The organism is Vreelandella sp. EE27, assembly GCF_968206495.1.
The window spans coordinates 170,573-393,659 of sequence record NZ_OZ309109.1; the positions used below are offsets into that span (position 1 = coordinate 170,573).

Annotated in this window: 221 protein-coding genes, 5 tRNA genes, 3 pseudogenes, 1 CRISPR repeat array and 1 riboswitch (2 of these 231 cut by a window edge); of the genes and pseudogenes, 154 read left to right on the plus strand and 75 right to left on the minus strand. The window is 59.9% G+C overall.

The annotated features are described in order from the left end of the window. Window positions 1-1,589, minus strand: partial view of a translational GTPase TypA gene (typA, locus tag ACWHVV_RS00785; protein WP_447927664.1) — the 5' portion only. It extends 238 nt beyond the left edge of the window; only the first 1,589 of its 1,827 coding nucleotides appear in the window; its start codon is at window positions 1,587-1,589; the stop codon falls past the left edge of the window. A 163-nt stretch (window positions 1,590-1,752) separates the two neighbouring features. Here typA and ACWHVV_RS00790 point away from each other — a divergent pair, with 163 nt between their 5' ends. The 47 genes from ACWHVV_RS00790 to ACWHVV_RS01020 all read left to right on the plus strand — a co-directional run bounded on the left by ACWHVV_RS00790 (window position 1,753) and on the right by ACWHVV_RS01020 (window position 36,680). After that, window positions 1,753-2,736 (plus strand): biotin--[acetyl-CoA-carboxylase] ligase, encoded by a 984-nt coding sequence (locus ACWHVV_RS00790; protein WP_447927665.1) that lies wholly within the window; start codon window positions 1,753-1,755, stop codon window positions 2,734-2,736. Beyond that, a complete protein-coding gene (locus tag ACWHVV_RS00795; protein WP_447927666.1) occupies window positions 2,733-3,572 on the plus strand; it encodes a type III pantothenate kinase in 840 nt (279 codons plus the stop codon). Before ACWHVV_RS00790 ends, ACWHVV_RS00795 begins: the two co-directional genes overlap by 4 nt. Before the next feature lie 132 nt (window positions 3,573-3,704). Continuing rightward, window positions 3,705-3,788, plus strand: a tRNA-Tyr gene (locus ACWHVV_RS00800). 94 nt (window positions 3,789-3,882) lie between these two features. Further along, window positions 3,883-3,956: transfer RNA gene (locus ACWHVV_RS00805), tRNA-Gly, on the plus strand. Between the two features lie 22 nt (window positions 3,957-3,978). Next, window positions 3,979-4,053 (plus strand) — tRNA-Thr (locus ACWHVV_RS00810). A gap of 151 nt (window positions 4,054-4,204) precedes the next feature. Beyond that, a tRNA-Trp gene (locus ACWHVV_RS00815) sits at window positions 4,205-4,280 on the plus strand. Window positions 4,281-4,353: 73 nt separating this feature from the next. After that, on the plus strand, window positions 4,354-4,737 hold the full coding sequence (secE, locus tag ACWHVV_RS00820; protein WP_447927667.1) for a preprotein translocase subunit SecE: 384 nt from the start codon (window positions 4,354-4,356) through the stop codon (window positions 4,735-4,737). Between the two features lie 8 nt (window positions 4,738-4,745). Next, complete coding sequence (nusG, locus tag ACWHVV_RS00825; RefSeq protein ID WP_447527408.1) at window positions 4,746-5,279, plus strand: transcription termination/antitermination protein NusG; 534 nt, start codon at window positions 4,746-4,748, stop codon at window positions 5,277-5,279. Between the two features lie 100 nt (window positions 5,280-5,379). After that, window positions 5,380-5,811, plus strand: a complete 432-nt coding sequence (rplK, locus tag ACWHVV_RS00830) for a 50S ribosomal protein L11 (RefSeq protein ID WP_447527409.1) — start codon at window positions 5,380-5,382, stop codon at window positions 5,809-5,811. Window positions 5,812-5,813: 2 nt separating this feature from the next. Next, entirely contained in the window at window positions 5,814-6,506 is a 693-nt protein-coding gene (gene rplA, locus ACWHVV_RS00835) for a 50S ribosomal protein L1 (protein ID WP_447927668.1), read from the plus strand. A gap of 322 nt (window positions 6,507-6,828) precedes the next feature. Beyond that, complete coding sequence (gene rplJ, locus ACWHVV_RS00840; RefSeq protein WP_447527411.1) at window positions 6,829-7,332, plus strand: 50S ribosomal protein L10; 504 nt, start codon at window positions 6,829-6,831, stop codon at window positions 7,330-7,332. Window positions 7,333-7,431: 99 nt separating this feature from the next. Continuing rightward, window positions 7,432-7,803: a 50S ribosomal protein L7/L12 gene (rplL, locus tag ACWHVV_RS00845; protein ID WP_447527412.1), complete on the plus strand. Its 372-nt coding sequence runs from the start codon at window positions 7,432-7,434 to the stop codon at window positions 7,801-7,803. A 330-nt stretch (window positions 7,804-8,133) separates the two neighbouring features. After that, on the plus strand, window positions 8,134-12,210 hold the full coding sequence (rpoB, locus tag ACWHVV_RS00850) for a DNA-directed RNA polymerase subunit beta (RefSeq protein ID WP_447927669.1): 4,077 nt from the start codon (window positions 8,134-8,136) through the stop codon (window positions 12,208-12,210). 10 nt (window positions 12,211-12,220) lie between these two features. Then, window positions 12,221-16,435 carry a DNA-directed RNA polymerase subunit beta' gene (gene rpoC, locus ACWHVV_RS00855; protein WP_447927670.1) on the plus strand — a complete coding sequence of 1,405 codons (4,215 nt, stop codon included), beginning with the start codon at window positions 12,221-12,223 and terminating at the stop codon, window positions 16,433-16,435. Window positions 16,436-16,636: 201 nt separating this feature from the next. Beyond that, window positions 16,637-17,011 carry a 30S ribosomal protein S12 gene (gene rpsL / locus ACWHVV_RS00860; protein WP_447927671.1) on the plus strand — a complete coding sequence of 125 codons (375 nt, stop codon included), beginning with the start codon at window positions 16,637-16,639 and terminating at the stop codon, window positions 17,009-17,011. 116 nt (window positions 17,012-17,127) lie between these two features. Continuing rightward, complete coding sequence (gene rpsG / locus ACWHVV_RS00865; RefSeq protein ID WP_447927672.1) at window positions 17,128-17,598, plus strand: 30S ribosomal protein S7; 471 nt, start codon at window positions 17,128-17,130, stop codon at window positions 17,596-17,598. A 160-nt stretch (window positions 17,599-17,758) separates the two neighbouring features. Further along, the gene (gene fusA / locus ACWHVV_RS00870) at window positions 17,759-19,882 is read left to right on the plus strand and encodes an elongation factor G (RefSeq protein WP_447527417.1); all 2,124 of its coding nucleotides are present in this window, start codon (window positions 17,759-17,761) and stop codon (window positions 19,880-19,882) included. Between the two features lie 29 nt (window positions 19,883-19,911). Beyond that, complete coding sequence (gene tuf / locus ACWHVV_RS00875; protein ID WP_447527418.1) at window positions 19,912-21,105, plus strand: elongation factor Tu; 1,194 nt, start codon at window positions 19,912-19,914, stop codon at window positions 21,103-21,105. 158 nt (window positions 21,106-21,263) lie between these two features. Continuing rightward, window positions 21,264-21,575, plus strand: a complete 312-nt coding sequence (gene rpsJ / locus ACWHVV_RS00880; RefSeq protein ID WP_009098983.1) for a 30S ribosomal protein S10 — start codon at window positions 21,264-21,266, stop codon at window positions 21,573-21,575. Window positions 21,576-21,722: 147 nt separating this feature from the next. Next, complete coding sequence (rplC, locus tag ACWHVV_RS00885) at window positions 21,723-22,361, plus strand: 50S ribosomal protein L3 (protein ID WP_447527419.1); 639 nt, start codon at window positions 21,723-21,725, stop codon at window positions 22,359-22,361. Window positions 22,362-22,376: 15 nt separating this feature from the next. Further along, on the plus strand, window positions 22,377-22,982 hold the full coding sequence (gene rplD, locus ACWHVV_RS00890) for a 50S ribosomal protein L4 (RefSeq protein WP_447527420.1): 606 nt from the start codon (window positions 22,377-22,379) through the stop codon (window positions 22,980-22,982). After that, window positions 22,979-23,275, plus strand: coding sequence for a 50S ribosomal protein L23 (rplW, locus tag ACWHVV_RS00895; RefSeq protein ID WP_447527421.1), 297 nt, complete (start codon window positions 22,979-22,981; stop codon window positions 23,273-23,275). The genes rplD and rplW overlap by 4 nt, the downstream gene beginning before the upstream one ends. A gap of 17 nt (window positions 23,276-23,292) precedes the next feature. Then, entirely contained in the window at window positions 23,293-24,123 is an 831-nt protein-coding gene (rplB, locus tag ACWHVV_RS00900) for a 50S ribosomal protein L2 (protein ID WP_447927673.1), read from the plus strand. Window positions 24,124-24,156: 33 nt separating this feature from the next. Then, window positions 24,157-24,432, plus strand: coding sequence for a 30S ribosomal protein S19 (gene rpsS / locus ACWHVV_RS00905; protein ID WP_072824351.1), 276 nt, complete (start codon window positions 24,157-24,159; stop codon window positions 24,430-24,432). Between the two features lie 18 nt (window positions 24,433-24,450). Then, complete coding sequence (gene rplV, locus ACWHVV_RS00910) at window positions 24,451-24,783, plus strand: 50S ribosomal protein L22 (protein ID WP_009723900.1); 333 nt, start codon at window positions 24,451-24,453, stop codon at window positions 24,781-24,783. Window positions 24,784-24,794: 11 nt separating this feature from the next. Next, window positions 24,795-25,499 carry a 30S ribosomal protein S3 gene (gene rpsC, locus ACWHVV_RS00915; protein WP_252105865.1) on the plus strand — a complete coding sequence of 235 codons (705 nt, stop codon included), beginning with the start codon at window positions 24,795-24,797 and terminating at the stop codon, window positions 25,497-25,499. A 15-nt stretch (window positions 25,500-25,514) separates the two neighbouring features. Beyond that, window positions 25,515-25,928, plus strand: coding sequence for a 50S ribosomal protein L16 (rplP, locus tag ACWHVV_RS00920; protein WP_252105866.1), 414 nt, complete (start codon window positions 25,515-25,517; stop codon window positions 25,926-25,928). Continuing rightward, a complete protein-coding gene (gene rpmC / locus ACWHVV_RS00925; RefSeq protein ID WP_007111999.1) occupies window positions 25,928-26,119 on the plus strand; it encodes a 50S ribosomal protein L29 in 192 nt (63 codons plus the stop codon). The genes rplP and rpmC overlap by 1 nt, the downstream gene beginning before the upstream one ends. 1 nt (window position 26,120) lies before the next feature. Beyond that, window positions 26,121-26,381 carry a 30S ribosomal protein S17 gene (gene rpsQ, locus ACWHVV_RS00930; RefSeq protein WP_447929105.1) on the plus strand — a complete coding sequence of 87 codons (261 nt, stop codon included), beginning with the start codon at window positions 26,121-26,123 and terminating at the stop codon, window positions 26,379-26,381. 49 nt (window positions 26,382-26,430) lie between these two features. Further along, complete coding sequence (rplN, locus tag ACWHVV_RS00935) at window positions 26,431-26,802, plus strand: 50S ribosomal protein L14 (protein ID WP_252105868.1); 372 nt, start codon at window positions 26,431-26,433, stop codon at window positions 26,800-26,802. A 14-nt stretch (window positions 26,803-26,816) separates the two neighbouring features. Further along, window positions 26,817-27,131 (plus strand): 50S ribosomal protein L24, encoded by a 315-nt coding sequence (gene rplX, locus ACWHVV_RS00940; protein ID WP_447527423.1) that lies wholly within the window; start codon window positions 26,817-26,819, stop codon window positions 27,129-27,131. A gap of 18 nt (window positions 27,132-27,149) precedes the next feature. Beyond that, window positions 27,150-27,689: a 50S ribosomal protein L5 gene (gene rplE / locus ACWHVV_RS00945; protein ID WP_447527424.1), complete on the plus strand. Its 540-nt coding sequence runs from the start codon at window positions 27,150-27,152 to the stop codon at window positions 27,687-27,689. 10 nt (window positions 27,690-27,699) lie between these two features. Beyond that, the gene (gene rpsN / locus ACWHVV_RS00950) at window positions 27,700-28,005 is read left to right on the plus strand and encodes a 30S ribosomal protein S14 (RefSeq protein WP_447927674.1); all 306 of its coding nucleotides are present in this window, start codon (window positions 27,700-27,702) and stop codon (window positions 28,003-28,005) included. A 32-nt stretch (window positions 28,006-28,037) separates the two neighbouring features. Further along, window positions 28,038-28,430, plus strand: a complete 393-nt coding sequence (gene rpsH / locus ACWHVV_RS00955; protein WP_447527426.1) for a 30S ribosomal protein S8 — start codon at window positions 28,038-28,040, stop codon at window positions 28,428-28,430. Between the two features lie 9 nt (window positions 28,431-28,439). Beyond that, window positions 28,440-28,970 carry a 50S ribosomal protein L6 gene (rplF, locus tag ACWHVV_RS00960; RefSeq protein ID WP_447927675.1) on the plus strand — a complete coding sequence of 177 codons (531 nt, stop codon included), beginning with the start codon at window positions 28,440-28,442 and terminating at the stop codon, window positions 28,968-28,970. 9 nt (window positions 28,971-28,979) lie between these two features. Continuing rightward, on the plus strand, window positions 28,980-29,330 hold the full coding sequence (gene rplR, locus ACWHVV_RS00965; RefSeq protein ID WP_447527428.1) for a 50S ribosomal protein L18: 351 nt from the start codon (window positions 28,980-28,982) through the stop codon (window positions 29,328-29,330). A gap of 11 nt (window positions 29,331-29,341) precedes the next feature. Further along, window positions 29,342-29,842 (plus strand): 30S ribosomal protein S5, encoded by a 501-nt coding sequence (rpsE, locus tag ACWHVV_RS00970; RefSeq protein ID WP_447527429.1) that lies wholly within the window; start codon window positions 29,342-29,344, stop codon window positions 29,840-29,842. Between the two features lie 5 nt (window positions 29,843-29,847). Beyond that, window positions 29,848-30,030, plus strand: a complete 183-nt coding sequence (rpmD, locus tag ACWHVV_RS00975; RefSeq protein WP_252105875.1) for a 50S ribosomal protein L30 — start codon at window positions 29,848-29,850, stop codon at window positions 30,028-30,030. Between the two features lie 3 nt (window positions 30,031-30,033). Further along, complete coding sequence (rplO, locus tag ACWHVV_RS00980) at window positions 30,034-30,468, plus strand: 50S ribosomal protein L15 (protein WP_447927676.1); 435 nt, start codon at window positions 30,034-30,036, stop codon at window positions 30,466-30,468. Further along, window positions 30,469-31,800, plus strand: a complete 1,332-nt coding sequence (gene secY, locus ACWHVV_RS00985; RefSeq protein ID WP_447527431.1) for a preprotein translocase subunit SecY — start codon at window positions 30,469-30,471, stop codon at window positions 31,798-31,800. Between the two features lie 94 nt (window positions 31,801-31,894). After that, window positions 31,895-32,008, plus strand: coding sequence for a 50S ribosomal protein L36 (gene rpmJ / locus ACWHVV_RS00990; protein ID WP_031384759.1), 114 nt, complete (start codon window positions 31,895-31,897; stop codon window positions 32,006-32,008). A 121-nt stretch (window positions 32,009-32,129) separates the two neighbouring features. Next, window positions 32,130-32,486: a 30S ribosomal protein S13 gene (gene rpsM / locus ACWHVV_RS00995; protein ID WP_447927677.1), complete on the plus strand. Its 357-nt coding sequence runs from the start codon at window positions 32,130-32,132 to the stop codon at window positions 32,484-32,486. Window positions 32,487-32,542: 56 nt separating this feature from the next. Beyond that, on the plus strand, window positions 32,543-32,929 hold the full coding sequence (rpsK, locus tag ACWHVV_RS01000; protein WP_009099028.1) for a 30S ribosomal protein S11: 387 nt from the start codon (window positions 32,543-32,545) through the stop codon (window positions 32,927-32,929). Window positions 32,930-32,941: 12 nt separating this feature from the next. Further along, window positions 32,942-33,562 carry a 30S ribosomal protein S4 gene (gene rpsD, locus ACWHVV_RS01005; RefSeq protein WP_447927678.1) on the plus strand — a complete coding sequence of 207 codons (621 nt, stop codon included), beginning with the start codon at window positions 32,942-32,944 and terminating at the stop codon, window positions 33,560-33,562. 123 nt (window positions 33,563-33,685) lie between these two features. Further along, complete coding sequence (locus tag ACWHVV_RS01010; protein ID WP_252105880.1) at window positions 33,686-34,681, plus strand: DNA-directed RNA polymerase subunit alpha; 996 nt, start codon at window positions 33,686-33,688, stop codon at window positions 34,679-34,681. A 39-nt stretch (window positions 34,682-34,720) separates the two neighbouring features. Next, window positions 34,721-35,107: a 50S ribosomal protein L17 gene (gene rplQ / locus ACWHVV_RS01015; protein WP_447527434.1), complete on the plus strand. Its 387-nt coding sequence runs from the start codon at window positions 34,721-34,723 to the stop codon at window positions 35,105-35,107. A 211-nt stretch (window positions 35,108-35,318) separates the two neighbouring features. Continuing rightward, on the plus strand, window positions 35,319-36,680 hold the full coding sequence (locus ACWHVV_RS01020; RefSeq protein ID WP_447927679.1) for a D-alanyl-D-alanine carboxypeptidase: 1,362 nt from the start codon (window positions 35,319-35,321) through the stop codon (window positions 36,678-36,680). Window positions 36,681-36,751: 71 nt separating this feature from the next. On the opposite strand, the gene ACWHVV_RS01025 is transcribed toward ACWHVV_RS01020, so the two are convergent. The 6 genes from ACWHVV_RS01025 to ACWHVV_RS01050 all read right to left on the minus strand — a co-directional run bounded on the left by ACWHVV_RS01025 (window position 36,752) and on the right by ACWHVV_RS01050 (window position 40,941). Continuing rightward, window positions 36,752-37,489, minus strand: a complete 738-nt coding sequence (locus ACWHVV_RS01025; RefSeq protein WP_447927680.1) for a DODA-type extradiol aromatic ring-opening family dioxygenase — start codon at window positions 37,487-37,489, stop codon at window positions 36,752-36,754. 49 nt (window positions 37,490-37,538) lie between these two features. Further along, a complete protein-coding gene (locus ACWHVV_RS01030) occupies window positions 37,539-37,958 on the minus strand; it encodes a DoxX family protein (RefSeq protein WP_447927681.1) in 420 nt (139 codons plus the stop codon). Between the two features lie 88 nt (window positions 37,959-38,046). Further along, entirely contained in the window at window positions 38,047-38,973 is a 927-nt protein-coding gene (locus ACWHVV_RS01035) for a LysR substrate-binding domain-containing protein (protein WP_447927682.1), read from the minus strand. Beyond that, entirely contained in the window at window positions 38,970-39,581 is a 612-nt protein-coding gene (gene thiE, locus ACWHVV_RS01040) for a thiamine phosphate synthase (RefSeq protein WP_447927683.1), read from the minus strand. The genes ACWHVV_RS01035 and thiE overlap by 4 nt, the downstream gene beginning before the upstream one ends. Next, window positions 39,578-40,408 (minus strand): hydroxyethylthiazole kinase, encoded by an 831-nt coding sequence (gene thiM, locus ACWHVV_RS01045; protein ID WP_447927684.1) that lies wholly within the window; start codon window positions 40,406-40,408, stop codon window positions 39,578-39,580. The genes thiE and thiM overlap by 4 nt, the downstream gene beginning before the upstream one ends. A gap of 22 nt (window positions 40,409-40,430) precedes the next feature. Next, window positions 40,431-40,523, minus strand: a riboswitch (TPP riboswitch). Between the two features lie 43 nt (window positions 40,524-40,566). Beyond that, on the minus strand, window positions 40,567-40,941 hold the full coding sequence (locus ACWHVV_RS01050) for a DUF2237 family protein (RefSeq protein WP_447927685.1): 375 nt from the start codon (window positions 40,939-40,941) through the stop codon (window positions 40,567-40,569). A gap of 164 nt (window positions 40,942-41,105) precedes the next feature. Here ACWHVV_RS01050 and gloA point away from each other — a divergent pair, with 164 nt between their 5' ends. Beyond that, the gene (gene gloA / locus ACWHVV_RS01055; RefSeq protein ID WP_447927686.1) at window positions 41,106-41,639 is read left to right on the plus strand and encodes a lactoylglutathione lyase; all 534 of its coding nucleotides are present in this window, start codon (window positions 41,106-41,108) and stop codon (window positions 41,637-41,639) included. 1 nt (window position 41,640) lies between these two features. Continuing rightward, window positions 41,641-42,009 carry a DUF6164 family protein gene (locus ACWHVV_RS01060; RefSeq protein ID WP_447927687.1) on the plus strand — a complete coding sequence of 123 codons (369 nt, stop codon included), beginning with the start codon at window positions 41,641-41,643 and terminating at the stop codon, window positions 42,007-42,009. Window positions 42,010-42,013: 4 nt separating this feature from the next. On the opposite strand, the gene ACWHVV_RS01065 is transcribed toward ACWHVV_RS01060, so the two are convergent. The 7 genes from ACWHVV_RS01065 to ACWHVV_RS01095 form a co-directional block, all read right to left on the minus strand. Beyond that, window positions 42,014-42,679 (minus strand): cupin domain-containing protein, encoded by a 666-nt coding sequence (locus ACWHVV_RS01065; RefSeq protein ID WP_447927688.1) that lies wholly within the window; start codon window positions 42,677-42,679, stop codon window positions 42,014-42,016. Window positions 42,680-43,262: 583 nt separating this feature from the next. Then, a complete protein-coding gene (locus ACWHVV_RS01070) occupies window positions 43,263-44,288 on the minus strand; it encodes a metal ABC transporter solute-binding protein, Zn/Mn family (RefSeq protein WP_447927689.1) in 1,026 nt (341 codons plus the stop codon). A gap of 10 nt (window positions 44,289-44,298) precedes the next feature. Then, window positions 44,299-45,201, minus strand: a complete 903-nt coding sequence (locus tag ACWHVV_RS01075; protein WP_447927690.1) for a metal ABC transporter permease — start codon at window positions 45,199-45,201, stop codon at window positions 44,299-44,301. Beyond that, entirely contained in the window at window positions 45,185-45,919 is a 735-nt protein-coding gene (locus ACWHVV_RS01080; RefSeq protein WP_447927691.1) for a metal ABC transporter ATP-binding protein, read from the minus strand. The genes ACWHVV_RS01075 and ACWHVV_RS01080 overlap by 17 nt, the downstream gene beginning before the upstream one ends. After that, window positions 45,916-46,065: a hypothetical protein gene (locus ACWHVV_RS01085; protein ID WP_447527445.1), complete on the minus strand. Its 150-nt coding sequence runs from the start codon at window positions 46,063-46,065 to the stop codon at window positions 45,916-45,918. Before ACWHVV_RS01085 ends, ACWHVV_RS01080 begins: the two co-directional genes overlap by 4 nt. A 188-nt stretch (window positions 46,066-46,253) precedes the next feature. Beyond that, on the minus strand, window positions 46,254-47,966 hold the full coding sequence (locus ACWHVV_RS01090; RefSeq protein ID WP_447927692.1) for an HD domain-containing phosphohydrolase: 1,713 nt from the start codon (window positions 47,964-47,966) through the stop codon (window positions 46,254-46,256). A 92-nt stretch (window positions 47,967-48,058) separates the two neighbouring features. Continuing rightward, window positions 48,059-48,712: a hypothetical protein gene (locus ACWHVV_RS01095; protein WP_447927693.1), complete on the minus strand. Its 654-nt coding sequence runs from the start codon at window positions 48,710-48,712 to the stop codon at window positions 48,059-48,061. Between the two features lie 162 nt (window positions 48,713-48,874). On the opposite strand from ACWHVV_RS01095, the gene cas1f reads away from it, so the two are divergent. The 6 genes from cas1f to cas6f are packed head-to-tail and all read left to right on the plus strand — an operon-like array spanning window position 48,875 to window position 57,218. Beyond that, complete coding sequence (gene cas1f, locus ACWHVV_RS01100) at window positions 48,875-49,861, plus strand: type I-F CRISPR-associated endonuclease Cas1f (RefSeq protein WP_447927694.1); 987 nt, start codon at window positions 48,875-48,877, stop codon at window positions 49,859-49,861. Next, window positions 49,858-53,196, plus strand: coding sequence for a type I-F CRISPR-associated helicase Cas3f (cas3f, locus tag ACWHVV_RS01105; RefSeq protein ID WP_447927695.1), 3,339 nt, complete (start codon window positions 49,858-49,860; stop codon window positions 53,194-53,196). The genes cas1f and cas3f overlap by 4 nt, the downstream gene beginning before the upstream one ends. Beyond that, window positions 53,154-54,620 carry a type I-F CRISPR-associated protein Csy1 gene (gene csy1 / locus ACWHVV_RS01110; RefSeq protein ID WP_447927696.1) on the plus strand — a complete coding sequence of 489 codons (1,467 nt, stop codon included), beginning with the start codon at window positions 53,154-53,156 and terminating at the stop codon, window positions 54,618-54,620. Before cas3f ends, csy1 begins: the two co-directional genes overlap by 43 nt. After that, entirely contained in the window at window positions 54,617-55,594 is a 978-nt protein-coding gene (gene csy2, locus ACWHVV_RS01115) for a type I-F CRISPR-associated protein Csy2 (RefSeq protein WP_447927697.1), read from the plus strand. Before csy1 ends, csy2 begins: the two co-directional genes overlap by 4 nt. 16 nt (window positions 55,595-55,610) lie before the next feature. Beyond that, window positions 55,611-56,645: a type I-F CRISPR-associated protein Csy3 gene (gene csy3, locus ACWHVV_RS01120; protein ID WP_447927698.1), complete on the plus strand. Its 1,035-nt coding sequence runs from the start codon at window positions 55,611-55,613 to the stop codon at window positions 56,643-56,645. Window positions 56,646-56,648: 3 nt separating this feature from the next. Next, window positions 56,649-57,218, plus strand: a complete 570-nt coding sequence (gene cas6f, locus ACWHVV_RS01125) for a type I-F CRISPR-associated endoribonuclease Cas6/Csy4 (RefSeq protein ID WP_447927699.1) — start codon at window positions 56,649-56,651, stop codon at window positions 57,216-57,218. Window positions 57,219-57,347: 129 nt separating this feature from the next. Further along, a CRISPR array of direct repeats spans window positions 57,348-60,738; the repeat unit is 28 nt; unit sequence GTTCGCTGCCGCCCAGGCAGCTTAGAAA. Between the two features lie 231 nt (window positions 60,739-60,969). Here the strand turns inward: cas6f and ACWHVV_RS01130 are convergent. Both ACWHVV_RS01130 and ACWHVV_RS01135 read right to left on the minus strand, forming a co-directional pair. Then, on the minus strand, window positions 60,970-61,272 hold the full coding sequence (locus tag ACWHVV_RS01130; RefSeq protein ID WP_447894882.1) for a hypothetical protein: 303 nt from the start codon (window positions 61,270-61,272) through the stop codon (window positions 60,970-60,972). A 62-nt stretch (window positions 61,273-61,334) separates the two neighbouring features. Further along, window positions 61,335-62,228, minus strand: a complete 894-nt coding sequence (locus tag ACWHVV_RS01135; RefSeq protein WP_447927700.1) for an alpha/beta hydrolase — start codon at window positions 62,226-62,228, stop codon at window positions 61,335-61,337. Window positions 62,229-62,378: 150 nt separating this feature from the next. On the opposite strand from ACWHVV_RS01135, the gene ACWHVV_RS01140 reads away from it, so the two are divergent. The 5 genes from ACWHVV_RS01140 (at window position 62,379) to glnG (ending at window position 68,583) form a co-directional block, all read left to right on the plus strand. Continuing rightward, entirely contained in the window at window positions 62,379-63,407 is a 1,029-nt protein-coding gene (locus tag ACWHVV_RS01140; RefSeq protein ID WP_447927701.1) for an acyltransferase family protein, read from the plus strand. Between the two features lie 457 nt (window positions 63,408-63,864). Further along, the gene (glnA, locus tag ACWHVV_RS01145; RefSeq protein ID WP_447927702.1) at window positions 63,865-65,271 is read left to right on the plus strand and encodes a glutamate--ammonia ligase; all 1,407 of its coding nucleotides are present in this window, start codon (window positions 63,865-63,867) and stop codon (window positions 65,269-65,271) included. A 78-nt stretch (window positions 65,272-65,349) separates the two neighbouring features. After that, on the plus strand, window positions 65,350-65,883 hold the full coding sequence (locus ACWHVV_RS01150; RefSeq protein WP_447927703.1) for a DUF4124 domain-containing protein: 534 nt from the start codon (window positions 65,350-65,352) through the stop codon (window positions 65,881-65,883). Window positions 65,884-66,097: 214 nt separating this feature from the next. Further along, the gene (gene glnL, locus ACWHVV_RS01155) at window positions 66,098-67,156 is read left to right on the plus strand and encodes a nitrogen regulation protein NR(II) (protein WP_447927704.1); all 1,059 of its coding nucleotides are present in this window, start codon (window positions 66,098-66,100) and stop codon (window positions 67,154-67,156) included. Further along, on the plus strand, window positions 67,153-68,583 hold the full coding sequence (gene glnG, locus ACWHVV_RS01160) for a nitrogen regulation protein NR(I) (protein ID WP_447527459.1): 1,431 nt from the start codon (window positions 67,153-67,155) through the stop codon (window positions 68,581-68,583). Before glnL ends, glnG begins: the two co-directional genes overlap by 4 nt. Window positions 68,584-68,748: 165 nt before the next feature. Here glnG and ACWHVV_RS01165 read toward each other — a convergent pair whose 3' ends face one another. Together ACWHVV_RS01165 and ACWHVV_RS01170 are read right to left on the minus strand one after the other, a co-directional pair. Beyond that, entirely contained in the window at window positions 68,749-69,264 is a 516-nt protein-coding gene (locus tag ACWHVV_RS01165; RefSeq protein WP_447927705.1) for a YqiA/YcfP family alpha/beta fold hydrolase, read from the minus strand. Window positions 69,265-69,266: 2 nt separating this feature from the next. Then, window positions 69,267-69,398 (minus strand): entericidin A/B family lipoprotein, encoded by a 132-nt coding sequence (locus ACWHVV_RS01170; protein ID WP_447527461.1) that lies wholly within the window; start codon window positions 69,396-69,398, stop codon window positions 69,267-69,269. Window positions 69,399-70,147: 749 nt separating this feature from the next. On the opposite strand from ACWHVV_RS01170, the gene ACWHVV_RS01175 reads away from it, so the two are divergent. Further along, a complete protein-coding gene (locus tag ACWHVV_RS01175; RefSeq protein WP_447527462.1) occupies window positions 70,148-70,279 on the plus strand; it encodes a hypothetical protein in 132 nt (43 codons plus the stop codon). A 135-nt stretch (window positions 70,280-70,414) separates the two neighbouring features. On the opposite strand, the gene ACWHVV_RS01180 is transcribed toward ACWHVV_RS01175, so the two are convergent. The 3 genes from ACWHVV_RS01180 to ACWHVV_RS01190 all read right to left on the minus strand — a co-directional run bounded on the left by ACWHVV_RS01180 (window position 70,415) and on the right by ACWHVV_RS01190 (window position 73,650). Next, window positions 70,415-71,875: a sodium/glutamate symporter gene (locus ACWHVV_RS01180; protein WP_447927706.1), complete on the minus strand. Its 1,461-nt coding sequence runs from the start codon at window positions 71,873-71,875 to the stop codon at window positions 70,415-70,417. A 109-nt stretch (window positions 71,876-71,984) separates the two neighbouring features. After that, window positions 71,985-72,524 (minus strand): phosphatase PAP2 family protein, encoded by a 540-nt coding sequence (locus ACWHVV_RS01185; RefSeq protein ID WP_447527464.1) that lies wholly within the window; start codon window positions 72,522-72,524, stop codon window positions 71,985-71,987. After that, entirely contained in the window at window positions 72,487-73,650 is a 1,164-nt protein-coding gene (locus ACWHVV_RS01190) for a glycosyltransferase family 4 protein (RefSeq protein ID WP_447927707.1), read from the minus strand. The genes ACWHVV_RS01185 and ACWHVV_RS01190 overlap by 38 nt, the downstream gene beginning before the upstream one ends. 341 nt (window positions 73,651-73,991) lie before the next feature. Here ACWHVV_RS01190 and ACWHVV_RS01195 point away from each other — a divergent pair, with 341 nt between their 5' ends. Beyond that, complete coding sequence (locus tag ACWHVV_RS01195) at window positions 73,992-74,993, plus strand: porin (RefSeq protein WP_447927708.1); 1,002 nt, start codon at window positions 73,992-73,994, stop codon at window positions 74,991-74,993. Window positions 74,994-75,131: 138 nt separating this feature from the next. Here the strand turns inward: ACWHVV_RS01195 and ACWHVV_RS01200 are convergent, their stop codons facing one another. Beyond that, window positions 75,132-76,211 (minus strand): aldo/keto reductase, encoded by a 1,080-nt coding sequence (locus ACWHVV_RS01200; RefSeq protein WP_447927709.1) that lies wholly within the window; start codon window positions 76,209-76,211, stop codon window positions 75,132-75,134. Between the two features lie 273 nt (window positions 76,212-76,484). Between ACWHVV_RS01200 and ACWHVV_RS01205 the strand changes: the two genes are divergently transcribed. Beyond that, complete coding sequence (locus ACWHVV_RS01205) at window positions 76,485-78,131, plus strand: bifunctional metallophosphatase/5'-nucleotidase (RefSeq protein ID WP_447927710.1); 1,647 nt, start codon at window positions 76,485-76,487, stop codon at window positions 78,129-78,131. A 5-nt stretch (window positions 78,132-78,136) separates the two neighbouring features. Here the strand turns inward: ACWHVV_RS01205 and ACWHVV_RS01210 are convergent, their stop codons facing one another. The 4 genes from ACWHVV_RS01210 to ugpB form a co-directional block, all read right to left on the minus strand. Further along, a complete protein-coding gene (locus ACWHVV_RS01210; protein ID WP_447927711.1) occupies window positions 78,137-79,189 on the minus strand; it encodes a sn-glycerol-3-phosphate import ATP-binding protein UgpC in 1,053 nt (350 codons plus the stop codon). A 1-nt stretch (window position 79,190) separates the two neighbouring features. Continuing rightward, window positions 79,191-80,039, minus strand: a complete 849-nt coding sequence (ugpE, locus tag ACWHVV_RS01215; RefSeq protein WP_447527470.1) for a sn-glycerol-3-phosphate ABC transporter permease UgpE — start codon at window positions 80,037-80,039, stop codon at window positions 79,191-79,193. 15 nt (window positions 80,040-80,054) lie between these two features. Next, window positions 80,055-80,939, minus strand: a complete 885-nt coding sequence (gene ugpA / locus ACWHVV_RS01220) for a sn-glycerol-3-phosphate ABC transporter permease UgpA (protein ID WP_447527471.1) — start codon at window positions 80,937-80,939, stop codon at window positions 80,055-80,057. A 124-nt stretch (window positions 80,940-81,063) separates the two neighbouring features. Next, the gene (gene ugpB / locus ACWHVV_RS01225) at window positions 81,064-82,392 is read right to left on the minus strand and encodes a sn-glycerol-3-phosphate ABC transporter substrate-binding protein UgpB (protein ID WP_447927712.1); all 1,329 of its coding nucleotides are present in this window, start codon (window positions 82,390-82,392) and stop codon (window positions 81,064-81,066) included. A 205-nt stretch (window positions 82,393-82,597) separates the two neighbouring features. Between ugpB and argE the strand changes: the two genes are divergently transcribed. Both argE and ACWHVV_RS01235 read left to right on the plus strand, forming a co-directional pair. Then, window positions 82,598-83,764 (plus strand): acetylornithine deacetylase, encoded by a 1,167-nt coding sequence (argE, locus tag ACWHVV_RS01230; protein ID WP_447927713.1) that lies wholly within the window; start codon window positions 82,598-82,600, stop codon window positions 83,762-83,764. A gap of 318 nt (window positions 83,765-84,082) precedes the next feature. After that, window positions 84,083-85,432, plus strand: coding sequence for a hypothetical protein (locus ACWHVV_RS01235; protein WP_447927714.1), 1,350 nt, complete (start codon window positions 84,083-84,085; stop codon window positions 85,430-85,432). A 53-nt stretch (window positions 85,433-85,485) separates the two neighbouring features. On the opposite strand, the gene ACWHVV_RS01240 is transcribed toward ACWHVV_RS01235, so the two are convergent. After that, window positions 85,486-85,815, minus strand: a complete 330-nt coding sequence (locus tag ACWHVV_RS01240; protein ID WP_447894899.1) for a hypothetical protein — start codon at window positions 85,813-85,815, stop codon at window positions 85,486-85,488. Between the two features lie 147 nt (window positions 85,816-85,962). On the opposite strand from ACWHVV_RS01240, the gene ACWHVV_RS01245 reads away from it, so the two are divergent. From ACWHVV_RS01245 to ACWHVV_RS01270, 6 genes are all read left to right on the plus strand, one after another. Beyond that, on the plus strand, window positions 85,963-86,421 hold the full coding sequence (locus ACWHVV_RS01245; RefSeq protein WP_447927715.1) for a YchJ family protein: 459 nt from the start codon (window positions 85,963-85,965) through the stop codon (window positions 86,419-86,421). Then, window positions 86,414-86,722 (plus strand): GIY-YIG nuclease family protein, encoded by a 309-nt coding sequence (locus tag ACWHVV_RS01250; RefSeq protein ID WP_447894901.1) that lies wholly within the window; start codon window positions 86,414-86,416, stop codon window positions 86,720-86,722. The genes ACWHVV_RS01245 and ACWHVV_RS01250 overlap by 8 nt, the downstream gene beginning before the upstream one ends. Window positions 86,723-86,940: 218 nt before the next feature. Next, window positions 86,941-87,300: a hypothetical protein gene (locus ACWHVV_RS01255; protein ID WP_447527478.1), complete on the plus strand. Its 360-nt coding sequence runs from the start codon at window positions 86,941-86,943 to the stop codon at window positions 87,298-87,300. A 44-nt stretch (window positions 87,301-87,344) separates the two neighbouring features. Beyond that, window positions 87,345-89,024, plus strand: coding sequence for a VRR-NUC domain-containing protein (locus ACWHVV_RS01260; protein ID WP_447927716.1), 1,680 nt, complete (start codon window positions 87,345-87,347; stop codon window positions 89,022-89,024). Next, window positions 89,021-91,279, plus strand: a complete 2,259-nt coding sequence (locus ACWHVV_RS01265) for an ATP-dependent DNA helicase (protein ID WP_447927717.1) — start codon at window positions 89,021-89,023, stop codon at window positions 91,277-91,279. The genes ACWHVV_RS01260 and ACWHVV_RS01265 overlap by 4 nt, the downstream gene beginning before the upstream one ends. A 92-nt stretch (window positions 91,280-91,371) precedes the next feature. Continuing rightward, a complete protein-coding gene (locus ACWHVV_RS01270) occupies window positions 91,372-91,842 on the plus strand; it encodes a DUF805 domain-containing protein (RefSeq protein ID WP_447927718.1) in 471 nt (156 codons plus the stop codon). A 66-nt stretch (window positions 91,843-91,908) separates the two neighbouring features. Here ACWHVV_RS01270 and ACWHVV_RS01275 read toward each other — a convergent pair whose 3' ends face one another. Further along, a complete protein-coding gene (locus ACWHVV_RS01275) occupies window positions 91,909-92,223 on the minus strand; it encodes an ATP-binding protein (protein ID WP_447929106.1) in 315 nt (104 codons plus the stop codon). A gap of 3 nt (window positions 92,224-92,226) precedes the next feature. Next, window positions 92,227-92,451 (minus strand): hypothetical protein, encoded by a 225-nt coding sequence (locus ACWHVV_RS01280; protein ID WP_447927719.1) that lies wholly within the window; start codon window positions 92,449-92,451, stop codon window positions 92,227-92,229. Between ACWHVV_RS01280 and ACWHVV_RS01285 the strand changes: the two genes are divergently transcribed. Next, window positions 92,452-93,222, plus strand: coding sequence for an efflux RND transporter permease subunit (locus ACWHVV_RS01285; RefSeq protein ID WP_447927720.1), 771 nt, complete (start codon window positions 92,452-92,454; stop codon window positions 93,220-93,222). It abuts the gene before it with no gap. Here the strand turns inward: ACWHVV_RS01285 and ACWHVV_RS01290 are convergent. Then, window positions 93,182-93,964, minus strand: a complete 783-nt coding sequence (locus tag ACWHVV_RS01290; RefSeq protein WP_447927721.1) for a TSUP family transporter — start codon at window positions 93,962-93,964, stop codon at window positions 93,182-93,184. The two genes, ACWHVV_RS01285 and ACWHVV_RS01290, sit on opposite strands and share 41 nt — an antisense overlap. Before the next feature lie 159 nt (window positions 93,965-94,123). Between ACWHVV_RS01290 and ACWHVV_RS01295 the strand changes: the two genes are divergently transcribed. Continuing rightward, a complete protein-coding gene (locus tag ACWHVV_RS01295; protein WP_447927722.1) occupies window positions 94,124-95,275 on the plus strand; it encodes a glycosyltransferase in 1,152 nt (383 codons plus the stop codon). 6 nt (window positions 95,276-95,281) lie between these two features. Here ACWHVV_RS01295 and ACWHVV_RS01300 read toward each other — a convergent pair whose 3' ends face one another. Together ACWHVV_RS01300 and ACWHVV_RS01305 are read right to left on the minus strand one after the other, a co-directional pair. Further along, entirely contained in the window at window positions 95,282-96,157 is an 876-nt protein-coding gene (locus ACWHVV_RS01300) for a glycosyltransferase family 2 protein (RefSeq protein ID WP_447927723.1), read from the minus strand. Then, window positions 96,154-98,259 (minus strand): HAD-IIB family hydrolase, encoded by a 2,106-nt coding sequence (locus tag ACWHVV_RS01305; RefSeq protein WP_447927724.1) that lies wholly within the window; start codon window positions 98,257-98,259, stop codon window positions 96,154-96,156. The genes ACWHVV_RS01300 and ACWHVV_RS01305 overlap by 4 nt, the downstream gene beginning before the upstream one ends. 36 nt (window positions 98,260-98,295) lie before the next feature. Between ACWHVV_RS01305 and ACWHVV_RS01310 the strand changes: the two genes are divergently transcribed. Then, a complete protein-coding gene (locus ACWHVV_RS01310) occupies window positions 98,296-99,351 on the plus strand; it encodes a glycosyltransferase family 4 protein (protein WP_447927725.1) in 1,056 nt (351 codons plus the stop codon). Here the strand turns inward: ACWHVV_RS01310 and ACWHVV_RS01315 are convergent. Both ACWHVV_RS01315 and ACWHVV_RS01320 read right to left on the minus strand, forming a co-directional pair. Next, window positions 99,348-100,529 (minus strand): MFS transporter, encoded by a 1,182-nt coding sequence (locus ACWHVV_RS01315; RefSeq protein WP_447527485.1) that lies wholly within the window; start codon window positions 100,527-100,529, stop codon window positions 99,348-99,350. The genes ACWHVV_RS01310 and ACWHVV_RS01315 overlap by 4 nt on opposite strands. Before the next feature lie 59 nt (window positions 100,530-100,588). Next, entirely contained in the window at window positions 100,589-101,191 is a 603-nt protein-coding gene (locus tag ACWHVV_RS01320; protein WP_447927726.1) for a LysE/ArgO family amino acid transporter, read from the minus strand. A gap of 109 nt (window positions 101,192-101,300) precedes the next feature. On the opposite strand from ACWHVV_RS01320, the gene ACWHVV_RS01325 reads away from it, so the two are divergent. Beyond that, on the plus strand, window positions 101,301-102,185 hold the full coding sequence (locus ACWHVV_RS01325) for a LysR family transcriptional regulator ArgP (RefSeq protein ID WP_447927727.1): 885 nt from the start codon (window positions 101,301-101,303) through the stop codon (window positions 102,183-102,185). 96 nt (window positions 102,186-102,281) lie between these two features. Then, window positions 102,282-103,481 carry a Bcr/CflA family efflux MFS transporter gene (locus ACWHVV_RS01330; RefSeq protein ID WP_447927728.1) on the plus strand — a complete coding sequence of 400 codons (1,200 nt, stop codon included), beginning with the start codon at window positions 102,282-102,284 and terminating at the stop codon, window positions 103,479-103,481. Between the two features lie 18 nt (window positions 103,482-103,499). Here ACWHVV_RS01330 and ACWHVV_RS01335 read toward each other — a convergent pair whose 3' ends face one another. After that, a complete protein-coding gene (locus tag ACWHVV_RS01335; protein WP_447927729.1) occupies window positions 103,500-104,432 on the minus strand; it encodes a LysR family transcriptional regulator in 933 nt (310 codons plus the stop codon). Window positions 104,433-104,612: 180 nt separating this feature from the next. Between ACWHVV_RS01335 and ACWHVV_RS01340 the strand changes: the two genes are divergently transcribed. The 7 genes from ACWHVV_RS01340 to ACWHVV_RS01370 all read left to right on the plus strand — a co-directional run bounded on the left by ACWHVV_RS01340 (window position 104,613) and on the right by ACWHVV_RS01370 (window position 113,143). Continuing rightward, on the plus strand, window positions 104,613-105,593 hold the full coding sequence (locus ACWHVV_RS01340) for an extracellular solute-binding protein (RefSeq protein WP_447927730.1): 981 nt from the start codon (window positions 104,613-104,615) through the stop codon (window positions 105,591-105,593). Between the two features lies 1 nt (window position 105,594). Then, window positions 105,595-107,361 carry an ABC transporter permease gene (locus tag ACWHVV_RS01345; RefSeq protein ID WP_447927731.1) on the plus strand — a complete coding sequence of 589 codons (1,767 nt, stop codon included), beginning with the start codon at window positions 105,595-105,597 and terminating at the stop codon, window positions 107,359-107,361. Continuing rightward, complete coding sequence (locus ACWHVV_RS01350; protein ID WP_447927732.1) at window positions 107,354-108,421, plus strand: ABC transporter ATP-binding protein; 1,068 nt, start codon at window positions 107,354-107,356, stop codon at window positions 108,419-108,421. Before ACWHVV_RS01345 ends, ACWHVV_RS01350 begins: the two co-directional genes overlap by 8 nt. A gap of 8 nt (window positions 108,422-108,429) precedes the next feature. Next, window positions 108,430-109,218 carry a symmetrical bis(5'-nucleosyl)-tetraphosphatase gene (locus tag ACWHVV_RS01355; protein WP_447927733.1) on the plus strand — a complete coding sequence of 263 codons (789 nt, stop codon included), beginning with the start codon at window positions 108,430-108,432 and terminating at the stop codon, window positions 109,216-109,218. Window positions 109,219-109,321: 103 nt separating this feature from the next. Further along, the gene (locus ACWHVV_RS01360) at window positions 109,322-110,416 is read left to right on the plus strand and encodes an ABC transporter ATP-binding protein (RefSeq protein WP_447927734.1); all 1,095 of its coding nucleotides are present in this window, start codon (window positions 109,322-109,324) and stop codon (window positions 110,414-110,416) included. 49 nt (window positions 110,417-110,465) lie between these two features. Next, window positions 110,466-111,446: an ABC transporter substrate-binding protein gene (locus ACWHVV_RS01365; RefSeq protein WP_447927735.1), complete on the plus strand. Its 981-nt coding sequence runs from the start codon at window positions 110,466-110,468 to the stop codon at window positions 111,444-111,446. Then, window positions 111,446-113,143, plus strand: a complete 1,698-nt coding sequence (locus ACWHVV_RS01370; protein WP_447927736.1) for an ABC transporter permease — start codon at window positions 111,446-111,448, stop codon at window positions 113,141-113,143. Before ACWHVV_RS01365 ends, ACWHVV_RS01370 begins: the two co-directional genes overlap by 1 nt. A gap of 13 nt (window positions 113,144-113,156) precedes the next feature. Here the strand turns inward: ACWHVV_RS01370 and madM are convergent, their stop codons facing one another. From madM to ACWHVV_RS01390, 4 genes are all read right to left on the minus strand, one after another. After that, complete coding sequence (gene madM / locus ACWHVV_RS01375) at window positions 113,157-113,918, minus strand: malonate transporter subunit MadM (RefSeq protein WP_447927737.1); 762 nt, start codon at window positions 113,916-113,918, stop codon at window positions 113,157-113,159. A 12-nt stretch (window positions 113,919-113,930) separates the two neighbouring features. After that, window positions 113,931-114,425: a malonate transporter subunit MadL gene (gene madL, locus ACWHVV_RS01380; protein WP_447927738.1), complete on the minus strand. Its 495-nt coding sequence runs from the start codon at window positions 114,423-114,425 to the stop codon at window positions 113,931-113,933. 85 nt (window positions 114,426-114,510) lie between these two features. Beyond that, complete coding sequence (locus ACWHVV_RS01385; RefSeq protein ID WP_447927739.1) at window positions 114,511-116,052, minus strand: malonate--CoA ligase; 1,542 nt, start codon at window positions 116,050-116,052, stop codon at window positions 114,511-114,513. Between the two features lie 38 nt (window positions 116,053-116,090). After that, window positions 116,091-117,446 carry a malonyl-CoA decarboxylase gene (locus ACWHVV_RS01390; RefSeq protein WP_447929107.1) on the minus strand — a complete coding sequence of 452 codons (1,356 nt, stop codon included), beginning with the start codon at window positions 117,444-117,446 and terminating at the stop codon, window positions 116,091-116,093. Between the two features lie 165 nt (window positions 117,447-117,611). Between ACWHVV_RS01390 and ACWHVV_RS01395 the strand changes: the two genes are divergently transcribed. After that, complete coding sequence (locus tag ACWHVV_RS01395) at window positions 117,612-118,274, plus strand: GntR family transcriptional regulator (protein WP_447927740.1); 663 nt, start codon at window positions 117,612-117,614, stop codon at window positions 118,272-118,274. 81 nt (window positions 118,275-118,355) lie between these two features. Here the strand turns inward: ACWHVV_RS01395 and ACWHVV_RS01400 are convergent, their stop codons facing one another. The 3 genes from ACWHVV_RS01400 to ispB form a co-directional block, all read right to left on the minus strand. Beyond that, complete coding sequence (locus tag ACWHVV_RS01400; RefSeq protein WP_447927741.1) at window positions 118,356-119,486, minus strand: endonuclease/exonuclease/phosphatase family protein; 1,131 nt, start codon at window positions 119,484-119,486, stop codon at window positions 118,356-118,358. 283 nt (window positions 119,487-119,769) lie between these two features. Next, a tRNA-Pro gene (locus tag ACWHVV_RS01405) sits at window positions 119,770-119,846 on the minus strand. Between the two features lie 84 nt (window positions 119,847-119,930). Then, the gene (gene ispB / locus ACWHVV_RS01410) at window positions 119,931-120,932 is read right to left on the minus strand and encodes an octaprenyl diphosphate synthase (RefSeq protein WP_447927742.1); all 1,002 of its coding nucleotides are present in this window, start codon (window positions 120,930-120,932) and stop codon (window positions 119,931-119,933) included. Window positions 120,933-121,260: 328 nt separating this feature from the next. Between ispB and rplU the strand changes: the two genes are divergently transcribed. From rplU to proB, 4 genes are all read left to right on the plus strand, one after another. Further along, window positions 121,261-121,572 carry a 50S ribosomal protein L21 gene (gene rplU, locus ACWHVV_RS01415; RefSeq protein WP_447527500.1) on the plus strand — a complete coding sequence of 104 codons (312 nt, stop codon included), beginning with the start codon at window positions 121,261-121,263 and terminating at the stop codon, window positions 121,570-121,572. 34 nt (window positions 121,573-121,606) lie between these two features. Beyond that, window positions 121,607-121,864, plus strand: a complete 258-nt coding sequence (rpmA, locus tag ACWHVV_RS01420) for a 50S ribosomal protein L27 (protein WP_447927743.1) — start codon at window positions 121,607-121,609, stop codon at window positions 121,862-121,864. A 128-nt stretch (window positions 121,865-121,992) separates the two neighbouring features. Continuing rightward, the gene (gene cgtA, locus ACWHVV_RS01425; protein WP_447894920.1) at window positions 121,993-123,183 is read left to right on the plus strand and encodes an Obg family GTPase CgtA; all 1,191 of its coding nucleotides are present in this window, start codon (window positions 121,993-121,995) and stop codon (window positions 123,181-123,183) included. Window positions 123,184-123,238: 55 nt separating this feature from the next. After that, window positions 123,239-124,378 (plus strand): glutamate 5-kinase, encoded by a 1,140-nt coding sequence (gene proB / locus ACWHVV_RS01430; protein WP_447927744.1) that lies wholly within the window; start codon window positions 123,239-123,241, stop codon window positions 124,376-124,378. Here proB and ACWHVV_RS01435 read toward each other — a convergent pair. After that, window positions 124,375-125,361: a DUF1853 family protein gene (locus tag ACWHVV_RS01435; RefSeq protein ID WP_447927745.1), complete on the minus strand. Its 987-nt coding sequence runs from the start codon at window positions 125,359-125,361 to the stop codon at window positions 124,375-124,377. The two genes, proB and ACWHVV_RS01435, sit on opposite strands and share 4 nt — an antisense overlap. Before the next feature lie 113 nt (window positions 125,362-125,474). On the opposite strand from ACWHVV_RS01435, the gene ACWHVV_RS01440 reads away from it, so the two are divergent. Continuing rightward, window positions 125,475-126,845, plus strand: coding sequence for a Glu/Leu/Phe/Val family dehydrogenase (locus ACWHVV_RS01440; protein ID WP_447927746.1), 1,371 nt, complete (start codon window positions 125,475-125,477; stop codon window positions 126,843-126,845). Between the two features lie 116 nt (window positions 126,846-126,961). Here the strand turns inward: ACWHVV_RS01440 and ACWHVV_RS01445 are convergent, their stop codons facing one another. Continuing rightward, window positions 126,962-127,441, minus strand: coding sequence for a PepSY domain-containing protein (locus ACWHVV_RS01445; protein ID WP_447927747.1), 480 nt, complete (start codon window positions 127,439-127,441; stop codon window positions 126,962-126,964). A 150-nt stretch (window positions 127,442-127,591) separates the two neighbouring features. Here ACWHVV_RS01445 and ACWHVV_RS01450 point away from each other — a divergent pair, with 150 nt between their 5' ends. The 14 genes from ACWHVV_RS01450 (at window position 127,592) to ACWHVV_RS01515 (ending at window position 140,367) form a co-directional block, all read left to right on the plus strand. Then, entirely contained in the window at window positions 127,592-127,969 is a 378-nt protein-coding gene (locus ACWHVV_RS01450; protein WP_447894925.1) for a PepSY domain-containing protein, read from the plus strand. Further along, the gene (locus ACWHVV_RS01455; RefSeq protein ID WP_447527508.1) at window positions 127,966-128,640 is read left to right on the plus strand and encodes a response regulator transcription factor; all 675 of its coding nucleotides are present in this window, start codon (window positions 127,966-127,968) and stop codon (window positions 128,638-128,640) included. Before ACWHVV_RS01450 ends, ACWHVV_RS01455 begins: the two co-directional genes overlap by 4 nt. Next, window positions 128,630-130,015 (plus strand): sensor histidine kinase, encoded by a 1,386-nt coding sequence (locus tag ACWHVV_RS01460; protein WP_447927748.1) that lies wholly within the window; start codon window positions 128,630-128,632, stop codon window positions 130,013-130,015. The genes ACWHVV_RS01455 and ACWHVV_RS01460 overlap by 11 nt, the downstream gene beginning before the upstream one ends. Window positions 130,016-130,147: 132 nt before the next feature. Next, on the plus strand, window positions 130,148-131,911 hold the full coding sequence (locus ACWHVV_RS01465; RefSeq protein ID WP_447927749.1) for a bifunctional diguanylate cyclase/phosphodiesterase: 1,764 nt from the start codon (window positions 130,148-130,150) through the stop codon (window positions 131,909-131,911). A 79-nt stretch (window positions 131,912-131,990) separates the two neighbouring features. Continuing rightward, a complete protein-coding gene (gene phnD / locus ACWHVV_RS01470; RefSeq protein WP_447927750.1) occupies window positions 131,991-132,956 on the plus strand; it encodes a phosphate/phosphite/phosphonate ABC transporter substrate-binding protein in 966 nt (321 codons plus the stop codon). Between the two features lie 73 nt (window positions 132,957-133,029). Beyond that, entirely contained in the window at window positions 133,030-133,890 is an 861-nt protein-coding gene (phnC, locus tag ACWHVV_RS01475) for a phosphonate ABC transporter ATP-binding protein (RefSeq protein ID WP_447927751.1), read from the plus strand. After that, complete coding sequence (gene phnE, locus ACWHVV_RS01480; protein WP_447927752.1) at window positions 133,887-134,714, plus strand: phosphonate ABC transporter, permease protein PhnE; 828 nt, start codon at window positions 133,887-133,889, stop codon at window positions 134,712-134,714. Before phnC ends, phnE (ACWHVV_RS01480) begins: the two co-directional genes overlap by 4 nt. A 9-nt stretch (window positions 134,715-134,723) precedes the next feature. Next, entirely contained in the window at window positions 134,724-135,539 is an 816-nt protein-coding gene (gene phnE, locus ACWHVV_RS01485) for a phosphonate ABC transporter, permease protein PhnE (RefSeq protein ID WP_447927753.1), read from the plus strand. An 83-nt stretch (window positions 135,540-135,622) separates the two neighbouring features. Continuing rightward, on the plus strand, window positions 135,623-136,138 hold the full coding sequence (locus tag ACWHVV_RS01490; protein ID WP_447927754.1) for a C40 family peptidase: 516 nt from the start codon (window positions 135,623-135,625) through the stop codon (window positions 136,136-136,138). Window positions 136,139-136,468: 330 nt separating this feature from the next. Continuing rightward, complete coding sequence (locus ACWHVV_RS01495; protein ID WP_447927755.1) at window positions 136,469-138,247, plus strand: putative bifunctional diguanylate cyclase/phosphodiesterase; 1,779 nt, start codon at window positions 136,469-136,471, stop codon at window positions 138,245-138,247. 43 nt (window positions 138,248-138,290) lie between these two features. Continuing rightward, the gene (locus ACWHVV_RS01500; protein WP_447929108.1) at window positions 138,291-138,515 is read left to right on the plus strand and encodes a DUF2835 family protein; all 225 of its coding nucleotides are present in this window, start codon (window positions 138,291-138,293) and stop codon (window positions 138,513-138,515) included. Window positions 138,516-138,520: 5 nt separating this feature from the next. Next, complete coding sequence (locus tag ACWHVV_RS01505) at window positions 138,521-138,901, plus strand: hypothetical protein (protein WP_447927756.1); 381 nt, start codon at window positions 138,521-138,523, stop codon at window positions 138,899-138,901. A 127-nt stretch (window positions 138,902-139,028) separates the two neighbouring features. After that, window positions 139,029-139,619, plus strand: a complete 591-nt coding sequence (locus tag ACWHVV_RS01510) for an antibiotic biosynthesis monooxygenase (RefSeq protein ID WP_447927757.1) — start codon at window positions 139,029-139,031, stop codon at window positions 139,617-139,619. Window positions 139,620-139,695: 76 nt separating this feature from the next. Beyond that, the gene (locus ACWHVV_RS01515; protein ID WP_447927758.1) at window positions 139,696-140,367 is read left to right on the plus strand and encodes a glutathione S-transferase; all 672 of its coding nucleotides are present in this window, start codon (window positions 139,696-139,698) and stop codon (window positions 140,365-140,367) included. Window positions 140,368-140,408: 41 nt separating this feature from the next. Here the strand turns inward: ACWHVV_RS01515 and nhaD are convergent, their stop codons facing one another. Next, entirely contained in the window at window positions 140,409-141,887 is a 1,479-nt protein-coding gene (gene nhaD, locus ACWHVV_RS01520; RefSeq protein ID WP_447927759.1) for a sodium:proton antiporter NhaD, read from the minus strand. Window positions 141,888-142,301: 414 nt separating this feature from the next. On the opposite strand from nhaD, the gene ACWHVV_RS01525 reads away from it, so the two are divergent. Further along, window positions 142,302-143,279: a TAXI family TRAP transporter solute-binding subunit gene (locus tag ACWHVV_RS01525; RefSeq protein WP_447894933.1), complete on the plus strand. Its 978-nt coding sequence runs from the start codon at window positions 142,302-142,304 to the stop codon at window positions 143,277-143,279. 73 nt (window positions 143,280-143,352) lie between these two features. Further along, window positions 143,353-145,143, plus strand: coding sequence for a TRAP transporter permease (locus tag ACWHVV_RS01530; RefSeq protein WP_447927760.1), 1,791 nt, complete (start codon window positions 143,353-143,355; stop codon window positions 145,141-145,143). Here ACWHVV_RS01530 and ACWHVV_RS01535 read toward each other — a convergent pair. After that, window positions 145,114-145,680, minus strand: coding sequence for a hypothetical protein (locus ACWHVV_RS01535; protein WP_447927761.1), 567 nt, complete (start codon window positions 145,678-145,680; stop codon window positions 145,114-145,116). The two genes, ACWHVV_RS01530 and ACWHVV_RS01535, sit on opposite strands and share 30 nt — an antisense overlap. A 32-nt stretch (window positions 145,681-145,712) precedes the next feature. Continuing rightward, a complete protein-coding gene (locus tag ACWHVV_RS01540) occupies window positions 145,713-146,669 on the minus strand; it encodes a calcium/sodium antiporter (RefSeq protein WP_447927762.1) in 957 nt (318 codons plus the stop codon). 204 nt (window positions 146,670-146,873) lie between these two features. Here ACWHVV_RS01540 and ACWHVV_RS01545 point away from each other — a divergent pair, with 204 nt between their 5' ends. Together ACWHVV_RS01545 and ACWHVV_RS01550 are read left to right on the plus strand one after the other, a co-directional pair. Then, window positions 146,874-147,569, plus strand: a complete 696-nt coding sequence (locus ACWHVV_RS01545) for a metal-binding protein ZinT (RefSeq protein ID WP_447927763.1) — start codon at window positions 146,874-146,876, stop codon at window positions 147,567-147,569. A 380-nt stretch (window positions 147,570-147,949) separates the two neighbouring features. Further along, window positions 147,950-148,849, plus strand: coding sequence for a GGDEF domain-containing protein (locus tag ACWHVV_RS01550; RefSeq protein ID WP_447927764.1), 900 nt, complete (start codon window positions 147,950-147,952; stop codon window positions 148,847-148,849). Here ACWHVV_RS01550 and ACWHVV_RS01555 read toward each other — a convergent pair whose 3' ends face one another. From ACWHVV_RS01555 to ACWHVV_RS01580, 6 genes are all read right to left on the minus strand, one after another. Next, the gene (locus ACWHVV_RS01555) at window positions 148,850-149,611 is read right to left on the minus strand and encodes an SDR family NAD(P)-dependent oxidoreductase (protein ID WP_447927765.1); all 762 of its coding nucleotides are present in this window, start codon (window positions 149,609-149,611) and stop codon (window positions 148,850-148,852) included. A 77-nt stretch (window positions 149,612-149,688) separates the two neighbouring features. Beyond that, on the minus strand, window positions 149,689-150,489 hold the full coding sequence (locus tag ACWHVV_RS01560) for a M15 family metallopeptidase (protein WP_447927766.1): 801 nt from the start codon (window positions 150,487-150,489) through the stop codon (window positions 149,689-149,691). Window positions 150,490-150,511: 22 nt separating this feature from the next. Continuing rightward, window positions 150,512-151,789 (minus strand): TRAP transporter large permease, encoded by a 1,278-nt coding sequence (locus ACWHVV_RS01565; RefSeq protein ID WP_447927767.1) that lies wholly within the window; start codon window positions 151,787-151,789, stop codon window positions 150,512-150,514. Further along, window positions 151,786-152,283 (minus strand): TRAP transporter small permease, encoded by a 498-nt coding sequence (locus ACWHVV_RS01570; protein WP_447927768.1) that lies wholly within the window; start codon window positions 152,281-152,283, stop codon window positions 151,786-151,788. The genes ACWHVV_RS01565 and ACWHVV_RS01570 overlap by 4 nt, the downstream gene beginning before the upstream one ends. Before the next feature lie 70 nt (window positions 152,284-152,353). Then, a complete protein-coding gene (gene dctP, locus ACWHVV_RS01575) occupies window positions 152,354-153,382 on the minus strand; it encodes a TRAP transporter substrate-binding protein DctP (protein ID WP_447927769.1) in 1,029 nt (342 codons plus the stop codon). Between the two features lie 136 nt (window positions 153,383-153,518). Further along, window positions 153,519-154,445, minus strand: a complete 927-nt coding sequence (locus tag ACWHVV_RS01580; RefSeq protein WP_447927770.1) for a LysR family transcriptional regulator — start codon at window positions 154,443-154,445, stop codon at window positions 153,519-153,521. Between the two features lie 166 nt (window positions 154,446-154,611). Here ACWHVV_RS01580 and ACWHVV_RS01585 point away from each other — a divergent pair, with 166 nt between their 5' ends. Together ACWHVV_RS01585 and ACWHVV_RS01590 are read left to right on the plus strand one after the other, a co-directional pair. Beyond that, window positions 154,612-154,905, plus strand: coding sequence for a hypothetical protein (locus ACWHVV_RS01585; RefSeq protein ID WP_447527528.1), 294 nt, complete (start codon window positions 154,612-154,614; stop codon window positions 154,903-154,905). A 106-nt stretch (window positions 154,906-155,011) separates the two neighbouring features. Next, a complete protein-coding gene (locus ACWHVV_RS01590; protein WP_447927771.1) occupies window positions 155,012-155,539 on the plus strand; it encodes an HPP family protein in 528 nt (175 codons plus the stop codon). Between the two features lie 2 nt (window positions 155,540-155,541). Here ACWHVV_RS01590 and ACWHVV_RS01595 read toward each other — a convergent pair whose 3' ends face one another. Continuing rightward, window positions 155,542-156,102 carry a gamma-glutamylcyclotransferase gene (locus ACWHVV_RS01595; protein WP_447927772.1) on the minus strand — a complete coding sequence of 187 codons (561 nt, stop codon included), beginning with the start codon at window positions 156,100-156,102 and terminating at the stop codon, window positions 155,542-155,544. 68 nt (window positions 156,103-156,170) lie between these two features. On the opposite strand from ACWHVV_RS01595, the gene ACWHVV_RS01600 reads away from it, so the two are divergent. Both ACWHVV_RS01600 and ACWHVV_RS01605 read left to right on the plus strand, forming a co-directional pair. Continuing rightward, complete coding sequence (locus ACWHVV_RS01600; RefSeq protein WP_447927773.1) at window positions 156,171-157,016, plus strand: sirohydrochlorin chelatase; 846 nt, start codon at window positions 156,171-156,173, stop codon at window positions 157,014-157,016. A 105-nt stretch (window positions 157,017-157,121) separates the two neighbouring features. After that, window positions 157,122-158,711 carry an ABC-F family ATPase gene (locus tag ACWHVV_RS01605; RefSeq protein WP_447927774.1) on the plus strand — a complete coding sequence of 530 codons (1,590 nt, stop codon included), beginning with the start codon at window positions 157,122-157,124 and terminating at the stop codon, window positions 158,709-158,711. Between the two features lie 2 nt (window positions 158,712-158,713). Here ACWHVV_RS01605 and ACWHVV_RS01610 read toward each other — a convergent pair whose 3' ends face one another. The 6 genes from ACWHVV_RS01610 to ACWHVV_RS01635 all read right to left on the minus strand — a co-directional run bounded on the left by ACWHVV_RS01610 (window position 158,714) and on the right by ACWHVV_RS01635 (window position 164,201). Continuing rightward, the gene (locus ACWHVV_RS01610; RefSeq protein ID WP_447927775.1) at window positions 158,714-159,310 is read right to left on the minus strand and encodes a cell division protein ZipA C-terminal FtsZ-binding domain-containing protein; all 597 of its coding nucleotides are present in this window, start codon (window positions 159,308-159,310) and stop codon (window positions 158,714-158,716) included. Window positions 159,311-159,512: 202 nt separating this feature from the next. Next, a complete protein-coding gene (locus tag ACWHVV_RS01615) occupies window positions 159,513-160,631 on the minus strand; it encodes an alkene reductase (RefSeq protein ID WP_447927776.1) in 1,119 nt (372 codons plus the stop codon). 206 nt (window positions 160,632-160,837) lie between these two features. Beyond that, window positions 160,838-161,224: a hypothetical protein gene (locus tag ACWHVV_RS01620; protein ID WP_447927777.1), complete on the minus strand. Its 387-nt coding sequence runs from the start codon at window positions 161,222-161,224 to the stop codon at window positions 160,838-160,840. A gap of 101 nt (window positions 161,225-161,325) precedes the next feature. Further along, window positions 161,326-162,066: a TSUP family transporter gene (locus tag ACWHVV_RS01625; RefSeq protein ID WP_447927778.1), complete on the minus strand. Its 741-nt coding sequence runs from the start codon at window positions 162,064-162,066 to the stop codon at window positions 161,326-161,328. Window positions 162,067-162,075: 9 nt separating this feature from the next. Then, entirely contained in the window at window positions 162,076-162,729 is a 654-nt protein-coding gene (locus ACWHVV_RS01630) for a transglycosylase SLT domain-containing protein (RefSeq protein ID WP_447527537.1), read from the minus strand. 53 nt (window positions 162,730-162,782) lie between these two features. Continuing rightward, the gene (locus ACWHVV_RS01635) at window positions 162,783-164,201 is read right to left on the minus strand and encodes an aminotransferase-like domain-containing protein (RefSeq protein ID WP_447927779.1); all 1,419 of its coding nucleotides are present in this window, start codon (window positions 164,199-164,201) and stop codon (window positions 162,783-162,785) included. A gap of 244 nt (window positions 164,202-164,445) precedes the next feature. Here ACWHVV_RS01635 and ACWHVV_RS01640 point away from each other — a divergent pair, with 244 nt between their 5' ends. The 8 genes from ACWHVV_RS01640 (at window position 164,446) to ACWHVV_RS01675 (ending at window position 174,439) form a co-directional block, all read left to right on the plus strand. Continuing rightward, entirely contained in the window at window positions 164,446-165,861 is a 1,416-nt protein-coding gene (locus tag ACWHVV_RS01640) for an APC family permease (protein ID WP_447927780.1), read from the plus strand. A 24-nt stretch (window positions 165,862-165,885) separates the two neighbouring features. Further along, a complete protein-coding gene (locus tag ACWHVV_RS01645) occupies window positions 165,886-167,337 on the plus strand; it encodes an NAD-dependent succinate-semialdehyde dehydrogenase (protein WP_447927781.1) in 1,452 nt (483 codons plus the stop codon). 10 nt (window positions 167,338-167,347) lie between these two features. Next, a complete protein-coding gene (gabT, locus tag ACWHVV_RS01650; protein ID WP_447927782.1) occupies window positions 167,348-168,619 on the plus strand; it encodes a 4-aminobutyrate--2-oxoglutarate transaminase in 1,272 nt (423 codons plus the stop codon). 1,247 nt (window positions 168,620-169,866) lie between these two features. Further along, on the plus strand, window positions 169,867-170,817 hold the full coding sequence (locus ACWHVV_RS01655; protein WP_447927783.1) for a hypothetical protein: 951 nt from the start codon (window positions 169,867-169,869) through the stop codon (window positions 170,815-170,817). Window positions 170,818-170,907: 90 nt separating this feature from the next. Then, entirely contained in the window at window positions 170,908-171,624 is a 717-nt protein-coding gene (locus ACWHVV_RS01660; RefSeq protein ID WP_447927784.1) for a GNAT family N-acetyltransferase, read from the plus strand. 494 nt (window positions 171,625-172,118) lie between these two features. Then, window positions 172,119-173,384, plus strand: coding sequence for a cation:proton antiporter (locus tag ACWHVV_RS01665; RefSeq protein WP_447927785.1), 1,266 nt, complete (start codon window positions 172,119-172,121; stop codon window positions 173,382-173,384). Between the two features lie 37 nt (window positions 173,385-173,421). Then, a complete protein-coding gene (locus ACWHVV_RS01670) occupies window positions 173,422-174,000 on the plus strand; it encodes an NUDIX hydrolase (RefSeq protein ID WP_447927786.1) in 579 nt (192 codons plus the stop codon). A gap of 118 nt (window positions 174,001-174,118) precedes the next feature. Next, window positions 174,119-174,439: a carboxymuconolactone decarboxylase family protein gene (locus ACWHVV_RS01675; protein ID WP_447527543.1), complete on the plus strand. Its 321-nt coding sequence runs from the start codon at window positions 174,119-174,121 to the stop codon at window positions 174,437-174,439. A gap of 54 nt (window positions 174,440-174,493) precedes the next feature. On the opposite strand, the gene ACWHVV_RS01680 is transcribed toward ACWHVV_RS01675, so the two are convergent. The 5 genes from ACWHVV_RS01680 to ACWHVV_RS01700 form a co-directional block, all read right to left on the minus strand. Then, window positions 174,494-175,981, minus strand: a complete 1,488-nt coding sequence (locus tag ACWHVV_RS01680) for an MFS transporter (protein ID WP_447927787.1) — start codon at window positions 175,979-175,981, stop codon at window positions 174,494-174,496. An 85-nt stretch (window positions 175,982-176,066) separates the two neighbouring features. Then, a complete protein-coding gene (locus ACWHVV_RS01685; protein WP_447927788.1) occupies window positions 176,067-176,525 on the minus strand; it encodes a universal stress protein in 459 nt (152 codons plus the stop codon). Between the two features lie 55 nt (window positions 176,526-176,580). Continuing rightward, window positions 176,581-178,173 (minus strand): antiporter, encoded by a 1,593-nt coding sequence (locus ACWHVV_RS01690; RefSeq protein ID WP_447927789.1) that lies wholly within the window; start codon window positions 178,171-178,173, stop codon window positions 176,581-176,583. Between the two features lie 250 nt (window positions 178,174-178,423). Then, the gene (gene narL / locus ACWHVV_RS01695) at window positions 178,424-179,089 is read right to left on the minus strand and encodes a two-component system response regulator NarL (RefSeq protein ID WP_447927790.1); all 666 of its coding nucleotides are present in this window, start codon (window positions 179,087-179,089) and stop codon (window positions 178,424-178,426) included. Beyond that, window positions 179,089-180,978 carry a type IV pili methyl-accepting chemotaxis transducer N-terminal domain-containing protein gene (locus tag ACWHVV_RS01700; protein ID WP_447927791.1) on the minus strand — a complete coding sequence of 630 codons (1,890 nt, stop codon included), beginning with the start codon at window positions 180,976-180,978 and terminating at the stop codon, window positions 179,089-179,091. The genes narL and ACWHVV_RS01700 overlap by 1 nt, the downstream gene beginning before the upstream one ends. Window positions 180,979-181,235: 257 nt before the next feature. Here ACWHVV_RS01700 and ACWHVV_RS01705 point away from each other — a divergent pair, with 257 nt between their 5' ends. Together ACWHVV_RS01705 and ACWHVV_RS01710 are read left to right on the plus strand one after the other, a co-directional pair. Further along, the gene (locus tag ACWHVV_RS01705) at window positions 181,236-181,754 is read left to right on the plus strand and encodes a hypothetical protein (RefSeq protein WP_447927792.1); all 519 of its coding nucleotides are present in this window, start codon (window positions 181,236-181,238) and stop codon (window positions 181,752-181,754) included. A 21-nt stretch (window positions 181,755-181,775) separates the two neighbouring features. Next, the gene (locus ACWHVV_RS01710) at window positions 181,776-182,162 is read left to right on the plus strand and encodes a SirB2 family protein (RefSeq protein ID WP_447556538.1); all 387 of its coding nucleotides are present in this window, start codon (window positions 181,776-181,778) and stop codon (window positions 182,160-182,162) included. Between the two features lie 42 nt (window positions 182,163-182,204). Here the strand turns inward: ACWHVV_RS01710 and ACWHVV_RS01715 are convergent, their stop codons facing one another. Continuing rightward, window positions 182,205-182,555, minus strand: a complete 351-nt coding sequence (locus ACWHVV_RS01715; RefSeq protein ID WP_447927793.1) for a DUF488 domain-containing protein — start codon at window positions 182,553-182,555, stop codon at window positions 182,205-182,207. 14 nt (window positions 182,556-182,569) lie between these two features. Then, a complete protein-coding gene (locus ACWHVV_RS01720; protein ID WP_447927794.1) occupies window positions 182,570-183,136 on the minus strand; it encodes a YIP1 family protein in 567 nt (188 codons plus the stop codon). A gap of 117 nt (window positions 183,137-183,253) precedes the next feature. Between ACWHVV_RS01720 and ACWHVV_RS01725 the strand changes: the two genes are divergently transcribed. Both ACWHVV_RS01725 and ACWHVV_RS01730 read left to right on the plus strand, forming a co-directional pair. Continuing rightward, on the plus strand, window positions 183,254-183,667 hold the full coding sequence (locus tag ACWHVV_RS01725; RefSeq protein ID WP_447527552.1) for a MarR family winged helix-turn-helix transcriptional regulator: 414 nt from the start codon (window positions 183,254-183,256) through the stop codon (window positions 183,665-183,667). 76 nt (window positions 183,668-183,743) lie between these two features. Continuing rightward, on the plus strand, window positions 183,744-184,016 hold the full coding sequence (locus tag ACWHVV_RS01730; protein ID WP_447927795.1) for a hypothetical protein: 273 nt from the start codon (window positions 183,744-183,746) through the stop codon (window positions 184,014-184,016). 99 nt (window positions 184,017-184,115) lie between these two features. Here the strand turns inward: ACWHVV_RS01730 and hmpA are convergent, their stop codons facing one another. Together hmpA and ACWHVV_RS01740 are read right to left on the minus strand one after the other, a co-directional pair. Continuing rightward, complete coding sequence (hmpA, locus tag ACWHVV_RS01735) at window positions 184,116-185,288, minus strand: NO-inducible flavohemoprotein (RefSeq protein WP_447927796.1); 1,173 nt, start codon at window positions 185,286-185,288, stop codon at window positions 184,116-184,118. Window positions 185,289-185,400: 112 nt separating this feature from the next. Further along, on the minus strand, window positions 185,401-185,847 hold the full coding sequence (locus ACWHVV_RS01740; RefSeq protein WP_447927797.1) for an Rrf2 family transcriptional regulator: 447 nt from the start codon (window positions 185,845-185,847) through the stop codon (window positions 185,401-185,403). A gap of 230 nt (window positions 185,848-186,077) precedes the next feature. Between ACWHVV_RS01740 and ACWHVV_RS01745 the strand changes: the two genes are divergently transcribed. From ACWHVV_RS01745 to ACWHVV_RS01775, 7 genes are read left to right on the plus strand one after another with little or no spacing between them, the layout of a single operon-like run. Next, a complete protein-coding gene (locus ACWHVV_RS01745) occupies window positions 186,078-189,935 on the plus strand; it encodes a nitrate reductase subunit alpha (RefSeq protein WP_447927798.1) in 3,858 nt (1,285 codons plus the stop codon). Continuing rightward, complete coding sequence (gene narH / locus ACWHVV_RS01750) at window positions 189,932-191,488, plus strand: nitrate reductase subunit beta (protein WP_447927799.1); 1,557 nt, start codon at window positions 189,932-189,934, stop codon at window positions 191,486-191,488. The genes ACWHVV_RS01745 and narH overlap by 4 nt, the downstream gene beginning before the upstream one ends. Then, window positions 191,481-192,284 carry a nitrate reductase molybdenum cofactor assembly chaperone gene (gene narJ, locus ACWHVV_RS01755; protein ID WP_447927800.1) on the plus strand — a complete coding sequence of 268 codons (804 nt, stop codon included), beginning with the start codon at window positions 191,481-191,483 and terminating at the stop codon, window positions 192,282-192,284. Before narH ends, narJ begins: the two co-directional genes overlap by 8 nt. Before the next feature lie 12 nt (window positions 192,285-192,296). Beyond that, window positions 192,297-192,989, plus strand: a complete 693-nt coding sequence (narI, locus tag ACWHVV_RS01760; RefSeq protein WP_447927801.1) for a respiratory nitrate reductase subunit gamma — start codon at window positions 192,297-192,299, stop codon at window positions 192,987-192,989. A 36-nt stretch (window positions 192,990-193,025) separates the two neighbouring features. After that, window positions 193,026-193,865 (plus strand): peptidylprolyl isomerase, encoded by an 840-nt coding sequence (locus tag ACWHVV_RS01765; RefSeq protein WP_447927802.1) that lies wholly within the window; start codon window positions 193,026-193,028, stop codon window positions 193,863-193,865. Window positions 193,866-193,878: 13 nt separating this feature from the next. After that, on the plus strand, window positions 193,879-194,457 hold the full coding sequence (gene moaB, locus ACWHVV_RS01770; protein ID WP_447927803.1) for a molybdenum cofactor biosynthesis protein B: 579 nt from the start codon (window positions 193,879-193,881) through the stop codon (window positions 194,455-194,457). After that, window positions 194,454-195,707 (plus strand): molybdopterin molybdotransferase MoeA, encoded by a 1,254-nt coding sequence (locus tag ACWHVV_RS01775; protein ID WP_447927804.1) that lies wholly within the window; start codon window positions 194,454-194,456, stop codon window positions 195,705-195,707. Before moaB ends, ACWHVV_RS01775 begins: the two co-directional genes overlap by 4 nt. Before the next feature lie 130 nt (window positions 195,708-195,837). Here the strand turns inward: ACWHVV_RS01775 and ACWHVV_RS01780 are convergent, their stop codons facing one another. Next, entirely contained in the window at window positions 195,838-196,335 is a 498-nt protein-coding gene (locus ACWHVV_RS01780) for a PIN domain-containing protein (RefSeq protein WP_447927805.1), read from the minus strand. Then, window positions 196,313-197,383, minus strand: a complete 1,071-nt coding sequence (locus tag ACWHVV_RS01785) for a helix-turn-helix domain-containing protein (RefSeq protein WP_447927806.1) — start codon at window positions 197,381-197,383, stop codon at window positions 196,313-196,315. The genes ACWHVV_RS01780 and ACWHVV_RS01785 overlap by 23 nt, the downstream gene beginning before the upstream one ends. Before the next feature lie 322 nt (window positions 197,384-197,705). Here ACWHVV_RS01785 and ACWHVV_RS01790 point away from each other — a divergent pair, with 322 nt between their 5' ends. Beyond that, complete coding sequence (locus tag ACWHVV_RS01790) at window positions 197,706-198,476, plus strand: MipA/OmpV family protein (protein ID WP_447927807.1); 771 nt, start codon at window positions 197,706-197,708, stop codon at window positions 198,474-198,476. Between the two features lie 33 nt (window positions 198,477-198,509). Here the strand turns inward: ACWHVV_RS01790 and ACWHVV_RS01795 are convergent, their stop codons facing one another. Next, the gene (locus tag ACWHVV_RS01795; protein WP_447927808.1) at window positions 198,510-200,090 is read right to left on the minus strand and encodes an FAD-binding domain-containing protein; all 1,581 of its coding nucleotides are present in this window, start codon (window positions 200,088-200,090) and stop codon (window positions 198,510-198,512) included. Window positions 200,091-200,173: 83 nt separating this feature from the next. Between ACWHVV_RS01795 and ACWHVV_RS01800 the strand changes: the two genes are divergently transcribed. The 11 genes and pseudogenes from ACWHVV_RS01800 (at window position 200,174) to ACWHVV_RS01850 (ending at window position 208,197) form a co-directional block, all read left to right on the plus strand. Beyond that, window positions 200,174-200,476 (plus strand): antibiotic biosynthesis monooxygenase family protein, encoded by a 303-nt coding sequence (locus tag ACWHVV_RS01800; protein ID WP_447927809.1) that lies wholly within the window; start codon window positions 200,174-200,176, stop codon window positions 200,474-200,476. 352 nt (window positions 200,477-200,828) lie between these two features. Then, window positions 200,829-202,175: a hypothetical protein gene (locus ACWHVV_RS01805; RefSeq protein WP_447927810.1), complete on the plus strand. Its 1,347-nt coding sequence runs from the start codon at window positions 200,829-200,831 to the stop codon at window positions 202,173-202,175. 81 nt (window positions 202,176-202,256) lie between these two features. Further along, window positions 202,257-202,385 (plus strand): annotated as a pseudogene (locus ACWHVV_RS01810) (transposase); the annotation flags it as partial. A gap of 137 nt (window positions 202,386-202,522) precedes the next feature. Continuing rightward, window positions 202,523-202,774: a hypothetical protein gene (locus ACWHVV_RS01815; RefSeq protein WP_447927811.1), complete on the plus strand. Its 252-nt coding sequence runs from the start codon at window positions 202,523-202,525 to the stop codon at window positions 202,772-202,774. Window positions 202,775-202,828: 54 nt separating this feature from the next. Beyond that, a pseudogene (locus ACWHVV_RS01820) lies at window positions 202,829-202,951 on the plus strand (phospholipase effector Tle1 domain-containing protein); the annotation flags it as partial. 478 nt (window positions 202,952-203,429) lie between these two features. Next, window positions 203,430-203,861 carry a GNAT family N-acetyltransferase gene (locus ACWHVV_RS01825; RefSeq protein WP_447927812.1) on the plus strand — a complete coding sequence of 144 codons (432 nt, stop codon included), beginning with the start codon at window positions 203,430-203,432 and terminating at the stop codon, window positions 203,859-203,861. A 122-nt stretch (window positions 203,862-203,983) separates the two neighbouring features. Further along, window positions 203,984-204,304 (plus strand): annotated as a pseudogene (locus tag ACWHVV_RS01830) (antibiotic biosynthesis monooxygenase family protein). 799 nt (window positions 204,305-205,103) lie between these two features. After that, window positions 205,104-205,484 (plus strand): hypothetical protein, encoded by a 381-nt coding sequence (locus ACWHVV_RS01835; protein WP_447927813.1) that lies wholly within the window; start codon window positions 205,104-205,106, stop codon window positions 205,482-205,484. A gap of 1,126 nt (window positions 205,485-206,610) precedes the next feature. Beyond that, window positions 206,611-207,012 (plus strand): DUF6228 family protein, encoded by a 402-nt coding sequence (locus tag ACWHVV_RS01840; RefSeq protein ID WP_447927814.1) that lies wholly within the window; start codon window positions 206,611-206,613, stop codon window positions 207,010-207,012. 85 nt (window positions 207,013-207,097) lie between these two features. After that, window positions 207,098-207,505 (plus strand): bleomycin resistance protein, encoded by a 408-nt coding sequence (locus ACWHVV_RS01845; RefSeq protein WP_447927815.1) that lies wholly within the window; start codon window positions 207,098-207,100, stop codon window positions 207,503-207,505. Window positions 207,506-207,843: 338 nt separating this feature from the next. Next, window positions 207,844-208,197, plus strand: coding sequence for a GFA family protein (locus ACWHVV_RS01850; protein WP_447929109.1), 354 nt, complete (start codon window positions 207,844-207,846; stop codon window positions 208,195-208,197). 178 nt (window positions 208,198-208,375) lie between these two features. Here ACWHVV_RS01850 and ACWHVV_RS01855 read toward each other — a convergent pair whose 3' ends face one another. Then, window positions 208,376-208,840 (minus strand): DUF1203 domain-containing protein, encoded by a 465-nt coding sequence (locus ACWHVV_RS01855; RefSeq protein WP_447927816.1) that lies wholly within the window; start codon window positions 208,838-208,840, stop codon window positions 208,376-208,378. 1,185 nt (window positions 208,841-210,025) lie between these two features. Here ACWHVV_RS01855 and ACWHVV_RS01860 point away from each other — a divergent pair. From ACWHVV_RS01860 to ACWHVV_RS01890, 7 genes are all read left to right on the plus strand, one after another. Beyond that, window positions 210,026-210,457 carry a GNAT family N-acetyltransferase gene (locus ACWHVV_RS01860; RefSeq protein ID WP_447927817.1) on the plus strand — a complete coding sequence of 144 codons (432 nt, stop codon included), beginning with the start codon at window positions 210,026-210,028 and terminating at the stop codon, window positions 210,455-210,457. Between the two features lie 140 nt (window positions 210,458-210,597). After that, window positions 210,598-210,861: an antibiotic biosynthesis monooxygenase family protein gene (locus ACWHVV_RS01865; protein ID WP_447927818.1), complete on the plus strand. Its 264-nt coding sequence runs from the start codon at window positions 210,598-210,600 to the stop codon at window positions 210,859-210,861. 407 nt (window positions 210,862-211,268) lie between these two features. Further along, window positions 211,269-212,411: a hypothetical protein gene (locus tag ACWHVV_RS01870; protein ID WP_447927819.1), complete on the plus strand. Its 1,143-nt coding sequence runs from the start codon at window positions 211,269-211,271 to the stop codon at window positions 212,409-212,411. Window positions 212,412-212,527: 116 nt separating this feature from the next. Further along, window positions 212,528-212,902, plus strand: coding sequence for a nuclear transport factor 2 family protein (locus tag ACWHVV_RS01875; RefSeq protein ID WP_447894977.1), 375 nt, complete (start codon window positions 212,528-212,530; stop codon window positions 212,900-212,902). Between the two features lie 160 nt (window positions 212,903-213,062). Further along, window positions 213,063-213,527, plus strand: coding sequence for an ASCH domain-containing protein (locus ACWHVV_RS01880; RefSeq protein WP_447927820.1), 465 nt, complete (start codon window positions 213,063-213,065; stop codon window positions 213,525-213,527). Window positions 213,528-213,664: 137 nt separating this feature from the next. Next, complete coding sequence (locus ACWHVV_RS01885) at window positions 213,665-214,159, plus strand: GNAT family N-acetyltransferase (RefSeq protein WP_447927821.1); 495 nt, start codon at window positions 213,665-213,667, stop codon at window positions 214,157-214,159. A 151-nt stretch (window positions 214,160-214,310) separates the two neighbouring features. Next, window positions 214,311-214,787, plus strand: a complete 477-nt coding sequence (locus tag ACWHVV_RS01890; protein ID WP_447927822.1) for a GNAT family N-acetyltransferase — start codon at window positions 214,311-214,313, stop codon at window positions 214,785-214,787. Between the two features lie 166 nt (window positions 214,788-214,953). On the opposite strand, the gene menA is transcribed toward ACWHVV_RS01890, so the two are convergent. Then, window positions 214,954-215,880, minus strand: coding sequence for a 1,4-dihydroxy-2-naphthoate octaprenyltransferase (gene menA / locus ACWHVV_RS01895; RefSeq protein WP_447927823.1), 927 nt, complete (start codon window positions 215,878-215,880; stop codon window positions 214,954-214,956). A gap of 182 nt (window positions 215,881-216,062) precedes the next feature. On the opposite strand from menA, the gene ACWHVV_RS01900 reads away from it, so the two are divergent. The 4 genes from ACWHVV_RS01900 (at window position 216,063) to menH (ending at window position 220,470) form a co-directional block, all read left to right on the plus strand. Next, window positions 216,063-216,554, plus strand: a complete 492-nt coding sequence (locus ACWHVV_RS01900; RefSeq protein WP_447927824.1) for a DoxX family protein — start codon at window positions 216,063-216,065, stop codon at window positions 216,552-216,554. A 61-nt stretch (window positions 216,555-216,615) separates the two neighbouring features. Beyond that, entirely contained in the window at window positions 216,616-217,944 is a 1,329-nt protein-coding gene (locus tag ACWHVV_RS01905) for an isochorismate synthase (protein WP_447927825.1), read from the plus strand. Between the two features lie 5 nt (window positions 217,945-217,949). Further along, entirely contained in the window at window positions 217,950-219,701 is a 1,752-nt protein-coding gene (gene menD, locus ACWHVV_RS01910) for a 2-succinyl-5-enolpyruvyl-6-hydroxy-3-cyclohexene-1-carboxylic-acid synthase (protein ID WP_447927826.1), read from the plus strand. A gap of 1 nt (window position 219,702) precedes the next feature. Further along, window positions 219,703-220,470: a 2-succinyl-6-hydroxy-2,4-cyclohexadiene-1-carboxylate synthase gene (menH, locus tag ACWHVV_RS01915; RefSeq protein ID WP_447927827.1), complete on the plus strand. Its 768-nt coding sequence runs from the start codon at window positions 219,703-219,705 to the stop codon at window positions 220,468-220,470. Between the two features lie 11 nt (window positions 220,471-220,481). Here menH and ACWHVV_RS01920 read toward each other — a convergent pair whose 3' ends face one another. After that, window positions 220,482-221,951, minus strand: a complete 1,470-nt coding sequence (locus tag ACWHVV_RS01920) for an anion permease (protein WP_447927828.1) — start codon at window positions 221,949-221,951, stop codon at window positions 220,482-220,484. 304 nt (window positions 221,952-222,255) lie between these two features. Here ACWHVV_RS01920 and frdA point away from each other — a divergent pair, with 304 nt between their 5' ends. Further along, window positions 222,256-223,087, plus strand: the 5' portion of a protein-coding gene (frdA, locus tag ACWHVV_RS01925; protein ID WP_447927829.1) for a fumarate reductase (quinol) flavoprotein subunit. 962 nt of this gene lie beyond the right edge of the window; the window shows 832 of its 1,794 coding nt (coding positions 1-832); it begins with the start codon at window positions 222,256-222,258; the stop codon falls past the right edge of the window.

The window sequence follows — 223,087 nt, forward strand, 5'->3', positions numbered from 1 at the left end:
CCGATCAGCATGCCTTCGTACACTTCGGTGGCGTGGTCGATGATCAGCTTGCCGCGCTCTTGCAGGGTGTAAAGCGCGTAGGAGAGCGCCTTACCGTCGACCATGGAGACCAGCACGCCGTTGCGACGCTCGATGGAGGCGTCGGGCTTGAGCGGGCCGTAGTGATCGAAACGGCTGGTCAGAATGCCGGTGCCGGAGGTCAGCGTCAAAAACTGGCCACGGAAGCCGATCAAGCCGCGTGCCGGAATGATGAAGTCCAGGCGTACACGGCCCTTGCCATCCGGGTTCATGTTGGAAAGCTCGCCCTTGCGGTAGCCGAGCTCTTCCATGATCGCGCCCTGATGCTGCTCTTCGCAGTCGATGATGACTTCTTCGTAGGGCTCCTGCTTCTCGCCGTCGATCTCCTTGATGATGACTTCCGGGCGGCCCACGGCCAGCTCGAAACCTTCACGACGCATGGACTCGATGAGTACCGACAAGTGTAGCTCGCCGCGTCCGGAGACCTTGAATTTCTCCGGCGTTTCGCCCTGCTCGACCCGCAGCGCCACGTTGTGGATCAGCTCCTGGTCGAGGCGGTCGCGAATGTTACGGCTGGTGACGTACTTGCCGTCTTTACCGGCGAAGGGCGAGTCGTTGACCTGGAAGGTCATGGAGACGGTCGGCTCGTCGACGGTCAGCGCCGGCAGTGCCTCGACGGCGCTCGAGTCGCAGAGCGTATCGGAGATCGCCAGGTCTTCGATGCCAGTGATGCAGACGATGTCGCCGGCGGTGGCTTCGTCGGTCTGCACGCGATCCAGGCCCAGGTGGGTCATCACCTGGCCGATCTTGCCCTTACGGGTCGCGCCTTCCTTGGTGATGACGCTGATCTGCTGGCCAGGCTTGACGCTGCCGCGCTTGATGCGGCCAAGGCCGATAACGCCCACGTAGCTGTTGTAGTCCAGCGCTGAGATCTGCATCTGGAAGGGGCCGTCGAGTTCGACCTTGGGCGGCTCGACGATGTTGACGATCGATTTGAACATGGGGTCCATGTTCTCTTCGAGGGCGTCCGGCTCCATGCCCGCAATGCCGTTGAGCGCGGAGCAGTAGATGATCGGGAAGTCGAGCTGCTCGTCGGAAGCGCCCAGGTTGTCGAACAGATCGAAAATCTGGTCGATGACCCAGTCAGGACGCGCGCCGGGGCGGTCGATCTTGTTGACCACGACGATCGGCTTCAGGCCCTGGGCGAAGGCTTTCTGGGTCACGAAGCGGGTTTGTGGCATCGGGCCGTCGACGGCGTCGACCAGCAGCAGTACCGAGTCGACCATCGACATCACGCGCTCGACCTCGCCACCGAAATCGGCGTGTCCAGGGGTGTCCACGATGTTGATGTGGTAGTCCTTGCCCTCACCATCCTGCCACCGAATAGCGGTGTTCTTGGCCAGGATGGTGATGCCGCGTTCCTTCTCCTGGTCGTTGGAGTCCATGATACGTTCCTGGCCTTCGGCCTTGCGGTCGAGGGTGCCGGACTGGCTCAGGAGTTTGTCGACCAGGGTAGTCTTACCGTGGTCAACGTGGGCGATAATGGCAATGTTACGAAGATTCTCGATCACGACGCGATCCTGCTGGAAAAATAGGGCGGCATTATAGGGTCTGGGTAGGCCTTACTACCAGCGCTGTCTTAAATAAAGGGGCAAGTCAATAACCCAAAGGCGGCAGTTTTCGCCGCTATGGCGCTTCCGGTAAGATAGGCGTTTTCCCAACTGGGGCAAGGACATGACCATCGGTAACCTGATGCGTTTGTTAAGCGATGGCGAGGTCCATTCCGGTGAAGCGCTCGGCCAGGCGCTGGGCGTTTCCCGCGCCGCGGTGTGGAAACAGCTTAAAAAGCTGGAGGCCATGGGGGTGGAGCTCGTCGCCGTGAAAGGGCGCGGGTACCGATTGGCCCACCCGCTGGAGCCGCTGGAAGGCCAGCAGGTAGTGGCTAAGCTACCCGCCGAGGCGCGCCACCTGCTGGCGCGGCTGTTCGTCGAAGACCAGCTCCCCTCGAGCAACGAGTACCTGCGTGCGCGCTTCGATCAGGGCGCCGGCCACGGCGAGGTGTGCCTGGTCGAGCTGCAAACCGCCGGGCGGGGTCGCCGCGGCCGCGTGTGGTCCACGCCCTGGGGGCAGAGTTTGATGATGTCGCTGGGCTGGCGCTTCGAGGCCGGGGTGGCCTCGCTGGAAGGGTTGAGCCTGGCGGTGGGGGTGGTCGTCTGCCAGGTGCTCGAGCGCCATGGCGTGGCGCCCAAACTCAAGTGGCCCAACGACATCCTGCTGGCCGAGCAGGGCCGCGAACTGGGCAAGCTGGCGGGTATTTTGATCGAGGTGACCGGCGACGCCGCTGGCCCCTGCGAGGCCGTGATTGGCATGGGCATGAATTTGTCGCTGCCCGAGAGTCTTCGCGAGAGCATCGGCCAGCCGGTGGCCGCGCTTTTCGACGAAAAGCCGGGCCTCTCGCGCAACCAGCTGGCCGCCGAGGTGATCGCCGGGCTTTTGGCCATGCTGGCCGAGTTCGAAGAGAGTGGCTTTGGGGTGTGGCGCGACGCCTGGAACGCGCGCCACGCCTACGCGGGCTTGAGCGTTCGCGTGCTCCAGGGCGTGGGTGAAAGCGAAGCGGTGGCCGGGGATGTAGACGAGAGCGGCAACCTTTGGGTCACCGAAGACGGTCAGCCGCGGCGTTTGTCCGGCGGTGAGATCAGCGTACGCAGGCGCTTATGATTTTAGATCTGGATATTGGCAATACGCTCTCCAAGTGGCGCCTAAAAGATGCGGCCAGCAGCGAAATACGCTCCCGCGGCGCGGTATGGACCCGGGAGGAGTGGCGCCCCGGGGCGGACATACCGGATCTCGACGTCGTCGAGGCGGTACGTATTTCGAGCGTGGCGCGGGCGGCGGTGCTGGGCGATACCGTCAAACTGCTGCGCCGCCAGGTGCGTCAGGTCCATGTCGCCCGGTCGCTGCCGGAATCGCTGGGCGTGGTCAACGGCTATGAGGAGCCGGGCAAGCTCGGGGTGGATCGCTGGATGGGTGCGCTAGCCGGCTATCAGTTGGCCGGGGGCTGCTGCGTGGTGGACTGCGGCAGCGCCATCACCATCGACTTCGTGTTGCCCGGCGGCGTGCATTTAGGGGGCTTCATCGTGCCGGGCCTTCGCTTGATGAAAGAGAGCCTGAAACTCGGCACGCGCAACGTGGCCATCGACCCGGACAGCGAAGCCGATGCGCTGCTGGAGCCTGGCCGGCGCACGGTGGATGCGGTGAATCACGGTATCTACATGGCGGCGGTCAGTGCGATCAATCGTATTTATAGCGAAGTGTGCGACCAGCAGGGCGTGGCGCTTCCGATGCTGCTCACCGGCGGCGATGCTCGGGTGGTGTCGCGCGGGGTGCGGGTGCCCCACGCAGTGTGGCCGGACATGGTATACGGCGGGCTGGAGGCGAGCTTTCCGCTGACTTTCGCCGAACGCGCCGGAAAAATGGCCGGTGCGCCGAGGGTGCCCGAGCCCGTGGCGCTTGAAAAAATTCGCGCGGCGCTTGCATTTTCCATGCTGCTTTGACAGAATGCAGCGCGTTCCAAGGCAGTAGGTCAGCGTGAAAGCGCGACAGGTTATCCTGAAAAGTCATGATAAATTAAGTAAATATCTGGCTTGACACTGTTTTGGAGGCTGGCATAATGTGCCGCCACAGCTGGAGAGGTTCCCGAGTGGCCAAAGGGAGCAGACTGTAAATCTGCCGCGAAAGCTTCGAAGGTTCGAATCCTTCCCTCTCCACCAGTTTTACGGCAACGGCTTTTGCGTTGTCTGGGGTTAAAAGCCGCAAGGCATGTATACGGTTGAGCTTGCCGGTTTTTGATTCTTTGGTAGTCAAGCGGGTGTAGTTCAATGGTAGAACCTCAGCCTTCCAAGCTGATGGTGCGGGTTCGATTCCCGCCACCCGCTCCAGTTTAGCGTTTGCTGTGATTGTGCTCATGTAGCTCAGGGGTAGAGCACACCCTTGGTAAGGGTGAGGTCGACGGTTCAATTCCGTCCATGAGCTCCATATTATGAAAAAAGCGGGCATTGCTCGCTTTTTTTGTCTTTGTCGCCGTGGCTTATGCGGTGGGCGAAGTGCAAGGGTTGTCAGGTAGCGGTTTCTTGGCTATCATGGCGCCCGCTCTGTAGCGTAGGTGTGCCGACGCACATCATGATACAGGCCAGTGGCTCAATTGGCAGAGCAGCGGTCTCCAAAACCGCAGGTTGGGGGTTCGAGTCCCTCCTGGCCTGCCAACCTTCCCCAGGTTGGTACGTCTTTTATCCAGAATTCCAGATCGCTCGCTGCACCCTGAGGAGTCTCGTTTTTATGAAGCCTAGTTCCGTAAAACATGGCGCAGAGGTGCAACAGTCGCGTCATGACGGGCTCAAGTGGGCGGCGGTCGTGGCGCTGCTTGTCGTTGCAGTCGTCGGTAATGTCTATTTTGCTGATATCGCGTTGCTCTATCGTGTGCTGGGCGTGGTGCTTGTGTGCGCCGCGGCCGGCTTGATTGCGTTGACCACCACCAAGGGGCGCGCATTGGTAGAGCTTGCGGTAAGCGCTAAGAAAGAGATTCAGCGCGTTGTATGGCCAACTCGGCCCGAAACCATTCAGACCACCGCCATCGTGCTGGTGGCCGTATTGGTCGTCGGTCTGATGCTCTGGTTGATTGACACTCTTCTTGGCTGGGCAATGTCCGGCGTCATTGGTTAGGAGTTTGCATGTCCAAACGTTGGTACGTCGTCCACGCCTATTCCGGCTTTGAAAAGCACGTGATGCGCTCGCTCCTTGAGCGGGTGAAAATGTACGGCATGGAAGACCGCTTTGGCGAAATTCTGGTGCCGACGGAAGAAGTGGTCGAGATGCGCGACGGCAAGCGTCGTAAAAGCGAGCGCAAGTTCTACCCGGGCTACGTGCTGGTCGAAATGGAAATGGTCGACGAGACCTGGCACCTGGTGAACGAAACGCCCCGCGTGATGGGCTTTATCGGTGGAACCAAAGAGAAGCCTGCGCCGATCACCACGCGTGAGGCCGACGCTATTTTGCACCGCGTCAAAGACGGCACCGATAAGCCGCGCCCCAAGACAATGTTCGAACCCGGTCAGTCGGTCCGCGTGACCGATGGCCCGTTTGCCGACTTCAACGGTGTCGTTGAAGAGGTGAACTACGAAAAGAGCCGCCTGCAGGTCAGCGTGCTGATCTTCGGGCGTGCTACGCCTGTGGAGCTCGAGTTCTCCCAGGTCGAGAAAGAGTAAGTAAAGAAAGAGTAAAGACAGACAAGTTGTTTCGTGCAGGGTAAGCCCCTGCTAACCCCGGGGAGCCGCAAGGCGTTATCACCCAATTGGAGTAATAAGCATGGCGAAGAAAGTACAGGCTTATATCAAACTGCAGGTCGCTGCAGGTAAAGCCAATCCGAGTCCCCCCGTGGGCCCTGCGCTGGGTCAGCACGGCGTGAACATCATGGAATTCTGTAAGGCGTTCAACGCAGAAACCCAGGACATCGAGCCGGGCCTGCCGACGCCGGTCGTGATCACGGTCTACTCTGACCGTAGTTTCACGTTCGTCACTAAAACGCCGCCGGCCGCCGTTCTGCTGAAAAAAGCAGCGGGCATCAAGTCCGGTTCCGGCGAGCCGAACAAGCAAAAAGTCGGCACCGTGACGCGCGAGCAGCTTGAAGAGATCGCCAAAACCAAAGAGCCGGACATGACCGCGTCCGATCTTGACGCCGCGGTACGCACGATCGCTGGTAGCGCTCGTAGCATGGGCCTAAACGTGGAGGGTCTCTGATCATGGCTAAACTATCCAAGCGCGCGAAGATCATTCGTGAAAAAGTAGACGTCAAAAAAGCGTACTCCCTGGAAGAAGCCGTTGCGCTTCTCTCCGAGCTTTCTACTGTAAAGTTCAAAGAGTCCGTTGATATCGCGATCAACCTGGGTGTTGACCCGCGTAAATCCGACCAGGTCGTTCGTGGTGCCACCGTTATGCCTAACGGTACTGGTAAAGACGTGCGCGTAGCCGTCTTCACCCAGGGCGCCAACGCCGACGCCGCTAAAGAAGCCGGCGCCGACATCGTGGGTATGGACGAGCTCGCCGAGCAGGTCAAAAAAGGCGTGATGGACTTTGACGTCGTCATCGCCTCGCCGGACGCCATGCGCGTTGTCGGTCAGCTGGGTCAGATTCTTGGCCCGCGTGGCCTGATGCCGAACCCGAAAGTCGGCACCGTGACCCCGGACGTCGCCACGGCCGTTAAAAACGCCAAGGCCGGTCAGGTACGTTTCCGTACCGACAAAAACGGCATTATCCACACCACGCTGGGTAAGATCGATTTTGACGCCTCCGCGGTACAGGGCAACCTGGAAGCGCTGGTCGCCGACCTGAAGCGTCTCAAGCCGAGCACCTCCAAAGGTGTTTACTTGAAGAAAATGACCCTGTCCACCACCATGGGCCCGGGTGTCACCATCGACCATTCCCAGTACGCGTAAGCGAAACGGTTCGGTGGGTGGCGGGCCAAGTGCCCGATGAAGCAAGAACGGTAAAGAAAGAGTTAAGCAAGAACTTTGCGGTCCTCTGCCCGGTACGCCAGGCAGAGCACCGTCAAAGACCGCAGGTGCCACACCCGGTTTTCCGGGCTGGCTTAATCGCTTAAGAGCGCCTGCGCAGATGGTGTGGCCGCCAGTTGGTTGATGCTTTTTTGAGCGACGCTTTTCTGGTGAGCACCATCCCCAAGGCTTTTAGGGTGCATCTTGCCCTAAAAGAGATGGTAACCACCGGACCTTTGAGGTCCGGCACGAAGGAGTGATCACTGTGCCACTAGCACTTGAAGGCAAGAAAGCGATTGTTGCCGAGGTGAGTGAAGCGGCCAAGGACGCACTCTCCGTCGTAGTTGCCGATTCTCGCGGCGTCACGGTTGGCAAAATGACCGACCTGCGCAAGCAAGCGCGCGAGAATGGCGTCCAGATTCGTGTTGTGCGCAACACGCTGGCACGCCGCGCCCTCGAGGGCACTCAGTGGGAGTGCCTGAACGAGAGCTTTGTTGGTCCGACTCTGTTGGCTTTCTCCACCGATCATCCGGGCGCTGCCGCTCGTTTGTTCAAGGAGTTTTCCAAAACCGAGCAGAACTTCGAAGTCAAGGCGCTGGCCTACGAAGGTGAGCTGATCCCGGCTGCCGACATTGACCGTCTGGCAACCCTGCCGACCTACGACGAGGCGATTGCCAAGTTGATGTCGGTCATGAAAGAAGCCTCTGCTGGCAAGCTGGTTCGTACTCTGGCCGCGCTGCGCGACCAGAAGCAGGAAGAAGCCGCTTAAGGCACTTCTCTGCCGGCATCCCAGGCCTTGTGGCCTGACTGCCTGAACCGAGCAATGAAACCTGAGTCTACAGACTCCCGCAAAGTTAGGAATGAAACAATGGCACTGTCCAAAGACGATATCATCAATGCTGTAGCCGACATGTCCGTAATGGAAGTCGCTGAGCTGATCGAAGCAATGGAAGAGAAGTTCGGCGTATCCGCAGCGGCAGCCGTTGTCGCGGGCCCGGGCGGCGGCGAAGCAGCTGCTGAAGAAGAGCAGACTGAATTCGACCTGGTTCTGACCTCTGCTGGTGACAAGAAAGTTAACGTCATCAAAGCCGTTCGTGAAATCACCGGTCTTGGCCTGAAAGAAGCCAAGGGTGCCGTTGACGGCGCGCCGGCCACGCTGAAAGAAGGCATGTCCAAGGACGACGCAGAAGCAGCGAAGACCAAGCTGGAAGAAGCGGGCGCATCCGTCGAGCTCAAGTAATTCTTGTGCCGGCGGCTTTACGCTTAGCGTAAGCTTCCACGGCTGGCGGCGGGCAACTCCCGCTGCCGGCCTTTTTCTGTTGTAACTGGCATCATTGGATGCATCGTGTTATGCAGAAGGGCTGCCTGAGGGCAGTAACAACAGTAAGACCGGTGTTTGGTATCGGCATTCAAGGTTTTTATACCTTAATGAGCGTCCGATAACACTGTTATCTATCAAGATTTTTGACGGCGAGCTACCGATTTAGGAGCTTGCTGTCTGCGTCTGAAACGCCCGCGGGGCAGATGACCACGCATCGGCCACCCATGGTGAACAAGCTGGGGAATACAGATGGCTTACTCATATACTGAGAAAAAACGCATCCGCAAGGATTTCGGCAAACTGCCCCAAGTGATGGATGTGCCTTACTTGCTGGCGATCCAGCTTGATTCCTACTACGACTTTCTCCAGCAGGACCGTTCGCCTGATGAGCGTCACGAGGTCGGTCTGAATGCGGCGTTTAAGTCCGTGTTTCCAATCGAGAGCTTTTCTGGCAACGCCGCACTCGAGTATGTCAGCTACCGTTTCGGCACGCCGGCATTCGATGTAAAAGAGTGCCAGCTGCGCGGTGTTACCTACTCGGCGCCGCTGCGCGTGAAGGTTCGCTTGATCATTTACGATCGCGACTCTTCCAATAAAGCCATCAAAGATATCAAAGAGCAAGAAGTCTACATGGGGGAAATCCCCCTGATGACCGAGAACGGTACCTTCGTCATCAACGGTACCGAGCGGGTAATCGTCTCCCAGCTCCACCGCTCACCCGGTGTGTTTTTCGACCACGATAAAGGCAAGAGCCACTCGTCGGGCAAGCTGCTCTATTCAGCGCGCGTGATTCCTTACCGTGGCTCCTGGCTCGACTTCGAGTTCGACCCGAAAGACAACGTGTTCGTGCGTATCGACCGTCGTCGGAAGCTGCCGGCCTCGGTACTGATGCGTGCGCTTGGCATGAGCACCGAAGAGATCCTCGACGAGTTCTTCGAGACCAGCAAGTTCCACATCGAGAAATCCGGTTTCTCCGTGGAGCTCGTTCCGTCGCGCCTGCGCGGTGACACCGCTACGTTCGACATCAAGGACGGCAACGGCGAAATCATCGTCGAAGAGGGCCGTCGGATCACCCAGAAGCATATTCGTCAGCTTGAAAAAGCCGGCCTCGAGCGTCTGGAAGTGCCGATGGAGTACCTCTACGGCAAGACCCTGGCCAAAGACCAGGTCGATGCCAAGACCGGCGAGCTGATCGTCAACTGCAACACCGAGATCACCCCGGAAGTCCTCGAACGTATGGCGCAGGGCGGCATTACGCACGTCGAAACGCTCTACACCAACGATCTGGACTGCGGTTCGTTCATCTCCGATACCTTGAAGCTCGATACCACCGGTTCGCAGCTCGAGGCCCTCGTTGAGATCTATCGCATGATGCGCCCCGGCGAGCCGCCTACCAAGGAAGCCGCCGAGACGCTGTTCCACAACCTGTTCTTCACCGAAGACCGTTACGATCTGTCCGGTGTCGGCCGCATGAAGTTCAACCGCCGCCTGCGTCGCGATGCCGACACCGGTGCTGGCGTACTGGACCGTACCGATATCCTCGACGTGCTGCGCGAGCTGATCAACATTCGTAACGGCTTTGGCGACGTCGATGACATCGACCACCTGGGTAACCGTCGTATTCGCTGCGTAGGCGAAATGGCCGAGAACCAGTTCCGTGTCGGTCTGGTGCGCGTCGAGCGCGCGGTCAAAGAGCGTCTTTCCATGGCGGAAAGCGAAGGTCTGATGCCTCAGGATCTGATCAACGCCAAGCCGGTCGCGGCGGCGGTGAAAGAGTTCTTTGGCTCGAGCCAGCTTTCTCAGTTCATGGACCAGAACAACCCGCTCTCCGAGGTCACGCACAAGCGTCGTGTGTCCGCCCTCGGCCCGGGTGGTCTGACCCGTGAGCGTGCCGGTTTCGAAGTACGTGACGTACACGCCACGCACTACGGCCGTCTGTGCCCGATCGAAACGCCGGAAGGCCCGAACATCGGCTTGATCAACTCGCTAGCGACCTACAGCCATACCAACAGCTACGGCTTCCTCGAGACGCCGTACCGTAAGGTCAACTCGGGCCAGGTCACCGATGACATCGTTCACCTGTCGGCCATCGAAGAGGGCGACTTCGTTATCGCCCAGGCGTCGGCGGCGGTCAACGAAGCCGGTCAGCTTAGCGATGACCTGGTACAGGTCCGTCACCGTGGCGAAACCACCTTCATGCGTCCCGAGCAGGTGACCTTGATGGACGTTTCTCCGCGTCAGGTCGTATCGGTGGCCGCGGCCCTGATTCCGTTTTTGGAGCACGATGACGCCAACCGCGCCTTGATGGGTGCGAACATGCAGCGTCAGGCCGTGCCGACCTTGCGCGCCGACAAGCCGCTCGTCGGTACCGGTATGGAGCGTTTCGTTGCGCGGGACTCCGGCGTTTGCGCCGTGGCGCGTCGTGGCGGCGTGATCGATTCCGTCGACGCACGTCGTGTCGTAGTACGGGTCAACGAAGATGAAATCATCGGCGGTGAAGCCGGCGTTGATATCTACAACCTGACCAAGTACACGCGCTCCAACCAGAACACCTGCATGAACCAGCGCCCGATCGTTCGCCCCGGCGACGACGTAGCGCGCGGCGACATTCTCGCCGACGGCCCGTCCGTCGACATGGGTGATCTGGCCTTGGGTCAGAACATGCGCATCGCGTTCATGCCCTGGAACGGCTACAACTTCGAGGACTCCATCCTGCTCTCCGAGCGGGCCGTCCAGGAAGACCGTTTCACCACGATCCACATCCAGGAGCTGACCTGTGTGTCCCGCGACACCAAGCTCGGCCCGGAAGAGATCACCTCGGACATTCCCAACGTCGGCGAATCGGCGCTTGGCAAGCTGGACGAGGCCGGCGTGGTCTACATCGGTGCCGAAGTCGGCCCGGGTGACATTCTGTGCGGTAAGGTCACGCCCAAAGGGGAAACCCAGCTGACGCCGGAGGAAAAGCTGCTACGTGCCATCTTCGGCGAGAAGGCGTCCGACGTTAAGGACACCTCGCTGCGCGCCCCGACCGGCATGAAGGGTACGGTCATCGACGTGCAGGTCTTCACCCGCGACGGCGTCGAAAAAGACTCGCGCGCACTCTCCATCGAGCAGATGCAGCTCGACGAAGTGCGTAAGGATCTTCAGGAGACCTACCGTATCGCCGAAGACGCCACCTTCGAGCGTCTCAAGCGTACCCTGGACGGGCAGGCGGTCAACGGCGGCCCGAACCTGAAAAAAGGCGACGTGCTCGACGAAGCGTACCTGGAAGAGCTTCCGCGTCAGCAGTGGTTCAAGCTGCGCATGCAGGACGAGTCGTTCAACGAACTGCTGGCCCAGGCCGACGAGCAGCTCGAGAACCGCCGCAAGGAGATGGACGAGCGTTTCGAAGACAAGAAGCGCAAGCTCACTCAAGGCGACGACCTGGCGCCGGGCGTTCTGAAAATCGTCAAGGTCTACATGGCCGTGAAGCGCCGCATTCAGCCGGGCGACAAAATGGCCGGCCGTCACGGTAACAAGGGTGTTATCTCCGCGATCATGCCGGTCGAAGACATGCCGTTCGACGAGAAGGGCGAGCCGGTCGACGTGGTACTGAACCCCCTCGGTGTACCGTCGCGTATGAACGTGGGTCAGATTCTCGAAACCCACCTGGGTATGGCCGCACGCGGACTGGGTGTGAAGATCGACGCGATGCTGCGCGACGCGCGTGGCCAGCAGATTGCCGAGATTCGCGACTTCCTGGGACAGGTCTACAACACCCCGGGTACCCGTCTCGAGGACATCGACTCGCTCAGTGACGAAGAAGTCATTGCGCTGGCGAAGAACCTCAAGGGCGGTGTCCCGATGGCAACGCCGGTATTCGACGGTGCCAAGGAGCACGAGATCAAGCATCTGCTGAAGCTTGCAGATATCCCGGAGTCGGGCCAGATGAAGCTGTACGACGGCCGTACCGGCGACATGTTTGACCGTCCGGTGACCGTTGGCTACATGTACATGCTGAAGCTGAACCACCTGGTCGACGACAAGATGCACGCACGTTCTACCGGCTCGTACTCGCTGGTGACCCAGCAGCCGCTGGGTGGTAAAGCGCAGTTCGGTGGCCAGCGCTTTGGTGAAATGGAAGTGTGGGCGCTTGAGGCTTACGGCGCCGCGTACACGCTACAAGAGATGCTCACCGTCAAGTCGGATGACGTCGAGGGCCGCACCAAGATGTACAAGAACATCGTGGATGGCGACCACACCATGCAGGCAGGCATGCCGGAGTCCTTCAACGTACTCGTGAAGGAAATCCGCTCGCTGGGCATCGATATCGAGTTAGAGAGCTAGGAGCTGTCCAATGAAAGATTTGGTGAAAGTACTCAAATCGCAGTCTCAGTCCGAAGAGTTTGACGCGATCAAGATAACACTCGCGTCGCCGGACATGATTCGCTCCTGGTCGTTTGGCGAGGTGAAGAAGCCTGAGACCATCAACTACCGGACGTTCAAGCCCGAGCGCGACGGGCTGTTCTGTGCCAAGATTTTTGGCCCGGTAAAGGACTACGAGTGCCTGTGCGGCAAGTACAAGCGCATGAAGCACCGCGGCATCATCTGTGAGAAGTGCGGCGTCGAAGTGACCAAGGCCGCCGTGCGCCGTGAGCGCATGGGCCACATCGAGCTGGCATCCCCGGTTGCGCACATCTGGTTTTTGAAATCATTGCCGTCACGTATCGGCATGTTCCTGGACATGACGCTGCGTGATATCGAGCGTGTGCTCTATTTTGAGTCCTTCGTCGTCATCGATCCGGGCATGACCACCCTCGAGCGTGGTCAGCTCTTGAACGACGAGCAGTACTTCGAGGCGCTCGAAGAGTTCGGCGACGACTTCGATGCCCGTATGGGCGCCGAAGCGGTGCAGGAACTGCTCAAAGACATCGATCTGGAAGAAGAGATCAATACGCTGCGCGAAGAGATTCCGCAGACCAACTCTGAAACCAAGATCAAGAAGCTTTCCAAGCGTTTGAAACTGCTGGAAGCGTTCTACCACTCCGGCAATGCGCCGGCGTGGATGGTCATGGAAGTGCTGCCCGTTCTACCGCCGGATCTACGTCCGCTGGTACCGCTGGACGGCGGCCGCTTCGCGACCTCGGATCTCAACGACCTTTATCGTCGTGTGATCAACCGTAACAACCGCCTGAAGCGTCTGCTCGATCTGAACGCGCCGGACATCATCGTGCGCAACGAGAAGCGTATGCTTCAGGAAGCGGTCGATGCGCTGCTGGACAACGGTCGCCGCGGTCGGGCGATCACGGGCTCCAACAAGCGCCCGCTGAAGTCCCTGGCTGACATGATCAAGGGTAAGCAGGGTCGTTTCCGCCAGAACTTGCTGGGTAAGCGTGTCGACTACTCGGGCCGTTCGGTGATTACCGTGGGTCCGACGCTGCGCCTGCACCAGTGTGGTCTGCCGAAGAAAATGGCGCTCGAGCTGTTCAAGCCGTTCATCTACTCCAAGCTTCAATCGCTGGGCTTTGCCTCAACGATCAAGGCCGCGAAGAAGATGGTCGAGCGTGAGCTTCCGGAAGTGTGGGACATCCTGGCCGATGTCATCCGCGAACACCCGGTACTCTTGAACCGTGCCCCGACGCTTCACCGTCTGGGTATCCAGGCGTTCGAACCGCTTCTGATCGAAGGTAAGGCGATCCAGCTGCACCCGCTGGTGTGTGCCGCCTACAACGCCGACTTCGACGGTGACCAGATGGCGGTTCACGTACCGCTGACCCTGGAAGCCCAGCTCGAAGCCCGTGCGCTGATGATGGCCACCAACAACGTGCTGTCGCCGGCCAACGGCGAGCCGATCATCGTTCCTTCTCAGGACGTGGTGCTGGGTCTTTACTACATGACCCGCGAGAAGATCAACGCGAAAGGCGAGGGCATGGTGTTCTCCGGCCTCAACGAGGTCGAGCGCGCCTTCGGTACCCAAACCGTATCCCTACACGCCCGGGTCAAGGTTCGCCTCGACGAGGTCGTCGTCGACGAAGAGACCGGCGAGCGTAGCGACAAGCGCTCCATCTACGACACTACCGTCGGCCGGGCGCTTCTGTACCGCATTCTGCCCGAAGGCGTGCCTTTCGAGCTCATCGACAAGCCGATGAAGAAGAAGGCGATCTCCGGGTTGATCAACGAGGTGTACCGCCGCTCCGGGCTCAAGCCCACGGTCATCTTCGCTGACCAGCTGATGTATACCGGTTTCCGTTTGGCGACCTGGTCCGGTGCATCCATCGGCGTTAACGACTTCGTCATCCCGGACGCCAAGACCGAGATCGTCGACGCGGCGGAAGCCGAAGTCAAAGAGATCGAAGACCAGTTCTCCTCGGGTCTTGTGACCGCGGGCGAGAAGTACAACAAGGTCATCGATATCTGGTCCAAGGCCAACGATAAGGTGGCCAAGGCGATGATGACGGGTATCTCGAAAGAGACCGTGATCGACCGTGATGGCAACGAAGTCGAGCAGGACTCGTTCAACAGCGTCTTCATCATGGCCGACTCCGGTGCCCGGGGTAGTGCGGCTCAGATTCGTCAGCTCGCCGGTATGCGGGGTCTGATGGCCAAGCCGGATGGCTCGATCATCGAAACGCCGATCGTCGCCAACTTCCGTGAAGGTCTGAACGTACTTCAGTACTTCATCTCGACCCACGGCGCGCGTAAAGGTCTGGCGGATACGGCCCTGAAAACGGCCAACTCCGGTTACCTGACGCGCCGTTTGGTAGACGTGGCCCAGGATCTGGTCATCACCGAGACCGACTGTGGCACCGAGAACGGTCTGACGCTGCACCCGATCATCGAGGGTGGCGACATCATCGTACCGCTTTCCCAGCGCGTACTCGGCCGCGTCGTGGCGCTCGACGTCATCGACCCGAGCACCGAGGAAGTGCTGATCGCGCGTAACACCCTGCTCGACGAAGCCTGGTGTGCCGCACTCGACACCATGGGTGTCGACGAGATCGTGGTGCGTTCGACGATTACCTGTGACACGGCGCACGGTGTGTGCTCGTCCTGCTACGGCCGCGATCTGGCCCGTGGACACCAGGTCAACATCGGTGAGTCCGTCGGCGTCATCGCCGCGCAGTCTATCGGTGAGCCGGGTACCCAGCTGACCATGCGTACCTTCCACATCGGTGGCGCGGCCTCGCGTTCATCTGCGGTGGACAGCGTTCAGGTCAAGCACGGCGGTAAGGTACGCCTGCACAACATCAAGCACGTCGAGCGCGCCGACGGCAAGCTGGTCGTGGTATCACGCTCCAGTGCCCTGGCCGTCGCCGACGACCACGGCCGTGAGCGCGAGTACTACAAGCTGCCTTATGGTGCCGAGCTTTCGGTACGCGACGGCGACGTCGTCGATGCCGGCGCTACCGTGGCCAAGTGGGATCCGCACACCCACCCGATCGTGGCCGAAGTAGAAGGTAAGGCGCAGTTCATCGATCTTGACGAGGGTGTCACCATGCACCGCTCCGTCGACGAGATGACCGGTCTTTCCTCTATCGAGGTGATCGAGTCCGCGGCACGCCCGATGGCTGGTCGCGACAAGCGCCCGATGGTCATGCTGCAGGACGCCGCTGGCGAGTACGTGTCGGTTTCCGGCTCCAATACGCCGGTTCAATACCTGCTGCCGGGTAACTCGATCATCTCCGCCGACGACGGCGCGAGCATCGGTGTCGGTGAGGTCGTGGCCCGTATTCCGGTCGAAGCGTCGGGTAACAAGGACATCACCGGTGGTCTGCCGCGGGTTGCTGACTTGTTCGAGGCGCGTAAGCCGAAAGAGTCCGCGATCCTTGCCGAAATCAGCGGTGTGGTGAGCTTCGGTAAAGAGACCAAGGGCAAGCGTCGTCTGACGATTACCCCGGAAACCGGCGATGCGTTCGAAGCGCTGATTCCGAAATGGCGTCAGATCGCGGTATTCGAAGGCGAGACCGTCGAGAAGGGCGAAGTCATCTCCGATGGCCCGAGCAATCCGCACGACATCCTGCGTCTTCTGGGTGTGGCGGAACTCGCCAAGTACATCACGGCCGAAGTACAGGACGTTTACCGCTTGCAGGGCGTGGGCATCAACGACAAGCACATCGAAGTAATCGTGCGTCAGATGCTGCGCAAGGTCGAGATCACCGATTCGGGTGATTCCGACTTCATCACCGGTGACCAGGCAGAGCTCGTACGCGTGCTCGAGCAGAACGTTCGCCTTGAGAAAGAGGGCAAGTTCCCGGCCAAGTGCAACCGCCTGCTGCTGGGTATCACCAAGGCGAGCCTGGCGACCGAGTCGTTCATTTCCGCGGCCTCGTTCCAGGAAACCACGCGGGTACTCACCGAAGCCGCGGTAACGGGCAAGCGCGACTACCTGCGCGGCTTGAAAGAAAACGTGGTGGTTGGGCGTCTGATTCCGGCAGGTACCGGTCTGACCCACCACGCCGAGCGTCGTCGCAAGCGCGAAGACGTCGAGCGCCAGTTCAATCCCTCGGCGACCGAGGTTGAACAGGAGCTGGGTGCACAGCTAACCGCCCTCGATACTGACGACGAGCTTTAAGAAAGCCTTTGATCAGCATCGAATGGCGTTAGCCACGTACCAGGCGGCTGGCCTTTGGGAGGCGGTCTTGCCGGCGAAAATGCCGGCAAGACTTGACGCAACCCATGGCCAGCCATTAGAATGCGCAGCCTTTAACAGTGGGGTGGGTGCGCCCGCGACCACGAAAAAGGCCAAGGCAACCATTGGAGTCAGCTAAACACCATGGCAACGATTAATCAGCTAGTGCGCAAGCCGCGCAAGCGCCCCGTCACCAAAAGTGACGTGCCCGCGCTTCAGGCTTGTCCGCAAAAGCGCGGCGTATGTACGCGCGTTTACACCACCACCCCGAAGAAGCCGAACTCGGCCCTGCGTAAGGTTTGCCGTGTGCGCCTGACCAACGGATTCGAAGTCGCTTCCTACATCGGTGGTGAAGGTCACAACCTGCAGGAACACTCGGTCGTTCTGATCCGCGGCGGTCGTGTTAAGGATTTGCCCGGTGTGCGTTATCACACCGTTCGTGGCGCCCTTGATACCTCTGGCGTTCAGAACCGTCGTCAGGGTCGTTCCAAGTACGGTACCAAGAAGCCGAAGTCCTAAGACTCGCGGTCTCTTTAATACGAATTTGCTGGTCTGATAAGAGTAAGGTCGGGCGACGCCAAAAGGCGACTATAAGCCCCGGGTTTACCTGAAGGATCCTTAAACGAGGGCTTATCATGCCTAGAAGAAGAGTTGTAGCCAAACGCGAAATCCTGCCGGATCCGAAGTTCGGAAGTGAGCGTCTGGCGAAGTTCATGAACCACCTGATGACCAGCGGCAAGAAGTCCGTAGCTGAGCGCATCGTATACGGTGCGTTGGACAGGGTTGCCGAGCGTAGTAATGAAGAGCCGCTGGAAATCTTCGACAAGGCGCTGGAAACCATCCAGCCGATGGTCGAAGTCAAGTCGCGCCGCGTAGGTGGTGCGACCTATCAGGTGCCGGTCGAAGTTCGCCCGTCACGTCGTCAGGCGCTCGCAATGCGCTGGCTGGTAGACGCTGCGCGTCGCCGCGGTGAAAAAACGATGGTTCAACGCCTGGCAGGCGAAATGCTGGATGCCGCAGAAGGCAAAGGCTCTGCAGTTAAGAAGCGTGAAGACGTGCATCGTATGGCAGAAGCCAACAAAGCCTTCTCTCACTATCGTTTCTAAGCTCGGCGCTGCCAAGTGTGGGTTTTTTATGCCCCGTTGCACGCGCCACACGCTGTGTGACGCCGCTGCAACTCTCCGCCGCTATCCGCTGATGGCGGCGGTGGCATAAAAAAAGTCGCAGCTTTATTAACGAGCATCGCCAACTAACGGGAGTTTCACCGTGGCACGCAAGACTCCACTAAAGCGTTATCGCAATATCGGTATCGTGGCCCACGTTGACGCGGGTAAAACCACGACAACCGAGCGCGTACTGTTCTACACCGGCCTCTCCCACAAAGTGGGTGAAGTGCACGACGGTGCCGCGACCATGGACTGGATGGAGCAGGAGCAGGAGCGTGGTATCACTATCACCTCAGCTGCGACGACCTGTTTCTGGCAGGGCATGAGCAAGCAGTTCGACGAGCACCGCATCAACATCATCGACACCCCCGGACACGTTGACTTCACGATCGAAGTCGAGCGTTCCTTGCGTGTTCTTGATGGTGCGGTCGTCGTACTGTGTGGTTCCTCCGGCGTTCAGCCGCAGACGGAAACCGTATGGCGCCAGGCCAACAAGTATGAAGTTCCGCGCATGGTCTTCGTCAACAAGATGGACCGTACCGGCGCTGACTTCTTCATGGTTCTCGATCAGCTCAAAGAGCGTTTGGGTGCCAACGCCGTGCCGATCCAGATCAACTGGGGCACGGAAGAAGACTTCAAAGGCGTCATCGATCTCATCCAGATGAAAGCGATTCTGTGGGACGAAGAAAACAAGGGCATGAACTACGACCTCGTCGATATCCCGGCCGATCTCCAGGAGACCGCCGAGAAGTATCGTGAAGAGATGGTCGAGTCTGCTGCTGAGGCCTCTGAAGAGCTGATGGACAAGTACCTCGAAGAGGGCGAGCTGTCCATCGAAGAGATCAAGGCGGGTCTGCGTGCGCGCACCCTGGCCAACGAGATCGTGCTGGTTACCTGTGGTTCCGCGTTCAAGAACAAGGGCGTACAGGCGGTGCTGGACGGCGTTATCGAATACATGCCGTCACCCACCGAAGTCAAGCCGATCGAAGGTGAGCTGGACGACAAAGACGGCACCATCGAGACCCGTGAAGCCGACGACGATCAACCGTTCGCGGCGCTGGCGTTCAAAATCGCCACCGACCCCTTCGTTGGTACGTTGACCTTCATTCGCGTTTACTCGGGCGTTCTGAACTCTGGCGACGGTGTCTTCAACTCCGTTAAGTCGAAGAAAGAGCGTGTGGGCCGTATCGTACAGATGCACTCCAACTCGCGTGAAGAGATCAAGGAAGTGCGTGCTGGCGATATCGCGGCATGTATCGGCCTGAAAGACGTCACCACGGGTGACACTCTGTGCGATATCGACCACAAGATCGTGCTCGAGCGCATGGAATTCCCGGAACCGGTTATCTCGGTAGCAGTTGAGCCGAAATCCAAGCCGGACCAGGAAAAAATGGGCGTGGCACTGGGCAAGCTGGCCCAGGAAGACCCCTCTTTCCGCGTGCAGACCGACGAAGAAACCGGCCAGACCATCATTTCGGGTATGGGCGAGCTTCACCTGGACATTCTCGTTGACCGTATGCGTCGCGAGTTCAAGGTAGAAGCCAACATCGGTAAGCCGCAGGTCGCCTACCGCGAAACCATTCGCGGCAGCGTCGAGCAGGAAGGCAAGTTCGTACGCCAATCCGGTGGTCGTGGTCAGTTCGGTCACGTTTACCTGCGTATCGAGCCGCTGACTGCTGAAGAGAAAGGCGAAGGCGATGATGAAATCTTCTTCAAATTCGTCTCTGAAATCGTGGGCGGTGTGGTTCCGAAGGAGTACGTCCCTGCGGTTGAGAAGGGTGCCTACGAGCAGCTGAAAAATGGTGTCATCGCGGGCTACCCGATGATCGACGTCAAGGTTACGCTGTTCGACGGCTCCTACCACGACGTGGACTCTAACGAGACTGCGTTCAAGATTGCTTCTTCCATGGCGATCAAAGAGGGTGCCAGGAAGGCCAAGGCCGTGCTGCTGGAGCCGGTGATGAAGGTCGAGGTCGTGACCCCCGAAGACTTTATGGGTGACGTCATGGGCGACCTGAACCGTCGTCGCGGCTTGGTGCAGGGCATGGATGACTCCTCTTCCGGTAAGATCATCCGTGCAACGGTGCCGCTGGGTGAGATGTTCGGTTACGCAACCGATCTACGCTCTCAGACCCAGGGCCGTGCGAGCTACTCCATGGAGTTCGCGAAGTACGATGAGGCGCCCAACAGCGTCGTTGAAGCCGTCATCAACCAAAACGGTTAACCGTTAGCTAACGTAAAGAGGTTATAGCAGTGGCTAAGGAAAAATTTGAACGTTCCAAACCGCATATCAACGTCGGCACCATCGGTCACGTCGACCACGGTAAAACGACTCTGACAGCGGCCCTGACGCGCGTGTCTGCTGAAGTTTTCGGCGGTGACTGGCGTGAGTTCGATACCATCGATAACGCTCCTGAAGAGCGCGAGCGCGGTATCACCATCGCAACGTCTCACGTTGAATATCAGTCCGAAGTGCGCCACTACGCGCACGTCGACTGCCCGGGACACGCCGACTACGTCAAGAACATGATCACCGGTGCTGCGCAGATGGACGGCGCGATCCTGGTATGTTCCGCCGCTGACGGCCCCATGCCGCAGACCCGCGAGCACATCCTGCTGTCTCGTCAGGTTGGCGTTCCGTTCATCGTCGTGTTCCTGAACAAAGCGGACATGGTCGATGACGCAGAGCTGCTCGAACTGGTTGAAATGGAAGTTCGCGAGCTTCTCGACCAGTACGACTTCCCGGGCGACGACACGCCGATCATTACCGGTTCCGCGCTGATGGCGCTGGAAGGTAAAGACGACAACGGCATGGGTACTACCGCCGTTGCCGAGCTGATCAAAGCGCTTGACGCCTACATCCCGGAGCCGGAGCGTGCGATCGATCAGCCGTTCCTGATGCCGATCGAGGACGTATTCTCTATCTCTGGCCGTGGTACCGTTGTTACCGGTCGTGTAGAGCGTGGTCTCGTTAAAGCGGGTGAAGAAGTCGAAATCATCGGCATGAAAGACACCACCAAAACCACCGTTACCGGTGTTGAGATGTTCCGTAAGCTGCTCGACGAAGGTCGTGCAGGCGAGAACGTCGGTGCGCTTCTGCGTGGTACCAAGCGTGATGACGTCGAGCGTGGTCAGGTTCTGGCCAAGCCGGGCTCCATCAAGCCGCACACCGTCTTCGAAGCCGAAGTCTACGTGCTGTCCAAAGACGAAGGCGGCCGCCACACGCCGTTCTTCAAGGGCTATCGTCCGCAGTTCTACTTCCGTACCACCGACGTAACCGGTACTTGTGAACTGCCGGAAGGCGTTGAAATGGTTATGCCGGGCGACAACATCCAGATGGTTGTTACCCTAATTGCGCCGATCGCCATGGAAGAAGGCCTGCGCTTCGCGATTCGCGAAGGCGGCCGTACCGTTGGTGCCGGCGTCGTAGCCAAGATCGTTCAGTAAGTTTTTAGCTGAATGACGAAGGGGGCTCTCATGAGCCCCCTTTTCTGCGCATCAAGAGCAAATGTTTGACACTGTCTCTTGAGGTGCATATAATGCGCATCCTTTGAATGCGTGGGTAGACGGCTCGCGCCGTCGACATCCATTGGAGTTTAGGGCAAATGCAGAACCAAAAGATTCGCATTCGGTTGAAAGCGTTCGACCATCGCCTGATCGATCAGTCCACAGCGGAAATCGTAGAAACCGCTAAGCGTACTGGTGCTCAGGTCCGTGGGCCGATCCCGCTGCCGACCAACCGCGAGCGCTACACCATCCTGATTTCACCGCACGTCAACAAGGACGCGCGTGACCAGTATGAGATTCGTACGCACAAGCGCGTGCTCGACATCGTTGAGCCGACCGAGAAAACTGTTGATGCGCTGATGAAGCTCGACCTCGCCGCTGGCGTCGACGTGCAAATCAAGCTCGACTAATCACACTAGACACTTGCGGCCCAGCGATCATCGATTAACTGATCAGCAGCCGCCGCGCCGGGATGGCGCCATACAATGTGCTAGTGGAATGCTCTGGAAAGGGCAGCCATAGCGGGTGATAGCCCCGTACACTATAGGAGACTGAGTATGACTATCGGTTTAGTCGGTAAAAAGGCCGGGATGACCCGTGTCTTTACCGAAGACGGCGCATCCGTGCCCGTAACCGTTATTGAAGTGGATCCTAACCGTGTTACACGCGTAAAAACCGTCGAGTCCGACGGCTACGCAGCGGTTCAGATTACCACCGGCTCTCGCAAGGCCAAGCACCTCACCAAAGCGCAAGCTGGACAGTTTGCCAAGGCGGGTGTTGAGGCTGGTCGTTCACTGATGGAATTCCGCCTTGCAGAAGGTGAGGACGTTCCGGAAGTGGGTGGCGAACTCACCGTATCCCTCTTCGAAGCTGGTCAAATGATCGATGTGACCGGCACCTCTAAGGGTAAAGGCTTCCAGGGTGCTGTTAAGCGCTGGAACTTCCGTACCCAAGACAACAGCCATGGTAACTCCCTGTCGCACCGCGCGCCGGGTTCTATCGGCATGTGTCAGACCCCGGGTCGCGTATTTAAAGGCAAAAAAATGGCCGGTCAGATGGGTAACGCCCGCTGCACCGTGCAGAGCCTTGAAATCGTCCGTGTCGATGCCGAGCGTAACCTGCTGCTAATCAAAGGTGCTGTTCCGGGTGCAACCGGTAGCGACGTCATCGTTCGCAGCGCCGTGAAAGCTGGCTGAAGGGGATAATTACCAATGAATCTGAATCTTGCTGCAGGCACGGGTACCGTTGAAGTAGCCGACGCCACTTTTGGCAAAGAATTCAACGAAGCGCTGGTCCACCAGGTCGTTACTGCCTATTTGGCAGGTGGCCGTCAGGGCACCCGCGCTCAAAAGAATCGTTCCGACGTCCGTGGCGGTGGTAAAAAGCCGTGGCGTCAGAAAGGTACCGGTCGCGCACGTGCCGGCACCATCCGCTCTCCGCTATGGCGCAGTGGCGGCGTAACCTTCGCGGCACGTCCGCAGGATCACTCCCAGAAGGTTAACCGCAAGATGTACCGTGCGGCGATGCGCTCCATCCTGTCTGAGCTGGTACGCCAGGAACGTCTGGTTGCGGTTGAAGAGTTCAGCGTAGACGCGCCCAAGACCAAGCAGGTCGCTGCCAAGCTAAAAGAGCTCAACCTTGAAAAAGTGTTGATCGTCACCGATGAAATCGACGAAACGCTCTATTTAGCCGCGCGTAATCTTCCCCACGTGAGCGTGGTGGATGTCGCGGCAGCTGATCCGGTGAGCCTGGTTGCCTTTGATAAGGTCCTGATCACCGTCTCCGCCCTGCGTAAATTCGAGGAGAAGCTGGCATGAACCAGGAACGCGTATTCAAGGTTCTGCTTGGACCGCACGTGACCGAAAAGGCCGCGTCGGCCGCCGAGCGCAACCAGTACGTTTTCAAGGTGGCATCTGATGCTACCAAGCCCGAGATCAAAAAAGCCGTTGAAGCGCTATTCGACAAGAAAGTCGGCAGTGTTCAGGTTTTGAACGTCAAGGGGAAAACCAAGCGTACTGCTCATGGTGTTGGCCTGCGTAAGGGTTACCGCAAAGCGTATGTGACCCTGGCTGCGGGCGAAACGCTCGAAGACTTCTCTGGCGCCGAATAAGGGCAGGAGTACGGATAATGGCAATCGTCAAGACCAAACCCACATCCGCCGGTCGCCGCCACGTCGTCAAGATCGTTGGTGAGCAGCTGTACAAGGGCCGCGCTTATGCGCCGCTTTTGGAAAAACAGTCCAAGTCCGGTGGCCGTAACAACTACGGTCGCATCACCACCCGCCACGTGGGCGGTGGTCACCGTCAGCACTACCGTTTGATCGATTTCAAACGCACCAAGGATGGCGTTCCCGCCACCGTTGAGCGTCTTGAGCACGATCCGAACCGTAGTGCGCACATTGCGCTGCTGAAGTATGCCGATGGCGAGCGTCGTTACATCATCGCACCGAAAGGTGTCAGCGCGGGTGACGTGCTGGAATCCGGTGTTAACGCGCCCATCAAGAAAGGCAATGCCTTGCCGCTGCGCAATATCCCGCTCGGTTCTACCGTTCACGGTATCGAGCTGAAGCCGGGTAAAGGCGCGCAGATTGCTCGCAGTGCCGGTACTAGCGCACAGCTGGTTGCGCGTGAAGGTAACTACGCCACCTTACGTCTTCGCTCTGGCGAAATGCGTAAGATCCTGGCCGAGTGCCGCGCGACCCTGGGCGAAGTGAGCAACTCCGAGCACAGCCTGCGTCAACTTGGCAAGGCCGGTGCGAAGCGCTGGAGAGGCGTGCGTCCGACTGTTCGCGGCGTCGCGATGAACCCGGTAGACCACCCGCACGGTGGTGGTGAAGGCCGCACCAGCGGTGGTCGTCATCCGGTTTCTCCTTGGGGTATTCCGACCAAGGGTCACAAGACGCGTAAGAACAAGCGCACCGACAAGCTGATCGTACGTCGTCGTAACAAGACGCGTTGATCTAAATTGCCAAGACATTAAGAGGTAACGGCTGTGCCACGTTCACTGAAGAAAGGTCCATTTATCGACCTTCATCTTTTGAAGAAGGTCGAGACGGCAGTAGAAAAGAACGATCGCAAACCGATCAAGACCTGGTCGCGTCGTTCGATGATTCTGCCCAACATGGTAGGTCTCACCATCGCGGTCCATAACGGACGCCAGCATGTCCCGGTGCACGTCTCCGAGGAAATGGTGGGTCATAAACTTGGCGAATTCGCTGCTACCCGCACATATCGCGGTCATGCGGCGGATAAGAAAGCCAAACGGTAAGCCAGAGAGGATTGAGAGATGGAAGTCACAGCTAAGCTGAGTGGCGCTGCTTTATCCGCACAGAAGGCCCGTTTGGTGGCTGACCAAGTGCGCGGTAAACCGGTTGCCGAAGCTATTGACCTGCTGACCTTCTCCCCGAAGAAGGCTGCCAAGCTGGTTAAGAAAGTGCTTCAGTCCGCCATCGCGAATGCGGAAGAAAACAACGGCATGGACATCGACGAGCTGCGTGTCTCGACCATCTGCGTCGATGAGGGCATGACGCTCAAGCGTATCAAGCCGCGCGCCAAAGGCCGTGCGGATCGTATCTTGAAGCGCACCTGCCACATCACCGTCAAGGTAGCCGAGAAGTAGGAGTCGACCAGATGGGTCAGAAAGTCAATCCAATAGGCATTCGACTGGGCATTGTCAAAGACCATGCTTCTGTCTGGTATGCCGAGCGCGGCGCTTACGCCGATAAGCTCAATAACGATCTCGCAGTGCGCAGCTTCCTGGAAGAGCGTCTGAAAAACGCCTCCGTTAGCCATATCCATATCGAGCGCCCTGCGAACAATGCCCGCATCACCATTCACACTGCCCGTCCGGGTATCGTGATTGGTAAAAAAGGTGAAGATGTCGACCGTCTGCGTCGCGATCTTACCGAGATGATGGGTGTTCCGGTTCACGTGAACATCGAAGAAGTTCGCAAGCCGGAGCTGGATGCCAAGCTCGTCGCCGCGAACGTTGCCGGCCAGCTTGAGCGTCGCGTGATGTTCCGTCGTGCGATGAAGCGCGCGGTACAGAACGCCATGCGTTTGGGGGCTGGCGGTATCAAGATTCAGCTGTCAGGTCGTCTGGGTGGCGCCGAAATCGCACGTACCGAATGGTACCGCGAAGGTCGCGTTCCGCTGCATACCCTGCGTGCTGATATCGATTACGCCACATTTGAGGCTCACACCACCTATGGCGTTATCGGCGTCAAAGTGTGGATCTTCAAGGGTGAAATCCTCGGCGGTATCGAGGAAGTACGTGCCAAGGCCAAGCAGCAACAGCCTTCCGGCAACGCGCCCAAGAAGAAAGGTTCCAGATAAGGGGAGAGCGAGTCGATGTTACAGCCCAAGCGTATGAAATTCCGCAAGATGCAGAAAGGCCGCAACCGTGGCCTCGCGCATCGCGGAAGCAAGATCAGCTTCGGGGAGTATGGCCTGAAAGCTACCGGTCGCGGCCGCATCACTGCGCGCCAGATCGAAGCCGGCCGTCGTGCGATCACACGTCACGTCAAGCGTGGCGGTAAGATCTGGATCCGCGTATTCCCGGACAAGCCGATCTCCAAGAAGCCACTCGAAGTTCGTATGGGTAAAGGTAAGGGGTCTGTTGAGTACTGGGTAGCCCAGATCCAGCCGGGTCGGGTCCTGTACGAAATTGAAGGCGTATCCGAAGAGCTGGCCCGTGAAGCATTTGATCTGGCCGCACAGAAGATGCCCTTGTCCACCACCTTTGCAAAACGGACGGTGATGTGATGAAAGCTCAAGAAATTCGTGAAAAGTCCGCAGGAGAGCTCCAAGAGCAGCTCCTCGAGCTCCTCCGCGAGCAGTTTAACCTGCGCATGCAGAAGGCCACTGGCCAACTGAGCCAGACTCATCTGCTCAAGCAGGTCCGTCGGGATATCGCCCGTGTGAAGACTTTGCTCAACGAGAAGGCAGGTGATTGAGATGGCCGAAGAGAAAAAAGCACGTACGCTCACCGGTAAGGTGGTGAGCGACAAGATGGAGAAATCCATCGTCGTCATGATCGAGCGTCGTGAGCGCCACCCGATCTACGGAAAATACGTTAAGCGCTCCACCAAGCTGCACGCCCATGATGAGGCGAACCAGGCAAAGGCAGGCGATACGGTTTCCATTGAGGAGTGCCGTCCGCTTTCCAAGAAGAAAGCCTGGACGCTGGTCGAGGTGGTCGAGCAGGCCAAGGGTTGATCCCCTGGTCTTCCAACCAGTGCAGTCAGATTAGGTTTGGAGAAAACCGATGATTCAGACTCAGACAATGCTGGATGTCGCCGACAACAGCGGAGCGCGCCGGGTGCAATGCATCAAGGTGCTAGGCGGTTCACACCGTCGCTACGCTCGCGTAGGTGATGTCATCAAGGTAACGGTGAAAGAGGCTATCCCGCGGGGCAAGGTCAAAAAAGGCCAGGTCCTCAAGGCGGTGGTCGTTCGCACCCGCAGCGGTGTCCGTCGTAACGACGGGTCGCTTATTCGTTTCGATGGAAATGCGGCGGTTTTGTTGAACAACACCAACGAACAGCCGATCGGCACCCGTATTTTCGGTCCGGTCACTCGTGAACTGCGTAATGAGCGGTTTATGAAGATCATTTCCTTAGCGCCTGAAGTGCTGTAAGGAGCGAGGCGAATATGCAAAAGATCAAACGTGACGATGAAGTCATCGTCATCGCCGGGAAGGATAAAGGCAAGCGTGGCACCGTTAAGCGGGTATTAGAAAACCGCTTTCTGGTGTCCGGTGTGAATATGATCAAACGTCACACCAAAGCCAATCCCATGGCGGGAAATCAGGGCGGTATCGTCGAGCGTGAGGCTCCGATTCACGCGTCCAACGTAGCCATCTTCAATTCGGAGACCGGTAAGGCGGATCGCGTCGGCTTCCAGGTGAAGGAAGACGGTACCAAGGTACGTATCTACAAGTCGACGCAGACGCAGATCGACGCCTAACGCGAGTCGGGTAGCACAATGGCGAACTTGAAAGAACGTTATCAAAACGAGGTAGTGGCTCAGCTCAAAGAGCAGTTTAGCTACGCCAACGTAATGCAGATACCACGCATCACGAAAGTGACGCTGAACATGGGTGTCGGCGACGCGGTCAACGATAAAAAGTTGATCGACAATGCCATCGGTGATCTGGAGAAGCTCTCCGGTCAAAAGCCGCTGGTGACCAAGGCACGCAAGTCCATCGCGGGCTTCAAGGTGCGCGAAGGCTGGCCAATCGGTATCAAAGTAACACTGCGCGCCGAGCGTATGTGGGACTTCCTGGACCGTTTGGTGAACATCGCGATTCCTCGCGTGCGTGACTTCCGTGGTCTCAACCCGAAGTCCTTCGACGGTCGTGGCAACTACTCCATGGGTGTGCGTGAGCAGATCATCTTCCCGGAGATCGAGTATGATAAAATCGATCGTATCCGCGGGTTGGACGTCACCATCACCACTACCGCCAACACCGACGAGGAAGGTCGCGCGCTACTAGCGGCGCTGAACTTCCCGTTCAAGAAATAAGGGTTGGATCATGGCTAAAAAGAGCATGGTAGAACGTGAGCTCAAGCGCACTCAGCTGGTAGAGAAGTATGCCGCCAAGCGCGCTGAACTCAAGAAGGTCATCTCGGACGTGAACACGTCCGAGGAAGAGCGCTTCGAGGCAACGCTGAAGCTGCAGCAACTGCCGCGCGACTCGAGCCCGGTGCGTCAGACTAACCGCTGCCGCATCACCGGCCGTCCGCACGGTTTTTACAACAAGTTCGGTCTCGGCCGTAACAAGCTGCGTGAAGCCGCCATGCGTGGCGACGTCCCTGGTCTGAAGAAGTCCAGCTGGTAACGCCACGTAGAATCATCAGGAGCGCACATTAAATGAGCATGCAAGATACTCTAGCGGATATGTTTACCCGTATCCGCAATGCGCAGATGGCCACCAAGGAGACGGCAGTCATGCCGTCCTCCAGGTTGAAAGTGGAAGTGGCCCGCGTGCTAAAAGAAGAAGGCTATATTACCGACTTTTCGGTTGCCGAAGGCGTTAAGCCGACGCTGACCGTGGCGCTCAAGTACTTTGAGGGCAAGCCGGTTATTGAGCATATTCAGCGGGTCTCCAAGCCGTCTTTGCGTCAATACAAGGGCAAGAGCAATCTTCCCAAGGTCGCCGATGGTCTGGGTATCGCGATTGTCACCACCTCCAATGGTGTCATGACCGATCGTGCCGCGCGCCAGGCTGGCGTCGGTGGCGAAGTCATCTGCACCGTATTCTAGGAGGCTGGAATGTCCCGCATAGCGAAATATCCGGTTAAAGTGCCTGCCGGCGTTGAAATCAAAATCAACGACGACCAGCTGACCGCCAAGGGCGGCCAGGGCACGCTGTCAATGCCCCTTCACCGCGACGTGGTGATCGGTCAAGAAGATGGCCAGCTGACCTTCGCCCCGAGTGAAAATGCCAAGAGCTGGGCAATGGCCGGTACAACCCGCGCCCTGGTTCAGAACCTGGTGACGGGCGTATCCGAGGGCTTTACGAAGACTCTCGAAATTGTTGGCGTCGGTTATCGCGCTCAAGCGAAAGGCCAGACGCTCAATCTTTCACTGGGCTTCTCGCACCCGGTCGACTATCAACTGCCTGAAGGTGTCTCAGCGGAAACGCCGAAGAATACCGTGATCGTGCTGAAAAGCGCGGACAAACAGGCACTTGGTCAGTGCGCCGCGGAGATCCGCGCCTTCCGTCCCCCCGAGCCGTATAAAGGCAAGGGTGTCCGGTACGCCGACGAGCAGGTGCGTCGCAAAGAAGCCAAGAAGAAGTAAGGCAGGGTTATGAACGCGAAGAAAGAATCTCGTCTCCGTCGTGCCCGCCGCGCTCGCGCCAAGATCCGCGAGCTGGGCGTGTATCGCCTGTGCGTCAACCGTACGCCGCGTCACATCTATGCGCAGATTATCTCGCCGGATGGTGGCCAAGTGCTGGCCAGCGCGTCTACGCTGGACAAGGCACTGCGCGAAGGTGCGACGGGCAACTCAGAAGCCGCTTCCAAAGTTGGCGCTTTGATTGCCGAGCGCGCTAAAGAAGCAGGCATCACCCAGGTGGCCTTCGATCGTGCTGGCTTTAAGTATCACGGTCGCGTCAAGGCTCTGGCCGACGCCGCTCGTGAAGGCGGCCTGGAATTCTAAAGGGTTTTACGATGGCGAAGAACGAACAGCAAGGCGGTGATCTGCAAGAAAAACTCGTGCAGGTCAACCGCGTCGCCAAGGTGGTCAAGGGTGGTCGTATTTTCGGCTTCACCGCGCTGACCGTCGTTGGTGATGGTAATGGTCGTGTCGGTTTTGGTCGTGGCAAGGCGCGTGAAGTGCCGGTCGCGATCCAGAAAGCGATGGATCAGGCGCGTCGCAACATGGTCAAGGTAAACCTTGCAGGCCAAACGCTGCAGTACCCGGTGAAAGCGCGTCACGGCGCTTCCAAGGTATTCATGCAGCCGGCGTCTGAAGGTACCGGCATCATCGCCGGTGGCGCCATGCGCTCCGTACTGGAGCTCGCCGGTGTCCACGACGTACTGGCCAAGTGCTACGGTTCCACCAACCCGGTTAACGTGGTGCGAGCGACTGTTAAAGGTCTCTCCTCCATGCAATCACCGGACGACGTGGCCGCCAAGCGCGGTCTGTCTGTCGAAGCGATTACGGGGTAAGCACCATGGCAGCTTTGATCAAGGTTACCCAGGTCCGCAGCACCATCGGCGTTTTGCCCAAGCATAAGGCGACCATGAAAGGTCTGGGCCTGCGTCGCATCGGTCATACGGTTGAACTGGAAGACACCCCTGCCGTACGCGGCATGATCCACAAGGTAACTTACCTTGTGCGCGTTGAGGGAGAGTAATCCATGAAACTTAATACCTTAAGCCCGGCTCCGGGCTCAAAACACGCTGAAAAGCGCGTTGGTCGTGGTATCGGTTCCGGTCTTGGTAAGACCGGTGGCCGTGGCCACAAAGGTCAGAAATCTCGCAGTGGCGGTACCGTCAAGCCTGGTTTCGAAGGCGGTCAGATGCCGCTGCAACGTCGTCTGCCGAAGTTCGGCTTTACGTCGGCGAAGTCGCTGGTCTCTGAAGAAGTACGCCTGGCCGAGCTTTCCAAGGTCGCGGGTGACGAAGTCACTCTCGAAACCTTAAAGCAAGCCAATGTGCTGAAGAATGCTACGCAGTTTGCGAAGATCATTCTTTCTGGCGAATTGAATAAAGCGGTTACCGTTCGCGGTCTCAAGGTCACCAAAGGTGCCCGTGACGCGATCGCAGCCGCTGGCGGCAAGGTAGAGGACTAAATGGCCAAGTCAGGAAACATGCCGGCGACGGGCAGCGGTCTGAGTGAACTATGGGCGCGTTTGCGCTTCGTGCTCCTCGCCATCGTGGTGTACCGTATCGGTGCCCATATTCCCGTTCCCGGTATCAATCCTGACCAGCTTGCTGCCTTGTTTAGGGAGCAGCAGGGCACCATCCTGGGCATGTTCAACATGTTCTCGGGTGGTGCGCTGGAGCGTATGAGTGTTCTCGCCTTGGGCATCATGCCCTACATATCGGCGTCGATCATCATGCAGCTCATGACTGCGGTCTCCCCTCAGCTTGAGCAACTCAAGAAAGAGGGCGAGTCCGGCCGCCGAAAGATCAGTCAGTACACCCGCTACGGCACGGTGATACTGGCGTTTATCCAGGCCACCGGCATGTCCGTGGGCCTGGCTAGCCAAGGCATCGCTTACAGCGCTGACTTTAGCTTCTACTTCACTGCCGTGGTGACGTTCGTCTCCGGCGCGGTGTTTATGATGTGGCTAGGTGAGCAGATCACCGAGAAGGGTATCGGCAACGGCATTTCGTTGTTGATCTTTGCCGGGATCGTCGCCGGGCTACCCAGCGCCGTGGGTCAGGCTTTCGAGCTTGCCCGCAACGAAGGGGCCTGGAATGTTCTTCCGCTGTTAGCGCTGTCAGTGCTAGGGATCGCCACCGTGGCATTCGTGGTATTCATCGAACGTGGCCAACGCCGCTTGAAGGTGAACTATCCACGGCGCCAGGTCGGCAACAAGATGTATGCGGGCCAAAGCAGTTACCTTCCCCTGAAAGTGAACATGGCCGGTGTCATTCCGGCTATTTTCGCCTCCAGCATCCTTCTCTTCCCGGCGTCGATCGGGCAGTGGGTCGGTGCCGGTGAAGGAATGGAGTGGCTGCAGCGTGCATCGCAAGCGCTTGGCCCCGGCCAGCCGCTTTACATCTTGCTTTTTGCGGCGGCAGTGGTATTCTTCTGCTTCTTTTACACAGCGCTGGTCTTCAATCCCAAGGATGTAGCTGACAATCTGAAAAAGTCAGGTGCGTTCCTGCCGGGTATTCGTCCCGGCGAGCAGACCGCTCGCTATATCGACAAAGTGATGACACGTCTCACTCTGTTCGGTGCCCTGTATATCACTGCAGTTTCCCTGATGCCCCAGTTCCTGATCGTTGCCTGGAACGTCCCGTTCTTCTTTGGCGGCACGTCCCTTCTGATCGTGGTAGTGGTCATCATGGACTTCATGGCTCAGGTGCAGTCGCATCTCATGTCGCATCAATATGACTCGGTGATGAAGAAGTCCAACCTGAAAGGCTACGGTAGCGGTGGCATAGTGCGCTAAGCACTGCCTCCCAGGCATTTGGCCAGGCGCGTGTTTCGACACCCCCTGGCCAAACACCCCGGACGTGCCGCGAGCCGTTTTTGGAGAAAGAACGATGAAAGTTCGAGCTTCCGTAAAGAAGATGTGCCGTAACTGCAAAATCATTCGTCGCAATGGCGCTGTCCGCGTTATTTGCACCGAACCGCGGCACAAACAGCGTCAGGGCTAATCCCCTCGCTGTTTTAAGCGGGCGTCGCATACCCCTTGCCTTAGGGCAGTAAAAGGGGTATGCTGTTGCGCCTTTTAAAGATGAACAAACGAGCAAGCCGCTCAAATTTCGGAGTAAGCTGATGGCCCGTATTGCAGGCGTCAATATCCCGGACAACAAGCATGCGGCGATCTCGCTGACCTATATCTTCGGGATTGGCCGTACCCGCGCCGCTCACATCTGTGACGCTGCTGGTATCGCCCATACTGCCAAGATCCAGGAACTTTCGGCTGAAGAAGTCGATACCCTGCGTTCTGAAGTTGGCAAGTACACCGTAGAAGGCGACCTTCGCCGTGATGTCACGCTTAACATTAAGCGTCTCATGGACCTGGGTTGCTACCGTGGTCTGCGTCATCGTCGTAGTCTTCCGCTGCGTGGTCAGCGGACCAAGACTAACGCGCGTACCCGTAAGGGCCCGCGTAAGCCGATCCGCAAATAATACGCAGGTTCTGTAACTAAGGCAGAACCGGCGTTAAGACAGGAATAGACATCAACATGGCTAACCCGCGTAGTAACCGTAAAAAGGTTAAAAAGCAGGTAGTGGACGCCGTTGCGCACATCCATGCCTCTTTTAACAACACGATCGTGACGATCACAGACCGCCAGGGCAATGCGCTTTCTTGGGCAACTGCCGGTGGTTCGGGTTTTCGAGGTTCTCGTAAGAGTACCCCGTTCGCAGCTCAAGTAGCGAGTGAACGTGCAGCGACTGCTGCAGCCGAGTATGGTGTGAAAAACGTAGACGTGCTGGTCAAGGGCCCCGGCCCCGGCCGTGAATCCGCCGTGCGCGCACTGAACGCCGCCGGCTTCCGCGTGCAAAGCATCGTAGACGCGACGCCCATTCCCCATAATGGCTGCCGTCCGCCTAAGAAACGCCGCGTTTAAGGAGAGAGATTCATGGCTCGTTATATTGGACCGAAGTGCAAACTGTCTCGTCGTGAAGGCACCGACCTCTTCTTGAAGAGTGGCGTGACTCCGTTCGAGAAAAAGTGTAAATCCGAGCAGATCCCGGGTGTACACGGCCAGCGTCGTCAGCGTCTTTCAGACTACGGCTTGCAGCTTCGTGAGAAGCAGAAAGTACGTCGTATGTACGGCGTACTCGAAAAGCAGTTCCGTAACTACTACAAAGAAGCCGCTCGCCTGAAAGGCGCGACCGGTGAAGTATTGTTGCAGTTGCTCGAATCCCGACTGGATAACGTCGTCTACCGCATGGGCTTTGGCTCGACTCGCTCTGAAGCGCGTCAGCTGGTCAGCCACAAGGCGATTGCCGTCAACGGTCGTAGCGTTAACGTGGCTTCCTACAAAGTGAAGCCGGGTGACGTGATCTCCGTTCGCGAAAAGGCGAAGAACCAGGCCCGTATCCAACTCGCGTTGACCATCTCGGCCAACCGTGGCGATATTGCCTGGATCGACATCGACGCCAAGAAGATGGAAGGCACTTTCAAGGCTCTGCCTGAACGCGGTGACCTGACTGCCGACATCAACGAAAACCTGATCGTCGAGCTGTACTCCAAGTAAGCCGTTTGCTTGGCAAATATGCTTCTTGAAGCCCGGGCGGTTCGTCCTACGCACCGCCCGGATGCTCTTGAGTACACGCTCTAGAGTACTCAGTATCCGTTTGGCAGCCTGAAAGGTGTTCATATGCAGCGTTCAGTGACAGAGTTTCTTCGTCCTCGCGATATCAAGGTCGAAGAAATCAGCGCACATCATGCCAGGATCGTTCTCGAACCGTTCGAGCGCGGCTTTGGCCACACCCTGGGGAATGCACTGCGTCGCATTCTGCTTTCATCCATGCCCGGCGCTGCCGTGGTAGAGGCTGAAATTGCCGGTGTCGAGCACGAATACAGTGCCCTCGAAGGGGTGCAGGAAGATGTAATCGAAATCCTCCTGAACTTGAAAGATGTTGCGATCAAGATGCACAGCCGCGATGAGGCGGTGCTCTCGCTGAACAAGCAGGGCCCAGCCGTCGTCACCGCTGGCGACATTGCGCTTGATCATAGCGTCGAAATCGTCAACCCGGACCACGTCATTGCACACGTCAATGAAGGTGCCGAGCTGAAAATTCAGCTTAAGGTGGCGCTGGGTCGTGGCTACGAACCGGCTGACGCCCGCGGCTCTGATGAAGAGACGCGTGCTATTGGCCGCCTGCAGTTGGATGCCACCTTCAGCCCTGTCCGCCGCGTTTCCTACTCGGTCGAAGCCGCTCGTGTCGAGCAGCGCACCGACCTCGATAAGCTGATTATCGACCTGGAAACCGACGGTACTCTGGATCCGGAAGAGGCTATCCGCCGCAGTGCGACCATTCTGCAAGAGCAGCTGGCCGCCTTCGTCGACCTGGAAGCTGATAAAGAGCAGGAAGTCGAAGAGGAAGAGGATCATATCGATCCGATCCTGTTGCGCCCCGTAGACGATCTTGAGTTGACCGTTCGCAGCGCGAACTGCCTGAAAGCCGAGAATATCTACTACATCGGTGATTTGATCCAGCGCACGGAAGTGGAGCTGTTGAAAACACCGAACCTCGGCAAGAAGTCCTTGAACGAAATCAAGGATGTCCTGGCAGCGCGCGGTCTTTCCCTTGGCATGCGGCTGGAGAACTGGCCACCCGCGAGCTTGAAGGACGACAAGGCCTCCGCGTAAGCGTCGACTTGAGTCCCAGTTTGGTAAGGAATCACAACCATGCGTCATCGTAAGAGTGGTCGTCAATTAAACCGTAACAGCTCGCACCGCCAGGCCATGTTCAAAAACATGTCCGTGTCGCTGGTCGAGCACGAAGTCATCAAGACAACCCTGCCCAAGGCCAAGGAACTGCGTCGCGTTATCGAGCCGCTGATCACCTTGTCCAAGCAGGACAGCGTCGCGAACCGCCGTTTGGCATTTGCCCGCACGCGCTCTAAAGAAGCCGTCGGCAAACTGTTCAACGAGCTGGGCCCGCGTTACGCCGAACGTCCCGGTGGCTACATCCGCATTCTCAAGTGCGGTTTCCGTCCAGGTGACAACGCGCCCATGGCGTACGTCGAACTGGTCGACCGCCCGGCCGTCGAAGAAGCCGCTGCGGAAGAGTAAGATCGCACCGCTTTTGAAAGCACGCTTTTAAAAGTCGAGTGAAAGCCGGCCCCCTGGGGGCCGGTTTTTTTATGCGTGCTACTAAAACAGACCCTTTTCTCACTTTAGAATACGTTTACTGTGATCGGGTACGTGCTAACCTGAGCGCTTGGGACGAAGGCCGTGAATCCCGGGCCTTGAGATCAATTAAAGCGAGTAGCAAGGGGCAGGTATGGCAGCGAGGGGAGTGACTTCAAACACCGCCATGCGGTGGTGGCTGATGTGCGCCGTCGCCATGGCGGTGTTGGTACTGGGCAGTACTGCGCATGCCGACGGTAACCCGCGCTATGCGGGCATCGTGGTCGATCTGGAAAACGGTGAAGTACTCTACTCGGAAAATGCCGATCTGCCGCGCTATCCCGCCTCGCTCACCAAGATGATGACCATTTACATGGCCCTCGAGGCGGTCGAAAACGGCAATTTACGCCTCGACCAACCGCTTGCGGTCTCCGCCCAGGCCTCCGCCATGCCGGCCACCAAGCTGTGGCTCTCGGCGGGCAGCACTATCCCGCTGGATACCGCTATTCGCGCGCTGACCGTACGTTCGGCCAATGACGTGGCCGTCGTGGTCGCCGAGGCGGTCGGCGGCAGCGAACAGCGCTTTGCGAACATGATGACCGCCAAGGCGCGGGAGCTTGGCATGCACAGCACGACCTTTCGCAACGCCTCGGGCCTGCCCGACGATGGCCAGATCACCACCGCCCGGGACATGCTGATTCTCTCGACCCGCGTGATGCAGGACTTCCCCCAGTATTACCATTACTTCGGTCTACAGGAGTTCAGCTACAAGGGCACCCGTCATACCAGCCACAACCGCCTGGTGCGCGACTACCCCGGTGCCGACGGTCTGAAAACCGGTTTTATCCGTGCCTCGGGCTTTAACGTGGCGACCACTGCGGTGCACGATGGCCGGCGCATGATCGCCGTGGTCATGGGCGGGTTCAGCTCGTCGTCGCGGGATGAGCACATGGCCGACCTGCTCGATCGCAGCTTCGCCAGGGCCGGGCTTCGCGATAACCCGTCCTGGCTTGCCGATACCAACTTCTCCCGCGAGTTCATGAGCTTCCCTGGGCTCTCGGCGCCGCTGACCACGCCGCCGCCCAGCATGCCGCCTTCTCCCATTCTGGCCAATGTGGATACGAGTGCGCGGCCACCGGCCGCTGCCGCCAATCAGGCGCCCGCACCCCAGCCCTCCCGCGCAGCACCCGTCACGCACCACGACCCGCTGCAAGCGCTGATCGAAGAGCAGCAGCAAACCATGGCCGATCCGCTTTCTGTGGCCAGCGCCAACGGTGGTTGGGGGATTCAGGTGGGTGCGTTTAGCCAGGCGAGCCACGCCGAACAGCTCGCCCGCCAGGCCGCTCAGCGTTTGCCCAACGACGTGGGGGGCCGCGCCGCGGTCGATACCGTCGAGGGCCACACGCCGGTATTCCGCGCCCGCGTGGTCGCACTCGACGAAGCGCGCGCCATTGCTGCCTGCCAAACGCTGCATGCCCAGGGCATGGACTGCATGGTGGTCAACGCAAGCCTTTAACGTCAAAGGCGTGCGCCGCGCATAAAAAAGCCCCGCTAACAGCGCGTTAGCGGGGCTTTTTGTTGAGGGCTTTACTCGAAAGCGTACACGTCCATGGCCAGCACGCCGTGCTCGACGCTGTGATGAAGCTGGCGGGCATCGCCTCCAGCTCCCATGGCCACCAGTAGCGGAAGAAAGTGTTCCGGCGTGGGGTGGTTACGCCGCGCCTCGGGGGCGCTTTGCCAGTTCAGCAGCGCGTCGCGGTTGTTCTGTTCGAACTGGGTGCTGACCCAGCCGGCGAACTCGCCCACCCAAGGGGGCATGGCACTGCCCAGCGGCATCGTCTCGTAGAGGTTGTGGGTCAAACTTCCCGAGCCCACGATCAGCACGCCCTCTTCGCGAAGCGGAGCGAGCTTTTCACCCAGCGCCTTTAGCTCCTCGCTCGACCAGCGAAGCGGCAGCGACATCGAGACGACCGGCACGTCGGCGTTGGGAAACATCAGCGACAGCGGTACCCAGGCGCCGTGGTCGAAGCCCCGCTCGACGACATCCGCTCCTAGCAGTGTTCCCAGCCGCTCGGCCAGGGCGGGCTCGCCGGGGGCGGGGTAGTGGCACTCGAAAAGCTCGCGGGGGAAGCCGCCGAAGTCGTGAATGGTTTCCGGCCAGGCGGTCTGGCTGACCTTGAGCTTTAGGCTCTCCCAGTGCGCCGAGATCACGATGACCGCTTTGGGCGTCAAGGTCTGGCCCAGCCCGCGCAGAAAACGGTGAGCAGGGGTGGTGTTCAGAGCGAGCATCGGCGAGCCGTGGGAAATAAACAGGCTGGGTAGCATGGTGAATCTCCTTCAAGGGCCCCGGGCGAGCCGGGGCCTGGCGTAGAGGTTAGCGAGTACGTTCGGTCAGGCTGAAGCGTCCGCCGCCCAGTCCTGCCTGCACCAGCAGCGCGACGGCCCAAAAGATCGGGAATTCCCAGCCGCCGCCTTCGTTGGAGAACATCCAGCCGTTGCCCAAATGCACCGAGGCGGCGCCCAGCAGCAGCGGAATCATCGCAAGACTGACCCAGCGGGTGTAGATCCCCAGTATCAGGGCAAGGCCGCCGCCGATCTCGCCGGCAATGGTTAAGTAGGCGAGAAAGCCGGGCAGACCGAGCGACTCGAAGTAGCCCACGGTGCCGGGCAGAGTGAACACGAGCAGTTTCAAAAGGCCGTGAGCCAGCGCCATGACACCCAGCGAGACACGTAAAAGCGTGATGGCGTAGGGCTGGAAGAAAGGGGTGGTCGAGATGTTCGCGGTCGTGGTCATGAGTGTTGCTCCATAAGCGGTCAGGGGTGGGGCTGATGGAGACACTATAATCCGCGCACGAGTGAAGATAATCTGCGCTTTTTTCACTTCACTGTTGCGCTATGCGCGACAATCCCATGGCCTCTTCCCAGCAGGGCGGGTCGCCCCAGACCTCGGACAGCAGGGCGATAAAGCGCTCGACCTTGGCCGGCAGGTAGCGCCTGGCAAGGTAGAGGGCGTGTATATCGAGCATGACCGGCGGCGCATCGGTCAGTAGCGGCACCAGCCGTCCGGTCAGGATGCTCTCGGTGACCAGAAAGCTCGGCTGCTGTGCGATACCCAGTCCGGCTTCGGCCATATGGGTGAGCACATCGCCGTTGTTGCTCTCGACCGGCCCGTGGGGCGTCAGGGTCGTTGCATTGCCAAGCGTCCAGCTGCCGGTGGCCTGACCGCTTCGGTAGCGCAGGCAGTGGTGCTCGGCCAGTGCCTCGAAGGTCGTCGGCGTGCCCATGCGCTCAAGGTAATCCGGCGAGGCGCAGAACAGCATCCGGCAGCGGGTGATACGCCGGGCAATCAGGTTGGAGTCGGCCAGCTTGCCGATACGGATCGCCACGTCGTAGCCCTCCTCGACAAGATCCACTCGGCGGTCGTTGAGATCCAAGCGCACCCGGAGCGCGGGATGCTCGGTCATGAAGCGGGCGACCAGCGGCGCCAGGTGGCGCACGCCGAAGCTCATCGGCGCATTGATGCGCATCTCGCCGCCCACCTGCTGGGTGGTACTGCTCACGTCGCTCGCCGCTTCGTCCAGCGCCTGCAAAATGGCCTGGGCGTGGGCCAGGTAGCGCTCGCCTTCGGTGGTCAGGTGAATGCGCCGGGTAGTGCGCTGCAAAAGCCGCGCCCCCAGCGACTCCTCCAGCGCCATCACCTGGCGGGAAAGCCGGGTACGCGAGATATCCAGCGCCTCGGCGGCGCGGGTGTAGCTACCCAGCTCGGCGACCTTCACGAAGGCACTGATATGCTCGAGTTGGTGCTTCACCGTTTGAACGCCAGGGCGGCCTGGTAAGGGTCGGGCGTGCCGCAAATGGCCGAAATCACCGCCAGGCCGTGGGCACCGGCTTCGAACACGCGCCCGGCGTGCTCGGCTTTCAGCCCGCCAATGGCCACGCTTGGCAGGCGGCTCGCCCGGGCCAGGGCTGCCAGGCCGTCAAAGCCCAGCGGCTGGGCGTGATCCTGCTTGCTGGTGGTGGCAAAGACCGGGCCGAGCCCCAGGTAGTCCAGCGTCTCAAGCGGAGCACTTTCGAGCTCGGCCAGCGTATTGATCGACAGCCCCAACAGCGCATGACGGCCTAAAGCCTGGCGAGCACTCGGCACTGTGGCGTCGCTTTGACCCACGTGCAGGCCATCGGCGCCGCTTTCGACGGCCACGTGCAGCCGGTCGTTGATGATCAAGGGAACGCCGCTACCCGCCAGCAATGCCTTCAAGCGTCTGGCCTGGTCGATCATGGCCGCATCGCTTGCGTGCTTGTCGCGAAGCTGCACGACGGTGACGCCACCGGCCACCGCCGCCTCGACCGTTTTTTCGAGCCCGTAAGCACTGCACAGCGCCGCGTCGGTCACCAGATAAAGCGAAAGGTCGAGGCTCACTGCGGCGCTCCCTGGCTGTTGGCCGGGTCGACGTTCTCCCAAAGGCCCTGACGCGATAGCGTCTCGGGCGTCAGCTGATAGAGCGCATCCAACAGCTCGACCTGAAAGCTACCCGGGCCGCTGGCTTTTTTCCCTGCCCGGCTGCCCGCCAGTGCAAAGCCGGCAAGCGCGGCTACGCTCGCCTTGAAGGGTTCCTGAGGCGTGGCGGCAACGAAACCGGCCGCAATGGCGCTAAGCCCGCAGCCAAGCGTAGTCACCCGGGGCATCAGCGCGTGGCCACCGGTGACCCGGGCATGTTGGGTGCCATCGGTGATGAAGTCCTGCTCGCCGGTCATGGCCACGACGCAGCCGTGGCGTTGGGCAAGCGCGATGGCAGCGTCGTCGGCCTGCTGGACATTGGCGGCGGCGTCCACGCCGCGACCGCGACTTTCCAATCCACTAAGGGCCAATACTTCCGAGGCGTTGGCGCGAATGATCGTGGGCTCGAGGGCTAAAAGCTCTTCACACAGCCTTTGACGATAGGCCGTGGCGCCCACCGCGACCGGGTCCAGCACCCAAGGCTTTGTTTGGCGCCTGGCCACCTCGGCGCAGGCCAGCATCGACGCTGCCCAATGCGGCGAGATGGTGCCGATATTGATCGAAAGCGCATCCGCGATCGCCGTGAACTCCGGCGCTTCTTCTTGGGCATGCAACATGGCAGGCGAGGCGCCCACGGCCAGCACGAGGTTGGCGGTCGAATTCATGGCCACGAAATTGGTCATGCAGTGTACGAGCGGCGTCGCATCATGTAGCGCGCTCAGGTAGCGTCCAAGGGGGGGTAGAGTCATGGCATCCTCCCGGGCGGGAGGTGGTGAGAACACCACGACTCCCTACGCCGGTACTATCCGGTTCAGGTTCAAAGGGTACGTCTCAGCCCGTTGCCGGGCGCCCCTGTCGTGGGTCTACTATCCGGATACTGAGGTGGCTTGTAAAGCCTGGCGAGTATCTAGTGCACGGCATCCATGGCGTGCTGCTGTAAGGTGATCAGCGGAACGATGTCGAGGGTTTTCTCATGCGTGCCGGACAGGATGACCGGCGGTGCCAGGCCGACATCGGCGGCTTCCTGCCAGCGTTTGGCGCAAAGGCACCAGCGGTCGCCCGGCGCCAGGCCCGGAAAGCCGAATTCCGGGCGCGGGGTGACAAGGTCATTACCCTGCGCCTGGGAGAACGCCAGGAACTCTTCTGTCACAATGGCGCACACCGAGTGTACGCCGATGTCATTAGGGCCTACGCGGCAAAAACCGTCGCGGTAGAAGCCTGCTTTAGGACTATGGCAGCAGGGTGTTAAAGGCTCACCGAAAACGTTACGGTCACGAGACATGATGCCTCCTGAGAGCAGGGCTGGAATTAGCCAAGGTCTGCCCTCATGGTTAAGTTTGTATGTCGAACGGGCGTTGAATGTGCGTTGCACCTGTATCAATTAGACTACAGCCTTGTACAAAGTCTCGGTTTCGTCAAAGTTTCGCGTCAAATAAGGAGTGTTCCATGAGTTTCCAGGGTGAGCAGCATCCCGGCGTCGTACCCGCGCCGGCCAACACGCAAGGCTTTCGTCTCAACCACACCATGCTGCGGGTGAAAGACCCACAAACGGCGCTGGCATTTTATTCGCGCGTATTTGGCATGCAGGTACTGCGCCGGCTCGATTTCGACGAGATGCAGTTCTCGCTCTACTTCCTTGCCAATGTCGAAAGCGACGAGCAGATTCCCGAAGATACCCGTGAGCGCACGGCCTGGACGTTCAGCCAGAAAGGCCTTTTGGAGTTGACCCACAACTGGGGCACCGAAGAGCAGGCGGATTTCGCCTATCACGATGGCAACGCCGAGCCCCAGGGCTTTGGTCATATCTGCTTTAGTGTGCCGGATCTTAACGCCGCCCAGGCCTGGTTCGACGTCAATGAGGTAACGTTTGTGAAGCGCGCCGAACAGGGCAAAATGAAGGATGTCATCTTCGTGAAAGACCCGGACGGCTACTGGATCGAGGTTATCCAGGCGGACTTGATGGCCGAGACGGGCGACTAGCGTGGCGCATCTGCTTTTTCGGCTGCGCCATGTCACCGATGAAGAGGCGTCGGAGGTGCGCGCGCTACTCTTTGAGCGCGGCTTTGATGTCTACGAGACCCAGGCGGGCTTTTTCCGGTTGGGGGTCGATGCGATCTGGCTGCGCGATGAGGGCCAACGCGAGGCCGCCGACGCGGCGCTTGCCGAGTACCAGCAGCGCCGCCAGCAAAGCGAGCGCCACGCCTTCGAGCAGGCCAGGGCCAGGGGCGAGGCGCCGACGCTCTGGCGGCGTTTTATGGCTCACCCGCTTCAGGTGGTGCTCACCCTCGTCGCGGTGGTGTTGATTGCGCTGCTGACGCTGTTGCCGTTTCTGGGCCTTGGCGGCCTTTAGCGGGCTACGCCGCGGACAGGTGACCGCGCTTGAGGTACAGGCGCACGCCGTCGCTTCCCGCCTTGAGCGTAGGCAGTGACCCAAACGGATAGCGACACCAACTGCCTGCCGGGTACTCGGTGCCGCCTTCCCAAAGCACACCCTCCAGCACGAATATCTCGAGCCCCTTGCTAAGCTGCGGGTAATTGACGGTCACATCGGCTTCCCACTGCTCGAGGCTTACCCGCTCCTGGCCGTGGGTGTGCAGCATCTTATAGCGCACACCCTCGCGCTGGTCGGGCTGCCAGGGCAGGCGGTGCGCGGGCATCGCAACGCGTAGCGTGTCGGTATGCTCGAACTGGTGAAGCTTGACCAGAATCAGCGCGCCCTCTTCGCCTATTTGCGGGGTGTGGCCGGTCCCGATAGGGTTGCGCAGGTAACTGCCCGCCGGGTAGCAGCCGTGTTCGTCGCCAAACACGCCTTCCAGCACGAAAATCTCTTCGCCGCCGCCGTGCACGTGGCGCTCGAACTGGCTGTGCGGGGCATAGCGCACAAGGCTCGTCGCCCGGGCGACCTCGTCGCCGATGCGGTCCAGCATCATCCGCTCAACCCCGGCACTGGGGGAATCCACCCACTCGTACTCTGCAGGCATCACACAGGCAAACCGGGAAAAATCGGCGTTTAAACGCATGGGCTGACTCTTGTTCACCAGGAAAAGAGGCTAAGTCTCCTCATCCCGCGGCAAAAATGCAACGCATAAACGCCTGGGCGGCATTGAGAGAAGGGCTCGTGGCAGGGCGTCGAGTGCATAAAAAAAGCGCCCCGAGGGGCTAATGCCGATCAGTTAAGGCTTTTGCCTACCCACAACGAGCGGTAAATCTATTGTAGCTGCGCGTTGCGCTGCGTCGCTGGCTAAAGCCTGCTCTTACGAGGGATGGGGCACGACTCCATTGTAGGAGCCCAATTCCATTGGGCGATGGCGGCGATAGCCGCCCTTCGGTGGCGACGGCACTTTTGGTTGCCATCATCACCAACCCCAGCAGCGCGTTGCGCTGCATCGCTGGCTGAAGCCTGCTCCTACAAGGGATGGATGCAAGATTTCGTTGTTGTGGAGCCCGCTTCAGCGGTGGTCCGACCATTCGGCGAATGGCGCCGTCAGGCGCCCTGGCCAAGCCACCCGTCGCGAGCTAAAGCTCCGTCCCACAGGTGATAGCCAAGCTTAACTGATCGGCATTACCCCGAGGGGCGCTTTGAATGACGCGAGAGCGGTTCGATCAGTGGCTGTGTTCGTGTTCGTGGCCGTGATCATGGCCGTGCTCGTCGTGATCATCATGGCCGGGCTCGGCCAGGGCGCCGTGCAAAAGCTCGGCGTTGTGGCGCATCATGCCAAGATAGGTGCTTGCCTCGCCCTCGGCGGCCAGGGCGTCGGCGTAAAGCGTGCCGGCCACCTCGAGGCCCGTCTCCTCGGCGAGCTGCTCGATCACCGCCGGGTTGGTCATATTCTCGTGAAACAGCGCCTGGACGCCTTCATCGTTGATCACGTCGACCAGCGCGGCCATACCGGCGCCGCTGGGCTCCACCTCGGTGGAGAGCCCTGAGGGCGAGAGAAAGCGCACGCCGTAGGCGCTGGAAAAGTAGCCAAACGAATCATGGCCGGTGATCACGGTGGCCGAGGCGGGCACCTCCTCGATCAAAGCGCGAATCTCGCGGTCGAGTTCGGCCATCTCTTCCAAATAGCGCCCGGCGTTGGCGCGGTAATCGTCGGCGTTCTCTTCGTCCACCTCGATCAGCCCATCGCGAATGTTGGCGATATACACCTCGGCCTGGACCATATCCTGCCAGGCGTGCGGGTCGGAATCGCCGTGCACGTGGTCGTGATCATGATCGTGACTATGCTCGTGCCCATGATCATGATCATGCTCGTGTCCATGATCATGGCCGTGATCGTGGGGGTGGTAATCCAGCGCCTCGATACCGTCGGTCGCCGTGACCAGCGGGCCCTGGTAGTCGCTGGAGTCCAGCAGCCGGTCCATCCAGCCTTCGAATAGCAAACCGTTGAACACCACCAGGTCCGCCTCGGCCAGCGCGCGCGCATCCCCCGGGCGTGGCGAGTAGACATGGGCGTCGCCGTCCGGGCCGACCAGCGAGTTCACTTCGACGTGCTCGCCGCCTACGTTTTCGACCATATCGGCCAGAATGGAGAAGCTGGTGACCACCTGAACGCGCTCAGCGGCCATGGCGGCGGGCAGGGCGAGTAGGGTAGACACGCCCACCAATAGCGGGGCAAAACGTAGCGACATGACGAAACTCCTAATGCGTATGAGAATGCTCGAGCGGCGCATCCAGCGGCGCCGTTTTACGGCGTAACCGGGCGGCCAGGCTGTGGTAACGGCCAAACAGCGCCGAGAAGAAATACGCCACGCCCGCCAGCAATATGATGCTCGGCCCCGAGGGAATATCCAGGTGATAAGAGAGCAAAAGCCCCCCGGTACTGGCGATCATGGCCAGCACCACGGCAATGCCCATCAGCCCCTCCAGGCGTTTGCTCCAAAACCGCGCGGCGGTGGCGGGCAGCATCATCAGGCCCACGGCCATCAAGGTGCCCAGTGTCTGGAAACCCGCGGTGAGGTTGAGCACCAATAGCGCCAGGAACACGCTGTGCACCCAGCCGCCCCGCCGGCTCTGGCCGCGTAGAAACAGCGGGTCGAGGCACTCGACCACCAGCGCGCGGAAGATGAACGCCATGGTGAGCACGATCAGCGTGCTGATACCGGCAATGAGTAAAAGCGCGGTGGAGTTGATCGCCAGAATCGAGCCGAACAGCACGTGGGTAAGGTCCACACTGCTGCCGCCGATCGAGATCAGCATGACCCCGGCGGCCAGCGAGATGATGAAAAAGCTCGCCATGGCGGCGTCTTCGCGCTGACCGCCCATCTTCGAGACCGCCCCGGCCAGCAGCGCCACCATCAGCCCGAACAGCACGCCGCCGATACTCATCATCGGCAGCGAAAAACCGGCCAACAGAAAGCCCAGCGCCACGCCGGGCAGGATGGCGTGGGCCATGGCGTCGCCGATCAAGCTCATGCCGCGCAGCACCAGAAACACGCCCAAGGGCGGTGCGGCGATGGAGAGCGCCAGGCCCCCGACCACCGCGCGGCGCATGAAGCCGTAGTCGAACGGGGCAATCAGCCAGGCATTAAGCAGTTCCAGCATGGAGACCCCCTGCGTTAAACGGCACGCTTTGAGCGGGCATATGCGGTTCGGCGATCGCTTCCGGGGCGATCCAACGGCCGTGGCCGTGGCTGAGTATCAGCACTTCGTCGGCCAAGCGCTTCAGGTGGTCCATGTCGTGCAGCACGATAATCAGCGTGACGCCGTTCTCGGCCATCTGGCGCAGAATCGTCACCAGAATGTCCACCGTTTCGCGATCCACGTTGGCAAAGGGCTCGTCGAGCAGTAAAAGCTCGGCTTCCTGCATCAGCGTGCGCCCGATCAGCGCGCGCTGGCGCTGCCCCCCGGAAAGCTCACCCAGCGGGCGGTGGGCCAGGTGCGAAATGCCCAGTCTTGCCATGATGTCGCGACCCTTGCGGTAGTGCGCCGCACAATACCCTTTGAGCGCGCCGTGGCTTGGCCAGGTGCCGGTCATGACCAGCTCTTCCACGCTCATGGGAAAGGTCAAGTCCAGCGCCAGCTGTTGCGGCAGCCAAGCGCGGCGCTCCGGGGCCACGGTGCACTTCACGCTGCCCGAGACCGGACGTAATTCGCCCATCATGGCCTGTATCAGCGTGCTCTTGCCCGCACCGTTGGCGCCGACCAGGGCGGTAATCGCCCCGGGTAGAAAATCGCCATTGAGCTGTTCGAGCACCATGCGTCGGCCCTGGGCCAGGTGAAGGTCGTGCAGCTGTAGCCTGGTGTGGTCGCGATGGCTCATCGGCCCCACCCGCCGGCCCAGAACACCAGAAGCCAGAGGGCGGCGATAGGCACCGCCACCAGCAGCAAGCGGCGGGTGGCCGAGAGTGACATCAGCGAAAAGTGGCAAGGCCCTTCGCGATTATGGCGATGTGGATGGTGGCTCAACGTCTCTCTCCTCGGCAGAGCGATTAGGTTATAACATAACATTTATGAGTGTCAAAAAATTGCCGAGTATTTTACCCGCTTCATCGCCTTTGACAATGACCGCGCCAATATGCCGCTTTTACCCCCGCGCCGCTTCCTGGCATTCGACGAGCGCGGGCGGGCACCGGGCAGGTGCCTTAAGAGCCGCTTCAAAGGCCGTGGAGGTGGGGCTGGGCAGGCCCGGTAAGACGGCCCAGCTGGTCAAAATCCACCCGGCCGAGCTCGTCGTCGTAAAAGACCTTCTCGCGGTGCGTATTGCGCACGACGTGGACACGGTTTGGCTGGCCCCGCTCGTCCAGATCCAACACCCAGGCAAGATAGCCGTGAGAGAACGCGACCAGGCTGCCCAAAGGGTAGAAGCCGTGGCGCTGTACGTAGCGCGTGACCCAGTGCTGATCGAAGCGCTCCGGACGATTGTAAAGAAAGCGGTACGCCTGAACGATATCCAGCGGCGGGCGATCACCGCGCACGCGGGTCATGGCATCGATCACATCGATGACCGCCGCCATGCGTGCCAGCGTCGAGATCGCGTCACCCTTGAGCCCCTGCGGGTAGCCCGAGCCATCCAGGCGCTCGTTGATCGCCCCGATCACCTCGCGCTCCAGCGGCCCGCACGGGTAGCCCGCCTGCTCGAGCGCGTTGAGTAGCGTAGCGACGTGGGCCTGCAGGCGTAGGCGCTGTCGCTCGTCCATATCGCTTTCAAGCGACGGCAGCGTCTCGTCGATCAGCATTGCCTTGCCCATATCGTGGATCAGCGCCGCCTTGACCGCCCGATGGGTATCGTCCGCCAGCGTAGGCTCCGCCAGCATCAGGTCGGCCAGTTTGCCCGCCACGTTCACCGAGTGCTGCATCCAGGCGGGTTCGTCCCGCAAGCAGGTCAGGCTAAAGAAAAACGCCTGACGGCCTTTGCCGTGTAGCTTGATGAGCTTGTTGGCGCTGCGTTCCAGGCGTTCGAACGGCAGCGGCTGGCCGCCTTGTAAGGCCAGCAGAAAAAGGTGCAAGTCGCGCGTGATCTCGCGCAATACCGAGACGGCGCGAGAGGAGCGCTGAGGCCGGGTGTTCGACCGGCGCCGCGCGCGCTTTTTGGCGTCCGGCGAGGTATAGAGCTTGGTCGGTGACACCAGGCGCGAGCCTTCCCCGCTTCGCCAGGCGATTTCCCGCTCGGTGGTGAAGACGATCTGGGTCAGTTCCTGCTGATGCGGGCGGTCCAGGCCTTCGAAGGCGAGCCCGATCGCCGCCTCGTTGGTATAAGCGATGGGCGTAATATGGCGTACCGAAGCGCTGGCGGTGAAGCGCTCACCGTTGGGAAAGGTCAGTACGACACTGGGGACCACCGCCTCTTCGGTCAGCGGGACGCACTTCCCGAGCGGCAGCTGCACAAGGCACCCGCCGCCGGAAATATCGCGTAGTTTCGATGTAATGGGCGGCTGGCCGGTAAAAAGCGACAGCGCCACGTTCACCGGCATATCCTTTCGCAATTTGATGCGCGCCTGCCCCCGCCGGGCGGCGGTAGTCAGGCGTTGGGGGATCGCGCCGCGTATCGTTAGCGCCTCGCCACAACGTTCAGCCTGGCGGACCTTGAAGTCATCAAAGCTCAGAATCTGATCGTTTTCGGCTTTCAGCGTTATCGCGCGCTGTGCGAGTGTGGCGGGGTCGAGGCTGCCTGCGTCGGTCACGACCAGGGCCAGCTCGCCGGTCTCCAGGCTTAGGTTTTCCAGGTGCGCCGGGTAATCCGGTGGCTGGCCATCGAGGGCCACCGTCAATGCATGGCGGCTATCGTCCAGACTCGCAAGCACTTTGGCGATATGGCGCGCGTCCACCACCTCGATACTATCAACGCTTTGTTTTAGAGCGGTACTCATGGGTTTCTCTTGACCCTTTTTGCGTGGCGCGACCCGCGTTCACGGGCCGCGCTGTCCCCTGTATCACGTCGTCTTCAAATCCAGCCTAACACTTAATAGCGCCAGGTCGCGCCCACCTGGTGAGGGGCCAACGTCAAAGCGTATTCGCCCTTGAGCGTGATGGGGCCCAGCGATACCTGGGCGGGTTGAAAACGGTTAATGGCCGAAGAAGCCTGGCTTGGTTGCGTCCAAATTTGGAGCTCGTTGACCAGCATGCCCGAGGCGAAGTTGATCGCCGCATCGTCACCGCGGCCGTCGGCGGCGATCACCCCGGCCGCCAGGCCGTTGACCACCAGCGAACTCACCCGGGCGCCAAGGCCCCGCCGCGCCCGCTCGGCTTGAGCGAGCTCCAGGCCGAGTGCCTGCACGCCGCTCAGTTCACCGCTGGCTTTCAAGCGCTCGTAGCGCTCGAGGGCCGCCGGATGCGGCTGGCGATCCGTCAACATGCCACCCAGCGCCAGGGCGGATTTCACCGCACCCACGCGCGCGTCATACCGGTCGTCGCGGTCGCTTGCCTCGCTCGACTGGTAGGCGTTCACCGCCAGGCTCGTCGCGTAGGCGCCCGTCCATCCCCACTGCCAAAGGTTGGCCTGGCGCGCACCGTTTTCGAACACCTCATCGTACTGCGCCCAGTCGTTGGTAGATTGCGCGTGAACCGGAAGGGCGAACGCGCATACGAGCGCGCAGAGCCAAGGGTGTAGCCGCATGGTCGTGAACCTGTTTATGGGTGGTAAAAAAGTCACGCTAAGCGTAGCACGCAACGAGAAAAACGAGCGTTTAATTAAGGTGCTTTAGGCTTAAGTATAGCGAGGGCCAGTGGTGTTTCAGGGCCAGGAATGGTTTGATGATAAAAAAGTTAAGGGGGCTTTATGGATGATTTTTCACCCAACGATTTGAAAACCATCCTGCACTCGAAGCGGGCGAACCTTTATTACCTTCAACACTGCCGGGTGCTGGTCAACGGCGGTCGGGTCGAGTATGTCACCGATGAGGGCAGTAAGTCGCGCTACTGGAATATCCCCATCGCCAATACCACCTCGCTTTTGTTGGGTACCGGCACCTCGATTACTCAAGCGGCGATGCGCGAGCTTGCCAAGGCGGGCGTGCTGGTGGGGTTTTGTGGCGGCGGTGGCACGCCGCTGTTTGCCGCCAACGAAGTGGATGTCGACGTTGCCTGGCTAACCCCGCAAAGCGAGTACCGGCCCACGGAGTATCTGCAGTACTGGGTACGTTTTTGGTTCGATGACGTAAAACGCCTGGATGCCGCCAGGGCGTTCCAGCAGGCCCGCCTTGCGCGTATCGAAGCGCTGTGGACCAGCCGGGTAATGAAAGACGCCGGGTTCGTCATTGCAACCGACCATTTGCATGGCGCGCTGGGTCACCATCGCGAAGCGATCGCCCAGGCACCCAGCACGGTGGACCTGCTTACCCTTGAAGCGCGCCTGACCAAAACGCTCTTCAAATTAGCGGTGAACGCCACCGACTATGGCGACTTCACCCGCGCTAAGCGCGGTACCGGCGTTGACCCCGCCAACCGCTTTCTCGACCACGGCAACTACTTGGCGTATGGGTTGGCCGCCACCGCCACCTGGGTGCTGGGCATCCCGCATGGGCTTGCCGTGTTGCACGGCAAAACCCGCCGGGGCGGGCTGGTGTTCGACGTGGCAGATCTCGTCAAAGACGCCGTGATTCTGCCCCAGGCGTTTATCTCCGCCATGCGTGGCGATGAAGAGCAGGAATTTCGCCAAGCCTGCATCGAGCGCCTGACCCGCACCGAATCCCTCGATTTCATGATCGATACGCTCAAGGACGTGGCCCAGGCGCTGGGGCATCAAGAGAAGAGCGGTGAGCCATGAACGTGCTGCTGATCTCCCAGTGCAACAAGAACGCGCTCAAGGAGACCCGGCGTATTCTCGATCAGTTCGCCGAGCGCCGAGGGGACCGCACCTGGCAAACACCGATCACCCAGGCCGGGCTTGATACGTTGCGTAAGCTTTTACGCAAATCCGCCCGTAAGAACACCGCCGTGGCCTGCCATTGGATTCGTGGACATGATCATAGCGAGCTTGTGTGGGTGGTGGGGGATGCAGCGAAATTTAACCCGCAGGGGGCCACGCCGACCAACACCACCCGGCGCAATATTCTTCGTGCCCAGGACGAAAACGACTGGCACAGCGGACGGCTGATTCATCTGCTCGCCTCGCTGGCGGCGCTTTTCCATGATTTAGGTAAGGCCAGCCAGGCATTTCAATGGCGCCTTCAGGGCAAGCTCGAAGGGCGCAATCGTTACCGCCACGAATGGGTGTCGCTGCGCTTGTTGGAAGCGTTTGTGGGCGACGACGATGACGCCGGTTGGCTGCGCCGCCTTGAAAACTCAGCGGCAGCCGATGACGCCTGCTGGCTTGGAAGCTGGGTGGAGACATTACATCGTGATGGTCTGGACGAAACCAGCAAGCCTCCACCCTTCAATCACTTGCCCCCGTTGGCCGCTGCCGTTGGCTGGCTGATCGTCAGTCATCACCGCCTGCCCGCACTACCCGCCTACGAAGACGATGGCATTACCCAAAAGTGGTCCGGCGCTAAAGCGCCGCTCAACACGGATAACCTGCCCACGCTACCCCGCGATATTACGGCGGCGTGGAATGAGCGGGTCGAGGCGGCCCCGGAAAAAGACGTGGCGCCTTACTGGTACTTTCCCCACGGCTTACCGGTCACCGAGAAATCCTGGCGCGACCGGGCGCAGCGCCTGGCCCGTCAGTTGGGAGAATGCAAATGGGAGGTGCCGCCGCTGGAGGCGCCCTATGTGATGCATCTGGCTCGCATGGCGCTGATGTTGGCTGACCACCACTACTCGAGCTTGACCGGCCAGGGGCGTTTATCTGGCTCGTGGTCACAAACGCTATACGCCAACACGGCCACGGTGAATGGCAAGCGCCAGCCCAGTCAGCCGCTGACCGAGCACTTGCTCGGCGTCACGCGGGCGGTTGGCGAAATCACCCATCGCCTGCCCGATATGGTGAACGCGATGAGCGGCATCACCGGCCACAAGGGCTTCAAAGCGCGCAGCAAGAAGGCGCGTTTTCGTTGGCAGGACAAAGCCTATGACCTGGCCGTCGGTCTGCGCGAGAAAAGCGCCACCCAGGGGTTTTTCGGGATCAATATGGCCTCGACCGGGTGCGGCAAGACGATTGCCAACGGGCGAATTATCTACGGCTTGAGTAAGCCCGAAACCGGGGCGCGCTTCTCGATTGCGCTGGGCCTGCGCACTCTGACGCTGCAAACCGGCCAGGCCTACCGCGAGCGGCTCGGCCTTGGCAGCGATGACCTGGCCGTGCGCGTGGGCGGCGCCGCTAGCCGGGCGCTTTTCGAGCACCAGCAATCCCAGGGCGGTTCGGATTCGCGGGCCGAGCTGCTCGATGAACAAAGCCATGTGCATTTCGAGGGCAATGTGGACGCGCACCCGGCGCTGAGCAAGGCCGTTACCGACCCGCGCACGCGAGCGCTTATCTGCGCACCAATTCTGGTCACCACCATCGACCACCTGATGCCCGCCACGGAAAGCCTTCGCGGCGGCCACCAGATCGCCCCCATGCTGCGTCTGATGAGTAGCGACCTGGTACTCGACGAACCGGATGACTTCGATATCAAGGATCTGCCCGCGCTCACCCGGCTGGTCTACTGGGCGGGCATGCTGGGCTCTCGGGTGCTGCTCTCGTCAGCGACGCTGCCGCCCGCCCTGGTGCGTGGCTTGTTCGATGCCTACCGGGAAGGCCGCGCTGAATATCAGCGCCACCGGGGCGAGCCGGGTGCTCCCGTCGAGCCGGTATGTGCCTGGTTCGATGAGCATGGCTGCACCCAGGCGAGCTGCGCTGATGGCATACGTTTCGATACTGCGCATAGCGCCTTTGCCCACAGGCGGGGGGCAAAACTGGTCAAGCAAGACCCGTTACGCCGAGGCTATCTGGTTCCCTTTTCGGCCCCGTCATCGCTCGATGCCATGGCCGAGACGCTGGCGCAAACGGTGCTAACCCAGGCACTGGCGCTGCACGCGGCGCATCACACCCAGGACCCGCAAAGCGGCAAACGCGCCAGTTTCGGGCTGGTACGCATGGCCAATATTGCGCCCCTGGTGGCCGTGGCCCAGGCGCTCTATCGTGCGGACGTTCCCGCTGGTACGCATATTCACCTCTGCGTTTACCACTCGCAGTTTCCGCTGCTACTGCGCTCGCGGCTGGAAGCCCGGCTCGACCGCGTATTGGATCGCCGCGATGAATGGGGCGTATTCGATCTGCCGGATATTCAAGCGCGATTGAAGGGGGAGGCGAGCGAGCATCTCTTTATCGTGCTGGGTTCGCCGGTTACCGAGGTGGGCCGCGATCACGACTACGACTGGGCTCTTGTCGAGCCGTCTTCCATGCGCTCGATCATTCAGCTCGCCGGGCGCATTCGCCGCCACCGGCCTCAGCCTGCCAACGCGCCCAACATCGCCCTGCTGGATACCAACGTGAAGCACCTGCAAGGGGAGCGGGTCGCGTTTAGCCATCCCGGCTTCGAAGACAACAACTGGCTGTTGACGCAGCACCGACTCGGCGCGTTGCTGCGCGCCTCAGAAATCGACGTGATCGACTCGCGCCCGCGCCTGACGCCGAGTGAAGCGCTGGAGCCTGCTGGGAAGCTGGTCGACCTGGAGCATACCCGGCTGGCCTCGCTGATGGTGGAAGGCGCAGCGCTACCTGTTTCAACGGGCCGCCGCAAACGGCGGGGCGGCTCACCCAGAGTTGAGCTGGGCGCCTACCTATTCTACCGGCCCGCCCCGATGGCCCTCAGCGCCACGGCACTGCAGCACGCCCCGTTTCGCGAAGATAACGCCCAGGAAAGCGAGTTCGTACTGATGCCGGATGAAGCGGAGGAGGGCTATCTGTTTTACCGCATTGAGCAGAACGGCCGTGAAGAGACGCTGACGCCTGTAGAGCGCGAACTGGACCGGCTACCGGATAAGCTATTGGAAAACCCGCACGTCACCCCTTGGAACGAGCCGGACTATATGACCGCGCTTGCTGAGCAAGCTGACGCCATGGATATGAGTCTCGAGCGCTGTGCCAACCGCTTTGGCCGCATTCGCCTGAAAACCGACTACGCCCCGTACGGATGGCATTTTCATCCGGCGCTGGGGTTTGTGAGGAAGAAGTAATTCAAATTATAAACAGGGAAAAAAGGAGCGTTATGACCGAACCACCGAATCAACCGACGTCGCTTGAAGCGCTTATTCTTGGTTTCATTCAGAACCGCTTTGCGACCAAAACCGAGAAACTGGCACCGGACGACCCCGTCTATCTCAAACTGCAAGAGCAGTTCGCGCCGCAAACCTGGCTCGCCGATGCCGCGCGGCGCGTAAATCAGCTTCAGGTCGTTACCCACTCGCTCAAGGCGGTTCACCCGGACGCCAAGGGCACCAACCTCTACGTCGAACCCCGTTCACTTGAGCGTGGTGAGCTGGTCGGCAGCCACTGCCTGCCGGACGATTTTCAGGGCGATGTGGTGGGTAACGCCGCTGCCCTCGATGTCTACAAATTCCTGAAACTCGAATGGCAAGGGCGTTCGTTGTTGGAGCTGGCGCTCGAAAGCGATGATGCGCTGACCGAAGCTCTTGGCAAGGATCGTGAAGAAGCCCAAGCGTGGGTAAGCGCTTTTGCCAGTATCGTTGAGCCCAAGGGCGAGCCCAGTTCCCACGCGCGCGGCAAGCAGGTTTATTGGCTGGTGGGTGATGAACCCGCCGACAATACCGGTTACCACTTATTGGCACCGCTTTACGCCACCGCCTTAACGCACCCGTTTCACGCCCGGCTTAGCGAGGCACGCTTTGGTGAACACGCCAAGGCAGGGCGCAAGGCCCGCCGAGAGGAGGCCGCTTTCGAGGGTGAATACAGCGACTATCTCAACCTGGCCGTGCAGAAACTTGGCGGCACCAAGCCGCAGAATATTTCGCAGCTCAATAGCGAACGTGGCGGGCAGAACTATCTGCTGGCCTCACTTCCGCCCAACTGGGTTTCCCGTGATGTTTCCCCGCCGCTTCGTACGGAGTCGGTGTTGCCACGCTTTGGTCGGCGAGCGCCGGTTCGTCAACTGATCAACGACTTGATCAGTTGGATTAAGCAGAACATGAAAGAGGATGAACGCCGAGCCCAAGCAGGCAAGTCACCAAGAAAAACGTACAAAGACAGGGGGTTGCACGACGACCTGACGGCAATGCTATCCGATGAGCTTTTGATGTTTACCCATGAGCTTCACCGTTTAGAGGCTGGCTGGTCAAAAGACAGTGAGTGCCGCTTGGTAACGGCTGAGTGCTATTGGCTCGACCCAGGTCGAAGCGAGCTGGATGTCGATTTTGCAACCGCACGGTGGCGATCTGACTGGCATGAAGAAGTCTCTAAACGCGTTGCGGGTTGGCTAAAAAACACGCTGACCAAACGTATGAAGATTAGCCTTGGCGACCCAGAGCATGACGTCTGGGCGAGCAAGATTGAGCTCGTATTGGAAAAATTCCGCCGCCAGTTGGACGACCTGCAGGATGCTCTGCGCGACGATGAAGAGAGCATCGAAGGAGCGCCCGCATGATCGATCATCTTCTAGTGCTCCCCCGCCTACGTATCCAGAATGCCAACGCGATTTCCAGCCCAATGACTTGGGGTTTTCCCGCCATGAGTGCCTTTTTAGGCGTTCAGCAGGTGCTGGAGCGCAACCTGCCCGACGATATCAAGCTGGTCTTCAACGGGATTGGCGTGGTGTGCCACCACATCGAACCGCAAGTCACCGAAGGCGGCTTTATCAAGGCGTTTCACCTGACGCGCAACCCGGTCGACAAAAGCGGTAATACTGCCGCCATTGTCGAAGAAGGGCGCGCGCATCTGGACGTCACGTTACTGATCGATGTGGAATCCAGCGGAGACGACCTTGGCAGTGCCGAGCGCCGCCGTGATATTGCCCAGCGGCTATTGGAACAGGTGCAGGGCATGCGGATTGCGGGCGGCAGCGTGATGCCACCGTTGGACAGCCAGCGCCGCCATCGCCCTGAGCTTGTGAGCTTTAGCGCAGATGAGCGAGCCAAGCAGTGGCAGCGCCTTAAACGTCGACTGCTACCCGGTTTCGCGCTGGTGCTGCGCGACGACCTGCTGACCGAGCACACCGCCACGCTAAAGGCGAAGGATGAAAATGCCTCGCCGCTGGATGCCTGGCTCGATCTCTCCCGGCTCAACCACACCTGTCAGGTTGAGCAGGTAACGGACGAAAAAGACGGTAAGGAAAAAGAAGTGGCGCGGTGGAGTGTGCGTCGCCCTTACCCCGGCTGGCTGGTACCCATTCCGGTGGGCTATGGCGCCATTTCGCCGCTACATGAGCCCGGTGAGGTCGCCAATGCCCGCGACCCGGAAGTGCCGTTTCAATTCGTGGAAAGCCTCTATTCCATCGGTGAATGGATCAGCCCCCACCGCATTCAAGCGCCCGACGATCTGCTGTGGTTCGTGGAGAGCGACTTGGATCGCGGTATTTATCGCCTGCAAAACGACTACACCAACACGTTGCTACAAGACTAATTAAAGGGGAAACATCATGGCCAAGAACGACACACTCAAAACCGCTTCCGTGCTCGCTTTCGAGCGCAAACTCGACCCATCCGATGCGCTTTTTCGCGCCGGCAACTGGGAAAGCCGTGGTCAATCGGCGCAGTGGGACTTCGTGCCGGTGCGCGAAAAATCCGTGCGCGGCACCATTTCCAACCGCTTGAAAGCCAAGGACCAGGACCCGCTCAAGCTCGATGCCGCTATCGAGAATCCTAACCTGCAAACGGTCGATGTGGCAGCGCTACCTCACGATGCCGACACCCTGGCGGTTCGCTTCACGCTACGGGTATTGGCAGGCGCAGGCACGCCCTCCGCCTGCAATAACGCCGAGTATCAGAAAAAGCTCAAGCAAACGGTGTCTGGCTACGTTGACGCGCACGGCTTCGACGAGCTGGCCCACCGCTACGCCTGTAACCTGGCGAATGGGCGCTTTTTGTGGCGCAACCGTATGGGAGCCGAGCAGGTCGAGGTCGTCGTCAGCCAGATGAAGCAGGGCCAGCCGGAAAAAAGCTGGACCTTTGACGGGCTTGAGCAGTCGACCCGCGACTTTACCGGCGATGCTCAAACCCAAGAGCTGGGTAGCGTGATCGCTCAGGCGCTGGCCGGTGAACAGTATCTGCTGCTCGATGTGGTTGCTTTTGCGCGCTTGGGCGCCGGCCAAGAGGTGTTCCCCTCGCAGGAGTTAATTCTCGACCGCTCGCGGGGCGACAAGAGCAAGACGCTCTACAGCATTGGCGATGACCAGAAAGCCGCTATCCACTCCCAGAAACTGGGTAACGCGCTGCGCACCATCGACACCTGGTACCCGGCACCGGAAGACGGCAGCGATCTTGGGCCCATCGCCGTCGAGCCCTACGGCTCGGTCACCACGCAAGGTAGTGCTTATCGTCAGCCGAAGCAGAAGGTGGATTTTTACAACCTGCTGGATAACTGGCTGCTGAAGGACCAGGTGCCGTCTACCGAAAACCAGCACTTTGTCATGGCGACTCTCATCCGTGGCGGCGTATTCGGCGAAGCGGGGTAGGCCATGGATCACTATATTGATATCCACTTAAGGCCCGACCCGGATTTCCCCGAACCCATGCTGATGGGCGCGCTTTATAACAAACTGCACCGAGCGCTTTTCGACCTGGAAGCAAACGATATCGGCGTTAGCTTTCCGCTGCGCAAGCACGGGGTTAATGCACGCACGCTGGGCGGTCATCTGCGTTTGCACGCCACCCAAGCGCGTCTTCAGCAACTGATGACCGCCAACTGGCTCACCGGCATGCGCGACCACGTGAGCGTGAGCGACATATTGGCCGTGCCTTCCGATGCGAAGCATATCAACGTGGCGCGCAGGCAGTTCAATACGGGAAGCCCCAGCCGTGCGAAACGCTATGCCAAACGGCATGACGTATCAGAAAGCGAGGCGCGCCAGATTTACGCCCGGGTGGCGGAAAAACGTATCGAATTACCCTTCGTGAACATCAATAGCCGCTCGACCCAACAGCGTTTTAGTCTGTTTATCGAGCATGGAAAACCTCGGGAAAAATCAGTGGCGGGTGTGTTCAACCGCTATGGTTTAAGCCCCGACGCGACCGTGCCATGGTTTTGACCCTTTTTTTGAGCATAAGAAAGGGTAACGGTTAATCAAGCACTTAGCGGTATCACTTGGAAAAGGGGTGATACCGCTTTTTTGGCTAAAGCTCTTTAACAATCAGAACGTTAATTTTGGTATGCTCTAGTTCGCTGCCGCCCAGGCAGCTTAGAAAGATGGACGAAACTACGTAACCGATATTTGCCGGTTCGCTGCCGCCCAGGCAGCTTAGAAAAATCGTAACGCAATTATCAGCCGAGCATTCGCGTTCGCTGCCGCCCAGGCAGCTTAGAAAACCAGTATCAGAGTCATCATCGTTACCACCCTGTTCGCTGCCGCCCAGGCAGCTTAGAAATCAATCAGAGCGATGTCACGCAGGTCATGCGCGTTCGCTGCCGCCCAGGCAGCTTAGAAAAGAACGTGCGTAAGGTGCGCGTGGATGAAACCGTTCGCTGCCGCCCAGGCAGCTTAGAAAGCCCACTACCGCATTCAGACCGCCGTAATTGGGTTCGCTGCCGCCCAGGCAGCTTAGAAATCGACAAACTCAACGATGCGGCCCGCGCCGCCGTTCGCTGCCGCCCAGGCAGCTTAGAAAACTGATGCCGAGATCGATCGCTTGATTCGAGAGTTCGCTGCCGCCCAGGCAGCTTAGAAAGCCGAAGCCGTTCGATTCCTCAAAGGGTCGGGGTTCGCTGCCGCCCAGGCAGCTTAGAAAATCAAAAGATGGTTAAAAGCAACATGTTACAGGTTCGCTGCCGCCCAGGCAGCTTAGAAAGCATCTCGAGGAATATGGATTACCTCCTTTTGGTTCGCTGCCGCCCAGGCAGCTTAGAAAAACAAAAGCAGGCCTACAACGAGACCCGCGTCGTTCGCTGCCGCCCAGGCAGCTTAGAAATTTCTAACGCAGGACACTCAGCAAGGCACCACGTTCGCTGCCGCCCAGGCAGCTTAGAAAGTGCTGACTCTGATCTTGGTCGCACCCAAAGCGTTCGCTGCCGCCCAGGCAGCTTAGAAAATGCGCGGGCTCCAGAAACAGAAAAGCCCGCTGTTCGCTGCCGCCCAGGCAGCTTAGAAACGGCATCATCGGCGGCTTCAGCAGCGTTATTGGTTCGCTGCCGCCCAGGCAGCTTAGAAATGCAGGGCTCCACGCTGGCCCGTAAGGCTAACGTTCGCTGCCGCCCAGGCAGCTTAGAAAGACGAAGGCAGCGCAATGGGAATTAAAAAGAAGTTCGCTGCCGCCCAGGCAGCTTAGAAAGTATGATGACTGCCTCGACTCTGCCATCGATATGTTCGCTGCCGCCCAGGCAGCTTAGAAATCATCGAACAGATACCAGGGTGACGAGTCGGCGTTCGCTGCCGCCCAGGCAGCTTAGAAATGCTAAAACCAACGGCGCCGAATGCGCCTTCTGTTCGCTGCCGCCCAGGCAGCTTAGAAATCAAGGATTTCGTTTACTTCGAAGCCTGCTTGGTTCGCTGCCGCCCAGGCAGCTTAGAAACTTGCGGCCGTCGGTGCGATTGATGGCGAGCTGTTCGCTGCCGCCCAGGCAGCTTAGAAATCGACGAGGTTGGGCTGGATCTTTCGGGGTGCGTTCGCTGCCGCCCAGGCAGCTTAGAAATGACGGTTGCGTATGAAGCTGGCACCAAGAGCGTTCGCTGCCGCCCAGGCAGCTTAGAAAATCGAAGAGCAAACGAACAGGCTCAGGAATGTGTTCGCTGCCGCCCAGGCAGCTTAGAAAACCGCTGTCAGCCATTCGCGCTCAGCTTCTATGTTCGCTGCCGCCCAGGCAGCTTAGAAAACGATGCCGCGCTAGCTTTCCGTCGGGACGCAGTTCGCTGCCGCCCAGGCAGCTTAGAAAAGACAGCGTTATTTGATGTTCGCTCTAAAATAGTTCGCTGCCGCCCAGGCAGCTTAGAAAAACAGGCCCAGCAGCAGCGCGCCGCCTCAACGGTTCGCTGCCGCCCAGGCAGCTTAGAAAATCCGCGCCTTGAGCGCGCTGTTGTCGGAGTCGTTCGCTGCCGCCCAGGCAGCTTAGAAATTCGCTAATTTCTTCGTAATTAGCAAGCACCTGTTCGCTGCCGCCCAGGCAGCTTAGAAAGTAGCTCGTGTAGCGGTCGCCGCCCTGGGTATGTTCGCTGCCGCCCAGGCAGCTTAGAAAACGCACACGCCCGCGTCTTTCATCGCCTGGGCAGTTCGCTGCCGCCCAGGCAGCTTAGAAAAAGTGGTCCGCCGCTGCTGCACCCGATAGCGAGTTCGCTGCCGCCCAGGCAGCTTAGAAATACAGAGGCTGCACAGAGTCCGGCAGGCGCCGGTTCGCTGCCGCCCAGGCAGCTTAGAAAAAACTCGGTTAGTCGGTACCGGCCAGCACCGGGTTCGCTGCCGCCCAGGCAGCTTAGAAAAGTTCTGCGAGGCCCGGGGCTTGCTGGCCGTCGTTCGCTGCCGCCCAGGCAGCTTAGAAACGCGAGCAACTGGGTTCGCTCGACGACCTGGTGTTCGCTGCCGCCCAGGCAGCTTAGAAACAGAATCGCGTATCAGGTTTGTTAGGCGCTGGGTTCGCTGCCGCCCAGGCAGCTTAGAAAATTGATCGAGCGTACGGAAGATGCTGACGCCCGTTCGCTGCCGCCCAGGCAGCTTAGAAAAAATCGGTAGCGATGAACTGCTTGTAGGACTGGGTTCGCTGCCGCCCAGGCAGCTTAGAAATTCACTGGCTCATAGGCCTTGAAGACGACCTCGTTCGCTGCCGCCCAGGCAGCTTAGAAATGCTTGGATTATGACTGCCCGCGCTGCCATCTGTTCGCTGCCGCCCAGGCAGCTTAGAAAAGTCCGCGGCGAGCGCCAGCGACCGAGAAGGCGTTCGCTGCCGCCCAGGCAGCTTAGAAATCTACGGGTAGTTGCGTCGAGTGTGTCCAGCAGTTCGCTGCCGCCCAGGCAGCTTAGAAAGCTCGTGTAGTCGTCCAACGTCATACCGTAGCGTTCGCTGCCGCCCAGGCAGCTTAGAAAGAGAAAGAAACCGAGCTACCGACTGATGGTGGGTTCGCTGCCGCCCAGGCAGCTTAGAAATATCTGAGTGCCTAGACATCTTTGTCCACCTCGTTCGCTGCCGCCCAGGCAGCTTAGAAAATGCTCGGCGCCAACCCCAAGTGCCCGGAATGGTTCTCTGCCGCCCAGGCAGCTTAGAAATTTGCCGCCCTGTGGGCAAAACGGAGGACTAAGTTCGCTGCCGCCCAGGCAGCTTAGAAAAAGCTCCAGAGCTATCAGGATGCGGTAGGCGTGTTCGCTGCCGCCCAGGCAGCTTAGAAAATCGTCGCACCACGTTGGAAGACGGCCGACGCGTTCGCTGCCGCCCAGGCAGCTTAGAAATGGAGGCGTATGTTTCGCGACATCTGCCGTTCGTTCGCTGCCGCCCAGGCAGCTTAGAAATGGAGGCGTATGTTTCGCGACATCTGCCGTTCGTTCGCTGCCGCCCAGGCAGCTTAGAAATAGTACAGAAAGCGCGCGAGCGATTCCGGGGCGTTCGCTGCCGCCCAGGCAGCTTAGAAAGAACGCACTACATCTAGTGGTTAGGAGGGTCAGTTCGCTGTCGCATAGGCAGCCAGTGCATATGGGGGAGTAGAGAACGTCCAGCGAGGGGAAGTCGAGGCGGATGGGGAGACTCGAACTTTCATACCGTGCTGTAAAAAGGCTTTAGCCAAGAGCCAGCTGATTCGGCCCCACCGCTTGGGGGTACTTCGTCATAAGCGGTGGGGCGCACGCTAGGTTAGGGGAGCAGGCTTACTTTTCTTCTTCCCAGCGCTCCATCGCGCGCTTGTCATCCGGCAGGCGTACGATGTCGTCGATGTTGAGTTTGCCCTGGGTTTTGTGGCGGTGGCCGTGTTCGTCGAGGATGGCGGCCACGGTGCCGATGCTGACGGCGTCTTCTTCCCGGTAGGTTTCTACTTTGACGCGTACGATACGGCGCTGGTAGCGGGCGGAGAGAATGGCGCCGGGGTAAGGCGGGGTGTGGTTGGGGTCGCCCTGGAAGTAGGCCGCGACGCTGGCGCTGCCGGGGTCGTCCCATTCGATATGTTGATGCATCCTCAATATCCTTTTGTCGAGTGAGTGATGAGCTTAGTGTAGTTTGTCGTCATGGGCCTCGCCTACTGGCCGTCCCATTCGCCGTTATCGGGTGTTTCCTCGGCGCCAACGTATTGAAACAGGAAGGTAAGCGCCGCGGGTAGGCTGGCACGCCATACGCGCCAGGTGTGCCCGCCGGGGTAAAGGTCCAGGCGCACCTGGCCTGGTTGAATGCGCTCGATCGCCTGGCGCAGCTGGCGGGCGTGATATTCGGCGTCGAACTCATCGCGGCGGCCCGCGCTGATATAAAGGGGTACCGGGGGCGTGGCGCTGGGTTCGTTGTTGGCGCCAGGCGCGACCGCCAGGCGGTAATCTTCCAGGTGAGCCGGATAGTTGAGCCGCTGCCAAAGCGCCTGATCGAACTCGCCCTGGGCATCTAAAAAGGCCGGGTGGCGGTGCGCCGAGGAGTTGCGCGGCGGTGCGGGGACGTAGCTTGCCGGGCTAAGCGCCGCTACCGCGGCGAACAGGTCCGGCCGCTCGAGGGCGAAATTCAGCGCGCCGTACCCGCCGGCCGAGAGCCCGGCCACACCGCGCTTGGCGCGGGTGGTGCCTACGCGGTAGGTGGTTTCGATATGCGGCATCAGGTCGTCGAAAAAGGCGCGGCGAGCAGGCTCGTTATAGCCATCGACCCACCAACTGCGGCTGCCCGGCATGACGAACACCGCCGGGGGGAGGTGCCCGGCGTCGATCAAACGGTCGACGGTTCGAGCCAGCTGCCCCCGGCTGACCCAGTCGTGTTCGTTGCCGAACGAGCCATGCAGCATGTAGACCACCGGGTAGGGCTCGGCGGCATCTACCTGGTAGCCGTCGGGCAGGTAGAGCGTGTAAGGGTAGTCATCACCCAGCACCGGGGAGGGGAACGCGTGGCGCGAGACTTCGCCGGCCAGCGCCGGGGCACTGAGTAAAAAAGCACTCATAACAACAGTGAGCGCACGCGCTGAGCGCATAAGACAAGCCGCAATAGGGTGAAGGGGCACACTGCCTCCGAGTGTTCATGACAAAAGGGATGTGACCAGCGGGGCTGGCTGCGCTATTAGCATAGCAGCGCCTCAGGGCAGGAGGCTTGGATGCAAAAGGTCGAGGAGATTTATTGGCTGCGCGCCTACGGATGCGCGGCGGTTTTCCTGTTTCATTGGCTGGACCATCTCAATCAACGCGTGGACACCCTGACCACCGACTTGATGCGTATCCCTCTGGTGTTGGGAACGCCGGTTTTTTTGTTTATCTCCATTTTCGTGTTCGCGCTTCGCTACGCCCGCCAGGTGCCGCCGGGGTTTTTATGGCAACGCGTCAAGTACGTGATACTGCCCTACGTAACGTATGGGTTTATCTACGCCACCGCCGAGTGGGTGCGCCTGAACATGGGCGGCACCTCGGTGGGGTATTTAAGCGTTGCCCGGGAGTACTTTCTCTACGCGGGCTGGCACGGCTACTTTCTGATTATCGCCATGCAGTTCTACGTGGCGTACTGGTTGTTTGCCCGCTGGCGGCTGTGGCGGTTCGACCCGGTGCCCGGGCTTTGGGTGAGCTGCGTGGTCAGCATGGCGTATTGGGGCACGGCCTACTGGCTCGAGGTGGCGCCGCCAGGCTACCTGCTTTGGGTCGCCCCGCTTGGCTGGGTGTATCTGTTCTTTTTGGCGCTGGTGCTGGTGCGCTACTACCAGCCGGTAGCGCAAGGCGAGACAAGACCCCGCCCGCCGCGCTGGATGCAAGCGTTCTCCTCCCCGATTTGGCTGGCCGGGGCGGTGGTGCTGATCGTACTGGCTACGCTTCCGGGCTGGCTGGTGTTCACCTCCAAGGAGGTGTGGGTGATCCCGCTGTTCGTATTGGCCACGCTTTGCGCCATGCGCTACCTGAAAGGGCGCCCCGCGCCTGCGTGGATGCGCACGATCAACCGCTACTCCTTCGGCATTTATCTCGCCCACCCGATGTTTTTTGCCATTGTCGATACGGTGGTCGGCGTAGAAACGCTGCCGCTTTTCCTTTACGCGCTGCTGTTGATCGTCGTGGGTGTCGTGGGCTCTATCGGGCTGAACAAGGTCGCGAATACCACGACGTTGACCACCATGCTCTTTGGGAAGCGCTTGAAGGTGTAGTAAAGAGGCGATCACCCCATGCTTGCGCACGCATTTGGTTCAATAAAGGTTTTTATGAACCCTTTTGGTGCATTCGGAAGTGGCTTCTGAGTCCCGTCCCGGGGGCGTTGATTTAGACGCGCAACATCAGGGCAGCTTTCGGGTTGAGAAAATCATTTTTAAAACAGAGGCTTGGTAAGCCGTCATGCCATATTGGTGCAAAGTTGGCACGCTACATGCTTATTAAACGGCAACGGCTGGCGTCGTAGGCAAACGCCTCACAGCGTGCTACAACGATAGTCGGTTTATTTTAATCGCTGGTCACGGGGCCTGGTTTGAAACTCGCCCCAATGCGAATACACAACAAAGGCGTGCTATACGCTCGCGGCGTATCAACGGTTTTGTTCAACAATACGTTTAATAGATCGCTTAACAGTACACGCTTTAAGCCACGCTCATACCGGAGACGGAGAACAGTATGTCAGCCAAGACGCTCGCGCTAATCGAAGAAAATGAAGTCAAATGGGTAGACCTGCGTTTCACCGATACGCGCGGTAAAGAGCAGCACGTCACCGTACCGGCACGGGACGTGGACGAAGAGTTTTTTGAAAACGGTCAGATGTTCGATGGCTCCTCCATCGAAGGCTGGAAGGGCATCAACGAATCCGACATGATTCTGCGCCCGGAAGACGGCACCGGCTTTCTCGACCCCTTCACCGAAGATGCCACGCTGATTTTGCGTTGCGACATCATCGAGCCGGCCACCATGCAGGGTTACGATCGCGACCCGCGCTCCATCGCCAAGCGTGCCGAAGCCTATCTCGAGTCCACCGGCCTTGGCGACACCGCGTTTTTCGGCCCGGAACCCGAGTTCTTCATCTTCGACGAAGTACACTGGAAGACCGACATCCAAGGCTCCATGTACAAGATCTCCTCGGAAGAGGGCGCCTGGGCGACCGATAGCCAGATCGAAGGCGGCAACCTGGGCCACCGCCCGCGTGTGAAAGGCGGCTATTTCCCGGTTCCGCCGGTGGACAGCTTCCACGACATTCGTGGCGCAATGTGTAACACCCTTGAAGCGATCGGCCAGAGCGTCGAAGTGCATCACCACGAAGTGGCGAACGCCGGTCAGAACGAAATCGGCGTCAAGTTCAACACCCTGGTGAAGAAGGCCGACGAAGTTCAGGAAATGAAGTACGTGATCCACAACGTGGCCCACGCCTACGGCAAAACCGCGACTTTCATGCCCAAGCCCCTGGTTGGCGATAACGGCTCCGGCATGCACGTTCACCAGTCGTTCTGGAAAGATGGTGCCAACCAGTTCGCCGGCGACGAGTACGCGGGCCTTTCCGAAATGGCGCTTTACTACATTGGCGGCATCATCAAGCACGCCCGTGCCCTGAACGCCTTCACCAACGCCTCGACCAACTCCTACAAGCGTCTGGTGCCGGGTTTCGAAGCGCCGGTCATGCTGGCCTACAGTGCGCGTAACCGCAGTGCGTCGATCCGTATTCCGTACACGGCTAGCCCCAAAGGCAAGCGTGTCGAAACGCGCTTCCCCGACCCGACCGCCAACCCTTACCTTGCGTTCGCGGCCATGCTGATGGCGGGTATCGACGGCATCAAGAACAAGATCCATCCTGGCGACGCCATGGACAAGAACCTGTACGACCTGCCGCCGGAAGAAGGCAAGGCCGTACCGACCGTGGCCTCGAGCCTCGACCAGGCGCTGGAAGCCCTCGACGCCGACCGCACCTTCCTGACCGAAGGCGGTGTGTTTACCGACGAAATGATCGACGCCTACATCGAGCTCAAGATGGAAGAAGTCACGCGCATGCGTATGGCGACGCACCCGGTCGAGTTCGACCTGTACTACAGCTGCTAAGCTCTAACGTTAGGGGCACCCTTGAGGTGTTACTGACTCAAAACCCCGCCTCGGCGGGGTTTTTTTATGGGGAAGACTATGGGCATGCGTGTCATTGGCATGGCGAAGTACGCGCGCCTGGCGGCGTTGCTGTTGGGGCTTTCGCTGACGGCGGGAAAGCTCCAGGCGCAAACGGTGTACCGCGTGGTGGATGAAAGCGGCCGGGTCACTTATACCGACAACCCGGAGCGCGGCGGCGAGGCGATCACGCTGGCGCCGCTGCCCGGGGTCGAGCGGACGCCGCCGCCCCCCTCTTCGAGTCCGGCAAGGACCCGGCCCGGCCAGCCCTTTATGCCCTACGACCGGTTCGTGATCGCCAACCCTTCGGCCGAGGCGCTGATTCGCGATGCCATGACCCCGGTCGAGGTGTACGTTGAGCCGGCGCTGCGCGACGACCATCAAATAAGACTTCTGGTGAACGGCGAGGTCAGCCAGTCGGCGCTGCACAGCGACGCGTTTTGGTTGACCGGCTTGCCGCAAGGTCACCACCGGCTTCAAGCCGAGCTGCTCGATAGCCAGGGGCGCGTTCAGCATCGCACTGACGCGGTGAGTATTACCGTCGCGCCGCGCTAATATGCACTAAAATGGTGCGAATGCGCGGCGTTAACCGGGCGGCGCTGCGCTATTAAACGCCGCGTTGCGCCGCCTGGATGCGTTAAAGCCGTGCATGACAGCGCTAGCGCCCAATTGGCGCGCTTTTTGCAATTCCTCTTAAAACATCACACAGACATTGCACCACACGATGATCAAGCCACGCGAATTCTTAGGGGGCTCCTCAGGACACGCCATGTATCAGCGTTTACTCGAACACCTCACCACCGCAGTGCTGCTGCTGGACGGTGAACTGCGCGTCTGCTGGATGAACCCGGCCGCCGAAGCGCTACTGGCGGTCAGCATTAGCCGCGTCAAGGGCATGAGTCTGGATACGCTGCTGGGCTGTGGCGAAAGTATCGATAATGTATTGGCCAAGGCGCGCGACGCCTTTCACCCTTATACCCAGCGCGAGGCGCGCATTACCCCGCTCAACGGCGAGCCACTCACCGTGGACTACACCGTCACGCCGCTCTCGCCCGGCGAGCTTTTACTCGAAGTGGAGCCGCGGGACCGGCTAATGCAGATCTCCCGGGAGGAGGCGCTAACCACCCGCCAGGAAACCATCAAGGTGCTGGCCCGGGGCCTGGCTCACGAGGTGAAAAACCCGCTGGGCGGTATTCGCGGCGCGGCCCAGCTTCTCGAGCGCGACCTCGACGACCCGGCGCTTCGCGAATATACCCATATCATCGTTCAAGAGGTCGACCGGCTAAAAGACCTGGTCGACTCCATGCTCGGCCCTCATCACATTACCCGGCACGCGCCGGTCAATATTCACAAGGTGCTCGAGCGCGTGCGCACGCTGCTGCTCGCCGAGCATCCCGATGTGGTCATCTCGCGGGATTACGACCCCAGCTTGCCGGATCTTTCCGGTGACGAATCCCAAATGATACAGGCGGTGCTGAACGTGGCGCGCAACGCCGTCCAGGCCATGAACGAAGCCGAGACGCCCTCCCCGGAGCTGATTCTGCGTACCCGCGCCAAGCGCCAGTTCACCCTGGGCGCGGAGCGCCATCGGCTGGTGAGCGAAGTGGGTCTGATCGATAACGGCCCGGGTATTCCCGAGGCCCTACGCGCGACGCTCTTTTACCCCATGGTCTCCGGGCGCGCCGAAGGCAGCGGCCTGGGGCTCTCCATTGCTCAGTCGATTCTGCATCAACATCAGGGATTGATCGAATGCGACTCACACCCCGGACGTACCGAATTTCGTCTGTTAATTCCGTTGGTCAATAACATTACCGGAGACGCGTCATGACTGAGGCGACACAAACCGATGTTTCACGGGTGGTCATCGTCGATGACGACCGCGCTATCCGTTGGGTGCTGGAGCGCGCCCTGGCGCAGCCGGATCTTGACGTCGAGTGTATCGAGCGCGCCGATACCGCCCTTGACCGGCTCTTGAGCGACCCGCCGGATGTGCTGGTCACCGATATTCGCATGCCGGGGATCGACGGGCTGGATTTGCTCTCGCGCGTGCGCGAGGCGCATCCGGATCTACCGGTCATCGTCATGACCGCCCACTCGGATTTGGACAGCGCCGTGGCCTCCTATCAGGGCGGGGCTTTCGAGTACCTGCCCAAGCCTTTCGACGTGGACGAAGCGCTGGCACTGGTGCGTCGTGCGGTCGCCCACGCTCGCGAGCGTCAGCGCCCGGTCAGCGTGCCGGAAGGCCTCAACGCCGAGATCATCGGCGAGGCGCCGGCCATGCAAGAGGTGTTTCGCGCCATCGGGCGGCTGTCGCACTCGCACATTACGGTGTTGATCAACGGCGAGTCCGGTACCGGTAAGGAGCGCGTTGCCCAGGCACTTCATCAGCACAGCCCCCGCGCCGGTCACCCGTTTATCGCGCTGAACATGGCGGCGATTCCGAAGGATCTCATCGAGTCCGAACTGTTTGGCCATGAAAAGGGCGCCTTTACCGGCGCCGGTGCGCAGCGCCAGGGCCGTTTCGAGCAGGCCAACGGCGGCACGCTTTTTTTGGATGAGATCGGCGACATGCCGGCGGAAACGCAGACCCGCTTGCTGCGCGTACTGGCCGACGGCGAGTTCTACCGGGTGGGCGGGCATACCTCGGTGAAGGTCGACGTGCGTATCATCGCCGCCACCCACCAGAACCTTGAGTCATTGGTGGACGAAGGGCGCTTTCGCGAGGATCTGTTCCACCGCTTGAACGTGATCCGCGTTCACCTGCCACGGCTCTCCGAGCGCCGGGAAGATATCCCGCGGCTTACGCGTCACTTTCTGGCCGAGGCCGCCAAGGAGCTTTCGACCGATATCAAGGTGCTCACAGCGGACGCCGAGACACACCTGACCAAACTGCCTTGGCCGGGTAATGTGCGCCAGTTGGAAAACATCTGCCGGTGGCTAACGGTCATGGCGTCCGGGCGTGAAATATTGATCGAGGACCTGCCCCCGGAGCTGCGTACCATCAGCGCTTCGTCCGCCGGGGGCCAAAGCGATTGGCGCACGGCCTTTCGCGGCTGGGCGGACCACGCCCTGGCCGAGGGCCATACTCACCTGTTGGAAGAAGCGGTGCCGGATTTCGAGCGCATTTTGATCGAAACCGCGCTCAAGCACACCGGCGGGCGTAAGGGCGAAGCCGCCGAGCTTTTGGGCTGGGGGCGCAATACGCTGACCCGCAAGCTAAAAACGCTGCTGCCCGCGCTGGCGGATGAAGCCTAGGGTCTGTCTGAAAAGTCGGCGAGCGAAGACAAGACAAGGCAAAAATTGGCGAAAAAACGGAGTTTACATGTGTAAATGAGTATTTTGAGCCAATTTTTAACGCCGTATTGTCGAGCGCAGGCACTTTTCAGGCAGAGCCTAACTAACAGAAGTAGCCGCGCCGCGTCAGGCGCTTTGGCAAAGGGTTAGAAACTGCTCGAAGTCACGCAGAATGAGTTCGAGGCTTGCGTGCAGGCGGTGGTCGTCATCCACCATGCGAAGCCCAAGCCGCTGGCGGCGGGCGTGTTCGATGACCGGGCCAAAAGGCACCACGTCGTCCTGCCAACCGTGAATGATATGCGTGTGCCGGGCCTGAAGCGTCACCGTCGTTTCCGGGTACTCTGCCATGCCAAGCGCCGGCGCCAGTAAAAAACAGCCCAGCACCGGGTAGCGTTGGCTGACCGCCGCGCTCAGAAAACCGCCCAGGCTCGACCCCGCCAGAATACACTGGGCGGGGTCGTCGCCTCGGGCTTGCAAAGTGGCGAACAGGTGCTCGAGGCGTGCCTTGAAGCTCGGTTGGCTGCGGTAATCCATCACGACCGGCTCATAACCTTCATGACGTTCTACCACGCCCTTGAGCGCTTGCACTTTCAGTGCCTCGGGGCCGCTTTCCAAACCGTGGGATAAATAAACCTGTTTCAAAATTACTCCGCTGCGTCCTGAATGACCGAGCCCCCCTGTTCAATATCCTCCCCGGCGCCACGAATCGTGTTGCAGCCGCTTACCAATAAAAGTGTCATCAACAGCAGTAAACCCATAGCAAGAGCGCGTGTCATTGGCGGATACCTGTCGTAAGGATAGAAGCGGGGGCGATTCCGGGCAGCGCGTTAGCGTCGGCTGCCTCAACACTACTTTAGCCAGCAATGCGTACTTTGGTAAGCACTATTTACAGGTTTCCCGGTCGCCGGGCTAGCGCGTAGAGCGAGGGGGGATCGGCCCGGGTAAGGCCAGGCTGTGCCATCGTGACCAGCCGGGGGTTGGTTATTGTCGCATGTGCCATTTTTATACAAGATTTGACCTCTTTTGCACGCTTAAAAGCGACAGACTTGGCTTTTATTTATTTTTTAATTAATTGATTTTTATTGGTTTTATTTTTTATTTGGGCATGTTGGCCCGTGCCATGCAACGTTATGGGCAGTAGCCACCGCGTTAAGTGATGAAACCCTTAAAACGGTTTGAGCAGGCTACAGGATAGTAAGGACGGCATGGAGCCAACAGAAGATGGATTTTAATGGACACTAGCCTGCTCACTCGCACCGACGCAGGATCGCGTCGGCATCAAGGCTAAGGAGCGGCGGCGATGCAAACTGGCCATTTCGTTTAAGCGAGATGGCTTTTTTGCGTTCATAAAAGATTATTAATTGACTGATATTTATACCTAATTTGCCACGTCAAAGGCAGCCTACGAACGTCTGTATGAAATTTTATACAGATGGCGGATCCTTTTTGGTCTATCCTCAGGGATAAACCAATTCAGCGGCTATAAAACGTCAACGTAACAGCCGTCTACTCAGGGATACGCGTCATGGCAATGGCATTGATGTTCGTCATGTTTATACTGTTTTTAGGCTTTTCTGCGGTGGGCGTCTACGTGATGTTCAAGACGTCCTTCATGACGCCGGAAGAGCTCGACGATATTCCCCCGGATCTCAAGTAAAGGCGTCGACCGCGACCCTGTCCGGTAGCGTATTCAGCACCGGGGCTTTTGTTTTAATCACACCGTTCACTCCCACACCCATCATCCAACGCCAACGCCCGCTTATGCGGGCGTTGGCGTTTCACGAGCAGCGTTTCATTCGTTGGACTCACCCTGCCAGCGGCCCTTGCCGCCCTCGGGCACCATCCGGCCGAAATACAGCAGCCCGAACGCCAGCCAACCGGCGGTCAAAAGTCCGGTGAAGATGAGAATGGCGAGCGGGCCAAATTCGGCGATCAGGGGCAGGGCGGCAGCGGTAAAGAGCCCGCCGCCTACGATGGGCTCGAACATCAGCTGCTTATAGCCAAAGCTTTCGAGCGCACCGGACTCGTTTTTAGGGTCGGCCATGCGCATGAGCAAAAGCCCGGTGACCGTCACGCCCATCGATTGGCCAAAGTCGCCGATGCCACGCTCGAACCAGTGCTCGGGGATGATACGCGGGGCCAGCACGATCAAAACGAATAGCCCCCAGGCGATACCCGCAAACGCCAGCAGCAAAAACGGCACGAGGTATTCGCTTAGCGTGGTGAGCGAAAGCGTGGCGAGTGCGGCCACGATGGTAAAGTCCAGCGCGGTGCCCGCAATGCGCGACATGGTGCGCGTCGACACGTGGCGCTCCCAGCCAAAGCGCATGATGATCAGCTGTACGACCACCCCGCCGATCATCGCAATCGGGAACAGCGGCACGTGGGCAAGAATTTCGAGCCCGCCGTCGCTTGCCCAAGTGACCTGCTCGATCCATTGAAGCCCGGAGAGGATTAGCCAGCCGAGCACGATGGCTATGCCGACCAGGCCAATATGCAGGCTCAGCGGGTCGGTGGTGCCGGCCTCCTGGTTAAGGTCCTTTTTGAACTCGCTGAACTCTTCCGTCGAGGGGCGCTCGTCATCGCGCATGGTTTCGTCCGGCGTTTCTTCTTGCTCTTCCTGGCCCAGAGTGACCACTCCACGCCGCGCGGCAATATTGATCATCACCGTACCGATCAGCACGCCAGAGACGATACCTACCGTGGCAAGCCCCAGCGCTAAATCGGCGCCTTCGGCAAAGCCCAGGTCGGCGAAGGTGTCGGCCATGCCGGCGGCCGTACCATGGCCGCCCTCGAAGCCGATTTCGATCAGCGCCCCGGCCATGGGGTTCATGCCGAACACCGGCGCTAACACCAGCAGCGCAAGCGTTAGCCCCACCACGTACTGCCCCCAGGCCATGGTTTGTCCCACCACCACCTGAGGCCCTGCGCGCATCCAGATCGTGCGAAGCCCTGGGATCGTTTTACCGATGAACAGGGCCGCGAACACCACATTGATCAAAAGCCCGGGCAGCGACGACCAGCTCTCCTGCACGTAGCCGGGGAAAAGCCCCGGGCTTTCTTCGAATAGGGTCGGCATGAAGCGCCCGATCACGTCCGGGCCCAACAGCAAAAGCAAAAGCCCCGCGATGACGGAGCTGGGCAGAAAGAGGCGGCGAAGCCAGGGCAGTAGCAAGCGGATGGCGTTGCTTAACAATAGCGCCAGGCCTATCAATACCAGCGCAATGAAAAGCTCACCTACGGTCATGGTCATGTCATCACTCCCTGATGATCGGCATTGGAGGGGCAACGTTTGCAAGGTACATAAACGTTAGGAGTGATTTAACCGTAGTGGTTTTTGGGTAAAAGCGCTACGCAATGCGCTACGGCATGACATAAAGGCTCAGTAGCGCAAAGCCGTAGCCAATCGCCGCGCCGGCCAGTACGTCGCTTACATAGTGAAGGCCAAGGCCCACCCGGGAAAGGGCGATCAAGGCGCTTAGCGGCAGCACGACCACCAAAAGCCAGGGCGTATGCGCGGCGACCATCACGCTGAACATCACCGCGTGCATGGTGTGCCCGCTTGGAAAGCTGTAGCGGTCGCGGGCGGGTTCGCCGCAGTGCACGCCGCCCAGGTAGGTGATAAACGGCCGCTCCCGACAAAGCCGGGTTTTGATCAACCGGTAAACACACAGGGCGATCAGGGCGATGGCGCTGTACTGCATCACCCGGCGGTTGCCGTCCGGGGTTAGCCAGGGCTGGGCGGCAATCAACAGTACCCACACTGGCCAATCGCCCAGTTTACTGGCGGTTTGTAGTACGACCCGCCAGGCCGGGTTCAGTGACAGGCGAGTGACGCGCTGGCAAAAGCGCCACTCCCACACATCAAGACGATCGAATACGACAAGTGGGCGAGAGCGCATGGTGGGCCTCCTGGGCTTTTTGTAGGTAACGCTTGAACTGCGTGGCAATGCCGGTCCAGCTGTGTTCGAGCACGCCAAGCCTGGCCGTGCGCCCGAGCCGAGCGTAGTCGGCGGGGTGCTGGCAAAGCTCGGCGGCGGCGTGATGAAAGCCGGCCGGGTCATCCGGGTCGATGCTGACGCCGTTGTCACCACTGCGGATCAATTCGGCGCTGGCGGCGTGGTTAAAGGCGACCACCGCCAGGCCGCTTGCCATGGCCTCGGTAATCACGTTACCCCAGGTTTCGGAAAGCGACGGAAATACGAAGATATCGGCGCTGGCGTAGTGGCGCGCAAGCGCCGGCTGGTCCAAAAAGCCAGTAAAGTACGCCTGGGGCAGCGCTTTTTGAAGCTGCTCCCGGGCCGGGCCGTCGCCCACGATCACCTGGGCCATATCCGGGCGCACTTCGCGCATCGCCTGGAAGGTTTCCACCAGCAGCGTAAGGTTCTTTTCCGCCGCCAGCCTCCCTGCGTACAGCGCAACGCCCTGATGTTCGTTGACGCCCCACTGCGCTCTCAGCGTATGGTCGCGGTGCGCGGGCGAGAAGTGCTCGGCGTCGATCCCCCGCGAAAGAACGTTGACGCCGCGAATGCCTTGGCTTCGCAGGGTGCTGGCCTGCGCGTGGGTGGGCACCAGCGTGAGCGCGCAGCCGTTATGAAAGTGGCGCAGGTAGCGAAGCGTGGCGGCGCTGAGCCAGGACATGCCGTAGTCATGGCAGTAGTGATCGAAGTTGGTGTGCCAGCCGGCTACGCAAACCACGCCCAATCGGCGCGCCGCTCGGCGCGCGGCAAGCCCAAGCGGGCCCTGGGTGGCCAAATAGATGACGTCTGGTGGGTGCTTTTGCCAAAAACGGGCAAGCTTGCCCGGGCTTGCAAGCCCAACCTGCACCTCGGCGTAGCCGGGAAGAGGCAGGCGATGAACCTGCAGCTCCTCGCCAAACGCCGTGATATGCCCGCCCGCACGGGGTTTGGGGCGCACGATATCGATATGTACGCCCTGGCGTTTTAGCTCGTGAGCGAGGCGATTGAGTGTATGGGCGACTCCGTTGATATCCGGCGCCCAGGTCTCACTCACTATACAAAGCCGCATGTGCCTCGCTCCTTCCCTCAACGTTTCACCAAGCGTGGCAAAACGTCATGACAAATCCGGGTCACGCGAGTGAACAACTAATGACAACACCGCCCGCGCTTACCTTCACTCTTTTACATAACATCTAAATATTTAATTTATATGTACAAATTGATATATTAGGAGAATTTTATTTTTATCGCTTTCAGCGACAGACTTTAAGATTACTGCAATAAAAACCTACTAGAGTTTGTTTCGCTAAGGGGTTGGTGGTGGCCCGGGAACCCGCCTGGGGGCTCATGTCACGCGCTTATTAAAAAATGAAGCAGCAACGACTGCTGTTCACTGCAATGGGATGGTTCATGTTTAAAAAAACGGTACTGGCGCTGGCGCTCACAAGTGCATTCACAGCAGCGGGCGCACAGGCGGCCAGCGTTTATGACGAAGACGGCACCGCCGTCAATGTCTACGGGCGGATCGCCATGGGGGTCGAGGGGGGCGGTCTTAACGATGGTGTGAATAACGGCGCCGAGTTTCGCGATTTCAGCTCGCGCATGGGCTTTAAGCTACAACAGCAAATAGCGCCGGACCTTGCCGCGTTCGGTCGCCTGGAGTGGCGCTTCAACGGTGATGAGCGCAGTCGTCCGGGTTTCAAGGAACTACGTAAAAGCTACATCGGTGTCGAGAGCAGCCGCTTTGGTACGTTTACCGCGGGTAACTTCGACAGCTTCTACGATGACTACGTCATGGCGGTTTTCGACGTCTACGTGGGCGAAGGTTACGAGTTCGCCGGCGGCGGTCTGCAGGCGCGCGGTGACTCCATCGGTTACGAATCACCGGAGCTCGAAGGTTTTCAGGTGGTCTTCGCCGCCAAGCACTTCTCCGAGCGCGGTTTGACCGTCGACGAGCAAACCAGTGAAGGCAGCGTAGTCGCCACCCAGGGCGGCGTAGTGTACGAGGCCGGCCCTGCGCGTTTGGCGGTGGGTTATACGGAAGACACCGTACGCGGTGGCGGTAACGGCAAAACCCGCGTGGGTACCACCGCTGCCTACACTGCAAGCGACGCCTTCCAGGTGCGCGTAGGCTACGAGACCCGCGGCGACAGCAGCACGTACGGCGGCGGATTCGACCGCGTCGGCCTGGGCGCGACCTACACCTACGACGCGCTGGCCGTGTACGGTGACTACTACCACATCGACCCGGACAACGACGACAAGCGCAACGTCTGGGCGCTGGGCTCGCTTTATAACCTTTCCGATGATTTCGACGTCTTTGCCGAGCTCTACGAGTCCGACCTGGATTCCCTCGACCGCTACGACGATAACGACCTCTACTACGCAGTGGGTGCGCGCTACTACTTCTAACAAGGCACCCTTGCGGCCAGGCGCCTGCTTTGCGCAAGGGCCTGGCTAACTGGCACTACTCGAATCGATCTTTAGCCGGTACGGTGAAACCCCGTACCGGTTTTTTGCGTCGCATGGGGGTAAGCGCTTACGCGGGAATCAGCGCTCGTCGCTGCGGTTATCGATGGTCTTGCGGTATTGATCGATGAACGGCTGCTCCGCCTTGTCGATGCGGTCCATACCGGCGACGACCCGGTGCCAGTAGGGGTATTGCGGCGCCGGGCGGGTGGCAGCTTCCAGGCGCTCGATCTCCTCGGCGCTCAAGGTGAGCTCCGCGGCGGCCAGGTCGTCCTTCAAGTGCTCTTCGTTACGTGCACCCACGATCAACGACGTCACGCCGGGGCGATCCTTGAGCCAGGCAAGGCAGGTGCGTGGGATCGAGGTGCCGTGGGCTTCGCCGATCTCGGCCAGAAGCTCGATGATGTCGTAAGCGCGTTCCATGTCGTGCACGTAGGGCTCGGGCCAGCCGTTGCCCTGGCGGGTGCCTTCCGGCGCTTTCTGGCCGCGGCGCACCTTGCCGTTGAAGAGCCCTTCGCCCAGCGGCCCCCACACCAGCGTACCGATGTTCTGATCGATGGCCAGCGGCATCAGCTCGTATTCCGCTTCACGGGATTCCGGCGTGTAATAGATCTGCTGGCTGATCGGGCCCGCCAGATTGTGAAGCTCGGCTTTACCGATGGTCTTCATCATCTGCCAGCCGGTGAAATTGGAAGTGCCGTAGTAGCGAATCTTGCCGCTTTGCACCAGGTGATCGAGGGCGTAGAGCATCTCCTCGACCGGGGTCACGCCGTCCCAGTTGTGCATCTGGTACAGATCGATGTGATCGGTGCCCAGGCGCTTCAGGCTCGCTTCACACGCGTTGATCAGGTGGTAGCGCGAAAAGCCGCTGTGGTTGGGGTTGTCGCCCAGCGGGCTTCGCGCCTTGGAGGCGAGAATGATGTCGTTACGCTTCTCACCCAGCGCCTTGCCGGTGATCTCCTCGGCCTCGCCCATGGAGTAGAGATCGGCGGTGTCGATCAGGTTCACGCCGGCGTCCAGGGCCATGTCGATCTGGCGCTTGGCGCCGGCTACATCGACACTTGCGGCTTTTTCGAAGCCGGCGCTGCCGCCAAACGGCACGGTGCCCAGCACGATTTCAGAAACCAGCAGGCCAGAGTTTCCCAACGGGCGATATTTCATTTCGGCAGCATCCCTGTTAAACGAAAGTAGTATTGCATTTGCTCGTGAGCATGGCGGGTTTAAGCCTAGGTGATCGTCTGTATTTGTCAAAGGCTCGGCGGCCCCCGCCGGCCGGGTCGCTTCGCCGCGAAAAAGTGTGTTTTGGCGCCAACAGAAGAGGCGGGCCCTTAATAAACGTCACAAATGCTGTTAATAATTATAGAGAATGCGATTTGGGCGCGGCGCCATCGTTTCGCCAGCGCAACGAATAAAACAGGATTAAAAGGAATTGCCATGTTGTCATCGAAAAGCGGGTCCTGGGGGATGGGCGTATCGGCCGGTGCATTGATACTCGCGTTCTCGCCCAGCGTGCTCGCCGCCCCCTACACGCTCACTATCTTTCACACCAACGACCTGCACGGGCGTACTGACCAGTACCCGCAACTGGTGAGCGCCCTCGACGAGGCGCGCAGCCAGTTCGGCGAGGGCCTGTTGCTCGATGCCGGCGATATCTTCTCCGGCACGCTCTACTTCAACGAGTTTCGCGGCCAGGACGCCGTCGCGTTCATGAACCGGATGGGCTATGACGCCTTCGTGCCCGGCAACCACGAGTTCGATTTGAACGACCCGGACACGGGCCACCAGGCGCTGGCGGATCTTTTCACCGCTGCCGAGTTTCCCATTGTGGGCGCGAATTTGGATTTCTCCGCCGCGCCGGAGTTTGCCGAGCTGCTGGGGGATTCGATCAGCGCCGAGCCCACACCTGGGCATCTGTACGATGGCGTCATTGTCGAGCACGGCGGCGAGCAAATCGGTATTTTCGGGCTCAGCACGCAATCGAGCGAAGACGTCTCGAGCCCGGGCAACGTGACCATCGGGGATTACCGCGAAGCGGCCGAGGCGATGGTGGCGGCGTTTGAAGCCGAGGGCATCGACAAGATCGTCGCGCTCACGCACCTGGGCTATGAAAGCGACCCGAGCGTGGGTAACGACGTGCTGCTCGCCCAGCATGTGGAAGGGATCGACGTGATCATCGGCGGGCACAGCCACACGCGCCTGGACGCCCCCGTGGTGATCAGCGAAAACGACCGGGGCGAGCCTAAAACGCCCACCGTGATCGGCCAGGCGAACGAGTACGGCAAGTACCTGGGGGTGATGCAGGTCACCTTCGACGATGACGGTGTGGTGACGGACGCCACCGGCGAGCTGCTCGCCACCGAAGACTTCGAGCCGGATCTCGAGGCGGCTGCGATGCTCGAACCCTACACCGCGCGTATCGAAGAAGTGCGCGATACCCAGGTAGGCGCCCACCTTGATACAGCGCTTCCCAACCCGCGTCACGGCAATGGCGACGAGGCGAGCGTGCGCGCCGATGAGACGGCGCTTGGAAACCTGATTGCCGATGGCCAACTGGCCGCAGCTCGCCGGGTGAACCCGGACACCGTACTGGCGCTGCAAAACGGCGGCGGCGTTCGCGAGCCGATAGCGGCGGGGGATGTGTCTGTTGGCGAGCTGATCGCGGTGCAACCCTTCGGTAACCGGCTGACGCTGATGGATGTCACCGGCGCCGAGCTTCTCGAGACCTTCGAGATCGCTCTCGCCAACGCTCCGGAAGAGAGCGGCGCCTTTCTGCAGGTCTCCCGCGGGGTCGAGGTCGTGTATGACAGCCGCGAACCGGCCGGCGAGCGGGTGGTGAGCCTGAAAGTGACCCAGGACGGCGAGCTTATGGATATCGACCCGGCGCGTACCTACGTGATCGCTACCAACAACTTCACCGCCGCCGGGGGCGACAGCCATACCGCGCTCGAAGCAGCACATGATGACGACCGCAGTCATATCGTAGGCAACACCGACTGGGAAATGCTGCGCGACTACATGGTGGCCGAAGACGAGGTCGCGCCCCAGGTAGAAGGGCGCATCGTGGATTTGGCGCGGCAGTAGGCGTACTAGCCCGTACGCCTACCGGTGTCGTTATTGAACGGGTGAAGCGCTTCGCGAGCGACATAAAAGCGCAGCGTTTCACCCTCTTTTACCGGCGGCTGGCCGCTGGTGCGAATCACCGTGGGCTGGTCGCTATCCAGCAAACGCACGTAGAGGTGGCTCTCCGCCCCCGCGGCCTCGAAGAGCTCCAGGGTGGAATCGACCACCAGGTGCGGGGCATCGGGTGGGGTCAGGCGCATGTCGTCCGGGCGAATGCCGACCACGTCGGTATCCGGCGGCAGGTCCGCCAGCAGCTCGCGGGCGCCGCGGGTTTGCAGGTACTCTAGCGCTACCATGTTCATCGCCGGTGAGCCGATGAACCCGGCCACGAACATCGACGCCGGGCGGGCGTAGATCTCCATGGGCGTGCCCACCTGCTCGATTTGTCCGGCGTTCAAGACCACCAGCCGGTCGCCCAGGGTCATGGCCTCCAACTGGTCGTGGGTCACATAAAGGCTGGTGGTTTTTAGCCGGCGCTGGAGCTGTTTGATTTCTACGCGCATCTGCACGCGCAGCTTGGCGTCCAGGTTAGAGAGCGGCTCGTCGAACAAAAACGCGGCGGGCTCGCGCACCAGCGCCCGGCCCATGGCCACCCGCTGGCGCTGGCCGCCGGAAAGATTGCGCGGCTTGCGCGGAAGGTACTCTTCGATCTCGAGCATTTTGGCCGCTTTGCGCACCCGCTCTTCGATCGCGGGCTTTTTGAAGCCGCGGTTCTTGAGCCCGTAGGCCAGATTGTTATACACCGTCATGTGCGGGTAGAGCGCGTAGTTCTGAAACACCATGGCGATATCGCGCTGGGCGGGCTCTAACGTATTGACCACCCGATCGCCGATTTTCAGCGTGCCCTCGGAAATCGTCTCGAGTCCGGCGACCATGCGTAAAAGTGTGGATTTCCCGCAGCCCGACGGCCCCACCAGCACCACGAATTCGCCGTCCTTGATGGCCAGGTCCACACCTTTGACGGCCTGCACGTTGCCGGCGTAGGTTTTCTTGAGTCCTTCCAGGGTAATACTGGCCATCCTATTTCTCCGTCTCGGTCAGGCCTTTCACGAACAGCTTCTGCATCAACAGCACCACCAGCACCGGCGGCAGCATGGCAAGCGTCACCGTCGCCATGATCAAGTTCCAGGCGGGCACGCGATCAGACGACGCCATCAGCCGCTTGATGCCCAGCACGATGGTGTAAAAGTCCTCGTCGGTGGTGACCAAAAGCGGCCACAGGTACTGCACCCAGCCGTAGATGAACATGATGACGAACAGGGCGGCGATATTGGTGATCGACACCGGAAGCAAGATGTCCTTGAAGAATTTCATGGGCCCGGCGCCGTCGACCCGGCTGGCCTCCATCAGCTCCTCGGGCACGGTCATGAAGAACTGGCGAAACAGAAAGGTAGCGGTGGCCGAGGCGATCAGCGGAAGCGTGAGCCCAGCGTAGGAGTTGAGCATCCCTAAATCCGCCACCACCGCGTAGGTGGGGATGATGCGCACCTCGACCGGCAGCATCAGCGTGATGAAGATGAGCCAGAACGCCAACATACGAAACCGGAAGCGAAAGTAGACGATCGCGAAGGCCGAAATGATCGAAATCGCGATCTTGCCGATGGCAATCGTCAGCGCCATGATCAGCGAGTTGCCCAGCATCAGCCATACCGGCGGCGCGCCGCCCACCTGCCAGCCCGAGGTCAGCATCTGCTTGTAGGAGGCCCACATGTTGTCGCCGGGTAGCAGCGGCATCACCCCGCGCACGAAGGCGCCGGGTTCGTGGGTCGAGGCGATGAACGCCACGTACACCGGAAACGCCACCACCAGTACGCCGGCAATCAATACCAGGTGGGTCAGAATGTTCAGATAGGGTCTGTTTTCGACCATGATGGATCCCTGTGCCTAGTAGTTGACGCGGCGTTCCACGTAGCGGAACTGGATGAACGTCAGCACGATCACGATGCCCATCAACATGACCGACTGGGCGGAGGACGAACCGATGTTGAGCCCGGCCACCCCGTCGGTGTAGACCTTGTAGACCAGCGTCATCGTCGCCTGGCCCGGCCCGCCGCCGGTGGTGGCGTCGATCACCCCGAAGGTCTCGAACATCACGTAGTTGATGTTGATGATCAGCAAGAAGAAGGTGGTCGGTGATAAAAGCGGGAAGACGATGGTCCAGAAGCGTTTGAACGGCGTGGCGCCGTCGATGGCCGCGGCCTCGATCAATGAATGGGGTACCGACTGAAGCCCGGCCAGAAAGAACAGAAAGTTGTAGGAGATCTGCTTCCAGGCGGCGGCGATGGTGATCAGGATCATCGCCTGGCTACCCGAGACCCGGTGGTTCCAGTTGATACCGAACCAGTCGAGCAAGTGGGGCAGAAGGCCGATGGTCGGGTTGAACAGAAACCACCACAACACCCCGGCGACCACCGGGGCCACGGCGTAGGGCCAGACCAGCAGCGTGGTGTAGAACCGGGCGCTTTTCAGCACCCGGTTGACGCACACCGCCAGTAAAAGCGCGGTGCCCATGGAAAGCGCGGTGACCGAGACGGCAAAAATCGCCGTGCGCCCCAAAGCGTTCAGGTAGCTGGGGTCGGCCAGCACCCGGGCGTAGTTGGCAAGGCCTACGAAGGTGGTGTTGAAGCCGAAGGCGTCGGTGCGCTCGAAGCTCGACTTCACCGCCTGGGTCGCCGGCCAGATAAAGAACACCAGGGTGATCGCCAACTGCGGCGCTAACAAAAAGAAGGGGAGCCACCGGCTTTGATAGGTGGAGCGTTTGGTCTGCATGAGGCGTCCTGTTGAACCCGGCCCGGAGAAAGCCCACCCATAGGTCCGCGTCGTCGGGCGTATAGGTGGGCCCTCACAACAAACCCCGGCTTATAGAAGCCGGGGTTCGAGTGGTGCCGCTAAATTAGTTATTGGCGGCTTCGAAGTCGCGCAGGATCTGGTTGCCGCGCTCTACCGCGTCATCCAGCGCTTCCTGGCCGCTCTTGTTACCCGCCAGCACCGCCTGGAACTCTTCATCGAGTACCATGCGTACCTGGGTGTAATTGCCAAAGCGCAGGCCCTTGGAGTTCTCGGTGGGTTCGTTGAGGTTGATCTGCTCGATGGCGATATCCGCGCCCGGGTTCTCGTCGTAGTAGCCCTGCTCTTGGGTCAGCTCGAACGCGGCGGTGGTGATCGGCAGATACCCCGTGCCCTGGTGCCACTCGGCCTGTACCTCGGGCAGTGACAGGTACTCCAGAAACTCCGCGACGCCGGTGTACTCGTCGTCTTCGTGGCCGGAAAGGACCCAAAGCGTGGCGCCACCGATGATCGAGTTCTGCGGCGCGCCGTCCACGTCGTCATAGTAGGGCAGCATGCCAAAGCCGACTTCGAAGTCCGAGTTGGCCAGCACGTCCGCCCGCGATGCGGAGGAGTTCATGTACATCGCGCAGTCGCCGGAGTAGAACGCCGGGGCTGCGTCCGGGCCGTTGGCCGGGCCGCCGTAGCTATACACACCGCTATCCGACCACTCCTTGATCTGATCCCAAAAGCGCGCCTGCTCTTCGCCGTTAAAGGTGAACTCGGTTTCAAGGCCGCCGAAGCCGTTCTCCTGGGTGCCGATCGGCAGGTCGTGCAGCGCCGAGAAGTTCTCAAGCCCCACCCAGTTGGCCGCGTAGGCCATGGTGAAACCACAGGACGCCGCGCCTTCATCGACGATCTGTTGACCCATCTCGCCCATTTCCTGCCAGGTGGTCGGCGGGGTTTCCGGATCGAGGCCGGCCGCTTCGAAAGCGTCCTTGTTGTAGTAGAGAATCGGCGTGGAGGAGTTGAACGGCATGGAGAGCATGTTGCCGTCGGTGTCGGTGTAGTAGCCGGTCACCACGGGCAGGTAGTCGTCCGGATCGAAGTCACTGCCGTGCTCTTCCATCAGCTCGAAGACCGGGTAGATCGCGCCCCGAGCGGCCATCATGGTGCCGGTGCCGACTTCGTAGATCTGGACGATGTGCGGCTGCTGGCCGGCGCGGAAGGCGGCGATGGTGTTGACCATCGTCTCTTCGTACTCGCCACGATACGAAGGATTCACCCGGTATTCGTCCTGGGAGGCGTTGAAGTCCTCGGCCAGCGCGCTCAGGCGCTCGCCCAGCTCCCCGCCCATGGAGTGCCACCAGGTGATCTCGGTGGCGGCCTGGGCGGAAACGCTCAAGGTAGCCGCCGCGATGCCTACAGAGAGGGCACGTAACGTGAAACGAGACATAAAAGCTCCTTTAGGGCCTGGGATCGGCCGGGTGGCACAGTACGTTTAGGGCGTTTTTTTTGGTTGCACTGAACATTAGTGAGTGTACATGACATTTTGATGAACGCTACGCGCAGCCCCCGGTTTGCTCATGCAACTTTGGCCGTAGGCGGTGCGCCCCCGGCGGTGATAGGGTAATGAAAAGACGTCAATCAAGGGCCACGCCATGACCGATGCACAAGCGCTACTCAGCCAACTGGTTGCTTTCGATACCACTTCCCGCGGCTCCAACCTGGCGCTGATCGAATTCGTCGAAGGGTATCTCGCCGAATACGGCGTTACCTCGGAGCGGGTAATGAGCCCTTGCGGCACCAAGGCGAATTTGATCGCGCGCATCGGCCCGGACGCCCCGGGCGGGGTGATGCTCTCCGGCCACACCGACGTGGTCCCGGTCGAAGGCCAGCCCTGGTCGACGGACCCTTTTACGCTGGTCGAAGGCGACGACGACCGCCTGTTTGGTCGCGGTACCTGCGACATGAAAGGCTTCATCGCCTGCGCGCTGGTCATGGTGCCCGAGTGGGTGAAAGCGCCGCTCAAACAGCCCATTTACTTCGGTTTTTCCTATGATGAGGAGATCGGCTGCGTCGGCGCGCCGGCGCTGATCGAGCGCTTTTTCGATCACTACTCGACCACCGCGCACGTGATCGTCGGTGAGCCCACCAGTATGCAGCCGGTGGTGGCGCAAAAGGGCGCGACCAACCTGCGCACTACGGTCACCGGGGTCGAGGCGCACAGCAGCCAGGTCAACCAGGGCACCTCGGCCATTCACGTGGCCGCGCGTTTGGTCACCTTCATCGAGGACACCATGGCCGCCCTGGTGGAAGAAGGGCGTGTGGATGAGGCGTTCAACGTGCCCCACACCAGCCTGCACGTAGGCCGCATCCGGGGCGGCACGGCGATCAACATCACCGCCCGGGAGTGCCAGTTCGAGTGGGAGATCCGCCACCTGCCCACGGACACCTTCGAAGATGTTTTCGCTCGTTTCGAAGCGTTTGGTGAAACGCTCAAGGCCGAGCTGCAGGCCCGGGGCAAAACCGTCGACATCGCCACCGAGGCGCTCAACGTCACGGTGCCGGGCCTGGCCGATCGCGACAACGACACGGTGCTGCGCCTGGCCAAGGAACACTTGCCAGGGCAGTGCTGCAACCACGCCGTGGCCTACGCCACCGAAGCCGGCCAGTTCCAGGGCCAGGGCCTGCAAACCATCATCCTGGGGCCGGGCAGCATCGCCCAGGCCCACCAGCCCGACGAGTACATCGACAAAAGCGAGCTCGCAGCGTGCCTGGATTTCATGACCCGGATGGGCAAAGCGCTCGAGTCGCCATTTTCCTAGGCTCTGTCTGAAAAGTGCCTGCGCTCGACAATACGGCGTTAAAAATTGGCTCGCGCGCGAGTCCGATCAAAATACTCATTTACACATGTAAACTCCGTTTTTTCGCCAATTTTTGCCTTGTCTTGTCTTCGCTCGTCGACTTTTCAGGCAGACCCTAACCCCCGCCCGCTTGGGCGTCGGTCAACCTCGCTAATCGGTTCCCCGTATCGCGAAGAAGGTGTCGCGATAAAGTGTTGCGTCATGTCCAGTATCATTAGGATAATGTGAAATAGCGATAGACTATTTTGCCGATAAGCTTGGTTAATTGAGGAGGTAGCGGTGAGCGGGAAATTCAATCTATGGGCAGGTGCTGCCGCGGTGCTGCTACTGGCGGGCTGTGGAAGCGACTACCCGGATCAGGCAGAAATTTCCGCCGAGGGCGGGCTCGACCCCTCCATGGTCGATCAGACTCGGCAGGCGCGGGTGTACTACTTCGATGAACAAGCCATCGATGAAGCCACCGAGTTACAGCAATTCAATAGCGCTTTGACCGCATGGCTGGCCTCGCCCGGCGACGAGCTACCCGACGTTGAGTTTCCTGACGATGCGCAAGAGCTCTGGGAAGCGACGCAAACGTTCCAGCAGCAGCGCGAAAACCAGGACGCGGTTTGGCGTGCGCATCTTGAAGAAAGTACGGCGCCGCTGGAAGCCGAACTGGAAACCGAGCAAAGCGAGCTTGCAAAGCTCGAAGAGACCCAGGCAGCGTTTGACGAGGCGCTGGCGCCCGCGGATCAAAAAATAGCGGAATTGGAAGCGCGCATTGAGGAGACGGTCGAGCGCCAGGCCGAGATGGAGCGGGCCGTGGTCGAAGGCTGGAATGACTATATTCTGGAAAACGATCTGGCGGTCAGAACGCTCGACCCCGAGCGCAGCCGGGTATTTTCCTATGGCGGCAGGACGAACACCGATAGCTGCCCCGCCTCCACCGACGACGTGACGGTGGACCGCCTGGCAGAGGAAGATACCTGCTATCGGCTCTGGCTGCCGGATGAAACGCTGCACCCCGCGCCCATCAACGAGCAGTATGCCGCCTTGTTTGACGAATACCGCGAGCTTTCTGAGCTGCGCGGGCGCCCGTACGGCGTGCAAAGCGAGGACGATACGCTTAATCAGCAGCTTCGCGAGGCAAAGGAAGAACGCTCGGCAGATTTGATTCGCGCTGAAAACCGCAACGGCGATCACCGTCAGCTGGCACGCGAGCTTGGCAATACCGAGCGCCGGATCGGCAGAATCCAGCAGCAGCTCGGCAGAGCGGAAAGCGAGCGAGCGCGGGAAACCTTCGAGCGCAATCGGCTACGCGAACACCGTAACAACGTGCAGCAGCAGTTGGAGCGCTATGTCGCGTTGGAAGCGAACGCTATCGTCGAAAGTGTCGCCCACTCCGAGGCATCCACCGCGTCGGCGTTTGCACTCGAACATCACGCAGAGCTGCTGGTCTTCGACCTTCCCGTCAGCACCTTCCTGGGCACGGGCAATCTGCTGACCCTCGAAGACATGCGCGAGCCCGGCGAGCAGGAAACCCTCGACGTCGTGCTCAGCGACGCTCATTCACAAATGGTATCCCAACGTGAACTGTACACCGGCATCGTCGAGCAGGTAGCGCTCGCGGGCCAGGCATTCGGTGAGTAAGCGGAACAAAAACACCCGCCTGGGCGGGTGTTTTTTGACAAGCCGAGCCGTGCTTACAGGCCGGGCAACTTTTCGGGGAGCGGGTGCTCCTCATAAAGCTCGGCCTTGGCGTCGCGCATGACGTCTTCACAGGCTTGCTGGTGAGCCAGCTGGGTGATCAGGCCCTGGGTGACTTCAAAGCCCTTGGCCAGGCAGGTGTCGACCTCGGCGCGGCTCACAAAAGGTGAAACATGGCAATCGATCTTGATCGTACGGCCACCGCCTTGAAGGCGGTCGGCAAACCGACGCAATCGCCAGGCGATGCGCTCTTTCCAATGGGCTGATTCTACTGCGCCTTCGTTTACGCTAAACGTGCACTGCCACTCCGGTCTGTATACCTTCATGAGAACCTCCGATGCGTCTGGAAAGATGGTTTGGTCGTGTTTCGTACTCCGTCTTTTTTGGTAATGTGACTCTGCTACTATACCCGCATAAACCGTCACCGATACAGGAAAATGGCCCCGCGCACGTGCGTTAATAGGGCCACCGTTATGACCTCGAGCCTGCTTACAAGTTGCCCCTGCGATAGCACCGCGGCGTACAAGGCGTGCTGCGGCGCTTATCATCAGGGCGCCATCGCCCCCACGCCCGAGGCGTTGATGCGCTCGCGCTACAGCGCCTTTGCCCTCGACCTGGTCGATTACCTGAAAGCCACCTGGCACCCCAGTACCCGGCCCGAGCCCTTGGCCCCGGACCCGGCCACGCGCTGGAAGCGGCTGGTGATCGAACACGCCGCCACACCCGAGGACGGGCGCGCAACCGTCCATTTCAAGGCCTTTTTTCAGGAAGGCGGCTGGCACGTGCTGGAAGAGGTCTCGCGCTTCGTGTTGGAAGACGGGCGCTGGTGGTACCTGGATGGCGAGCCGCGCTTGGATAAATTAAAACCCGGGCGCAACGAGCGCTGCCCGTGTGGAAGCGGGCGTAAGCTCAAGGCATGCTGCGGTGGCTAGCACTTCAAGCGGCCCCCCCGCCGATAACGAGCCCCTTCAGGCGCCTTGGTACCTTTACCTGCTCGAATGCCGGCGTGGCACCTACGCCGGCATCACCAACGACCTGGCCAAACGCTACCAGGCGCACTGCGCAGGCAAGGGCGCGCGCTACACCCGCGCCAACCCGCCCCTGGCGCTGCTTGGCGCCCAGCCCTTCGCCGACCGCAGCGAAGCCAGCCGTGCCGAGTACCGGCTAAAGCAGCAAACGCCGGGCGATAAACGCCGCTGGGCAGCACGCTGGCCCTGCGAGCTGCCCGACTGACGCAGGTGCGGCTTTCCTGCGTTTTTTTGATGGAAGGCGGCTACGCGGTGGACGATATCGGTCGTAATGTGGTAAGCGTACTGCAGGGATTTGAAGAACCCCGCCGCGCGGCAGGTGACAGCGCGCGCTAATTCGGGCAGTCTAGCGCCCTTTGCAGCCAGAATGGGTTGTGTACCCGGTTTGAGTGGGCGAACCCGCAAAGGGCAAGGAGTAAAAGCGTGGCAGTGTATGGCGGTATTCAGGCACACGAAGTGGAGCGTTGGCTAAATGCCTTGGTCAACGCCGCTTTCGACCGGCGCTGCCCGCTCTCCCGGGTGCACGGCGGCACGGCGCGCGCGCGTACCGCCCGCCAGGACCTGCTTTGCCTGGCCCAATCCTTTCGCGGCGAACAGGGCGCAAGCGACATGATCGCCGACAGCCTGAGCCGCTGGTGCCAGCACTACCTGACCGAAACCGAGTGGTACGTGCTGGTCAGCGGTAAAACGCCGAAAGCCGAGGCGCCGGCGCCGGCACAAAGCGGCGGGGAAGAAGCCCTACCCGAATCTCTCGAGGCGCTTTTGCAGCACAAGGTCGGGTGAGCGGCGGGTTATCGAAGCCGCTGCCGCGCTGTTACAATGGATGAATGAACAGTGCCCTCTCTGGTCCGGCCACGGCCTCCCTCGATGATCCCTTCTACTACCTGACGAATTTTCGTTACGTACTCGCCTGGGTGGCCGAGCGCCACCGTGATCTGCTGGGCGAAGAGGAAACCACCTTTCTGGCGGCGTTCGACGCGCTGCCAAAGCCCTCCCAGGCGCTGCTGGCGCGCATGGTGATGCGCAAGGGCGAGCTGTTTAGAACCGGGAAGCTCACCTACGCCGAGATCGGCGACACCGACCAGGCGCTCATGCCGCTGTTTGAGGCGGGCCTGGTCGAGCCGGCGCCGCATCTGACCAGCGCCGAGCTTTTCCACCACCTGCGTTTGAGCGAGCTCAAACAGGCCCTGGCCGGCGCCCTGCGCGCCGCCGGGCTTGGCGCCTCGCCCTCCAAGAAAACTCTGTTGGAAACCCTGGTGCCGTCGCTCGAGGCCGTACAGCCGTTAAAGGCCTGGTGGCCACAGGCGCCGGATCGAATCGTGCGTCTCAACGTCATGGCCACCTGCGACCGGCTACGGCTGATGTTTTTTGGCAACCTGCGCCAGGATTGGGCGGAGTTCGTGCTGACCGAGCTTGGCCTACAGCGCTTCGAGCCGGTGGCGCTTTCGCCAAACGCCCGGGCGTTTGGCCACCGAGGCGAGGTCACCACCTACCTGGCGCTTCACCGCCTGCGCGAGCGGCTGGCCGAGGGCGAGCCGCTCGCGGCGCTTTATGAGGCGCTTCCGCCTTCCGGCGATAACCGTTGGCTCGCCGGCCGGCGGGACCGGCTGCTGGTGAGCATGGGGCGCGAAGCCGAACGCGGCGGCGACGGTGAGCTTGCCCTGACGCTTTACCACGCGGCCACGAGTAGCGATGCCCGCATTCGCGCGCTGCGCTTGCTCGAGCGCCTTGGCCGGCACCGCCGTGCGCTGGAAAAGGCCCGCGAGGCGCTGATGGACGCCCCCATTGAAAGCGAACGTCAGGCGCTTCAGCGGCTGGTACCGCGCCTCGAACGGCGCCTGGGCGGGCCGCCGGCGCCGCGTAGCCGCGCGGCAAACGTGCCCGAACGAGTACTCACGCTCTTGGGGCCGCAGCCGGTCGAGCGCGCCGTGGCCGAGCACCTGGCCGCCCCCGAAGCGCCGGTTTACTACGTGGAAAATTGCCTGATCACCGGGCTTTTCGGGCTGTTGCTGTGGCCGGCGATTTTCGCCCCGCGACCGGGGGCGTTTTTTCATCCCTTCCAAAGCGGGCCGGCGGATCTCTACCGGGAGGACTTCGCCGAGCAGCGCGCGCAGGAGATCCACGCCTGCCTGGCCCAGCTCGAGGATGGGCGCTACGCCGACACCATCCGCGAGACTTTCGCCGCCAGGTACGGCGTTGCCTGCGCTTTCGTGCACTGGCCTGTCTTGAGCGAGGCGTTACTGGACACCGCGCTTCGCTGCATTCCCGCCGCGCATCTACGCGTACTGTTCGAGCGCCTGCTGGGGGATTTAAAACACAACCGGGCGGGCTTTCCCGACCTGATTCAGTTTTTCCCCGAGGGTGAGGCGGGCCCGCGCTATCGCATGATCGAAGTAAAAGGCCCCGGCGACCGGCTGCAGGACAATCAGCGCCGCTGGCTCGACTGCTTCGCGCGCCACCAGATGCCCGTCGAGGTGTGCTACGTGCGTTGGCAGGTCGGCGCGTGAGCGAGTACCGGATCGCGGTACGCGCGCTATGCGAATTTACCGCCCGCCAAGGCGATCTCGACTACCGCTTCACCCCCGCGCCCAGCGCCCAGGAAGGCATTGCCGGGCACACCCTGGTGGCCAGCCGTCGAGGCGAGAGTTACGTCGCGGAGCTGCCGCTATCCGCTACCTTCGAAGGCCTAAAGGTATCTGGCCGGGCGGATGGCTATGACCCGGACACCCACTGCCTTGAAGAGGTGAAGACCCACCGGGGCGATCTTTCGCGCATGGCGGACAACCAGCGCGCCCTCCACTGGGCCCAGGTGAAGGTGTACGGCGCGCTTTTGTGCGCCGAGCGCGGCTTTGAAAACGTGACGCTGGCGCTGGTCTACTTCGAGATAGCCAGTCAGCGCGAAACCCGCCTGACGGTCGAGGCGAGTATTGATGAGCTCCAGGCGTTTTTTGCCGAACAGTGCCGGCGCTTTTTGAGCTGGGCGAAGCAGGAGACCGCGCATCGCGAAGCTCGGGACCGGGCGCTTACCCAACTGAGTTTCCCCCATGCGCGCTTTCGCCCCGGCCAGCGCGAGCTGGCCGAGAACGTCTTCAAGGCGGTCAGTACCGAGCGCTGCCTGCTCGCCCAGGCACCCACCGGTATCGGCAAGACCCTGGCGACGCTGTTTCCCATGCTGGCCGCCATGCCCCGCAAGCAACTTGACCGCGTGGCCTTTTTGACCATGAAAACCCCGGGGCGGCGGCTGGCCCTGGAGGCGCTGACCACGCTGACCGCCTCCAGCGCCGCGCCGCTTCGTGTGGTGGAGCTCACCGCGCGTAGCAAGGCCTGCGAGTATCCGGACCGCGCCTGCCACGGGGAGGCCTGCCCGCTGGCCGCCGGGTTTTACGACCGCCTGCCCGGGGCGCGCCAGGCCTGCGTCGAGCGTGGCTTTTTGGATCGCGCCGGGCTCAGGGAGGTGGCGCTGGAACACGACGTTTGCCCTTATTATCTGGGCCAGGAAATGGCCCGCTGGGCGGATGTCGCGGTGGGGGATGTGAACCACTGGTTCGACGCTCACGCGCTGCTCCACGGCCAGGCCATCGCGACAGAGGCGCGGGTGGGTCTGCTGATAGACGAGGCACACAACCTGGTCGAGCGCGCCCGCGGCATGTACAGCGCCGAGATCTCGCAAAAGCGTTTCAACCGCGCCAAAAAAAGTGCCCCGGCCGCGCTCAAGGGCCCGCTCAATCAGCTGGGCAAGCAGTGGCAAACCTTGGTCGATGCAGGTAATGCTCAGGCCACCGGCGAGGCGAGCTACCGGCTGTTGGAGGCACTACCGGGCAAGCTGGTCGGCGCGCTCTACAAGGTGGCGAGCGCCATTACCGAATACCTCGGCGAGCAGCCCCAGGCCGCCGGGCTGGAACTTCAGGAGCTTTTGTTCGAAGCACTCGGGTTTTGCCGGCTGGCCGAGCAGTTCGGCGAACACTCGCTTTGTGATTTTACCCGCCAGGGCCGAGGCCAGGCCGTACTGGGTATCCGCAACGTCATTCCGGCGGATTTTCTCACCCCGCGCTTTGAACGCGCCCACTGCGCGGTGCTGTTTTCCGCCACGCTGACGCCGGGGCGCTACTACCGGGATCTATTGGGTCTGCCGGCGGACACCGTATGGCGCGAGGTGGGCTCGCCGTTCGCCGCCCACCAGCTCAGCGTGCAGGTCACCCCGCATATCTCGACCCGCTTTCGCGACCGCGCGGCCTCGGTCGACCCCATCGTTGAAACGCTCGCCGCCCAGTACCAGCAGATGCCCGGCCACTATCTGGCGTTTTTCAGCAGCTTCGCGTATCTCGAGGCGGTCTACACGCGCTTTCAAAGCGCCTGGCCCGAGATCCCCAGCTTTGCGCAGACGCGGGGGATGGGCGAGGCCGAGCGCGACGCGTTTCTGGCGCGCTTCACCCCCGGCGGGCGGGGTGTCTGCTTCGCGGTACTCGGCGGGGCCTTCGGCGAAGGCGTGGATCTGCCCGGCGACCGCTTGATCGGCGCCTTTATCGCCACCCTCGGCTTTCCGCCGTTCAACGCCTTCAACGAAGCGCTCAAGGCGCGCCTTCACGCCCGGTTCGGTCAGGGCGAGGAGTACACCTATCGGATCCCCGGGATGATCAAGGTCGTACAGGCCGCCGGGCGGGTGATCCGAGGCCCAACGGACGAAGGCGTGGTGGTGCTGATGGACGACCGCTTCAACCAGCCGCCCATCCGCGCACTGCTGCCCGCCTGGTGGGCGGTGTGAATCAGACAAAACTGATATATGATGAGCCGTTCAATTGACTTCGGTCGAAAAGACTTCTTGTATCACTTTGATTGAATCAAACGGGGCCATAAATGAACGCCATCAAAGATGCTTTCAAGCATTACGCCGATTTCAAAGGGCGCACACGCCGCAAAGGATTCTGGCTTTTTATCCTCTTTTCGTTTCTGACGAGCATGGCATTGGGCCTGCTAGATAGACTGTTGTTTCTGGATAGCAACGTGCCGTTCGAACAACAGTCCTCTGGCCCGCTCGGAATCGTCTTTTCTCTCGTGATCATTCTGCCTACGCTAAGTATCAGCGTCCGTCGCCTGCACGATACCGGTCGGCGAGGGTGGTGGCTGTTGTTGCCGGTGGTTTTGCTATTGCTCTGGTTCGTGCTCGTTATCATGTTCACCCAAGTTGCGTTAAGTACGGCGGGGCAGGCCATGTTCTATGTCTCACTCACAGCGAGCTACATCGTGATACTGGTCTTTCACGTGCTTCCCAGCCACGGCGATAATCGCTTTGGCCCCGCGCCCTATCCGGCGCTGACGTCGCCCTGATTCAGAGGTGGTTATCGGCCTTCAGCAGCGTTCTGCCCGCCTGGTGGGCACCTGCCGTCTCGTGACTCAGAGTGCCTCGGCGGCGGACGGCTGCGGAAGGCGAATATGAAAGCCCGCGCCGCCCAGCGGCGTCTCTTCGAGGGTCAGGCTACCCTCCTGAACGGTGATCGCCTCCCGGCTAATGGCCAGACCCAGACCGTGACCGCCGGTGGCGCGGTCGCGGCTGCGATCCAACCGATAAAAGGGCGTGAAGACGTTCTCTCTCTCCGCGTCGGGAATGCCAATGCCGTCGTCTTCCACGCGGATGTGCAGGCGTGCCTCGTCGAGGGTCGCCGTAATCAGGATGCGCGCTCGACAGTAACGGATCGCGTTGCCTACCAGGTTCTACAGCGCGCGCGCCGTCAGCCTGGGCTCGAGGGTGACCGGTGCGGTGACGGCCACCCGCAGGTCGAGCTGGATGCCGCGCTCCTCGATGGTTTCGGCAAAGGCACCGAGGATGCTGTCCATGTACTCTTCCAGCAACAGCGTGGTGATATCGAGGGCTTGCCTTGGCGACTGTAGTTGGGTGTAGGAGAGCAGCTCCAGTACCAGCTCGTTGAGTTCACGCACATGGGCTTTCATATCCTCGAGGCGCGTCTGGGTGCTGTCGGGCAGCGCGGTGTCGGTGATCAGCTCCAGGCCGAAATCGAGCCGCTACAACGGCTATCCCGCCCTCAATATCTCCGGTGGCCCACCAGCGGCACGAGCTCTGGCGAGGCGATGGCGGAGATGGAGCGGCTGGTGAGCCAGTTGCCCGACGGTTTCGCGCTGGAGTGGACCGGCGCCTCGCTGCAGGAGCGCCTGGCCGGGCATCAGGCGCCCATACTGTTGGCCTTGTCGCTGTTGGTGGTGTTTTTGTGCCTGGCGGCGCTCTACGAGAGCTGGGCCATTCTCCTGGCGGTGATTCTGGTGGTGCCGCTGGGCATCCTCGGCGCCGTGGCGCTGGTGTGCGTGCGCGGCATGGATAACGATGTCTTCCTGAAGGTGGGCATGATCACCATCATCGGGCTGTCGGCCAAGAACGCCATCCTGCTGGTGGAGTTCGCCCGGACGCTGGTCGATCAAGGGATGTCGCTCAAGAAAGCCTGCATCCAGGCGGCGCGCCAGCGTTTTCGCCCCATCGTCATGACCTCGATGGCATTCATTCTGGGGGTTCTGCCCTTGGCGCTGGCCACCGGTGTGAGCTCCGCCAGCCAGCGGGCTATCGGCACCGGCGTGGTGGGAGGCATGGTGACAGCGACCTTGACGATCGTGTTCGTGCCGGTGTTTTTCATGCTGGCGATGACGCTGGCTCGGCGCCTCACGGCTGCAGCGCGGAAAAGCCAAGACCCAGGACGCTGACCAGTATCAGCACCACGCCCAGCACGCGGAAAAAGAGCACGGTATCGGCCTTGATCAGGTAGCGGTGGGCGCGCTCGCCGAGCAGGTGGCCGGCGAAGGCGCAGGGTAGAAGCCAGAGCTGGTGGATAAGCTGCAGGTCGACCCCGGCGACGATGAACGAGACCATCTTGATCACCACCAGGATGAACCACAGCACGAACATGGTATCGCGCAGTTGCTCTTTCGCCACGTGGGCGGCGAATACGGCAACGATCAAGGGCGCGCCGATCAATGAGGCACCGCTGACGTAGCCGCCCAGGCCCAGCAGTACGTAGTCCACGTAGCGGTGCTGACTTTTGAAGGGCTTGTTCAACACATAGCCCACGGCGTAGACGATCACGATACCGAAAATGATGTTGGTCATGAGGGTGGCCGGCAGCGTCAAAAGCCCCACCACGCCCACAAGCTTGGGCACGATCATGATTTTCAGCGCCTTGCCAAGGTAGTGCCAATCGATGTTGCTCTGGGCGTCGGTCGTGGTGTCCGCCTTGATCTGGCGGTTGCCCTGCCAAGCGATCCAGCTCGAAAAGATCAATAGATGAATGGCGATAATTGGCAAAAACACCAGCGGGTCGTCGTGTACCAGCAACAGAAAGGGCAAGGCGAGGACCGCGCCGCCAAAGCCCAGGCTCGTTCGAACGAAGCCGCTCCAGGCAAAAATCAGCCCGATCAGCGCGTACTGATACCCTACAAGTTCTACCATCGCGCGCTCCAACCCCGAAAGGGCGAGAATAAAAGAGAAAAAGAGCGTCGTCGCCAGGCGTATTTCTTCCGGCGGTGGCTATGCTTAACCCTAGCCTAACAACAAACGGTCGACGCTCGCAGGTCGGGCGAGCCTTCAAACACAACGGAACGTGTTCCCATGAAAAAACCGATCAGCTTTTTCGTCCACCATCAGGGCCGCGGCCACGCGCGGCGTGCCATGGCGATCATTCGCCACTTTTCACCTGATCGCCCGGTGAGCGTGATGACCGCCGATCCGTCCTTGTTCGATGGCTTCGAGCGTGAGATCGACATCATTACCCTGCCCAACATGATCGGCGCGGCGGTGCCCACCCAGGCGCTTTATGAGCAGCCCACGCCGTCGGTGATGCACTGCGTGCCCATGGGGGTGGTCGAGATGCGCCAGACCATGCGCCGCATTCTCGATCACCTGGACGATATCGACGCGGGCCTGTTCGTGATCGATGTCTCTGCGGAAATGGCGCTTTTGTCGCGTATCGCCAGCATCCCCGCGGTGAGCGTGCGCATGCACGGCGATCGCAACGACCCGGGCCACTTGGGCGCTTACGAGGCAAGCGTCGGGATGCTCGCGCCGTTCGACGAGCGCCTGGAGCAGGACGACTACCCCGCCGACCTGCGCGGGAAGACTTTCTATAGTGGCGGGCTTTGCACCACCACCGCCGCGGTGCCCAGCCGTGAAGAAGCGCGCCGTCGTCTAGGGCTCGATAGGGAGCGCGAAATCGTGGTCGCGCTGACCGGCGGTGGCGGGGCGGGCACGCCCTACGCGCCGCTCACCGTGGCCGCCCGCGCCGCGCCGCAAACGCTTTTTCTCACCATCGGCCCGCTGCATTTGGAAGGGCACGAGACCGATTTCGCTAATCTGGTGAACGTCGGCTGGGTGGACAACGTGGTGGACTACCTGGCCGCCAGCGATATCGTGCTGGCCTCGGCGGGGGACAATACCGTGCATGAAATCGCTATGCTCGAACGTCCTTACATCGTGGCGCCGGAGTGGCGCTACTTCGGTGAACAGACGCGCAAGGCCGAACGCCTAGCAGCACTTGGCGCGGCGGTGAACATGCCGGTGTGGCCTGGCGATTTCGCGGGCTGGCAGGCGGTGCTGGAAAAAGCCCGGGGGCTGGATGTCGAAAAGCTCGCCACCCTGTTCGATCGCGACGCCGCCGCGCGCGCCGCCGAGTGGCTCGAGCGGTGTGTCGATGAGCTGTGGGAAGGGGCGCCCACGGTGTCCGCGGTGAACGCGAAAGCCATCAACGCCTACCTCGAGCCCTAAGGCGCGTTACCCAAAGCGTGCGCTCGGCGGCAGGCGCGCGTTTTCGATTTCATCCCTGCCTGGCTGGCGGTGCACCTCGATATGTGGGCTGTCCGGACTCCAGCTGATCGCCCCGGCGTCATCGAACTGGCCGAGCCAGTAATCCATGCACCAGCGCCCCCAGCGCGCGTGAAAGCGCCGGGCGTTGGCGATGATCGCCTCGAAGTGCGGCCAGGGCGGGGCGTATATGGCGTGATGCTGGTGCCAGGCCAGCGCCCCGCCCACCCAGTAAAGCGCGACGTCGGCCTGGGCCAGCCGCCAGGCGTAGTCGGTTTCTTCGCCGCCGTAGCCAACGTAGCCTTCGTCCATGCCGCCGGCGCGCCGGTGGTCTGCTTTCATCAGCGCAAAGGACAAGCCCCAGAGGTTGCCGTGATCCGGCTCCGGGCGTATCTCGTCGTCCTTGATTGCCGGGCGGGCGGGGTGGCGCTCGCCCTCTTGATAAAGCGCTTCAAGGTCGAGCTCGCCGCTCCCCGAGTAGCGCACCGCCCCTTCGGCCAGGTAGTGCACCTCGCCGATATAAAGCGCCGCTTGCAGGCTCAGGGCCTGGTGATAGCGCGCCACCAGCGTAGGCGAGGCGATACAGTCCACATCCAGAAACACCAGGGCGTCGAAGGAGGCTGCCTCGACCGCGGCGTTGCGCGCGCGGGCCAGCGGCAGCGCCTCACCCTCGACCATTACGTGGCGGACCGGAAAACGCGTAAGCGGCAGGTTCTTTTCCGGGTCTGGTTGCATCCAGGCAATGACCAGCTCGTCCGGTGGGCGTGTCTGAGCGTTCAGGCTCAGCATCAGGTTGACCAGGTGGGCGCGGCGCCCGCGTACCAGGGTGAGCGCGCTTAGCTTCATGAGGCCACGTCGTCGTAGGTTTTGGTGGACGGGCGGCGGCGCTGAAAGTGCTGAACGCCCTCGATCACCCCCTGGGCGTGGGGCGCTCGGGCGATGTAGACATGCCCCATGCCCGGGGCGCTTTCCAGGTCGTCACTGTAGTTCGCCACCAGAATCGAGCATGTCGAGGCGCGCAGCATATCCAGGTCGTTCCCCGAGTCGCCGGCCACGAACAGCGCGGTTTCCTCGACCCCCAGCGCTTTGCGAACGTGCGCCACCGCGCGCCCTTTGGAGGCCGCCTCGGGCAGGATGTCCAGGTAGCGGCCGTGGCTGTGTATCACCGTGGCGCGCAGGTTCGCACGCTTCAGGTGAGTGGTGATGCGCTGGGCCAGCTCGCCGTCATTGTCGCTCAAATAGCTTAGTTTATGGGCGCGCTGCTCGAGCGGGCCTTGAGGGGCGATATCGCTAAACGCTTCGAGCGCTCGGGCCAGGGCGTCACGCTGCCAGCCGTGGTCGAGCGTCTCGCGCCAGCCGTCGTCCTGGCGGTAAGTGACGCCGTCGGGCTCCAGGTAATAAATCTCCGAGCCCACCGAGGCGATAACCAACTGCGGGTGGGGAATGCCCGCTTGGGCGAGAATCGCCAGCGCGCTGTGAAAGCTTCGCCCGGTGGCCACGCCAAAGCCCATCTTTCGCTGGCCGGCAAACCACTGGTTGAACGCGCGCACGCCCACCGGTGAGCCGGTCAGGGTGTTGTCGATATCGCAAATCAGGAGCGCCGACATACCGTCGAGCGCCCGCGTTTGCGCGGGCGTGCAAAGGCGCGTCAACAAATCGTGGTAGCGCTCGGTATGACGCTGCCAGTCGAAGGCTTTCACTGCCTCGCGGCCGTTGTCGGCCATGCGCTGCCAGCGTTTGGCGTCACCGAACAGCGCCAGCGCTTCGCGGCCGATGTCCTCGGCGCGGCGCGGGTCGATCAGTATGCCGTTGCCGCACTGCTCGATGATATCGTTGGGTCCGCCGCTGTCGGTGGCTATGAGCGGTAGCCCCGCCGCCGCCGCTTCCAAAAGCGTGAGCCCAAAGGGCTCGTTGAGCGCCGGGTTGATGAAAATACCGCGCCGCTCTCGCGCCCAGGCGTAGAGCGCCTTGATATCGTTTGGGGCGTGGTGCTTGGGATAGGCGACATGGCCGTAAAGATCGAAATCGTCGATCAGCGTTAAAAGTTCGTGCAGGTTGCCGGCAAGCTCGGGCTCCAGCCAATCGATATGCTCGCGCACCCCGGCGATGATGATCAGGTTGGCCGTTTCTCTGAGCGTGGCGTTCTCGCCGAAGGCCCGCACCAGCGTGGCGAGGTTCTTGCGCGTCACCGGCCGGGCGATGGCGATCAACGCGGGCTTGTCGGGATCGGTCAAAAAGGGTGCCAGCAGCGCGTCCACCGCCGGGGTAGAGCAGGCGTTTTCGAACTCGCTCAGGTGGCTGCCCGGGGCGATCACGCGAATCTTGCCCGGGGCGTAGTGAGCGTAGTCGGCGTACTGGCTCTCCGCTTCGTCGCGGGAGCTTGCTATGACCAACGCCGCTTCACGTATCGCGCGCTCTTCAAACGCGATGCGCCGGGAAAGCGCCGCCCGGGTCGGCTCGTCCAGGGGGTGGCCGTCGTGCGCCAGGCATTTCAGCTTACTGCGCCCGAGGGAATGGGCCGTGAAAACGAAGGGAATACCCCGGCGCGCGCTGATCTGTGCGGCGACTTCGCCGGCATCGGCGTAGTGGGCGTGCAGGATGTTCGCCGGCGCGGGTAGGGTGTCGAGCCAGGCGGTGAAGGCATCGACGAAAGAGGGTAGCTCCTGCCAAAGCGCTTCCTTGGCGAGGTAGTCGGGGCGTTGGCTCGGCAGGCGGACCAGTTCGATTTTGGGGCTTATCTGCTCCACGCCCTGGCCGTAGTCGACATCGCTAAACTGGCATTCGAAGGCGCGGGTGACTAACGTTATACGCGTAATGAGAGGGTCGAGAGCGGAGGCGTCGACGAGCTCCAGCAGGTAGCGGATATGGCCGCCGGTGTCGGCGGTTATACCGTATTCGACGTCGTGACCTCGAAGGCATCCCTGTAACGCAATATGTACGATATGCATGTTGTGAAGTCCTTTCACTTAAGGCTCAGCCACGCTATGCCCATTAAAAAGCGTATACGCATTGCCCAGGTTGCTCCAGTTATCTTTCCCACACCGCCTCTGGGCAGCGGAGGTACTGAACGCATTGTGGCGGACTTGACCGAGGCACTCTTTAACTTAAATCACGATGTCACCCTGATCGGCCCTTCGGATTGCCAGACCCCGGCCCGGCACCTGGCCTGCGCGCCGAGCCTTAGCCAGTTGCAGGCGCTTCACGGCACTGTTCCCCCCGGCGTGCCCGGCGCTTTGGAGGCGCGGGTATTGGAAAAGCTGCGCGAGCATCTGGATGAATTCGATGTGATTCACTGCCACGGCGAGTTCTGCCACGCGCCGCTTTTGGGTCGCCGCCGTGCCCACAGCCTGACCACCGTGCACTGGCGGGTCGACGAGCTTGACCGCCAGCTACTGTTCGAAGGCTTTCCGGACCTGCCGGTCGCGGCGATCTCCCACGCCCAGGCGCGCAGCATTCCTCAAACGAACCTGGCGGGGGTGGTGCATCACGGCCTCGATGCTGGCCGCTTCGCCCTGGGGGCGGGAGATGGCGGGTATCTGGCGTTCATCGGCCGCATGACCGACCAAAAGCGCCCGGACCGAGCCATCGAGGTGGCGCGCGCCGCCGGCTACCCGCTAACGCTTGCCGGCGGGGTGGATGTCGGCAACCCGGACTGGTTCGACCGCTTCGTCGTCCCCGAGCTCGACGACGCGATTCGTCATGTGGGCACGATCGACGACGTCCAAAAGCAAACGCTGCTGGGCGATGCCGCCGCGCTTTTATTTCCCATCGACTGGCCGGAGCCCTTTGGGCTGGTGATGATCGAGGCGATGGCCTGCGGCACGCCGGTCATTGCCTGGCGAAACGGCAGCGTCGAAGAGGTCATCGAGCCCGGCGTGACCGGGTTCATCGTCGACTCGGTCGAGGAGGCGGTGGTGGCGGTGAAACGGCTACCCGAACTGAGCCGCGAGCGCGTGCGCGAACGCTTTTTGGCGCGTTTCACCGCCGAACGGATGGCGCGGGATTACGTCGATGTGTACCACGCGCTGTTAGCGCGCTAAAGCGCGCTGTCGGCTTTCAGCACCGTTTTGCTCAGCAGCGTAATGACCAGCGCAAGCGCCACGCAAAGCAGCGCCATGGTGATAAACACGTCGCGCAGCGAATCGAGCCACAGCGACATCCAGGCAACGATCACCGGCGAGATGAACTGGCCGAAGAAAAACGTCGAGGTGAAGCCGCCGAACACCCGCCCACGTACCCGCTCCGGGGTAATGCGCATTAGCCAGGTGGTGGTGTTGGGCATGAAAAGCCCAAGCCCCAGACCAGCTACCCCCGCCCCCATGATCGCCATGGGGTAGCTGTAAGTCAGACCCACGATCAAAAGGCCGAGTGCCGCGATCGAAAACCCCACCACGTAAATCGTCATCACCGAGAAAAACATCTTGATGCGCCCATAATAAAAGCTCACCACGCTTGCAGACAGCGCCGCCATGGAGAGGGCGATACCGATGGCCAGCCCGCTGGTATCGCCCTGGGCGGTGAGCAGAAACGGCAGCTGGGCGGGAAACATATAAAACATCAGCATGCTGATCATGGCGATCAGATAGGCAAGCCCGGTACGCGGGATATCCACCCGTGGCAGGGGGGCCTGATCCGGGGTAGTGCCCGCGGTTTCCCGGTGCGGCTCCTTCAGGATGGCCCAGGCGTAGGGCAGCAGCAGCGCTCCGGTAAGGTACAAAAGAAACGGCCCGCGCCAGCTCCAGTCCGACAGCACCCCGCCCAGGTTGATGAAGATCACCCCACCGAGGGCCATCGAGCTACTTTGCAGCCCCAAAAAGCGTGCCCTCTCGGCGCCGCTGAAATAGTCGCCCACCAGCGTGGTGCTGATACTCAAAATACCCGCCACCGCCACGCCCATCAGCGCCCGCGAGGCCAACAACACCTCCACCCGGTCGATCAAAAACCCGGACGCCCCGGCGAAGCCGTAGATCGAAAGCATGATCAGTAAGAGCGGCTTGCGGCCAAACTTATCGGCCAGATAGCCCATCAGCGGGCTGAAAAGCGTGATCATCAGCGCCGGCAGCGTCAGAATCAGCTGGATCAGGACCTGGGGTTCGTCCTCGAAAAAACGGCCGATGCCGGGTAGCGCCGGAGCGATGATCGCCCCGGACATCACGGTCATGGTACTCGCGAACAGCAGCACTGCTTTGGTGTGAGCGTTATGGTGAATGGCGCACATCCTCGTCATTTATGAGAGCGGATCGACTAGCTTAGCATATCTCTTAGCAGGCTACTTTTTTACACCGCGCCGAGGATCAACTGCAGCGCAATGGCGAACATCATCACAGCCACGCCCAGATCGATCAGCCGCCAGGTAACCGGCCTCGAAAGCCAGGGGGCGAGGCGGTGGCCCGCCAACGCCAGAGCGCTGAACCAAATTGTCGAGGCGCTGATCGCCCCAAAAGCAAAGGCCGTGGGGGTTGGCTGCTGCGCGCCGAGCGAGCCGATCAAAAGCACCGTATCCAAATACACGTGGGGGTTTAACAGCGTGATGGCAAGAGTGGCCGAGAGAACCGCGGTCCGCGAGCGTTTCGCCCCGCCTTTCGCCCGTAGCGCCTCACTGTGCGCCGCGCGCTTGAGCGCCATGAACGCGTAGCCAATCAAAAATGCCGCCCCGCCCCAGCGGGCGAAAGCGAGCAGCAGCGCACTTTGCGAAAGCACGGTGGCAACGCCCAGCACGCCCGCGCCGATCAGCACCGCGTCGCAGGCAATGCACACCAGGGCGATGAGCAACGAATGCTCGCGCTTGATGCTCTGCGATAAAACGAAGGCGTTTTGCGCGCCGATGGCCACGATCAGCCCCAGCCCCATGAACACCCCGTTGAGATAACTCTGGCCCATCGCCTTTACCTCCTTGATCTGTTCGCCTTTATGAAAAGTGGTGGGCAGTTTGTTGGGTGCCAGGCTATAAATAAAACGAATATTCCCCATGCTGCATTAGGAAAACTGATTGCTCGACTACAAGCTCTTGACCGCGTTGGCGCAGGTGATCGAACAGGGCGGTTTTGAGCGCGCCGCCCAGGCGCTGGGGCTCAGCCAGTCCGCGGTTTCCCAGCGTATCAAGCTTTTAGAGGCACGGCTGGGTCAGCCGGTGCTCACACGGGTAACGCCGCCCGTGCCCACCGAGGCGGGCCGGCGGCTACTCAACCACGTTCAGCAGGTGCGTCTTCTGGAGCGCGATTTGGGCGCGCTGGTACCGGCGCTCAACGAAGGAGGCGTGAACCGGTTACGCATCGCGCTGAATGCCGATAGCCTGGCCACCTGGTGGGCGGACGCGGTCGCGGCGTTTTGCGAGGCGCATCGGGTGCTGATCGAGCTGGTCGTCGAGGATCAGGACGTGGGTTTGAAGCGGATGCGGGCCGGCGATGTGGCGGGCTGTGTTTGCGCCACGCCCCAGCCGGTCGCGGGCGCCGAAAGCGTGGCGCTGGGGGCGATGCGCTACCTGGGGGTGGCGAGCCCGGCATTCATCGACCGCCACTTTGCCGAGGGCGTGACCATCGATCGGCTCTATCACGCGCCGGCGATCATTTTCGGCACCGATGACCGGCTACAGCACCGCTACGCGCAAGGCCTTGGCGTTGCGGAGGGCTTTGCCCACCATATCTGCCCTTCGTCGGAAGGGTTCGTCCGGCTGCTCGAAAGTGGGCTGGGCTGGGGAATGGTCCCCGAGCTTCAGATCGAGCAGGCGCTTGCCCAGGGGCGGCTGGTCGAACTGTGCCCGGGCCACGTGGTCGACGTGCCGCTTTACTGGCACGCCTGGCGTCAAAGCGGCGAGCTCTCGGCGCTTTTGACGCGCCATCTTCAGTGCGAAACGCGCCAAAGGCTGGTCGTTTGAGTGCGGCTCTGCGCCGCCCTGGCTGGCCGTGCCGGGCGCCACGCTTTATCATAGCGGGGTCGCCATACGTCTTAAGCCATTCAAACGCGAGTTATCATGAGTCGACCCAAAACGCCTTTCATCGTCGTGCTGAGCCTGGCACTGACGATGATGCTGGGCCCCTTTTCCATGGACACTTACCTGCCGGCCTTTCCGGTGATCGGCGAGTCGCTTGGCGTTTCGCAGCAGGCGATCTCGCTGAGCGTGTCGATCTACGTGTTCGCGATGGCGCTGGGCCAGCTAGTGGGCGGGGCGCTGTCGGACCGTTTCGGGCGCCAGCGTATTTTGATGGGCGGGCTCGGGGTCTTCGCCGTCGCGAGCATTGCCATCGGTATGGCCGAGTCGCTCGATGCGCTGCTGATCGGGCGGGCGATCCAGGCGTTCGGCGCGGGCTGGACGCTGGTCTCGGTCCCCGCGCTGGTGCGCGACCGCGTGGCGGGACGTGACGCCGCCAAGCTCTTCTCGATGATGGGGTTCATCATGGTGCTGGCGCCGGGGGTGGCGCCCAGCGTCGGTAGCGCGATTCTCTCCTTTGGCTCCTGGCACTACATCTTCTTCGCGCTGGCGGTCTATGCTTTGGTATTGGTGCCGCTGCTGATGCGGGCGGTGTTTTCCGGTAGGGGCAAGGTCTCGCGGGCCAAAAGCCCGCAAATGAGCCTGCTGGCGCGCTACAAACTGGTGCTTTCGACCAAACCGGCGCTGCCGTTCATCGTTTGGCAGGCGGCGTCGTTCTCCACCATGATGATGTTCATCACCTACGCCTCCTTTATCTATCAGGGGCACTTCGAGCAGTCGCCGTCGACGTTCTCGCTGCTGTTCGCCGCCAATATTCTCACCATGCTGGTATTCAATATCTTCAACCGGCTGCTGCTCTCGCGCTTGCCGTCGCTGCGCATTTTGCAGCTCGCCTCGGGGTGCCAGGCCGTGGGCATGGTGCTGTTGATCACCGCCGCCTTCATGGACTGGCCGCTCTATGCCTTCCTGCCGGCCATGATGCTGACCATCGGCGCGATGGGGGCGATCACCCCGAACATTCAGGCCTGCTTTCTGGAGTTCTTCCCGACCAGCGGCGGCACGGCGGCGGCACTGCTGGGCGCCGCCCAGTTCGGCATCGCCGGCATCGTTAGCGGGCTTTCCACGGTGCTACCGCACACCCTCGAGGCCATCATTCTGGCCATGGCAGCCTGCGGGGCCATCGCGTATCTGATGCTGGCCCGCTCGATCATCAAGGGCCGGGCGGCCGTCGAGGCCAACTGAAGCGCTGGTGCGGTGCTCTCAGCTCGGCCCGAACCGCCCCTGGCGCGCCTCGTCGAGCAGAAAATTCACCAGCGCCTGAAGCCGGACGTTGTGCTTGCTCTTTTGAGTGTAGATGAGCTGAATGGGCGTAGGGCCCGGGCGGAACTCATCCAAAAGCCTGACCAGCGTTCCCTCTTTCACGGCGCGGCGCACCATGTAGGAGGGCAGTTGGGCCACGCCCAGCCCGGCCTCTGCGGCGCGTTTGATGGCGATGCCTTCGTCGAAACGGTAGCGATGATCGAGCGCCAGGGACGTATCCACGCCGCTTTCATCTTTGAATAGCCAGGGCCTGAGACGCCCGGTCGAGGCGCTTCGAAACCCCAGACACTGATGTTCACCAAGCGCCCGGGCCTTTTGCGGCGTGCCGTAACGCGCGAGATACTCCTTCGAGGCGACGACGACCAGGCGCTGGCGGTCCAGCGGCCGGGCAATCAGGTCGCTATCCGCCACGGTGCCGATTCGAACGGCAAGATCGACCCCTTCTTCGACGAGATGACACACTTCGTCGTTGAGCCGAATGTCCAGGCTGATGCCGGGGTGCAGGCTTGCAAACCGGGCAAGCATGGGGCCGATGACCCGAGCGCCGTATACCTTGGGTAGGTCGAGCTTTAGCGTGCCGCTCAGCGTTTGCGCGTCCTGGCCGGCGAGCAGATCCACTTCCTTGAGTAGCTCCAGTACGTGGGTGTAGCGCCCGAAGACGGCCTCGCCGATCTCGGTCAGCGCCACGCTGCGCGTCGTTCGGTTGAGCAGTTTCACCCCCAGACGCTGCTCCATGCGCGTCACGCTTTTGCCCACCGCCGAGGCCGAGAGCCCCAGTTTTCTACCCGCCGCGGCAAAGCCGCCCTGGCGTACGGTCTGCACGAACGCGGCGACCTGAGGTAAGGAGTCGTTCGTTTGCTTGGTTTCCGGCATAGCACTCTCGCGTTGGATGGGCTCCCGTTACTTACCAAGGTGTGATTGCAGTCTTGTGACACATTAGCGCAAAGAACGTCCGCAATACTGGGACGACAAGGCGTATTCAAGACGTTGAGCGCTGGCGTTAGATTAGCGCCGTCTCAGCAGGCAACGCATTCTCAACGGGGAGTCCTCACCATGAAAGCAGTCACCGGCCTATGCCTTGGGTTACTGAGCAACGCCGCCCTGGCGTCGCCCTTAGTGCTCTATACCAACGACTTCGAAGACATCATCGGCGAGCGCTTCACGGCGGACACCGGCTTCGAGATCGAGGTCGTTCAGATGAGCGGCGGCAATTTACTTGCGCGTATCGCCGCCGAGCGCAACAACCCCAACTGGGACGTGCTGCTGTTCGACGGGGTGGGCAGCCTGCACAGCCTGGACCAGCAGGGGCTTCTCAAACGCGACCTCGAGGTCGATAACCAGCGCCATCTCACCGAGCAGGGCCGCGCCTTGCTACCCGAGAGCCGTGCCTGGGTACCGGCGGGCACGACCGCCTCCTGCGCCCTGGCGTATCGCACCGACCTGGTGGACCAGGCGCCGACCTCCTTCGATGACCTGACGGACAGCCGATTCGAAGGCGTGGTCGGCCAGGCGGACCCGGCGGTGGCGGCGCCGGCTTACCCCTGTGTGGCCTGGCTGCACTACGACCGGGGAATGGAGCAGGCGCGCGAACTCTACTCCGGCATACTGGACAACGACCTGCGGGTGTTTCGCACCAATGGCCCGACCGGGCGGGCGCTGGCCTCCGGCGAAATCTCCGTGGCGATGCTCTCGTCGCCCAACGCCTACGCCTTGAAAGAGTCCGGCGAGCCGGTCGAGGTGGTGTGGCCGGAAGGCGGCGCGCCGGCCTCCTCGCGCGGGGTCGCCATCCAGGCCGACACCGAACAGACGGAGGCGGCCGAGGCGTTCGCCAACTGGATGCTCGACCCCGAGACGCAGCAGTTTCTGACCGACAACGGCGGCAAGGACGGCCTGTTCCTTTCGCCGGTCGAGGGTGTCACGCCGCTTCCCTATGGCCCCGAGGCGAACGCCGTCTACAACGTGGCCCCCGCCGAGTGGGCCGCCGAGAACGAGGCGGCGATCAAGAACTGGTTCGCCGATCAGGCCGTTTACTAACATGCAGGCCATGAAAACCCGGCGCGGTCTGGGGCGCTTCAAGCCCGACACGCTGCTCGGCGCGGCGATCACCCTGGTACTGCTGGTGCTGGTCGCCGTGCCCATGACGCTGGTGCTGCTGCAGGCGTTCTGGCCGGGCATCCTGCAAGGCGATACCCGCTTTGCCGGTTTTTCGAACCTGGCCGAGCTTTTCCATCGCAGGCTTTGGCGCGTCTCGCTGACCAACTCGCTTTATCTTGCGGGATATACGGCGCTGTTCGGCACGCTGATCGGCGGGGGGCTCGCCGTGGTGCGCCAGCAGTGTTCGGCCTGGGGCGCGGCGGCGCTGGATCTGTGCGCCTGGGCCATGCTGATCGTGCCGTCGTTCATCGTCGCCCAGGGGTGGATACTGTTCAGCATCAAAAGCGGTATCGCCGCCCAGTGGCTGGGCGCTGACTGGGTGAACGCCGCGGTCTTTTCGCCGCCGGGGCTGGTGGCGATCATGTGCTTCAAGAACTTTCCGTTCGCGTATCTGGCGATCACCGCCGCCATGCAGTGGCACGTCAAGGAGCATCAGCACGCCGCACGCCTGTGCGGCGCCGGGCCCCTGCGCACCCTGGCGACTATCCGCCTGCCACTGCTGGCCCCCGCGATACTCTCGGGCATGGTGCTAGTGTTCATCGACACACTGGGTGACTTCGGCCTGCCGGCGGCGCTGGCGACGACCTACCGGTTTCCCACGCTGCCCTACACCATCTTCACCGCGATGAACCAGTCGCCGATTCGCTTCGATCTGGCCGGGGTGCTCTCGGTGTACCTGATGGCGATTCTGGTGGTGGCCGTGGCGCTGTATCTGTGGCTTCTGCGCCGCTCCCGGTTCGATTTTCTGACCGCCAAGGCCGAGGCGGGCCGGCCGGCGACCCGCGGGCATCCGCTGCTCACCGCGGCGGCCTTCGGCTTCGTGGCCGTCGCGGTGGGCATTCCGCTTTGCAGCAGCCTGGTGGTCTCGCTGTTGGACAATCTCGGCGACGGCGTGACGGCGAGCAACATGACGCTTGCCCACTACCGGACGGTACTGGCAAGCGGCTCGGGGCTGCGGGCGGCGCTGGCCAATTCGTTTCAGATCGCCGCGATCGCCGCCGTGGCCAGTTTGCTGGTCGCTTTTTTGGCGGCGTATCTGCTCACGTTCAGCCAGTTCTACCTGAACGGGCTGATCAACGTGATCTCGACCATCACGCTGGCCGTGCCCGGGGTGATTCTGGGCGTGGGGTTCATTTTTCTGTGGAACCACCCCTGGCTCGACGCCCTGGGGCTTAGCCTTTACGGCCATCCCGCCTTGCTGGTGCTGGCGGGTATGGCCGGTGCCATTCCCATCGCCATTCGCGTCTTGCTGGGGGCGATGGGGCAGATCCCTCACTCCTTCATGGCCGCTGCGGCCTTGCAGGGGGCGGGCGTATGGCGGCGGCTTTTCACCATCTTGCTGCCGCTGACGCTGACCGCGTTTCTCTCCGCGGGGTTGGCGAGCTTCGGCTCCAGCGTGTTCGATCTGGCGATCACCTCCATTCTTCACCCGCCTGGCTACGAGGTGCTGCCCGTGGTGATCAACCGCATGTTCCAGCAGGGGCTCTACGGCGAGTCCACCGCCTCGACGCTGGTCGCCGCGGCGCTGACGCTTGGCGTGATTCAAGCCGTTCACATGAGCGCGCGGCGCCTGTTTCAACACTTATTGCATACGCACCCGCCAAAGACGCCGGTGCCGGCTGACAACGCCGAGGTACGCCATGCTTGAACTCTCCCACTTGGGCCGGCGTTACGGCCCCGCGGTTGCGCTGAGCGATATTAGCCTAACGTTGGCGCCGGGGCGCGTGCTGGCGGTGCTCGGCCCGTCCGGGTGCGGAAAATCCACCCTGCTCAAGCTGATTTCCGGGCTGGAGGAGCCGGACAGCGGCGAGGTGCGCATCAACGGCCAGCTCATCGCCAAACCCGGCTTTTCACTGCCGCCGGAAAAACGCCCGATCAACATGGTGTTTCAGGACTACGCGCTTTGGCCACACATGAACGTGCGCCGTATCGTCGGCTATGGGCTAACCGCGCTTTCGCGAGTTGAACGGCGCCAGCGTGTGGACGAGCTGTTGGCGCTTTTACATCTGGAGGATTACGGCGACCGGCTGCCGTCGCAGCTCTCCGGCGGGCAGCAGCAGCGGGTGGCCATCGCCCGGGCGCTGGCCACCGACCCGGAGGTGCTGCTCTTCGACGAGCCGCTCTCCAACCTGGACGTGCAACTGCGTATGGAGATGCGCTTCGAGCTGGCCGATCTTTTCGAGCGGCTGAACAAGACCGTGCTCTACGTCACCCACGACCCGCTGGAGGCGTGCGCCTTCGCCGATGAGCTTTTGGTGCTCAAGGAGGGCTACCTGGAGCAGGCGGGGCCGGTACGTACGCTGTTCGCCCAGCCGGCCTCGCCCTGGGTGGCGGGGCTTGCCGGCTTCGATAGCCGGCTGACGGCGTGGCTGGAACACCCGCTCGACGAACAGACCTGGCAAGTGGCAGTCAACGGCCAGCGCCTGGCGTGCTGCTTGACGCAAGACGCCCAAAGCGTTGCCGGCGAGCCGGTGAGCCTGATGCTTCACAGCGGCTCCATTCGCCTGTGCTCGCAGGATGAAGCCGCGCAGCCGAACACCAACTACCTCTCGGGCACCGTGCGCCAGTGCCTTTTCGAAGGCCACCAGTGGCGGCTGCGCCTGGACCTGGGCGGCACGCTGCTCTCCTTGACCAGCGAGCAGCCCCATGAGCGCGGCGCTGCGCTGCACGTCGCCTTTCCGTACCACAGCGCGCTGGCATTCACCTAAGGAGGCCCGTGGCTTTATATGTGGTAGGCGATGTGCACGGCTGCATCGATGACCTGGAAGAGGCGCTGGGGCGGATCGGCTTCGACCCCAACGTAGACCGGCTCTGGAGCGTGGGGGATCTGGTGGGCAAGGGGCCGCACTCCCTGGAGGTGCTACGCCTAGTGGCCTCGCTGGGCGATCGCTTCCAGATGGTGCTGGGCAACCACGAAACGCGGCTACTGGGCCAGCTGGCCGGCGCTCATGGGCCGGGGGACGCCGCCCTCGCGCCCGTTCTGAGCGATAAAGGCAGTGTCGACTGGAAGCACTGGCTGCGCCAGCAGCCGCTTTTGCTGCGCGAGCCCTCGCTCGAGCTGACGCTCTCCCACGCGGGTATCTTTCCCGGGTGGAGTCTGGCGCTGGCCGAGCGCTACGCGTTCCAGGCAAGCCAGGTGCTGCGCATGGCAAGCGATGCGTGGCTCGCGCAGCTGGCGCGCTCGCCTTACCGCCATACCCAGGGCGGCATGGATAGCTGGCAGCACATCATCTGCGCCTTCACCGAAATGCGCTACTGCGACGTCTCCGACCCGAATCATCCGACCATCGACTTCACTGCTAAATCGCCGGCCCAAAAGAGCGCCTCACTGGTGCCCTGGTTCGACGCCTGGCCCACCCAGTCCGGCATATGGGCGTTCGGTCACTGGTCCAGCCTTCACGGTGACACGGGGCGCGCCGATATCCGCTGTCTGGATACCGGCTGCGTTTACGGGCACGCGTTAAGCGTGGTGAGAGTCGTGCAAGGGGCGTTGATCGATGTGTGAACGATGGTCAGTCAAGACCCCGCGCCGAAAGCAAAATCGGACTTCTGTAAACCGCTTGTCATGCTCTCTCGTTAGCATGATGAGTATTTAACCGGGATGACCCATGGGTGAACCTACGCTGGTGGTTGAAGGAATACATAAATCCTTTGGCGATAAAAAAGCCCTCGAGGGGATCGACCTGCGATTGGGCCAAGGCAAGGTGCTGGCGCTTTTAGGTCCGTCCGGGTGTGGAAAGACCACGCTGCTTCGCTGCATTGCCGGGCTAACCGGCATCGATGCCGGCGAGATCGCTCTAGCCGGGCAGTGCGTGGCCAGCGCCAAGGGGCACTTGAGCCCCAATGAGCGAAAGCTGGGCATGGTGTTTCAGGATTACGCGCTGTGGCCCCACATGAGCGTGGCCCAAAACGTAGCGTTCCCGTTGGAGATGCAGGGCGTCAAGGCGAACGCTCGCCGCACTCAGGTGGCGTGGGCACTTTCATTGGTGGGGCTTGCCGAGTTCGCCGACCGCCCACCGGGCTCGCTCTCCGGCGGCCAGCAGCAGCGCGTCGCGCTCGCCCGCGCCATCGTCGGCAAGCCCCGACTTTTGCTGATGGACGAGCCGCTGTCCAATCTGGACAAGGGCCTGCGCGATAATCTGGCGCTGGAAATCCGCGCTCTGATCGAAGAGCTTTCGCTGACCACGGTGTTCGTCACCCACGACCAGCACGAAGCCTTCGCGCTGGCCGACGAAGTCGCGGTGCTCCAGGACGGCCGCTTGCAGCAGGTCGCCACGCCCGAAGCGCTCTACCATGGCCCGGCCACCCCGGCGATCGCCTCGTTCATTGATGCCGGGGCGCTGTTGGAAGGCCACTTCGGCGCGGCGGGGCTTCATGTGGCCGGCCAAACCCTTTTCGTGTCGACCGAGCCGGGTTATCACGGCCCAGCCCGGGTTCTTCTGCCCAGGTTGGCGGTGCGGCTGGTGCCATTGGAGCAGGCGGAACTGACCTGCGACGTCAAGGGCCGTGTCTTCCAGGGTGACCATACCGCGCTGACGCTTTCGCTGGATCCCACCACCACCGTCAAGCTGCGTACCGCGCAGCCGCATCCCCCGACCGACCGTGCGGGGCTGGCCGTCGACGCCGGCTCACTGACCGCTTGGACGCCCGACGGTGAACGACTTGCCTGCACGCCGCTGCGCGCCATGGCGGCGCTGGCTTGACCTCGACGCTCACTCACGATCTGGTTCATTGACCATCAAGGATTGCTAAATGTCTCGTTTCTCTTTTCGCTCGACTCTTTTCACGCTAAGCGCCGGCGCGCTGCTCGGGCTTAGCGGTCAGGCGTCTGCCCAGGTTTTGACCGTCTACTCCTCGGGCCCCGGTGCGTTGATCGATCAGCTTGCCGCGGACTTCACCGAGCAAAGCGGCATCGAGGTGGATGTTTTTCAGAGCACCACCGGCCAGGTCATGGCGCGTCTCGAGTCCGAGCGTTCGAACCCGCTCGCCGACGTGGTGATCTCCGCCTCCTGGGAGAGCGCGGTGTCGATGTCCGACGAGGGGCTTCTGCATAGCTACACGCCGGAAGGCGCCGACAACGTGCCGGACTTTCTAAAGGCTGATGATTACATCGCCCAGGGCGTCTCGGCGCTGGCGCTGGTGTGGAATCAAAACAGCGATACGCCGCGTCCCAGCGACTGGAGCGACCTGACCGACGAGGCCTACCAGGGCCAGATCACCATGCCCGACCCGGCCCAGTCCGGCGCGGCCTTTGAACTTGTGACCGGGCTTCTGACCGCCATGGGCGAGGAGCAGACCTGGTCGCTGCTGGAATCCTTGATGGATAACGGCATGATCGTGCCCGGCCCCAACGCCCGCGCGCTGAACCCGGTATTGCAAGGGGCGAAGTCGGTAGTATTCGGCGCTGTGGATTACATTTCGCTTGGCCAGCAGGCCGAAGGCGAGGCGATCGACGTCATCTTCCCTGACAGCGGTACGGTGATCGCCCCGCGTCCGATGATGATTCTCGACTCCAGCGACGTGAAGGATGAAGCCGAGCAGTTTCTCGATTTCGTACTCTCCGAGCAGGGCCAGAGCCGCGTGGCCGAGCGCTACCTGATGCCGGCGCGTAGTGATGTCGACGCACTTCGTCCGACGCTGGACGAGCTTACGCTGATCGACGTGGACAGCGAGGCGATGAACGAGCAGCGCGAGGCGATCCTCGAGCGCTTCCGTGAGATCACCCAGCGGTGATGAACCCATTTCCCAACCTGCGCCTTCCCCGCTTCGACGGGGCAGGCGTCGTCTTGTGGGTCGCCGTGGTGGCACTTTTACTGCTGGTGGGCCTGCCGCTTGCCTATATCGTGCTGCAGGCGGTGTTTCCGAATCTTTCCCGCGGGGAGTTTTCCGAGGCGTTCTCGCTGTTCGTGCCCACGCTTTCGGACCCGGCGCTGCTCACACTTTTATGGAACACGCTGCGCCTGGGCGTGATGGTGGTCATGGCCTGTGCGGTGCTGGCGGTACCGCTGGGCGCACTTCGTGCGCTGACCCGGGTGCCGGGCGGGGCGGCCTGGGATCTGATCTTTCTGATTCCGTTCATGATTCCGCCCTACATCGCCGCGCTCTCCTGGATGCTGAGCCTGCAGCCGCGGGGCTACGTCGAACAGCTGGTGGGGCTGGAGGCGAGTAGTTTCCTGTTCTCGTTTTCCGGCATCGTGTTCGTGATGACGCTCAACGTCTTTCCCGTGGTCTACTTTGCGGTTTCGCGCACCATGATGAGCGTGGGCGGGCGCTACGCCTCGGCGGCCCGGGTGTGTGGAGCGTCTCGATTTCAGGCACTTTGGCGGGTGACGTTGCCGCTCTCCACGCCGGGGATCGCGGCGAGTCTGCTTCTGGTGTTCGCGCTGACCATCGAGGAGTTCGGCACCCCGGCGACCCTGGGGGCGCAGTCCGGCTACTACGTGCTGGTCACCGGCATTCACCAGCGCTTCTCCGACTGGCCGATCGACATCCCCGGGGCGGCGGTGCTTTCGCTTTTGCTGGTGATGCTCGCCATGGCGGCCTTTTATCTTCAGCACTACCTGGTGACCCGGCGCTCGTTCGTCAGCCAAACCGGTAAGCCCGTCACGCTCGAGCGCGCCGAGCTGGGCCCGTGGAAATGGCCGGTAGTGGTGTTTTTCTCGCTGGTGGCGTTCGTCTCCGTGTGCGTGCCCATACTGGCGGTGCTGGCCACCGCACTCACCGGCACGCTCTCCGGTGGCCTAACGCTTGATAATCTCTCGCTTCGCCATTTCGAGGCGCTTTTCGCCAACCGCAGCGGGGCGCTGCAGGCGCTAAGCACCAGTTTGAGCCTGGCCATCGGGGCGGCGCTTTTGACCGGGGTGCTGGGCGCTTTGGTGGGGTATCTGGTGGTGCGGGCGCAGGTGCGCGGCAAGGGCGTGCTGGATCTTCTATCGCTTTTGCCCAATACGCTGCCGGGCATTGTAGTGGCGGTGGGGCTGATTCTCGCCTGGAATCAGAGCTACTGGCCCATTCAGGTGTACAACACCTCCGCCATGCTCCTGCTCGCCTACGCCTGCCTGCTGCTGCCTTACCCGGTGCGTTACGCAAGTGCGGCGTTTCGGCAAATGGGCGAGAGCCTGGAGGCGGCGGCGCGGGTCTGCGGGGCGGGCTTCGTGACGACATTTCGGCGCATCCTGCTGCCGGCGCTGGCGCCGAGCCTGCTGGTGTCGATGCTTTTGGTGTTTGCCATCGCCTCCCGAGAATTGGTGGCCTCGATCATGGTGGCCCCGGCCGGGGTGAGTACCGTCTCGACCTTCGTGTTCGGCCAGTTCGAGCAGGGTTCGCCCGGAGTAGGCATGGCGATGAGTGCCGTGGCGATCTTCACCACCACGGCGCTGTTGGTAGCGCTTACGGTATTCAGCCGCAAGCGCCTGCCGATTGCCGGTTAAGGCGTTGGTTACGCTAGAAAATAGCCCGCACGCAGAAGTACAAAAGCGACGGCGCCAGCAGTGCGCCCAGGCCGGTGTAGAAGGTAGCCGTCATGGCGCCATAAGGCACCAGCTTCGGGTCGGTGGCGGCGAGCCCGGCGGCCACGCCGCTGGTGGTGCCCATCAGCCCGCCGAAGATCATTGCCGAGCGTGGGTTGTCCAGGCCGATACGGCGCGCGGCGATCGGCGTGAGCACCATCACCAGAATCGACTTGAACAGGCCCGCGGCGATGGAGAGCGCAATCACTTCCGACGAGGCGCCGATGGAGGCGCCGGCGATCGGCCCGACGATATAGGTCACCGTGCCCGCGCCGATGGTGGTGAGGTTGGCCGGGTCGCGGTAGCCAAAGGCGTAGGCCACGGCCACACCGGCAATGAAGGAGACGATCACGCCCAAAAACAGCGCCAGAATCCCGCTCAGCCCGGCCTGGCGAATCTCCTGAAAACGCACCCCGTAGGCGGTGGCGATGATCGCTAGATCGCGCAGCATGCCGCCGCCCATCAGGCCAAGCCCGGCGAACAGGCTGATATCCGCTAGCCCCTTGGTGCCGCCGGTATAAATACCGCCAAAGTAGGCCAGCGCCAGGCCCACCATGATGGCGATGGCGGAGCCGTGGACGCGCCCGTTGGTGAGCTTGGCGCTCACCAAGTAGGACACGTACATGGCCGCGCCCACCAGGGCGAAGGCGGCGATCAGGTGCTGGGTTTCGAGCTGCGTCAATAGTGAGTCAAGCATGGTGGCAGCTCCTTAGCGGGCGTGGTGAGGGCGCGTGGGACGCGCGGATTTGGCAGGGCGGGCGGTTTTCTTCGAACGCGACGCCGGGGCGCGCGAGGCGACCTTGTCGACCGGCGTTGCATCCGGTGCGGGGGGCGGTGTTTCGGCCTCTTTGGGGCGGCCCAGCTTGGTCAGCGCGGGGACCAGCGCGAAGCTTGCCGCCACCGCCAGAAGGCTTGCCAACAGCGCAATCATCCCGCCATCGATGGCCGCGGCCACGTTTTGGCTGGCCGCCATGGCGACCACGATGGGGATATACATGCCGTTCCAGAACGTAATACCGCTTTCGGTGCTGGCGGGCATCTTGTTCTTGTCGATGAGATAGCCGCCGAGAAAGATCAGCAGCAGCATGGCGATGCCGACACCGCCTACGTTGGACTCCACGCCGAGCAGCATGCCCAGCACATCACCTACCCATAGGCCGACCAGCATGCAGCCGGCCAGCAAAGCGACTCCGTAAATTACCATGGCGTTTTCCTAGCGTTGTCTTTGTTTTTAGGGGATACCGGCGCCGTGTCGTCAGGGGGTTACATCGACGCCTTGAGTGGGTGGGTTAGGCGTTGGCGGCCGCCGGCTTCTCGCTGAACGTATCGGCGTAGGTATCGCGCAGCTGGTTTTTTTGTACCTTGCCCATCACGTTACGCGGCAGCGCCTCGGTAAAGAAGACGCGCTTGGGCTGCTTGTAGCGCGCCAGGTCGTCCTTGATCGCCTCGAGAATCTGCGCTTCGTCTACGCGTGCCGACGCCTTGGGGACCACGACGGCGACCACGCCCTCGCCCAGGTCGGCGTGGTGTACGCCAATGACCGCGGACTCCTCGACATCGTCCAGGTCGTCGATGAATTGCTCGATCTCCTTCGGGTAGACGTTGTAGCCGCCGGAAATCACCAGATCCTTGTCGCGGCCGACGATGTTCAGGTAGCCCTTGTCGTCGATCAGGCCCAAATCGCCGGTGATGAAGTAGCCGTCATCGCGAAACTCGGCCTCGGTTTTTTCCGGCATGCGCCAGTAGCCCTTGAACACGTTGGGCCCGGTCAGCTCGACCATGCCGGTTTCGCCCTGGGCGAGCTCGGCGCCGGTTTCCCGGTCGGTGATGCGCACCGTCACCCCTGGAAGCGGCGTGCCCACGGTGCCCGGGCGGCGCTCGCCCTCATACGGGTTGGACGTGTTCATGTTGGTCTCGGTCATGCCGTAGCGTTCCAGAATGGCGTGACCGGTGCGTTCGCTGAACTCTTCGTGGGTTTCCGCCAACAGCGGCGCCGAGCCCGAGATGAACAGGCGCATGTTGGCGACGACCTCGCGGTTCAGGCGCGGGCTTGCCAGCAGGCGGGTGTAGAACGTCGGTACGCCCATCAGCACCGTGGAATCCGGCATCAGGTCGAGCAGTTCTTCGACGTCGAGTTTGGGCAAGAAGGTCATCGACGCGCCGTTGATCAGCGTGACGTTGCACGCCACGAACAGCCCATGGGTGTGGAAAATGGGCAGTGCGTGGATCAAATGGTCGTTCTCACTGTACTGCCACGCCTCGGTTAGCGCCCGGCTGTTGGAAGCGAGATTCTGGTGGGTCAGCATCGCGCCCTTGGAGCGCCCGGTGGTGCCCGAGGTGTACAAAATGGCGGCCAGGTTATCGGCGGCTACTTCGCATACGGCGTCGGTCTCTTCAGCACTGGCGGCTTTTTCCATCAGGCTGCCGTTGGCGCGGGTGCCAAGGGTCTCGACCTGGGCACCGCCGCTTTTCTCGGCGATGGCGCGGGCTTCGCGATGGACTTCCGGCCGGCAGACGAACAGGCGCGGCTCGGCGTCTTCCAGAAAGTAGGCGATTTCGCTATCGGTGTAGGCGGTGTTCAGCGGCAGATACACCGCGCCGACCTGCAGGCAGGCAAGATACAGCATGACGATTTCAGGGCTCTTGTCGACCTGAACAGCGACCCGGTCGCCAGGCTCCACCCCCAGCGCCAGCAGGGTCGTGGCGATCCGCCGGCTTTGGCAGAGCACATCGCTGTAGCGGTAGCGCTGGCCGTCGAGGGTGTCCATCAGCACTTTGTCCGGCGCGCGCTCGAAGTGCGGGTAAAAGTGCAGGTAGAGGTTATGGTTCATAAAAGACTCCTTGTTATTGTCGTCAAACGTATCCGGGCTTATGCCTTGGCCGGCGATTTCGCCGATGGCTTGGCTTCTAAATACTGGTTTGCTTGATTCGCCTGGCGGCGAATGTCGCTGGCGCACACCACCGTGTGATTGACGCTGTACGCTTCGTGGTTCTGCTCGATACGGTTGAGTTGATAAAGATAGTTCACCATTAGGCCGTGGGCCTGCTGCAGCCCCTTGCGAGAGGTGTCCGCTCGCCAGTTCAAGCGGTGCAGGCTCGCGCCGTTGCCCAGGTGAAAGCGCGCTACCGGGTTCAAGGGCTGGCCGCTTTTGTGTTTGACCTCTGTCAGGTAGTGGGCCGCCAAACGCATGAACTCCTTGTGCGCGGGCGAGGAGAGCTCCTTGCTTTCGTGGGACTCCAGATAGGTCGTGAGTTCCTCGGACAGCGTGGCCGTCCCGCGTATCTCCTCGAGCCAATCCGCAAAGCCGGGCACCGGCGAAAGGGTGACGAAGTTCTTGATCTGCGGAAGCTCCCGGCTGAGCTCCTGAACGACCTGTTTGATCAAAAAGTTACCGAAAGAGACACCCTTGAGCCCCTTTTGACAGTTGCTGATGCTGTAGAACACGGCGGTGTCCGCGTCGTCGAGGGGCAATTCTTCGCCGTGCTCCAGAATGTTTTGTACGTTGCCGGGAATGCCGTCGCATAGCGCGACTTCCACGAAGATCAGCGGCTCGTCCCCGGTGGCCGGGTGGAAGAACGCGTAACAGCGGCGGTCGTCCGGGTCGAGGCGACGGCGCAGGTCGTGCCAGTCGCCGATCTCATGCACCGCCTCGTAGCGGATCAGCTTTTCCAGCACCGCCGCGGGCGTGTTCCAGTCGATGCTTTCGAGTACCAGAAAGCCGCGGTTGAACCAGGAGCTGAAAAGGTGCGCAAAGTCGCTATCCAGCGCCGTGAGTTCCGGCGTTTGACGCAGGAACTTGAGCAGATCGGCGCGCATGTTCACGAGCTCATAGGTGCCGCCGGGGCACAGATTCAAACGGCGCAGCAGGTCCTGGCGGCGCGGCTCGCAGGCGTTGAACAGCCGCTCCAGGGAAGCGTTGTCCTCACGCTCGCAGTAGGCCTGGTAGGCGCTGTGAATATCGGCAGGTTCCGCGGCGTAGTCGTTGGCAAGAAGCTGAAAGAATGCCAGCTTCTCCTCCTCGGTGAGCGCCTGGTAGTGGGCCAGCGCTTGCTGGGCCAGCAGGATCTGGGAGGCCTCGCCGGTACGACCCATCAACCCCTTGCAAGCGGCGGCGAGCCCCTTGAAGTGGCTGTCGCTGTCTTTCTCGTTGCCCAGGACGCTACTTAGCTGACGCGTACGCGTACTGATATTGGTGAGCAGCCCCTGGAGAAACGTCATATTCATGTTCATGCGCATCGGCCTTGTTGTGAATCGGTGGGCGGACTGCTTGTTACGACGCCAGCGCTTTATAATTGTGAGTTAGCGTGGTAAACATTAAACAGTGCGGCATGTTGTATATAACAAATAGAGCCAAAGAATTTATGAGTCAAGGCAGGAGGGGGTAGACTTATGGCGAAGGTGTCCCAGGCGCAGCGGCTGCGCGACCTGCTGGAAGATGCGATCGTCGCCGGGCGCTTCAACCCCGGCGAGCGCCTCGACCCGGATGCACTGGCGCTGGAGTACGCCTGCTCGCGCACGCCGATTCGCGAAGCCATTCAGCAACTCGCCGTGTCGGGCATGGTGCAGGTGGTCCCCAAGCGTGGCACCTTCGTGACCCGGCTGGGCGTGTCCGAGCTGGTCGAGCGTTTTGAAGTCATGGCCGAGCTCGAAGGGCTTTGTGGGCGCCTCGCCGCCCGGCGTATTTCCGGCCAGGAGCACGTTGCGCTGACCCAGGCGCTCAAGGCGTGCCGTACCATGGCCGAGCAGGGGGATACCAACGGCTACTACTACGAAAACAGTGTATTTCACCACTGCCTCTACGCGGCCAGCCATAACCAGTTTCTTGCCCAGGAAGCGGCGCGGCTCCATGCGCTGCTACAGCCCTACCGGCGGATGCAGCTTCAGGTGCGTATGCGCGTCGAGAGCTCGCTGGCCGAGCACGAAGCCATCGTCGAAGCGATCGAAGCCGGCGACGGCAAAACGACCGAGCGCCTTCTGCGCGAGCACGTCACCGTTCAAGGCGAGCGCTTCAACGACCTGGTGGCGTCGATTCGAGAACTCGAGATGGCGTGATACACCCGCGCTTGCAACGAAAAAGGCCACCCGCATGATAGGGGTGGCCTTTTTTTAGTGCGCTTTTAGTATGATCGCTCTTTAACTGCTGACGCCTTCTTCGCGGGCGTCTTCTTCACCTTCCTCGATCAGCTCATCGGCTTCTTGTTGCTCCTGGGCCGAGGCCTCGGGCGCGGCCGGGTCTTGTTCGGCGGCCGTCAACGTTGCCGTGATGGCAAAATGATCCGACCCCGCAAGCGTTACGCGGTCCAGCGCGACGAGCTCGAAGCCGTCAGAGACGAACAGATGGTCGATCGGGTAGCGCCAAAAGGGATAATCGACGTGGTAGGTACTCAGCAAGCCTCTTCCGCGGCGCGGATCCTTGAGATCGCTCAAGCCCATAAATAGCTGGGTCGTATTGGACCAGGCCGCATCGTTGAAGTCCCCGGTCACGATCCAGCGGCTGTCCGGGTCCTGTTCGACGCGCTCGGCCACGAGCATCAGTTCCGCGTCGCGCTCCCGGCTGTCCCGGCGTTCCGCGTCGCCGCCATCGTCTGGCGTGCGCTCTTTAAGCCCTGGTGGCACCGGGTGAATGCCGACATAGCGCACCGCCCCGATGCCGGGGACGTCCAGGGTGGCAAAGACCGACGGCCGGCGCTCGGACACCAAATGGGCCACTTCTTGCGCCTGCAGAGGAACGCGGGACCAAAGCGCGATGCCTAACCCTTCCTCACGCACCTCGCCCACGTGGTACTCATAGCTTTCGTCCAGCGGCGCCAACCCCGCTTCCCACTCGCGATCGATCTCGATGATCAGCACGACGTCCGGGTCTTCGTGCTCGATCAAATCCAGCGCCTCGGCGTAGCGGTCATTGGTGTAGTCGACGTTGGCGGTCAGAATCTTGAACGTGGACTGGTTCTCCAGGGTTCGCGCATCCGCCTCTTGCACCTCCTTCGGCCAAACCGGGGTAAAGGGCAGGATATGGGACACCTGCCAGCCGCCGGTCGCCAGCAGCAGCGCAAGCAATACGCCGTGCTCCTTTTGAGCTCTTCCAAGCCAGGCATGCAAGGTCAGAAGCAGCAGCACGACGGCCAACACCACGCTCAGCTGCAGGCGCGGAAACTCCCAAAGCCGGATCGACCAATGGCCGCTGGGAATTTCGGGCAGCAGGCTGACCGCTATCAAAACAATCGTCAGAACCCGAACGATCCAGAGTAGAGTTTTTAAAAACATGAGGGTGCTCGAATGTGGCGGGACGGCATGATGAATGTCGCCCCGGGGTGAGGGCGGTCATGCACTTGGAAGTCAATCAGGTGGCAGCTTGCCAAGCGTAAAACCCGGCATGGCTCCTTAATTTCGATTCGAGACAGAATAGCGGGTTATCGTGCAAAACGACATCCTGGCTTTTCACTCACGTGGCCTGAAAAACCACCGATGCGAAAAGCCAGCCAAAATGCCAGGCACAAAAAAATGGCCACTTGCTCGAAGAGCTAAGTGGCCATTTTTCTAAAATTTGTGGTCGGAATAGCAGGATTCGAACCTACGACCTCTGCCTCCCGAAGGCAGCGCTCTACCAAGCTGAGCTATATTCCGGCGCTTAATAACGGGGATGAATCTTACTCGTGAGCGCGGGACTTTTCAAGTAGAAATTTCACCGCGCCCCATAAAAACTGCGATTCAGGACTGGCGTTCGATCGCCATGCGGGCGAGATCCGCCATGCTGTTGCGATAGGGGCTCTCGGGCAGCGTCTCGAGTTCCGCCAGGGCTTTATCGACCATTTCTACCGCGCGGCTGCGGGTGTATTCGAGCGCCCCGGTGCGGTGAACGATCGCCAGCACCTCGTCGAGCTGCTCGAGCCCGCCCTTGCGGATCGCTTGGCGGATCAGCTTGGCCTCTTCCGGGGTGCCGCGCTCCATGGCGTTGATCAAGGGTAGCGTCGGCTTGCCTTCGGCCAGGTCGTCGCCGACGTTCTTGCCCATTGCATCAGCGTCGCCCTGGTAGTCGAGCAAATCGTCGATCAACTGAAAGGCGAGCCCCAGGTAGCGCCCGTAATGTTGCAGGGCGCGTTCTTGCACCGGGGTGGCGTCGGCCAGTACCGCGCCGCTATGGGACGCCGCCTCGAACAGCATCGCGGTTTTACCCTGAATGGTCTCGAAGTAGGCGTCCTCGGTCAGGCTCGGGTTGCCGATATTGGTCAGCTGGAGCACTTCGCCCTCGGCGATGATGCAGGTCGCGCTCGAAAGAATCGCCATGATGCGCATCGAGCCGACGTTGACCATCAGCTGAAACGAGCGCGAGTAGAGAAAATCACCCACCAGCACCGACGGCGCGTTACCCCAGGCATCGTTGGCGGTTTTTTTGCCGCGGCGCAGGTGCGAATCATCGACCACGTCGTCGTGCAAAAGCGTGGAGGTGTGCATGAACTCGATCAGCGTGGCGAGCGTAATGTGCTTGTCGCCTGCGTAGCCCAGCGAGCGCGCGGCCAGCAAAACCAAAAGCGGGCGCATGCGCTTGCCACCGCTTTCGATGATGTACTGGCCGATGGTTTCCACCAGCGGGACTTTGGAGTTGAGCTGCTCGACAATGGTACGGTTAACGGCCTCGAAGTCGCCCGCCACCACGGCGTGAAGCGGTGAAGGCGTTGGGCTGGCAGACGTTTTAGGAGAGACGTTAGTCATGGAGTTTGTTCATCGCGGCAGGTGAAAAGCGGCAATTACCGCCCTGAGTGGGGATTATGCTATGGGGCCGCCTGTAAGGCGTCAAGGCGCGCTCTACTTCGAGCCCCGCCCCGGGGTCGATACCGGCCGGATTGACACCTCCCCAGGGGCTTGTGGTAAAGGTCGAACGGCGCTATAATCCGCGACCCACTCATCATGCTCCCTGTCAGATGGCTGCCAAAAGGGGCGCCACTCGCAGCAGGTCTTAAGAGCACGACGCGAAAGCGCGGTAGATGATGAGCGCTGGCTTAACAAGGTGCCAGCTTCAATGACGAGTCCGGAGAGCGACATGTACGCAATTATCAAAAGCGGTGGCAAGCAGTACCGCGTTCAAGAAGGTCAGACCATCAAGCTCGAGAAAATCGAAGTCGCCACCGGCGAGTCCATCGATTTCGAAGAAGTGCTGATGGTTGCAGACGGCGACGATTTCAACATTGGCGCACCGATGATCGGCGGCGCTAAAGTATCCGCTGAAATCGTGTCTCACGGCCGTGGTGATAAGATCAACATCATCAAGTTCCGTCGTCGTAAGCACAGCATGAAGCGTCAGGGCCACCGTCAGTGGTTCACTGAAGTCAAAATTACCGGAATCTCCGTTTAAAACGGTTCATTCCCCTAATTAGGAGGCTATTTCGATGGCACATAAAAAGGCAGCCGGCTCCACGCGTAACGGTCGCGATTCCGAATCCAAACGCCTTGGTGTGAAACTCTTCGGTGGCCAAGCGGCAACCGCGGGTAACATCATCGTTCGCCAGCGCGGCACGCGTTTTCACGCAGGCCAGGGCGTCGGTATCGGCCGTGACCACACGTTGTTCGCACTGAACGACGGTAAGGTCCAGTTCCAGACCAAGGGCCCGAAAAACCGTAAATTCGTGAGCATCGTTGCTGAATAAGCGCTGAGCGCTTGGACGATCGCACGAAAGAAAAGCCCCGCATTGGCGGGGCTTTTTTGTCTGTTTAACCCCTTGGTCTTTGTGAAGGCGGGGGATGCAAGGGCGGCGAAAGCGGCCGGGAGAATTCAATGCAGTTCGTCGATGAAGCCTCGGTGATTGTCGAGGCAGGCAAGGGCGGCAACGGCTGTCTGAGCTTTCGCCGCGAGAAATATGTCCCTAAAGGCGGCCCCGACGGCGGCGACGGCGGCCATGGCGGCAGCGTCTACCTGATCGGTGACGATGCGCTCAATACGCTGATCGACTTCAAGTTCCAGCGCTTCTACAAGGCCGAAAACGGCCAGGGCGGCATGGGGCGTCAGATGAGCGGCAAGGCAGGTCTTGACCTGCACGTCAAAGTGCCGGTCGGCACCACGGTGATCGACGAAGACACTTTGGAAGTGATCGCCGATGTGACCGAAATCGGCCAGGTCGTGCTGGTCGCCGAAGGCGGACGCCGGGGGCTGGGTAATATTCACTTCAAGTCCTCGACCAACCGCGCGCCCCGGCGGACCACGCCGGGCACCGAAGGCGACCGGCGCAATCTGCGTTTCGAAATGAAGGTCATGGCCGACGTGGGCCTTTTGGGCATGCCCAACGCCGGTAAATCGACGCTGATTCGCTCGGTCTCCGCCGCCAAGCCGAAGGTCGCCAACTACCCGTTCACCACCCTGGTGCCTAACCTGGGCGTGGTGAAGCTGGGCATGCACGAGCACTTCGTGATGGCGGACGTGCCCGGGCTGATCGAAGGCGCCTCGGACGGTGCGGGCCTGGGCTTGCGCTTTTTGAAGCACCTGACCCGTACGCGGCTTTTGTTCCACGTGGTGGATATCGCGCCGTTCGATGAGTCCGACCCGGTGCAGGCCGCCCAGGCGATCGTCCACGAGCTCGGTGAGTTCTCGCCGGCGCTCTCGGAGCGCCCGCGCTGGCTGGTGCTCAACAAGTTCGATTTGGTGCCGGAAGAGGAGCGCGAAGCCCGCGCCCAGGCGGTCATCGATGCGCTTGACTGGGAGGGCCCGGTGTTTCGCATCTCGGCGATCGGCAGCGAAGGCACCGATAAGCTGGTCCAGGCCGCGCACCGCTGGCTGACCGAGCAGCAGCGCCTGGAAAACGAAGACGAAGAGGCCTTCGAGCGCGAGCGCGAGATGCGCCAACGCATGGAAGAAGAGTCCGTCGCCCGCACCGAGGCGCGTCTGGGCTACAACCGCAAGCGGCGCGACCAGGACGATGACGACGACTTCGACGACGATGATTTCGATGTCGAGGTCGAGTACGCGCCCTGAGCCAGCAGCCGGTAAATCACGACGAACGTTTAGGTGTGGGCAAAAGAGAGGCGGCATGGAACAGCGTGAACAGTTGCCGGGTCGGGAGGCGCTAAGGGGCGCGCGCCGCGTGGTGGTGAAGATCGGCAGCGCCCTGATTACCGACGATGGGCGCGGGCTCGATGACGCCGCCATCGGCGCCTGGGTCGACCAGATCGCCGAGCTGCAAAGCCGCGGTGTCGAGGTCGTGCTGGTCTCCTCCGGGGCGGTGGCCGCGGGCATGGTGCGTCTTGGCTGGCAGGCCCGGCCCACCGCGGTCCATGAGCTACAGGCCGCCGCCGCCGTCGGCCAGAACGGCCTGACCCAGTGCTACGAGCAGCACTTCGCCCGTCACGGCATGCTGACCGCGCAAATCCTTCTGACCCACGACGATCTTTCCAACCGCAAGCGTTACCTCAACGCGCTCTCGGCGCTGCGCACCCTGGTCGAGATGCGGGTGGTGCCGGTGGTCAACGAAAACGACACCGTGGTCACCGACGAGATCCGCTTTGGCGACAACGACACCCTGGGCGCTTTGGTCGCCAATCTGCTCGAGGCCGACGCCCTGGTGCTGTTGACCGACCAGGAAGGGCTTTTTGACGCCGACCCCCGGGAAGACCCCGGCGCCACCCTGATCGACGAAGGCCGCGCCGACGACCCAAGGCTTGCGGCGGTGGCGGGCAGCGGCGGGGCGCTTGGCCGTGGCGGTATGAGTACCAAGGTGCGCGCCGCCACGCTCGCGGCGCGCTCCGGGGCGCTCACCGTGATTGCCAGCGGCCGCCAGCCCAATGTGATCAGTCGCATCATGGGCGGCGAGGCGCTGGGCACGCTGCTGACGCCCAACCAGGCCCCCATAGCGGCGCGCAAGCGCTGGCTGGCCGGCCAGCTCCAGGTACGCGGTACGCTCACCCTGGATACCGGGGCGGTCAACGTGCTGCGCGACAAGGGCTCGAGCCTTCTGCCGGTGGGCGTACGCCAGGTGCAGGGCAGCTTCAAGCGCGGCGACATGGTGCTGTGCGTGGACGAGCAGGGTGAACGGGTCGCCAAGGGGCTGATCAACTACGGCGCCGACGACGCCCGCCTGCTGGCCGGCAAACCCAGCCATCAGATCGAGGCGATCCTCGGCTTCGTCGAGGCCCATGAGCTGATCCATCGGGATAACCTGGTGGTCGTTTAACGCCCGGGCCGGGTTTTCGATGACCCAAGCGGTAGCGGTATCTGCCGCGGCCAGTCGTTGGGCACGATGAATACCCGTTTAAGCGCCGCGCCGCCTTCGGCTTTCAGCATGACCTGCTGGGGGCCGTACTGCGCGATATGCGCCGTGAGCGCAGGCCCAAACGCTTTTGGCGAATCAAACGCCGTCTCTAGCGGCGGCGCCAGCCAGAAAGGCTTCTTCAGCCAGGCCATCTTCACCTCCCCCTCGCGCGCCAAAAGTGTCTCCCAATCTTTTAAGTAGCACCACTGCCCGCGGCGGTGATGCGCGCTTGTGCCTTCCGGTGGGGGCAGCGTTGCGTGAAACGGATAAAACAGCACCCCGGGCATGGCCAGGCGCTGGGTGAGTGCGCCGGCGCCGGGCTCGAAAGGCGCGCAGTCCCGCGGTGCCAGCCAGTGGTTTAGCGTTTTTTGGGCCAGGGGCGTGGCGGAAAGCGGCAGTTGGTGGGCGTGCAAATGGGCGCACTTGCGCCCCAGGCTGTCGAGCCCGCCCGGGCCGATCCAGCGGTTCTGGCTGGTGGCGCCGCTTGGGCCTTCGTCGAGCCCCAGGTAGAACTTGATCGCGACTTCCAAATGGATGGGCGCCGGGTCGGCGCAGGTGCGGTAGAGCATATCCAGCTCGCCCAGGGTCAGGCGTTTTTCTCTGATTTGAACGTTATGGGCCAAAAGCCGCGTGTTGGGTGCGTGGCCGAGCAGCAGATGCCAAAGGGTTTCGTGGTAGTGGCCCATGCGCGTTAGGCGTTTTTTCACCACCGCCCGGCACGCCGGTAACAGTCGCTCGAGCCAGTCGTGGGCGTCGCTTTCAAGGCCAAGCTCGGCTCGGGTGGGGCGGCCCGGGTAGCCTTTTAACGCCACCAGATCCGGCGTATCCAGAAGCCACGCCAGGTCCCGGGCGATGGGGTCTTCCAGCAAGGCGCTTGGCGTGTCGGCCGGTGGTATTGGTGGCATAGTAGTGTCCCTTGGGCGCTTGAGGGTGGGCGAGGGCGCAGTAAAACAATGAATGCTACGCTTGAGCTTACGCAAGCCCCGGCCTTTACCCAACGATGCAACGGAGTGTGTTAATGGCTAATTCGAAAACCAAAAAGCAGAAAGCCCCCGCCAGCTCATCAAACAAACGGGCAGCTAAAAAAAATGGCCCCGAACCTTCGCATGTTGAGGCCCAGGCGCTTACCCCGCAAACCGGCGCGGCGCTTTTCGAGGACGCCCACTCGCGGCTGGAGGAGGTATTCGACGCCCTGGATATCCATCCCGATGCCCGGGCGAGACTAATGCAGCCCGCGCTTTCGCTACAGGTCAGTATACCGGTACGCATGGACGATGGCCGCCTGCAGGCATTTCCGGCCTGGCGGGTCCAGTACGATATAAGCCTGGGGCCGGCCAAGGGTGGCGTGCGCTTTCACCCGCAGGTCAACCAACACGAGGTGACCACGCTCAGCTTCTGGATGGCGATCAAGTGCGCGGTCGTCGGCCTCCCCTTTGGGGGTGGCAAGGGCGGGGTCCAGGTCGATGCCAAGGCGCTTTCATCGCTGGAGCGCGAACGCCTGGCGCGGGGCTACATTCGCGCCATTGCCGACGTGATGGGCCCGGACCGTGACATTCCCGCCCCGGACGTCAACACCGACGCCGAGGTAATGGGCTGGATGATCGACGAGTACGAGAACATCGTGCGCGCCAAGGTGCCGGCGGCGATCACCGGCAAGCCTTTGCCGCTGGGTGGCTCGCCCGGGCGCGTGGCGGCCACCGGCCACGGCGCGCTCAAGGTGCTGGATTTGTGGGCCGAGCAACAAAACCGCAAGCCCGAAGACACCACCGTCGCGGTGCAGGGCTTTGGCAATGCGGCGACGTATTTCGCCCGCCAGGCAAGCGCGCGGGGCTACAAGGTCGTGGCGGTGTCGGACTCCAGCGGCGGCATTTACAAGAAGACGGGGCTGGATATCGACGCGGCCCAAAAGGCCAAGGAAAAACACGGCGCGCTCGCCAAATGCCGCCAGGGCAAGGCCATCGAGGGCGCCGAGCTCTTGGCGCTCGAAGTCGACGTGCTGGCCCTGGCCGCGCTGGAAAACCAGGTGCACGGCGACAACGTCGTCGATATCCAGGCCGGCATGATTCTGGAAATTGCCAATGGCCCGGTCACCAGCGACGCCGACCGCGAGCTCGACAATCGCGGCATCGATGTGCTGCCCGATGTGCTGGCCAATACCGGTGGGGTGATCGTGAGCTACTTCGAGTGGCTACAAAACCGCGCCGGCCAAGCCTGGAGCGAAGAGGAGGTCAACCAGCGTCTCGATGAAAAGCTGGAGCGCGAGGCGCGCCTGGTGCTCGAGCGCGCAAAAGAGGAGAAGGTGACCTATCGTCAGGCGGCCTACCGCCAGGGAATCGAGCGTATCGCCGAGGCGATCATGGCGCGGGGCAACTGTCAGGAAAGCCGATAAACACTTGCCAGGAAAGTCGATAAACACGCGCGCATCGAAAAAACGGGCCCTCGTCAGGGCCCGTTTTGCGACATGCTGCAACACCCCATGATGCAATACGCTGGGGTGCGGCCAGGCTAGTCGCGATCCATCGCGGTAATCTCGTAGGAGCCCTGGCGCACGCTCAGCTCGACCTCGCGGCCCTCGGCGTTGCGGCCTTCGATGTCGATGATACCGCTCTGGTTCATGTCGATCTCCTCGAAGGTCACCATGCCTTCCTCGGAAGCGACTTCGAATGCCTGGCGAATATCGTCTTCGCTCATGCCCCAGGCACCGCTGACCAGGCGTTCGCGCTCCTCTTGCAGGGTTTCGCCGCTGTCCAGCGAGAACTCGATATCGGCGAACCACTCGTCATCGAGCCACCCTTCGACCTCGACCCGGTCGCCGCCTTCGACGCTGATTTCCTGGTACTGGGTAAAGCCGTAGTCGGCGGTATAGCCGAGAACGTCGTCGAGGCGCTCGAGGGCCAGGCCCTCGTCGGCCTGGGCGGCGCCCGCCGCTGCGCTTAGCAGCAGGGCAGTGGCCGGCATCATCAGCACTTTTTTCGTAAGATTCATGTCAAACTCCTTCTTGAGCGATACGGGGTGAATGATCAACACGCACCGGCGCTTGCCGATGCGACGCTCCTTTTATAGCACCGCGTCTCTGTCGCTAACCTGAAGGCGCCGTTCATCCAACGTTCATATCGACTTTGGCATGCTGACACCATGAAAACGCTTTTAACGCCTCATTCATCGCGCCTTAAGCGCCGCTGGCCCCTGGCCGTGGCGCTGGTGGCGTGGCTTGGCGTCCAAAGCGTGGGGGCGGACCCGCAGTGGGAAGGGTTGCATGACCAGGTGCGCTCGGGCGAGGCGGTGAGCCTGGAGTCGCTTCTGGACTGGCTGGAAGCGCGCTACCTGGGCGAGGTCATCGAGGTCGAGATGGAGCGCGACGACGGCGACATCGAGTACGAGATCAAGATGCTCGGCCCCCAGGGGCAGGTCGTCGAGTTCGAGTTCGACGGGCGCAGCGGCAAGCTCATGAAAATCGAAGGCGTGCGTATCAACGAGATGCAGCGCGAAAGTGTCGAGGGGGGCGGGCCATGAAGTGTTTATTGGTAGAGGATGACCAGGCGCTGGCCTTTGAGCTCGGCCAGGCGCTAAAAGAGGGCGACTGGCTGGTGGAGCATGCCGCCACCGGCCAAAAAGCGGATTTTTTGGTGCGCGTCGAGGCGTATGACGCGCTGATTCTGGACGTCGGCCTGCCCGACGGCGACGGCACGCGCTGGCTAAGCGCCTGGCGCGACGACGGTATCGACCTGCCTGTGCTGATTTTGACCGCCCGCGAGCGCTGGGCGGACAAGGCCGCGGGGTTTACGGCCGGCGCCGATGACTACGTGACGAAACCCTTCGAGCCCGCCGAGGTGCTCTTTCGCCTGCGCGCAATCGTTCGCCGCACCCACGGCTACGCGCACCCGGTCATCAAGGTGGGCGAGCTCCACCTGGATACCCACACCCAGCACGTGACGCTTGCCGGACGCCCGGTCAGCCTGACCGCCCAAGAGACGCGCCTGCTGAGCTATTTGATGCACGCCGCCCCGCGGGTGGTCAGCCGGGGCGAGCTCGCCGAGCACGTCTACGACCGTGACCAGGAGCCGGACTCCAACGTGATCGACGTGCAGATCAGCCGGCTGCGCCGCAAGCTCGGGGGCTGGCGCTTTGCCACGCTTCGAGGCCAGGGCTATCGACTGCTGGCCGAGGCGCCGGATGTCGGCTAACCGCGGCCGGCTTGTCTGGAGCCAACTGCGCAAGCGCTGGTCCCACCGCTCGATCGCCACGCGGCTGCTGCTCGCCGCACTCGTCATCATTGCGCTGGCGCTGCCGCTTTCCGGGGCGTGGCTTGCGCATTATTACCGTACCGCCGCCATAACCGCCTTTGACGAGCGCCTAAAAGCGACGCTGAACGTGGTGATCGCCGGGGTGGCGTTCGACGCCGCAAGCGATACCCTGCGCTCTCCAAGCGCGCTGGGCGATCCCCGCTTCGATCAGGTGTTTTCCGGCTGGTACTGGCAAATCACCGACCAAAACACGCACCATCTCGCCTCGCGCTCGCTTTGGGATCAGCGCCTGCCGGTGACCGACAGCCGTCGGATAAGCGCGCGAAGCCTAAAAGGCCCCCGCGGCCAGCCGCTACGCGTGCTCGAGCGCGATATTTATCTGGCCCCGCTAGATACGCCGCTGCACGTCAGCGTGGCCGCGGACGAGACCGAGCTGGGCGCGAGCATTGCCCGGTTCCAGCGGCTTTTATGGCTGGGGCTTTTGACGCTCGGTGCGCTCTTGATGGGCGTGTTGGCGTTACAGGTGCGCTGGGGGCTGGCGCCGCTTCGGCGCATGAGCGCCAACCTTCGCGAAGTGGAAAAGGGCACCGCGGAGCGCATGGATACGCAACTGCCCGAGGAGCTGGCAACGCTTGCCGGGTCGATGAACGCAGTGCTCGTGCGCGATCAGCGGCTGATCGAGCGTGGCCGCCACACGGCGGGTAACCTGGCCCACGCGCTAAAAACGCCGCTGAGCGTGATGCGCCTGCAGCTAAAGCATTTGCCCGGCGAACACAGCGAGCGGCTGGATACCGAGCTTTCGCGCATCGATAGCGCCGTACGCCACCACCTGGCCCGCGCCTCGGCGGCCGGCGAGGGCCTGCACCTGGCGCCCATCGCCCTCGACGAGGCCCTTTCCGGGTTGATCGAGGGCCTCTCCCGCCTGGCTCACCGCCGCCAGGTCGCGCTCAGCGCCGATTGGCAAGCGCGCCCGAAGGTCCGTATGGACCGCCAGGATATTCAGGAAATCGCCGGTAACCTCCTGGATAACGCGCTGCGCTGGGCGCAAAGCGAGGTGACGCTTCGCGTGGACGCCCAAGACGAGACGCTGTTGATTGGCGTTAGCGACAACGGCCCCGGCATGAGCGAGGCGCAGTGTCAGGCCGCGCTTGCCCGGGGCACGCGGCTGGACGAGCAGCGCTCGAACAGCGGCCTGGGGCTCGCCATCGTCGCGGATTTGGTGGCGCTTTACCACGGCACGCTGCACCTTACGCGGGCCGAAGCCGGCGGGGTCTATGTGGCCGTCGAGCTCCCCGTGGTGGCCCCGGGCGCATGACGCCCCGCAACACCGGGCGTCATAAAAGCGTCATCAAAATATCCCAATCTTTTTGGACTGAACCTCCTCCCGTCGACTCAGGACGCGTTAGCCGGTTTTTCGGCTGACGACGTTTGCAAAGGCACCCGGCACATGACTGCTCAAGACACTCAATGGCTTAACCACATTCTTGAAAACGAGGACTTGACCATTGTGTTCCAGCCCATCGTGGATGCCAGCCAGCAGGCGATATTCGGCTACGAAGCGTTAGCGCGCGGGCCCGAAAACTCGCCGCTCTACTCGCCGCTGCGCCTTTTCGACGTGGCGATGCAGGCGGGGCATTTGGTCGAGCTGGATCTTATGTGCCGGCGCCTGGCCATTCGCCGTTTTGCCGAGCTCGGACTGCCCGGGTTCTTGTTTCTCAACGTGATGCCGCTGACCATCGTCGAGCGCGACTTCGAAGAGGGGCTGACCCTGGGCTTCGTACGCGAAAGCGGCTTGCCTGCCAAGCGGGTAGTGATCGAGCTGACCGAGCACGTGCCGATTCACGATTACGCCCTGATGCGCCAGGCGGTGGACCACTACCGGGACATGGGCTTTCAGGTCGCCCTCGATGATCTGGGCGCCGGGCACTCGAGTCTTCGCCATTGGGCGGAGCTGCGCCCGGACTTCGTCAAGCTCGACCGTCACTTCATTGCCGGGATCGACCAGCAGCCCGCCAAGCGCGAGTTTCTGCGCTCGATTCTGGACGTGGCGCGAAGCCTCGATTGCCACCTCATTGCCGAAGGCGTGGAGACCGCCGCCGAGCACCTCTGCCTTTGGGAGCTCGACCGGGGGCTTTCGCTGTTGCAGGGGTTTTACTTTGCCCGCCCCAGCATCGATCCGCCGTTTACCCTGAACATGCAACTGCCGGCGCCGGGGCCTGCCAGCGGCTCCGGGCGCACCGCCCGGACCATTTCCCGCGCCATCGAGACCGCTGCGCCGGACGATTCGGTAATCGCCCTGGCCGAGCGCTTTCGCCACCACCCGGCACTTCGCTGCGTCGCGGTGGTAAAGGACGACGCGCCGGTGGCGGTGGTGCGGCGAAGCGCATTCTTGACCCTGTTCACCAACCCCTATAGCCACGCGCTTTACGCCAAGCGCAAGGTGCTGGAAGTAGCGGATACCAAACCGCTGATCGCCGAGGCGGATACGCCACTCGAAGTGCTCAGCCAGCAGCTCACGGACAGCCGCGATATCGAACAGGAGGACTTCGTGATCGTCGATGCAGGGCGCTACCTGGGGATGGGCAGCATCGTCGATCTATTGCGCGAGATCACCGCCATCCAGGTGCGCCAGGCGCGCCACGCCAACCCACTGACTGGGCTGCCGGGCAATATTTTGATCAACGAAACCCTGGGGCACACGCTGGAGAAAGGCGAGCCCTTTGCGGCGGCCTACGTGGACCTGGACAACTTCAAGGCCTTCAACGACGCCTACGGTTACGCCCGGGGCGACCAGGTGATCATTGCGCTTTCGCGCCTTTTACAGGCCCAGGTGGACAGCGCCGGGGGCTTTATCGGCCACATCGGCGGCGACGATTTCATGATGCTGCTGCCGCTGGAGCACTGGGAGGGCGTGTGCCGCCAGATCCTCGACTCCTTCGAGGTGATGGCGCCGGGCTTTTTCGACGAGCGCGACCGCCTGCAGGGCGGGGTGCATATTGAAAACCGCCGGGGCGAAGCGGACTTCTTTTCCTTCGTCAGCGTGTCGATCGCGGTCAAGCCGATACTCGATACCACGAGCTGCCGGGCGCTGGAGATCGCCGCGCAGCTTTCGGAACTCAAACATCAGGCCAAGAAAATCGCCGGTAATAGCCTTTTCGTCGAGCGCCGCGGCGACGGGTCCGCCCCCGCTGTTTACCCCGCGGCGTCATAAAGGCGTCATGCAAGTGTCGCAGGCTTGTCACCCGGGCTTGTCAGCATAGCGCTACTTCAAACAACATTTTGGGTGATGTATGTCGACGCTCTCTCTTTCTCGTACTTTGTTAAGCGCTGCGGTAACGGGGGCCTTCGCCCTGACCGCGCTCACCGCCTCCGCCGACCTTTCATCGCGCTACACCGACAACGACGGCGACATGGTAGCCGACGTACCCGAAGACACCGCCGAGTGGGTCAACCCGGATACGCTGGTATTTGCCTACACGCCGGTAGAAGACCCGGCGGTGTACGCCGAGGTGTGGGCGGATTTCCTGGATCACCTGAGCGAGGCGACCGGTAAGAACGTGCAGTTTTTCCCGGTACAGTCCAACGCCGCCCAGCAGGAGGCGCTGCGCGCCGGACGCTTGCACGTAGCGGGCTTCAATACCGGCGGCGTGCCGGTAGCGGTCAACTGTGGCGGCTTTAGACCGTTTGCCATGATGGCGGCAGACGACGGAAGCTTTGGTTACGAGATGGAGATCATCACCTATCCGGGCAGCGGTATCGAAGCCGTCGAGGACCTGGCAGGACGCCAGATGGCGTTCACTTCGGAAACCTCCAACTCCGGCTTTCGCGCGCCCTCGGCGCTTTTGCGCTCGGAATACGGCATGGAAGCCGGCGAAGACTTCGAAACCGCGTTCTCCGGCTCCCACGACAACTCCATTCTGGGCGTGGTCAACGAAGATTACGACGCCGCCGCCATCGCCAACTCCGTCGCCACGCGGATGCTGGCCCGGGGTGTGGTCAACGAAGGCGATTACGAGGTGATTTATACCTCGGAAACCTTCCCCACCACCGGCTACGGCCTGGCCCACAACCTCGACCCGGAACTGGCCCAGCAGATTCAGGACGCGTTTTTCAGCTATGACTGGGAAGGCACAGCGCTGGAAGAAGAGTTCGCCAACTCCGGTGAAGCGCAGTTCATTCCCATCACCTATGAAGAAGATTGGTCGGTCATTCGTACCATCGCCGACGCCAACGATGTGACCTACGACTGCGACTAAGCGCTGACGCACCACGAACGCCGGCCGAAAGGGCATCCTTTCGGCCGGCTTGCTATCCAGAGGAGGTGTTTCAATGCTTACCCTAACCGGCGTTGGCAAACGCTACCCCACCGGGGATCATGCCCTGACCGATATCGGGCTTTCGCTGCCCAAAGGGCAAGTCATGGCGTTGATCGGCCCCTCCGGGGCGGGTAAAAGCACCCTGATTCGCTGTGTGAACCGCCTGGTCGAGCCGACCCAAGGCAGCATTCGGCTGGACGAACTCGAACTGACCGGGCTTTCCGGGCGTGCGCTGCGCCGGGCGCGGCGCTCCATGGGTATGATCTTTCAGGAGTACGCGCTGATCGACCGGCTCACGGTGATGGAGAACGTGCTCTCCGGGCGGCTGGGCTACGTCGGTTTTTGGCGCAGTTTTTTGCGCCGCTACCCCGAGGACGCGGTGGCTGAGGCGTTTCGCCTGCTCGAACGCGTCGGGCTTGCCCACGCCATCGACAAGCGCGCCGATGCGCTCTCCGGCGGGCAGCGCCAGCGGGTGGGTATCGCCCGGGCGCTTTTACAAAGCCCTCGGCTGTTGCTGGTCGACGAGCCTACGGCGAGCCTCGACCCGAAAACCTCGCGCCAGATCATGCGTTTGATCCGTGAGCTCTGCGCCGAGCGCGGCCTTGCCGCCATCATCAATATTCACGATGTCGCGCTGGCCCAGCAGTTCGCCGATCGCATCGTCGGGCTCAACGCGGGCCAAATCGTTTTCGACGGTGCCCCGGCCGAGCTTAGCGGCGATATCCTCACGACCATCTACGGCGAAGAGGAGTGGGATACCCGGGCCGAGGAGGCCGAAGAGCCCATCCCGGAAAACCCGCCGCCGGTTCGGCGTATCGATACAGCCGACAAGCCTCGGGTGTTGTCAGCACCGGTAAGTGGGGCCGTGCGATGAGGGGGCCAGACACCGACGCGCGCTTGGCGGCCGCACAGCTTGGCCAGTGGCGGCGGCGGCCGTTCATCGAGCGCCCTTGGCTACGCTTGGCCATCATCGTTGGCACTTGCGTTTATCTGGTGCTGGCGCTGGCCTCCGTCGAGGTCAACTGGGCCCGGGTCGCGGAAGGTGCCGGGCGGGCGGTCAATTTCCTGGCAGCGTTCACGCAGCCGGATTTCGTTAGCCGTCAAAACGATATCATCGCGGGGCTTTTGGAAAGTTTGACCATGACGCTCACCTCCACGGTGATCGGTGTACTGCTGGCGATTCCCGTGGGGCTGGGGGCAGCGCGTAACATCGCCCCGCTGCCGGTTTACGCCGTGTGCCGGGCGATCATCGCCATCTCGCGCACCTTTCAGGAGATCATCATCGCCATCTTGTTCGTGGTGATGTTCGGCTTCGGGCCGCTGGCGGGCATGATCACCCTGGCGTTTGCCACCATCGGCTTCATGGCCAAGCTTTTAGCCGAAGACATCGAGGATCTCGACGCGCGTCAGGTCGAGGCTGTGCGCGCCACCGGCGCCGGCTGGTGGCAGGTGATGAACCACGCCGTGCAGCCCCAGGTGATGCCGCGTCTGATCGGGCTCTCCATGTACCGGCTGGATATCAATTTTCGCGAGTCCGCGGTGATCGGCATCGTCGGCGCCGGGGGAATCGGGGCAACGCTTAACACTTCGCTTAGCCGCTACGAGTACAGCACTTCCGCGGCTATCTTGCTGATCATCATCGCGATCGTGCTGCTGAGCGAATACGCCTCCAGCCACGTCCGCCGCTTTACTCAATAGGAGCCCGCGATGCCCGTTTTAACCTCCGCCACCGGCGTACCGCTTTGGCAGCGGCGCACGTCTCGCGCTCAGTGGCTGCGTTTCGGCGGCTGGCTTTTCGGGGCAAGTCTCTTTTTGCTCTGCTGGAAAGTGATTTCCGACAACACCATGTGGGTGTTCGCCCTGGACGCCGGGCGCCAGGGGAGCGATCTGATCAGCCGGATGCTGCCGCCCAAGTGGGAATACGCCGCCAGGCTCTGGCAGCCCATGTGGGACACTATCAACATCGCGACCCTGGGCACGGCGCTGGGTATTTTAATGGCTTTTCCCGTGGCGTTTCTGGCCGCGCGGAATACCACGCCGCACCCGCTGGTGCGCAGTGCGGCGCTGACCGTGATCGTCTCGTCGCGCTCGATCAACTCGTTGATCTGGGCGATGTTGTTGGTCACCATCGTCGGCCCCGGCGTGCTGGCGGGCATCATCGCCATTGCCCTGCGCTCGATTGGTTTCGTGGGTAAGCTTTTGTATGAGGCGATCGAGGAGATCCACCCGACCCCGGTGGAGGCGATCAGCGCCACCGGTGCCAGCCGCCTGCAGGTGATGAACTACGCCGTGCTGCCCCAGGTCATGCCCGCTTTCGCAGGTATCAGCGTGTATCGCTGGGATATCAATATCCGCGAATCGACGGTATTGGGGCTGGTGGGCGCTGGCGGTATCGGCCTTCAACTGAACGCCTCGATCAACAGCCTGGCCTGGAGCCAGGTCAGCGTCATCTTTGTCATGATTTTTGCCACGGTGCTGGTCTCCGAGTGGGTCTCGGCGCGGGTGCGCCACGCCATGCTTTGAGGCGCCAGGTGTAGGATCGAGTGGCGGGGGGCCGCGGCTTGGGCCATGATGAAGGCATCCCACTTCAATTGGCTGAGTGCTCCATGTCGACCACTTTGTTTTCGTTTGCCTCGTTCTACGCCGTTGGTCTTCGCCGTCTTGGGCCGCTTTTGGCCCTTTTTCTATTGGCCGGGTGCGCCAGTAAAGAGATCGCCACCGCGCCGGGGCCCGGCCCCGGCACCATGGCGGGTATCTCGATGGAGCGCGCGCTGATCCTCTCCCACGCCCAGCAGGCGATCGGCACTCCCTACCGCTTTGGCGGCAATTCCCCCAAGGGGCTCGACTGCTCGGGGCTGGTCGAAATGACCTATCGCGCCGCCGGTTTGCGCGTGCCCCGCACCGCCGACGCGCAGTACCGCGCGCTCCCCAACACGGCAACACCGCGGCCAGGGGACCTGCTGTTTTTTGGCAGCGGCTCCAAGGCGACCCACGTCGGCATTTACCGGGGTAACCGTCAGATGATTCATGCCCCGGGTTCCGGTCGTCACGTGGTGAGCGTGCCGCTGGATATCGACTACTGGGAACAGCGCTATTTGGGCGCCGCCGCCCTGGCGCCTTGATCGGGTCAGTAAACCTCGTACGTTTAATGCAAGCACGTCGGGAAAGTGTTAATAGTGTTATCCTGGATAAAATGAGAATTACCCTGACGCGGGTATGAGGGTTTTAATACCGTAACGCCGGGCGCGACCAGGTTTAGACGTTCAAAAAGCCGTGGCCCGGCCGCTCGAGGGTTCGTTCGAGTGACGAGCAGCATGAGCTACGCGTGTCAGTCACGCGTGTGAGCAAAAGGTGGTCAAGCAAGCGGTATCAGTGACCGGTGTGTCGATTGCATAAGAGAGTAAGACGGGCGCGATAAAGCCCGCTGCTCGATCTGCTTAAGGAGCAGTTCATTGACCCCACAAAAAACCGATATTGCGCCGTCTCTAGGCCCCGGTGCACCGCTGTCGGTCGTTGACGTCGGCGGCTCTTTCTCGCCCAGCGAGGCCGCGTTCGGCTACGCCAACGAAGCCATTATCATTACCGATGCCGACAACCTGGTGCTCGACGTCAACCCGGCGTTTTGCGAGCTGACCGGGCTTACACGCGAACAGGCGATGGGCAAGTCGCCCCAGGCGTTCAGTATTCTGGCGCTTGAGGATAACCACGAATCGCGCCTGGTCCGCGAGGAAGCCCTGTTTCGTGATCGCGGCAAAAGCCAGGTCAGCTACAAAAGCCACGATGGCAAATTCTACCCGGCGATGATGTCGACCAACCGGGTACGCGACACGCAGGGCGCGGTGGCCTACCACGTCATCGTGCTCGCGGACCTTTCGGCCATTCCTGCCCATGCGCGGCATTTAAACCGCGAGGTCTATTTCGATTCGCTGACCGGCCTGCCCAACCTGCAGCTTTTGACCCAGCTGATCCAGGAATCCATTGCCCACGCCGACGCCAGAGGGCTTCCGCTGGCGGTGTGTTCGCTGGACATCGACTACTTCCAAACGATCAACGAGCGTTTGGGGCCGCAGTGCGGCGACACGATTCTCGCCACGTTCTCCCAGCGCGTCAGTCACCTGCTGTTTGGCGATGACGTGCTGGCCCGCGTAGGCGGCGACGAGTTCGTGCTGCTGTTGCACCACGGCGTGGACCAGGCATATTTCGAGGCGCTGCTGGACTCCATTCGTCAGCCGCTGTTGATCGATGGGCAAAGCATTTACCTGACGGTAAGTCTGGGCGTCACGCTTTACCCGGAAGATGACACCCAGGGCGATGTACTGCTGCGCCATGCCAATCAGGCGATGTACCGCGCCAAGCAGCGCGGGCGCAATATCTACCACTTTTTCGACCCTCTCCAGGACCGGCTGCTGCGCGCGCGTCACGAACAGCGCAAGCGCTTCGTCGACGCGCTCAGCCATCAGGAGCTACGCCTTCACTATCAGCCGCAAATCGATATGCGAAGCGGCGAAGTCATTGGCCTGGAGGCGCTGATCCGTTGGCAGCACCCGGAAGATGGCCTGCTGGCGCCGGCGGCCTTTTTACCGGCCATCGAAACCACCACCCTCGAGGTAGAGCTTGGCGAATGGGTGATCAACGAAGCGCTGCGCCAGCTCTCGGTGTGGCAACATCAGGGGCTGGCGCTGACGGTCAGCGTCAATATCAGCCCGGCTCATCTTCTGGTGAAGGACTTCAGCCAGCGTTTGTCGGCGTGTTTGGCGGCGTATCCCAACGTTTGCCCCCGCTATTTGAAGCTGGAGGTACTCGAAAGCGCTGCCATTCACGATATTCAGTCAGCCCTGGTCAACATGACCTGCTGCCAGGCACTGGGGGTCGGGTTTGCGATCGACGACTTCGGCACCGGCTTCTCTTCGCTGACCCACCTTCGCCAGCTGCCGGTGAACCTGATTAAAATCGATCAAAGCTTCGTGCGGGATATGCTCATCGACAACGACGACATGGCGATCGTCGAGAGCGTGATCTATATGGCCAACCGGTTCAAAAAGCCGATGCTGGCCGAAGGCGTGGAAACGCTGGCCCACGCCAGCGCGTTGATGGCACTTGGCTGTCACCTGGCCCAGGGCTACGGTATCGCTAAACCCATGGCCGCCGGCCAGGTGCCTGGCTGGATCGAGCAGTGGCCCGAGCGTCTCGATTGGCAAACCCTCAAGCCGTTATCGAAAGGCCTGCGATAAATGTCGAACGATGTTAGTTTGAGTGATTTTTGAAGCCCCGACCATGCCCTCTATCGATGTTATCCTTAACCTGACCCAGCGTGAGTGCCTGGCGCACTACGAAGGGCGCTATAACAATGTACGGGCTCGCAGTATCGACGGCCGCTGGGTCGTGTTTCCCGCTGAAGCGCTTCGCCGCGTAGTGGACCAGGACGGTGTCCACGGCGTGTTTAGGTTGATCTTTACCGATGAAGGTCGTTTTAGTCGTATCGTTTTTGTTCGAAGGTGATTTAAATGCACTCCCAAAAGGCAGTGACGACAACCCTCCGGGAGTTGGTGCTTAGCGTTATTCCCAACCTGAACCTGGCGGAAAAGCTGGTGTTCAATACGCTCGAAAGTTTGATCGAAAGCGCCAGTGACCCGTTCGAGGTGATAAGGCGTAAAGAGCAAAAAGAGCACTTTACACTGGAGGTGTATCGCTTGCGCCTGGCGCTGGAGGTGCTGCTGGAGCGCCACCGGCGCGATGTGAACGCGCTGCTTGCCGATGAACACCACCCCACCGAGGCGCTTTGGCTTTCCGAGGACGAAGAGCTGGCCGTTGCCGAGGCCATTGCCATCTACCAGCGCGTACGCGCTTTTCAGCGCGGCGAGCGCTCGACGCCCGTCCATCATTAATTCCCAGGTTTAGACTCCACTGGCACGCATATTGCCTCTATAATGAGACGCTCGCCCAGGGCTTACCCGCCCCGGCGGCTGGCAGCGGCCTACCCGGCAAGCTGCTTCATTGATCAGGAGATAACCCATGTCTGCCTCACCCGTTACCTTGATGGTGGCCCGTCGCGTGGCCGACGGCCGCTATCAGGACTTTAACCGCTGGTTGAACGAAGGCCGTGACCTGGCGGCGGATTTCCCCGGCTACCTGGGCTCCGGCGTATTGGCGCCGCCCAAGGGCGACGACGAGTATCAAATCGTTTTTCGCTTTAGTAGCCACCAAACGCTCAACGCCTGGCAGCATTCGGCCTCTCGGGGCGGCTGGCTCAAGCGGGGCAAGGGCCTTTACGATGCTCCGATCGAACAGCGCGCCACGGGGCTTGGCGCCTGGTTTCAAATGGATGGGGGCGAGCCGCCGCCGCGCTGGAAGCAAGCGGTAGCCGTGTGGCTGGCGTTCTTTCCCATTTCGCTGATGTTTCAGGCGCTGTTTGGTGCTTTTTTGGCGGATTGGGCGCTGGTGCCCCGTGTACTGGTGAGTACGCTAGCGCTCACTCCGGTCATGGTGTTTATCTTCATTCCGCTCTCGACCCGACTGCTCCGGCCCTGGCTTCAGGGCAAGTGGCCGCCGCGGGAGATGCTTTCGCGCTGGTGGCAAAGCTACCGCTCCCAGGCCAAGCTGTAACGGATGACGTCTGGTCGGCAAGCCCGGCCAGACGATAGGCACCAGGCAATACCGCCATCGACGACAGGGAAGGGCCATGATCCACGTACACCATCTCGAGAAATCGCGCTCCCACCGGGTTATCTGGCTTTTAGAGCTTTTGGAACTCGAGTACGAGATCCGCGTTTATAAGCGCAACCCCAAAACCCAGCAGGCGCCCAAAGAGCTCAAGGACGTACATCCGCTGGGCAAATCGCCGGTGATTACCGACGGCGAGCTGGTCATTGCCGAGTCCGGCGCGATCATCGACTACCTGATCGAGCGCTACGGCAACGGGCGTTTCAAACCGGATGCCGACGCGCTCAATGACTGGGTCGATTATCGTTACTGGCTGCACTACGCCGAAGGCTCCTTGATGCCGCTTTTGCTGATGAGCCTGATCTTTAGCATGATTCCCAAACAGTCGCCGGCCTTGGTGCGGCCCGTGGCCAAGGGCATAAGCTCGACGGTGCGCGAGCGCTTTATCGACCCGCAGCTCGACCAGCACGTGGCGTTCATGGAAGCGCACCTGGCAAAGCACGGCAACTTCGGCGGCCAGTGGCCAAGCGGCGCGGATGTGCAGATGAGCTTTCCCATTCTGGCGCTGAAGGGCACACGCTCGCTGGAGGCGTATCCAAGCATCGACGCCTACGCCCAACGCATCGAAAGCGACCCGACCTGGCAGCGCGTGATCGAACGCGCCGGGCCTTTGAATATACTCGAGCGTTAAACGATGACCCCGGCGCCAGGCGAGCGGCGCCGGGGGTAGGGCTAACTCAGCGGCCCAAAGCTACCCGCGTTGAGCCAAAGGTGGACCAGAATACTCGCCACGTAGCCAAGCAGGATTACCGGCGTCCAGCGAAGGTGGCCCATGAAGGTATACGACCCGCGGGCCTGGCCCATCACCGCGACCCCCGCCGCCGAGCCAATCGAAAGCAGGCTGCCCCCGACCCCGGCGGTCAGCGTAATCAATAGCCACTGGCCGTGCGCCATCTCCGGCTGCATGGTCAGCACGGCGAACATCACCGGAATGTTGTCCACCACCGCCGAGACCACGCCGAGCACCACGTTGGCCCAGGTCGGGTTCCAGCCGGTATAGAGCGCCTCGGACAAAAGCCCCAGGTAGCCCATAAAGCCAAGGCCCCCTACGCACATCACCACCCCGTAGAAGAACAGCAGCGTGTCCCACTCGGCCCGTGCCACCCGGTTGAAAACATCGAAAGGCACCACGCTACCCAACTGCTCGAGCTTTTTATTGTCGCCCCGGCGGCTGTAACGTTCGCGCTTGCGCGCAAGCGACTTGGGTAAGCTCTTGCGCAGGTAAAAGCCGAAAAACTGCAGGTAGCCAAGTCCGGTCATCATGCCCAGCACCGGGGGCAGGTGTAAAAGCGTATGACACAGCACGGCGGTGGTAATGGTGAGCAAAAACAGCGCAACGATACGCCGCGCGCCGCGCTTCAAGGCGACCTCCTCGTAAACGCTGCCCGGCTTTTGGTTCTTGATGAAGGCGCTCATGATCAGCGCAGGGACCAGGAAGTTGACCAGCGCCGGCACGAAGAGAATGAAGAAGTCCTGGAACTCGATGAGCCCGGCCTGCCACACCATGAGCGTGGTGATATCGCCAAAGGGACTGAACGCGCCGCCGGCGTTGGCAGCCACCACGATATTGATACACGCCAGGTTGATGAAACGCCGGTCACCTTCGGCGACCTTGGTAATGACTGCGCACATCAAAAGTGCGGTGGTCAGGTTGTCGGCAATGGGCGAGAGCACGAAGGCAAGCCCCCCGGTCAACCAAAACAGCGTGCGGTAATTGAAGCCTTTACGCAGCATCCAGCAGCGCAGGGCATCGAATATCCGGCGCTCTTCCATGGCGTTGATGTAGGTCATGGCCACCAGCAAAAACAGCATTAGCTCGATAAACTCCAAAAGGGTCATCCGAAACGCGTACTCCGACGCCTCTGATAGCCCGTTTTGAACGTATACCCAGCCAATGAGTCCCCAGATGATGCCCGCGGCGACCAGCACCGGCTTGGATTTGCGCATGTGGATCTTTTCTTCGGCCATGACCAGCGCATAGGCCAGTACGAACACGCCCAGCGCAAAAAATCCCACTGTTGATGTGGTCAAATCGAGATCGCCGGTCACCGCAAACGCGGAAGGAGCCAAACAAAAAAGCACTAGTGACAACCAAAAAAGCCAGCGGCGAGAGGGTCGCGGCTGGCGTGGGGCTTGATGCAGCGTTAGCATGAGAGCAAGTTCCTGTGAGTTTAAAGAGGGCGAAAAAGTCCTGCCAAGTTTAACAATTCAGCTTTTATCGCAATACGGAATTAAAACGAACGAAGTTTGTATTAAGTTGGTTTAATGCATCTTTTTTTAGCAAATTAACCGTTTCGCTAATAGCCAATATCGCCCATAAGTGGCATATCTCTTAATGCTCTTATTCGTTAGTCGCAAAAGCACGGTAAACGGGTTTCGATAAGCCGCCAGTCGACAACACCGCCTGACACTATGGGCTTGGCACTATGGATCAGCCCAGGCGCTGGGGCGGGGCTCGGCATGTAGCTGTCTCGAGCGTCAAGTCATGGTATGTTAGCCGCGCCGGCCTCGCGGGCTGGCCATCAAGAGATCTCTATCGAGAGCTGCCCCCAACGAGGACGCCCCATGCGCCATTTTACTTGCTCACTTCGCCGCGCACTGAGTGTATCGGCCACGTTGCTCGCCTTGAGTGCTTTATCCTTCGCCGCCCAGGCGGAAACCCGGATCACCTATAAATCCTCTTCGGCGGGAACCGCTTATTATCAAATGGGCGTCGAGCTTTCCGAAGCGATCCGCGAAGGTACCCAGGATGACATCATCCTGACGCTCGAGGAGAGCCAGGGCTCGGTACAAAACGTCATGGAAGTGATGGCGCGCCAGGGCAATTATGTGTTCACTACGCCGCCGGCGCTCGTCGAGCAGGCCATGGCGGGCGAGGGGCCTTTTGCTCAGCGCCAGGGCCCGCGCCTACAGGAAATTCGCGGCCTTTTTCCGATCCCTTCCATTACCATGCACTTCGTGCTGGCCGACGACCAAGGGACGGCGTCGTTCGACGAGCTGGCGGGTAAGCACGTGTTGATCGGCCGCGGCACCTTTGGCGCCCGGGAAGCGCAGCGCTATTTCGAGCTGTTCGGCCTTGAAAACGACATTCGCGTGGCGGATGCGGCGCTGGGCAGCGGCCCGGATGCGCTCAAAAACGGCCAGATCGATGCCTTCGTGACCGCAAGCTCCTTCCCGACGCCCAACGTGATCGAAATCGCCGCCAGTATGCCGATCACGCTGGTATCGCTTACCGACGAGCAGATCGAGCAAACCGGCGCGACGGCGCAATTGATTCCCGGCGGTACCTATCCCGGCGTGGATGAAGACGTCAACACCACGTCGCTGCCGGTCATGGCCTTTACCACCGCGCAAATGGACGACGACACCGCCTACACGCTGACCAAAACCTTCTGGGAGCGCCGCGACGCCATGGCCGAAGAAGCCGCCTGGTGGGGCAGCATCACCCCGGCGCTTTTGGACAACCTGGCAACGCCGCTGCACCCCGGGGCGCTGCGCTATTACGATGAAGCCGGTATCGACGTGCCCGACGCGCTGCGCTAACCCCCTTTATTTTCCTGATACGCACTACAGCGGCCAGGCCGCTGTAGTGCGTTTGTGTTGATAGGCATATCCGATGCAGGCTCTTTCAGAAATACCCGCGCCCAAGGCAAGCCCTTGGGCGAAGGGGTGGGTGGCCCTGGGCGCGGCAAGCGTCCTTTTTCACCTTGGACTCATTTTTTACGGCCTGGCCCCGGCGCTGGTCAGCCGGCCGCTGCACATGGCGCTGCTGCTGCCCTGGGTGCTGGTGTATATGGCGCGTACCCGCTTTCAACGGCTAAGCGGTGGGTTGCTGACGCTACTGGGCGTGGCGGCGTGTGGCTATATCGCGCTCAACGAGCAGGCGTTGGCTTACCAGTACGGCTTTATCGATACGCCGCTTCAGATGGCCATCGGCGTGTTTTTGATCTTTCTCGCCCTGGAGGCCGCCCGCCGGGCGATTGGCTGGCCGCTGCCGCTGGTGGCGTTGCTGGCGCTGATGTACGGCGTCTTCGGTGAGTATATTCCCGGCACGTTCGGCCACGCGGGCATTCCCTTACCCAGCATGGTGGGCACGCTCACCATCGCCGAAGGCGGGCTTTGGGGGTCGCTCACCGGGGTTAGCGTTGGCGTGGTCGCGATCTTCGTCATTTTCGGCGCGGTGCTCAACGCAGGCGAGGCGGGCCGGGGCTTCATGAACCTGGCGGGTGCCCTTGCCGGGCGTCTGACCGGCGGCGGGGCGAAGGTCTCGGTGATCTCTTCGGCGTTGATGGGCTCGATTTCCGGGTCCGCCTCGGCCAACGTGGCCTCGACCGGCGCGATCACCATTCCCTCCATGGTGCGGCTGGGCTACCCGCGTTCGCTGGCCGGCGCGGTCGAAGCGGTGGCGTCTTCCGGCGGGCAGATCATGCCGCCCTTGATGGGGGCCGGCGCCTTCGTCATGGTCGAGCTGACCGGCACGCCCTATACCCTGATCATGGCGGCGGCGGCCCTGCCGGCGGTGCTCTATTTTCTGACCGTTTGGGTGGGCATCAACGCCTATGCGACCCGCTACGATCTCAAGCCCGTGGCGGCCAGCGAGCGCCCGGCGGCGAAAGAGGTGCTGATTACCTCGCTGTTTTTCGCGGTGCCCTTCGTGCTGCTGTTGGAGCGTATCTTCAACGGCGGCTATACCCCGCAGTACGCGGCGAGTATTGCGATTTTCGCGGGCATGGCGCTGCTTTTGTTCAACGTTCGCTTGCGCTTCTCGCTGGCCGGGTTTGGTCAGCGTTTGAGCGAGGCGGCCCTCACCGCCGGGCGCCAGATCGCCGTGATCGGCTCGATCATCGTCTGCGCCTCGCTGGTGATTGGCGTGCTTTCGCTGACCGGGCTGGGGGTGAAGATCACCTCGGGCATTTTGTCGCTTTCCGGCGATATGCTCTGGCCCGCACTTTTGCTCACCGCTTTGGCCTGTTTGATTCTGGGTATGGAAGTGCCCACTACCGCCGCCTACGTCATTTGCGTGTCGGTGGCGGGGCCGGCGTTGACCTCACTCGGCCTTTCGCCGCTGCTGGCCCACCTGTTCGTGTTCTGGTTTGCGCTGTTGTCCACGATTACGCCGCCGGTGTGCGGTGGGGTGTTCATCGCTGCGGGCATGGTGGGGGAGAACTGGCTCAAGGTCGCCTTGAAGGCAATGGCGCTGGGTATCGGCCTCTACATCATTCCGCTGGCCATGGTGGCCAACCCCGCCATCATTGACCTTGCCGTCGACCCCGCCCAGGCGGTGCTCATGGCGTTCAAGGTGGCGGTAGGCCTGGCGCTGATCTCGTTTGGCGTGATCGCCCGGCGCGCGACCTGGTGGCGAGTGCTGCTGGTACTGTTAGGCGCCGCGGCGATCTTTCTCGTGTAGCCACAGCGGCGAATCCTTTCCAAGCGGGGTGGTTGCGTAGACCACCCAGCTATCCAGCGCTGGGCCTAGTGAGCGCGCAACGCGCAACGTCCTTGGCGCGTTAAGCGCCACCGCCTCGGCGCAAATGCCCGCCACCTCTTCGCCTTCCAGCAGCGCCTGGCCAACAGCGGCGGTGGTCGGCAATTCCCGTACCTCGGCAAAGGCGCTCAAATCGGTGTAGTAGCGAGTAGCCGCTTGAAGCGCCACCCGCGCGGGGCTTTCGACGTCGCGGCGCACCACCAACGCCAGCGGGTGGGAGCCGGCAATGAACGTGTCCACCGGAAAGGCGCGGTGCATGGTGCGGCTCACGCACTCGGCGTGGCTTGCGTGAGCGGTGCATTGCAGCAGGTGGGTAATCTCATCGTTCAAAAGCGCGGTGAAGGCGCGCTCGAAGGTGTCAAAGTAGACGCTCTGGCCCGCTGGGGCGTGGTGTGCCAGGTAGCGCTGGGCGATCAGCGCGTGGTTGCTGCTCTCTGGTCCTAATGTGCCCAAACGCACGGGCGGCTCCTTTCATCGGCAGGGGCTCATCATTATGCCAAAAGCGTAAAGCTTGCCGCTACGTAGGCCACGTAGGCTGCCAGCAGCAGTGCCCCTTCCGTTCGGGAAAGGCGCCGCCCGGTGTAGAGAAATATCACCAGCACGACCGCCGCGCCCAGCATGACCCACTGGTCGAACGCCGCCATGCGCTCGACCAGCGTAAGCGGCTGTAAAAATGCCGATATGCCCAGAATACCCAACAGGTTGAAGATGTTACTGCCCAGAATGTTACCCACCGCTACATCGGCTTGGCGGCGAAGGGCGGCCACCAACGACACCGCAAGCTCGGGCAATGAAGTGCCCACCGCCACCACGGTCAGCCCGATGACCGCCTCGGAGAGCCCCGCCGCCTGGGCGATGCCCACGGCGCCGTAAAGCAGCAGCTGAGAGCCGCCAATCAACAGCGCGAGCCCGCCGGCGAGACTGGCGAGAATCCACAGGGTCGAGGTAGGGCGCTTGGCCGGTGGCGGTGTTGGGGTCTTGGCGAGCTCGGCCTCACCGCCCGCTTGACGCTCGCCCAGGTACGCCCAAACGAGGTAGGCGGCAAGCCCGGCCAGCAGCAGTATGGCATCCAACCGGCCAAGCTCGCCGCTCAAGCCCAGCGCGATGAATAAAAACGTGGCGAGCAGCATGACCAGGCCATCGCGTTTGAGCACTTCGCGCTTGGCGGTAAGCGGGAATATCAGCGCACACAGACCCAGAATCAGCAGAACGTTGCCGATATTACTGCCCACTACGTTACCAATGGCGATATCGGGCTGTTGCCCGAGCGCGGCGTTGATCGACACCATGAGCTCCGGCATGGACGTGCCAAAGCCGACGATCACCAGGCCGGTAAAAAGTGCCGAGACGCCGAGGCGCTCGGCCCCGGCGACCGCACCGCGAACGAGCCCTTCACCGCCCAGCGTTAAAAGCGCGATGCCGCCCAGCAAACTCAGTGTGTAAAGCATGTTCGATCCTTGTTATCCCCGGCCATATAGGCGCCTACCCGCTTAAATTAGCGCGATAAAACGATCACTACCAGGATTAAAAAGCGGGCTGGACTATTGGCGAATCCTGCTTTTTATTGATATGTTATATCATTGTTTTAAGGGCTGTCCATCAGGCTCAAAACAAACCCTCGGGTTACATTTGATTTAAAAACAGGAGCGTATATGTCACGTTTTTCAGGCAAGACACTAGGGGCGGTCGCCGCGGGTTCGCTGCTGCTGGTAGGTTTGCAGGGCGCGCATGCCGAGCAAGAGGACCACGCGCACTCCCACGACCATGACCATTCTCACGATCACGGCCATGACCATTCGCATTCCCACGATCACGACAGCGATATTTACGCCGGCTACTTCGATGATGAACAGGTGGAAGATCGCCCGCTGACCGACTGGGAAGGCGATTGGCAGTCCGTTTATCCCTACCTACAGGAGGGCACGCTGGCGCCGGTGTTCGAGCACAAGGCTGAAAACGGTGACAAAACCGCCGAGGAGTATGCCGATTACTACGACATCGGTTATGAAACCGAGGTCGAGCGCATCGTGATCGATGGCAACACCATCACGTTTTATGAAAACGGTGAAGAGCGCAGCGCCGAGTATCAATACGACGGCTACGAGATTCTGGAATACGAGGCGGGCAATCGCGGCGTTCGGTTTATCTTTGAAAACGAGGACACCGATAGCATGCCGCGCTATATCCAGTTCAGCGACCACGATATTTACCCGGTCCAGGCACATCACTTCCACCTCTATTGGGGCGATGACCGCGAAGCCCTGCTGGAGGAGGTGACGAACTGGCCAACCTACTACCCAAGCGGAATGGATAGCGACGAAATCGTATCGGAAATGCTCGCCCACTAACCAGGCAGCAGTGCTGACAAAATCACCCCAACGCCCCCTGGCGCTCAATCGCCTGGGGGCGTTTTTTTGGGTAGCGACCGAGGTGAAAGTGCGCCTTTTTTAGAACGTGCCGGCGTTTGCCGGTGTCATAGCCTCCAGGTGTGGCGTCAGGAGGCGATGGATTCGGCTTCCCCGCCACCCCCTGAAAAAGTGAGAGAACTGTTTTTGTTATGTAATTTATTTGTTTAATAGTGTGGGATATCAGCGATATCGGTTAAAAAGTGTATCATAGTGTAATTGAAAAGAGCCGTCCTGGCGGCCTATAGCGGCTACCAGTATTTTCACGGCTTTAAAGAGTAGTGAAGGACGCTGCTCAATCATGATTCATTGGACGAAAATACATGCTGGAACCTCTGGTAACGCCAACTCCTCCTGTTATGGAGCCCAATCGCCAAGCCATCGCCATTTTGGGCGGCCGGCCGGATAGCATGGGCTTGCATATTCTGGATGCCAGCGATGAGTACACGCGGTTCTGGGGCGGAGAGCGCAAGCAGTGGCTGGGCGCATCGCCTAAAATCGTGAGTCACGATATCGACAACCGAAAGCTACTGCGCAAGCTAAGTTGTGCGCTAGCCAAGGGGGACGTGGACGCTGGCTACTCGCTTAGCGGGCTCGATAAGAGCCCGCTAAGCGCGGGTAAGCCGAGCATACTGATCGAGTGGCGCGTTACGGCGATTACCATGCCCGGCTACACCGAGCGCGTACTGGTACTGGTCCAACGCGATATTTCCAAACGCGTCGAAAAAGAGGCCGAGCTCGAGCGCCTTGCCACCACCGATACGTTGACCGGGCTTTATAACCGCGCCCGCTTCGACCAGCTGCTTAAAAAAGAGATCAACCGGCTCAACCGTTACGTGCGCTCTTTCTCGCTGATCATGCTCGATATCGACTTTTTCAAGACGATCAACGACAGCCACGGCCATGACGTCGGCGACCAGGTGCTGGCAAAGCTTGGCAGGCTACTGAGAAACAACCTGCGTAAAGTGGACCACTGCGCCCGTTGGGGCGGCGAAGAGTTCATGATTTTGGCCCCGGAAACCTCCCTCGAACAGGCGGTACAGCTGGCGGAAAAGATCCGCTGCTGTATACAAAAGACGCGCTTTCCCCAGGTGGGCAGCGTGACGGTCAGCCTGGGAGTCATCGAGGCACGCCTGAACGAATCGCAAAAAAGCGTGATGAAACGCGCCGATAACGCCCTTTACCAGGCCAAGGAGCAAGGACGTAATCGGGTCCGCTACTAATCAGTCCTTGTCGCGGTCCACGGCAAACGGGGACCACGCCTGACGTACCGGCATGATCTCGAGACGGTTGATATTGATGTGCGCGGGCAGCGTGGCCAGGTAGAAAAGCTGTTCGGCGATATCCTCGGCCTGCAACGGGCTCGTGCCACGATAGAGCTTGTCCGAAGCTTCCTGATCGCCCTTGTTGCGCACCAGGGTAAACTCGGTTTCCGCCATGCCCGGTGCCAGGTCGGTGACGCGCACGCCGGTCCCCAGCAAGTCGCAGCGCAGGTTATAGCTAAACTGCTCGACGAATGCCTTCGACGCCCCATACACGTGCCCACCCGGATAAGGCCAGTGCCCGGCCACCGAACCCAGGTTCAAAATGCTCGCCCCTTCGCCGTGATCGATCAAAAGCGGAAGCGCCGCGTGGGTGACGTTGACCAACCCGGTAATATTGGTGTCGATCATCGTGTGCCAGTCTTTTAAATCGGCGTTCTGCGCCGGCCCCGGCGCTAGTGCAAGCCCCGCGTTATTGACCAGGCACGTCAGCGGTAAAAACGCCTCGTCCAGGTTGCCAAGCTCGCGGGTAACGGCGTCGCTATCGCGCACGTCCAGCGTCAGCGTGAGCACGCTGACCTGATCGCCAAGCTCGCTTTCGAGCGCTTTCAAACGCTCTTCACGGCGCCCGGTCAAAATCAAAGACCAGCCCGCCTTGGCAAAGCGGTAGGCGGCGGCCCGGCCAAAGCCCGACGTGGCGCCGGTAATCAAAACGCTAGGCATCGTAAAACCTCCTGACTGACGTGAATATTGTACTGCGCCACTCTAATGTAGCGGGTTTGGGCCGTGTTCGTGAAGGCTTAGCATAACTGGCGGCGCCAGCGGTTCTCGATCGTATCCAGTGCCGCCGAGCCGTAAGTCACCTCGGATTGCTCTTGATAGTGTCCCCATAGTTGATCGCCTCGGTCGAAATGCCACCATTCGCTCGGTAAGTTGGTGAATCCTTGTTCGGTCATGATGTGGTAAAGCAGGCGCCGATGATCTCGGGCATCGAGTGAGTGGTGCTCGAGAGAGCGCTCGAGGTAGGCAGTATGCGAGGCGGGGATCGCCTCGTCGAACAGCGTGCCCATGTCGAGCGTTACGCCGTCCGCGTCGCACAAGGTGACGTCCACCGCTCCACCGGTGAGGTGCGGGCTAGGCGCCGCGGCGTCTTGACTGGGAAGGGAGACGAACTCTCGGGTGCGCAGTAGCAGCGCCTTTTCGTCGAGGTCGGGGAAACGATCACGGATCGCCAGCTGCAGCGTTTCGAACAGATATTGCTGCACTCGCCAAGGGCGCCAGCCATCCAGCACGATCAGCCCCAGCCCGCTGGGCAGGCGCCGCGCAGCGGCCACTAGTGCTCGGTAAACTCCCTCACGCACGAAACACTCATCAAGCGCGCCAGGAATGCCCAAACGCGCGTAGGCAGGGAAGACTCGGATGGGCGCGGGCGCCAGGCTCATTGGCAGTAGCCGTTCGCCATTGTCCCGAATCGAGAGCCTGTTGACGTGCTCCCAGTCTGGCGCGGGATAGTGAGGGATAGGCGGCAATGCCCGCCACTCTTCGTTACTTAGTGGCTCTGTCTTGTTGGCCAGGGTTTTATTCAAAGGGTTCGTGTGCAACGCTTTTTCATCCAACACGGTGTTATCCAAAATAGGTGGGCAGCCAAAGCGTGAGCTGAGGGAACACGATCAATAGCAGCAGTACGGCCACGGCGGTGAGAACAAAAGGCCAGATCGTCCTGAATAGAGAGACGATTTCCAGCCGGCTCACGGCGGCGGCTACGAACACGCACGCTCCCAGTGGCGGGGTGATCAGCGCAATGGTGATGTTCAATGTGATGATCACGCCCAAGTGGATCGGGTCGATGCCCGCCATCATCGCCACCGGCGAAAAGATGGGTGTGAGCAGCATTAGTGCCGACACCTCTTCCATGAACATCCCCGTGATGAAGGTGATCGCACTAAGCAATAACAAGATGACGACCATGTTATCCACGTACGGCGAGAGAAGGTCGACGAATTGCGTCGGCACTTGCGCGTAGGAGAGCAGCCAACTGATGATGGACGATGCGGCCATGATCAAAAAGATCGCTGAAGTAAGTCGGGCGGTGTCTTTGATGGCTTGCCAGCAATGGCGCAGCCGCAGCCCACCCAATACCGCACCGCAAAGCGCAACGTAAAGAGCCGTTAGTGCCCCCGACTCGGTCGGTGTGAACACACCCAGCACGATACCTGCGACGATGATGAACGGGGCAATCAGCGCTGGCAGCGCGGCTACGAACGCCACGCTCAGCTCTTTCAAAGTGGGCAGACGGCCGTTTGTGGTCAAATCGTGGCGCCAGGCATACCAAGCGTTCATGCCCATAAAGGCCAGGCCCAGCAGTAGCCCGGGCACGACGCCGGCGAGGAACAGGTCGCCTACCGAGGTATTGGTGAGCGAGGCGTAGAGAATCATGAAAATACTAGGCGGGATGATGGGCCCGATCAGTGAACTGCCCGCGGTTAGGCCAGCGGCGAAGGCGCGGGAGTATCCCTCTTTCTCCATGGCCGGGACCAGCAGCGAACCCAGCGCGGACGTATCGGCTACTGCCGAGCCGTTCACGCCGGCGAAGAAGACGCTCGACACCACATTGACATGCCCCATGCCACCACGCAGGTGTCCAACGATCAGCCGGGCGAAGCCCATCAAGCGCTCGGTGAGACCGCTGGCGTTCATCAAATTGCCCGCCAGGATGAAAAGCGGAATCGCCATCAGCGAGAAGACATTGATGCCGCCAAAAAACTGCTGGGGCATCATCCGCAAGATCATGGCGGGATCAACGAATAGGAACCCGGTCAAAGCGGTGACTAAAAGTGCGATGAAAAGTGGCAGCCCGAGCAGCACGTGAGCGAGAAAGACACCCAGCATGGTCAGAATCATGCGTTATCCTCCACGGTTTTAAGCGGTGCGGGCCCGTAAAGAAGTACGTGCCAGGCGAGTAGTGCAAACCCGATGCCTAGAGAACATAGCGGCACTGAGCGGCTAATGCCCAAGCCGGACGTTTTGAAAAGCCCTACTGATGGGGAAAGTGCGTAACGAAAGCTTATCCAGGCTCCCCCCAGGGCGATTAACAGTGTCACTACCCATTGGTAGAGGTTGAGCCCTTTTGAAAAGGGGGCGGGTAATAGACGCTCTAGTAACGCTACCCGCATATGCCCACCTTCTGTCCATACTACTCCGGCTGCCAGCATCACGGTGGCAATGATAAGAAAACGCGAGAGCTCGTCGGTCCATATAGGTGCGCCACCTGCTATATAGCGCGCGAAGACGCCGTATAAAATAATGGCAACGTTGATCGCCAGCAAACCGCCGGCCAACGTGAGGGTAACGGGGCGGCTTATCGTAAGCAGCCGCTGGCGTAAGGTGGTTAGCATGGCATCGCTCCGGCAAGCCTTTGGAAAAGAGCCAGCGGTTGCTGGCCCCTAAAGCGGTAAAAGTTACTGGCTACTGTGCCGTGCCGCTTTCGCCTGCATCCTCGAGCGCCATGTCGATCCAGCGCTGCTCGATGCCGCGCTCTTCCAGCCACTCAAAATAAGCGGGTTGGCCGATATCACGAAACGCTTCAAGCTCTTCTTGAGATGGGCGAATTACTTCCATGCCTTGTTCTTCAAGGTAGGCGATACGTGATTCGACCTGCGCTTCATTGCTTTCACGCGCGTTCTGGTTCGCCTCGACGACCGCCTCCATGAAAGTCTCACGAAGCTCATCGTCCCAGTTATCGATCATGGCGCTGTTGCCTACCAGAAACTGATCGGAGTACTGGATATTGGCCAGTGTCAGGTAATCCTGCACTTCGTAAAGGCTACCCAGGATAATGTACATCGGCGGATTCATCTGGCCGTTGGCTACGCCGGTACGCAGTGCCAAGTAGGTTTCCGTCCAGGGTATCGGTGTGCCTGAGGCACCAAAGGACTCGTAAAGTGCTACCTGGCTTGGGTCCATGGCACGAAAACGTAGACCTTCGAAGTCGTCCGGATGACTGATGGGTCGTTCGTTATTCGTGAAGGAGAGAAAGCCGCCTTCCTCGACCACCGCGAGCATCTCTACCCCAGTGCGCTCACTGAATTCATCCTTAAAAGCTTTCCAGTAGGTGCCCTCATCAAAAAAGCGGCGAGCATCTGAAAAATCTTCGAACAAAAAGGGGATCGCGCTAACAAAAAGTTCGTCCGCTAAAGGTGAGATGCCAGCAAAAGAGGCAATGTTAAGCATGGGCGTATTCATCGTTTGTTCCATACGCTCTTCTTCGTCACCTAACATGCTGTTGGCGAAAAGACGCAGTTCTATTTCCTGATCGGTACGTTCCTCCACCAGCTCTTTCAGGTTAGTGGCGAAAACGTGCACCGCATTTTTTTCCGGGTCCGGGGCGCCGTTATAGCTCAGGTTGATGGTCGTGGCAGCAAGTGCATTACCTGCGATGGCCAATGAACCGAGCAAGCAGGCGCTGACAAGGCGGTTCGGTGTGAAACGCAGCATAAGGGATCTCCTGTCTTCAATTTATAATGATCAGATCGTTGTGAGCAGGTAATGGATTACCTATTTATTATTGATCGAACCTCAGAATGAGGTTAGGCATTGAAGTGTTGACTATGCAATGCCTGAAGCGTTGTTTTTAAGGCAACAGGCGTGGCGCGTCAGTCGAGAAAAAGCGCATGCCGAGATGAAGGTGATCGAGATAAGTTGCGGCGGCAACGGTGAGTTCATGGCCTTTGAGGCTCACGATTTGCGCGCGGGCGTCGTTCATCAAGGGGTACTGCATGGGCAGCGTAACGATCTCGCCGCGCTCGATTTCATCCACCACGGTCAGTTCGGGCATGAAAGTGACCCCAATATTCGAGCGTACGAAATTTTTGAGTACCGCCACAGAATTGGTATAGAGACGCGCCTCGAGGTGGATACGCTCTAGCTGTTCGACCATATTGACCATCTGGCGCATACCGAAAGGGTTGTCCATGAGGCCAAGCGGCCAAGGGCTGAGATCCACTAGCGTTAAGGGGCGCTCGAGTTCGCACAGCGGGTGGTTCGGCGGAACGATTAAATCCAGCGGCTGACGCGTCTCCACATGACAATAAAGCGCCGAGTCGACGGGCGGAGCGTATAAAAGCGCTAAATCTACCTCGTAATCCTTCAGAAGCGAGACGGCCTCGTTGACGCCGGCCATGCGGATATCCACGTTGATACCTTCGAACGCATTCATGAACTCGCCCAACGGCTTGGCGATAAGGTCAGCGATGAATCCTTCTCCTACTGCGATACGTACGTTGCCGTGAGAGAGCCCTTGTAGCGCGGTCAACCGAGAGAGAACCGCTTCTTCCTGAGCGCGCTGCGTATTGAAATGCTGGGCGAGCAGTTGTCCTGCTTGAGTGGCACGCATACCGCTGCCGGCTCTTTCGCAAAGTTTGCTGCCAAGCGTCTCTTCTAGTGCCTTTATTTGGCGGCTAAGAGCGGAAGGGTCAACATCCAGATGTGCCGCCGCTCGGCGCAGTGAGCCTCGGCGGATGACCTCGTTCAAATAGACGAGCGCGCGCTGGTTGAGCATGAAACATCACCCGATAAAGCATAAATGAGAGGAAATCTAGTTTAGCAGACTAGGCTCAAAGCAAGATTGAGTGCTGGAGAGTCGACTGCTTTGTAGTACCCATGCTTTGCCCTGATAAACGTTTTAACCGACAATGCCGGACTTCTTTCCACGTGAGACGACGCGCATGCAGGCAAACGGATTTTTCGACGGGGTAGGCGAGGCCATCGGCGATGCAATTCGCGTGGTGGTGGAGTTCCTGCTGGGCATTTTTGGCAACTTCTTCGGCGCGTTTGGCGACTTCATCGATGGCTTGACGCGCTCGCTAGGCATCAACGACTCCTTTTTCAGCATTGCCGTGCTGATCATCGGTCTGCTGATTCTATGGGGCGGCATTAAGTCGTTTCTGCGCGGTTCGATCATTGGCGGTATCGTGCAAACCCTGATCGCGCTTTTCATTCTCTCGTGGCTGATGATGTAGTGTCGGGTCTGATTGAATGAAATTCATTCGATCTTGATCAATCACCACTTGCTTATTGAGTACATTTTGCGATTATTCGCACTCATTTAGTGCTTGCGTGAGTGTGATGAAAACGTATTTAGGCAAAATGCGCGGGGAGCCTTTCAAGCGTGCCCGGGTCGGCTGGCAGGATGCACTCTGGTCCTGGATCGGCGCTTTCTGTGGTATGGCCTTGATCTGCTGGCTCAGCGCCGAGTGGCTTAGCCAGCAGCTGTTGATCGTGGGCTCGTTCGGCGCGACCTCGGTGCTGATCTACGCTGCCCCGGAAAGCCCCTTCGCCCAGCCAAGCCACGTGCTGTTTGGCAGCGTTCTCTCCGCCGGGGTGGGCGTTGCCTGCTACCAGCTACTGGGTGCCACGCCGGTCTCCATGGCGCTGGCGGTGTCGCTCTCCATTCTGGTCATGCAACTGACTCATACGGTACATCCGCCTGGCGCGGCGGCGGCGTTGATCGCGGTCGGCGGCGGGACGAGCGTGCACCAGATGGGGTGGTGGTATCCGCTGTTGCCGATCGGCATGGGCTGCGTGGTCATGCTGGTCGTGGCGATACTGGTCAATAACCTGGCGCGCCACCGCCGTTACCCGCGCTACTGGTAGTCTCAAAATCGTTTGAGCTGCTCTTCCAGCGCGAAGATATGCGCATCTTCTACGTTCAGCTCGCGCAGTGCCTGGGCAAGATTGACCAGGTAGTCACGGTTGGGGCCGCTGGGGCCCACCGCGGCGGCGATTTGGCGCGCCATGGCGTCGAGCGGGGCGGGGCCCAAAAACGCCGGGTTATCGTCGGTCGCCATATAGACAAGCCCCTGCACCTCGCTGGCGTCTGTAAAGTGCAGCGGGGTGATTTCGCGCAGGTAGCCGTTTTTTTCCCGGTGATCGAGCGGTGCCAGGGTTTCCTCGGTAATTCGGTAGGCCATACCGTGACAGACCGCGCCTTCTACCGGTACCAGGGTGGCTACCCGGCCTGGGGCGTTCGGTGTTCCGCGGTGGTCGTGGGAGCCCTGCCAGAAGCGGCGCTCCCAGCCGGTGATGTAGGCGCTTCGCCGCTCCAGAAAGGGGAAGTCTGCCTTCCAGATCAGCGAGCCGTAACCGAATAGCCAGATGTCGCCGTTGTCATCGAAAGGGCGGCGGCTTTGATTAACGGCGGTGGTATCTATCAACATGAAATCGCCACAAAAAGTCGGTAAACGGCCATGGTAACATGGCCTGAAACGCTCTTTGGGAGGCTTTTATGCGCGCGATTTTCCTGGTCGATAACGGCTCGCTGCGCCCGGCGGCAACGCTCAACCTGCGCCGGGTGGCGGGGGCACTCAGCGAACGGCTGGGCGAGACGGTCCAGCCCGCCTCGCTATTGCACTCCAACAAGGTAGACGCCGAGGCACTCGGCGGCGTAGCGGCGCAGACGCTGGGCCCGGCCGCCGAACGAAGCGCCGAGGCGGGGGCCCGCGAGATCATCGTGCTGCCGTTTTTCTTCGGCGCAAGCCGTGCACTGACCGACTATCTGCCCAAACGCATGGGCGAGCTGCAAGCGCGCTTTCCAAACGTGCGGGTGCGCGTTGCGATGCCGCTGGTGGACGAGCAGGGCGACAACGACCTGCGCCTGGCGCATTTATTGGCCGATAACGTCCTCCAGACAATGCCCGAAGGCGCGCCACCCAGCGTGGTGCTGGTGGATCACGGCAGCCCGATCTTCGAGGTCACCGCGGTGCGTAACCGCCTGGCGGGCCAGCTCGGCGCGGTGCTGGGCGAGCGCGCCGCCTGCGTGGCGCCGGCCTCCATGGAGCGCCGCGAAGGCGACGAATACCGCTTCAACGAGCCGCTTTTGGAGCATCTTTTGGAAAGCGATAGGTTTAATAGTGCCACCGTGGTGGTGGCGCTTTTATTCCTGTCCCCCGGGCGCCACGCCGGGGAAGACGGCGATATCGCCGAGATCTGCCGCGCTGCCCAGGCGCGTCACCCAAACCTCGAGGTAGTCACCACGCAGTTGGCCGGTGAGCACGATGGCATCGTGGCGATCCTGCACACGCGGCTGCGTCAGGCGCTGGATGAAGGCCGGGTTTTACTGACGCTGCCCTAAAGCGTGCTGGGCGCGTTACGGTAGTGCCAGACGCGGTGAGAGCGCGTAGAATCGCGAGCCTTTAATGCGCGCACGTGTGCACTCATCATCAACCAGGGGCTCCTCTTGATCGCCACCGCCAATATCACCATGCAGTTCGGGGCCAAGCCCCTGTTTGAAAACGTCTCGGTCAAATTCAACAACGGTAACCGTTACGGGTTGATCGGTGCCAACGGCTGCGGCAAGTCGACCTTCATGAAGATTCTCGGCGGCGAGCTCGAGCCTTCCGCCGGCCAGGTGATGCTCGATAGCAGCACGCGCCTGGGTAAGCTGCGCCAGGATCAGTTCGCGTTCGAGAACGAACGCGTGATCGACACCGTCGTCATGGGCAATGCCGAGCTCTGGAAAGTCGCGGCAGAGCGCGAGCGCATCTACTCGATGGCCGAAATGAGCGAAGAGGACGGCATGGCCGTGGCGGATCTCGAGGTGCGCTTTGCCGAGCTCGACGGCTACACCGCCGAGGCGCGCGCCGGCGAGCTGCTGCTGGGCCTGGGGATCCCCATCGAGCAGCACTTCGGCCCCATGAGCGAGGTAGCGCCGGGCTGGAAACTGCGCGTACTGCTCGCCCAGGCGCTGTTCTCCGATCCGGACGTTTTGCTTCTCGACGAGCCGACCAACCACCTGGATATCAACACCATCCGCTGGCTGGAAGACATGCTCAAGGCGCGCAGCAGCACCATGGTGATCATCTCCCACGACCGCCACTTCCTGAACAGCGTCTGCACCCACATGGCGGACCTGGACTACGGCGAGATCACCCTGTTCCCGGGCAACTACGACGACTACATGACCGCGGCCACCGCCGCCCGCGAGCGCCAGCACGCGGACAACGCCAAGAAAAAAGCCCAGATCGCCGAACTTCAGCAGTTCGTCAGCCGCTTCTCGGCGAACGCCTCCAAGGCCAAACAGGCCACCTCCCGGGCGCGCCAGATCGACAAGATCAAGCTCGAAGACATCAAGCCTTCCAGCCGGGTCAGCCCGTTCATCCGCTTCGAGCAGAACAAAAAGATTCACCGTAATGCGCTGAACGTCGAGGCGATCACCAAAGGCTATGATGGCAACAAGCCGCTGTTCGAGCGCTTCTCCATGGGGGTCGAAGCCGGCGAGCGCGTAGCCATCATCGGCCCCAACGGCATCGGCAAGACCACACTTTTGAAGACCCTGTCCGGCGATTTCGCACCCGACAGCGGCGAGGTAAAGTGGACCGACGCCGCCGAGCTTGGCGTGTTCGCCCAGGACCACGCGGCAGACTTCGCCGAGGATGCCACCCTGTTCGAGTGGATGGGCCAGTGGACGCAAGGCGGCGAGCAGGTGGTGCGCGGTGCGCTTGGTCGCATGCTCTTCTCAAGCGACGATATCGGCAAGTCGGTTAAGGTGATTTCCGGCGGCGAGCAGGGCCGGATGCTGTTTGGCAAGCTGACCCTGACCAACCCCAATGTACTGCTGATGGACGAGCCTACAAACCACCTGGATATGGAGTCCATCGAGGCGCTCAACCTGGCGCTCGAGAACTATCCCGGTACGCTCTTTTTCGTCAGCCACGACCGGGAGTTCGTGTCGAGTTTGGCCACGCGTATTCTGGATATGCAGCCCGAGGGAATCATCGACTTCAGCGGCAGCTACGACGACTACCTGAAAAGCCAGGGCGTCGTCTAACCCTACTGGGTTTCGCCCAATATGTGCTGGTAGGTCGCTTCCGAGACAGGGTTTTGTTCGCTATCGAGAATATCGCCCTTGAAGGTGTCGTTCATCTCCTTGGCCAGCGCCACGTAAACGTGCATCTGCTGGTTGCGCCGCCGATGAATGGGCGGCTTGACCAGCAAACTGACCCCGCGAATGGTGCCGTCGGTTTCGCCCCGCAACAGGTCCGGCATCTCCCCCGGGGGAAAGGCGTTGGCGACGACGATCGGGTTGGTGCGCTTTTGCCCGTCGATCAAAAATACCTTTTTGAGCGGGTCGAACCGGGCGTTTTTGCCGCGTAGCCACTCGGTCAGGCGCTCGTCGGTGGTCACGTCTGGCTGGGCGAAAATCACGAACAGCGAGTGCTGCTTTTTTCTATTCGCCGCCGGGGTGGGCGCCGTGGGCGCGGCCGCTTGAGACGCTTGCGCGCGGGGCGGGTGGGTCGGCGGCGCAACCCTGGGTGCTTTGATGCGGCGTTTTTTCGCCAGCGCCAAATAAGCGAAAATCGCGATAGCGACCACGCCGAGAAGCAGCGAAAAAAGCGCAAATCCTACGGGAAGGGAAACAGTGTCCATTTTATCACCCTGAGCCTGATACCAACATTAGGGACGCCTTTAATCAAACCTTGACGATGGGCGTCCTAAAACCTTATCGATAAGGTAGGTGAAAATAGCAGGCTTTACAGGCGCGAGGATATAAAAAAAGCACCACGTGAGTGGTGCTTTGGATCAATCAAGTACGTTTTATAAACGTCAATAACCTATCACAAGGCGACGCTTATTTGAGGCGGTCATGGCCGTTATCCATAAACGGATAGTCGGTGTAGCCTTTTTCATCGCCGCCGTAGAACGTGTCGTGGTTTGGCTCGTTGAGCGCCGCGTTGGCCCGGAAACGCTCGGCCAAGTCCGGATTGGCGATATAGGGACGACCATAGGCCACCAGGTCGCCGTTACCACTCTTGATCAGCGCCTCGCCCTTTTCGGCGTCGTAGTGGCCGCAGTAGATAATGCTGCCGTTGAAGCGCTCGCGCATCTGCTCGCGAAAGCCTTCCGGGAACTCATTGTCACCGCCGGCCCAGTTGGGCTCGTTCAAGTGAATATACGCAAGGCCGCGCTTGGCGAGCTCGTCGGCCAGATAGAACGACATCTCCTTGGGCTCGTCGTCGGTCAGACCGAAAATCTCGATGAACGGCGTCAGGCGGATACCCACGCGGTCGGCACCATACACCTCGATGACGGCATCGACGACTTCCAGCGGGAAGCGCGCACGGTTTTCGACCGAGCCGCCGTACTGGTCGTCACGCTTGTTGGTGCCGGTGGCCAGAAACTGGTTGAGCAGGTAGGCGTTCGCCGCGTGAACTTCGATCATGTCAAAGCCTGCGCGCTTGGCGCGAACGGCCGCCTGGCGGTAATCCTCGACGATGCCGGGGATTTCGTCGGTCTCGAGCGCTCGCGGCGTGCTCGCAGGGTGCTGACCGGCGCTGCCATCCTCGAACTCGACAAAGGCCTGGGCGCCTTCACCTTTCAAGGCGCTGGGCGCGACCGGTGCTTGACCCTCGGGCTGAACCATTTCGTGAGAAACGCGCCCAACGTGCCAGAGCTGCATGGCAATGCGTCCGCCCTTGGCGTGTACCGCGTCGACGACGTTTTTCCAACCGGCTTCTTGCTCGTCGGTCCAGATACCCGGGGTATACACGTAGCCCCGCGCAGTGGGCGAGATATTGGTCGCCTCAGAGATGATCAAACCCGAACCGGCGCGCTGACCATAGTAGGCTTGCTGCATTTCACCAGGAACGCTGTCCGGGGTACGCGCCCGGGTGAGCGGCGCCATGATGACCCGGTTGGGAAGTGGCAGGCTGCCAAGCTGGGTAGGGGCGAGTAGTGTCTCGAACGCCATGAGCAAACTCCTTCTTGCGATTAAATAGTGTCAGGGCAGAATAGACCAGTTTACTACCAAGCGCCAATTACGATTTTATATGGCGCTCGATACACTTATTGGATGGGCTAATCCCGACGCGGTTTCGAGCATGCCTGAAAAAAATGAATAGTGCATGGGCGTTAAATACCCGCCCGGCGCACCGGGCGTGGCTGGCTAACGCGGTATCAGGACGGCCAGAACCAGCGCCTTTTGGGCGCGGGGGCGGCCATATGGACAAGGGCGGTCGTCAGGGCAGTGACGATCGCACCCAACTGGCGGTGGCACACGGCGCTGCTTAAAACGCCGGGGCACTGTTTCAGCAACAGCTCGCACTGGTTGGAGGCCACACAGAGCTGGGTGAAGGCATCCGGCGGCAGGCTAGATTTGGCGGCCTGGCTTGCTTGTTTGAGCTCACTGGCGAGCATCGAGAGCGTATGGGTATCCAGCCAGCAGGGCAGCGGGTCTTCGAGGCGCACGGCGATGGCGTTCTGCATCGCTTCGAACGAGGTGCGTAAAAAGAGCACGGTGTGGCGAAGTTGGCGCGGCGGCTGGGGGGCACTCCACCTTTTCATGCTGATGCTCCATTGCGACTCATTAAAGTAAAATGTTTCTCATTTACATTTAGATGCAAAGATAGCGTGCGCCCGTGTCGGTGTCAAACCCGCGGCCTGGGCTAGCCCGCCAGCAGGTAGAGCCCCTGGATCAGGTAAAACACCCCGATGACGGTGACGATCCAGCGGGTCCAGGCGCGAAAGTTGGCATCGGTCAGCCGGTGCAGAATGCGCGTGCCGGTTTGGGTGCCCAAAAGCGCAAAGGGCGTGGCGAGCAGGACCATGGCCCACTCTCCGGCGCCAAGCGCCAGCGCCGAGCCCAGGTAAAAGAGAATCTTGATACTGTGCGCGATTACCTGGATCATCGCCTTGGTGGCGACGACTGCGCGGCGGTCCATGTTCGAGCGCACGAAGAAGATATCGATCAACGGGCCGGACACCCCCGCCGCAATGGTCAAACCCCCGGAGGCGAGACCGCACGCCAGTGCGTGGCTTGCGCGGTTGGCGTTGAGCGAGAACCAGCGCTTGGGCATCCACACCAGTACCGGCAGCAGGCCGATCAAAAGCGATACCGTGGCGGCGTTGGGGCTGTAGTCGAAAAGCAGCAAAAGCCCCGCCGCACCGGCCACGCCCGCGGCCATCAGCGCGACCACCCGCCAATTGATGTAACGCCGCGAAAGCCAGGCGCGGGAGGCGTTGGCAGTGAGCTGAATGACCCCGTGAACCGCCATGGCCGAGGCGGCGGGAAACACCAGCAGCAGAAACCATAAAAGCACCAGCCCGCCGGCCATGCCGAAAATGCCCGATAAAAGCGACGTCAAAAACACAACGCCGGCGAACACCGCACCCATCAATAATGTCATGCGACGTCCCTAGCGGCAGAAAGGCCACACCTGATAGAACTTGCGGCACTGAAACTCCGCCTCGCAGGCGTTGAGCTGGGCCTGATAGCGACTCGATCGTTCCGCGATCTGGCGCCCGGCGCGCAGCACATGGGGCTTGCCTCGGTAGGTGCCGCGCTTATAGCCGCCGGCGCCTTCGTGGTAGGCGTAGTAGAGGTGCTCCGGGTTATTCAGCGAAATACCGGTTTGCGCGCGGGTGCGGGCGTTGTACCAGCCGATGAAGTCCGTGGCGTGCTTCATGTGGGTACGCCGGGCAAAGAGGCTACCGGCCTGGTCGCGGTACTCGCCCCATACCGGGTCCTGGGCCTGGGCGTAGCCTTTGGCGGAAGAGGGGCGGGGGCCTGGTATGAAGCCCAGGTAGTATTTACGGTCCGGGCGAACGTGGCTTCGAAACGAGGACTCCTGCTGAATGAACGACATTTGCGTCGCAATCGGGGTGCCCCACTGGTTTTCGGAGTCGCGGGCGTAGTCGTACCAGCTGGGCTGTTCGCGAAAGATTTCGCACACGTTGCTTTGATTTTGCGGCGGGTTGGGCGCGAAGGTGGCGCAGCCCGAGAGCATGAGTAGGGCACACAGCGCCCAAAGACGCCGGGCGTGTCCGGTAAAGCCGCTAGGGTGGCGCATGAAGTCTCCTGTTTGATCGGTATGCGGTGTTATCGGTTGTTGGGGGGCTACCTTTAGCGCAAAAGCGCCGCCAGCCGGTGGCGCAGGCGCTGTACTTCCCGGGTCAACGTGTCGCCGGAGAGCATGCCGACGCCCATCACCAGCCCCGAGCGGGTGTCCCCCTGGCCACACACCGGGCTTAGCGGGCGCGCGATCAGGTGCTCCTTCAAAAGCGCCTGGGCAATGGCTACGTCGTCGACGCCGGGCTCGAATTCGATGCACAGGCTAAGGGTGCTGCTGGGCGGCGATATCCGCTCGACCCGAGGCAGTGTGCAAAGCTGGTCGTGCAAGACTTGCTGGCGGCCCAGGTAGTCGCGCTGTATGCGCCGGCACCAGCTGTCCAGGCTGCCATCGAACATGAACTGGGCGAGTACCGCCTGGTCGAGCATGCGGCCTTCGCGAAAGAGCTCGCTGCGCAGCCGGTTCATCGGCGCGGCCAGATGGCGAGGCACTACCAGATACCCCAGACGCAGGCCGGGAAACATCATCTTGGAAAACGAGCCTACCAGCAAATGCCGCGAAGAACCGGGTTCGAATAAAAGCTCGGGATGGTCGTCTCGCGTGAACTCGTAATCGTCCTCCAGCACGTAGGCGGGCTCGAGCGCCGCGCACAAGCGCTCCTTGTGCGCGGCGCTCGCGGGCATGCTCAGCGGGTAGTGGTGGGAGCCGGTCAGGTAGGCAAGGGCGACGGGCTTCGATGCGCCGTCCAGGGGGTAGCCGTGCTCCGGATACCAGGGCCGCAGGTCGATCTCGAGCCCGGCGGCGGTGAAAACGTTGCGCGCCCCCCAGTAGCAGGGCGACTCCATGACCACCGTATCGCCCACGTCGGTGAGCGCCATGGCGCAAAGCTCGATGCCGTTGTGGGTGCCATCGGTGATGATGATCTGGTCCACGTCGCAGTCGATGTTGCGCCAGCGCGCCAAAAAATCGCGAATGGCGCGCTTTAAAGGCCCAAACCCGCCGGTGGAGTAGGAAAGCAGCAGCGCGTTTTGCGACACCGTGACGCTTTCATAAAGCTTTCGCCAGCGGCGCATGGGGAACTGGGCGATATCCGGAATGCCGGGCATGAAGGAGCCGTTTTGAATACTGCTCGACCCCGGCGCGCTCAATACCTGGCTTGCGCGTTTTGAAAGCGGCGTGGAAAGCGTCGAGGGCGCGGGGGCGGGAGGATGCCGGCGCACCCAGGTGCCTTGGCCGTGAGCGGTTTTGAGAAGCCCTTCGCCAAGCAGCGTATTGACCGCCTGCGCCAGGGTTTGGCGCGCGCAGCCAACGGCTTTGGCAAGCGCCCGGTGGGGCGGCAAGCGGCTACCCTGGCGCCAGTGCTGGGTAATCGCCTGGCGCAGCGCCTGCTCGATACGAACCTGCTTATTGAGCCGCTCCGGCTGGGACTGAAAGAGCGCGGTTAACTGTGCGAGCATCTTCTCGTAGTCCATTGACGCTCCTTCAACGCTTGCGAGTAAAAAGCGTAGTGGCCCTAAAGTCGAGGCGTTATCGCATATTAGCGCAAAGTGGTCCAGTGAAACCCGAAAGTGGTCCATTCGCGTAGCTGGCCGGCCCTGCTAGCGTGTAGTAAAGCCCTTGCCAGCGCTTGGCCCCACGGCCAGGGTCTGCATTGGGGCGCTCAATAACAACCTGCCACGCTCATACAACAACCAACCACTCCTGGGATATTTGCACATGACGACATCGACTCCTGAACAGGCAAAGCTTGTTCGTGTGTTGGCACGGGGGGACGTGCTGGCGCTGGCCTTCGGGGCCATGATCGGGTGGGGCTGGATCGTTCTGACCGGCACCGCTATTGAGTCCGCCGGAAGCGTCGGCGCCATTTTGGCGTTTATCCTGGGCGGCATCGCGATCCTGTTGGTCGGGCTGACCTACGCCGAGCTTGCCTCGGCCATGCCCAAGGTGGGCGGCGAACACGTTTATAGCTACCGGGCGCTGGGCCACGGCGCCTCGTTTTTATGCACCTGGGCGATCATCCTGGGCTATTTGAGCGTGGTGGCGTTCGAGGCCGTGGCGCTTCCCACCGTGGTCGAGCATATTGCGCCCAACTACGCCGTGGGCCATCTGTGGACCATCGGCGGTTGGGAGGTCAAGGCGACCTGGGTCGCGGTCGGCGTGGGTGGCTCGCTTGCCATGATGATGATCAACTACTTCGGTGTAAGCACCGCCGCACTTTTGCAAAAGGTCGTCACCGGCTTGATTTTGTTGGTGGGCGTGATGTTCATTACCGGCGCTTTATTCGAGGGCAATACCGCGAACATGTCGCCGCTGTTCGCTTCGAATGAGACCGGTGTGCTGGCCGGCATCGTGACGGTGCTGGTCATGGTGCCGTTTCTGTTCGTCGGCTTCGACGTCATCCCCCAGGCCGCCGAAGAGATCAACCTGCCTTATAAAGCGATCGGTAAGGTATTGATGGTCTCCGTGCTGCTGGCCGTGGCGTGGTACTCGCTGATCATTTTGGCCACCAGTCTTTCGCTGGATAGCGTGGCGCTGGAGGGGTCGAGCTTGAGCGTACCGGATGCCATGGGCGCGCTGTTCAACGCCCCCTGGGCGAGCAACCTGATGGTACTGGCCGGTATCGCGGGCATCATCACCAGCTGGAACTCCTTCTACATTGGTGGCTCCCGCGCCATCTACGCCTTGGCCACCGCGGGCATGCTGCCAAAGGCGTTCGCTAAATTGCACCCGCGCTATAAAACCCCGACCAACGCCATCTTCATGATGGGCTTTCTCTCGTGTCTGGCGCCGTTTTTCGGCCGCCCGGCGCTGGTCTGGATCGTCAACGCCGGCGGGCTTGGCATCGTGATCGCCTACCTGTTCGTGGCGATCTCTTTCGTCGTGCTGCGCCTGCGCGAGCCGGACATGCCGCGCCCGTTTCGCGTGAGCTTCGGGCTGCCCTGCGGCGTGCTGGCGATTTTACTCTCCGTCGGCATGGCGTTTTTGTACATGCCGGGCAGCCCCTCCGCGCTAAGCGGCGCCGAGTGGGTCATTTTCGCCGGCTGGTCGCTGCTTGGCGTAGCGCTTTATATCCATTCGCTGCGCACCTACGGGCGCGCCTACAGCGACCAGCACATGCTCGGCGATCTTTAATTTTTCAAGCGTTTAGGAGACTTCATGAGCTTTATCGAACAGTGGTTGAACGACAGCGTACAGGCGCTGATTGGCGGCGAGTGGCGCAAGGGCAAAGAGACCTTTGCTGTCGACAACCCGGCCACCGGCGAGACCATCGCCCGGGTGGCCGAATTGAGCGCCGATGACACTACGGATGCCGTGGCCGCCGCTTACAATGCCGGCGCCGCCTGGCGGGCCACCCCGGTCAAGGAACGTTCCAAAGTGCTGCGTCGCTGGTTCGAACTGATCAATGAACACGCCGACGACCTGGCGCGGTTGATGACCCTGGAACAAGGTAAGCCACTAGCTGAAGCCAAAGGCGAGGTGGGCTATGGCGCTTCGTTCATCGAGTTCTTTGCTGAAGAAGCCAAGCGCATGGCCGGCGAAACCCTGCCCGGCCACGGCGCCGACAAGCGGCTAATGGTGCTACGCGAGCCGGTCGGCGTGGTCGCCGCTATCACACCCTGGAACTTCCCGCTGGCGATGATCACCCGCAAGTGCGCCCCGGCGCTAGCTGCTGGCTGCACCGTGGTGATCAAACCCGCCGAGGCCACGCCGCTCACCGCACTCGCCGCGGCTTACCTGGGCCTGGAAGCCGGCCTGCCCGCCGGCACCATCAACGTGGTCACGGCCTCGAAACCGGCAGACGTGGGCGAGGTGCTTACTACGGATTCCCGCGTGCGCAAGGTGTCGTTCACCGGCTCCACGCCGGTGGGCAAGCGCCTGCTCGCCCAGTGCGCCAGCACGGTGAAGAAAACCGCCATGGAACTGGGCGGCAACGCGCCGTTCATCGTGTTTGATGATGCGGACGTGGACGCCGCCGTGGACGGCGCCATTGCCTCCAAATTCCGTAACGCCGGGCAAACCTGCGTGTGTACCAACCGCTTTCTGGTCCAGGACGGCATTTACGATGCGTTCATCAGTAAGCTCACCGAGCGGGTGAAAGCCCTGAAGGTGGGTGATGGCCTTGAGGAGGGCAGCGTGATCGGCCCACTGATCAACCAGGCCGCGGTGGATAAAGTACAGCGCCACGTAGACGACGCCCAGCAAAAGGGCGCCCGGGTGCTGTGCGGCGGCCAGGCCCACGCGGCCGGCGAGCGTTTCTTCACGCCCACGGTGCTGGCGGATGTCACCACCGAGATGGCGGTAGCCGATGAAGAAACCTTTGGCCCGGTCGCGCCAGTGTTCCGCTTCACCCAGGATGAAGAGGCGATCCGAATGGCCAACGATACGCCGTTCGGCCTGGCGGCCTACTTCTACGCCACCGACTACCGGCGCATCTGGCACACCCTGGAGGCGCTCGAGTACGGCATGGTCGGCGTCAACGAAGGCCTGATTTCCACCGAGCTGGCGCCGTTTGGCGGCGTGAAGGAGTCCGGCCTTGGCCGCGAAGGCTCCCACCACGGCCTCGAAGAATTCACCGAGTTGAAATACGTCTGCGTCGGTGGGCTTTAAGGAATCGATGATGACCAATCAGCAACTGAACGAGCTAAAAAACCGCTATGTGGCCAGTGGCGCGGCCACGGCAACCACCCAGTTTGCCGAGCACGCGGAAAATGCTGAAATTTGGGATGCCGACGGCCAGCGCTGGATCGACTTCGCCGGCGGCATTGGCGTGTTGAACCTGGGCCATCGCCACCCGAAAATCGTTGCCGCCGTGGAAGCGCAGCTCAAGAAGGTGATGCACACCAGTGCCGCGGTCATCTCCTACGCGCCCTACGTCGAGCTTTGCCAAAAGCTTTGCGAGCTGACCCCGGTACGCGGGCCCGAGCGCAAGGCGCTGCTGGTCAACACCGGCGCCGAGGCGCTGGAGAACGCCGTCAAGATCGCCCGCGCCGCCACTGGCCGTAGCGGCATCATCACTTTCGACGGCGCCTTTCATGGCCGCACCATGATGACACTCGCCATGACCGGCAAGGTGCTGCCCTACAAGAACGACTTCGGCCCGATGCCGGGCGATGTGTTCCGCGCGCCGTTCCCGAACCCGATCCACGGCATCAACGAAGAGGCCTCGCTCGATGCCATTCGCACGCTGTTCAAGACCGACATCGCCCCGCATCGCACCGCGGCCATCGTGATCGAGCCGGTGCAGGGCGAAGGCGGCTTCTACGTCGCCTCTCCTGAGTACCTGCAAGCGCTTCGCGCGCTGTGCGACGAGCACGGCATTTTGTTGATCGCCGACGAAGTGCAGTCCGGCTTTGCGCGTACCGGCAAGCTGTTTGCACTCGAACACAGCGGCGTCGAGGCGGACCTTCTCACCACCGCCAAGAGCCTGGCCAACGGCATGCCGCTTTCTGCGGTAGTCGGCACCGCCAAGGTGATGGACGCCTCGGGCCCCAACTCGCTCGGCGGCACCTACAGCGGTAACCCGCTGGCCTGCGCGGCGGCGCTGGCGGTGATCGAGACGATCGAGGAAGAGGGCATTCTTGCGCGCAGTGAGCAGATGGGCCGCATGCTTGCCGAGCGCTTTGCGGTATGGGAAGAGCGCTTCCCAGCGGTGGCCCACGGTCGTCAGCTCGGCGCGATGGCCGCGTTTGAGCTTGTGGATGAAAACGGCAAGCCCGACCCGAAAAGGACCGGCGCGCTCTGTGCCAAAGCGCGCGAGCAGGGTTTGATCCTGCTCTCCTGCGGTTTTTACGGCAACGCCATTCGTATTCTGGTGCCGTTGACGGTATCGAGCGAGGTGCTGGAAGAGGGCTTAAGCATCATCGAGGCGTCGCTGGAAGCGCTTGGTTAATACCTTTTAAGTGTCACTAAGCCCGCCCTCGTCAGATAGCGCAAGCTGTTGGAGAGGGCGGGTTTTTTGTGGATATTGAAAGTCTAATGCTGAGATCGTCAGTCGCACTAAGTGTCTTATGCTAGGCTGGATTTGGTAGGGAGGATAAAAATAATCATAAGCAAATATCTGGCTTATGATGTGGTGCGAATAGCTTGGATCCAAACCCTCCCAACAAGGTGCCGGAACCGACGCGGCTAATTTTCATCGTTCGGCAGCTACTTACTTGAAGAGTATATCTATGCAGATCGAAACGCGACGCTTCGCTGGATTCGAGTTTTGGAATGTTGGAAGTTTGGAGATTCAGCGGAACTCCGATGGATCTTTGGCTGAGTACTCACATACGCTGCCAGAAGGTGTTCGTCCAAATCGGTACTCTGCTGGACCCTTCTGCCGGTTCGGACTACCCAGTGCCCCAAATGCAGCCGGTGTTTACGCGATCACAATAGAAAACGAGCTTCAATACATCGGCGAAGCGGTCGACCTTGCGCAGCGGTTCGCGCCATCGGGATACGGGCAGATTCACCCGCGTAATTGCCACCATGATGGGCAGAGCACAAATTGCAAGCTGAACTCCCGGGTTTTGGAAGCAGCGAAGCGGGGTAGTGCTGCGCGCATTTGGTTTCATCCGACCGATGATCGGTTGGTCACTGAGTCATTTCTGATCGGTCATCTTTTACCCCCTTGGAACGGACGTGGTACCTCGATGCGTACCCCGACCGAGCAACACGACCGGCCTCGTAGTGCTCGGGGTGTTGGTGTAGGTGGGCGGCAGGGAACTGCGGGTACAGCGGAGCAGTTTCGAAATACGCTTTCTGCACTACTCGTAGATGCGGCAAGGAGTAGTACGCCCGCGGTTCAGGTTCAAGCAGGCCAGTTGCACCGACTCGTTGGCGGCTATCCAGGATCACATCATCGGATGCCGGTTTGCTGCTCCGTTATGCGGTCTCTTATGGTGTCCGGTGACCGGTTCATTCAGCAGCCACCGAAAGGTAACGGTGCGAGCTTAATCATAGAGTATCGTCTTCCACGGCTCCCGGCTCAGTGATCCGGCTGTGTGCACATACATTATTTCTTGAGAAAATATAGAATTCCACAACCGAACAAGCGGCTGGTGGCGGCGACCCCTTATCCATGTTTTCGGTACTCTGCGGGTTATTGCGCGAGGCGCGCGCCTGATCCTTAAACGTTAAAAAATACGGAAAGCTATGAGTACACGCAAGCTTACAGAAGAACAGAAAAGCAAGTTAAGGCTCTTGGAGCCAAGCCTCAAGATTGCTGCGGCACGAAGAGATTTAGAAGAGTGCAAAAATCTGACTGCTTATATACAAAATATTCTCAGACCTACCGGCCATGAAACGAGGCTGATGCAGTCAAAGAATTGGTTATTCGAAACGGCGATGGAGGTCGGAGAAATTGACTTCGCAATAAAAGGATTTAACGGTGTTCGCCAGAAGGTGGCAAAGTCGACACGCTTGTATCTTGAGGCTACTGCCCTTCTAGCAATATGTCACCTGAGAAAGCGAGACCTCAATAAAGCAAAGCCTTATATGGTAGAGGCGCTTAGGTGTGAAAAGAACATTAAGTCCGAGAATGGCCGTTCTGATTTCAAAGTAAGTTTAGCGAAAAGGTTTGACGAGGAGGCTTTACTTGCATCGATAGCAACAGATGAATCAGAGTTTATGGACTTAGACAAAATTCAAAGTGATGCAGCGAAGCTAATTCAAACAAAGCATGAAGATGAAATATTAGAAATGTTGGGCGCAAATATTCCAAAAGGCGCCTTGGATTTTGTTGAGCGGGTTCATGCGGAGTCAAAGAACTTACTAACGTATGAGGAAAAGTTGCGTTTACCATCACCAGCTACCTTCCAGCAAAAGAAAAAGCTTGGAAAGGGAGTGTTGTCAGCTTTTCAAACTGTAATATGGCATTCCTTTTGTGACAAAGAAAGTGAAGTCTATAAAATGTGGTTCACTAATGGCTTACAAGCTGTTTTGGACAAAAAGTACTTAACAAGTGCTATCGTAAGCGCATTGGCAGGCCTGAAAATTGGAATCTACGCAATCGCTGTTTATGTTACTTCTTTGCTGATAAAAATAGGCATTGAAACATTTTGCAATATCTATAAACCAAATAATATAATGTCATTGAGACGATGATTTTTAACAAGCTGGTTTATTTCCTGTCGCTCATGATTTCTGCAGAGCGCGGCGCTATGCAGTCAAGCTCAGAGCTATCGAGGCTTTAAAATGAACGAGTTAAGATTGTCATTTAGATTGGCTACTGATTTTGATGTTCAAAGAATATATTCGTGGTTACTAGAACACGGTCGTCGGGAAGTGCATGGTTCATTTTTGTGCAATTGGATTTTAACCCAGCGAGTCCATAAGGACAATCAGCTTTTTGTAGCTACTCTCGCTGATGAGCCTATTGCTTACATATGGGAAGATTTTGGCATAGTGGAGGTTCGTGAAGAGTTTAGAAATAAAGGGGTTGGAAAACGACTTGTAGAATATGCAATGGAATGTGCGATCAGTAGTGGAAGATGTGCTGTTTCCATTGAATGCAAACCCGAATCGTCCATTCCATTTTGGAAAAAAATGGGATTCGAATTTCACAATGAAAACAAGGCATCATGTGTTTTTGAAAAGTCCTTTGATATGCCTGTCGATGGCTTACCGATAAACGTAGATATAATGTTTTACCCAGAGCAAGCAAAATGGATCCCTGAAACACTTCCGATAAAGTCATTTTCTCCGCCTGCTATGCTAGACAATCAGGGCATCATACATCTACAACATCGCGTGGGCGCTAACGTCGGTAACGACGATGCGATGATCAGAATCTGCGTAGATGGAGAAAATATTTACTTTGATAAAGCCAGGTACCCTGACGCAGAGACAGTTGGTGTGAACTACAGTTCAGGTGCATTTTATATTGACAAGGTTCATAACCAAGCATTGTAGTCGACAAGCCGGTGATGCCGCGTTCGAACTCGTGGATAGCGCTGGGAAACCTGACCCCGCCGCCGCTGCGCTGTGCGCGAAAAAGGCCTGATCCTGCTTACCTACGGCTTCTACGGCAATGCGATCCCCATTCGGTGCTGCTGGCCGTATCGAGCCAAGTGCTGGAAGACGGCCATAAAATCCCCGAGGCGCTGCTTGAAGCATTAAGCTAACGCTTTCACGTATGACGCCACCCGCCCATCGTCAGTCGCATTCGCGGCGGGCGATGGGCGGGTTTTATATGTCTGCCATCCTTTCAGTAACGCCTGAACTGACAGGAAGGGGCCGGGTGAGATAACCTTGTAAGGACGCTTGGGCGGCCACCGCATGTTAACTACTGTATGTTAACTACCGCCTGTTACCCACTGCGTTTGATCAACCGTGTTGCAGCAGCTCGGTTTCGCCCGCCCGGTGTCATCCTTCCCGTTTCACTTCTTCTTAAATCAGGAATACTGATGAGTCTGTTTTCTCTAGTGAGCGTATTGGTCACGCTCGCGGCGGTATCGAGTTACCTTAATTATCGTTTCATCAAGCTGCCCACCACCATTGGTGTCATGCTGCTGGCGCTGGTGTCGTCGCTTTTGCTGATTATCGTCACACCCTACACGGCGGGGTTGCACGGCCAGGCGGCGGCGCTGGTGGAGCGGATCGATTTCGATCAGGTAGTGCTGCACGGCATGTTGGCCTTTTTGCTGTTTGCCGCGGCCATACACGTCAAGTTCGACCACCTGCGCGAAGAGTGGCTAACCATCGCGCTGCTTGCCGTGGTGGGCAACGTGATGTCGACCTTTATCATCGGCGCGTTGACCTGGCTGGTGCTGGGGTGGCTGGAGCTGCCCGTGCCCTTTTTGTATGCCCTGGTGTTCGGCGCCTTGATCTCACCGACCGACCCCATCGCGGTGGTGGGCATCATGAAATCCGTCGGCGTTTCCCGGCAGCTCGAAAATCAAATCGCCGGCGAGTCGCTGTTTAACGATGGCCTAAGCGTGGTGGTCTTTCTGGTGCTGTTGGGCCTTTCCGGGCTGGGCGCCATGGGCGGAGAAGAGGTGCCGGTCGAGTCCTCTATCGATATTGCGGCCATCGGTTTGCTGCTCCTTAAGGAGGTTGGCGGGGCGGTGCTGCTGGCGTCAGTGGCGGGCTACCTGGTTTACCAGATGCTCAAGCGGGTCGATAACTACCAGGTCGAGGTGCTGATCACCCTCGCCCTGGCGATGGGCCTGTTCGCCCTGGCGGATAGCCTGCACTTGTCGGCGCCCATCGCCGTGGTGGTCGCGGGGCTGTTCATTGGTAACCACGGGCGCTTGTTTGCCATGTCGGATAAAACGCGCGACAACGTCGACACCTTCTGGGAGCTGATCGATGAAATCCTCAACGTGGTGCTGTTTTTACTGATCGGTTTGGAGCTTCTGGTGCTGCCGATCGAGCGTGACTGGCTGGTGGCCGGAGGGCTTGCGATCGTCATCGTGCTGGGAACGCGGTTGCTGTGTGTCGCCAGTATCCTGGGCCCGCTTGGCAAGCTTAAGGATCAGTCGAAAGGCGCCATTCCGATTCTGACTTGGGGCGGGCTGCGCGGCGGTATTTCGGTGGCCATGGCGCTGTCACTACCCGCAAGCGAGTTTCGCGATCTGGCGTTGACGTTGACCTACTGCGTGGTGATTTTCTCGATTGCCGTCCAAGGGCTGACCATGGGCAAAGTCATTCGCCTGAGCAGCCGTACGTAGTACGCTTCGATAGCGAACTCGGGATAAGGAGCAACGCATGCACCATACAAGAAAAGGGCAGTTCATCGTTACATCCAGCCGACAGATTTATAAAAACCCCTGGATCGAGGTGACGGAGGATAGCGTCATTAGGCCCGGTGGCGAGAAGGGAATATTTGGTACGCTCGATATGCGCGATGGCGTCGCCATTCTGCCGCTCTTTGACGATGGCAGCGTCCTGCTTGCCCGGGAATACAAGTACGCGCAGGAAAAAGAGATGATAGAGATCGTCGGCGGTGGGATCGACGATGGCGAGTCGCCGGAGAACGCCGCCGCCCGCGAGCTGGCCGAAGAGGCCGGCCTCGAGGCAGACGAGTTGATAAGGCTTGGCGTTGCAGACCCTTTCACCACGCTGGTCCGAACGCGGGACTATCTGGTAATCGCAACGGGGCTTCGTGAGTTGCGGGAGAGACCGCCTGCCGATGATGTGGTCGAGCCCTTTAGAATTTCACTCGCGACCGCTGTCGATTACGTAATGGACGGTACGATTACCCACGCGGTTTCGTGCCTACTTATTTTGAGGGCGGCGCTCGCGTTTCCTCACCATGTGAAAGACCGCACTCTGTCTTCGCGCTAGCAGCCTTGTGCCGTTTTACGCTGGCTTCCACTCGCTGGCCGAGGTTGGCCGGAGCTAGCTGGCGTCGGCAGTGTGGACTCCTATACTGAGCGCATACCCACTGCAAAGGATGTGCCTCATGGCAACAAATAAGCTTCCCTCCGGCGCCGGCGATGTCGCCGGTGAATACCCCGAGGTATGGGACGCCTACGCGGCACTGGGCAAGGCGTGCTCACAGTCCGGGCCGTTAGAGGGCCGCGAACTACGCTTGGTCAAGCTTGCGCTTGCCATTGGCAACCGCTCCGAAGGCGCGGTGCATTCTCACGTGCGCCGTGGGCTCGAAGAGGGGTTAAGCGCTGAAGAGCTCAAGCAGGCCGCCATGCTGGCGGTGCCGACCATCGGCTTTCCCGCCGCCGTGGCCGCGCTCACCTGGATTACCGATATCACCGACGCCGGGTAGCACGAACGCTTCGGCCGAGCGCAAGGCTCGGCCGAATGCATGGTCAGTAAAGTATCAGGTGGCCGTGCGGCCCTGCTCCTCGAGCGCCTGGTCGACCGAGGACACATAGTACTCGGTGGCAAACGCGCCCTCGGGCTCCTTGAGCCAAACCAGACACACCAGCCAGCTAATGAAGGCGCCCGCCGCGATAATCAGGAAAAATTGTGTGGGCGTCACGAAGGTATAGATCGTCAGGTACACCACCGCTCCCACGTTGCCATAGGCGCCGGCCATACCGGATATCTGGCCGGTGATACGTCGCTTGATCGAGGGAATGATGCCAAAAGTGGCCCCTTCCGCCCCCTGCACGAAAATCGACGTCGCGATGGTCACCAGGATCGCGAGCAGCAGTGGCCAGCGGGCATCGAGCAGCGCCATCAGCGCAAACCCGACGCTAATCCCGAACATGTAGCAGAGCATGACGAAGCGGCGGTTGCCCATTCGGTCCGACACCATGCCGCCCATGGGTCGGGCCACCAGGTTGACGAAGGCAAACGAGGCGGCGATCAACCCGGCCGTGGCCGCATTGAGCCCCCAGGTTTGCTCGAAAAAGAGCGGCAGCATCGAGACCACGGCAAGCTCCGCGCCGAAGTTGGCAAAATAGGTGGTGTTGAGCGCGGCCACGCTATTGAAGGGGTACTTATCATCCTCGGGCACGCCCTTGCGCAAAATGGGTAGATTGACCCGCAAAATCTGCACGATCTGATAAATGATGATCGCGACGATCACCAGGTACGTCGCCACCGCGCCGCTCATGGGCAGATAGCCCATGTCCTGGATACGCCACACGAGCACGGCCAACACTCCGACCAGCGGAATGGTCCAGATGATGAGTTTGATCATGTCCGCCCAGGAACTGACCTCCATGGCGGCGGTTTTGCGCGGCTTACGGTGGGCGGCGGCATCCGGGCCATCGGTAATGGCGAACCAGTAGTAAACGCCATAGGCCGCCATCACGATGGCGCTTTGGGCGATCGCCCAGCGCCATCCGTCCGGGCCGCCATACATCGTAAGCGCGATCGTGGGTAGCGACATGGCCGCCACAGCGGAGCCAAAATTACCCCAGCCAGCGTAGAACCCTTCGGCAAAACCGATATCCTTTGGCTTGAACCACAGTGCGGTCATGTGAATACCCACCACGAAGCTCGCCCCTATCGAGCTCAATACCAGCCGGGCGACCAGCAGCTGCGTCATACTATTGCCGAAGGCGAAAGCCAGTGCCGGTACCGACATGCTGACCATCAACACGGAAAAAACGCGCCGGGGGCCGAAACGGTCGAGCATCATGCCGACGATGATACGCGCCGGGATGGTGAGCGCGACGTTACAGATTGCAAACAGCTTGAGATCGTCCTGGGTCAGCCAATCGACGCTTTTGAGCATGCTCGAGGCCAGCGGCGCCATGTTGAACCAGACGTAGAAGGTGATGAAAAACGCGATCCAGGTAAGGTGCAGTGCCCGGATTTCGGGGTTTTTGAATTTGAAAACGGCAGATACTTTCATGGCCATTTCGTCCTGTATCCAACGCGCGGACTCGCCGCGGCTTATGGGCTGGCTAGCGTATAGGCAGGCCAGGAGATGGGCTGCGCTATGGACTCGGTAGAATCAACAACGGGCACTCGGCGCGGCGCGCCAAAAACGAGCTGACGCTGCCAAAGGTCATGTAGTCGAGTTCGTCGACGAAGTAGGTCAACGACTTGGCGATGATGCCGCCATCGGGCTGATGGCTGTGGCGTGCAATGACCAGCAGGTCCGGGGCGAGCTTGCGGGTGGCGGCGAGCAGCATCTTGCGTGCATCGCCTTCGGCGATCAGCTGCTCTGCCTGAAAGCCCTCGCCGGTGGCGAACGCCACGCCTTCTTCCAAGTGCTGCTTTAATTGCGCGCGGGCTTGCTGAAACAGGGTTTCGTTATGGTCGGTGGCGTCGAGCGGGTTTTCGGCCACGCCCACCAGGGTGATCAAGGGCTGGTTGCAGCGAAACATGTTCACCACCTGGGCGAGCGCCAGCTTGGCATTTCGTGAACCGTCGTAAGCGAGCATTATCTTCATGGGTCCTCCCGCCTGGGGCAGGGAAAGGCTCCGGAGCCCGGCTCCGGAGCAGGAGTCAGGGGTTGCGGACGCTGGCGCTCCGGCGCAGGTAGAACCACCAATTGATGCCCAGGCAAACGGCGTAGAAGACGGCAAAGCCGTACATGGCAAGCTCCGGGGTGCCCGCCTGGATCTGCGCGCCGATGATGCTGGGGGCGATGAAGGCGCCGTAGGCGGCCACCGCCGAGGTCCAGCCAAGTACCGGGCCTTTTTGCTGGGCATCGAAGATCACCCCGATACTGCGAAAGGTGGAGCCGTTGCCGATGCCGCTGGCGGCGAACATCACGATGAAAAGCAAAAGGAAGAGCCAGAAGAATGCATTGGGGTCGGTGGCGTTGTAGGCCAGCATCATCACGTAGCCAGTGGCAACGGAGGCCACCACCATGACCGCGGAAATGATCTGGGTGACGATGGCGCCGCCGACCTTGTCGGAGATCCAACCGCCGACCGGGCGAATGAGTGCGCCGACGAACGGCCCTATCCAGGCCCAGGTGAGGGCGCTCGGGGCGTTGGGGTTGACTACGCGCACCAGGCTCCCATCCGCGGCGCTCTCCATCATGTTGCCGAAGATCACGTTGATCGACAGCGGCAGCGCCGCCGAAAAGCCGATGAAAGAGCCGAAGGTGAGGATGTAGAGAATCGTCATCGCCCAGGTGTGCTGGTTGGAAAAGATCGCGAACTGCTTCTGGATATTGGGCTTGATGTCGCCGGGAATCAGGCGCAGCAGCACCAGCGTCAGCACGATCGTAAGCGGTAGGGCGACCCACATGTTGAGCCAGGCGAGGGCCAGCATACCGGCGATCGAGGTCAAAAGGCCCACCCCGTAAAGCCCAAGAATCTTGCCAAAGGCGGTGAGGGGCGCGCCCGGGTTGGGGGTGATCGTGCGGATATTGTTCATGCCGAACCAGCCCAAAAAGACGAGCGGCACCAGCAGGACCAGCCAGACGAAGCCGGCGTTTTGAATCCAGGTGTCGGTGCCGGCCTCGATACGTCCGATCAAGGTGCCGCTGGCACTTTCCAGTGCCATGGGGCCGCCGGCCAGCGCCCCGAAGAGCCCGACGGTCATCACCAGCGGAATCAGAATCTGCATGGTGGTGACGCCGAAGTTACCCAGCCCCGCGTTCATGCCCAACGCGTAACCCTGCTGCTTGCTGGGGTAAAAGGTCGAGATATTGCTCATCGAGCAGGCGAAGTTACCGCCCCCGATGCCGGAGAGCAGCGCCAGCGCCTGGAAAATCCAGAACGGTGTATCCGGATTCATCAGCGCAAGGCCGGTGCCGGCGGCAGGAATGGCCAGTAGCGCCGTGGTCAAAAAGATGGTGTTGCGCCCGCCGGCAATGCGAATCATGAACGAGGCGGGAATGCGCAGCGTCGCCCCGGAAAGCCCCGCCAGTGCCGTAAGCGTAAAGAGCTGGTCGACGGAAAACGCAAAGCCCAGGTTCTGCATTTGGGTGGTGATCATGCCCCACATCATCCACACCGCAAACCCGACCAGCAGGCTTGGAATGGAGATCCAAAGGTTGCGGTTGGCAACGTGTTTACCCTGCTGCTCCCAGAAGCGTTCGTCTTCGACATCCCAAGCGACGATGTCGGCATTTCTCTTGGTCATGATGGTTCCCCTTTGCGTAAACCATTACCTGGCGTCGAACCATTAGCGGCTCACCGATAAGGGAAAGATACGCGCGCGGGGAAGGGCTGGGAATGGCCCTGAAAGCCAGCGAAATCAATAGCCTACCTCTTTGTGGGTAGGTGCTTTCAAGAGCCAGAAGCCTGATTTCATTAAAGAAAAAAGCGAAGGGGTAAGCGCGCCGAGAAGCGCAGGCGCCGGCGCGCTATTTGGAGGTATCTACATTGATTGGCTAGTCGTTGATGCCCGCTTGCACGGCCCAGACCGCCGCCTCCACCCGCGAGCGCAGGTTGAGTTTCTTGAGCAGGTGTTTGACGTGCACCTTCACCGTGCCTTCGGTGATATCCAGCTTACGTGCGATCAGCTTGTTGGAAAGGCCGCCGGCGAGCTGGCGCAAGATCTCGCGCTCGCGCTGGGTGAGGCTGCGAATGTCCGGCGCGGTGGGCGTCGCGCGCTGATTGCGCAGCGCCTCGGCCAAAAGTGCGGTAAGACTTTCGCTGATCACCATGCGCCCGAGTGCGGCCTGGCGTAGCTGGCGCACCATGTCCTCGGGCTCCATGTCCTTGAGCAGGTAGCCGTCGGCGCCGGCGCGCAGGGCCGCTACCACGTCTTCTTCATGGTCGGAGACGGTGAACATGACGATGCGGCCGCTAAAGTCGTTCTCCCGCAGGCGGCGCAAAGCCTCCAGGCCGTCGATATCGGGCATGTTCAAATCGAGCAGGACCAGGTCGGGCTCGAGCGAGAGCGTCAGCCGAATGCCCTCTTCGGGGCTGCCGGTCTCGCCGACCAATTCCAGGTCGTCTTCGAGTTCGAGAAGCTGCGCCACGCCGCGGCGCAAGAGCGGGTGGTCGTCGATGATCAAAAGCGTGGCAGGGGTGTCGTGGCTGGTCTGAGACATTAAAGATTCCGTGTGCCTGAATGAGCATCGTCGGTGGCCGCTGTCGGCGGCTGTTGAGTCAAGCGAGCGGTCAAGGGGGTGAAGATGACCTCCACGCAGGCCCCGCCACCGGGGCGATTAAAAATGGAGAGCTCGCCGTTCAAGGTGGTGGCGCGGTCGCGAATGATGACCAGGCCGTAATGCATCGGCGGCGAGGCGTCGTTTTGAAGGCCGATGCCGTCATCTTCCACGCGGACCTGCAAGCGGGCATCTCTAAAGCGCACGGTGATGCTGACCCAAGTGGGCTGGGCGTGCTTGTGCGCGTTGGCCAGCGCCTCGCGAATGATTTGTAGAACGTGGATCTCTTCATTGGGGTTGAGCAGGTAGGGCGGTACATCGTAATCGAGCGCGACCGCGAAGCCCAGGCGCTGGGTGAACTCGTCCGTGGTTTGGCGCAGGGCGAACTGAAGCCCCGGGCCTTCCAGCTTGAGCCGGAAGGTGGTCAAAAGCTCGCGCAGCTGGCGGTAGGCGCTGTTCAGGCCGCTGCGCAGCTCGTCGATCACGGTGGCCTGGGCCTCGCGGGAGGCCTCTTTTTGCTGCATGCGCTCGAGCCGGGTCACCTGCATCTTGAGGTACGAGAGCGACTGCGCCAGGGAGTCGTGCAGCTCCCGGGCGATGATCGTGCGCTCGTTGATGAGCGTGACCTGCTGCTGCTCGTCGATACGGCGCTGCAAATACACGGCGGTGGCGAGCTGGTCGGCCAGAATGTTCAAAAGCCGGCGGGTGTTATCGTTGAGCTCGCCTTCGGGGTACCACACCTCCAGGTTACCCAGTAGCGTATCGCCGGCGCGAATGGAGAGCTGTAGACACTGGAGGCGCTCGCCCGAGGCGGGCAGCGGGTCGATCAGGCACGCATCGCAGGCCATGTCGCGGCAGTACTCGGGGCGTGTCACCGAGTGCGTTTCCAAAACCGGCATGATGCGCTGGTCGAAGGGGTCGTTGAGCGACAGGCGGATGGGGCCCAGACCCAGCAGGCTTTCCAGCTCGCGCAGCATGGGGGCGGCGCTGGCGCAAAGGTCGTTGCCGCCGCCGAAAAGAGTGCGGCTGGCATCGTGCATTACGCGCATGGCTTGGTTACTGCGCTCGAGCGCCTGCTCCTTGCGCGAGACGCTCTCTTCGAGAGCGGCGTAACTCGTTGCAAGCTCCGCGGCCATGGTGTTGAACGTTCGCCCCAGCCGCGCCAGCTCGTCGCTGCCCGAAAGCTTCGAGCGCTGGTTGAAGTTGCGCTTCGCCACTTCCCGGGTAAGCGCCATGAGCTGGTGCAACGGGGCGACCAGGTTGTGGCGCACATCGAAAAGAGCAATGGCGACGACCAGGCTAATGAGCAGCAAAAAGAGCACCTGCATGATGCCCAAAAGCCTCACCTTGGCTTCGGTACTGTTTTCGAGCTGCTCGACGAGTATCTCGATATCGCCGACCAGGGTGGTCACCATGGTCTCGAAGGCGGCGAGATCGATGCCGCCACCGGCGCCCGCCTCGTCCAGCGCGGGCTGCACGGTGTCTTGCCAGTAGCGCTGAATACGGCTTAATTGCTGGCGCCGTTCGTGATGGGCATCCTCGGGCACGCTGCGTTGCAGGGTAGCGCCGTGCAAGCGCTGGTCGAAGCGCGCCACGAGCGCGTCGAGTTGGCCGCCGGTGGTTGCGTCCGGGGCGTACTCCAAGCGCTGCAGCTCGACCAGAATGCGGTGGGCGTTCATGCGCAGCGACCCGGCCACGTTGATCGCCGAGGCGTCGCCGCGGGTGCTATTCGACATGTTCATGGTCAGCGTGATGCTGATGAACGCCATGGCGCTGATCGCGATCAGTGACGCCATGATACGGGCCACTAGCGAGCGTTGGAGCAGTTTCATAACGGTTCCAGCCGCCTGAGAAGGGAAAAGGAGTGTGGCACTATCGTGACCGGCATACGCGGTGCTATCCCTTTGGGGGTAGCGGTATTACCCCTAATGATTTTTGACCTGGATAAGACGAGCGCCGACAATTCTGGCATGTCTTCTGGCGCCTTCCTAGCCTAACGGGAAATCTTGCGATGCCCTCCAGTGTGCCCCCTAGCGCGAAAACCAGGCCGCCGCCGTTGCCTGTCAATGACTACCAAAGGCTGGTCGCGATGCTGTTGGTGCCGTTGGCAAGTGCGGTGGCGGTGGCGGGCTGGACGCTTTACGCCATGCTCGCCGCCCGTCCGGCTTATGTATGGCTGCCCCTTATGAGTGGCCTGCTGCTGGCCCTGGCTTGCGGATACTGGGCGCGGCGCTATAGCACCTGCTACCTGATGCTTGGGCTGTTGGCGGGGCTTGCTCTGGCGCTGCTGCTCTTTGGCGTTGCCCACAAGCCCTGGCAGTTCTGGCTACTGGGCGTCGGGTTTGGGCTCGGGGGTGGCATCATTGCAAGCGGTACCGCCCATGCCAGGCGGTGGCTGCCCGGCTGCTGGCTATGCCTGGCGGCAAGCCTTTGCGTGGCCACCCTGGCGGGGGTGGGATTTTCGCTGCGCCTGGTGCCGCTGGTGGTAAAGGCCTATGGCTTTCAGGCGGCTCCGCTGAGTCTGCTCGTTCCTTTGGTGATGATCATGCTGCTGCTGTGGCTATTCGTCGAGGCGCCGCAGAGCCCGATGAAAGAAAGTGATGGGTAGACCAAGGGAGAGGGTTACGTGATAGAGCACTACTTTTTAATCAAGCATCTTCACATGGGCGCGGCGGCGCTGAGTATCGGTTTATTTTTGGTACGCGCCTGGTGGTCGGTACGCGAAAGCCCGCGCCTGCAGGCGCGCTGGGTGAAGATCCTTCCGCACCTCATCGACACGGCGCTGCTGGGGCTGGGGGTCACGCTCATGGTGACGCTGCGGTTTTGGCCCTGGCAGCAGCCTTGGCTGGCCGCCAAGCTATTGGCGCTTTTGGTCTACATCGGCGTTGGCACCCTGGCGATCAAGCGGGGCGCCACGCCACGCCGGCGCGGCGTGGCCGCGCTGCTGGCGGTGGCGGTGTTCGCCTACATGGTCGGCGCCGCCATCCGGCACAGCCCGCTTTCCTGGCTTGCGTAATGGCGGCCTGGGCCAGTGCCCGGCGCAAAAGCGCCGGCCTTTTTACGTCAGCATATTGAGGTACTGGCGTACCACGCCAGCGTTGTTGTAGCGCTCCTCCTTCGAGGCGAACACCAGCGTCACCTTTTCCTTTTGAGCCCGCCTGGCAAGCTCTCGCAGGCGCTCGCGATGGCCGGTCAACTCCTTCATGTAGCGCTTGCGAAAATCGCCCCACCCGAGGGAGCCGTCGTGAAACGCCTTGCGCAGCGCGCTACTCGGGGCGATCTCCTTGGGCCACTCGTCGATATTGGCCTCTTGCTTTGAGACCCCGCGGGGCCACATGCCGTCTACCAGCACGCGGTAGCCGTCCTCCTTGTGCGGTGTGTCGAAGGCGCGTTTCAGTTCGATTGCCATATTCCCTCCTCGATTCAGTAAGCCCAGACGATCGCCATCAATAGCCCCCAGGCCAGCACGCCGGCGGCCATGATGGTGTGAGTGACCGACATCAACGCGACGTCGCGGGTGTGGCGCTCGCAAAGCGCCTGCAGACCGTGGTAGACCAGACTACAGGCGAGGGCGAGCGCCGCCAGTGCCAGTACCGCATTGACGACCAGACTGGGAACTAAAAGCCCTAGCGACGCGATCCAGAGCGGCAGCGGCGCCAGGGCGGCGAGCAGGTAGGCACTGTGATAGTCGATCGATAGCTCGTCGTGGCCGTTGACCACCGCCTGAATCAGCCAGCCCATCACGAAGAAGGTTAAAAGTTCGGCGAGAAACAGGATGGTCGTAATGAAGCGCCACTGGCGTTCGGCAAACCCGGCGGCGAAGGCATCGCCGTAGTGAGTTCCCGCATAGAAAAGCAGAATGGGCGGCAATAGCGACATGGGCAGCACCACGCCCCAAGCCAGTGTGGCGATGGAGGGGCGGTGTCGTTTGAGCGCTGGCCAGCCCGTCTGGTGAGTGAAGGGGAGTTGCAGGATATTGAGTGGCGTCATGATCGCCTCGCTTGTCGTTTGGAACGCACGCACCGGAAATGAGCGAATGCTTTATATCACGGTGTGATATTATTTAGATTTAAGACGATCACGGGTATTTGTCAAGAGGAGAACGCAATGGCCGACGCGCCGCTATCCAAGCAGGACTTCCACAAGCTCTCCGACTTCCGCTATCAACTGCGCTGCTTTCTCAGGCAGAGCGAGGACATCTGCCGAGAACACGGACTGACGCCGCTGCAGTATCAGCTGCTGCTACACCTGATGGGGTTCGAGGGGCGCGAGTGGGCGAGCATCGGTGAGCTTGCCGAGCGGCTGCAGTCCAAGCACCACGCCGTGGTGATGCTGGTGGATCGCTGCGAACAGCTCGAGCTCGTCGAGCGCCGCCCCGGGCGAAGCGACGGTCGCCGTATGGAGGTCCACCTTCTGCCCAAGGGTGCGCAGCGTGTCGAAGCGATTGCCCGGCGCCACCAGCCGGAGCTTCGCCACTTGAACGAGAAGCTGGACCTGCCGGGGATCGCCGATCTGCTCTAGGAATGCGGGCCGGCATTTGAAGCTTCTGTCTCCCTCTTCTACTGTATTGAGTACATTCAAGAGACAGGGAGCTGTCATGCCGATCGTTAAAAATCTCGAAGACGTCACACCGACCATGATTCAGGATGCCGAGGCCGCCACGGACACCGGGCCGGATGCCAATCCGGGTGGGCATGAGCACACCAACAACCCGGTGGCGGACCTGGGGATGTCGCTTAAGCCCTTCATCGATCAGGGCATGTCGAGAAAGGAAGTGGCCGATCGTATCGGCGCCTCGACGGATCTGGTGGATCGCTGTATCAGCCACCCCATCGTCGCCCAGCTGGATGAAGGCACCGACGGGCGCTAACCGTCTGAGAAAAGGCCCTTAAGTCAGGCGTTTCAAGCCAGGGCCTTCGAGCAAAAAAACGGCCCCCGGGTGTATTGCATACCCGGGGGCCGTTTTGGGTCAGGCGGCTTCGAGCGGGCGCGCGGGGCCGAAGTGTTCGAAATGACGGCGGCTTTCCTCGATACCCAGCTCCGCCAGGGTAGTGTTCATCGCCGCCATGAAGCCTTGCGGGCCCACGAAGTAGCAGCGCGTGTCCAGGTTGGGCAAGTAGCGCGCCAACAGGTCGCGGTTTATGCGGCCCTGGTGGTCTGCCAGGTCGCCCCGCTCGTGGACGTTGACCACTTTGAGCTGCTCGGGATAGTTCTTGGCCAACGCCTGGATGTCGTCGCGAAAGGCCTGATGCTCGCCGTCGATGGCCGCGTGCATGTATACCACTTGGCGCCCCTGGGAGAGCGCGTGGCGCGCGATGGGCAGCATCGGCGTTTGGCCTACGCCGCCGCTTGCCAATAGGACCGGCTCGTCGCCCTGGGCCAGAGTAAGATCGCCGGCGGGGGGAAGAAGCTCCAGCGTATCGCCGGGTTTCAGCACGTCGTGGAAATGGCGGCTGACGCGGCCGTGCTCTTCGCGCTTGATGGAGATGCGGTAGCTCTTGCCGTTGGGCGAATCCGAAAGGCTGTAGTGGCGATACACCGGCTCGCCGTCGATCATCAGGCGCACGCCGACGTACTGGCCGGGTTCGAAGTCCGCCACCGGACCGCCATCCTCGGGTTCGAACACGAACGAGCGGATGACCGAGCTTTCCTGCTGGGTGCGCGCGATCTTGAAGCGACGCGTACCCCGCCAGCCGCCGGGGCGGCTTTCGAACTCGCGGTAGCGCTGGTCTTCCAGGTCGATCAAAAGCGCGGCCAGCTCGTTGTAGAGCGCGGTCCAAGCGTCGGCGATCTCGGGGGTCACGGCGTCGCCCAGCACCTCGCCGATGGTCTCCATCAAGCATTCGCCAACGATCGGATAGTGCTCGGGCAGGATACCCAGCGAGACGTGCTTGCTGACCACGATGTCCAACGCCGCCCGCGCTTGGGCGGGGTTGCTACGCAGCTGAACGTAGGCCAGTACCGAGGCGGCCAGCGCCCGCGGCTGGCTGCCGTTTTCCTGGTGTACCTGGTTGAAGAAGGTCTTGACCTCGGGGTAGCGCTTGAACATCAGCTGATAGAACTGCTGGGCGATGGTGTTGAGATGTTCGGCAACCACCGGCGCGGTGGCGCTAATCAGGGCTTCTTGTTCGTGACTGAGCATGGCGTTTTCCTTATAAGATGTATTTCATATGCATCTTATAAAGCGCGTTCTGAAAACACAATCTGAAAAAGGCGCCGCCAGTTGATCTCCGTCAAGGTTATGTTTTTCAGTCTCAAGCGTTGACAGTGGGAATGCGCATCAGCCCGGCAAGCTCCGGGTGGCGGTTGTCGAGTACGTCCGAGAGCGTGTAGCGGTCGAGTACGGCCAAAAAGGCGGCGAGCGCCTCGCCCAGTACGGACCTGAGCTGACACGAAGGGGTAATGACGCAGGTGTTGCCTCGCTGAAAGCACTCGACCAAGCCCATATCGTGCTCCATCTCGCGCACCAGCTCGCCCATTTTGATCGTTTTCGGGTCCCGCGCCAGCCATAACCCGCCGTTTTTACCCCGCATCGCCGTCACGTAGTTCTTCTGGCTCAACGCCTGGACCACCTTCATCAGGTGGTTGCGCGAGATCTCGAAGGTCTCGGCAATCTCACTGATCGTTGCGCGCTCTTCCCCTTTCACGGCGAGATAAATCAACACGCGAATGGAGTAGTCGGTGAATTGGGTAAGTTGCATGGAAGGTGCGGTGCTCCTGAGTGGGCCGTTCGCCGTTGGATCCAGACCATTATAAGAAGATTGAGGGCCGCGCGGCTAATCCCGGCTGACAAGGGCTCTATCACCTTGGAGGTAGACCGGCGGTATATGGAGGTAACCACGCAGTAATTCGCTTTTCAATCGCTCAGACTTGTCGCCATGGAGCCCGCCTGGCGGGCAGCGCCCATTTTCAAGGAGCCTGGAGAGCGACCATGAGTCACTTCATAGATCGGCTGAATTTCTTTCGCAAAGACCGCGACGCCTACGCCAACGGGCATGGCGAACTACGCAGCGAATCCCGCCAGTGGGAAGATAGCTACCGTTCGCGCTGGCAGCACGACAAGGTGGTGCGCAGCACCCACGGCGTCAACTGTACCGGCTCGTGCAGCTGGAAAATCTACGTCAAGAACGGCCTGGTGACCTGGGAGACCCAGCAGACCGACTACCCGCGTACCCGCCCGGACCTGCCCAACCACGAACCCCGCGGCTGCCCGCGCGGCGCCAGCTACTCCTGGTATTTGTACAGCGCCAACCGGCTGAAGTACCCGCTGGTGCGCAAGCCGCTGCTGGCGCTTTGGCGCGAGGCGCGCGACCAACACGCCGACCCGGTGGATGCCTGGGCCTCGATCGTCGAAGACCCGGCGAAAACGAAGCAGTACAAAAGCGCTCGGGGCATGGGCGGCTTCGTGCGCGGCGAGTGGGAGGAGATGAACGAGATCGTCGCGGCCTCCAACGTCTATACCGCGAAAACCTTTGGGCCCGATCGCATCATCGGCTTCTCGCCGATCCCCGCCATGTCGATGGTGAGCTACGCCGCGGGCAGCCGCTATCTGTCGCTGATCGGCGGCGTGTGCATGAGCTTCTACGACTGGTACTGCGATCTACCCCCGGCCTCCCCCATGACCTGGGGCGAGCAGACCGACGTACCCGAGTCCGCCGACTGGTACAACTCGAGCTACATCATTGCCTGGGGCTCCAACGTGCCGCAAACCCGCACGCCGGATGCGCACTTTTTCACCGAGGTGCGCTACAAGGGCACCAAGACCGTCTCGATCACCCCGGACTACGCGGAAGTCTCCAAGCTCACCGATGAGTGGCTCTCGGCCAAGCAGGGCACCGACGCCGCCCTGGCGATGGCCATGGGCCACGTCATCTTGAAGGAGTTCCACCTCGAGAACCCCAGCGCCTACTTCACCGACTACGTGCGCCGCTATACCGACATGCCGTTTCTGGTCGAGCTCGAGCCCCGCGCCGACGGAAGCTTTGCGCCGGGCCGCCAGCTACGCGCCAGCGATTTCGACGCCGCGCTGGGTCAGGAGAACAACCCGGAGTGGAAAACCGTCGCCTGGGACGAAACCCGCGACCAGCTCGTCGTGCCCCGCGGCTCTATCGGCTTTCGGTGGGGTGAAACCGGCGACAACGTCGGCAAGTGGAACCTCGAGCCGCTGGACGCCGAAGGCGTCGAGATCAAGCCTCTACTGAGCCTAGTGAGCCATCACGACAGCGTGGCGCGGGTGGCTTTCCCTTACTTTGGAGGGATCGAGCACGAGCACTTTGCCCACGTGAAAGGCGAGGGCGCTGGTGCCGCCGACGATCTGCTGTTCCACCATCTGCCCGCCAAGCGTTTGAAGCGTGCCGACGGTAGCGAGATGTTGGCGGTCACGGTGTTCGATCTGATGTGCGCCAACTACGGTATCGACCGCGGCCTGGCCGCCGACGGCGAAGACGATGGCGCCACCGATTACGCGCAGATCCGCCCGTACACCCCGGCCTGGCAGGAGAAGATCACCGGCGTATCGGCTTCGCAGTGTACCCGTATCGCTCGGGAGTTCGCCGACAACGCCCACAAGACCCAGGGGCGCAGCATGATCATCGTGGGGGCCGGTATGAACCACTGGTACCACATGGACATGAACTACCGCGGCCTGATCAACATGCTGATCCTGTGCGGCTGTATCGGTCAAAGCGGCGGCGGCTGGGCCCACTACGTGGGCCAGGAAAAGCTACGCCCGCAGACCGGCTGGACCCCGCTTGCCTTTGGCCTGGACTGGCAGCGCCCGCCGCGGCACATGAACTCCACCTCGTTTTTCTACAACCACTCCTCCCAGTGGCGCTACGAAAAGCTGGAGATCAAGGAGATTCTCTCGCCGCTGGCCAGGGCCGAGGAGTACCCGGGCAGTTTGATCGACTTCAACGTACGCTCCGAGCGCATGGGCTGGCTGCCCTCGGCGCCGCAATTGGGCGCCAACCCGCTGCGCTTGAAAGCTCAGGCCGAGGCCGCGGGCATGTCCACCGCCGACTTCGCCGTCGACCAGCTCAAAAGCGGCAAGCTTCGCTTCGCGGCAGAAGACCCGGACGCCCCGGAAAACTTCCCGCGCAACATGTTCATCTGGCGCTCCAACCTGCTGGGAAGCTCCGGCAAGGGCCACGAGTACATGCTCAAGTACCTGCTGGGCACCCGCCACGGCATTCAGGGCAAGGACCTGGGCGATTTCGGCGGCCAGAAACCCGAGGAAGTGGTTTGGCGCGACGACGCCCCGGAAGGCAAGCTGGACCTGCTGGTCACCCTCGATTTTCGCATGTCCACCACCTGTCTTTATTCGGACATCGTGCTGCCGACGGCGACCTGGTACGAGAAGGACGACCTCAACACCTCCGACATGCACCCCTTCATTCACCCGCTGACCGCCGCGACCGATCCCGCCTGGGAGTCCCGCAGCGACTGGGAGATCTACAAGGGCATCGCCAAGGTGTTTTCCAGGGTCTGCGAAGGTCACTTGGGCGAGGAGACCGATCTGGTCACGCTGCCCATGCAGCACGACTCCCCCGGCGAGCTTGCCCAGCCCGAGGTACTCGATTGGAAAAAAGGCGAGTGCGAGGCGATTCCCGGCAAGACCATGCCGTCACTCATCGAGGTGAAACGTAACTACCCGGAAACCTACGAGCGCTTCACCTCGGTTGGGCCGCTTTTGGAAAGCATCGGCAACGGCGGCAAGGGCATTGCCTGGAAAACCGAGGCCGAGGTCGAGCTTTTGGGCAAGCTCAACCACCGCAAAACCGAAGGCCCCCACGCCGGGCGCCCGCGTATCGACACCGCCATCGACGCCGCGGAAATGATCCTGACCCTGGCGCCGGAAACCAACGGTGAGGTGTCCGTGAAGGCCTGGCAGGCGCTCTCCAATATTACCGGGCGTGACCATACCCACTTGGCCACCTCCAAGCACGAGGAGAAGATTCGCTTTCGCGATATCGTCGCGCAGCCGCGCAAGATCATCTCGAGCCCCACCTGGTCGGGCCTGGAGGACGAGCACGTCTCCTACAACGCGGGCTATACCAACGTCCACGAACTGATTCCCTGGCGCACCGTCAGCGGCCGTCAGCAGTTCTATCAGGACCACGCCTGGATGCGCGCCTTCGGCGAGAGCCTTTTGGTCTACCGTCCGCCCATCGATACCAAAGCGGCCAAAGGCTTCATTCTGCCGGCGGACAACGGCTTCAAGAGCAAGGCGTTCAACTTCATTACCCCGCACCAGAAGTGGGGCATTCACTCCACCTACTCCGATAACCTGTTGATGCTGACCCTCAACCGCGGCGGGCCCGTGGTGTGGCTCTCCGAGAGCGACGCAGCGGATATCGGGATCGAGGATAACGACTGGCTCGAGGTGTACAACGCCAACGGCTCCATCGCGGCCCGCGCCGTGGTGAGCCAGCGGGTCAAGGACGGCACGGTGATGATGTATCACGCCCAGGAGCGCCAGGTGAACGTGCCCGGCTCCGAAGTCTCCGGTACCCGGGGCGGTATCCATAACTCGGTGACCCGCGTCTGCCCCAAGCCGACCCACATGATCGGTGGCTACGCCCAGCTCTCCTACAGCTTCAACTACTACGGCACGGTCGGCTCCAACCGCGACGAGTTCGTGCTGGTGCGCAAGATGCACCACGTCGACTGGCTGGATGGCGAGGGCAACGACAGCGTCCAGGAGCCCGGTCGTCAGCCTAAAGACGCGCAGAACAGCGACGCGCAAAACGACGATAAGCAAAACAACCGTTCACAGGAGGCCGTGAAATGAAGATTCGCTCCCAGGTCGGCATGGTCTTGAACCTCGACAAGTGCATCGGCTGCCACACCTGCTCGGTGACGTGCAAAAACGTCTGGACCAGCCGCGAAGGCATGGAGTACGCCTGGTTCAATAACGTCGAAACCAAGCCCGGCATTGGTTATCCCAAGGAGTGGGAGAACCAGAACAAATGGAAGGGCGGCTGGCTGCGGCGTGCCAATGGCAGCATCGAGCCGCGTATCGGCGGCAAGTGGCGGGTGTTGGCGAATATCTTCGCCAACCCGGACCTGCCCGCCATCGACGACTACTACGAGCCGTTCACCTTCGACTACCAGCACCTGCATACCGCCAAAGTCGGTAAGCACCAGCCGGTGGCCCGCCCGCGCTCGCTGATCTCCGGCAAGCGCATGAAGAAAATCGAGTGGGGCCCCAACTGGGAAGAGATCCTGGGTACCGAGTTCGCCAAGCGGCGCAAGGACGCCAACTTCGATAACGTGCAGGCGGATATCTACGGCCAGTTCGAAAACACCTTCATGATGTACCTGCCGCGCCTGTGCGAGCACTGCCTGAACCCTACCTGCGTGGCCTCTTGCCCCAGCGGGGCGATCTACAAGCGCGAAGAGGACGGCATCGTGCTGATCGACCAGGACAAGTGCCGCGGCTGGCGGATGTGTATCTCCGGCTGCCCGTACAAAAAGATCTACTACAACTGGAAAAGCGGCAAGTCCGAGAAGTGCATCTTCTGCTACCCGCGCATCGAGTCCGGCCAGCCGACGATCTGCTCCGAAACCTGCGTGGGCCGTATCCGCTACCTGGGCGTGCTGCTTTACGACGCCGACCGCATCGAAGAGGTCGCCGCCTCCGCTGACGAGCGCGATTTGTATCATCGCCAGCGCGAGATATTTCTCGACCCTCACGACCCGGAGGTGATCGCCCAGGCCAAGCGCGACGGCGTGGAAGACAACGTCATCAAGGCAGCGCAAGCGTCGCCGGTCTACAAGATGGCCATCGACTGGGGGCTGGCGCTGCCGCTGCACCCGGAGTACCGCACGCTGCCCATGGTTTGGTACGTGCCGCCGCTCTCGCCGATTCAGTCCGCCTTTGATTCAGGGCACATCGAGTTCGACGGCGTGCTGCCCAAAATCGAGTCGCTGCGCATTCCCGTGCAGTACCTGGCCAACATGCTGACCGCCGGCGAAGAGGCTCCGGTGGTGCTGGCCCTCAAGCGCCTGATGGCAATGCGCCTTTACATGCGCGGCAAGCACGTAGAGGGCGAGTTGAACGACGACGTGCTCGAGGCGGTGGGGCTGACCCGCGGCCAGGTGGAAGAGATGTACCGCTACCTGGCCATCGCCAACTACGAGGACCGCTTCGTGATTCCTACCAGCCACCGGGAAATGGCGGTGGATGCCTTCCCCGAACGGGGTGGCTGCGGCTTCACCTTCGGCGATGGCTGCCACGGCGAGAGCCAACCCAACCTGTTCAACGGCCGCAAGCAGACCAGTGTGCTGGTCGAGCCGGTCGGCGTTTTCGAGCCACAATCCGAGGAGGTGCGTCATGACTAATGTGGCCCCAAAAGCGCTTGGCGCCGAGGCTTTACCCACCGAGGAGCACGGCATGCGCACGCTGCGGGTTTTGGCCCGCTTGCTGGACTACCCCAGTGCGGCGCTTCAACAAGCGTGTGGCGAAATGGTCGAGATCATCGAGGCCGAGCCGCGCCTGGACGGCGCCATGAAGGCGTCGCTCACCGGGTGGTGTCAGCGCCTACAGGCGTACGACCTGCTCGAACTGCAGGCGGAGTATGTCGCCTTGTTCGATAAAGGGCGCGCCACCTCGCTGTTGCTCTTCGAGCACGTGCACGGCGAGTCCCGGGATCGCGGCCAGGCCATGGTGGACCTGCTGGCCGAGTATCGCGCCGCCGGCTTCGAGCTCGACGCCCGGGAGCTTCCGGACCACCTGCCGGTGTTTCTGGAGTATCTGTCGTTTTGCAGCCCGGCGGATATCGGCCGCTGGCTGGGCGAGATCCGCCATATTCTGGCGCTTTTGACCGCGCGGCTCGAAGAGCGCGAGGCCGACCACGCCCTGGTGCCGCTAACGCTTCTGGCGTTGATCGGCGCGCAGGACGACGTTGCCGCCCACCGCCCCCAGGTACAAAAGGAGGCGCCGGACCATACCCCCGAAGCGCTGGATGCGGTGTGGGAGGAGGAGGCGGTGCGCTTCTCCGCCAAATCCGACGAAGACTGCGCCCTGCAATCCGCCGAAGGCCGCCGCCTGGCCGAGCGCAAGCACGCCGTACAGCCGCAGACGGTGCGCATCATGCCTGGCAATGCCGGCTCGTCTTCCCCGTCCGCCGGTCGTTAAAGGAGAAAGATCATGTTCGATGCCATCGCGCACTACTTCACCCATCTGATCTACGGCTACTACCCGTATCTGGCCGGCACGGTGTTTCTGATCGGCAGCCTGGTCCGCTTCGACCATGGCCAGTACACCTGGAAAACCGGCTCCAGCCAGATGCTCTCTCCCGGCACTATGCGCCTGGGGAGCAATCTGTTTCACATCGGCATCATCGTTATTTTCTTTGGCCATTTGTTCGGCATGCTCACCCCGCACTGGGTGTATGAGCCCTTCATCGCCGCGCATAACAAGCAGCTGCTTGCCATCGTAGTGGGCGGCATTGCCGGGGCCATGTGCCTTGCCGGCGGGGGCATACTGCTGTATCGCCGCCTGTTCAATCTGCGCGTACGCCAATCCTCCAGCCTGATGGACACCCTGGTACTGGCGATTCTGGTGGTGCAGGCGGGCCTTGGCATGGTCACCATCCTCTTCTCGCTGGGTCATATGGACGGCGAAATGATGCTCACGCTCTCCAGCTGGGCCCAGGCCATCGTCTTCTTCGGCGGTGGTGCGGCGGACTACATGCAGGAAGTCCCCTGGATCTACCGGATGCATATCTTCCTGGGGCTGACCATCATTTTGCTATTCCCCTTCACTCGTCTGGTGCACGTGTGGAGCGCGCCCTTTGGCTACGTTACTCGGCGCTACCAGCTGGTTCGCCGCCGCGGTTAATCCTTCAATCAAGCCAACGAGACAACGGTGATCCAGATGCAGGCAACTGATTTTCAAAAGATCGATATAGAGCAGCTCCCCGGCAGCGCCGTGGCCCCGGTGATTCGCGTAGGCGGTGTCGTGATCGACGAGGAAGCCATCGCCCGGGAAATGCAGCACCACCCGGCGGCCACCGCCGGAGAGGCGCAGCGCCAGGCGGCGCGGGCGCTGGTGGTTCAGGCGCTTCTACGCCAGCGCGCCGTCGAGCTGGGGCTTTTGGCGGATGGCGATGAGCCATCCGGCGCCGAGCAGGAGGCAGCGATCACGGCCCTTTTAGAGCAGGAACTTCAGGTGCCGGAACCCTCCCAGGAGGACGCGCGGCGCTTTTTCGAGATGCACCAGCAGCGCTTCAACGAACCCGCGCAGATCCACGTTCGCCATGTGTTGCTGGCCGCCGCCCCGGACGACGCGGCCGGGCGCGACGCGGCGTACCGGCAAGGCGAATCGCTGATCGAGACACTTAAGACGATGTCCGAGCGCTTCGATGAATTCGCCGCGCGTTACTCCGCCTGCCCCTCCAAAGAGAGCGGCGGCGACCTGGGCTGGCTGGTGCCCGGCCAGACCGTGGCGGAGCTCGACCGGGCGCTACAGCATCTGCCCGTAGGGCTTCACGCGCGCCCACTCGCCTCGCGCTACGGCTGGCACGTGGTCAGCATCGATGAGCGGGTAGAAGGGCGCGAGGCCGTGTTCGAACACGTGGCCGATAGAGTTCGCCATCACCTGCGCGAGCAGACCTCGCGGCGGGCGCTTCGCCACTATCTGTTGGCCCTGGAGAGCGAGTTCGGCGTCGAAGGCTTTGCGCTGGACGACGACGCCAGCGGCTCCTTGATGCAGTAAGCAGGAGGCACTCATGTCGCATACCCCGTTCGATGCTCGGTTCATCCCGCTCAACTGTGTGGTTCTGACCGTGTCCGATACCCGCGGGCCGGACCGGGACGGCAGCGGCGATCTGCTCGCCGAGCGCCTGACCGCGCAGGGCCACGTGCTGGTCGAGCGGCGTATCCTGGTGGACGATATCTACCAGATTCGCGCCGCGGTCTCGGCCTGGATCGCCGAGCCCGAGATCCACGTGGTGCTGGTCAACGGCGGCACCGGCTTCACCGCGCGGGACACCACCCCCGAGGCGCTGACGCCGCTGTTCGACAAGGCCATCGAAGGCTACGGCGAGCTCTTTCGCCACTATTCACTTCAGACGATCGGCACGGCCACGATCCAGTCCCGCGCCGTGGCGGGGCTTGCCAACCAGACGCTGCTGTTCACCATGCCAGGCTCCCCCAAAGCCTGCGCGCTGGCCTGGGATAAGATCATCGCGCTGCAGCTCGATGCGCGCACCCGGCCCTGCAACTTCGCCACCATGATCTTCCCCACCGCGCCGCTTTGCGGCAGCCGCCGGCACGCGGTGGCCTCGAACGACCCGGAGGGCCTATGAGCTGCCCCTGCGGCGAGCTCGAACACCGCCCCCTCGTGCCGCTTTTCGAGGCCCGGCAGCGGCTGGTCGACGCCGCGACGCCGATTAACGCCACCGAGCGTGTCGCCCTTGCCCACGCCCAGGGCCGCGTGTTGGCCGAGGCCGTCACCGCGCCGGTGGACCTGCCCGGCGTGGACAACAGCGCCATGGACGGCTTTGCCCTGCGCCTGGCGGACTACGCCGCCAACGGCGAAGGACTGCCCGTGCTGCTGCGCGTGCCGGCCGGGGCGGGTGTCCTGCACCTGCCCGAAGGCGGCTGCGCGCGCATCTTTACCGGTGCGCCGCTGCCGCTGGGCGCCGATACCGTCGTGGCCCAGGAGCGCACCTGGCTGGATGCCCGGGGCTGCCTTCATCTGGATGAAGCACCGACGCTAGGCGCCAACATTCGCCGGCAAGGGGAAGAAACGCGCACCGGCGCGCCGCTTCTCGAGGCGGGCGATACGCTAGACGCGTCGGCCATCGCCCTACTTGCAAGCCACGGCGTCAACGCGGTGAGCGTGTATCGCCGCCTGCGCGTTGCGCTGCTCTCCACCGGCGACGAGTTGATCGAACCGGGAGCGGCACGCGCGTCGGGGCAGGTGTTCGACAGCAACCGCGCCATGCTTAACGCACTGCTGGTAAAAGCACAGTGCGAGGTGATCGACGTCGGGATCATCGCCGATGACCCCGAGGCGCTATATCGCGCCTTGCAAGCGGCCACAACGTCGGCGGATGTAGTGCTTTGTAGCGGCGGGGCCTCGGTGGGGGAGGAGGATCACGTGCGCTCGGTGATCCAGCGGCTGGGACGCATCGACTTCCACGGCGTCGCCGTCAAACCCGGTAAACCCTTCGCTTTCGCCACGCTTGGAAGCGGCGAGGCGACCACGCCGCTGATCGCGCTGCCGGGTAATCCTGTCGCCTCGCTGGTGGGCTGGCACTGGCTGGCGCTGGCCTTCATTCACGCGCGGCAAGGCCGGCGCACGGCGCCGCTTCAGCGCTACCGGGTAAAAGCCGGCTTCGACAAACGCGGGCCCAAGGGGCGCTGTGAGCTATTACGGGTGGCGCTGACCTGGCAGGGCGACACGCCGGTGGCCCGGCTGGCCGGTGGGCAGGGCTCGCATAGGCTCAGCGCCGCAAGCCAGGCCGATGGCTACCTGATGGTCGAGCCGGATACCGATGTGGCCGCCGGGGGCGACTACCTTTTTTATCCGCTCTCCCCGTTCGATGGATAAAAGACGCCTGGGCCTTGCCTTCATGGCCCCGCGCTTTGTCACGCTTCGCTCGCCGAGCCAACAAAGCGGTAGGCACGACTCGCCCGCCCCGCTGCAAGTATTCGCTTGCGGCGGGGGCGGGTTTTGTGTGTTATTGACCTTTACTTGCGAATGTTTCCAAGCGTTTAAACGCGCTTGTCCAAGGCAGGCGTCGGCCGCGCGCCTGCATTAATGTATAGGTTTGGTGGGCCTGCTCAGGGGTAATAAGCTGGTAGCGGATAAGTTCTTCAACGACCCAAATGGTGCCACGAACATCGATGGCCTCAGTCAGAGCAGTCGTTCTCAGCGCTTTGTCACCCGTGAGGAGGGGGCAATTTTCTTGACGTGCAAGCGCGAGCGCAAAGCAATCATTGCGACTGGGCCCGAGGGAATTTTGCATGATGCGCTGGGCATAAGTCAGCGTTTCAGGTGATAGCTCTCGTTGTGAAAGTCCCATCGAAAGCAAGTAACCATGTTGCTCTTCAAGTTCTTCTGCATAAAGAATATCGGGTACTTGAAAGTCATAGGGAAGAAGGAACAACGTGGCGATCAGCTCACCTTCTTCCAGGTCAATCAGGATATTGGTATCACTGATGAGTAGCTGTTGCATTCAATGGCTCCAGCTTGCGCTCCTTATGAAAGCGCATCAGTGAGATGCCGAGTAGCTCAGCTGCTTTTGATTCGCTGATGATTTTTTCGCCTAACGCTCGATAAACCAACTGCTGGAACGTTAGCGTCGTTTCCCTTGGATAATCAGCGCCCGGCTCTTTTTTGTGCCATCCATTCTTGGAAAACGTTATCGAAAGCTGGCGGTAGTAATGACTGTCGATAATCGTAAGGTCTAGCGCGCGAAAGGCGCATGCCCGCATGCTAATCCCGTACTGCATTTTGAGCAGATAGAGCTCTTTGGGCTCGAGATGGCGGCGTTTCTCACCCAAGTGCTGGTAAACCCGGGTGTCGGGTAGCAAGAATGCCCCGGCAAAACGGTTACAGGCCTTTTCTTCATCAAGGTGATCGCCCAGCCGCCCGTGAAGTAGCAAGTGGCCTAGTTCATGAGCCAGCGTAAAGCGCTGTCGATCCCCCGGCCAATTGGAAGAGACAACGATCACGGGCTTATTGGCAACCTTAGCCTGTAGGCCATCGAATTTGGTTTCTACATCTACGTTGGTGGTAATGACGAGGATGCCACGAGATTCGAAAGTATCGATCAAGTCATGTATCGGGTTGGTACCTAGCGCCCAGTTAGCGCGCAGTACATTAGCCGCATTTTCAACTTCATCCAGCGACTCAAAATGCTTGGAGAAAGCCTCAGGAATAACAAAATCAGCAAGTGGAGAATTAGGCCATAAATTCTCGAGTTCGGCCCATCGCTCGGCCTGGTCTAAAACATCAGCAGATATCTTATCGAGGAGTTTTTTAGGTGTTTTGGCGCGTTTGCGGTATTCCACGCCCGTTAACTCTACTTTCATCGGGCGAAAGAAGTATTCGCTGCGAACGCCAAGTGATTTCGCCAGCTTAATGAGCACGCCTGACCCTGGCATGCTTTCATCGTGCTCATATTTTTTGATCATGTTGGCACTGACGCCAACATGCTGGGCCAATACCTGCATCGAGAGACCCGCTGCAGCGCGGGCACGCTTAACACGTTCTCCAATCATGGCGACCTCTATGCGAACGGCATACGTTGGTTTATAAAAAGTACAATATGGTGAAAATTTTAAACCGAAATAGGCGGTGTGTCTAAACTATATGCGCGTGTTCAGGTTGGCTCTGGGGTCAAAATGCGGCCAACGAAGGCGAGTTTTGATTCTACAAGGCGCCGAGATAGGCATTTTTTGGCGCGCATCTTGAAACGAAGCCGCCTCGCAAGCGTTGAAAAGTCGACTATGCCTTAACGACCAATGGGCCGTTATACGATTGCCCGATTATTGATTTGGACATAGAGTGCATGCTGACTTCGAGCCGCTCAGGATCCAGGACATGATGCATGCCAACGACTATCTCCGCCCGCTAACGCTTGTGCTAGCCATTGGCAGTTGGGCGCTTTGCTCATCGGCATCGGCGCAGTGGGAGGGCACGCTGGGCGCCGGTGCAATCTACACCCCGGACTACCTGGGCAGTGACGACTACGAGTGGAACCCCTTCCCGGTGGTGGAAGCGACCTATGACGACACGCTGTTCTTGAGCATTCGAGAGGGGATCGGCTGGAACGTCATCAATCAGGGTAACTTGAAGGTGGCGCCTTTTATCGGCTACACCTTCGGCCGCGACGATACCGGCGACCTGAGGCATTTCGAAGAGGTCGACGGTGGCGCAACGGCGGGGCTACGCGTTAGCTACCGCGGTGCTGGCTGGCGCTACACCGGGTCGGCGGAAACACCCTTTACCGGCGATATCGACGGCTACCGCCTCGCCTTCAAGGCCCAGCATGTCACGCGCTTGAGCGAACGCACCGTGATGACCTTCGGTCCGGAACTGGCCTATACCAGCGACAAATGGACCGACGCCCTGTTTAGTGTCTCGCCCGCCGATAGCGCGCGCTCCGGCATCGTGGCTTTCGAGTCCGACGATGGTGCCTTCACGCTAGGTGCCAATGCATCGCTTAGTTACTACCTGACGGAGCAGTGGTCGGTCACCGGCCTGCTGGGCGTTTCGAAGCTCACCGGCGACGCCAGCGACAGCCCGATCGTCGACGATGTAGGCAACGACGTGCAGTGGCGCACCGGCGCGTTCATCAACTACCACTTCTAGAAAGCGTACGCTGACGCCCTGGTGAGCCGCGAGCTAGCCACTTTCAGAACCCGACCCGCCGCCCTCAAACAGCGAAAGCTGCTGACGGTGGGCGGGTTTTGTCGTTTTACGCCGGGCGCTGGGGCGGCGTTGGCTGGCCAGGCGCGCTATCAGTTCCTGGCTAATGGCTTTAGCTTCCGGGGTGTGGCTTGCCTCATAAATCAGCGTTTTCCAGTGGCGGGCCTCGGCCTCGAAGTCAAACGGTAGCGGGTAGTGCTCGCCGAGGATAAACCCGTAACGCTCGCGAAGGCTTTGGGGCAGCGCCCAGGGCTTGGCGCGCCACTCGACGGGTAACACGGTGAGTTCTGGCACCCAGCGGGCGACGAACTCGCCGTCGGGGTCGTTCTCCTCGGCCTGCTTGACCGGGTTATAGATACGCAGGGCATTGAAGCCGGTCGACCCGGACTGCATCTGAATCTGAGGGTAGTGAATGCCGGGCTCGAAGTCGGTAAAGAGCCTGGCCAGGTGGCGGCCCGGCTCCAGCCAGTGAAGCCCCAGGCCGAAGGTGGCAAACGAGATCAGCATGGCGCGCATGCGAAAGTTGATCCAGCCGGTATCCAGCAAGCAGCGCATGCAGGCATCCACCAGCGGCACGCCGGTTTGGCCCCGCTTCCAGGCGTGCAGCCGCGGGTGGTCCGGGTCGCGCTCGCGCAGCCCCTTGAGCGCCGGGTGCAGGGTTTGGTCTTCGATACTCGGCGCGCTTTCCAGCTTCTGAATAAAGTGGCAGTGCCAGTGAAGGCGCGAAGCCAAAGCCCTGAGCGAGCGCGCCCAGCGAGTCTCTTCCGCGTGCTTTTCGCGCTGGTGGCGAAGCGAGCGCACCACTTCACGCATCGAAAGCGTGCCCCAGGCCAGGTGCGGCGAAAGCCGCGAGCCGAACGCCCAGGCAAGCAGAGGCTTGGAAATCGAGCCGCGGTAGCGCTCGCCGCGCTGAGTAATGAAGCTGTACCAGAGCGCGCGCCCGGCGTGGCGGCCCCCGGTCTGGCGGCCGGGGCAGGGCGTTTTATCCTTGCCAAGCGAAAGACCCGCCAGCGCATCCACCGAAAGATGATGAAACGCCTCCCAGCCGGGGGCGGCACGGGCATTCTGCGGGGCCTGGAAGGGCGGCGCCTGCATCAGCGCTTCCCACTGCGCCTCCCAGCCGGTTTGGTCAGCGCGGCTTTTCAACCCGCGCACCACGCCCACCTGGCGCGCTTCCAGCCATTCGGTATTGTGCGCCTTGCACCACGCTTTTACCTCGCGGTCGCGCTGGTAGCTCCAGGCGTTGCCGGTCTCTTCGTGGGAATGGAGTGTGATGGTGGCGTAATGCGCCTTCAAGGCATTTAGCAGCGCGATAATATCACCCTGCCAGAGACACAGCGGCAGGCCACGCGCGTCCAAAGCGTTTGAAAGATCCACCAGCGACTCTGCGGCGAACTGCCAGTGGCGCAGGGCGCTGTCCGGCGCCTGCCACTGGCCGGGTTCGATGGCAAACACGGGCAGCACCGGGCCCGCCACGCAGGCAAGGCTGAGCGGGGCGTGATCGTGAATGCGCAGATCGCGCTTGAACCAAACCACCTGGATGCCGGTCTTTGCCATACTGCCTCCCAAGGCTATCCGCGCCTGATCCGTGACGTTACCATCGAGTGACGTCACATCACCATTTTCCAAGGAGTAAGCCCATGTACATCGCCATGAACCGTTTTCGTATCGCCCCGGGCCGGGAAGAGGATTTCCTGGACGTGTGGCGCAACCGCGACTCCCACCTTAACGAAGTACCGGGCTTCAAGGAGTTTCAAATGCTTCAGGGCGAAAGCCAGGACGACCACACCGTGTTTATCTCCCACAGCGTGTGGGAGTCCGAGGACGCCTTCCGCGCCTGGACGCAATCCGAGGCGTTTCGCAAGGCGCACGCAGGCGCCAAGTCGCCGGAAGGGATCTATCTGGGGCCGCCGAAGTTTGAAGGGTATGAGGTGGTGCTGTAACGCTTGCCTTTGAAATCACGTATTTGATGCTGCCGCTTTCGAGCGGCAGTGTTGTTTGGGCCTAGCTGAAAAGTCCGCAAGCGCAGGCCTGCGACCTTTGGACGACGGGTGCTTTCGAATTTACGCGTGACCGAAGGTAAATTTGTGAATAAGGTATGATTGAATCGAGCAAAACGAGCGGGCACGCGAAGAGGGGATAGGCAGCCTGAAAATTGGGACACACTATATTTATCAGTAGGTTATGATTTTTGCGTTGGCCACCTCAACAAATGTGTCGGCACGTTTATTGAGGTTATGTGGCTGGGCGTATAATCACTGTTGGGTCAATAATAGATCAGTACAAGGAAGGTTAATGGAAGCATTTGAACATAAGGACGTACAGCTATGCGCATATATCTTATCACAGGCCAAAACCCCTGATGACGCATTAATTGCATGGTCAAGTTTACAAGCGCAGCACCCAGATTTAGTGGGTATTGTTTGCTTGGATTCCTACAGGCGCAGTGCGCTCCCACCGTCAGTCAAGAAGTACACTAACCCCCCCCTGAATTATCTTGTCCCTTATTTTGAGTCTGAACATATCTACTTCCTTGAGGATGACCTATTAAGAGCTATGTTTAGCTCAAGTGAGGTGAAGTTTGGTATTGACTATACCTTGATGCTTGATACCAATATTGTCTCTTATATAAATAAGTTGGTTCGAGGCGAGCCGCTCGGAGAAATGCAAAATAAAATCATTCCTTTGATTGATGGGATTCTACATGATGATCTTAACTTCGACTCATTGTTTTATATGGTTGAGAACGTAAAGAGCGTCATCAATATTATTAGCAACGAACAAAGTTCAAAAATATCGTTTTGGAAATCCCTTGATAAAGATTTTAGATCCAATTTAGTAAGTCTACAGATATTTAGAAGCATCGATTGTAAGGAATATAAGAGAACGTCAAATCCTAAGCCTATATTCACGTACCGTAATGCCGCTCGTAGAGCTATAAATTTCGCTTACGATTTTTACGCATCTGAAAAGGGCAAGGAGCATATCCTAGACTTTGTTCTAGTCCAAAGACTGATTTTGTTGCAGTTAATCGGAATGGTGAAAATTCAGCTTTCATCAAATAAAAATGCAAAAAATAAAATGGCCGACTACTTTGATTATATTCACGAAGTAGTCGGAGCTTACTTTGATAGGGAGTCAATCATTGCACATAAATACTTCTTGAATAGGAATAGTATTGGAATCCTGAATAAAATACAGAAAGGTATGCCTATGTCGGGGCTCCTCAAGAAGCTTGATAATATTGCATGGGACATGGCCGCACCTAGATTTATGGAGAAACTAATTACTTCTATGACCGAGGCTAGCGATGGTCGATACTTTATACCGATGTTTGTATCTTTTGATAACAAGCTGCGTGATCTTCTATCTTTGTTTCCAGTGAAGGGAGTTATTTACAGCAAATCGGAAGGCGATCTGATCCCTCTGCCTAAAATAAATACAATGGATTATTTTCAATCCCATGGGTGTGGAGACGACCTAGAGCACTTATACAGTGATCCCGTGAGAACAGAAAGAATGTCCAGACCAAAGCCAACAAGACTAAGTGTTCATAGGTGCATTAAACGTGAATACAGGGAGCTACTGGGGGTAATCAGTCCTAACAAGAAAATGCAGCCGACGCAAAAAGCGCGCGGCTGATTTGAGCGTTGAGGTTTTAGAAGAACCCCGCTGACGGCCAGGTTTTGGTAGGATCGAGGAAGCAGACGAGGAGTGGTCAGCATGCCGCGCTTCAAGGCTTATAACTACGATCAGAACGCCATGGTGGTGATCAACTACCAGAATCAGCTCCAGCCAGGCACCTTTGAACACGCGGTGCACTACCTGATCGAGCGCAAGCTCGATTTTTCCGGACAACGATAAGCGGACAATGGCAAGATCCGAGTGTACTTCGAAGGCATTTCGCGCTATCCACGAAATTGACCTGCATTAGCAGAATCATCACGATGCACGTTTGAAGTCTCACATGAAGTTACGAGTGACAGAAAATGGCGAAACCCAATAAAAAGGGCCCGACCAAAACCATCGATATTTTTTGTAAGAACTGCGGTGCCCAGCTGTTCAAATATCGCAAAGGAGGCAAGGGGGAGCTGGTGAAATGTTTCAAAGAACGCATTGTGGAAGACTTCACCGCCTTGGCTTGTATATGCCCGCAATGCGAAAAAGCGTTCGCACGCGAGACTTTGGTGCGCGGCACGCCAGCGTATAAATTTATCGGTGGAAAAGTGTGGTTTAAATAACGCTTCAATTCTTGAGCCTGTTGGCTCAGTGGCTACTTTTCGCTCTGGACGAGCAAAGACGGCCAGCAGAAAGCGGGTAACAGCGACGTAGAACAGCGCTGGTTCATCGGGGCTCACGCCAATGTAGGCGGCGGCTATGGCACCGACGACACGCTGGCCGACCTATCGCTGAGCTGAATGGTAGCCAAAGCGCAAAAGGCAGGCCTAAAAGTGGACCCTTCGATGTTGCTGAGCACGGCTGGAACATGACACCTAGGGATCCGTGTTCTAAGAACCTCTACACCAGATCCAAACGCCTTGGAAAGACAACGGACGGTCGTTTGTACCGGCAATATTCGCACGACATGCAGGGCCTGCCTGCGGTGAATATGTCAGTCGATGCGAGTGTATGGAAGCGCTGGGCCGATACCACGTATGAGTACCGGCCACGTACCTTGATTGATGCCCACCTTCCCCCTCCCGAGGAGTAGGCTAGGCGGGCACTTTTGATTGGCATAGGCAGCCTTCACTTCAGCACATTATGACCACCAAGCTAGCCGATTCCATCACTTCGTGGGACCAAACACCTGGATTCATGGTGTTGGATATGCGGGATGGCAACTTAAAAATTATTTTAGGCACCAATTCAAACGTTAAGTATTAAAGGAGATAAACGTTGCTGGACGAAGTGATAGAATATGGCCCCATAGTTCTTCGGTTCGACAAGAAAATTGTGCCCCAAAAGGTTGGCCAACTGGTGCCCTTCTATCGCTACTGCATTCATGCAGGCTCACAACAAGTGGGTCATATTTCTTTGAAAGACGGGAATACAGAGCACATTTTGAAATACGCTGGACATATCGGCTATGGCGTCCATGAAAAATTTAGAGGGAACCGTTATTCTTATTTCGCTTGCATGGCACTAAAGAAGCAGGCATTCGATATGTATGGCGAATTAATTTTGACTGCGGAAGATGATAATAAGGCGTCTATCCGGGTCATCGAGCTCCTTGGCGCAGAGTATTTAGAGACGCTAGCCGTTCCGAAAACCGATCCAGCTTATAAAAGTGGCGGTCGTTTAAGAAGAAGGTACAAATGGAGTGTTTAGCTTGTTGCTTGCATCGGCTATCTGGAACCATCAAACCTAATCTATCGCTGGAATCGTTAACCCGAAGCGCTGCCACTGATTGCGGCGCGTAGCCAGCACGTCACTCTGCTACAGGGTGCGCTATGGTAACCAGCCCCTATAGAAGCATCGCCATGAACCGTTTTCGTATCGCCCTTGGCCGAGAAGAGGATTTCCTGAAGGTGTGGCGTAACCGCGACTCACACCTTGACGAGTTACCCGGTTTCAAGGAGTTCAAGATGCTCCAGGGCGACAAGCAGGACGACCACACCGTATTCATCTCTCACAGCGTTTGAGAGTCTGAAGACGCCTTCCGCGCTTGGACCCAGTCCGAAGCCTTCCGCAAGGCCCACGCCAACGCCAAGTCCCCGGAAGGTATCTACCTTGGCCCGCCAAAGTTCGAGGGGTATGAAGTGGTGCTTTAACGCTTCGCTTTTCAACCAGTCATTCAACACTGCCGCTTACGAGCGGCAGTGTTGTGTTGTCCCTGCCTGAAAAATTGGTGAGCGTAGGTCTACGACCTATGGCTGACGACCGTCAACGAATTTACGCGTGACCGAAGATAAGTTTGTGGATAGGGTATGATTTAACCGAGCAAAACGAGCGGGCACACGAAGAAGGGATAGACAGCCTACAAGATAGCGTTTCTAGATAGATCAGTAAGTTACGGACCGTGTGCGGGCTGCATAACACCAATAAACGCGCCGGCGCGTTTATTGGTGTTATGTGGATGGGCATATAATCACTGTTAGGCGTATATGAAATCCCTGCTAGTCTCACATGTTGAGCCATTCTCATTAGGAGATGAGTCAGCATCAGTTTGCTGCAGAGCAAATCCGAAGAGCTGGTTGTCTTCAGCTATCCATGCGATGTGAAGCCTGGAGATGAGGTTCCAAATCAGCTGAGTGTCATAGACGGAGACGCCAAGGCTGCGTATCTAGATGATTGGTCGAACGAAATAAAGAAAGAACGCGCAGCGGAAAGGATTGAGCGCACGGGGCCATTCTCATATAGAGGAGTCGGCTATGTTGCTGAGCAGTCTTCGGGACTTATTGAAGTTTTGGGCTTTGTACTGGATTTTGGAGAGGTCCCATGCGCTGGCCATGTCGAATTCGAGTGCTTGCGGGTGGATCTATGAAGAAGCCTAACCGGTGTGTTAACGGGATAGGTTTTCCGCTAGCGCTCTAAATCAACCCGTTACGCTTGCGTTATAAGGTTTGAATTATGCACATACCCGAAGAACTGGTTGCTTTCATAAATAAAACTGAAAGTCAAAATAAAACATTTAATTCGATTAGAACAACGTCTGGTATTGCGCCTTTGGCCTTTTTATTCTGGAGCATCGAAGAAATTGAATCTGCATTAGAAATGCGAGAGGAATGGGGTGTGACGAATTGTCTAATTCCATTTTATGGGGACTGGCATAACTTGTTTTGCATAAAGTTAAATTCAGTACCTATGGAAATAGTAGAAGTCGGTGATGATCGAATTGTCCACAATAGATGGGATTCAATTGATGATTTTCAAAAATCTCTATTGTGGCAAGACGAAGAACCTGTAGATGCATCAGGTGTAATAGAAGGTGAGTCGTGGCTAAACTTATAACAAACGACTCCACGCATGCGACTAGAGCTACGCGATTTTTGTGGGTTTCGCTACGCTACACTTTACCACAAAAAACTCTCCAGCTTGGGCGCTGGGGAGCCGGATGTTAAGTGTCTATGAGAAAAAGTTACCTAGCGCTAGTTCAGGCTATAAAAGAGAAAGATTCGGGCTGGTCTTTTTCTGGGCCGCAGGAATACGAAAAGATTTGGGCGATTGAGGACGTCTACGATATAAAGCTAAGGCCTTCTTAATACAGGTAGGTTCTCTCGAATACCCAAATCATTACTACACGGGGATTGATGAAAATTACCTCGACCCTGAAAATGGCTTCATGGCTAATACATTGCTGCTCAGGGAAGAGCACTTATTACCTGAAGGGTATTTGTGCCTAGAGTATGACCATGACGCACATGAGTTAGCCTGCTTGGATCTATCTCAATACAGTGAGGGAGAGTATCCAGTAGTTTGGTTCAACGTCTATTCACAAAAAATCGTTGGTCAATGCGCAAAGAACTTTGATTATTTTATACGAGAGCAATTGAAACCATGGCTATAAAAACACTTAAAAGTGCAGGCAATCGGACAGTCAAAAGCGTCACGCCTTTTGCTCCAAAAGCCGCGCCACTTTAGGCCGTCGTTGCTGCGGGTGTTAAAATTTTTGAGATATGGAAGAACTCGAAGTAAATAGCCAGAGGCCGCAGATAGAAAAACAATCGCTTTAAGAGATGATTGTGCAGAAATTATGGTATGACGAAGTTCTCGAAGAACCCGCTAATGTGGTGTATTTAAAAATCAATGGCCGTTGGATTAGGTTGTACTTCGATTTTGGCATTAAATTTTGGCGTCAAGGCAGCGAAGGCTTAGAAAATTAATTGGCCTCAAGGAGCAATGAGAACTTATCCATTCGAGCCACTCATTTAATGTTGCCGCTTACGAGCGGCAGTGTTGTGTTGTCCCTGCCTGAAAAATTGGTGAGCGTAGGTCTACGACCTATGGCTGACGGCCGTCATCGATTTTACGCGTGACCAAAGGTAAATTTGTGGATAGGGTATGATTGAATCGGGCAAGTCAAGCGGGCCGCGAATAATGGGTAGGCGGCTTGGGAATTAATTGGCGTTAAAGGTTTATGAAAAATATAGAGATAAAGTCATGTGATAGCTCGACAACCCTCGCCTTGAGTATCGTTGGTGGAAATGAGGAAGGCTCAAACTTTGTCGCTTCTGTTACAGGTGCACCCTTTGTTGGTAAAGTCACTACAACAACTTATTTTGTCGGGCCGCCAAGTCTTCTGTTTCGGGATATGGCTGACCACTGGCAAGGCTGGAAAGGAGAGAAGGCATGGGGTGCCCTGGATGGAGAGTTCACGCTCAAGGCAACGGCTACATCACTGGGCCACATCTCGATCATTATTGAAATGGTCGAGATGGCGGGTGCGTTCAGATTGGGGGCTACCCTGCACTTGGAAGCTGGACAACTTGAAGAGATCAGCAAGAAAATGGAGACATTATTTCCTCTCGAAAACCGTTAACAAGGCGCTTTTGCCGGGCGGTTATCCTTCGCTTTGCTGCTCCCGAATCACCCAATAGTCCGGCTTTATACAAATAGGATAGTTTATGAGTTTGAAGATGGTTCCAGAGCTTTACTGTACCGATATTGACGAGAGTGTTTCTTATTTCACCCAAGTATTGGAGTTTATAATAAAGTATGAAAGGCCCGATGAGCATTTTGTATATCTTACGCGTGAAGGTGTGGATTTAATGCTTGAGGGGTTAAAAGGAAATAGTCGCAAATGGCTAACAGGTGAGCTTAATGCTCCTTTTGGCCGTGGTATTAATTTTCAGTGGGATGTGTCAGATATTGATAAGCTTTACTCAAGTGTTTTGATTGAATCACCGAGCTCCATTTATCTTCCTATAGAGTCGAAATGCTATCAGGTTAAAGATAAGTCAGTTACTCAAAAACAGTTCATTGTCCAAGTACCAGATGGTTATTTATTCAGGTTCTGCCAGGATGAATTTTGAATTGAATTCAACTGCCGGTGTTTATACAAAAAAACAGCTTGTGGACAATGGCTCATGCATGCCAAAAATGTCACTTTCTGAAACTACTGTCCAGTTTGTCATGACGTTCTGCGATTCGGCATGATTTCTTGAGCCATTTAAAGGCGCTCCAAATGGATAGATGTTTTATAACAATAGGTTACGTACATAGAAAAGTGTTTCAGTCGGAGCTGCATCGCTTGGCGATCTTGGTTTAGGTTTGGTGTTTTTAACCACTTAATGTAGCGTTAGAAAGCTAGCAATAAAAGGAAGTAAGTATAATCAAGAAAGTTGGTGATACTAAGATTAATACGAAACATATTGCAACATGCCACTGTGGCTCTGTTGAGCTTGAATTGCATTTACCAAACGGTATTGAAAAGCCCAGGCGTTGTGATTGTTCTATTTTTCGCCGAAAGGGGGCTATTGTTGCTTCTGTAAAGCTTGACGGTATTCGTTTGTTAAAAGGGCAAGATTTTCTAAAGCTCTATCAATTCAATACAAATACGGCTAAACACTATTTTTGTTCAAATTGTGGGATTTATACTCATCACCAAAGACGTTCAGCTCCTGATGAGTACGGTTTTAATGTGGGTTGTTTACAGGGCGTAAATCCGTTCGATTTAGGTGATGTTGTTACTAATGATGGTGTTAATCATCCAGCCGACAGGTAGTTTTATAATAAAGCGCTCAAGATGACCAACAAACGTTCGGCATTTTCGTTCCATTAAGTGTGGTGTTGGCTGGGGCTAATTGAGTTGAGTGCCATGTTTGTTAGTCACTTAGCTTAGTGTTATGTGCCGTAACCGAAAACTACAAATACTAATGAGATAGAGTGCTTAGTGAATCGGTTCATTCCTTGTCGATTCGACACTGGTAGCAGTTGTTTGCGGCGGATCGCACGTGAAGGTAAGCAACGCTTGGGTCCGCGAAAAGCGCTTCTGCGTAGTCCGCAATCAGAGTTCTCTGGGTAACCTTTCCCGTTCCAAATCTTATTCTGTCGGAGGAATCGTAGCCCCGGACAATGTATTGAGCGCTATCGAGAATGGGGGGGAGATCTCTACCGCTTTCATGTCTCTCGCATTCCTTCGCGTGCAGAAATATGGGGCCCTGCTCGGAATAGGGCTGGAGGGTAGAAAATGGGCGAAACGACAGAATTAGATATTTGTCACCCTCCTCGATGTGTCGAAGGCAGTGACGACACGGGGTTCCGGCACCAGTGGAAGTCGCCTGCTCACACGGATGCCCGTTGGCATCAAGCCCTCCATTCTGGAGCTTCCGTACGGAGGCAGTATCAAGAGCTACAAAACGAACCATTAGGCATACCTCGATCAATGAACTTTCGTTAGGGGTAGGGCCTCCATTGTTGACAAGATTTTCTTCCAAGCCGACCCGTTTCTTGCGGTATTCAATCTATCGCTGCGATGGATCTTTAGGATTCGGCATAATGGTTGAACGGGGATGAAGGACGTGCCTAACAAGGTGCTTCAGCGGGCTCGGATTAGACGCAAGCCTTTTTCCTTGGCTCCTCGTACGCGCCACTGGTCTTGGTCATTAACTTTAATCTAGCGTAGGGCCCCTGTATGGGATTCAGAGTCGGTGAATACGTCAAGAAGAACCCAAAAACGTGGCAGCCTAATGGGTTCGACGCATGGGGGCGTGGCGTTGGTGTAGGACAAATTGTAGAGCCCCCTTTCGAGATGGCAGATGACCAGGTTGATGTTCGATGGACCGGAGGCCGGTGCTTCGAAAGCGCTCATCAACTCTTGCCAGCAGGAAAAGATGATACGTTTAGCTGTGGCAGTCGATAAAGCGAATCAGCCGAATAATTCAAAGTGGCTTTCCGCTTCGCTCCAAGCCACTTTGAATTACGCTGTTCGCGGCGTTAACTGCCCAATTTAGGGACAATAATGAATTACAAGTCATTGCTCGTCACAATAGCGTTAATTTTTTTCATTCAATGCAGAAGCCGCTACACTACAGGGTGACTGTGCTGGCACACCTGACACCGCCGTTATAGAGCTACCTGAGCCATTGTCGGAATGGGGAGCAATCGTCTGTACTCCATACGGACATATCATCTCTAATCACGAGGGTTGGATTTGGTCAGAGCCTGCTGCGTACTCGCCGGTTTTCATTCCATCCCAGATGGTACAGACTCAGCCGGAACCGATTGGCGGAGCGTCTCACTTTACAAAGATTGAATTTTTAGAGATGCCCACTAACAATCCTGAGACGCAGGCAGCTATAGCTGAGCTGCAATCAGGGCTAGACCCAGAGCCTGTAGAAAAGGCATACCGGTTAGCTGTAACTGGATCACTTGATCGAAGCTTGGTCATTTACTTCATTAATATCGGTAGCACGATTTGGGGTATCTGGTGTGGGAGCGATGGTGCTAGCTGCAGTTCAGATTCTAGATTCATGGTGTTGGATATGCGGGATGGCAACTAAAAGATCATGTTAGGCGTAAATTCAAACGTTAAGTATTAAAGGAGAAAAACGTTGCGGGACGAAGTGATAGAATATGGCCCCATAGTTCTTCGGTTCGACAAGAAAATTTTGCCCCAAGAGGTTGGCCAACTGGTGCCCTTCTATCGCTACTGCATTCATGCAGGCTCACAACAAGTTGGTCATATTTCTTTGAAAGACGGAAATACAGAACATATTTTGAAATACGCTGGACATATCGGCTATGGCGTCCATGAAAAATTTAGAGGAAACCGTTATTCTTATTTCGCATGCATGGCACTAAAGCAGCAGGCAGTCGATATGCATGGCGAATTAATTTTGACTGTGGAAGATGATAATAAGGCGTCTATCCGGGTCATCGAGCTCCTTGGCGCAGAATATTTAGAGACGCTAGTCGTTCCAAAAACCGACCCAGCGTATAAAAGTGGCGGCCGTTTAAGAAGAAGGTACAAATGGACCGTTTAGCTTGTTGCTTGCATCGGCTATCTGGAGCCATCAAACCTAATGTATCGCTGGATTCGTTAACCCGAAGCGCTGCCGGTGCTGCCAAGCCAGGTGCTGATCGCGGCGCATAGCCAGCACGTCATTCTGCTACAGGGAGCGTTATGGTAACCAGCCCCTATAGAAGCATCGCCATGAACCGTTTTCGGATTGCCCCCGGCCGGGAAGAGGATTTTCTGGAGGTGTGGCGCAACTGCGACTCCCACCTCGATGAAGTGCCCGGCTTCAAGAAGTTCAAGATGCTCCAGGGCGACAAGCAGGACGACCACACCGTCTTCATCTCCCACAGCGTCTGGGAGTCTGAGCACGCCTTCCGCGCTTGGACGCAGTCCGAGGCGTTTCGTAATGCGCATGCTAATGCACAGTAGCCGGAAGTCATCTACCTTGGGCCGCCGAAGTTCGAAGGGGATGAAGTGGTGCTTTAACGCTTCGCTTTCCAACCAATCATTCAACACTGCCGCTTACGAGCGGCAGTGTTGTGTTGGGCCTGCTTGAAAAATTGGTGAATGAAGGTTTGCGACCTATGGCTGACGACTGTCATCGAATTTACGCGTGACCGAAGTTAAACTTGTGGATAGGATATGATTGAATCGGGCAAATCAAGCAGGCACGCGAATAATGGACAGACTGCCTGACAAAGGGTCGGCGTTATATAGATCAGTAAGTTACTGGCTGCGCTTGGGCTGCATAACATCAATAAACACGCCGGCACGTTTATTGATGTTATGTGGATGGGCATATAATCACTGTTAGCATCTCAAAGAAAGGGTTTTCCGTGAATGATTCTGAGAATTATAAAGATATAGTCGAAAAGATATTTGGCAGTAACACGTGCAACATTAACGTAAACAAAGGGACTACAAATAACGTAATAGGTGCGTTAAATCGCACACAATTTGCTGCGTTTACTACGTCCTATAAAAAGAGATTAGAACGGTTAAATACTATTTACTCAGGTCATGTAAAATTTCAGGATTTGCTAAACACAATTAATCAGGTCGCAGATGATAAAAATTGGGAAGGTGCCTATGCTGAAATTGTTGCCTATGATTACCTTAATTCTAATACCGACTGGTTGAGTGAGCCAATAAACCTTGAAGTAACGGTACCTGCAACGAAAACAGTCGCTGAAAATCTCGGGTATTATAATGCTAATTTCGATGGAGCATATAAAGATTTCAATATCTATTTCGATGTTAAAATATTATCAGACAAAACAGGAATAATTCTATCGGGCATATTCAAGGATGTTCAGCAAAAGGCAGGACGTTCAAATTTCTCTATTTCTCCAGAATATCCACTTGATATTGATTATGAAATGTTTCAAAAGAACAGAAAGCAACTTCTGGATGAGCTATTATCGTTCTTAACCGGAAGCCAAGAACCTCGTTCGATAAGAAGTCGAGTTATTCCTCATCTCAGATATGCAATTATGTGGGGTTCGGGAGTGTTGATGACAGCAAGCACCTATAATCCTTACCTTCACGCAAAAAATCATCACAACTTACTTTTTAAACATGCCAAAAAATTTTCTAAAGTAAATCCAAGCTTCATCGTATTTGTTATTTTCCCCTGGTTTAGTGAGAAGATTCCAAGCTTAGGAAACGCGAACGAAATTTTTTACAGGTCTTTTTCAAGGCGTTTTTTTTGCGAATATGCGGCAAAGCCTACTAAAGCAAAAGATATATTTAAAAAATATACTGGGGAAGATTCTGTATTCGAAGTTACAAAAAAATTATCAGGAATTCTATTTCTTGAAGACCAATCCATTACCGCTGATACTCCAATAGCACAAAATGTCGAAGGTTATGCTTACTTAAATCCTAATGCAGATAAAAAAATTGGAAGAAGTATTTTCATTGATTACTTGCATAGCCTACGGTTCCATATTGATGATTTTGAATATGATAATTACTAATGGAAAGACATGTTAACAAAAGCATTCACCAGGTGGCGGGAACGTTGGCGGTGCTGACGCGGTATGCTCGTTGGCGCCACTGGTGATGCAGGTCGTTATGTGCTTGGAGGGAAATCATGGATTCAAAGGAAGTTGTCTTAGCATTTTGGGATGCAATGAAAACTAATGATTTCGCGAAAGCTAGTGAGTGGCTTAGTCTGGATTTTGAAGTTTTTTGGCCTCAATCTGGTGAGCTTATTGTTGGGCGAGAAAATTTCACAGCAATCAACTCCTACTATCCAGCAAATAGTACTTGGGAATTCATCGTTCATTCAATCGTCTGTGATGGCGAAACCGTAGTCACTGATGTTTTTATAACTGATAGCATTAAAAAGGCGCGTGCTATTACGTTCCATACTGTAGAAAATGGGCTTATCCGTAAACAAAAAGAATTCTGGCCTGACCCAATGGAAGCGCAAGAATGGCGTTCCAAATGGGTAAAAATGGTGTAAGAGTTGGCTGCGCACATAACATGGTGCTTAAGGCGGACTGCAAACGCGTGGCGTTTTTATTTTAAATTGGATTTATATGTTTACGGTGGTAATTTTAGGGCTAGTGTGGCATTTTTAGCCACTTAGATTAGCGTTATATTTTTAATTGGGATTCGAGATTATGGAAGAAAGAAGTCAGGCTTGTTTAAACAAATATCTAAGCTCATTGCCTAGCGAAACCGCGGAAAAATATACGTCTTTCAGTGCTGATTATTTCTGCGCAGATGAGTACAACGCTAATGTATGTGCCGACTTAATACTGCGTGGAGAAAAACGTGCCTCGTGTAGCCTGGAGTATTGGTATAGTCACGAGGGTGAACCCATGCCAGAAGTTGGTCATCTCCAAGTAGTGACGGATTGGGAGGGGGCACCTGTCTGTATCATCGAACTCACCTCCGTTAGTAAGTGTAAATACAGCGATGTGACCGCGGCGTTTGCAGCAGAAGAAGGTGAGGGCGATAAGTCATTAAAGTGGTGGCGAGAAGCCCATTGGGAATTTTTTAGCTTAGAGTGCAACGAATTGGGTATTGAGCCAACAGAGGATATGCTGTTGGTTTTAGAACGCTTCAAGGTCGTCTATAAATAAAATAAAAAAACGGTTCAAGAGAGACTGCCAACGTGTGGCGGTTTTTTTAATCAGCATGTGTACTTACGGTTTTTATTCTAGGTTCAGTGGTTTTGCGTTGTTAGCCCCTTAACCGGACGTTAACTGGTAGGAGAAAAATGGAAGTTCAGCTGATCAAAATTAAAGAACAAGAGCGCAAGGTACTTGAAAACCTGTTCTCCTATTACATATACGATATGACCGAGTATATGAAATGGAATCCTGACCATGAGGGTAAATTTAGTTACGACGTTTCAAAGTTTGACGTGTACTGGGAGCAGGAAGATTGTGTCCCTTACTTCATTTACGTGAATTCCGAACTGGCTGGTTTTGTGTTGATTCGTCGTTATCCTGGCTATTTATCAATATACGATGTCGCCCAGTTTTTCGTGCTTCGTAAGTTTAAAGGTCAAGGAATAGGTAAAAATATTTTTTCGCAGGTGGTTAAGACGTTTCCTGGTAAGTGGCAAGTTCGTATTCTTCTGGAGAACGCCGGCGCTCTGAGCTTCTGGGAATCTGCCGTTTCCAATGTCGTGGGTGAAGGTTACAGCTTGTCAAAAGCTAAAGATGTCGATCTTCTAATGTTTTTTATCCACTTCGAGACAGCTAGTTAAAACGCGTTCGTAACGCTCGACTATTTTAGTTTAAGTTGAATTTCGTGTTTAAGGGTAAGGGACGATGGTTTAGGTGTGGTGGTCGGCGTTGCTCACCCCTTGACGCGGCGTTATATTGCAAATGAGTTTCATCGTATAAAAAGGAATATAAATGGTTGTGCTTCGGGAAATGCGAAAAGAAGAATATCCCACTTATTGTCAGTATTTTATTGACGACTACAGCCGGGAAATAGCCCAAAACTATGGGCACTCCATAGAGTGGGGAGTTGAGCTGGCTAAGAAGGATCTCCAACGTTGCTTTCCCAATGGTTTACAGGGGAGTGAGCATTCACTGTTGTGCATTGATGCTGACATTGATGGGCAGCTAAAGCATGTAGGTTATTTGTGGCATTCGATCAATGCTGAAGATAAGTCGACATATATTTGTGACTTCTTCGTATTGGATGAGTTTCGGGGTTTGGGTTATGGCACCTTGGCTATTGCCGCTTTCGAAAAAAAGCTAAAAGAAGCTGGTATTAATCAAATAAAGCTAAGGGTAGCTTACCAAAATGAGCGTGCGCTCAAGCTATACCAGGAAGTCGGCTTCGCGATTACTGGTTTCAATATGTCCAAGAACATTGGTGAGTAGTAGCTGCGATATAAAAATGATGCCGTATCGAAGCATGAACAGCGCCACTTCAAGGCTTCAGGGCCACCTTCTGAAGCCAGAAATACGGGCGCTCCCACATCAAGATGGTTAGCCGCAGTTAAGTGCCCGTCGTTTATAACGGGCTCTCAACACTTGCCGACATCCCCTAAAAAAACGCCAACCCACCCGCCAGCAGTACGCTGTAAACCAGCGTCGAAAGCGCCGTCTTCTTCAACATCCCGGTCAGGGTTTCACCGTCGTGGGTGTGGCCAAGCGTTCTGGCGGCATCAGAGAGGGGCTTTGCCATCAGCAGGCAGCTCCAGCCCAGCCAGGGCACCGGTAGGAGTAGCAGGTAGGCGATGGTTAAGAGTAGCGCCGTGCCCAGCAGTGCCCAGTGATAACGAAGGGCGCTTTCGCGGCCGAGCTTGACCGCCAGGGTCAATTTGCCATTACGCGCGTCGCTTTCGATATCGCGCACGTTGTTCACGTTCAGTACGGCGGTGCATAACAGCCCACAGGCCGCGGCGGGGAGTATCGAAAGCCCGCTTATGTGCTGCGTATGAAGGTAATACGTGCCCAGCACCCCCAGTAGCCCGAAGAACAGGAACACGGCGATATCGCCCAGCCCCCGGTAGCCGTAAGGCTTGCCGCCGAGCCCCACGGTATAGGTAATTGCCGCCAGCAGGGACGCCGCCCCCAATAGCAAAAACGCCAGAATATGCCCCCACTGCCCGCCGAACGCGGCCAGTAATAGCCAGCTTCCCAACACCGCGGCCGCCCCGGCGGTGACCACCATGCCCCGGCGCATTGCCGCCGCCGTCATAAGGCCTGACGACACCGCTCGAACCGGGCCGATACGCGCGTCGTCGTCGGCGCCGGAGGCCGCGTCGCCGTAGTCGTTTGCCAAATTGGAAAGTATCTGCAACGACATCGCCGTCAACAGGGTCAGCACGAAAATACCCGTCTCGAAACTTCCCTGCTGGGCGGCCAGCCCGCTACCCAGCAGGATAGAAGCGCAGGCCAGCGGTAAGGTGCGTGGCCGGGCCGCCAAAAGCCAGGTTTTGAAGTCAGGGTATCGTTTGAAGTGGACCATCGATTACTATCTCTTTTGATAACATGGATTAAGAAATGGCGAGTTGGCTCATCCTGCAAGCAACTCAGGCACAAACGCAGGTGAATGGCCAATTAAGTGATGAAACATAGACATATGTCATAAAGCGCCAGCCCACTTTCAACCACAATAAGGGTGTTCCCTTTTGAAAAGGAGTCTACGAGATGATCGGTGACTTATTTAGGAAAAACAAATATGCGGCCTTCGTTTGGTTGGTGTTGCGCCTTTACCTGGGCGTGACCTGGCTCATGCTGGGTATCGGCAAGATCACCGGGGGCTTCGATGCTCAGGGCTTTTTGAGTAATGCGGTCGCCAACCCGGTCATGCGCGAGGGTAGCATGGTGTACCCCAACTACGTGGCCTTTCTGGAACACTTCGCACTGCCTTACGCCGACGTGTTCAATGTGGTCATTCCCATGGGCGAAATGCTGGTCGGGCTTGGGCTGATCGCGGGCGTTTTGACGTCGTTTGCCGCTTTTTTCGCCATCGTCATGAATATGTCCTTCTTGATGGCGGGTACCGTCTCGACCAACCCGTGGATGATCGCGCTCACCTTCTTCTTGCTGGTTGCCGGCGCCAATGCAGGCCGCTTTGGCGGAGACCGCTGGGTGCTGCCCTATATCAAACACCGGTGGCTGGGTGCCCGCCGCTCTTGAGGCGAACCACCTCTAAGTCGGGTCGTCGCATTGCGCAGCAGGTAAAGGAAGTAGGTGCTCAATGAAGCCATCAGCAACGCCGGTCGTCGAGCTCAAGCGTCAGTTGGAAGCGCTTTGCCCTGACGACCGGCGGGGATTTATACGCCTGAGTACGCCTTGCCCGTGTGGCCCCTTGATGGATTGGCTGAACGGGCAGCGCGCGTTACCCAGGCTTTACTGGAAAGCGCGGGAAGCCGAGGCGCCGGAGTACGCCATAGTGGGCGCCGCCCGGGCGTTTAATACCCTGGCGGCGCTGCATGGCGACCAGTGGGCCCTGGCCGCCGAACCAGGCGCGCAGCCCGGCTATTTTGGCGGAATGGCCTTCGACCCCGGAGCACCTGGGTGGACAGGGTTCGGCGCCTGTTATTTCGTGTTGCCCCGTATAGAGCTAAAGCGCGAGGGCTCGCTTACGACCCTGTCGCTGAACCTACGCTTTGATGAGCGCCCGCGGGAGCAGGAGCTGGCCGAGGCCCAGGCAGCGCTCGATTCACTAATGCCCCCACGGCCTTTTCCGCCCCCCGTGCCGCTTACCCTTATGCGAGACGACACCCCCACGCGGGCAGAGTGGGGTGAACGGGTCAAACGCGTGACACGGCCCGAGCAATTGAATGAAACCCCCAAGGTCGTGCTTTCACGCGAGACACGCCTGACGAGCAGTGAACTGCCGGACCCCTGGGCGCTGCTGGCGCGGTGGCAGGCGAAAGCCACCGGCTGTTTTCAGTTTGGTATTCAGTTCACCCCCGATGAGGCGTTTATCGGTTGCCCGCCGGAGCGGCTTTATGGGCGTGAAGGCCGCCACGTGGAGAGCGAAGCCCTGGCGGGCACGACGCGCCGCGGGCGCGATGCCAAGCAGGATCGTGAGCTGGCGGACGCACTGCTGCGGGATACCAAGAACAGTCTGGAAAACCAGTGTGTGTACCATCAGATACTGACCCAGCTAAAACCGCTTTCGCGCCAGGTCGGCACGGGGGAGGCGCACATCGTTACGCTGCGTTCGGTGCAGCATATCCGCCGCCTCATTCATGCCGAGCTTCACCCCGAGGTGACCGATCAGCAGCTTTTGATGTGCCTACCGCCCACGCCGGCGGTGGGGGGCGTGCCACGTGCCGCGGCGCTTTCGTTCATTCAGCGCCATGAAAGCCATCAGCGCGGTTGGTACGCGGGAGTGGTCGGGCGCATTAGTCATGCCAATAGCGACCTGGCGGTGGCGATCCGCTGTGCCCATGTAGGCACCGATACGATTCGCCTCTATGCCGGTGCCGGTATCGTGGAAGGCTCTGAGCCCGAGGCTGAATGGCGCGAGCTGGATAGTAAAATTGCCGATATCATGGCGCTTTTGGGTATGGGGTAACACACATGACCACGCCTGCTTCAATGCCTGGCTTTGCAACGCATCACGCTACCTTCAACCACCTCTGGGCTGCGCTGATGCTGGAGGAGCTTTATCGCCTGGGGGTGCGCGATGTGGTGCTGGCGCCGGGCTCGCGTTCGGCCCCGTTGACGGCGGCGGCCAGCGAACATGCGGGGCTAAACTGCCACTGCCATTTCGACGAACGCGGGCTTGGCTTTCTCGCACTCGGCATGGCCCGAGGCAGCCATCGGCCGGTCGTGATCATCACGACCTCGGGGACGGCGGTCGCCAATCTCTATCCGGCGGTCGTGGAAGCCAAATTGACCGGCGTGCCGCTGGTGGTGCTCTCCGCCGACCGGCCGATCGAGCTATTGGATAACGGCAGCAACCAGGCGATCGATCAGCGGGATATTTTCGCCCGCCACACGGTCGAGCACCGGGATTTGCCGCCGCCAGCCACTGAGATGCCAGCGGCTTTTTTGCTGAGTACCATCGACCACTGTGTCGATCGACAGCGCCGCACGCCTGGGCCTATCCACATTAACTGCCGGTATCGCGAACCGCTCTACCCAGGCCGCGACTTACTCGATGCCACCCACTATCTTGCCCCGCTAGGCCGCTGGCAGGCAGCCCCCGCCCCCTGGAGTGATTGGCAGGCACCTAAGGAAACCCCTTCACACACTAGCGCGTGCGATAGCGAGTGGGAGGCGTTTTCCCGAAAGCGGGGCGTGATTGTCGTGGGCAATATCGAGGGAAGCGCCCATGCCCCCCACCAGGTAGCGAAGATCGTCGAGCTCTCCAGACAGTTGGGTTGGCCTTTATTGGCGGACCTGCAAAGCCAGCTTCGCTTCGAACCGCAAAACCTGGTGTATTTCGATCTGGCCCTTCATGACCCGCAGTTTTACGAAGAGCTTGCCCGGGCCGAGGTACTGCTGCAGTTCGGCGGGCGGCTGATTTCCAAGCGGTTGACCGGCTTTATTGCGCAAAAGCCCTGGCAGGACACCTGGCTGGTCGATCCGCTGCCGCACCGGCTCGACCCCGATTACGTGATCAGGCGCCGCTGGGTCAGCCCGCCCGACGCGTTCATTGAAGCGTTGCCCACACCCGCCGAGCGGCCGCCTTGGCACCGGCTGGACCGCCTTCAACGGCGCACCCGCGAGTGTATCGACGCGCGATGCGCTGTGTTTTCCGAACTGGGGGTGTGCCACCAATTAGCGCAACAGGCGAAAGGGCAGCTGGTAGTCGGCAATAGCCTGGTGGCGCGGCTGATGAATATGCTGGGCACCTACCGCGAAATGCCCCTGCGGGTATTCACCAATCGCGGCGCTTCCGGTATCGATGGCCTGACGGCCACGGCCTACGGCCTCAGTTGTACTCATCCAGGGCCCACCACCCTCGTGCTGGGGGACACCAGCGCCCTGCACGACCTCAACAGCCTGGCGCTGCTGAAACGGGCGGCGCACCCCTTGGTGGTGGTCATTCTCAATAACGATGGTGGCAGCATTTTTCATATGCTGCCGGTGCCCAAAGAAGGCGAGCAGTTGGAGCGCTACTTTCGCCAGCCCCACGGGCTGAGCTTTGAGCATGCGGCGTTGATGTTCGGGCTTGCGTACGCCGCGCCGGATTCGCTCGATGCCTTTACCGCGGCCTACCAGCAGGCCCTCGAAACCGGCGTTACGCTGATCGAAATCAACCTGCCTCATCAGCAGGTAGCGGATGAGCTGGCGGCCCTGGGCGCAGCGATTCGAGAGGCCTGACGTGAGCGACTCTTCCAGTCATTTTTCCAACCCGACCCTGATAATGCTGCATGGCCTGTTAGGCGACCGGCACGACTGGATAAAGGTCCGTGACCAGTTGGCGGGGAAGGGTATCCCGACGCTGGCACTGGACCTGCCCGGCCACGGCGAGAACCACGGCGTGCAGGTAAGCTCTTTCGACGCGTTTCATCACTGGTTGGGCGCTACCTTGAACGCCCGGAGCATCGACCGCTACTGCTTGCTGGGGTATTCTTTGGGCGGGCGGCTGGCGCTTTATCACGCCAGCCGACAACCGCCGGGGCTTCAAGCGTTATGGCTGGAGAGTGCCCACCCCGGGCTACCCGAAAGCGAGCGGCCGGGGCGTCTTGCGCATGATGAACGCTGGGCAATACGCTTCGAGCAGGAGCCGCTTCAAAACGTGCTCGCCAACTGGTACCAGCAGCCCGTATTTGCCGATCTCTCCACTGCGGCGCGCAGCCAGCAGTGCAAGCGCCGGGGGCACAATATCGGTAAGGCCGTAGCTTGCATGTTGCGGGCCACGTCGCTGGGGCATCAGCCCTCTCAGTGGCCGTGGTTGGCAGACACCTCGTTGCCGGTCGGCTACCTGTCCGGCCTTCACGACGCCAAATTCAGCGGCCTGGCGACCCGCCTGACAGCGGCGGCGCCCCATATAGCGCATGCCCCCCTCGAAGGGGGGCACAACCTGCATTCCGAGCAGCCCGGCCAGGTCGCGCGGCAGCTTGAAAGCTGGTATCGCGCGCTCCTTTAAGGGCCCTTTATTCAGTGGATCAACAGCAGCCACGGAAGCCCGACCGCCAGCCAGACCACCAGAAACAGCAGGCCGAAGACCGCCCCTAGCCGCCACCAAAGGCCGCTGGGCAGGTAGCCGCTGCCGTAGTAGACCGGGCTGGGGCCGGTGCCGTAGGGCGTCAGAATGCCCATGAAGCCAAGTGTGGGGAGCAGCAGCAAAACGAACAGCTCCATATCCAGCCCCGCGATGCCCGAGGCCGCCGCCAGCATGACCGGCAGTAAAGCCGTCACGTGGGCGGTGACGCTGGCAAACAGGTAGTGGAGCAGATAGAAAATCACGGTGAGCGCGACCATGGCCATCACGGGGTTGAAGCCGCTGATCTGCCCGCCGACCACGCCACCGAACCAGTTGACGAACCCGACCTGGCTCAGCCCGCCGGCCAGGGCCACCAGGGTGGCAAACCAGACAAAGGTATTCCAGGCCGCGCGGTTATCGAGAATATCGTTCCATTCGATGATGCCGGTCAGCAGCATGGCGCAAATGACCACCAGGCCCACCAGGGACGCCGAAATGATATCGCCGCCAAAGATCCACAGCAGCAAGGCCGTAGCTACCATGACGACCAAAAGGATTTCATGGCGGGTCAAGCGGCCCAGCTTGGCCAGTTCCTGGCCGGCCCAGTCGGAAATTTCATTACCCGCTTTTACCTCTGGGGCGCACAGCCAGTAGCACAATAAGGGTACCAGGAGTAGCAGGAAAATACCCACCGGCGCGACCGCCATGAACCACTGCCCCCAGTGGATATGCAGGCCGGTGGCGCTTTCGGTCAGCGCGATGGCCAGCAGGTTGGGGGCCAGTGCGGTCAGAAACAGGGAGCTTGTGACACAGGTGGACACGATGGCCGTCCACATCAGAAAGCTGCCCATGCGCTTCATGCTGGGGTCGTTGGGGTGGGAATCATAAAGCGGCGGCAGGTTGCGAATCACCGGGTAGATGGTGCCACCGCTGCGCGCGGTGTTGGAGGGGGTAAACGGCGCCAGAATCGCATCCGCGATCATGACCGCGTAACCCAGCGTTAGGGTGCGCTTGCCCATGGATTTCACCAGCCAAAGCGAGATGCGCCGCCCCAGGCCGGTTTTCTCATAGCCAAGGGCAAACATGAAGGCGCCAAAAATCAGCCAAACGGTCGAGTTGGTAAAGCCCGAGACCGCCCAGGCGAAGGCCTGGTTGGCCGCATTGAAGCCTTCCGCTGCCAACTGCTCCGGCGAAAACAGTACCCATTGCGAAAGCAGCGCGGCCAGCGTCACCCCGAGTAGGCCAACGACTGCACCGGGCAGGGGCTCGAGTATCAGCCCGACCACACAGCCCAGAAAAATGGCAAAAAAGTACCACGCATGCGGTGCCAGTCCCGATGGCGCGGGTATCAAGGCAACGACGATGGCGACGAAAACGGGTGCTAACAACTTCCATAACGGCACGGGTTGAGCACGGCTGGTCATGTTGCCCTCTCTTATGGCGGGTCAGGTCAGAAAATTACCCGTAAATCATTCACGGGAGGAAAAAGTGGGGGTGAGTGGCCTCCTTGTGCGCGGCCTGAAAGACGCCGGCGCAACGTCACGATGGGTGGAGATATGACTGTAATACGTGTGCTGGAGGCCGTTGATTGATATGTGTCAATAGTTCTTTAGATTAAGGCGCAATCAATACTTTGCCGTGCCCGGGTATGGTAATTTCAAATCAGCAGAGAATGCCGTAGAGCGCTGTATCGGTAGGCTTTTAACCTGACCAGCGGAAGGGGGTGCCATGCGCCAGCAGGATTTCGATATTGTCATCGTAGGGGGCGGCGGTGCGGGACTGCGCGCTGCGATAGGCGCGGCCGAGGCCGCCAAAGAGCAGGGCACCTCGCAGCGTATTGCAATGCTCTCCAAGGTGTATCCCATGCGCTCGCATACCGTAGCCGCCGAAGGTGGCGCGGCGGCGGTTACCAGCAGCGATGACACCCACCAGGCACACTTCGATGACACCGTCTCCGGCGGCGACTGGCTGGTCGAGCAGGGCGTGGTGGACTACTTCGTTCACCATGCCTACCAGGAGCTGGTGCAGATGGAGCGCTGGGGCTGCCCCTGGAGCCGTAAAGACGACGGCCAGGTGCAGGTGCGCCGTTTTGGCGGCATGAAAACCGCCCGCACCTGGTTTGCTGCGGATAAAACCGGCTTTCACATGCTGCACACGCTCTTTCAGACCTCGCTCAAATACCCGGAGATCGAGCGCTTCGATGAGTATTACGTGCTCGACCTGGCCGTTCACGAAGGCGCGGTCATCGGCGTCATTGCGCTGCAGATCGCGACCGGCGAGCTGACCCTGCTGCGCGCCAAGGCAGTGGTGCTAGCCACCGGCGGCGCCGGGCGCCTGTTTCGCTTCAATACCAACGCCGGCATCGTCACCGGCGACGGCATGGCGATGGCCTACCGCCACGGCGTGGCGCTGCGCGATATGGAGTTCGTGCAGTATCACCCTACCGGGTTGCCCGGTTCCGGCATTCTGATTACCGAAGCGTGCCGCGGCGAAGGCGGGATTCTGCTCAATAAGGACGGCTACCGTTACTTGCAGGATTACGGCCTGGGCCCGGAAACGC

Bases quoted from the DNA above. Each gene is read 5' to 3' on its own strand.
- ACWHVV_RS00790 (WP_447927665.1), top strand. From the start codon at position 1,753: ATGACCATCGGTAACCTGATGCGTTTGTTAAGCGATGGCGAGGTCCAT.
- ACWHVV_RS00795 (WP_447927666.1), top strand. From the start codon at position 2,733: ATGATTTTAGATCTGGATATTGGCAATACGCTCTCCAAGTGGCGCCTA.
- secE (WP_447927667.1), top strand. From the start codon at position 4,354: ATGAAGCCTAGTTCCGTAAAACATGGCGCAGAGGTGCAACAGTCGCGT.
- nusG (WP_447527408.1), top strand. From the start codon at position 4,746: ATGTCCAAACGTTGGTACGTCGTCCACGCCTATTCCGGCTTTGAAAAG.
- rplK (WP_447527409.1), top strand. From the start codon at position 5,380: ATGGCGAAGAAAGTACAGGCTTATATCAAACTGCAGGTCGCTGCAGGT.
- rplA (WP_447927668.1), top strand. From the start codon at position 5,814: ATGGCTAAACTATCCAAGCGCGCGAAGATCATTCGTGAAAAAGTAGAC.
- rplL (WP_447527412.1), top strand. From the start codon at position 7,432: ATGGCACTGTCCAAAGACGATATCATCAATGCTGTAGCCGACATGTCC.
- rpoB (WP_447927669.1), top strand. From the start codon at position 8,134: ATGGCTTACTCATATACTGAGAAAAAACGCATCCGCAAGGATTTCGGC.
- rpoC (WP_447927670.1), top strand. From the start codon at position 12,221: ATGAAAGATTTGGTGAAAGTACTCAAATCGCAGTCTCAGTCCGAAGAG.
- rpsL (WP_447927671.1), top strand. From the start codon at position 16,637: ATGGCAACGATTAATCAGCTAGTGCGCAAGCCGCGCAAGCGCCCCGTC.
- rpsG (WP_447927672.1), top strand. From the start codon at position 17,128: ATGCCTAGAAGAAGAGTTGTAGCCAAACGCGAAATCCTGCCGGATCCG.
- rpsJ (WP_009098983.1), top strand. From the start codon at position 21,264: ATGCAGAACCAAAAGATTCGCATTCGGTTGAAAGCGTTCGACCATCGC.
- rplC (WP_447527419.1), top strand. From the start codon at position 21,723: ATGACTATCGGTTTAGTCGGTAAAAAGGCCGGGATGACCCGTGTCTTT.
- rplD (WP_447527420.1), top strand. From the start codon at position 22,377: ATGAATCTGAATCTTGCTGCAGGCACGGGTACCGTTGAAGTAGCCGAC.
- rplW (WP_447527421.1), top strand. From the start codon at position 22,979: ATGAACCAGGAACGCGTATTCAAGGTTCTGCTTGGACCGCACGTGACC.
- rplB (WP_447927673.1), top strand. From the start codon at position 23,293: ATGGCAATCGTCAAGACCAAACCCACATCCGCCGGTCGCCGCCACGTC.
- rplV (WP_009723900.1), top strand. From the start codon at position 24,451: ATGGAAGTCACAGCTAAGCTGAGTGGCGCTGCTTTATCCGCACAGAAG.
- rpsC (WP_252105865.1), top strand. From the start codon at position 24,795: ATGGGTCAGAAAGTCAATCCAATAGGCATTCGACTGGGCATTGTCAAA.
- rplP (WP_252105866.1), top strand. From the start codon at position 25,515: ATGTTACAGCCCAAGCGTATGAAATTCCGCAAGATGCAGAAAGGCCGC.
- rpmC (WP_007111999.1), top strand. From the start codon at position 25,928: ATGAAAGCTCAAGAAATTCGTGAAAAGTCCGCAGGAGAGCTCCAAGAG.
- rpsQ (WP_447929105.1), top strand. From the start codon at position 26,121: ATGGCCGAAGAGAAAAAAGCACGTACGCTCACCGGTAAGGTGGTGAGC.
- rplN (WP_252105868.1), top strand. From the start codon at position 26,431: ATGATTCAGACTCAGACAATGCTGGATGTCGCCGACAACAGCGGAGCG.
- rplX (WP_447527423.1), top strand. From the start codon at position 26,817: ATGCAAAAGATCAAACGTGACGATGAAGTCATCGTCATCGCCGGGAAG.
- rplE (WP_447527424.1), top strand. From the start codon at position 27,150: ATGGCGAACTTGAAAGAACGTTATCAAAACGAGGTAGTGGCTCAGCTC.
- rpsN (WP_447927674.1), top strand. From the start codon at position 27,700: ATGGCTAAAAAGAGCATGGTAGAACGTGAGCTCAAGCGCACTCAGCTG.
- rpsH (WP_447527426.1), top strand. From the start codon at position 28,038: ATGAGCATGCAAGATACTCTAGCGGATATGTTTACCCGTATCCGCAAT.
- rplF (WP_447927675.1), top strand. From the start codon at position 28,440: ATGTCCCGCATAGCGAAATATCCGGTTAAAGTGCCTGCCGGCGTTGAA.
- rplR (WP_447527428.1), top strand. From the start codon at position 28,980: ATGAACGCGAAGAAAGAATCTCGTCTCCGTCGTGCCCGCCGCGCTCGC.
- rpsE (WP_447527429.1), top strand. From the start codon at position 29,342: ATGGCGAAGAACGAACAGCAAGGCGGTGATCTGCAAGAAAAACTCGTG.
- rpmD (WP_252105875.1), top strand. From the start codon at position 29,848: ATGGCAGCTTTGATCAAGGTTACCCAGGTCCGCAGCACCATCGGCGTT.
- rplO (WP_447927676.1), top strand. From the start codon at position 30,034: ATGAAACTTAATACCTTAAGCCCGGCTCCGGGCTCAAAACACGCTGAA.
- secY (WP_447527431.1), top strand. From the start codon at position 30,469: ATGGCCAAGTCAGGAAACATGCCGGCGACGGGCAGCGGTCTGAGTGAA.
- rpmJ (WP_031384759.1), top strand. From the start codon at position 31,895: ATGAAAGTTCGAGCTTCCGTAAAGAAGATGTGCCGTAACTGCAAAATC.
- rpsM (WP_447927677.1), top strand. From the start codon at position 32,130: ATGGCCCGTATTGCAGGCGTCAATATCCCGGACAACAAGCATGCGGCG.
- rpsK (WP_009099028.1), top strand. From the start codon at position 32,543: ATGGCTAACCCGCGTAGTAACCGTAAAAAGGTTAAAAAGCAGGTAGTG.
- rpsD (WP_447927678.1), top strand. From the start codon at position 32,942: ATGGCTCGTTATATTGGACCGAAGTGCAAACTGTCTCGTCGTGAAGGC.
- ACWHVV_RS01010 (WP_252105880.1), top strand. From the start codon at position 33,686: ATGCAGCGTTCAGTGACAGAGTTTCTTCGTCCTCGCGATATCAAGGTC.
- rplQ (WP_447527434.1), top strand. From the start codon at position 34,721: ATGCGTCATCGTAAGAGTGGTCGTCAATTAAACCGTAACAGCTCGCAC.
- ACWHVV_RS01020 (WP_447927679.1), top strand. From the start codon at position 35,319: ATGGCAGCGAGGGGAGTGACTTCAAACACCGCCATGCGGTGGTGGCTG.
- ACWHVV_RS01025 (WP_447927680.1), bottom strand. From the start codon at position 37,489: ATGCTACCCAGCCTGTTTATTTCCCACGGCTCGCCGATGCTCGCTCTG.
- ACWHVV_RS01030 (WP_447927681.1), bottom strand. From the start codon at position 37,958: ATGACCACGACCGCGAACATCTCGACCACCCCTTTCTTCCAGCCCTAC.
- thiM (WP_447927684.1), bottom strand. From the start codon at position 40,408: ATGACTCTACCCCCCCTTGGACGCTACCTGAGCGCGCTACATGATGCG.
- ACWHVV_RS01050 (WP_447927685.1), bottom strand. From the start codon at position 40,941: ATGTCTCGTGACCGTAACGTTTTCGGTGAGCCTTTAACACCCTGCTGC.
- gloA (WP_447927686.1), top strand. From the start codon at position 41,106: ATGAGTTTCCAGGGTGAGCAGCATCCCGGCGTCGTACCCGCGCCGGCC.
- ACWHVV_RS01065 (WP_447927688.1), bottom strand. From the start codon at position 42,679: ATGCGTTTAAACGCCGATTTTTCCCGGTTTGCCTGTGTGATGCCTGCA.
- ACWHVV_RS01070 (WP_447927689.1), bottom strand. From the start codon at position 44,288: ATGTCGCTACGTTTTGCCCCGCTATTGGTGGGCGTGTCTACCCTACTC.
- ACWHVV_RS01075 (WP_447927690.1), bottom strand. From the start codon at position 45,201: ATGCTGGAACTGCTTAATGCCTGGCTGATTGCCCCGTTCGACTACGGC.
- ACWHVV_RS01080 (WP_447927691.1), bottom strand. From the start codon at position 45,919: ATGAGCCATCGCGACCACACCAGGCTACAGCTGCACGACCTTCACCTG.
- ACWHVV_RS01090 (WP_447927692.1), bottom strand. From the start codon at position 47,966: ATGAGTACCGCTCTAAAACAAAGCGTTGATAGTATCGAGGTGGTGGAC.
- ACWHVV_RS01095 (WP_447927693.1), bottom strand. From the start codon at position 48,712: ATGCGGCTACACCCTTGGCTCTGCGCGCTCGTATGCGCGTTCGCCCTT.
- cas1f (WP_447927694.1), top strand. From the start codon at position 48,875: ATGGATGATTTTTCACCCAACGATTTGAAAACCATCCTGCACTCGAAG.
- cas3f (WP_447927695.1), top strand. From the start codon at position 49,858: ATGAACGTGCTGCTGATCTCCCAGTGCAACAAGAACGCGCTCAAGGAG.
- csy1 (WP_447927696.1), top strand. From the start codon at position 53,154: ATGGCATTTTCATCCGGCGCTGGGGTTTGTGAGGAAGAAGTAATTCAA.
- csy2 (WP_447927697.1), top strand. From the start codon at position 54,617: ATGATCGATCATCTTCTAGTGCTCCCCCGCCTACGTATCCAGAATGCC.
- csy3 (WP_447927698.1), top strand. From the start codon at position 55,611: ATGGCCAAGAACGACACACTCAAAACCGCTTCCGTGCTCGCTTTCGAG.
- cas6f (WP_447927699.1), top strand. From the start codon at position 56,649: ATGGATCACTATATTGATATCCACTTAAGGCCCGACCCGGATTTCCCC.
- ACWHVV_RS01130 (WP_447894882.1), bottom strand. From the start codon at position 61,272: ATGCATCAACATATCGAATGGGACGACCCCGGCAGCGCCAGCGTCGCG.
- ACWHVV_RS01135 (WP_447927700.1), bottom strand. From the start codon at position 62,228: ATGAGTGCTTTTTTACTCAGTGCCCCGGCGCTGGCCGGCGAAGTCTCG.
- ACWHVV_RS01140 (WP_447927701.1), top strand. From the start codon at position 62,379: ATGCAAAAGGTCGAGGAGATTTATTGGCTGCGCGCCTACGGATGCGCG.
- glnA (WP_447927702.1), top strand. From the start codon at position 63,865: ATGTCAGCCAAGACGCTCGCGCTAATCGAAGAAAATGAAGTCAAATGG.
- ACWHVV_RS01150 (WP_447927703.1), top strand. From the start codon at position 65,350: ATGGGCATGCGTGTCATTGGCATGGCGAAGTACGCGCGCCTGGCGGCG.
- glnL (WP_447927704.1), top strand. From the start codon at position 66,098: ATGTATCAGCGTTTACTCGAACACCTCACCACCGCAGTGCTGCTGCTG.
- glnG (WP_447527459.1), top strand. From the start codon at position 67,153: ATGACTGAGGCGACACAAACCGATGTTTCACGGGTGGTCATCGTCGAT.
- ACWHVV_RS01170 (WP_447527461.1), bottom strand. From the start codon at position 69,398: ATGACACGCGCTCTTGCTATGGGTTTACTGCTGTTGATGACACTTTTA.
- ACWHVV_RS01175 (WP_447527462.1), top strand. From the start codon at position 70,148: ATGGCAATGGCATTGATGTTCGTCATGTTTATACTGTTTTTAGGCTTT.
- ACWHVV_RS01180 (WP_447927706.1), bottom strand. From the start codon at position 71,875: ATGACCATGACCGTAGGTGAGCTTTTCATTGCGCTGGTATTGATAGGC.
- ACWHVV_RS01185 (WP_447527464.1), bottom strand. From the start codon at position 72,524: ATGCGCTCTCGCCCACTTGTCGTATTCGATCGTCTTGATGTGTGGGAG.
- ACWHVV_RS01190 (WP_447927707.1), bottom strand. From the start codon at position 73,650: ATGCGGCTTTGTATAGTGAGTGAGACCTGGGCGCCGGATATCAACGGA.
- ACWHVV_RS01195 (WP_447927708.1), top strand. From the start codon at position 73,992: ATGTTTAAAAAAACGGTACTGGCGCTGGCGCTCACAAGTGCATTCACA.
- ACWHVV_RS01200 (WP_447927709.1), bottom strand. From the start codon at position 76,211: ATGAAATATCGCCCGTTGGGAAACTCTGGCCTGCTGGTTTCTGAAATC.
- ACWHVV_RS01205 (WP_447927710.1), top strand. From the start codon at position 76,485: ATGTTGTCATCGAAAAGCGGGTCCTGGGGGATGGGCGTATCGGCCGGT.
- ACWHVV_RS01210 (WP_447927711.1), bottom strand. From the start codon at position 79,189: ATGGCCAGTATTACCCTGGAAGGACTCAAGAAAACCTACGCCGGCAAC.
- ugpE (WP_447527470.1), bottom strand. From the start codon at position 80,039: ATGGTCGAAAACAGACCCTATCTGAACATTCTGACCCACCTGGTATTG.
- ugpA (WP_447527471.1), bottom strand. From the start codon at position 80,939: ATGCAGACCAAACGCTCCACCTATCAAAGCCGGTGGCTCCCCTTCTTT.
- ugpB (WP_447927712.1), bottom strand. From the start codon at position 82,392: ATGTCTCGTTTCACGTTACGTGCCCTCTCTGTAGGCATCGCGGCGGCT.
- argE (WP_447927713.1), top strand. From the start codon at position 82,598: ATGACCGATGCACAAGCGCTACTCAGCCAACTGGTTGCTTTCGATACC.
- ACWHVV_RS01240 (WP_447894899.1), bottom strand. From the start codon at position 85,815: ATGAAGGTATACAGACCGGAGTGGCAGTGCACGTTTAGCGTAAACGAA.
- ACWHVV_RS01245 (WP_447927715.1), top strand. From the start codon at position 85,963: ATGACCTCGAGCCTGCTTACAAGTTGCCCCTGCGATAGCACCGCGGCG.
- ACWHVV_RS01260 (WP_447927716.1), top strand. From the start codon at position 87,345: ATGAACAGTGCCCTCTCTGGTCCGGCCACGGCCTCCCTCGATGATCCC.
- ACWHVV_RS01270 (WP_447927718.1), top strand. From the start codon at position 91,372: ATGAACGCCATCAAAGATGCTTTCAAGCATTACGCCGATTTCAAAGGG.
- ACWHVV_RS01285 (WP_447927720.1), top strand. From the start codon at position 92,452: ATGGGCTTTCATATCCTCGAGGCGCGTCTGGGTGCTGTCGGGCAGCGC.
- ACWHVV_RS01290 (WP_447927721.1), bottom strand. From the start codon at position 93,964: ATGGTAGAACTTGTAGGGTATCAGTACGCGCTGATCGGGCTGATTTTT.
- ACWHVV_RS01295 (WP_447927722.1), top strand. From the start codon at position 94,124: ATGAAAAAACCGATCAGCTTTTTCGTCCACCATCAGGGCCGCGGCCAC.
- ACWHVV_RS01300 (WP_447927723.1), bottom strand. From the start codon at position 96,157: ATGAAGCTAAGCGCGCTCACCCTGGTACGCGGGCGCCGCGCCCACCTG.
- ACWHVV_RS01305 (WP_447927724.1), bottom strand. From the start codon at position 98,259: ATGCATATCGTACATATTGCGTTACAGGGATGCCTTCGAGGTCACGAC.
- ACWHVV_RS01310 (WP_447927725.1), top strand. From the start codon at position 98,296: ATGCCCATTAAAAAGCGTATACGCATTGCCCAGGTTGCTCCAGTTATC.
- ACWHVV_RS01315 (WP_447527485.1), bottom strand. From the start codon at position 100,529: ATGTGCGCCATTCACCATAACGCTCACACCAAAGCAGTGCTGCTGTTC.
- ACWHVV_RS01320 (WP_447927726.1), bottom strand. From the start codon at position 101,191: ATGGGCCAGAGTTATCTCAACGGGGTGTTCATGGGGCTGGGGCTGATC.
- ACWHVV_RS01330 (WP_447927728.1), top strand. From the start codon at position 102,282: ATGAGTCGACCCAAAACGCCTTTCATCGTCGTGCTGAGCCTGGCACTG.
- ACWHVV_RS01335 (WP_447927729.1), bottom strand. From the start codon at position 104,432: ATGCCGGAAACCAAGCAAACGAACGACTCCTTACCTCAGGTCGCCGCG.
- ACWHVV_RS01340 (WP_447927730.1), top strand. From the start codon at position 104,613: ATGAAAGCAGTCACCGGCCTATGCCTTGGGTTACTGAGCAACGCCGCC.
- ACWHVV_RS01345 (WP_447927731.1), top strand. From the start codon at position 105,595: ATGCAGGCCATGAAAACCCGGCGCGGTCTGGGGCGCTTCAAGCCCGAC.
- ACWHVV_RS01350 (WP_447927732.1), top strand. From the start codon at position 107,354: ATGCTTGAACTCTCCCACTTGGGCCGGCGTTACGGCCCCGCGGTTGCG.
- ACWHVV_RS01360 (WP_447927734.1), top strand. From the start codon at position 109,322: ATGGGTGAACCTACGCTGGTGGTTGAAGGAATACATAAATCCTTTGGC.
- ACWHVV_RS01365 (WP_447927735.1), top strand. From the start codon at position 110,466: ATGTCTCGTTTCTCTTTTCGCTCGACTCTTTTCACGCTAAGCGCCGGC.
- ACWHVV_RS01370 (WP_447927736.1), top strand. From the start codon at position 111,446: ATGAACCCATTTCCCAACCTGCGCCTTCCCCGCTTCGACGGGGCAGGC.
- madM (WP_447927737.1), bottom strand. From the start codon at position 113,918: ATGCTTGACTCACTATTGACGCAGCTCGAAACCCAGCACCTGATCGCC.
- madL (WP_447927738.1), bottom strand. From the start codon at position 114,425: ATGGTAATTTACGGAGTCGCTTTGCTGGCCGGCTGCATGCTGGTCGGC.
- ACWHVV_RS01385 (WP_447927739.1), bottom strand. From the start codon at position 116,052: ATGAACCATAACCTCTACCTGCACTTTTACCCGCACTTCGAGCGCGCG.
- ACWHVV_RS01390 (WP_447929107.1), bottom strand. From the start codon at position 117,446: ATGAATATGACGTTTCTCCAGGGGCTGCTCACCAATATCAGTACGCGT.
- ACWHVV_RS01395 (WP_447927740.1), top strand. From the start codon at position 117,612: ATGGCGAAGGTGTCCCAGGCGCAGCGGCTGCGCGACCTGCTGGAAGAT.
- ACWHVV_RS01400 (WP_447927741.1), bottom strand. From the start codon at position 119,486: ATGTTTTTAAAAACTCTACTCTGGATCGTTCGGGTTCTGACGATTGTT.
- ispB (WP_447927742.1), bottom strand. From the start codon at position 120,932: ATGACTAACGTCTCTCCTAAAACGTCTGCCAGCCCAACGCCTTCACCG.
- rplU (WP_447527500.1), top strand. From the start codon at position 121,261: ATGTACGCAATTATCAAAAGCGGTGGCAAGCAGTACCGCGTTCAAGAA.
- rpmA (WP_447927743.1), top strand. From the start codon at position 121,607: ATGGCACATAAAAAGGCAGCCGGCTCCACGCGTAACGGTCGCGATTCC.
- cgtA (WP_447894920.1), top strand. From the start codon at position 121,993: ATGCAGTTCGTCGATGAAGCCTCGGTGATTGTCGAGGCAGGCAAGGGC.
- proB (WP_447927744.1), top strand. From the start codon at position 123,239: ATGGAACAGCGTGAACAGTTGCCGGGTCGGGAGGCGCTAAGGGGCGCG.
- ACWHVV_RS01435 (WP_447927745.1), bottom strand. From the start codon at position 125,361: ATGCCACCAATACCACCGGCCGACACGCCAAGCGCCTTGCTGGAAGAC.
- ACWHVV_RS01440 (WP_447927746.1), top strand. From the start codon at position 125,475: ATGGCTAATTCGAAAACCAAAAAGCAGAAAGCCCCCGCCAGCTCATCA.
- ACWHVV_RS01445 (WP_447927747.1), bottom strand. From the start codon at position 127,441: ATGAATCTTACGAAAAAAGTGCTGATGATGCCGGCCACTGCCCTGCTG.
- ACWHVV_RS01450 (WP_447894925.1), top strand. From the start codon at position 127,592: ATGAAAACGCTTTTAACGCCTCATTCATCGCGCCTTAAGCGCCGCTGG.
- ACWHVV_RS01455 (WP_447527508.1), top strand. From the start codon at position 127,966: ATGAAGTGTTTATTGGTAGAGGATGACCAGGCGCTGGCCTTTGAGCTC.
- ACWHVV_RS01460 (WP_447927748.1), top strand. From the start codon at position 128,630: ATGTCGGCTAACCGCGGCCGGCTTGTCTGGAGCCAACTGCGCAAGCGC.
- ACWHVV_RS01465 (WP_447927749.1), top strand. From the start codon at position 130,148: ATGACTGCTCAAGACACTCAATGGCTTAACCACATTCTTGAAAACGAG.
- phnD (WP_447927750.1), top strand. From the start codon at position 131,991: ATGTCGACGCTCTCTCTTTCTCGTACTTTGTTAAGCGCTGCGGTAACG.
- phnC (WP_447927751.1), top strand. From the start codon at position 133,030: ATGCTTACCCTAACCGGCGTTGGCAAACGCTACCCCACCGGGGATCAT.
- phnE (WP_447927752.1), top strand. From the start codon at position 133,887: ATGAGGGGGCCAGACACCGACGCGCGCTTGGCGGCCGCACAGCTTGGC.
- phnE (WP_447927753.1), top strand. From the start codon at position 134,724: ATGCCCGTTTTAACCTCCGCCACCGGCGTACCGCTTTGGCAGCGGCGC.
- ACWHVV_RS01490 (WP_447927754.1), top strand. From the start codon at position 135,623: ATGTCGACCACTTTGTTTTCGTTTGCCTCGTTCTACGCCGTTGGTCTT.
- ACWHVV_RS01500 (WP_447929108.1), top strand. From the start codon at position 138,291: ATGCCCTCTATCGATGTTATCCTTAACCTGACCCAGCGTGAGTGCCTG.
- ACWHVV_RS01505 (WP_447927756.1), top strand. From the start codon at position 138,521: ATGCACTCCCAAAAGGCAGTGACGACAACCCTCCGGGAGTTGGTGCTT.
- ACWHVV_RS01510 (WP_447927757.1), top strand. From the start codon at position 139,029: ATGTCTGCCTCACCCGTTACCTTGATGGTGGCCCGTCGCGTGGCCGAC.
- ACWHVV_RS01515 (WP_447927758.1), top strand. From the start codon at position 139,696: ATGATCCACGTACACCATCTCGAGAAATCGCGCTCCCACCGGGTTATC.
- nhaD (WP_447927759.1), bottom strand. From the start codon at position 141,887: ATGCTAACGCTGCATCAAGCCCCACGCCAGCCGCGACCCTCTCGCCGC.
- ACWHVV_RS01525 (WP_447894933.1), top strand. From the start codon at position 142,302: ATGCGCCATTTTACTTGCTCACTTCGCCGCGCACTGAGTGTATCGGCC.
- ACWHVV_RS01530 (WP_447927760.1), top strand. From the start codon at position 143,353: ATGCAGGCTCTTTCAGAAATACCCGCGCCCAAGGCAAGCCCTTGGGCG.
- ACWHVV_RS01540 (WP_447927762.1), bottom strand. From the start codon at position 146,669: ATGCTTTACACACTGAGTTTGCTGGGCGGCATCGCGCTTTTAACGCTG.
- ACWHVV_RS01545 (WP_447927763.1), top strand. From the start codon at position 146,874: ATGTCACGTTTTTCAGGCAAGACACTAGGGGCGGTCGCCGCGGGTTCG.
- ACWHVV_RS01550 (WP_447927764.1), top strand. From the start codon at position 147,950: ATGCTGGAACCTCTGGTAACGCCAACTCCTCCTGTTATGGAGCCCAAT.
- ACWHVV_RS01555 (WP_447927765.1), bottom strand. From the start codon at position 149,611: ATGCCTAGCGTTTTGATTACCGGCGCCACGTCGGGCTTTGGCCGGGCC.
- ACWHVV_RS01565 (WP_447927767.1), bottom strand. From the start codon at position 151,789: ATGATTCTGACCATGCTGGGTGTCTTTCTCGCTCACGTGCTGCTCGGG.
- ACWHVV_RS01570 (WP_447927768.1), bottom strand. From the start codon at position 152,283: ATGCTAACCACCTTACGCCAGCGGCTGCTTACGATAAGCCGCCCCGTT.
- dctP (WP_447927769.1), bottom strand. From the start codon at position 153,382: ATGCTGCGTTTCACACCGAACCGCCTTGTCAGCGCCTGCTTGCTCGGT.
- ACWHVV_RS01580 (WP_447927770.1), bottom strand. From the start codon at position 154,445: ATGCTCAACCAGCGCGCGCTCGTCTATTTGAACGAGGTCATCCGCCGA.
- ACWHVV_RS01585 (WP_447527528.1), top strand. From the start codon at position 154,612: ATGCAGGCAAACGGATTTTTCGACGGGGTAGGCGAGGCCATCGGCGAT.
- ACWHVV_RS01590 (WP_447927771.1), top strand. From the start codon at position 155,012: ATGAAAACGTATTTAGGCAAAATGCGCGGGGAGCCTTTCAAGCGTGCC.
- ACWHVV_RS01595 (WP_447927772.1), bottom strand. From the start codon at position 156,102: ATGTTGATAGATACCACCGCCGTTAATCAAAGCCGCCGCCCTTTCGAT.
- ACWHVV_RS01600 (WP_447927773.1), top strand. From the start codon at position 156,171: ATGCGCGCGATTTTCCTGGTCGATAACGGCTCGCTGCGCCCGGCGGCA.
- ACWHVV_RS01610 (WP_447927775.1), bottom strand. From the start codon at position 159,310: ATGGACACTGTTTCCCTTCCCGTAGGATTTGCGCTTTTTTCGCTGCTT.
- ACWHVV_RS01615 (WP_447927776.1), bottom strand. From the start codon at position 160,631: ATGGCGTTCGAGACACTACTCGCCCCTACCCAGCTTGGCAGCCTGCCA.
- ACWHVV_RS01620 (WP_447927777.1), bottom strand. From the start codon at position 161,224: ATGAAAAGGTGGAGTGCCCCCCAGCCGCCGCGCCAACTTCGCCACACC.
- ACWHVV_RS01625 (WP_447927778.1), bottom strand. From the start codon at position 162,066: ATGACATTATTGATGGGTGCGGTGTTCGCCGGCGTTGTGTTTTTGACG.
- ACWHVV_RS01630 (WP_447527537.1), bottom strand. From the start codon at position 162,729: ATGCGCCACCCTAGCGGCTTTACCGGACACGCCCGGCGTCTTTGGGCG.
- ACWHVV_RS01635 (WP_447927779.1), bottom strand. From the start codon at position 164,201: ATGGACTACGAGAAGATGCTCGCACAGTTAACCGCGCTCTTTCAGTCC.
- ACWHVV_RS01640 (WP_447927780.1), top strand. From the start codon at position 164,446: ATGACGACATCGACTCCTGAACAGGCAAAGCTTGTTCGTGTGTTGGCA.
- ACWHVV_RS01645 (WP_447927781.1), top strand. From the start codon at position 165,886: ATGAGCTTTATCGAACAGTGGTTGAACGACAGCGTACAGGCGCTGATT.
- gabT (WP_447927782.1), top strand. From the start codon at position 167,348: ATGACCAATCAGCAACTGAACGAGCTAAAAAACCGCTATGTGGCCAGT.
- ACWHVV_RS01655 (WP_447927783.1), top strand. From the start codon at position 169,867: ATGAGTACACGCAAGCTTACAGAAGAACAGAAAAGCAAGTTAAGGCTC.
- ACWHVV_RS01660 (WP_447927784.1), top strand. From the start codon at position 170,908: ATGAACGAGTTAAGATTGTCATTTAGATTGGCTACTGATTTTGATGTT.
- ACWHVV_RS01665 (WP_447927785.1), top strand. From the start codon at position 172,119: ATGAGTCTGTTTTCTCTAGTGAGCGTATTGGTCACGCTCGCGGCGGTA.
- ACWHVV_RS01670 (WP_447927786.1), top strand. From the start codon at position 173,422: ATGCACCATACAAGAAAAGGGCAGTTCATCGTTACATCCAGCCGACAG.
- ACWHVV_RS01675 (WP_447527543.1), top strand. From the start codon at position 174,119: ATGGCAACAAATAAGCTTCCCTCCGGCGCCGGCGATGTCGCCGGTGAA.
- ACWHVV_RS01680 (WP_447927787.1), bottom strand. From the start codon at position 175,981: ATGAAAGTATCTGCCGTTTTCAAATTCAAAAACCCCGAAATCCGGGCA.
- ACWHVV_RS01685 (WP_447927788.1), bottom strand. From the start codon at position 176,525: ATGAAGATAATGCTCGCTTACGACGGTTCACGAAATGCCAAGCTGGCG.
- ACWHVV_RS01690 (WP_447927789.1), bottom strand. From the start codon at position 178,173: ATGACCAAGAGAAATGCCGACATCGTCGCTTGGGATGTCGAAGACGAA.
- narL (WP_447927790.1), bottom strand. From the start codon at position 179,089: ATGTCTCAGACCAGCCACGACACCCCTGCCACGCTTTTGATCATCGAC.
- ACWHVV_RS01700 (WP_447927791.1), bottom strand. From the start codon at position 180,978: ATGAAACTGCTCCAACGCTCGCTAGTGGCCCGTATCATGGCGTCACTG.
- ACWHVV_RS01705 (WP_447927792.1), top strand. From the start codon at position 181,236: ATGCTGTTGGTGCCGTTGGCAAGTGCGGTGGCGGTGGCGGGCTGGACG.
- ACWHVV_RS01715 (WP_447927793.1), bottom strand. From the start codon at position 182,555: ATGGCAATCGAACTGAAACGCGCCTTCGACACACCGCACAAGGAGGAC.
- ACWHVV_RS01720 (WP_447927794.1), bottom strand. From the start codon at position 183,136: ATGACGCCACTCAATATCCTGCAACTCCCCTTCACTCACCAGACGGGC.
- ACWHVV_RS01725 (WP_447527552.1), top strand. From the start codon at position 183,254: ATGGCCGACGCGCCGCTATCCAAGCAGGACTTCCACAAGCTCTCCGAC.
- ACWHVV_RS01730 (WP_447927795.1), top strand. From the start codon at position 183,744: ATGCCGATCGTTAAAAATCTCGAAGACGTCACACCGACCATGATTCAG.
- hmpA (WP_447927796.1), bottom strand. From the start codon at position 185,288: ATGCTCAGTCACGAACAAGAAGCCCTGATTAGCGCCACCGCGCCGGTG.
- ACWHVV_RS01740 (WP_447927797.1), bottom strand. From the start codon at position 185,847: ATGCAACTTACCCAATTCACCGACTACTCCATTCGCGTGTTGATTTAT.
- ACWHVV_RS01745 (WP_447927798.1), top strand. From the start codon at position 186,078: ATGAGTCACTTCATAGATCGGCTGAATTTCTTTCGCAAAGACCGCGAC.
- narH (WP_447927799.1), top strand. From the start codon at position 189,932: ATGAAGATTCGCTCCCAGGTCGGCATGGTCTTGAACCTCGACAAGTGC.
- narJ (WP_447927800.1), top strand. From the start codon at position 191,481: ATGACTAATGTGGCCCCAAAAGCGCTTGGCGCCGAGGCTTTACCCACC.
- narI (WP_447927801.1), top strand. From the start codon at position 192,297: ATGTTCGATGCCATCGCGCACTACTTCACCCATCTGATCTACGGCTAC.
- ACWHVV_RS01765 (WP_447927802.1), top strand. From the start codon at position 193,026: ATGCAGGCAACTGATTTTCAAAAGATCGATATAGAGCAGCTCCCCGGC.
- moaB (WP_447927803.1), top strand. From the start codon at position 193,879: ATGTCGCATACCCCGTTCGATGCTCGGTTCATCCCGCTCAACTGTGTG.
- ACWHVV_RS01775 (WP_447927804.1), top strand. From the start codon at position 194,454: ATGAGCTGCCCCTGCGGCGAGCTCGAACACCGCCCCCTCGTGCCGCTT.
- ACWHVV_RS01780 (WP_447927805.1), bottom strand. From the start codon at position 196,335: ATGCAACAGCTACTCATCAGTGATACCAATATCCTGATTGACCTGGAA.
- ACWHVV_RS01785 (WP_447927806.1), bottom strand. From the start codon at position 197,383: ATGATTGGAGAACGTGTTAAGCGTGCCCGCGCTGCAGCGGGTCTCTCG.
- ACWHVV_RS01790 (WP_447927807.1), top strand. From the start codon at position 197,706: ATGATGCATGCCAACGACTATCTCCGCCCGCTAACGCTTGTGCTAGCC.
- ACWHVV_RS01795 (WP_447927808.1), bottom strand. From the start codon at position 200,090: ATGGCAAAGACCGGCATCCAGGTGGTTTGGTTCAAGCGCGATCTGCGC.
- ACWHVV_RS01800 (WP_447927809.1), top strand. From the start codon at position 200,174: ATGTACATCGCCATGAACCGTTTTCGTATCGCCCCGGGCCGGGAAGAG.
- ACWHVV_RS01805 (WP_447927810.1), top strand. From the start codon at position 200,829: ATGGAAGCATTTGAACATAAGGACGTACAGCTATGCGCATATATCTTA.
- ACWHVV_RS01815 (WP_447927811.1), top strand. From the start codon at position 202,523: ATGGCGAAACCCAATAAAAAGGGCCCGACCAAAACCATCGATATTTTT.
- ACWHVV_RS01835 (WP_447927813.1), top strand. From the start codon at position 205,104: ATGCACATACCCGAAGAACTGGTTGCTTTCATAAATAAAACTGAAAGT.
- ACWHVV_RS01840 (WP_447927814.1), top strand. From the start codon at position 206,611: ATGAAAAATATAGAGATAAAGTCATGTGATAGCTCGACAACCCTCGCC.
- ACWHVV_RS01845 (WP_447927815.1), top strand. From the start codon at position 207,098: ATGAGTTTGAAGATGGTTCCAGAGCTTTACTGTACCGATATTGACGAG.
- ACWHVV_RS01855 (WP_447927816.1), bottom strand. From the start codon at position 208,840: ATGGTTCGTTTTGTAGCTCTTGATACTGCCTCCGTACGGAAGCTCCAG.
- ACWHVV_RS01865 (WP_447927818.1), top strand. From the start codon at position 210,598: ATGGTAACCAGCCCCTATAGAAGCATCGCCATGAACCGTTTTCGGATT.
- ACWHVV_RS01875 (WP_447894977.1), top strand. From the start codon at position 212,528: ATGGATTCAAAGGAAGTTGTCTTAGCATTTTGGGATGCAATGAAAACT.
- ACWHVV_RS01880 (WP_447927820.1), top strand. From the start codon at position 213,063: ATGGAAGAAAGAAGTCAGGCTTGTTTAAACAAATATCTAAGCTCATTG.
- ACWHVV_RS01885 (WP_447927821.1), top strand. From the start codon at position 213,665: ATGGAAGTTCAGCTGATCAAAATTAAAGAACAAGAGCGCAAGGTACTT.
- ACWHVV_RS01890 (WP_447927822.1), top strand. From the start codon at position 214,311: ATGGTTGTGCTTCGGGAAATGCGAAAAGAAGAATATCCCACTTATTGT.
- menA (WP_447927823.1), bottom strand. From the start codon at position 215,880: ATGGTCCACTTCAAACGATACCCTGACTTCAAAACCTGGCTTTTGGCG.
- ACWHVV_RS01900 (WP_447927824.1), top strand. From the start codon at position 216,063: ATGATCGGTGACTTATTTAGGAAAAACAAATATGCGGCCTTCGTTTGG.
- ACWHVV_RS01905 (WP_447927825.1), top strand. From the start codon at position 216,616: ATGAAGCCATCAGCAACGCCGGTCGTCGAGCTCAAGCGTCAGTTGGAA.
- menD (WP_447927826.1), top strand. From the start codon at position 217,950: ATGACCACGCCTGCTTCAATGCCTGGCTTTGCAACGCATCACGCTACC.
- ACWHVV_RS01920 (WP_447927828.1), bottom strand. From the start codon at position 221,951: ATGACCAGCCGTGCTCAACCCGTGCCGTTATGGAAGTTGTTAGCACCC.